Annotated in this window: 215 protein-coding genes, 4 tRNA genes and 1 pseudogene (1 of these 220 only partly in view); 111 read left to right on the top strand and 109 right to left on the bottom strand. The window is 61.7% G+C overall.

Annotated elements, in window-relative coordinates; genetic code table 11:
* Together mexE and BLR77_RS13145 are read right to left on the bottom strand one after the other, a co-directional pair.
* A protein-coding gene (gene mexE / locus BLR77_RS13150) for a multidrug efflux RND transporter periplasmic adaptor subunit MexE (RefSeq protein ID WP_074678437.1) crosses the window boundary here: on the bottom strand, positions 1 to 1155 show its 5' portion. The gene continues 84 nt to the left of window position 1, outside the view; the window shows 1155 of its 1239 coding nt (coding positions 1–1155); it begins with the start codon at positions 1153 to 1155; its stop codon lies off the left edge, out of view.
* Positions 1156 to 1341: 186 nt separating this feature from the next.
* Positions 1342 to 2256, bottom strand: coding sequence for a LysR family transcriptional regulator (locus tag BLR77_RS13145; RefSeq protein WP_074678435.1), 915 nt, complete (start codon positions 2254 to 2256; stop codon positions 1342 to 1344).
* A gap of 218 nt (positions 2257 to 2474) precedes the next feature.
* Here BLR77_RS13145 and BLR77_RS13140 point away from each other — a divergent pair, with 218 nt between their 5' ends.
* The 4 genes from BLR77_RS13140 (at position 2475) to BLR77_RS13125 (ending at position 6187) form a co-directional block, all read left to right on the top strand.
* Positions 2475 to 3497: a zinc-dependent alcohol dehydrogenase family protein gene (locus tag BLR77_RS13140; RefSeq protein WP_074678433.1), complete on the top strand. Its 1023-nt coding sequence runs from the start codon at positions 2475 to 2477 to the stop codon at positions 3495 to 3497.
* A 60-nt stretch (positions 3498 to 3557) separates the two neighbouring features.
* Positions 3558 to 4451, top strand: a complete 894-nt coding sequence (locus tag BLR77_RS13135; protein WP_074678431.1) for a chemotaxis protein CheV — start codon at positions 3558 to 3560, stop codon at positions 4449 to 4451.
* 162 nt (positions 4452 to 4613) lie between these two features.
* Positions 4614 to 5117, top strand: coding sequence for a hypothetical protein (locus BLR77_RS13130; RefSeq protein ID WP_074678429.1), 504 nt, complete (start codon positions 4614 to 4616; stop codon positions 5115 to 5117).
* A 206-nt stretch (positions 5118 to 5323) separates the two neighbouring features.
* Positions 5324 to 6187, top strand: coding sequence for a helix-turn-helix transcriptional regulator (locus tag BLR77_RS13125; protein WP_074678427.1), 864 nt, complete (start codon positions 5324 to 5326; stop codon positions 6185 to 6187).
* Between the two features lie 47 nt (positions 6188 to 6234).
* Here the strand turns inward: BLR77_RS13125 and BLR77_RS13120 are convergent, their stop codons facing one another.
* Positions 6235 to 7440, bottom strand: a complete 1206-nt coding sequence (locus BLR77_RS13120) for an NAD(P)/FAD-dependent oxidoreductase (protein ID WP_074678425.1) — start codon at positions 7438 to 7440, stop codon at positions 6235 to 6237.
* A 127-nt stretch (positions 7441 to 7567) separates the two neighbouring features.
* Between BLR77_RS13120 and pdxR the strand changes: the two genes are divergently transcribed.
* Positions 7568 to 9067 (top strand): MocR-like pyridoxine biosynthesis transcription factor PdxR, encoded by a 1500-nt coding sequence (gene pdxR / locus BLR77_RS13115; protein WP_074678423.1) that lies wholly within the window; start codon positions 7568 to 7570, stop codon positions 9065 to 9067.
* A gap of 33 nt (positions 9068 to 9100) precedes the next feature.
* Here the strand turns inward: pdxR and BLR77_RS13110 are convergent, their stop codons facing one another.
* Positions 9101 to 10354 carry an OprD family porin gene (locus tag BLR77_RS13110; RefSeq protein ID WP_074678421.1) on the bottom strand — a complete coding sequence of 418 codons (1254 nt, stop codon included), beginning with the start codon at positions 10352 to 10354 and terminating at the stop codon, positions 9101 to 9103.
* 419 nt (positions 10355 to 10773) lie between these two features.
* Here BLR77_RS13110 and BLR77_RS13105 point away from each other — a divergent pair, with 419 nt between their 5' ends.
* Positions 10774 to 11235: an EexN family lipoprotein gene (locus BLR77_RS13105; RefSeq protein WP_074678419.1), complete on the top strand. Its 462-nt coding sequence runs from the start codon at positions 10774 to 10776 to the stop codon at positions 11233 to 11235.
* Positions 11236 to 11499: 264 nt separating this feature from the next.
* Here BLR77_RS13105 and BLR77_RS13100 read toward each other — a convergent pair.
* A pseudogene (locus BLR77_RS13100) lies at positions 11500 to 12464 on the bottom strand (GNAT family N-acetyltransferase).
* Positions 12465 to 12901: 437 nt separating this feature from the next.
* Here BLR77_RS13100 and BLR77_RS13095 point away from each other — a divergent pair.
* From BLR77_RS13095 to gabD, 4 genes are all read left to right on the top strand, one after another.
* Positions 12902 to 13876 (top strand): zinc-dependent alcohol dehydrogenase family protein, encoded by a 975-nt coding sequence (locus BLR77_RS13095; protein WP_074678417.1) that lies wholly within the window; start codon positions 12902 to 12904, stop codon positions 13874 to 13876.
* Positions 13877 to 13916: 40 nt separating this feature from the next.
* Complete coding sequence (locus BLR77_RS13090) at positions 13917 to 14261, top strand: antibiotic biosynthesis monooxygenase family protein (protein ID WP_074678415.1); 345 nt, start codon at positions 13917 to 13919, stop codon at positions 14259 to 14261.
* A 37-nt stretch (positions 14262 to 14298) separates the two neighbouring features.
* Positions 14299 to 15942, top strand: coding sequence for an acetolactate synthase large subunit (locus BLR77_RS13085; protein WP_074678413.1), 1644 nt, complete (start codon positions 14299 to 14301; stop codon positions 15940 to 15942).
* Positions 15943 to 16017: 75 nt separating this feature from the next.
* On the top strand, positions 16018 to 17460 hold the full coding sequence (gabD, locus tag BLR77_RS13080; protein ID WP_074678411.1) for an NADP-dependent succinate-semialdehyde dehydrogenase: 1443 nt from the start codon (positions 16018 to 16020) through the stop codon (positions 17458 to 17460).
* Between the two features lie 20 nt (positions 17461 to 17480).
* Here gabD and BLR77_RS13075 read toward each other — a convergent pair whose 3' ends face one another.
* Positions 17481 to 18014 (bottom strand): PA2169 family four-helix-bundle protein, encoded by a 534-nt coding sequence (locus tag BLR77_RS13075; RefSeq protein ID WP_074678409.1) that lies wholly within the window; start codon positions 18012 to 18014, stop codon positions 17481 to 17483.
* 87 nt (positions 18015 to 18101) lie between these two features.
* A complete protein-coding gene (locus tag BLR77_RS13070) occupies positions 18102 to 18566 on the bottom strand; it encodes a ferritin-like domain-containing protein (RefSeq protein ID WP_074678407.1) in 465 nt (154 codons plus the stop codon).
* 578 nt (positions 18567 to 19144) lie between these two features.
* Between BLR77_RS13070 and BLR77_RS13065 the strand changes: the two genes are divergently transcribed.
* On the top strand, positions 19145 to 19558 hold the full coding sequence (locus tag BLR77_RS13065; RefSeq protein WP_074678405.1) for a CopD family protein: 414 nt from the start codon (positions 19145 to 19147) through the stop codon (positions 19556 to 19558).
* A gap of 79 nt (positions 19559 to 19637) precedes the next feature.
* On the opposite strand, the gene BLR77_RS13060 is transcribed toward BLR77_RS13065, so the two are convergent.
* On the bottom strand, positions 19638 to 20096 hold the full coding sequence (locus BLR77_RS13060; protein ID WP_074678403.1) for a DUF2231 domain-containing protein: 459 nt from the start codon (positions 20094 to 20096) through the stop codon (positions 19638 to 19640).
* A gap of 147 nt (positions 20097 to 20243) precedes the next feature.
* Here BLR77_RS13060 and coxB point away from each other — a divergent pair, with 147 nt between their 5' ends.
* The 8 genes from coxB (at position 20244) to BLR77_RS13020 (ending at position 26696) form a co-directional block, all read left to right on the top strand.
* Positions 20244 to 21134: a cytochrome c oxidase subunit II gene (gene coxB, locus BLR77_RS13055; protein ID WP_074678915.1), complete on the top strand. Its 891-nt coding sequence runs from the start codon at positions 20244 to 20246 to the stop codon at positions 21132 to 21134.
* A gap of 38 nt (positions 21135 to 21172) precedes the next feature.
* Positions 21173 to 23662, top strand: a complete 2490-nt coding sequence (gene ctaD, locus BLR77_RS13050; RefSeq protein WP_074678917.1) for a cytochrome c oxidase subunit I — start codon at positions 21173 to 21175, stop codon at positions 23660 to 23662.
* Positions 23662 to 24015, top strand: coding sequence for a hypothetical protein (locus BLR77_RS13045; RefSeq protein WP_074678401.1), 354 nt, complete (start codon positions 23662 to 23664; stop codon positions 24013 to 24015). Before ctaD ends, BLR77_RS13045 begins: the two co-directional genes overlap by 1 nt.
* A complete protein-coding gene (locus tag BLR77_RS13040; RefSeq protein ID WP_074678399.1) occupies positions 24006 to 24827 on the top strand; it encodes a cytochrome c oxidase assembly protein in 822 nt (273 codons plus the stop codon). The genes BLR77_RS13045 and BLR77_RS13040 overlap by 10 nt, the downstream gene beginning before the upstream one ends.
* Before the next feature lie 344 nt (positions 24828 to 25171).
* Positions 25172 to 25489 carry a hypothetical protein gene (locus BLR77_RS13035; protein ID WP_074678397.1) on the top strand — a complete coding sequence of 106 codons (318 nt, stop codon included), beginning with the start codon at positions 25172 to 25174 and terminating at the stop codon, positions 25487 to 25489.
* A 12-nt stretch (positions 25490 to 25501) separates the two neighbouring features.
* Positions 25502 to 25921: a hypothetical protein gene (locus BLR77_RS13030; protein ID WP_074678395.1), complete on the top strand. Its 420-nt coding sequence runs from the start codon at positions 25502 to 25504 to the stop codon at positions 25919 to 25921.
* 131 nt (positions 25922 to 26052) lie between these two features.
* On the top strand, positions 26053 to 26277 hold the full coding sequence (locus BLR77_RS13025) for a PLD nuclease N-terminal domain-containing protein (protein ID WP_074678393.1): 225 nt from the start codon (positions 26053 to 26055) through the stop codon (positions 26275 to 26277).
* A 233-nt stretch (positions 26278 to 26510) separates the two neighbouring features.
* Positions 26511 to 26696, top strand: coding sequence for a hypothetical protein (locus BLR77_RS13020; protein ID WP_074678391.1), 186 nt, complete (start codon positions 26511 to 26513; stop codon positions 26694 to 26696).
* 13 nt (positions 26697 to 26709) lie between these two features.
* Here the strand turns inward: BLR77_RS13020 and katE are convergent, their stop codons facing one another.
* Positions 26710 to 28851: a catalase HPII gene (gene katE, locus BLR77_RS13015; protein ID WP_074678389.1), complete on the bottom strand. Its 2142-nt coding sequence runs from the start codon at positions 28849 to 28851 to the stop codon at positions 26710 to 26712.
* 279 nt (positions 28852 to 29130) lie between these two features.
* Here katE and BLR77_RS13010 point away from each other — a divergent pair, with 279 nt between their 5' ends.
* Positions 29131 to 29655, top strand: coding sequence for a DUF4142 domain-containing protein (locus BLR77_RS13010; protein ID WP_074678387.1), 525 nt, complete (start codon positions 29131 to 29133; stop codon positions 29653 to 29655).
* Positions 29656 to 29698: 43 nt separating this feature from the next.
* Here the strand turns inward: BLR77_RS13010 and BLR77_RS13005 are convergent, their stop codons facing one another.
* Complete coding sequence (locus BLR77_RS13005) at positions 29699 to 30181, bottom strand: CinA family protein (RefSeq protein WP_074678385.1); 483 nt, start codon at positions 30179 to 30181, stop codon at positions 29699 to 29701.
* 226 nt (positions 30182 to 30407) lie between these two features.
* Here BLR77_RS13005 and glgA point away from each other — a divergent pair, with 226 nt between their 5' ends.
* The 11 genes from glgA to BLR77_RS12955 all read left to right on the top strand — a co-directional run bounded on the left by glgA (position 30408) and on the right by BLR77_RS12955 (position 44563).
* Entirely contained in the window at positions 30408 to 31943 is a 1536-nt protein-coding gene (gene glgA, locus BLR77_RS13000; RefSeq protein ID WP_074678383.1) for a glycogen synthase GlgA, read from the top strand.
* A 23-nt stretch (positions 31944 to 31966) separates the two neighbouring features.
* Positions 31967 to 33697, top strand: a complete 1731-nt coding sequence (gene treZ / locus BLR77_RS12995) for a malto-oligosyltrehalose trehalohydrolase (RefSeq protein ID WP_074678381.1) — start codon at positions 31967 to 31969, stop codon at positions 33695 to 33697.
* A complete protein-coding gene (gene malQ, locus BLR77_RS12990; RefSeq protein WP_074678379.1) occupies positions 33694 to 35748 on the top strand; it encodes a 4-alpha-glucanotransferase in 2055 nt (684 codons plus the stop codon). Before treZ ends, malQ begins: the two co-directional genes overlap by 4 nt.
* Positions 35741 to 38485, top strand: coding sequence for a malto-oligosyltrehalose synthase (locus BLR77_RS12985; protein WP_074678377.1), 2745 nt, complete (start codon positions 35741 to 35743; stop codon positions 38483 to 38485). Before malQ ends, BLR77_RS12985 begins: the two co-directional genes overlap by 8 nt.
* 16 nt (positions 38486 to 38501) lie before the next feature.
* The gene (locus BLR77_RS12980; protein WP_074678375.1) at positions 38502 to 38753 is read left to right on the top strand and encodes a DUF2934 domain-containing protein; all 252 of its coding nucleotides are present in this window, start codon (positions 38502 to 38504) and stop codon (positions 38751 to 38753) included.
* 10 nt (positions 38754 to 38763) lie between these two features.
* Positions 38764 to 40878 (top strand): glycogen debranching protein GlgX, encoded by a 2115-nt coding sequence (gene glgX / locus BLR77_RS12975; protein WP_074678373.1) that lies wholly within the window; start codon positions 38764 to 38766, stop codon positions 40876 to 40878.
* A 158-nt stretch (positions 40879 to 41036) separates the two neighbouring features.
* Positions 41037 to 41192 carry a hypothetical protein gene (locus BLR77_RS25480; protein ID WP_156085549.1) on the top strand — a complete coding sequence of 52 codons (156 nt, stop codon included), beginning with the start codon at positions 41037 to 41039 and terminating at the stop codon, positions 41190 to 41192.
* A 16-nt stretch (positions 41193 to 41208) separates the two neighbouring features.
* A complete protein-coding gene (locus tag BLR77_RS12970; RefSeq protein WP_074678371.1) occupies positions 41209 to 41997 on the top strand; it encodes an endonuclease/exonuclease/phosphatase family protein in 789 nt (262 codons plus the stop codon).
* Positions 41994 to 43196 (top strand): cardiolipin synthase ClsB, encoded by a 1203-nt coding sequence (clsB, locus tag BLR77_RS12965; protein ID WP_074678369.1) that lies wholly within the window; start codon positions 41994 to 41996, stop codon positions 43194 to 43196. The genes BLR77_RS12970 and clsB overlap by 4 nt, the downstream gene beginning before the upstream one ends.
* The gene (locus BLR77_RS12960; protein WP_074678367.1) at positions 43193 to 44167 is read left to right on the top strand and encodes a lysylphosphatidylglycerol synthase domain-containing protein; all 975 of its coding nucleotides are present in this window, start codon (positions 43193 to 43195) and stop codon (positions 44165 to 44167) included. The genes clsB and BLR77_RS12960 overlap by 4 nt, the downstream gene beginning before the upstream one ends.
* A 174-nt stretch (positions 44168 to 44341) precedes the next feature.
* Positions 44342 to 44563 (top strand): hypothetical protein, encoded by a 222-nt coding sequence (locus tag BLR77_RS12955; protein ID WP_074678365.1) that lies wholly within the window; start codon positions 44342 to 44344, stop codon positions 44561 to 44563.
* Positions 44564 to 44579: 16 nt separating this feature from the next.
* Here BLR77_RS12955 and BLR77_RS12950 read toward each other — a convergent pair whose 3' ends face one another.
* A complete protein-coding gene (locus BLR77_RS12950; RefSeq protein WP_074678363.1) occupies positions 44580 to 47045 on the bottom strand; it encodes a glycogen/starch/alpha-glucan phosphorylase in 2466 nt (821 codons plus the stop codon).
* 193 nt (positions 47046 to 47238) lie between these two features.
* Here BLR77_RS12950 and BLR77_RS12945 point away from each other — a divergent pair, with 193 nt between their 5' ends.
* From BLR77_RS12945 to BLR77_RS12930, 4 genes are all read left to right on the top strand, one after another.
* On the top strand, positions 47239 to 47670 hold the full coding sequence (locus BLR77_RS12945; RefSeq protein WP_394328051.1) for a hypothetical protein: 432 nt from the start codon (positions 47239 to 47241) through the stop codon (positions 47668 to 47670).
* Positions 47670 to 48758, top strand: coding sequence for a DUF3182 family protein (locus BLR77_RS12940; RefSeq protein WP_074678359.1), 1089 nt, complete (start codon positions 47670 to 47672; stop codon positions 48756 to 48758). The genes BLR77_RS12945 and BLR77_RS12940 overlap by 1 nt, the downstream gene beginning before the upstream one ends.
* Entirely contained in the window at positions 48755 to 49525 is a 771-nt protein-coding gene (locus tag BLR77_RS12935) for an alpha/beta hydrolase family protein (RefSeq protein WP_074678357.1), read from the top strand. Before BLR77_RS12940 ends, BLR77_RS12935 begins: the two co-directional genes overlap by 4 nt.
* Before the next feature lie 69 nt (positions 49526 to 49594).
* Complete coding sequence (locus BLR77_RS12930; RefSeq protein WP_074678355.1) at positions 49595 to 50008, top strand: CBS domain-containing protein; 414 nt, start codon at positions 49595 to 49597, stop codon at positions 50006 to 50008.
* 152 nt (positions 50009 to 50160) lie between these two features.
* Here the strand turns inward: BLR77_RS12930 and glgB are convergent, their stop codons facing one another.
* The 4 genes from glgB to BLR77_RS12910 form a co-directional block, all read right to left on the bottom strand.
* Complete coding sequence (gene glgB / locus BLR77_RS12925; protein ID WP_074678353.1) at positions 50161 to 52323, bottom strand: 1,4-alpha-glucan branching protein GlgB; 2163 nt, start codon at positions 52321 to 52323, stop codon at positions 50161 to 50163.
* Complete coding sequence (gene treS / locus BLR77_RS12920) at positions 52320 to 55625, bottom strand: maltose alpha-D-glucosyltransferase (RefSeq protein WP_074678351.1); 3306 nt, start codon at positions 55623 to 55625, stop codon at positions 52320 to 52322. The genes glgB and treS overlap by 4 nt, the downstream gene beginning before the upstream one ends.
* A 16-nt stretch (positions 55626 to 55641) precedes the next feature.
* A complete protein-coding gene (locus BLR77_RS12915; RefSeq protein ID WP_074678349.1) occupies positions 55642 to 57624 on the bottom strand; it encodes an alpha-1,4-glucan--maltose-1-phosphate maltosyltransferase in 1983 nt (660 codons plus the stop codon).
* Positions 57625 to 57769: 145 nt separating this feature from the next.
* Positions 57770 to 58294, bottom strand: coding sequence for an MgtC/SapB family protein (locus tag BLR77_RS12910; RefSeq protein ID WP_074678347.1), 525 nt, complete (start codon positions 58292 to 58294; stop codon positions 57770 to 57772).
* Positions 58295 to 58446: 152 nt separating this feature from the next.
* Here BLR77_RS12910 and BLR77_RS12905 point away from each other — a divergent pair, with 152 nt between their 5' ends.
* Positions 58447 to 58827, top strand: a complete 381-nt coding sequence (locus tag BLR77_RS12905) for a Rho termination factor N-terminal domain-containing protein (protein ID WP_074678345.1) — start codon at positions 58447 to 58449, stop codon at positions 58825 to 58827.
* A gap of 151 nt (positions 58828 to 58978) precedes the next feature.
* On the opposite strand, the gene BLR77_RS12900 is transcribed toward BLR77_RS12905, so the two are convergent.
* The 4 genes from BLR77_RS12900 to BLR77_RS12885 form a co-directional block, all read right to left on the bottom strand.
* The gene (locus tag BLR77_RS12900) at positions 58979 to 59179 is read right to left on the bottom strand and encodes a hypothetical protein (protein WP_074678343.1); all 201 of its coding nucleotides are present in this window, start codon (positions 59177 to 59179) and stop codon (positions 58979 to 58981) included.
* Positions 59176 to 59598 carry a hypothetical protein gene (locus BLR77_RS12895; protein ID WP_074678341.1) on the bottom strand — a complete coding sequence of 141 codons (423 nt, stop codon included), beginning with the start codon at positions 59596 to 59598 and terminating at the stop codon, positions 59176 to 59178. Before BLR77_RS12895 ends, BLR77_RS12900 begins: the two co-directional genes overlap by 4 nt.
* A 68-nt stretch (positions 59599 to 59666) precedes the next feature.
* On the bottom strand, positions 59667 to 60011 hold the full coding sequence (locus BLR77_RS12890; protein ID WP_074678339.1) for a YgaP family membrane protein: 345 nt from the start codon (positions 60009 to 60011) through the stop codon (positions 59667 to 59669).
* Between the two features lie 81 nt (positions 60012 to 60092).
* The gene (locus tag BLR77_RS12885) at positions 60093 to 61229 is read right to left on the bottom strand and encodes a carboxylate-amine ligase (RefSeq protein ID WP_074678337.1); all 1137 of its coding nucleotides are present in this window, start codon (positions 61227 to 61229) and stop codon (positions 60093 to 60095) included.
* A 172-nt stretch (positions 61230 to 61401) separates the two neighbouring features.
* Here BLR77_RS12885 and BLR77_RS12880 point away from each other — a divergent pair, with 172 nt between their 5' ends.
* Positions 61402 to 62793, top strand: coding sequence for an iron-containing redox enzyme family protein (locus BLR77_RS12880; protein WP_074678335.1), 1392 nt, complete (start codon positions 61402 to 61404; stop codon positions 62791 to 62793).
* A 24-nt stretch (positions 62794 to 62817) separates the two neighbouring features.
* Positions 62818 to 63786, top strand: a complete 969-nt coding sequence (locus BLR77_RS12875) for a class I SAM-dependent methyltransferase (RefSeq protein ID WP_074678333.1) — start codon at positions 62818 to 62820, stop codon at positions 63784 to 63786.
* Between the two features lie 135 nt (positions 63787 to 63921).
* On the opposite strand, the gene BLR77_RS12870 is transcribed toward BLR77_RS12875, so the two are convergent.
* From BLR77_RS12870 to gorA, 7 genes are all read right to left on the bottom strand, one after another.
* On the bottom strand, positions 63922 to 64392 hold the full coding sequence (locus tag BLR77_RS12870; RefSeq protein ID WP_074678331.1) for a hemerythrin domain-containing protein: 471 nt from the start codon (positions 64390 to 64392) through the stop codon (positions 63922 to 63924).
* Positions 64393 to 64459: 67 nt separating this feature from the next.
* Positions 64460 to 64630: a con-10 family general stress protein gene (locus BLR77_RS12865; RefSeq protein WP_074678329.1), complete on the bottom strand. Its 171-nt coding sequence runs from the start codon at positions 64628 to 64630 to the stop codon at positions 64460 to 64462.
* A 92-nt stretch (positions 64631 to 64722) separates the two neighbouring features.
* Positions 64723 to 65577 carry an SDR family oxidoreductase gene (locus BLR77_RS12860; RefSeq protein ID WP_074678327.1) on the bottom strand — a complete coding sequence of 285 codons (855 nt, stop codon included), beginning with the start codon at positions 65575 to 65577 and terminating at the stop codon, positions 64723 to 64725.
* Between the two features lie 25 nt (positions 65578 to 65602).
* Positions 65603 to 66466, bottom strand: a complete 864-nt coding sequence (gene galU, locus BLR77_RS12855) for a UTP--glucose-1-phosphate uridylyltransferase GalU (protein ID WP_074678325.1) — start codon at positions 66464 to 66466, stop codon at positions 65603 to 65605.
* Between the two features lie 170 nt (positions 66467 to 66636).
* Positions 66637 to 67017 carry a VOC family protein gene (locus tag BLR77_RS12850; protein ID WP_074678323.1) on the bottom strand — a complete coding sequence of 127 codons (381 nt, stop codon included), beginning with the start codon at positions 67015 to 67017 and terminating at the stop codon, positions 66637 to 66639.
* A 2-nt stretch (positions 67018 to 67019) separates the two neighbouring features.
* Entirely contained in the window at positions 67020 to 67643 is a 624-nt protein-coding gene (locus BLR77_RS12845) for a trimeric intracellular cation channel family protein (protein WP_074678321.1), read from the bottom strand.
* A gap of 7 nt (positions 67644 to 67650) precedes the next feature.
* Positions 67651 to 69009 carry a glutathione-disulfide reductase gene (gorA, locus tag BLR77_RS12840; RefSeq protein WP_074678319.1) on the bottom strand — a complete coding sequence of 453 codons (1359 nt, stop codon included), beginning with the start codon at positions 69007 to 69009 and terminating at the stop codon, positions 67651 to 67653.
* A 72-nt stretch (positions 69010 to 69081) separates the two neighbouring features.
* Here gorA and BLR77_RS12835 point away from each other — a divergent pair, with 72 nt between their 5' ends.
* A complete protein-coding gene (locus tag BLR77_RS12835) occupies positions 69082 to 69504 on the top strand; it encodes a VOC family protein (protein ID WP_074678317.1) in 423 nt (140 codons plus the stop codon).
* A 155-nt stretch (positions 69505 to 69659) separates the two neighbouring features.
* On the opposite strand, the gene galU (BLR77_RS12830) is transcribed toward BLR77_RS12835, so the two are convergent.
* Positions 69660 to 70499, bottom strand: coding sequence for a UTP--glucose-1-phosphate uridylyltransferase GalU (galU, locus tag BLR77_RS12830; RefSeq protein ID WP_024308196.1), 840 nt, complete (start codon positions 70497 to 70499; stop codon positions 69660 to 69662).
* A 42-nt stretch (positions 70500 to 70541) separates the two neighbouring features.
* Entirely contained in the window at positions 70542 to 71903 is a 1362-nt protein-coding gene (locus tag BLR77_RS12825; protein ID WP_074678315.1) for a UDP-glucose dehydrogenase family protein, read from the bottom strand.
* 425 nt (positions 71904 to 72328) lie between these two features.
* Between BLR77_RS12825 and BLR77_RS12820 the strand changes: the two genes are divergently transcribed.
* Both BLR77_RS12820 and BLR77_RS12815 read left to right on the top strand, forming a co-directional pair.
* Positions 72329 to 72565: a type II toxin-antitoxin system ParD family antitoxin gene (locus BLR77_RS12820; protein ID WP_012018538.1), complete on the top strand. Its 237-nt coding sequence runs from the start codon at positions 72329 to 72331 to the stop codon at positions 72563 to 72565.
* A complete protein-coding gene (locus BLR77_RS12815) occupies positions 72562 to 72879 on the top strand; it encodes a type II toxin-antitoxin system RelE/ParE family toxin (protein WP_074678313.1) in 318 nt (105 codons plus the stop codon). Before BLR77_RS12820 ends, BLR77_RS12815 begins: the two co-directional genes overlap by 4 nt.
* Before the next feature lie 55 nt (positions 72880 to 72934).
* Here the strand turns inward: BLR77_RS12815 and BLR77_RS25080 are convergent, their stop codons facing one another.
* The 6 genes from BLR77_RS25080 to BLR77_RS12785 form a co-directional block, all read right to left on the bottom strand.
* The gene (locus tag BLR77_RS25080; RefSeq protein WP_139202972.1) at positions 72935 to 74011 is read right to left on the bottom strand and encodes a hypothetical protein; all 1077 of its coding nucleotides are present in this window, start codon (positions 74009 to 74011) and stop codon (positions 72935 to 72937) included.
* 197 nt (positions 74012 to 74208) lie between these two features.
* Entirely contained in the window at positions 74209 to 74919 is a 711-nt protein-coding gene (locus BLR77_RS12805) for a hypothetical protein (RefSeq protein WP_074678308.1), read from the bottom strand.
* A gap of 31 nt (positions 74920 to 74950) precedes the next feature.
* Entirely contained in the window at positions 74951 to 75649 is a 699-nt protein-coding gene (locus BLR77_RS12800) for a hypothetical protein (protein ID WP_139202970.1), read from the bottom strand.
* A 95-nt stretch (positions 75650 to 75744) separates the two neighbouring features.
* Positions 75745 to 77904 carry a DEAD/DEAH box helicase gene (locus tag BLR77_RS12795; RefSeq protein WP_238380569.1) on the bottom strand — a complete coding sequence of 720 codons (2160 nt, stop codon included), beginning with the start codon at positions 77902 to 77904 and terminating at the stop codon, positions 75745 to 75747.
* Positions 77904 to 78773, bottom strand: a complete 870-nt coding sequence (locus BLR77_RS12790; RefSeq protein ID WP_074678911.1) for a HamA C-terminal domain-containing protein — start codon at positions 78771 to 78773, stop codon at positions 77904 to 77906. Before BLR77_RS12790 ends, BLR77_RS12795 begins: the two co-directional genes overlap by 1 nt.
* A 120-nt stretch (positions 78774 to 78893) precedes the next feature.
* A complete protein-coding gene (locus BLR77_RS12785) occupies positions 78894 to 79133 on the bottom strand; it encodes a DNA-binding protein (protein WP_074678304.1) in 240 nt (79 codons plus the stop codon).
* Positions 79134 to 79254: 121 nt separating this feature from the next.
* On the opposite strand from BLR77_RS12785, the gene BLR77_RS12780 reads away from it, so the two are divergent.
* The 16 genes from BLR77_RS12780 (at position 79255) to BLR77_RS12710 (ending at position 88082) form a co-directional block, all read left to right on the top strand.
* A complete protein-coding gene (locus tag BLR77_RS12780) occupies positions 79255 to 79470 on the top strand; it encodes a hypothetical protein (protein WP_013715705.1) in 216 nt (71 codons plus the stop codon).
* Positions 79467 to 79616, top strand: coding sequence for a hypothetical protein (locus BLR77_RS25605; protein ID WP_169716325.1), 150 nt, complete (start codon positions 79467 to 79469; stop codon positions 79614 to 79616). The genes BLR77_RS12780 and BLR77_RS25605 overlap by 4 nt, the downstream gene beginning before the upstream one ends.
* A complete protein-coding gene (locus BLR77_RS12775; RefSeq protein WP_074678302.1) occupies positions 79613 to 79831 on the top strand; it encodes a hypothetical protein in 219 nt (72 codons plus the stop codon). The genes BLR77_RS25605 and BLR77_RS12775 overlap by 4 nt, the downstream gene beginning before the upstream one ends.
* 186 nt (positions 79832 to 80017) lie before the next feature.
* Positions 80018 to 80317 (top strand): lysogeny maintenance protein PflM, encoded by a 300-nt coding sequence (gene pflM / locus BLR77_RS24875; RefSeq protein ID WP_074678300.1) that lies wholly within the window; start codon positions 80018 to 80020, stop codon positions 80315 to 80317.
* A gap of 4 nt (positions 80318 to 80321) precedes the next feature.
* On the top strand, positions 80322 to 80690 hold the full coding sequence (locus BLR77_RS24870; RefSeq protein ID WP_083366068.1) for a hypothetical protein: 369 nt from the start codon (positions 80322 to 80324) through the stop codon (positions 80688 to 80690).
* Positions 80691 to 81053: 363 nt separating this feature from the next.
* A complete protein-coding gene (locus BLR77_RS12760) occupies positions 81054 to 81437 on the top strand; it encodes a hypothetical protein (protein WP_074678298.1) in 384 nt (127 codons plus the stop codon).
* A 15-nt stretch (positions 81438 to 81452) separates the two neighbouring features.
* Positions 81453 to 81632: a hypothetical protein gene (locus BLR77_RS12755; protein ID WP_074678296.1), complete on the top strand. Its 180-nt coding sequence runs from the start codon at positions 81453 to 81455 to the stop codon at positions 81630 to 81632.
* A gap of 9 nt (positions 81633 to 81641) precedes the next feature.
* On the top strand, positions 81642 to 81845 hold the full coding sequence (locus BLR77_RS12750) for a hypothetical protein (RefSeq protein ID WP_012018527.1): 204 nt from the start codon (positions 81642 to 81644) through the stop codon (positions 81843 to 81845).
* 11 nt (positions 81846 to 81856) lie between these two features.
* On the top strand, positions 81857 to 82063 hold the full coding sequence (locus BLR77_RS12745) for a major capsid protein (protein ID WP_074678294.1): 207 nt from the start codon (positions 81857 to 81859) through the stop codon (positions 82061 to 82063).
* A gap of 136 nt (positions 82064 to 82199) precedes the next feature.
* Positions 82200 to 83525: a virulence factor TspB C-terminal domain-related protein gene (locus BLR77_RS12740; protein ID WP_074678292.1), complete on the top strand. Its 1326-nt coding sequence runs from the start codon at positions 82200 to 82202 to the stop codon at positions 83523 to 83525.
* Position 83526: 1 nt separating this feature from the next.
* A complete protein-coding gene (locus BLR77_RS12735) occupies positions 83527 to 83844 on the top strand; it encodes a DUF2523 domain-containing protein (protein ID WP_021489701.1) in 318 nt (105 codons plus the stop codon).
* Positions 83844 to 85034, top strand: a complete 1191-nt coding sequence (locus BLR77_RS12730; RefSeq protein WP_074678290.1) for a zonular occludens toxin domain-containing protein — start codon at positions 83844 to 83846, stop codon at positions 85032 to 85034. The genes BLR77_RS12735 and BLR77_RS12730 overlap by 1 nt, the downstream gene beginning before the upstream one ends.
* A 153-nt stretch (positions 85035 to 85187) precedes the next feature.
* Positions 85188 to 86465, top strand: a complete 1278-nt coding sequence (locus BLR77_RS12725; RefSeq protein WP_074678288.1) for a hypothetical protein — start codon at positions 85188 to 85190, stop codon at positions 86463 to 86465.
* A 69-nt stretch (positions 86466 to 86534) separates the two neighbouring features.
* On the top strand, positions 86535 to 87527 hold the full coding sequence (locus BLR77_RS12720; RefSeq protein ID WP_074678287.1) for a phage integrase: 993 nt from the start codon (positions 86535 to 86537) through the stop codon (positions 87525 to 87527).
* 52 nt (positions 87528 to 87579) lie between these two features.
* On the top strand, positions 87580 to 87822 hold the full coding sequence (locus tag BLR77_RS12715; RefSeq protein WP_074678909.1) for a type II toxin-antitoxin system Phd/YefM family antitoxin: 243 nt from the start codon (positions 87580 to 87582) through the stop codon (positions 87820 to 87822).
* Positions 87819 to 88082 (top strand): Txe/YoeB family addiction module toxin, encoded by a 264-nt coding sequence (locus BLR77_RS12710; protein WP_074678285.1) that lies wholly within the window; start codon positions 87819 to 87821, stop codon positions 88080 to 88082. The genes BLR77_RS12715 and BLR77_RS12710 overlap by 4 nt, the downstream gene beginning before the upstream one ends.
* 96 nt (positions 88083 to 88178) lie before the next feature.
* On the opposite strand, the gene BLR77_RS12705 is transcribed toward BLR77_RS12710, so the two are convergent.
* Both BLR77_RS12705 and BLR77_RS12700 read right to left on the bottom strand, forming a co-directional pair.
* Positions 88179 to 88268: transfer RNA gene (locus tag BLR77_RS12705), tRNA-Ser, on the bottom strand.
* A 93-nt stretch (positions 88269 to 88361) separates the two neighbouring features.
* Positions 88362 to 88580 carry a hypothetical protein gene (locus BLR77_RS12700; protein WP_074678283.1) on the bottom strand — a complete coding sequence of 73 codons (219 nt, stop codon included), beginning with the start codon at positions 88578 to 88580 and terminating at the stop codon, positions 88362 to 88364.
* Between the two features lie 187 nt (positions 88581 to 88767).
* On the opposite strand from BLR77_RS12700, the gene BLR77_RS12695 reads away from it, so the two are divergent.
* Positions 88768 to 89457 carry a crotonase/enoyl-CoA hydratase family protein gene (locus BLR77_RS12695; RefSeq protein WP_017676831.1) on the top strand — a complete coding sequence of 230 codons (690 nt, stop codon included), beginning with the start codon at positions 88768 to 88770 and terminating at the stop codon, positions 89455 to 89457.
* A gap of 140 nt (positions 89458 to 89597) precedes the next feature.
* Here BLR77_RS12695 and BLR77_RS12690 read toward each other — a convergent pair whose 3' ends face one another.
* Positions 89598 to 89990 (bottom strand): hypothetical protein, encoded by a 393-nt coding sequence (locus BLR77_RS12690; protein ID WP_074678281.1) that lies wholly within the window; start codon positions 89988 to 89990, stop codon positions 89598 to 89600.
* A 154-nt stretch (positions 89991 to 90144) separates the two neighbouring features.
* On the opposite strand from BLR77_RS12690, the gene BLR77_RS12685 reads away from it, so the two are divergent.
* The 13 genes from BLR77_RS12685 (at position 90145) to cobA (ending at position 105695) form a co-directional block, all read left to right on the top strand.
* Positions 90145 to 90459: a hypothetical protein gene (locus tag BLR77_RS12685; RefSeq protein WP_012018520.1), complete on the top strand. Its 315-nt coding sequence runs from the start codon at positions 90145 to 90147 to the stop codon at positions 90457 to 90459.
* A 387-nt stretch (positions 90460 to 90846) separates the two neighbouring features.
* The gene (locus BLR77_RS12680; RefSeq protein WP_074678279.1) at positions 90847 to 92130 is read left to right on the top strand and encodes a CmpA/NrtA family ABC transporter substrate-binding protein; all 1284 of its coding nucleotides are present in this window, start codon (positions 90847 to 90849) and stop codon (positions 92128 to 92130) included.
* A 12-nt stretch (positions 92131 to 92142) separates the two neighbouring features.
* Positions 92143 to 92994, top strand: a complete 852-nt coding sequence (gene ntrB, locus BLR77_RS12675; protein ID WP_059391968.1) for a nitrate ABC transporter permease — start codon at positions 92143 to 92145, stop codon at positions 92992 to 92994.
* Positions 92995 to 93176: 182 nt separating this feature from the next.
* Complete coding sequence (locus BLR77_RS12670) at positions 93177 to 93968, top strand: ABC transporter ATP-binding protein (RefSeq protein WP_074678277.1); 792 nt, start codon at positions 93177 to 93179, stop codon at positions 93966 to 93968.
* A 96-nt stretch (positions 93969 to 94064) separates the two neighbouring features.
* On the top strand, positions 94065 to 94754 hold the full coding sequence (locus tag BLR77_RS12665; protein ID WP_074678275.1) for a polysaccharide lyase family 7 protein: 690 nt from the start codon (positions 94065 to 94067) through the stop codon (positions 94752 to 94754).
* 48 nt (positions 94755 to 94802) lie between these two features.
* On the top strand, positions 94803 to 95246 hold the full coding sequence (locus tag BLR77_RS12660; protein WP_074678273.1) for a thioesterase family protein: 444 nt from the start codon (positions 94803 to 94805) through the stop codon (positions 95244 to 95246).
* Positions 95247 to 95384: 138 nt separating this feature from the next.
* Positions 95385 to 95540, top strand: a complete 156-nt coding sequence (locus tag BLR77_RS25600; RefSeq protein WP_021489007.1) for a hypothetical protein — start codon at positions 95385 to 95387, stop codon at positions 95538 to 95540.
* Positions 95541 to 95962: 422 nt separating this feature from the next.
* The gene (locus tag BLR77_RS12655) at positions 95963 to 97174 is read left to right on the top strand and encodes a nitrate/nitrite transporter (RefSeq protein ID WP_074678271.1); all 1212 of its coding nucleotides are present in this window, start codon (positions 95963 to 95965) and stop codon (positions 97172 to 97174) included.
* Positions 97175 to 97289: 115 nt separating this feature from the next.
* Positions 97290 to 98957 carry a bifunctional protein-serine/threonine kinase/phosphatase gene (locus BLR77_RS12650; protein WP_074678269.1) on the top strand — a complete coding sequence of 556 codons (1668 nt, stop codon included), beginning with the start codon at positions 97290 to 97292 and terminating at the stop codon, positions 98955 to 98957.
* A gap of 352 nt (positions 98958 to 99309) precedes the next feature.
* A complete protein-coding gene (nirB, locus tag BLR77_RS12645) occupies positions 99310 to 101766 on the top strand; it encodes a nitrite reductase large subunit NirB (RefSeq protein ID WP_074678907.1) in 2457 nt (818 codons plus the stop codon).
* Positions 101763 to 102080, top strand: a complete 318-nt coding sequence (gene nirD, locus BLR77_RS12640; RefSeq protein WP_074678267.1) for a nitrite reductase small subunit NirD — start codon at positions 101763 to 101765, stop codon at positions 102078 to 102080. The genes nirB and nirD overlap by 4 nt, the downstream gene beginning before the upstream one ends.
* A gap of 87 nt (positions 102081 to 102167) precedes the next feature.
* On the top strand, positions 102168 to 104885 hold the full coding sequence (locus BLR77_RS12635) for a nitrate reductase (protein WP_074678265.1): 2718 nt from the start codon (positions 102168 to 102170) through the stop codon (positions 104883 to 104885).
* Between the two features lie 66 nt (positions 104886 to 104951).
* Positions 104952 to 105695, top strand: coding sequence for a uroporphyrinogen-III C-methyltransferase (gene cobA / locus BLR77_RS12630; protein ID WP_074678263.1), 744 nt, complete (start codon positions 104952 to 104954; stop codon positions 105693 to 105695).
* A gap of 117 nt (positions 105696 to 105812) precedes the next feature.
* Here cobA and BLR77_RS12625 read toward each other — a convergent pair whose 3' ends face one another.
* The 8 genes from BLR77_RS12625 to ppsA form a co-directional block, all read right to left on the bottom strand.
* The gene (locus BLR77_RS12625; RefSeq protein WP_074678261.1) at positions 105813 to 106793 is read right to left on the bottom strand and encodes an OmpA family protein; all 981 of its coding nucleotides are present in this window, start codon (positions 106791 to 106793) and stop codon (positions 105813 to 105815) included.
* Positions 106794 to 106901: 108 nt separating this feature from the next.
* Positions 106902 to 107492: an RNA polymerase sigma factor SigX gene (sigX, locus tag BLR77_RS12620; RefSeq protein WP_074678259.1), complete on the bottom strand. Its 591-nt coding sequence runs from the start codon at positions 107490 to 107492 to the stop codon at positions 106902 to 106904.
* 82 nt (positions 107493 to 107574) lie between these two features.
* Positions 107575 to 108399, bottom strand: a complete 825-nt coding sequence (locus BLR77_RS12615; RefSeq protein ID WP_017676817.1) for a mechanosensitive ion channel family protein — start codon at positions 108397 to 108399, stop codon at positions 107575 to 107577.
* A gap of 1 nt (position 108400) precedes the next feature.
* Positions 108401 to 108646 carry a CrfX protein gene (locus tag BLR77_RS12610; protein WP_074678257.1) on the bottom strand — a complete coding sequence of 82 codons (246 nt, stop codon included), beginning with the start codon at positions 108644 to 108646 and terminating at the stop codon, positions 108401 to 108403.
* A 55-nt stretch (positions 108647 to 108701) separates the two neighbouring features.
* Positions 108702 to 109688, bottom strand: a complete 987-nt coding sequence (locus BLR77_RS12605; protein WP_074678255.1) for a zinc transporter ZntB — start codon at positions 109686 to 109688, stop codon at positions 108702 to 108704.
* Positions 109689 to 109693: 5 nt separating this feature from the next.
* Complete coding sequence (gene rraA, locus BLR77_RS12600) at positions 109694 to 110182, bottom strand: ribonuclease E activity regulator RraA (protein ID WP_074678253.1); 489 nt, start codon at positions 110180 to 110182, stop codon at positions 109694 to 109696.
* Between the two features lie 201 nt (positions 110183 to 110383).
* Positions 110384 to 111373, bottom strand: a complete 990-nt coding sequence (locus BLR77_RS12595) for an alpha/beta fold hydrolase (RefSeq protein WP_074678251.1) — start codon at positions 111371 to 111373, stop codon at positions 110384 to 110386.
* Positions 111374 to 111542: 169 nt separating this feature from the next.
* Positions 111543 to 113915, bottom strand: a complete 2373-nt coding sequence (gene ppsA, locus BLR77_RS12590; protein ID WP_074678905.1) for a phosphoenolpyruvate synthase — start codon at positions 113913 to 113915, stop codon at positions 111543 to 111545.
* Here ppsA and BLR77_RS25935 point away from each other — a divergent pair.
* Positions 113862 to 114059 (top strand): hypothetical protein, encoded by a 198-nt coding sequence (locus tag BLR77_RS25935; protein ID WP_139202968.1) that lies wholly within the window; start codon positions 113862 to 113864, stop codon positions 114057 to 114059. The genes ppsA and BLR77_RS25935 overlap by 54 nt on opposite strands.
* Positions 114060 to 114095: 36 nt before the next feature.
* Complete coding sequence (gene ppsR / locus BLR77_RS12585; protein WP_074678249.1) at positions 114096 to 114914, top strand: posphoenolpyruvate synthetase regulatory kinase/phosphorylase PpsR; 819 nt, start codon at positions 114096 to 114098, stop codon at positions 114912 to 114914.
* A gap of 65 nt (positions 114915 to 114979) precedes the next feature.
* Here the strand turns inward: ppsR and prpF are convergent, their stop codons facing one another.
* The 5 genes from prpF to BLR77_RS12560 form a co-directional block, all read right to left on the bottom strand.
* Positions 114980 to 116167: a 2-methylaconitate cis-trans isomerase PrpF gene (prpF, locus tag BLR77_RS12580; protein WP_074678247.1), complete on the bottom strand. Its 1188-nt coding sequence runs from the start codon at positions 116165 to 116167 to the stop codon at positions 114980 to 114982.
* A gap of 194 nt (positions 116168 to 116361) precedes the next feature.
* Positions 116362 to 118971, bottom strand: a complete 2610-nt coding sequence (acnD, locus tag BLR77_RS12575) for a Fe/S-dependent 2-methylisocitrate dehydratase AcnD (RefSeq protein ID WP_162275014.1) — start codon at positions 118969 to 118971, stop codon at positions 116362 to 116364.
* A 14-nt stretch (positions 118972 to 118985) separates the two neighbouring features.
* Positions 118986 to 120143 carry a bifunctional 2-methylcitrate synthase/citrate synthase gene (prpC, locus tag BLR77_RS12570; protein ID WP_074678243.1) on the bottom strand — a complete coding sequence of 386 codons (1158 nt, stop codon included), beginning with the start codon at positions 120141 to 120143 and terminating at the stop codon, positions 118986 to 118988.
* Positions 120144 to 120236: 93 nt separating this feature from the next.
* Complete coding sequence (gene prpB / locus BLR77_RS12565) at positions 120237 to 121124, bottom strand: methylisocitrate lyase (protein WP_074678241.1); 888 nt, start codon at positions 121122 to 121124, stop codon at positions 120237 to 120239.
* The gene (locus BLR77_RS12560; protein ID WP_074678239.1) at positions 121121 to 121843 is read right to left on the bottom strand and encodes a GntR family transcriptional regulator; all 723 of its coding nucleotides are present in this window, start codon (positions 121841 to 121843) and stop codon (positions 121121 to 121123) included. The genes prpB and BLR77_RS12560 overlap by 4 nt, the downstream gene beginning before the upstream one ends.
* 306 nt (positions 121844 to 122149) lie before the next feature.
* Here BLR77_RS12560 and rloA point away from each other — a divergent pair, with 306 nt between their 5' ends.
* Genes rloA through BLR77_RS12545 form a run of 3 tightly spaced genes read left to right on the top strand, consistent with a single transcriptional unit; the run spans position 122150 to position 125209 of the window.
* Entirely contained in the window at positions 122150 to 122686 is a 537-nt protein-coding gene (gene rloA / locus BLR77_RS12555) for a retropepsin-like aspartic peptidase RloA (RefSeq protein ID WP_074678237.1), read from the top strand.
* Between the two features lie 5 nt (positions 122687 to 122691).
* Positions 122692 to 124218, top strand: a complete 1527-nt coding sequence (rloB, locus tag BLR77_RS12550; protein WP_074678235.1) for an osmotic stress tolerance membrane protein RloB — start codon at positions 122692 to 122694, stop codon at positions 124216 to 124218.
* 4 nt (positions 124219 to 124222) lie between these two features.
* Positions 124223 to 125209 (top strand): alpha-L-glutamate ligase-like protein, encoded by a 987-nt coding sequence (locus tag BLR77_RS12545; protein WP_074678233.1) that lies wholly within the window; start codon positions 124223 to 124225, stop codon positions 125207 to 125209.
* Between the two features lie 106 nt (positions 125210 to 125315).
* On the opposite strand, the gene BLR77_RS12540 is transcribed toward BLR77_RS12545, so the two are convergent.
* Positions 125316 to 128039, bottom strand: coding sequence for a helix-turn-helix transcriptional regulator (locus tag BLR77_RS12540; protein WP_074678231.1), 2724 nt, complete (start codon positions 128037 to 128039; stop codon positions 125316 to 125318).
* Positions 128036 to 130750 carry a winged helix-turn-helix domain-containing protein gene (locus BLR77_RS12535; protein ID WP_238380568.1) on the bottom strand — a complete coding sequence of 905 codons (2715 nt, stop codon included), beginning with the start codon at positions 130748 to 130750 and terminating at the stop codon, positions 128036 to 128038. The genes BLR77_RS12540 and BLR77_RS12535 overlap by 4 nt, the downstream gene beginning before the upstream one ends.
* A 164-nt stretch (positions 130751 to 130914) precedes the next feature.
* On the opposite strand from BLR77_RS12535, the gene pabB reads away from it, so the two are divergent.
* Positions 130915 to 132273, top strand: coding sequence for an aminodeoxychorismate synthase component I (gene pabB, locus BLR77_RS12530; RefSeq protein ID WP_074678229.1), 1359 nt, complete (start codon positions 130915 to 130917; stop codon positions 132271 to 132273).
* 51 nt (positions 132274 to 132324) lie between these two features.
* Here pabB and thrH read toward each other — a convergent pair whose 3' ends face one another.
* Positions 132325 to 132942 carry a bifunctional phosphoserine phosphatase/homoserine phosphotransferase ThrH gene (gene thrH, locus BLR77_RS12525; protein WP_074678227.1) on the bottom strand — a complete coding sequence of 206 codons (618 nt, stop codon included), beginning with the start codon at positions 132940 to 132942 and terminating at the stop codon, positions 132325 to 132327.
* Positions 132943 to 133117: 175 nt separating this feature from the next.
* Between thrH and BLR77_RS12520 the strand changes: the two genes are divergently transcribed.
* Entirely contained in the window at positions 133118 to 133738 is a 621-nt protein-coding gene (locus BLR77_RS12520) for a phosphoadenosine phosphosulfate reductase domain-containing protein (protein WP_074678225.1), read from the top strand.
* A 61-nt stretch (positions 133739 to 133799) separates the two neighbouring features.
* Here the strand turns inward: BLR77_RS12520 and cysB are convergent, their stop codons facing one another.
* From cysB to BLR77_RS12495, 5 genes are all read right to left on the bottom strand, one after another.
* Positions 133800 to 134774, bottom strand: a complete 975-nt coding sequence (gene cysB / locus BLR77_RS12515) for an HTH-type transcriptional regulator CysB (protein WP_074678223.1) — start codon at positions 134772 to 134774, stop codon at positions 133800 to 133802.
* Positions 134775 to 134877: 103 nt separating this feature from the next.
* Complete coding sequence (locus tag BLR77_RS12510) at positions 134878 to 135378, bottom strand: universal stress protein (protein ID WP_074678221.1); 501 nt, start codon at positions 135376 to 135378, stop codon at positions 134878 to 134880.
* A gap of 129 nt (positions 135379 to 135507) precedes the next feature.
* A complete protein-coding gene (locus tag BLR77_RS12505) occupies positions 135508 to 136413 on the bottom strand; it encodes a 5'-nucleotidase (RefSeq protein WP_074678219.1) in 906 nt (301 codons plus the stop codon).
* 2 nt (positions 136414 to 136415) lie between these two features.
* On the bottom strand, positions 136416 to 137372 hold the full coding sequence (locus tag BLR77_RS12500; RefSeq protein WP_074678217.1) for a putative 2-dehydropantoate 2-reductase: 957 nt from the start codon (positions 137370 to 137372) through the stop codon (positions 136416 to 136418).
* A complete protein-coding gene (locus BLR77_RS12495; RefSeq protein WP_074678215.1) occupies positions 137372 to 137758 on the bottom strand; it encodes a YbbN family protein in 387 nt (128 codons plus the stop codon). Before BLR77_RS12495 ends, BLR77_RS12500 begins: the two co-directional genes overlap by 1 nt.
* On the opposite strand from BLR77_RS12495, the gene BLR77_RS12490 reads away from it, so the two are divergent.
* Together BLR77_RS12490 and BLR77_RS12485 are read left to right on the top strand one after the other, a co-directional pair.
* Positions 137757 to 138170, top strand: a complete 414-nt coding sequence (locus BLR77_RS12490) for a PilZ domain-containing protein (RefSeq protein ID WP_074678213.1) — start codon at positions 137757 to 137759, stop codon at positions 138168 to 138170. The genes BLR77_RS12495 and BLR77_RS12490 overlap by 2 nt on opposite strands.
* A 205-nt stretch (positions 138171 to 138375) precedes the next feature.
* A complete protein-coding gene (locus BLR77_RS12485; RefSeq protein WP_074678211.1) occupies positions 138376 to 139452 on the top strand; it encodes a 3-deoxy-7-phosphoheptulonate synthase in 1077 nt (358 codons plus the stop codon).
* A gap of 122 nt (positions 139453 to 139574) precedes the next feature.
* Here BLR77_RS12485 and BLR77_RS12480 read toward each other — a convergent pair whose 3' ends face one another.
* Both BLR77_RS12480 and BLR77_RS12475 read right to left on the bottom strand, forming a co-directional pair.
* Entirely contained in the window at positions 139575 to 139847 is a 273-nt protein-coding gene (locus BLR77_RS12480; RefSeq protein ID WP_003460019.1) for a GNAT family N-acetyltransferase, read from the bottom strand.
* A gap of 145 nt (positions 139848 to 139992) precedes the next feature.
* Complete coding sequence (locus tag BLR77_RS12475) at positions 139993 to 141366, bottom strand: GntP family permease (protein WP_074678209.1); 1374 nt, start codon at positions 141364 to 141366, stop codon at positions 139993 to 139995.
* A gap of 269 nt (positions 141367 to 141635) precedes the next feature.
* Between BLR77_RS12475 and oprI the strand changes: the two genes are divergently transcribed.
* A complete protein-coding gene (gene oprI, locus BLR77_RS12470; RefSeq protein ID WP_003239826.1) occupies positions 141636 to 141887 on the top strand; it encodes an outer membrane lipoprotei OprI in 252 nt (83 codons plus the stop codon).
* Between the two features lie 153 nt (positions 141888 to 142040).
* Here the strand turns inward: oprI and BLR77_RS12465 are convergent, their stop codons facing one another.
* The 3 genes from BLR77_RS12465 to BLR77_RS12455 all read right to left on the bottom strand — a co-directional run bounded on the left by BLR77_RS12465 (position 142041) and on the right by BLR77_RS12455 (position 144045).
* Positions 142041 to 142997 (bottom strand): L,D-transpeptidase family protein, encoded by a 957-nt coding sequence (locus tag BLR77_RS12465; RefSeq protein WP_074678207.1) that lies wholly within the window; start codon positions 142995 to 142997, stop codon positions 142041 to 142043.
* A gap of 70 nt (positions 142998 to 143067) precedes the next feature.
* Complete coding sequence (locus tag BLR77_RS12460; RefSeq protein WP_074678205.1) at positions 143068 to 143349, bottom strand: hypothetical protein; 282 nt, start codon at positions 143347 to 143349, stop codon at positions 143068 to 143070.
* A 90-nt stretch (positions 143350 to 143439) separates the two neighbouring features.
* Positions 143440 to 144045 (bottom strand): arylesterase, encoded by a 606-nt coding sequence (locus BLR77_RS12455; RefSeq protein WP_074678203.1) that lies wholly within the window; start codon positions 144043 to 144045, stop codon positions 143440 to 143442.
* A gap of 11 nt (positions 144046 to 144056) precedes the next feature.
* Here BLR77_RS12455 and BLR77_RS12450 point away from each other — a divergent pair, with 11 nt between their 5' ends.
* Genes BLR77_RS12450 through greB form a run of 3 tightly spaced genes read left to right on the top strand, consistent with a single transcriptional unit; the run spans position 144057 to position 147796 of the window.
* Complete coding sequence (locus tag BLR77_RS12450) at positions 144057 to 144740, top strand: ABC transporter ATP-binding protein (RefSeq protein WP_074678201.1); 684 nt, start codon at positions 144057 to 144059, stop codon at positions 144738 to 144740.
* Complete coding sequence (locus BLR77_RS12445) at positions 144740 to 147244, top strand: ABC transporter permease (protein ID WP_074678199.1); 2505 nt, start codon at positions 144740 to 144742, stop codon at positions 147242 to 147244. Before BLR77_RS12450 ends, BLR77_RS12445 begins: the two co-directional genes overlap by 1 nt.
* Before the next feature lie 54 nt (positions 147245 to 147298).
* Positions 147299 to 147796: a transcription elongation factor GreB gene (gene greB, locus BLR77_RS12440; RefSeq protein WP_074678197.1), complete on the top strand. Its 498-nt coding sequence runs from the start codon at positions 147299 to 147301 to the stop codon at positions 147794 to 147796.
* A gap of 98 nt (positions 147797 to 147894) precedes the next feature.
* Here the strand turns inward: greB and BLR77_RS12435 are convergent, their stop codons facing one another.
* On the bottom strand, positions 147895 to 148203 hold the full coding sequence (locus BLR77_RS12435; RefSeq protein ID WP_074678195.1) for a hypothetical protein: 309 nt from the start codon (positions 148201 to 148203) through the stop codon (positions 147895 to 147897).
* Between the two features lie 510 nt (positions 148204 to 148713).
* On the opposite strand from BLR77_RS12435, the gene BLR77_RS12430 reads away from it, so the two are divergent.
* The gene (locus tag BLR77_RS12430; protein ID WP_074678193.1) at positions 148714 to 149667 is read left to right on the top strand and encodes a triacylglycerol lipase; all 954 of its coding nucleotides are present in this window, start codon (positions 148714 to 148716) and stop codon (positions 149665 to 149667) included.
* Between the two features lie 148 nt (positions 149668 to 149815).
* The gene (locus BLR77_RS12425) at positions 149816 to 150841 is read left to right on the top strand and encodes a lipase secretion chaperone (protein WP_074678191.1); all 1026 of its coding nucleotides are present in this window, start codon (positions 149816 to 149818) and stop codon (positions 150839 to 150841) included.
* Between the two features lie 3 nt (positions 150842 to 150844).
* Here the strand turns inward: BLR77_RS12425 and gntR are convergent, their stop codons facing one another.
* The 4 genes from gntR to BLR77_RS12405 form a co-directional block, all read right to left on the bottom strand.
* A complete protein-coding gene (gene gntR / locus BLR77_RS12420; protein WP_074678189.1) occupies positions 150845 to 151864 on the bottom strand; it encodes an HTH-type transcriptional regulator GntR in 1020 nt (339 codons plus the stop codon).
* Between the two features lie 177 nt (positions 151865 to 152041).
* Positions 152042 to 153055 (bottom strand): TRAP transporter substrate-binding protein, encoded by a 1014-nt coding sequence (locus BLR77_RS12415; RefSeq protein ID WP_074678187.1) that lies wholly within the window; start codon positions 153053 to 153055, stop codon positions 152042 to 152044.
* Between the two features lie 57 nt (positions 153056 to 153112).
* Positions 153113 to 154390 (bottom strand): TRAP transporter large permease, encoded by a 1278-nt coding sequence (locus BLR77_RS12410; protein WP_074678185.1) that lies wholly within the window; start codon positions 154388 to 154390, stop codon positions 153113 to 153115.
* 49 nt (positions 154391 to 154439) lie between these two features.
* The gene (locus BLR77_RS12405) at positions 154440 to 155561 is read right to left on the bottom strand and encodes a gluconokinase, GntK/IdnK-type (protein ID WP_074678183.1); all 1122 of its coding nucleotides are present in this window, start codon (positions 155559 to 155561) and stop codon (positions 154440 to 154442) included.
* 196 nt (positions 155562 to 155757) lie between these two features.
* Here BLR77_RS12405 and BLR77_RS12400 point away from each other — a divergent pair, with 196 nt between their 5' ends.
* On the top strand, positions 155758 to 157848 hold the full coding sequence (locus BLR77_RS12400) for a TonB-dependent receptor family protein (RefSeq protein ID WP_074678181.1): 2091 nt from the start codon (positions 155758 to 155760) through the stop codon (positions 157846 to 157848).
* Positions 157849 to 158034: 186 nt separating this feature from the next.
* Here the strand turns inward: BLR77_RS12400 and sucD are convergent, their stop codons facing one another.
* The 9 genes from sucD to sdhC all read right to left on the bottom strand — a co-directional run bounded on the left by sucD (position 158035) and on the right by sdhC (position 169579).
* Positions 158035 to 158922: a succinate--CoA ligase subunit alpha gene (gene sucD / locus BLR77_RS12395; protein ID WP_059392427.1), complete on the bottom strand. Its 888-nt coding sequence runs from the start codon at positions 158920 to 158922 to the stop codon at positions 158035 to 158037.
* A complete protein-coding gene (sucC, locus tag BLR77_RS12390) occupies positions 158922 to 160088 on the bottom strand; it encodes an ADP-forming succinate--CoA ligase subunit beta (protein ID WP_074678179.1) in 1167 nt (388 codons plus the stop codon). Before sucC ends, sucD begins: the two co-directional genes overlap by 1 nt.
* A 384-nt stretch (positions 160089 to 160472) precedes the next feature.
* Positions 160473 to 161909: a dihydrolipoyl dehydrogenase gene (gene lpdA, locus BLR77_RS12385; protein ID WP_074678177.1), complete on the bottom strand. Its 1437-nt coding sequence runs from the start codon at positions 161907 to 161909 to the stop codon at positions 160473 to 160475.
* Between the two features lie 66 nt (positions 161910 to 161975).
* Positions 161976 to 163202 (bottom strand): 2-oxoglutarate dehydrogenase complex dihydrolipoyllysine-residue succinyltransferase, encoded by a 1227-nt coding sequence (odhB, locus tag BLR77_RS12380; RefSeq protein WP_074678175.1) that lies wholly within the window; start codon positions 163200 to 163202, stop codon positions 161976 to 161978.
* 64 nt (positions 163203 to 163266) lie between these two features.
* On the bottom strand, positions 163267 to 166098 hold the full coding sequence (locus BLR77_RS12375; RefSeq protein WP_074678173.1) for a 2-oxoglutarate dehydrogenase E1 component: 2832 nt from the start codon (positions 166096 to 166098) through the stop codon (positions 163267 to 163269).
* Between the two features lie 249 nt (positions 166099 to 166347).
* Positions 166348 to 167055, bottom strand: coding sequence for a succinate dehydrogenase iron-sulfur subunit (locus BLR77_RS12370; RefSeq protein WP_013715382.1), 708 nt, complete (start codon positions 167053 to 167055; stop codon positions 166348 to 166350).
* 11 nt (positions 167056 to 167066) lie between these two features.
* A complete protein-coding gene (gene sdhA, locus BLR77_RS12365; RefSeq protein ID WP_003459985.1) occupies positions 167067 to 168839 on the bottom strand; it encodes a succinate dehydrogenase flavoprotein subunit in 1773 nt (590 codons plus the stop codon).
* Positions 168840 to 168842: 3 nt separating this feature from the next.
* Positions 168843 to 169211, bottom strand: coding sequence for a succinate dehydrogenase, hydrophobic membrane anchor protein (sdhD, locus tag BLR77_RS12360; RefSeq protein WP_074678171.1), 369 nt, complete (start codon positions 169209 to 169211; stop codon positions 168843 to 168845).
* Positions 169205 to 169579, bottom strand: a complete 375-nt coding sequence (gene sdhC, locus BLR77_RS12355; RefSeq protein WP_013715379.1) for a succinate dehydrogenase, cytochrome b556 subunit — start codon at positions 169577 to 169579, stop codon at positions 169205 to 169207. The genes sdhD and sdhC overlap by 7 nt, the downstream gene beginning before the upstream one ends.
* Positions 169580 to 169941: 362 nt before the next feature.
* On the opposite strand from sdhC, the gene gltA reads away from it, so the two are divergent.
* Positions 169942 to 171225, top strand: a complete 1284-nt coding sequence (gene gltA, locus BLR77_RS12350) for a citrate synthase (protein ID WP_074678169.1) — start codon at positions 169942 to 169944, stop codon at positions 171223 to 171225.
* A 66-nt stretch (positions 171226 to 171291) separates the two neighbouring features.
* Here the strand turns inward: gltA and BLR77_RS12345 are convergent, their stop codons facing one another.
* The 3 genes from BLR77_RS12345 to BLR77_RS12335 form a co-directional block, all read right to left on the bottom strand.
* Positions 171292 to 171891, bottom strand: a complete 600-nt coding sequence (locus tag BLR77_RS12345) for an START domain-containing protein (protein ID WP_083366067.1) — start codon at positions 171889 to 171891, stop codon at positions 171292 to 171294.
* A gap of 66 nt (positions 171892 to 171957) precedes the next feature.
* Positions 171958 to 172209, bottom strand: coding sequence for a YkgJ family cysteine cluster protein (locus BLR77_RS12340; protein WP_074678167.1), 252 nt, complete (start codon positions 172207 to 172209; stop codon positions 171958 to 171960).
* Between the two features lie 219 nt (positions 172210 to 172428).
* A complete protein-coding gene (locus tag BLR77_RS12335) occupies positions 172429 to 173301 on the bottom strand; it encodes an NAD(P)-dependent oxidoreductase (protein WP_074678165.1) in 873 nt (290 codons plus the stop codon).
* Between the two features lie 288 nt (positions 173302 to 173589).
* Between BLR77_RS12335 and BLR77_RS12330 the strand changes: the two genes are divergently transcribed.
* The 3 genes from BLR77_RS12330 (at position 173590) to rhtA (ending at position 175467) form a co-directional block, all read left to right on the top strand.
* On the top strand, positions 173590 to 174138 hold the full coding sequence (locus tag BLR77_RS12330; RefSeq protein WP_074678163.1) for a 3'-5' exonuclease: 549 nt from the start codon (positions 173590 to 173592) through the stop codon (positions 174136 to 174138).
* A 121-nt stretch (positions 174139 to 174259) separates the two neighbouring features.
* A complete protein-coding gene (gene ppnP, locus BLR77_RS12325) occupies positions 174260 to 174541 on the top strand; it encodes a pyrimidine/purine nucleoside phosphorylase (protein ID WP_003459961.1) in 282 nt (93 codons plus the stop codon).
* 74 nt (positions 174542 to 174615) lie between these two features.
* Positions 174616 to 175467, top strand: coding sequence for a threonine/homoserine exporter RhtA (rhtA, locus tag BLR77_RS12320; protein WP_074678161.1), 852 nt, complete (start codon positions 174616 to 174618; stop codon positions 175465 to 175467).
* A 219-nt stretch (positions 175468 to 175686) separates the two neighbouring features.
* Here rhtA and BLR77_RS12315 read toward each other — a convergent pair whose 3' ends face one another.
* Genes BLR77_RS12315 through BLR77_RS12295 form a run of 5 tightly spaced genes read right to left on the bottom strand, consistent with a single transcriptional unit; the run spans position 175687 to position 179999 of the window.
* On the bottom strand, positions 175687 to 177444 hold the full coding sequence (locus BLR77_RS12315) for an ABC transporter transmembrane domain-containing protein (protein WP_074678159.1): 1758 nt from the start codon (positions 177442 to 177444) through the stop codon (positions 175687 to 175689).
* Between the two features lie 8 nt (positions 177445 to 177452).
* Positions 177453 to 177860 (bottom strand): DoxX-like family protein, encoded by a 408-nt coding sequence (locus tag BLR77_RS12310; RefSeq protein WP_074678899.1) that lies wholly within the window; start codon positions 177858 to 177860, stop codon positions 177453 to 177455.
* On the bottom strand, positions 177853 to 178287 hold the full coding sequence (locus BLR77_RS12305) for a thiol-disulfide oxidoreductase DCC family protein (protein WP_074678157.1): 435 nt from the start codon (positions 178285 to 178287) through the stop codon (positions 177853 to 177855). Before BLR77_RS12305 ends, BLR77_RS12310 begins: the two co-directional genes overlap by 8 nt.
* Positions 178284 to 178874, bottom strand: coding sequence for a DUF1287 domain-containing protein (locus BLR77_RS12300; protein WP_074678155.1), 591 nt, complete (start codon positions 178872 to 178874; stop codon positions 178284 to 178286). Before BLR77_RS12300 ends, BLR77_RS12305 begins: the two co-directional genes overlap by 4 nt.
* Positions 178875 to 178883: 9 nt before the next feature.
* Entirely contained in the window at positions 178884 to 179999 is a 1116-nt protein-coding gene (locus BLR77_RS12295; protein ID WP_074678153.1) for an ATP-NAD kinase family protein, read from the bottom strand.
* Between the two features lie 290 nt (positions 180000 to 180289).
* On the opposite strand from BLR77_RS12295, the gene BLR77_RS25595 reads away from it, so the two are divergent.
* Positions 180290 to 180463 carry a PA1571 family protein gene (locus BLR77_RS25595; RefSeq protein WP_169716326.1) on the top strand — a complete coding sequence of 58 codons (174 nt, stop codon included), beginning with the start codon at positions 180290 to 180292 and terminating at the stop codon, positions 180461 to 180463.
* 40 nt (positions 180464 to 180503) lie between these two features.
* On the opposite strand, the gene msrB is transcribed toward BLR77_RS25595, so the two are convergent.
* Positions 180504 to 180899, bottom strand: coding sequence for a peptide-methionine (R)-S-oxide reductase MsrB (msrB, locus tag BLR77_RS12290; protein WP_017676757.1), 396 nt, complete (start codon positions 180897 to 180899; stop codon positions 180504 to 180506).
* Positions 180900 to 181173: 274 nt separating this feature from the next.
* On the opposite strand from msrB, the gene BLR77_RS12285 reads away from it, so the two are divergent.
* The 3 genes from BLR77_RS12285 (at position 181174) to htpX (ending at position 183805) form a co-directional block, all read left to right on the top strand.
* The gene (locus BLR77_RS12285; RefSeq protein WP_037000845.1) at positions 181174 to 182385 is read left to right on the top strand and encodes a pyridoxal phosphate-dependent aminotransferase; all 1212 of its coding nucleotides are present in this window, start codon (positions 181174 to 181176) and stop codon (positions 182383 to 182385) included.
* 6 nt (positions 182386 to 182391) lie between these two features.
* Complete coding sequence (locus tag BLR77_RS12280; RefSeq protein WP_074678151.1) at positions 182392 to 182844, top strand: hypothetical protein; 453 nt, start codon at positions 182392 to 182394, stop codon at positions 182842 to 182844.
* Positions 182845 to 182932: 88 nt separating this feature from the next.
* Positions 182933 to 183805: a protease HtpX gene (gene htpX / locus BLR77_RS12275; protein WP_074678149.1), complete on the top strand. Its 873-nt coding sequence runs from the start codon at positions 182933 to 182935 to the stop codon at positions 183803 to 183805.
* A 62-nt stretch (positions 183806 to 183867) separates the two neighbouring features.
* On the opposite strand, the gene BLR77_RS12270 is transcribed toward htpX, so the two are convergent.
* Positions 183868 to 184524, bottom strand: a complete 657-nt coding sequence (locus tag BLR77_RS12270) for a thiopurine S-methyltransferase (protein ID WP_074678147.1) — start codon at positions 184522 to 184524, stop codon at positions 183868 to 183870.
* Positions 184525 to 184629: 105 nt separating this feature from the next.
* Here BLR77_RS12270 and BLR77_RS12265 point away from each other — a divergent pair, with 105 nt between their 5' ends.
* Complete coding sequence (locus tag BLR77_RS12265) at positions 184630 to 185397, top strand: DODA-type extradiol aromatic ring-opening family dioxygenase (protein WP_074678897.1); 768 nt, start codon at positions 184630 to 184632, stop codon at positions 185395 to 185397.
* A 66-nt stretch (positions 185398 to 185463) separates the two neighbouring features.
* Here the strand turns inward: BLR77_RS12265 and BLR77_RS12260 are convergent, their stop codons facing one another.
* Positions 185464 to 186453, bottom strand: a complete 990-nt coding sequence (locus BLR77_RS12260) for a YhdH/YhfP family quinone oxidoreductase (RefSeq protein WP_074678145.1) — start codon at positions 186451 to 186453, stop codon at positions 185464 to 185466.
* A 72-nt stretch (positions 186454 to 186525) separates the two neighbouring features.
* Positions 186526 to 187545: a protease SohB gene (sohB, locus tag BLR77_RS12255; RefSeq protein WP_074678143.1), complete on the bottom strand. Its 1020-nt coding sequence runs from the start codon at positions 187543 to 187545 to the stop codon at positions 186526 to 186528.
* Positions 187546 to 187744: 199 nt separating this feature from the next.
* Here sohB and BLR77_RS12250 point away from each other — a divergent pair, with 199 nt between their 5' ends.
* The 4 genes from BLR77_RS12250 (at position 187745) to BLR77_RS12235 (ending at position 190885) form a co-directional block, all read left to right on the top strand.
* Positions 187745 to 188443, top strand: a complete 699-nt coding sequence (locus BLR77_RS12250; protein ID WP_074678141.1) for a histidine phosphatase family protein — start codon at positions 187745 to 187747, stop codon at positions 188441 to 188443.
* A 57-nt stretch (positions 188444 to 188500) separates the two neighbouring features.
* The gene (locus BLR77_RS12245; protein WP_074678139.1) at positions 188501 to 188812 is read left to right on the top strand and encodes an SCP2 sterol-binding domain-containing protein; all 312 of its coding nucleotides are present in this window, start codon (positions 188501 to 188503) and stop codon (positions 188810 to 188812) included.
* A 221-nt stretch (positions 188813 to 189033) separates the two neighbouring features.
* Positions 189034 to 190101: a phosphotransferase family protein gene (locus BLR77_RS12240; protein WP_074678138.1), complete on the top strand. Its 1068-nt coding sequence runs from the start codon at positions 189034 to 189036 to the stop codon at positions 190099 to 190101.
* 16 nt (positions 190102 to 190117) lie between these two features.
* Positions 190118 to 190885, top strand: a complete 768-nt coding sequence (locus BLR77_RS12235; protein WP_074678136.1) for an SDR family oxidoreductase — start codon at positions 190118 to 190120, stop codon at positions 190883 to 190885.
* Positions 190886 to 191217: 332 nt separating this feature from the next.
* On the opposite strand, the gene BLR77_RS12230 is transcribed toward BLR77_RS12235, so the two are convergent.
* Positions 191218 to 191865 (bottom strand): hypothetical protein, encoded by a 648-nt coding sequence (locus tag BLR77_RS12230; protein ID WP_074678134.1) that lies wholly within the window; start codon positions 191863 to 191865, stop codon positions 191218 to 191220.
* 101 nt (positions 191866 to 191966) lie between these two features.
* On the opposite strand from BLR77_RS12230, the gene BLR77_RS12225 reads away from it, so the two are divergent.
* Positions 191967 to 192746, top strand: coding sequence for a TSUP family transporter (locus BLR77_RS12225; protein ID WP_074678132.1), 780 nt, complete (start codon positions 191967 to 191969; stop codon positions 192744 to 192746).
* An 88-nt stretch (positions 192747 to 192834) separates the two neighbouring features.
* On the opposite strand, the gene nudC is transcribed toward BLR77_RS12225, so the two are convergent.
* The 7 genes from nudC to BLR77_RS12190 form a co-directional block, all read right to left on the bottom strand.
* Positions 192835 to 193659: an NAD(+) diphosphatase gene (gene nudC, locus BLR77_RS12220; RefSeq protein ID WP_074678130.1), complete on the bottom strand. Its 825-nt coding sequence runs from the start codon at positions 193657 to 193659 to the stop codon at positions 192835 to 192837.
* A complete protein-coding gene (locus BLR77_RS12215; protein WP_074678128.1) occupies positions 193659 to 195338 on the bottom strand; it encodes a FimL-related protein in 1680 nt (559 codons plus the stop codon). The genes nudC and BLR77_RS12215 overlap by 1 nt, the downstream gene beginning before the upstream one ends.
* 37 nt (positions 195339 to 195375) lie before the next feature.
* A complete protein-coding gene (locus BLR77_RS12210; protein ID WP_074678126.1) occupies positions 195376 to 196188 on the bottom strand; it encodes a crotonase/enoyl-CoA hydratase family protein in 813 nt (270 codons plus the stop codon).
* 201 nt (positions 196189 to 196389) lie between these two features.
* Complete coding sequence (locus BLR77_RS12205) at positions 196390 to 198633, bottom strand: Orn/Lys/Arg family decarboxylase (RefSeq protein ID WP_074678124.1); 2244 nt, start codon at positions 198631 to 198633, stop codon at positions 196390 to 196392.
* Between the two features lie 121 nt (positions 198634 to 198754).
* Complete coding sequence (dnaQ, locus tag BLR77_RS12200; RefSeq protein WP_074678122.1) at positions 198755 to 199513, bottom strand: DNA polymerase III subunit epsilon; 759 nt, start codon at positions 199511 to 199513, stop codon at positions 198755 to 198757.
* A gap of 73 nt (positions 199514 to 199586) precedes the next feature.
* The gene (gene rnhA / locus BLR77_RS12195; RefSeq protein ID WP_021488942.1) at positions 199587 to 200039 is read right to left on the bottom strand and encodes a ribonuclease HI; all 453 of its coding nucleotides are present in this window, start codon (positions 200037 to 200039) and stop codon (positions 199587 to 199589) included.
* A 58-nt stretch (positions 200040 to 200097) separates the two neighbouring features.
* On the bottom strand, positions 200098 to 200856 hold the full coding sequence (locus BLR77_RS12190; RefSeq protein WP_074678120.1) for a class I SAM-dependent methyltransferase: 759 nt from the start codon (positions 200854 to 200856) through the stop codon (positions 200098 to 200100).
* A 72-nt stretch (positions 200857 to 200928) separates the two neighbouring features.
* On the opposite strand from BLR77_RS12190, the gene gloB reads away from it, so the two are divergent.
* Both gloB and BLR77_RS12180 read left to right on the top strand, forming a co-directional pair.
* Entirely contained in the window at positions 200929 to 201702 is a 774-nt protein-coding gene (gene gloB / locus BLR77_RS12185; protein ID WP_074678118.1) for a hydroxyacylglutathione hydrolase, read from the top strand.
* 168 nt (positions 201703 to 201870) lie between these two features.
* Positions 201871 to 203448, top strand: a complete 1578-nt coding sequence (locus BLR77_RS12180; protein ID WP_074678116.1) for a LysM peptidoglycan-binding domain-containing protein — start codon at positions 201871 to 201873, stop codon at positions 203446 to 203448.
* Here BLR77_RS12180 and BLR77_RS12175 read toward each other — a convergent pair whose 3' ends face one another.
* Positions 203449 to 204930 carry an HDOD domain-containing protein gene (locus tag BLR77_RS12175; protein WP_074678114.1) on the bottom strand — a complete coding sequence of 494 codons (1482 nt, stop codon included), beginning with the start codon at positions 204928 to 204930 and terminating at the stop codon, positions 203449 to 203451. It lies immediately after the preceding gene.
* Between the two features lie 108 nt (positions 204931 to 205038).
* Between BLR77_RS12175 and BLR77_RS12170 the strand changes: the two genes are divergently transcribed.
* The 7 genes from BLR77_RS12170 (at position 205039) to BLR77_RS12140 (ending at position 215068) form a co-directional block, all read left to right on the top strand.
* Positions 205039 to 206868 carry an extracellular solute-binding protein gene (locus BLR77_RS12170; protein WP_074678112.1) on the top strand — a complete coding sequence of 610 codons (1830 nt, stop codon included), beginning with the start codon at positions 205039 to 205041 and terminating at the stop codon, positions 206866 to 206868.
* Positions 206865 to 208712, top strand: coding sequence for an extracellular solute-binding protein (locus BLR77_RS12165; RefSeq protein ID WP_074678110.1), 1848 nt, complete (start codon positions 206865 to 206867; stop codon positions 208710 to 208712). The genes BLR77_RS12170 and BLR77_RS12165 overlap by 4 nt, the downstream gene beginning before the upstream one ends.
* 1 nt (position 208713) lies before the next feature.
* Positions 208714 to 209799: a microcin C ABC transporter permease YejB gene (locus BLR77_RS12160; protein WP_074678108.1), complete on the top strand. Its 1086-nt coding sequence runs from the start codon at positions 208714 to 208716 to the stop codon at positions 209797 to 209799.
* 2 nt (positions 209800 to 209801) lie between these two features.
* Positions 209802 to 210821: an ABC transporter permease gene (locus BLR77_RS12155; RefSeq protein ID WP_074678106.1), complete on the top strand. Its 1020-nt coding sequence runs from the start codon at positions 209802 to 209804 to the stop codon at positions 210819 to 210821.
* Between the two features lies 1 nt (position 210822).
* A complete protein-coding gene (locus BLR77_RS12150; protein ID WP_074678104.1) occupies positions 210823 to 212436 on the top strand; it encodes an ABC transporter ATP-binding protein in 1614 nt (537 codons plus the stop codon).
* Positions 212437 to 212464: 28 nt separating this feature from the next.
* Complete coding sequence (gene fabI, locus BLR77_RS12145) at positions 212465 to 213259, top strand: enoyl-ACP reductase FabI (RefSeq protein WP_074678102.1); 795 nt, start codon at positions 212465 to 212467, stop codon at positions 213257 to 213259.
* A gap of 261 nt (positions 213260 to 213520) precedes the next feature.
* A complete protein-coding gene (locus BLR77_RS12140; RefSeq protein ID WP_074678100.1) occupies positions 213521 to 215068 on the top strand; it encodes a phospholipase D family protein in 1548 nt (515 codons plus the stop codon).
* 54 nt (positions 215069 to 215122) lie between these two features.
* Here the strand turns inward: BLR77_RS12140 and BLR77_RS12135 are convergent, their stop codons facing one another.
* From BLR77_RS12135 to BLR77_RS12095, 9 genes are all read right to left on the bottom strand, one after another.
* Complete coding sequence (locus BLR77_RS12135) at positions 215123 to 216970, bottom strand: SurA N-terminal domain-containing protein (protein WP_074678098.1); 1848 nt, start codon at positions 216968 to 216970, stop codon at positions 215123 to 215125.
* 194 nt (positions 216971 to 217164) lie between these two features.
* The gene (gene hupB, locus BLR77_RS12130) at positions 217165 to 217437 is read right to left on the bottom strand and encodes a nucleoid-associated protein HU-beta (RefSeq protein WP_003239952.1); all 273 of its coding nucleotides are present in this window, start codon (positions 217435 to 217437) and stop codon (positions 217165 to 217167) included.
* A gap of 135 nt (positions 217438 to 217572) precedes the next feature.
* Positions 217573 to 219969: an endopeptidase La gene (lon, locus tag BLR77_RS12125; protein WP_074678096.1), complete on the bottom strand. Its 2397-nt coding sequence runs from the start codon at positions 219967 to 219969 to the stop codon at positions 217573 to 217575.
* 149 nt (positions 219970 to 220118) lie between these two features.
* Entirely contained in the window at positions 220119 to 221399 is a 1281-nt protein-coding gene (clpX, locus tag BLR77_RS12120) for an ATP-dependent Clp protease ATP-binding subunit ClpX (protein WP_074678094.1), read from the bottom strand.
* Positions 221400 to 221650: 251 nt separating this feature from the next.
* Positions 221651 to 222292 carry an ATP-dependent Clp endopeptidase proteolytic subunit ClpP gene (clpP, locus tag BLR77_RS12115; RefSeq protein WP_024308001.1) on the bottom strand — a complete coding sequence of 214 codons (642 nt, stop codon included), beginning with the start codon at positions 222290 to 222292 and terminating at the stop codon, positions 221651 to 221653.
* A 94-nt stretch (positions 222293 to 222386) separates the two neighbouring features.
* A complete protein-coding gene (gene tig / locus BLR77_RS12110) occupies positions 222387 to 223697 on the bottom strand; it encodes a trigger factor (protein WP_074678092.1) in 1311 nt (436 codons plus the stop codon).
* A gap of 128 nt (positions 223698 to 223825) precedes the next feature.
* A tRNA-Leu gene (locus tag BLR77_RS12105) sits at positions 223826 to 223910 on the bottom strand.
* 56 nt (positions 223911 to 223966) lie between these two features.
* A tRNA-His gene (locus BLR77_RS12100) sits at positions 223967 to 224042 on the bottom strand.
* A gap of 37 nt (positions 224043 to 224079) precedes the next feature.
* Positions 224080 to 224156, bottom strand: a tRNA-Arg gene (locus BLR77_RS12095).
* Between the two features lie 269 nt (positions 224157 to 224425).
* Between BLR77_RS12095 and folD the strand changes: the two genes are divergently transcribed.
* Entirely contained in the window at positions 224426 to 225280 is an 855-nt protein-coding gene (gene folD / locus BLR77_RS12090) for a bifunctional methylenetetrahydrofolate dehydrogenase/methenyltetrahydrofolate cyclohydrolase FolD (RefSeq protein WP_074678090.1), read from the top strand.
* A 60-nt stretch (positions 225281 to 225340) separates the two neighbouring features.
* Here the strand turns inward: folD and BLR77_RS12085 are convergent, their stop codons facing one another.
* Positions 225341 to 227083, bottom strand: coding sequence for an ABC transporter substrate-binding protein (locus BLR77_RS12085; protein ID WP_074678088.1), 1743 nt, complete (start codon positions 227081 to 227083; stop codon positions 225341 to 225343).
* Between the two features lie 51 nt (positions 227084 to 227134).
* Positions 227135 to 227407, bottom strand: coding sequence for a DUF2160 domain-containing protein (locus BLR77_RS12080; RefSeq protein ID WP_074678086.1), 273 nt, complete (start codon positions 227405 to 227407; stop codon positions 227135 to 227137).
* Positions 227408 to 227410: the final 3 nt, after the last annotated feature.

Here is a 227410-nt window from a genome sequence, read left to right as displayed (position 1 = left end):
CAGTTGTTCGAGGGTGCTGTCATCGGCCATGGACACCGGTTGCGGATCGACGGTGGAGCCGGGCATGGCGCGTTGCAGACCGTTGACGACGATCTTCTCGCCCTTGCTCAGGCCGCTACGGACGATGCGCAGGCCTTCGAGTTTCGGTCCCAGCTCGATGGAGCGATAGGCCACGGCATTGTCGTCACCCAGCACCAGCACGTACTTCTTGCCCAGGTCGGTGCCGACTGCTTCGTCTTTGATCAAGGTGGCGGCGTAGGGCTTGCTGCCCACCAGTTTCAGGCGGGCATACAGACCCGGGGTAAAGCGACCATCCTGGTTGTCGAACACGGCGCGGCCACGGATGGTGCCGGTGCGCGGGTTGACCTGGTTGTCGAGAAAGTCCAGCTGGCCCAGGTGCGGGTGGTCGGTTTCATCGGACAGGCCGAGGTACACCGGACTGGCCCCACGGGCGTCGGCGCCGGACTGGCGGGCCAGCTCGACATACTTGAGGAAGGCGCGCTCATCGGCATCGAAGTAGGCGTAGACCTTGTCGGTGGAGACCACCGAGGTCAGCAGGCTTTCGCCGGCACCGACCAGGTTGCCTTCGGTGATTTCGGCGCGGCTGACGCGACCGTCGATGGGCGCAGTGATGCGGGTGAAACTGAGGTTGAGGCGGGCGTTTTCCAGCTCGGCGGCGATTGCCGCGACCTGAGCCTGAGCTTCGGTGGCGGCGCTGGCGCGAGCATCGGCCAGTTCGGCGGAGATGGCATTGCTCTGACGCAGGCGCTCGCCACGACGCGCTTCGTTGGCGGCACGGGCCTGACCGGCGCGGGCCTGTTGCAGCTGGGCTTCGAGGCGTTTGACTTCAGCCTGGAACGGACGCGGGTCGATCTGGAACAGCAGATCGCCTTTCTTCACCAGAGTGCCTTCGTCGAAGGCGACCTTGTCGATGTAACCGGAAACGCGCGGGCGGATTTCGACGGATTGCGGCGCTTCGAGACGGCCGGTGAACTCGTCCCACTCGTTGATCGGCTGTTCGATGACTTCGGCGACGCTGACCTTGGGCGCGGGCATTTGCGCCTGAGTCTGCGCAGCCTGATCGCAACCGCTGAGGGCGAGGGCGCCGGCGAGGGCCAGGGGGAATATCCAGATGTTCTTGTGCTGCTGTTCCATGGGTGACTCCGCCAGTCGGATTTGTGGATTGGCGGAGTCTGCGACGAGTCTTGGGAGGCTACGAATCGAATGCCATGAATTTGAATATCAGCGGGAATGATAAAAGACGCACTTATATCGATTTCGATCTATGAAGGTGCGTCAAGGTTCCTGGCAGCACTTGGATGGTGCGTTTCCAGCTATTTCTCAGAGACTGTCCGGGTCGCCGCAGAACATCTGGATGCGCGAGCGCAGCCAGCGCTCGGCCGGATCATTGTCCTGAGCGCCACGCCAGGCCATATGCAGTTCGTAGGTCTGCGCCTCCAGCGGCAGATCCTCGGCGCGCAGGCCGCCGGCCGCGGTCAAGGCGGCTGCGGTGTAATCCGGCACGCTGGCGACGATATCGGTTTCCGACAGCAGGGTCGCCAGACCGTTGAACTGCGGCACGGCCAGTACGATGTGGCGCTCGCGTCCAAGCTTGGCCAGTTCGTCATCGATGAAGCCGGTGAGGTCTCCGGCGAAGGACACCAGTGCATGGGGACGCGCGCAGAAATCGTCAAGACTGAGCGCGCCAGGTACGGTGTCGGCGCGCAGCAGCTTGGCCTTGGTGCGACGCAGCACCTTGCGCTTGGCGTTGGCAGGCAGTTCTTCGGTGTAGGCCACACCCACCGAAATCTCACCAGATGCCAGCAGGCCGGGCATCATCAGGTAGTTGGTGCGGCGGATCACCAGCACCACGCCCGGCGCTTCGGCACGCAGGCGACGGAGCATAGCTGGCAGCAGGGCGAACTCGACGTCGTCGGAGAGGCCGATGCGAAATATCGCCTTGCTGGTAGCCGGATCGAAGTCGGCAGCGCGGCTGACGGCGGTGGAGATCGAGTCCAGCGCCGGCGAGAGCAAGGTGAAAATCTCCTGCGCGCGAGGTGTCGGCTCCATGCTGCGACCGGTACGCACGAACAGCGGGTCGTCGAACAGGGTACGCAGGCGAGCGAGCGCCGCACTGATGGCGGGCTGGCCGAGAAACAGCTTCTCTGCGGCCCTGGTCACACTGCGTTCGTGCATCAAGGTCTCGAAGACAATCAGCAGGTTCAGATCGAGGCGACGCAGGTCGTTGCGGTTCATCCGGGTACCATTCGAGGGATACGGGCCTTGTCAGCACGGCGCTGCAAATGAGAGCCTTTGCCCGGGCAATAGTACGGGCAGTGTGCGGCGGATTGAAAGCTGCTGAATCACTGACAGGCATGAAGACTATCGATAGAGTCTGATAGTGTCGCCGCCGCACAGCGGATAGAGTCCACAGTCATTGAAGTGTTAATCCGCGATCAAGCTCGAGGTAAGCGATGTCCCGCATGATCCGTTTTCATAAGTTCGGCGATGCCGATGTGCTCCAGTACGAAGAGGTTCCGACGCCTGTGCCCGGCCCTGGCGAAGTCTTGGTGCGCGTTCAGGCCGTCGGCCTGGGCTGGAAAGACGTGCTGTGGCGTCAGAACCTGGCGGCCGAACAGGCCAAGCTTCCGGCTGGCACCGGTTTCGAACTGGCCGGCACTGTGGCCGTGCTGGGTGATGGCGTGAGCGACTTCGAGGTCGGCACCGCCGTTGCCGGTTTCCCGGCGGGCACGCCGAACCGTTACCCGACCTGGGGCGATCTGGTGCTGATGCCCAGCCACGCCCTGACCCGTTATCCCGAAGTGCTCAGCCCGGTCGAGGCCAGCGTTCATTACACCAGCCTGCTGTTCGGCTACCTGGCGCTGAACGATCTCGCGCACCTGAAGCCCGGCCAGCACGTGCTGATCACCGAAGCCAGCCATTGCATGGCGCCGCAGACCGTGCAGCTGGCCAAAGCGCTGGGTGCCAAGGTCATCGTTTCCACCAGTTCGGCGGATGATCGCGAGTTCCTGCGCGGCCTGGGTGCCGACAAGGTGATTGCGACCGAGGAACAGGACCTGGTCCTGGAAGTCGAGCGTTACACCGAAGGCAAGGGCGTCGAGGTGATTCTCGACCAGTGTGCCGGCCCGCAGATGAAGCTGCTGGGTGACATCGCCGCACCGCGCGGCAAGCTGATCCTGTACGGCATCAATGGCGGTAACGACACGGCATTCCCGGCTTGCGCAGCCTTCAAGAAGCACCTGCAGTTCTTCCGCCACTGCGTGCTGGATTTCACCGGTTGCCCCGAGCTGGGCATCGAGCCGAACAATGATGCTGTGCAACGCGCGCTCACGCACATCAACCAGATGACTGCGGACCGCCTGCTGACGCCGGTGATCGACAAGGTGTTCGACTTCGAAGATTTCGTCGAGGCGCATCGTTACATGGAAACCTGTCCGAACCGTGGGCGAGTGGCCCTGAAACTGGCTGCGGATTAAAGTCCGTGGCCTTGCGGTCGCTATAAATCGTAGGTGTAAGTTCTTTCTAAGGATAGGTTCATGAGTCTGGTTACCGGCGACGCGCTATCGCTGTTGTTGTTTCGTTTGCATAGCGGCCGCCTGCTGGGGATCAACCTGCTCAAGGTCAACGAGATCATTCCCTGTCCAGCCTTGACCAAGCTGCCCAGTCGTCACCCCAATGTGCGCGGCATCGCGACCTTGCGCGGCGCCGCGATGACGGTGATCGACCTGGCGCGCGCCATCGGTGAGCGCGGTGCGGCTGACGAAGACGACGGTTGCCTGATCGTCACCGAGGTGAGCCGCTCGCGTCAGGGCCTGCACGTGAAAAGTGTCGAGCGTATCGTACAGTGCTCCACCCGCGACGTGCGCCCGCCACCCGCTGGATCCGGTAATCGAGCCTTCATCACTGGCGTGACCCAGATCGATGGCGCCATCGTGCAGATTCTCGATATCGAGAAGGTGCTACACGACATCGCGCCTGCGCTGGAGGAAGCACCCGTCGGACAACTGCTCGACGGCCAGGATGCTCGCCTGCTGCAAGGTCGCCGCGTGTTGCTGGTGGACGACTCGCAAGTCGCGCTGCAACAGACCCTTAACGTGCTGCGCCAACTGGGGCTCGATTGCACGGCAGTGCGCAGTGCCCAGGCTGCTCTGCAGCAACTGCACGAATACCATCAGGCCGGCATGCCATTCGAGCTTCTGGTCTCGGACATCGAGATGCCTGAGCTGGATGGCTACAGCCTGGTTCAGGAAATCCGTCGCAGTCCCGATATTGCCGACACCTACGTGCTGCTGCACACCTCGCTGGACAGCACCATGAATACCGAGAAGGCGCGTTCGGTCGGTGCCAATGCGGTACTGACCAAGTTCTCCTCGGTCGATCTCAGCCAGGCACTGCTCGAGGCCTTCCGGCAAATGAGCGGGCAGCACTGAGCCCCCCTGCAACCCCTTGCCACCAGCGGCAAGGGATTGCCTCGCCATCCTCCTGGTCGATTTTAAAACTCAATATTTTCAATTAGTTAAGTGCGCCTCGTGAGCTGGCATGCGCTTTGAATCAGTGCGCCTGGCAATTGCAACTCAGTCAAGGAGCACGGCATGAGCACGATTGGAGGCATTGGCAGTTACGCTGGAATATCCCTGACGGGATTTCGCAACAAGCAGAGTGAAGAGCAGGGTGAGCTGGCCCAGGTGGCGCGCAATGTCGAGAAGACCACGCGCACGGCAAACGCCGAGTCCGAACGCGAGTTCCGCGCCAGGCAGGCCACGGAGGAGGGCTTTGCTCGCTTGCGTGTCGCCCTGCAGAACGCGTCAGACGGCAAGGTCGAGACATCTGTCAGTTCAGGGCAGGTGGAAAAGCCACTGGGCGACGAGGGCGGTAACGCCGCACTGGAGGCCTTCAAGGCCTACATGGCGATGACGCCGGCCGAAAAGATGCGCGACAGCATCCTCAAGGAAATGGGCATGACCGAAGAGGAGATCGAGGAGCTGCCACCTGAGCAGCAGAAGGCGATCGAAGAAGAAATTGCCCAGCGCATGCAGGAGCGAGCCAAGATGCAGGCCCAGTCAGAAGACGATGGTCATTCTTATGGGTTGATCTGATCGGCGTGCGCCGTGGTTGATGAGCATTTCAGGGTTGGCCCTGTAAAAAACGTGATGCAAGTCACGGATGATTCTCCGTCCTGGTGAGTGGCCGTTGGAATTTTCATGGGTTGAGCTGTCTATCAATCGACGACGGTTCAACCCATGAGTTGCAACCGGTTCAGCTTTCACCAACCTAGAGAATCTTCAATCAGGTCGTTCCTAATATGGATGTTCTTTCCGAGTTCTTCGAGCGCACGAGCCTGCAAGGGCGACTGTTATTCGCCGGCCCGGTAGACGGTACCCTGGTGCTGGATAAGCCCCCTGGCATGGCATTCATCCACGTGATCGAGCGAGGCGCACTGGATATGGTGCATGCCGACAAACCGCGCATCGCGATCAGTGAACCCAGCGTTTTGTTCTGTCCCAGCACGTGCTGCTACAAGCTGCGTGCGCACCAGCCTGGCGGCGTGGATCTGATCTGCGCCTCGTTCCAGTTCGGGCGTTCAGGGCAGCAGCCGTTTCCCTTGGGTCTTCTGGAGACCCTGGTGTTTCCGCTGAGCGCCCTTGAGCAGCTCGGGCCGGTCATCGGTTCGTTGGTCAACGAATTCCGTACACAGGCACCTGGCCGGAGCAAGGCGTTGAACCTGCTGTTCGAATACGTGTTCGTCCTGCTGGTACGCCGCGCAGTGAGCGAAGGGCGTATTACCAGCGGCCTGCTGTACGCGCTGCAGGACAGTCAACTGGGACCTGCCTTGATCTGCATTCATCAGGAACCCCACCAGGCCTGGAGCGTGGAGCGTCTGGCCGAGTTGGCGAACATGTCGCGCACCAAGTTCGCTGCACTGTTCTCCGAGGTCATGAGCATGACGCCCATGGCCTACGTCACCGCCTGGCGCATGAAAGTAGCGCAGGATCTGCTGCGTGAGGGGCGGCCGATCAAGGTGATCGCCGACGCGGTCGGCTACGCATCGCAGGCGTCGTTCTCACGTACCTTTGCTCAGCAGGTCGGGCAACCGCCAGGGGAATGGCTGCGCGACGAAGGCGAGGATCCTCCGTCGAAACTGCAGGTGCAGATTTACCGCGATTGAGCATGGCCAAGCCCAGGGCAAACGCTGCCCTGGGCTTGCCTCATCGCTCAGGCGACTACCGGGATCAGCGGGTCGGCGGCCGCCAGGGCGATGTCGCGTCTGGCTTGCGGCGGGTAGATCCACTGAGTGTTTATCTGCGTTTTCAGCTCCTTGCCTTCCTTGCCGGTCAATACCACCTTGCGCTCCCAACCTTCGGTGAACACTGCGCCCCAGGCGCCCAGATCCAGGCAGGTGACGTACTTGGGTTGACTGTAGGCAATCGGCTCGACACCCAGCAGATCGGCTGCAGCGTTATTGCCGGAGGAGCGACCGAGGGCGATGGCGTGCTGGCAGGTCATCAGCGCGTGGTTGCCACGTTCATCCACCGCGGCATAAGCGGTATCGCCGGTGGCATAGATGCTGTCCTGGCCCAATACCTTGAGGTTGCGGTCGACATGCAGGCGGCCAAAGGCATCGCGTTCGCCATCGATCTGCTGAGTCAGCGGTGAGGCTTTCACTCCCACGGTCCAGACTACGGTACTGGCTTCGATACGTTCGCCATTGTCGAGTTGTACGCCATGCTCGTCGACCAGCGAAACCGGGCTGCCGAGCTTCCAGGTCACGCCCAGCGTGTCGCTGGCTTGTGCGATCACTGAGGCAATCTGTTCGCCCATGACGCTGCCGACCTGCTTACCCATGTCGACGACGATCACCCGCACATCGGCCTCGTTACCCAGGATTGCGCGCAGCCGCGCCGGCATTTCCATGGCCGTTTCGATGCCGGTGAAACCACCACCGACCACCACCACGGTGTTGCGTGCCTGGCTGGCCGGTTTGTGGCGCAGGCCCTGCAGGTGGGTTTCGAGTTTCTGCGCCGATTCCAGGCTGTCGACATCGAAGGCGAAACGGTCGATACCTGCCAATGGAGGACGGGCCACCTGGCTACCGGAAGCCAGAATCAATCGGTCGAAATTCAGCTCGGCCTGGGCACCGCTTGCGTCACGATAGACGACTCGCTTGCCTGCGGTATCGATGCGTGTGGCGCTGCCTTGCACGAAGTGCACGCCGACCGCATCGAACAGCGGGCCGAGCGGGGCAACGGTGGTGGTCAGGTCGCTTTCATAAAAGCGCGGACGTACGCGCAGTTCGGCTTGCGGGGCGAGGAGGGTGACGGCGACGTCCAGGCGCTCGTGCTGGTCCAGCAGGCGAACGGCGCTCAGTGCACTCCACATACCGCCGAAACCGGCACCGATGATCAGGATCTGCTGTGTCATATCGTGAATTCCCGTAGTAGTTGAAGATAAAAGGTGTTGGCTGACTACGGGATCGATTGTGTGATTGTTTTGGATCATGGTATTGATCCAGTATCTGCAAAAATAACTAGTCCACTTCGAGATTCCTATGCCAGTCGATAAAGCCCCGCCACAAGTGGTCTTTCTGCCGCTGGGAACACCAGAGGAGGGGGCCAGCCTGCAGGGATGGTTGTACGAGTCGTTGCGCCGCGCGATTCTCGGCGGGCGCCTGCCCACAGGCAGCAAGCTGCCCAGCACTCGTTCCATGGCCGAGTATTACGGTCTGGCGCGCGGGACGGTGCAGGCGGCCTATCAGCAACTGCTTTCCGAAGGCTATCTGCAGGCTCGAACCGGCAGCGGTACATGCGTCAGTGAGGTATTACCGGACCCGACGCTGAACGCGGGATACGTTCGGCGCAAGGTGGTGGCCGAGGTGGAAGAGAGGCGCACAGCACCTGACACGCCTTGGTTGAAGCGTCTGGCTGAGATCGAGCCAATTTTCTCTCGGCGAACGCTGCCAACCGGTGTGCGTCCGTTCTTTCCTCACCGTGGCGATATCAACGCCTTTCCCATCGATCTGTGGCGCAAGTTGCACACGCAGCAGTTACGCAGCTCGCGCCTGACGATGTTGCTCGACGCCGACCCTGCAGGCCTGCCCGAACTGCGTGAAGCCATCTCCGGTTATCTGGCCATCGCCCGTGGCGTGCAAGTGTCAGCGGAGCGCATTCTGGTGCTCGGCAGCGTGCAACAAGGCCTGGATATCTGCCTGCGCTTGCTGGCGCCAGGCGACTCTCAGGTCTGGATGGAAGACCCGGGTTATCCCGGTGCACGGCAGTTGATGGACATCTCCGGCATCAGCCGCGTGGATGTGCCTGTGGATCAGGCTGGCATGCAAGTGGAAGAGGGCATGCGTTTGGCGCCTGCCGCACGACTGGTCTACGTCACCCCCTCACGTCAGGCACCACTGGGCGGCGAACTGTCGCCTGCACGCCGCCTGGTCTTGCTGAAATGGGCGGCGGAGCAGGGCAGTTACATCTTCGAGGACGACTACGACAGCGAGTACCGTTTCATCGCCAAGCCCATTCCGGCACTGCGTTCGATGCCAGGTGCCGAGCACTCGGTAATCATGGCCGGGACCTTCAGCAAACTGCTGTTTCCCTCGATTCGCCTGGCTTATCTGGTCCTGCCTGAGCACCTGATCGAGAGCTTCACGCGCGCGTCGGCACTGATGTCACGCCATGCCAACAGCCTGGCGCAGGCCGTGCTGGCCGACTTCATCCATGAGGGGCATTTCGACCGCCATGTGCGGCGTATGCGCAAGATTTACGCAGCACGTGCCGATGCCTTCGCCGAAGCAGCGCACAAGCATTGGCAAGGACTGATCGAGGTATCGGAAATTCGTGCAGGTATGGATATCGCCTGTCATTTGCAGGTGGAGAACGAGCAGGACGCTTTCGCACGTTTGCAGGCAGCTGGTATCGACGCGTTGCCACTGGCGAGTTACTGCGTCGATGCGAGGGCACCAGGGTTGGTAATGGGCTTTGCGCCCTATGAGGAACGTGCCATCGAGGATGCCGCCAGGGCCGTTGCGCAAACCCTGCGCGGCTGAGAACTGCCCCGGCCAAGGCCGGGGCAGCGACCATCAGAGGATGCTCAGCGGGTATTCGACGAAGGCGCGAATCTCGTTGAGATCAGGCCCTACGTCGGTGCTGGAGCGGTAGATGGAGTTGCGCAGGCGCAGGTGCAGATCCTTGGCCGCACCACTTTGTACGGTGTAGCCGATCTGGTTGAAGATCTCGCGCTCGGTGCCGTTGTTGTCGCTGCCGGTATCGATGTTGTCACCACGCACGTAGGCGAACTTGTAACGCAGACCCGGCACGCCGTACTCGGCAAAATTCAGCTCGTAGCTGGCTTGCCAGGAGCGCTCGTCCTTCAGGTTGAAGTCCGAGTAGTAGGAGTTGGCCACATAGATACTCCCGCCGCCGTCGCCATAATCCTTGGCAAATCCGGCATCGCCGGTGTTGCGCTGGTGCGCGACGATGAAGGCATGAGCGCCGATGCTGTACTTGGTCGCCAGGCTCCAGATGGTGTTGCGGTCGCCTGTGCCATCGCCGCCGTTCTCCAGGGCTGCGACGGAACCGGTGTCGTATTTGGTGCGATAGATGTTGAAGTCGAAATTGAGCGCCTGCTCAGCCGCCAGCGCCAGGTTGTAATTGACGTTGGCGTAATAGCGTTTGTACATGTCCTCAAGATCGGCGTGGTACAGCGCCACGCTCAGATCCTTGTTGACCGCATAGCTGCCGCCGAGCACGTCGATACTCTTGAGGCGGTTGGGGTCACGTGCTGAGTCGCCCATCGGGCTGTCAGCGGTGAAGCGACCGGCATTCAGCTCCAGGCCTTCGATTTCGTTGCTGGTGACCAGCGTGCCGGTGAACGACTGTGGCAGCAGACGGGTGTCGTCATGGGCCAGAACCGGCAGGGAAGGGAACTGGTTGCCGTACTTGATCACGGTATTGGAAACGCGCAGCTTCACCGCACCACCGGCCTGGGACAGGTCGTCCACCGGGCGACCTTCGCTGTCGGTATTGAAGAAGGGGCGGTAGTTGCGGCCACGGCCGCTGTCGAGCTTGATGCCGAGCAGGCCGAAGGCATCGACGCCGAACCCGACGGTGCCCTGGGTGAAACCGGACTCGAAGGTAGCGATGAAACCCTGCCCCCAGGTCTTGGCGTCGTTGGTGTTGTCTTTGTAATCACGGTTGAAGTAGGCGTTGCGCAGCAACAGATTGAGGCTGGCGTCCTCGACGAAACCATTGGCTTCGGACTGGCTGCTGGCATGAGCCAACGGCCCGCCCAGCGCGAGGCTGCAAGCCAGCGCGAGACAGTGCTTCTTGTGCATGAGTGCTCCCGGTGTTGGTGTGCTTTCTTGTCAGGCCTCGCATCGAGACAGGGCCCAGTCCAGATGGACCGCTTAGTGATATCACCGGGCCAGCGCAGGCACTATTGAAGGCGATCAATGATCACTATCGACTCCTTCGATGAGGTGCAGGCAGCGAATGGCGGTAGGCTGCACACCGATGAAGATTCCAGGGGCGGCGGCTTTTGCATCTCTCCCGAAACCGTCGGCCTGGCTCCACTTCATCTCCTTTGGTTAAGACGACTTGTGGCCGCCTGGTGATCCAGTGCGGCCTTTTTTTATTTTCGTCTTTCTCTGTCCGCTGTGCGTGACGGTCCAGGCCCTAGCCCTTAACCCTGACAAGCCACGCACGGTGCAAGGGACTGCTTGAACAGGTACAGTCACTGATTTTCGAGTTCGCCATGTTGATACATCGCCTGTTACCCGACACGGGTCGTCCAGTCATGACAGTGATCGGCATGGCATTGCTCCTGCTCGCGGGTTGCGGCGAACGTCCCAGTCCCGAAGTTGAGTGGTACGTCAACAACCCCAAGGAGCTATCGAAGGCCCTTCATATCTGCCATCACAAGCCTTTTCGCCTTTCCGAGCAGGCTTGCGCCAATGCCAAAACTGCTCAATTGAAAGCCGCAACGATCAGAATCGAGGCGCTGAAAGCGCGGGACCGCAAAGCGGCAGAACAGACACCGGAATCCCAGCGAACGGTTGCCTGGTACAAGCAATACAAATACGCGCTGCGGGACAAGCTCGAGAGCTGTCGTGAGAAAAGTGAAGGCTGGGGCGAAGCGAACCAGCACTCATGCCTGATGGCGATCCAGGCAGAACGTCAGCTCTTTATTGAAGGCGGTACGATTTACTACCGTTGATTGGCGTGACGCGATCACAGTGCGAGGCCTTAGCGAACGTCTCAGCCTGCGTGTAGCTGTAAAAGGCAGACTGCAAAGTGGAGAAGCCATGCTCGCACTGCCCTGATCGTAACTTCGCATAATATATATTATGTTAAATCGCGTATAGGCTTGAGTATGCGGTGAACCACTGTGACAGATGGTTCGCATCAGGCACGTAAAGCGATCCCCCGCTCTTTGGGAGATCTTCATGCCTGATGAACGAATCCTTAGCTAAAGGCGCAATTACAGGTGGTAATCGCCCGCGGCCTCCGGCTGATATAGCACTTTCCTGATCTCGATCCGGCGAGTCCGATCAGACACTCGCCAGTCGATGGCGTCTCCCTCCTGATAGCCCAGGATGGCGGCGCCGATATCGGAACACACCGAATGCTTGCCGGCGCTGCTGTCCGCGTCTTCAGGATAGACCAAGGCCACTTCGATCTCTTCGTCATCCAGCTGCAGCAAGGCCCTGGAGTTCATCGTGACGACATTGCACGCCACCTGTTGCGGCTTGACTACGATGGCCCGCTCAAGCTCATGTTCAAGTTCTACAACGGCCGGGCCTTGCTCGAGCGCGATCAGACATTCGAGCCTGGCCTTGTCGATTTCAGTGATATAGATCCCCGTGGAGTCGCCAACGGCGCCTTCACGCAAGAGCTGGAGGTAGCGCCCCGCCGTCATGGCAAATGACTTCAATGTCGGCGTTTCGCTCTCAAGCAGAAAACCGCTGCGTTGAAAGGTTTTCAGCGAGCGCGTGTTGTCCGGATGGATCTTGGCGATGAGCTTCTCGGCCCGCATGTCGAGGAAGGCCAGTTTCATGCCTTCGCGGATCGTGCGGGCACCAAGGTTTTGGCCCCATTTATTGCTGTCTCCGATGGCCAGGACTATCTCGCAAATCGGACCGGTCTTGATCAGACGGACGAAGCCCACCGGGGTGTCCTGCCGGTCGTAGGCCATGAAGAATCGGCCGCCCCGGTTGAACAGATGGGTCAGGATCGGCAATTGAGTTCGTTCGATGGCTTGCTCGATGGAGCGGGAAACATGACGCGAATCGCTCAGATAGCAGGTGACGCGCTCATCCTGCAACCAGTCCATCAGCGTCAGCGCGTGTGCCCGGGTAATTTCAGGGCACAGCGAAATGAAAGGCTTGTTCATCTTCACCACACACTTATATGTAAAGAGTGAAAGCCCTTCATGGCTATGGCCATGACGGTTCTTTCGGCAACCGTCTACTTTAAGCCATAACGCGAGTAATGCCGAACCGCCTGCGCAGCACTCAAGCTAATCAAAGCATTCAGCTATCGCCATTGCTGCTCATCGCCCAACTGCAACATCGCCTCCACTCCTCCACTCCAGACACAAGGGCATCTTCGTCGACCGCAAGGAGGATGGGGCGCCGGCCTGGGAGCAAGCATTGTTCCCGAAGTCTCGCCAGCACGCCCGCGCATCTGGATGGATCACAGCAACCTGATGCCAGAACCATAGTCTGGTCCAAGGCAAGTCACTGCCGCTGGCAATACTCTTTTCTACCCGGCGGCCGAAGGAACAAGCAAGAGCGCAGCCTACGACCTCTTTGTGAATCGCATGCTGAAAGAAACATGCTCGGCTCGAGCGTTCTGAAGCCTCATAGATACGAGGATTTACAATGAAAGCGCAAGTACTCAAATCCTTTGGCGGCCCGCAATCGTTCGAGCTGAGCGAAGTGACCAAACCCGTACCGCAGGCAGGGCAAGTGTTGGTGCGGGTTCACGCAACCTCCATCAACCCGTTGGATTACCAGGTGCGTCGTGGCGACTACGTCGACTACGTGCCTCTCCCTGCCATTACCGGGCATGACGTATCCGGCGTCGTCGAAGCCGTCGGTCCGGGTGTGACGAGCTTCGTGCCAGGTGACGAAGTCTGGTACACCACGCAAATTTTCGAAGGCGATGGCAGTTATGCCGAGTACCACGTTGCGTCCGAAAGCATCATCGGCAAGAAGCCGGCATCGCTGAGCCATCTCGAGGCGGCAAGCCTGACGCTGGTAGGCGGGACGGTCTGGGAAGCCCTGATCGGGCGTGTATCGCTCAGGGTCGGGGAAAGCATTCTGATCCACGGCGGTGCGGGTGGCGTGGGCCATGTCGCGATCCAGGTGGCAAAAGCCATTGGCGCTCGGGTGTTCACCACCGTACGCGAAGCGAACTTCGAGTTCGCCCGGGGTCTGGGTGCCGACGTGGTCATCGACTACGAACAAGAGGATTACGTTGACGCCATCCTGCGGGAAACCGATGGCCACGGCGTCGATGTGATCTTCGACACCATCGGCGGCGACACCCTGACCCGTAGCCCCGATGCGCTCGCCCAGCTCGGCCGTGTGGTTTCGATCGTGGACATCGCCAAGCCGCAGAACCTCATTCAGGCCTGGGGCAAGAATGCCAGTTACCACTTCGTCTTCACCCGCCAGAACCGCGGCAAGCTCGATGAGCTGAAGGCATTGGTCGAGCGTGGCCAGCTGCGCCCCCATATTGGCGCGGTCTACTCACTCGCTGACATCGGGCTCGCCCATGCGCTGCTGGAGACGCCCAACAATGGTCTTCGCGGGAAAGTCGCAATTGCCGTCGAGCCCTCGCTCGCCCCGTAAGTGCATGCAACTGCCTAACTTGCTCTAGAGGAATACCGCAATGATCTATGAAATCGCACTGCTGCCCGTTCACAAAGAACAGGTCGAACAGTTCAAACAGGCATTTGCCGAAGTGGTTCACTTGCTCCAGCGCGCCAAGGGTTATGGCGGCCACATGCTCGCGCCTGGCATCGAAAGCCCCGAGCGATTCAACCTGATCGTGCGCTGGGCGTCACTCGAGGACCATACGCCAGGTTTCGAGGCGAGTGATGACCATCAGACCTTCATGCTGGGTCTGGAGAAATACTTTTCGGAAGAGCCGACGGTCTACCACATTGAGGGGGCGCCCTTCACTACCGGAAAAGATGAAGATCAAAACGGCATCTTCGGCGTGGCAGTACCTTAAATTGCGCGCAAGCGCTCACAGACAGTGAGGTGAAGCAATGACCAAGGCCGCTGATGTTGTAGTGCAATGCCTGGAAAACGAAGGCGTCGAATACGTATTCGGCATTCCGGGTGAGGAAAACCTCGACCTGCTGGAGTCTCTGCGCAAATCGAAGATCAAGCTGGTACTGACCCGTCACGAGCAGTCCGCAGGTTTCATGGCCGCCACCTACGGCCGCCTGACCGGCAAGACCGGCGTTAGCCTGTCGACCCTCGGCCCTGGTGCCACCAACCTGGTGACCGCCGGTGCCTACGCCTATCTGGGCGGCATGCCGATGATGATGATCACCGGCCAGAAGCCGATCAAGAAATCCAAGCAGGGCCGGTTCCAGATCATCGATGTATGCGGGATGATGGCCCCCATCACCAAATACACCCACCAGTTCGCTTCGGCCGACAACATTCCGGCTCGCATGCGCGAAGCTTTCCGCCTGGCTGAAGAAGAAAAGCCCGGTGCCGTGCACCTGGAACTGCCGGAAGACATCGCCGCCGAGCAGACCGACAGCACGCCGATTCCGCCGAGCCTGCACCGTCGCCCGTTGGCCGAGCACAAGGCGATTGAAGGCGCGGTCGAGAAGCTGCAGAACGCCCGCACTCCCATTCTGGTGATCGGCGCTGGCGCCAACCGCAAGATGACCGCCAAGGTGCTCAAGCAACTGATCGACAAGACCGGCATACCCTTCGTCACCACCCAGATGGGCAAGGGCGTGGTGGATGAGCGCCACCCACGCTTTCTGGGCAATGCCGCACTGTCCGCGGGCGATTTCGTGCACCGCGCCATCGAGGCCGCCGACCTGATCGTCAACATCGGCCACGACGTGATCGAAAAGCCACCGTTCTTCATGGTGCGTGGCGGTACCGAAGTCATCCACATCAGTTTCCGCTCCGCCGAAGTCGATGCCGTGTACTTCCCGCAGGTGGAGGTGATCGGCGATATCGCCAACGCCGTGTGGCAGATCGGCGAAGCATTGAACATTCAGGAGCACTGGGACTTCAGCCGGCTGATGGCGATTCGCGAAGCCAACGAGGAACAGATCGTCGAGGGTGCTGACGACAACCGCTTCCCGATCTACCCGCAGCGCTTCGTCGCTGACGTACGTCAGGCCTTGCCGTCCGAAGGCGTCATCGCGCTGGATAACGGCATCTACAAGATCTGGTTCGCGCGCAACTACAAGGCGCACAAGCCGAACACCGTGCTGCTCGACAACGCCCTGGCGACCATGGGCGCAGGTCTGCCGTCGGCGATGGCTGCGCACCTGGTCTGCCCGGACCGGCCGGTGGTCGCGATATGTGGTGACGGTGGTTTCATGATGAACAGCCAGGAGTTGGAGACCGCAGTACGCCTGAAGATGAACCTGACGGTCATCATCCTGCGCGACGGCGGCTACGGCATGATTCGCTGGAAGCAGTCGAACATGGGCTTCGCCGATTTCGGCCTGGACTACGGCAACCCCGACTTCGTCATGTATGCGCAAAGCTACGGCGCCAAGGGCCATCGCGTGGAAAGCGCCGAGGGCTTCCTGCCGCTACTGCAGCGTTGCATCAGCGAGCCAGGCGTACACGTGATCGATTGTCCGGTGGACTACTCGGAAAATGATTTCATTCTCAACAGTGAAATCAAGAGAAGAAGTGCTCTGGTCTGATCTCTCGATACCCGCTTGTCTCAATGGCGGCATTGCCGTGCCGCCAGTCTTTCCGTACTGAAATCGGAGTTCATCATGCAACTCAAAGACACTCAGCTGTTCCGCCAGCAAGCCTTCATCGATGGCTCCTGGGTTGACGCGGACAATGGTCAGACGATCAAGGTCGACAACCCGGCAACGGGCGAAATTCTGGGCAGCGTGCCGAAAATGGGCGCCGCCGAAACCCGCCGAGCCATTGAAGCCGCGGACAAGGCACTGCCGGCTTGGCGCGCACTGACCGCCAAGGAGCGTGGCAACAAGCTGCGTCGCTGGTTCGAACTGATGATCGAGAACCAGGACGACCTTGCGCGTCTGATGACCCTGGAGCAAGGCAAACCCTTGGCCGAAGCCAAGGGTGAAATCGTATACGCCGCCTCCTTCATCGAGTGGTTCGCCGAAGAAGCCAAGCGTGTCTACGGCGATGTCATTCCGGGCCACCAGCCGGACAAGCGCCTGATCGTGATGAAACAGCCGATCGGCGTCACCGCCGCCATCACGCCGTGGAACTTCCCGGCCGCGATGATCACCCGTAAAGCCGGCCCGGCCCTGGCCGCCGGTTGCACCATGGTACTCAAGCCCGCTTCGCAAACCCCATTCTCCGCATTCGCCTTGGCTGAGTTGGCGCAGCGTGCCGGCGTCCCGAATGGCGTGTTCAACGTGGTGTCCGGCAGCGCCGGCGACATCGGCAGTGAGCTGACCGGCAACCCGACGGTACGCAAACTGACCTTCACCGGCTCGACCGAAATCGGTCGTCAGCTGATGGCCGAATGCGCCAAGGACATCAAGAAGGTCTCGCTGGAACTGGGTGGTAACGCGCCATTCATCGTGTTCGACGATGCAGACCTGGATAAGGCCGTCGAAGGCGCGATCATTTCCAAGTACCGCAACAACGGCCAGACCTGCGTCTGTGCCAACCGGCTGTACATTCAGGATTCGGTCTACGACGCATTCGCCGAGAAGTTGAAGGTGGCTGTGGCCAGACTGAAGGTCGGTAACGGTCTGGAAGAAGGCACCAGCGCCGGTCCCCTGATTGACGAAAAAGCCGTGGCCAAGGTCAAGGAACATATCGCGGACGCGGTTGCCAAAGGCGCCACCCTGCTGTCCGGCGGCAAGTCCATTGAAGGCAACTTCTTCGAGCCGACCATCCTGACCAACGTGCCAAATAACGCCGCCGTGGCCAAGGAAGAGACATTCGGCCCACTGGCTCCACTGTTTCGCTTCAAAGACGAAGCCGAAGTCATCGCGATGTCGAACGACACCGAGTTCGGTCTGGCCTCGTACTTCTTTGCGCGTGACCTGAGCCGTGTGTTCCGTGTGGCGGAAGCCCTGGAATATGGCATGGTCGGCGTCAACACCGGTCTTGTTTCCAACGAGGTCGCACCGTTCGGCGGCATGAAGGCCTCGGGCTTGGGCCGTGAAGGCTCCAAATACGGTATTGAGGATTACCTGGAGATCAAATACCTGTGTCTGAGCGTATGAGGCTCCAGATGATGGATGCCTTAAGTCCCCTGCCCCCATTTGTGCGGGTGACGCTCGCTGTCGATCTGCTCTGAGTCTGGATGGTGCTCGCGCTTGAGCGTGTCGAGATGGGGCCACTGTTCGAGCGCGCTCTGCAGCTGTTTCACCGCGGCGATCGTGCGCTGATGATAGCCGTCCAGTTGCTGGTGAAACTCTGGCGACAGCTCTTGCGCAAGCAACGACTCGAAGCCCCGTCTTGATCGGGTTTCGAGCCGTAATGCGACTTCGAGCCTCGTTCGGTCATTGGTGGGTGCGAACAGGGATGTCAGCTCATACCAACAGCGCTGCCAAAGTCCTGCCAGGCTAACGTGCCACGTCGCTCGGCCGCCGTAGGTGGTGATCTGAATTTGCAGGCAGACGATCAGCGCCGAGTAGTCCCGCTCGCGTTCGCCAAGGAAGTCCCGCAGCAACGCGTCCTGAGCGCCCGATGCGAGCAGTCGACAGGTTCGCCGTCCTTCCACGCAGATGGCCTGCAACCGGGTGAGATGAGCAATGGTCTTGTCCAATGTGGGCATGCGCTAAACCTCCCGTCGCGCTTGCTGGCTTGGCCAGGGGGCCTGCGCAGCCAGGCGGCGCACTGCGCACGCCCGGCATAGGCGCTATCAGCTTCTTGCGCGCTCTACGTCACGCAGCGCGCGCACTTCATCGTGATTGCGCAGCACGCCCTGGTACTGGCGCTCGACCATGCTGCGGATATCCGCCGGCAGATTCTGGGTCATGGCTTCGCTGTAGCGTTCCTTGGCGACGTCCTCGCCGCGCTCGGCTTCGTTGAGAATCGCCTCTTCGTCCTTGCCGGTGATCAGTGATTTCAGGTCGACCCAGCGGCGGTGCAGGTCTGCCCCCACGCTGGTGCTGTCCTCGGGCTCGCCGCCCAGTTCCAGTACGCTCCGTTGCAGTTCTTCCGCTGCTTCGGCGCATTGCCGCGAGCGTTTCGAGAAGAGTTGCTTCATGTCGGGTCGCTTGACGTCTTCGGCGCAGACCTTGAAGCCGGCCTCGCCGTCCTTGCAGGTTTCGATCAGCTTGTTGAGGGTGCGTACCAGGTCTTTACGATCGTCGGTGAGATCCATGTGTCGTCTCCGGGCCGGCTAAACGGCCATTGCTAGGTGGTATGTCCCGTCTTGGGGCCTACATGGATACCGACGTGCAAGCTGCGCTGATCGTTCAGGGAATATTCCAAGCGGCAACCTGAACCGGCTTCAGGTGTGCACGCACCAGTTGACCGCCTGGGCCGGCATGCCGAGGTAGTCAATGAAGCGCCTTTGCGCAGCGTTCTCTTGCAGTGAGTGAAAACTCACGGGTGGGTTTCAATTCTCTGCGGTTCGATGGTCGTGCTGATCATCAATCCCGGCAAAAACCTTGAACGCTGGCCCGCCGGCGGAACTCTCTCTATCAGGGGAGCTTTGCCAGGGGCCAGTTAGTGACCTGGCACGCGCAGTTGCGCCACGTCGAACGAGCTCTTGCTTCCCCGGGCCGCCGCACCGTCTCCTCCTTCTCCTTGCGGCGGTTCCTTCTTTTTCCTTTTGAAGGCAATCGAGGCTCGCTCTTGAGCGTGGCCGAACTCAAATCGCATCAGGCAGTCACAACGTCGTGGCCTGCCCCTCCAGGGCCACGTGCTCGGAATGAACGGACGCACGGGAGAGCATCAATGCCACTGCTCAAACTGCTGCACTTCATGGCGCTGATCTGCTGGTGCGGCGCTCTGTTGTATCTGCCGGCGATGATCGCCACGGGCTCACGCAGCAACGATGACCTGTTCTACCGAGACCATGCCTACCTCACGCGCCTGGTCTTCAACCTGCTCGCCACGCCTGCTGCCTTGCTGGCCATCGGTTCGGGCACGGTGCTGTTTCTACGTGAATCCATCTTCGCCCCCTGGTTGATCATCAAGCTCACCACGGTGGCTGGAATGGTGCTCTGTCATGCCCTGTGCGGCGTGCTGATTCTGCGTATCGACCGTGTCGCCGAGCCGGCATTGCGCCGCGACTGCGTACTGATCGGCCTACTGCTGACCTCCCTCATCGGTGCCACGCTCTGGCTGGTGCTGGCCAAACCTTTCTGACCACGGAGTACCCGAGAACATGCCTGGCCCGCCCCGCTCTCTCTACCTTCCAGTAGCTGGCAAGTCGGGCCCGAGTCGTTCATCGCGTATCGACACCAACGCCGTGCTCGTACACCAGACGCCCGCCCAGGTAGGCCGCCAACGCAATAAGACCTGCGGTCAGCAGCGACAGATATATCCCCCAGTGCTCCATACCCTGTTCCGGACCGGCGTAACGCAGCAACCAGTTAAGCGATGCCAGCGACAGCATCATCACCGCGATGATGGCGTGGCACCAGGCGGTTATCTTGCGCCGGATGCTGCTGACCGTAAGCAGATCGACCAGCCCCGCCATGCTCGCCACCCAGCCACCGAACGCGCCGACGCCTGCCAGCCAGAGACTGGCCCGCGCCCAGAATGGGTCGGCCAGGAGCAGATAGGCGATATCGGTCGCCACCAGCCCCAGCAGTGCGGCGACGGGAAAGTGGATCATCATCGGATGCAGCGGATGCCCGGCGATGGCCGCGCGGCTGACGATAACTTCCTTTATTTCGGCCATCCGGGCCTCCCTGAACAGATGAGTGATGAGCTGAAACAGAAGCGCCATTGGCTGAACCCCTGTTTCAAGTTGACCACGCTGACGCTGGCAGTTCCGTTTCTCGTTGCCTGCGAGGGGCCGCAATCGACGCTTGACCCGGCGGGGCCGATGGCGCATGAAGTGGCCATGCTGTGGTGGGCGATGTGCGCGTTCGCCACCCTGGTGCTGATTGTGGTGACGGCATTGTGGGTGCATGCCATGCGCCGCGAACATCCTCAGATGGACGCCGCACGGGCTCGCCAGCTGACCTTGCGCTGGCTGGTCGGTGGCGGTCTGTTGCTGCCGACCTTGAGCATTTTGCTCCTGCTGCTGTTCGGCATTCCCATTGGTCATCGCATGCTGCCCTTGCCGCTGACCGGTGAGCAGCCACTGCGCATCGAGGTGGTCGGGCATCAGTGGTGGTGGGAAGTGCGCTACCCGGACAGCGGCGTGGTCACTGCCAATCAGCTGCATCTGCCGGTCGGTCGGCCGGTGGACCTCGACGTCACCAGCGCCGACGTCATCCATTCGTTCTGGGTGCCACGCCTGGGCGGCAAGATCGACATGATTCCCGGCCGGGACAATCGCATCCGCTTGCAGGCCGATCAGGCCGGCACCTTTCGTGGCCAATGCTCGGAGTTCTGCGGCACTCAGCACACCCACATGATTCTCGATGTGCAGGCTCACGAGGAAGAAGACTTCGCCAACTGGCTGCAGGCGCGCCGCGAACAACAGGTCAGTGCCCTGCCCGGCCCTGCTGGCGAGGTGTTCGCCGCTCGTTGCGGTCAGTGTCACCGCGTGGCGGGCATCAGCGACGGCGCCCGCGCGCCTGACCTCAGCGATATCGGTGCCCGAACAGCGCTGGGCGCCGGCGTGTTGAGCAACGAGCCCGGCGCGTTGTTGCGCTGGCTGCAGGAGCACCAGCGGCTCAAGCCCGGCAACGCCATGCCGCTTCACGACGATCTCGACCCCGAGCACCTCAACGCCATCGCCGACTGGCTGGAGACACTGCGCCCGTGAGTACGCCAAGCAACGAACAGGTTGCCGCCCAGGAACAAATGCACGATCAGTTCAACGACGTATGGGGTAACCCACGCGGCTGGAAGTCGCTGACCATCGTCAATCACACCACAGTCGGCATTCGCTTCATGCTAACCGGGCTGGGTTTCTTCCTGTTCGGTGGCCTGCTGGCGATGCTGGTGCGTACGCAGCTGGCCATACCGGGATACGACTTCCTCGAGCCGGACGTTTACAACCAGGTCTTCACCATGCACGGCACGGTGATGATGTTCCTCTTCGCGGTGCCGATGATGGAAGGCCTGGCGGTCTACCTGATTCCGAAGATGCTCGGCGCACGTGACCTGGTGTTCCCGCGCCTGTCGGCGCTGGGCTACTGGTGCTACCTGTTCGGCGGGCTGATTCTCTGCACCAGTCTGCTGCTGGGGATCGCGCCCAAGGCCGGCTGGTTCATGTACACGCCGCTGTCCAGCGCGGTGCATACACCGGGGCCGAACTCGGACTTCTGGCTGATCGGCATCACCTTCGTGGAAATCTCGGCGGTGTCCGCCGGCGTCGAACTGGTGGTGTCGATCCTGCGTACCCGCGCCGAAGGCATGTCGTTGAACAAGATGCCGATCTACGCCTGGTACATCCTGGTCATGGCGATGATGATCGTGGTCGGTTTCCCGCCATTGATCCTCGGCAGCATCCTGCTGGAACTGGAGCGCGCGGTTGGCCTGCCATTTTTCGAGGTGGCGCGCGGCGGCGACCCAATTCTGTGGCAGCACCTGTTCTGGCTGTTCGGTCATCCCGAGGTGTACATCATCTTCCTGCCGGCGGCCGGCATCGTCTCGACCCTGTTGCCGGTGTTCTGCCAGCGGCCGCTGGTGGGCTACCGCTGGGTGGTGCTGTCGATCCTCACCACCGGTTTCATCAGCTTCGGCTTGTGGGTGCACCACATGTTCACCGTGGGCATTCCGCAGTTGGCGCAGGCGTTCTTCTCCGCGGCGAGCATGCTGGTGGCGATCCCGACCGGTATTCAGGTGTTCGCCTGGATCGCCACGCTGTGGGTCGGCAAACCGCTGTACCACGTGCCGATGCTGTGGCTGGTGGGGTTTCTGGTGATCTTCGTCTGCGGCGGGCTGACCGGCGTGATGCTGGCACTGGTGCCCTTCGACTGGCAGGTGCATGACACGCATTTCGTGGTGGCGCACATGCACTACGTGCTGGTGGGCGGCATGTTCTTCCCGCTGCTGGCCGGCATCTATTACTGGCTGCCGCACTTTTCCGGACGCATGCCGTCGGTGCGCCTCGGCAAATGGGGCTTCTGGCTGGTGTTCATCGGTTTCAACCTGACCTTCCTGATCATGCACTGGACCGGGTTGATGGGCATGCCGCGACGGATCTATACCTACCAGTCGGGGCTGGGCTGGGATTTGCCCAACCTGATCTCGTCAATCGGCAGCTTCATCATGGCCATCGGCATCGCCACGGTGCTGCTGGATATCGTCCTGCACTTTCGCTTCGGCCAGAAGGCCACCAAGAACCCCTGGAACGCCGACACCCTGGAGTGGAGTACCCATCTGCCACCGAGCCCCTTCAACTTCGTCAGCCTGCCGCCGGTGCGCACGCGCCACCCGATGTGGGAGATTCCCGACCTGGAGGAACGCATCGATCGTGGTGAATTCGCCCTGACCGTGATCGACCATGGCCGTCGGGAAACTTGGGGTGTCGAACCGCTGACCGGCAAGGTGCGCGAAATCATCCATCTGCCTGGCAACAGCTGGCTACCGTTCGCGGCTGCCGCGTTCATCGCGATCACCTGCCTGGGGCTGCTCAGCAAGTTCTACTGGGTCGCGTTGGCCGCCAGCATCGTCGCGGCGGTGGTGCTGCTGCGCTGGAGTTGGGAGAACGGCGCGCACCCGTTGGCCGCGCCGGATGCGCGGGTGCAGCCTGGCGAGCCGCCGCTGCACTCGCGCACCTGTGATGGTCCGGGGCTGTGGGGCATGGGCGTGACCCTGCTGGCCAACGGCGCCTTGTATCTGTCACTGCTGTTCGGCTGGTTCTACCTGTGGACGGTATCGCCGAACTGGCTGGTGCCGGACGATCCAGTCATCGATCAGCGCCTGCTGCTCGCCAGTGCCGTGTTGCTGAGCATCGCCGTACTCTGGCAGCGGCCCGTGTTACGTCGCCTGCGCCAGGGCCAGGGTGAACCCGGCGCGCTGATCACCTGTTTTGTCGCAGTGGCGCTGCTGGGCGCGCTGCACGTCGGGCTGCTGCTCTGGACCCTGCTGGCTGGAGACCTGGCGCCACGTGCCACTGCGCATGACGCGGTGATCGTGGTGATGCTCACCTACAGCCTGGTGCATGGCCTGCTGGCAAGCATTCTCAGCGCTCTGCAGGCGCTGCGCGTGCACTACGGCTATGTGTGCAAGCGCACGCCCTACGAGCCGTTGGTAGTCGAACAACTCTGGCAATACAGCCTGGCCGTAATGTGGATCACCTACTGCAGCGTGGTGCTGTTCCCGCCAACCTTCGGAGGCGTGTGATGCAGCCGTTACGCTCCCCCTATAACCCGATCCACATCCCCCTCGGGCTGGTGCTCTGGAGTATCTGGTTCATCGCCCTGTATGGCGGCCTGTCGGTGGGCTGTGCCCTGGTGCCACCTGATCCTGCAAACGGGCAATGGACCTGGCTGAACGGTCTGCTCGCTCTGCTCAGCCTGTTCACCATGGTGGCACTACTAGGTTTGGCCTGGCTGTTTCAACGCGCCGCCAGGGACGAACGTGAAAGCCAGCCCGCGCGCTTCGTGGCTCGCCTCGCCGCCGGCGTGAACCTGATCGGCGCCATCGCCACCGTCTTCGTCGCCCTGCCCACGCTGAGTCTGCCACCATGCCTTTGACTCCCCTCGCCCTCCTGCTTTTGCCCGGCACTGCCGCCGCCCATGGTCTTCTCGACGGCCATCTGCATCTGAACGAACGTGTACCACTGCTACTCAGCGCCCTGCTGCTTGGCGCGGCCTGGCTGCTGTACATCCTCGGCTGCCGCAAGGTGCGCCCGCATGGGCGTGAAGCCTTGTGGATGCACCTGGCGATGATCATCACCGTGCTCGCCGTGTTCGGCCCCATCGATGACTGGGCGGAAACCAGCACCAGCCTGCATATGGTGCAGCACATGCTGTTCATGATCGTCATCGCGCCGCTCTGGGCGCTGGCTCGGCCGCTGCCACAATGGCGGGCGGTGCTCGGTGGCTGGATGGCGCCGGTGTCCAACGCGATTCTGCGCAGCGGCCGCTATCCGGTGGCCTTGGCCATGCTGCACGGCGCGATGATCTGGGTCTGGCATACGCCGAGCCTGTACATGCTGGCGCTGGACAACACCTGGTGGCACGCCATCGAGCATGCCTGTTTTCTGTTCAGCGCCTGGCTGTTCTGGTGGTCCTGTCTGCGCGCCAATCCACGGCAGGTGCCGCACGCGCTGATGGCCATTCTCCTGACCCTGATGCACACCGGTCTGCTCGGTGCCCTGCTCACCTTCGGCAACACGACGTTCTATGGCGAATCCCGTGACCTGGCCGACCAGCAACTGGCTGGCCTGCTGATGTGGGTGCCGGGTAGCCTGGTCTACCTCCTCGCAGCCGGCTGGATCAGCTGGCGCTGGTTGACGCGTATCTGGCGTCGCCAAGCGCGGGAGGGTGTGGAGGATTCCCTCTAGCGCAGATTTCAGGCGCGCCAACGTCTTGTACAACTTCCACTCAGGTTTACCGGCTGCCAAGAGTGGTTGGGTGAAACCGTAGCGCGGATTTGGTTCAGGTTATTTTTTTCTGTCAGTGCGAACCAGCTAACTTGCTCTACAACGCAAGGCTTTGTGTTCAAAGAACAAAATTACCGCAAGACTTTCCAGTGCCAATCCCATGCTGGCTTAAGTTTACATAAAGCTGTCTTTGTACAACTTTTGTAAATGATGTCACTTTGAGTTTTCTTTTTACCAATCGTCCTAACTGTTGGTATGCACTGAATACGCCGTTATGTTTTATGGGTGCTATCAAGGAGATACTCATGAAACATGATTTGGAAAATATCAGAACGGCGTTAGCCAACTACGAAGTTGACATGACGCCAAGACCGGACGGGAGCATCGTGCTTACTGTCGCTCACGCAGAGCGTCGGTTGGTTCGCGTCCTTGATGAAAGTTGTTGTCCTCAGGAATTCATTCGCCTGATCCATTTCGATATGGCACTGGATGAGAACGCTGAGTCCATCAATGAGGCAGTCAAGCACTGCAACGCCACACAATTACCCACCTACTCGCGCGAGCCGCTTTTTCGCACGCGTACCTCTCGTTTATGGGCAATGAGAAAGCTCGAAAAGAAATGAGGAGATACGCAGGTGCCCAGACACAAGCGCGCAACGCCGATTCACAACAAGCCAGAAAACCAGCTGGTGTACGAGTGGCCTTACATCGTTGGCTCGACATGCCTGCTGGTGTTGCTGGCCTGGCAGCCCTTTCAGCCGCCTGTATTGGCGGCGATGTGGTCGCCACCTCAACCCATGACCCAGGCCATGCAGCGCTCTCTGCAGGAAATCGACTCGAACTGCTATCAGGTTCAAAGCGACGCCCTGAGCGAGCCGCATTGCGACGACTGCGGCAAAGATACCGCCGCGTCTGCGCGCCCTGACGAGGAATTCGAGTTCAGCCGCTCGATTCTCACCTGCAGTGACATACACCGTGACGCGCTGCGCGACAGCGACGCGAACCACCCCGAAAACATGATGATTGAAGTGATCAAGTCCAATCACTCTTTCTAGCCGCCCTTGACGCCTTCGGCTGGCACTTCCAGCCTTTATCCTGCCTTAATTATTTCCCGCATCCCGATTATCTGAGCGAATGATCGGGGTGGCTGTCGACATGCATAGACCTTATTCAAAGGAGGCCTGTCATGTCGGATCCAGTCATTTACTTTTCCATTACAATTGCGGCCCTCATCGTTCTGCTACATCTGTGGGCGGTGATCAGTGTATTTCGCAGCGACAAGAGTGTTGGTACCAAAACTCTATGGGCTCTACTTATCTGGATATTCCCGGTTATTGGTCTGGTCATCTGGGGTATTGCCGGACCACGTGGATATACTCAAGGACCCAGCTCCCCTGAGCACAGCAAATAACTCAGGAATTTTACTGCGCGTATCAGCAGTTACACGATCTGATTCACACACGCAGGCAAGACTTGGTTTCTTGACGCGCCTTATTGCGCTACGTGTTGTGTACAAAGAGGTGTGCAAATGACGAAAAAATACATCTATGTGAATTACGCCATTACCTACAGCGGTTGGACCCATGCTTACCCGCACCCTGCACCTTCAAGCAGCGCTGGCAGCTACGCGCGGGAGTCTCGGCCATGACCAGTCAGGAAACTGATGAAGACGAGGTAGCGCCAACCACGCGTTCGATCTACGAGGCGCTGCTGGACGATCCAGGCAACGAAGACCCTGGCTCGCAGCTCGACGCGCCAGTGCCGCTACGCCCCTCGACCAAGGCGCAGCGGGAGAAAAGAGCCCGGCCTGGCGACGGAGAACCGCGCTAGGCCGGGAGGCGGATCACGCCGGAACGCCCTTCGCACATGCTTCCCGCGCCCAGATACGATGCTGCTTCAGTGCTGTCTCGAAGCGCATGAACAGCGGATCGAAACTGTCGCCGCACAGCATGCCCTCGTCTTCGTCCAGGCCCAGCATCGCGGCGAGCTGAGCGGCATCACCGCTGAGCGCGACAGGTTTGAGGTGCTTGTAGGCCTCCAGCAGGTAGTGCTTGGCCACGCCATCGTTCTGCAGCGTCTTGAGCACGTACTCGCCACCCGGCACGAACACGGCATCCACCGTAATCGACGGCTCCGAGGCGAAGCTGCCGTCGGGCTGCATCGGTTGGCCGTCCGAGTCCTTCAGCGCGGCAGCCGTCGGCGCCAGCAGCTTGGCCACGGCGCCCGCCCCCTCCAGCATCTTTTTCAAACTGCCGACCTCGTCGGCCTTGCAACCGGGTGTCAGCAGTACCGCAACACGTCGTCCGCGAATGTCACCAGGCAGCAGATTCATCTGGCTCAGCGCCGGGGAGTCCTGGAGTTTGCCTTCCATTGGCGAGGTCGAGGTGCTGTCCAGATCGATACCCAGGTTCTCCGCGACACGTAGCGCCAGCAGCGGGTCGATATGCGCCAGGATTTCCTTCACCTGGCGCTCGCGAATGTACAGGCGCTCGACCTTCGACAGCTCGAAGCTGTAGGCATCGACGATGTGCTGCTGCTCGGTTTCGCTCATGCTGCGCCAGAACAGCGTGGCCTGGGAGAAGTGATCGGCGAAACTGGGCGAGCGCACCCGTATCTTGGTGCCGCTGACCGGTTCGGGATAGGAACTGTAGCCGCCACCGCTCGGCGCTGGCGGCGTCTCGCGCGGCCAGTTGCCGTCGATCGAGTTGGGCTCATAGGCTGCCTGGCCACGGTTGATCTGCTGACGATGTGGCGCGTCACGCTGGTTGTTGTGGAACGGACAGAGTGGCCGATTGATCGGAATCTCGTTGAAGTTGGGGCCACCCAGACGCAGCAGTTGGGTGTCGGTGTAGGAAAACAGACGACCCTGCAACAGCGGGTCGTTGCTGAAGTCGATACCCGGCACCACATGCCCGATGTGGAAGGCCGCCTGCTCCGTCTCGGCAAAAAAGTTGTCCGGGTTGCGATTGAGCACCATGCGCCCCACCACGCGTACCGGCACCAGTTCTTCCGGTACCAGTTTGGTCGGGTCGAGCAGGTCGAAGCCAAAGCTCAGCGCGTCCTCCTCATCCATCACTTGCAGGCCCAGCTCCCATTCCGGGTAGAGCCCGCGCTCGATGTCTTCCCACAGGCCGCGGCGGTGGAAGTCTGGGTCCTTGCCGGCGAGTTTCTGCGCTTCATCCCACACCAGCGAGCAGACGCCGGCCTTGGGGCGCCAGTGAAACTTCACCAGCTTGCTCTGGCCCTCGCCATTGACCAGGCGAAAGCTGTGCACGCCAAAGCCCTGCATCGAGCGATAGGCGATGGGAATGGCGCGATCGGACATGGTCCAGAGCACCATATGGGCCGATTCCGGGGTCAGCGAGACGAAGTCCCAGAAGGTGTCGTGAGCCGAGCCTCCGGTGGGAATCTCATTGTGCGGTTCGGGTTTGACCGCATGCACGAAGTCAGGGAACTTGATCGCATCCTGGATGAAGAACACCGGCATGTTGTTGCCGACCAGGTCGAAGTTGCCCTCCTCGGTGTAGAACTTCACGGCAAAACCGCGCACGTCGCGCACGGTGTCGGCCGAGCCACGTGGCCCCTGCACGGTGGAAAAGCGCACGAACACCGGCGTGCGCTTGCCGGCTTCACCGAGAAAAGCGGCGCAGGTCAGGTCGCTGGCCGGATCGGTCACCTCGAAATAGCCATGTGCCCCTGCACCGCGCGCATGTACCACGCGCTCGGGAATGCGCTCGTGATCGAAGTGGGTGATCTTCTCGCGCATGATGAAATCTTCCATCAGCGTCGGCCCACGTTCACCCGCGCGCAGGCTGTTCTGGTTGTCGGCGATGCGCGTGCCGGTATTGGTGGTCAGCGCCGTCCCCGTGGCGTCTTCACGGAAACATTCGAGTTGCTCGAGCTTGGCGTTGCTGTTGCTTCTGTCGAGCGTATCGCTGCCCGCCATCTGACTGTTCTCGTCGGCGGTGTTGGGTTGCTTGCTCATGGGCTACTCCTGGCTGTTGGAGGCACGCGGCGACGCGCACTTGATTGTCTGTGGCCATGCCATGCATGGCGGCCACGCAAGCGACGACAAAAGTCGCTCCGGGTAGTTTTTGAGGTGAGCGGCGGCTATTACGTTCGACTTGAATTTTCCCCTCCCGGCGCGTGCTCCTGGCCGTTTCGCTTGTCGCAACGCATTTTTCGCCGGCGCAAATATGTCCTGAACTTCGTCTTTGCCTCGACCTTCTACCTCAGTGCACGCACATCCCCAGGAGGATCGAACATGCATCCGTTGAAACCACTGGCCTTACTGGCCGCTGCCGCCTTCGCCATCTGCGCCGTCAGCAGCCTGCACGCCGCCAATCAGGCGGAATCGATCAGCAGCGAAGCGTTCGTCGAGGAGGCCTCGGCCAAGGGCATCGCCGAGATCGAAACAGCCAAACTGGCTTTGGAAAAATCACAGAACCAAGCGGTCAAGGGCTTCGCCCAGATGATGATCGACGACCATCGCCAGGCGAATCAGAAGCTGGCCGATCTGGCCAAGAGCAAGGATCTTGAAGTGTCTGACGACGCCGAGCTGCTCAACCAGGCCAAGGCCATGGTGCTGAAAATGCGTGGCGAGGCCAGCTTCGACAAGGCCTACATGAACAACCAGGTGGTTGCCCACCGCGAGACCATCGAGTTGTTCCGTCGCGCGGTGAATGTCGATGACCAGGAACTCGCCGCCTTCGCCCGTGAGACGCTGCCCAAGCTGGAGCAGCATCTGCAGCGCGCTGAACAGTTGAACGGTCAGTTGCCGGAAGAGTGATCGCTCGCCGGGCTGCAGATGCAGCTCGGCAGCGTCTCATCAATCAGCTCTGGCGCAGTCGTTCGTAGTAGTAAGGCAGCTGCATCAGGGCATAGCGCGCTGCATCCTCACGTACCTGGTTGCGGCTGCCGCTGAACTGCACCGTTTCACTGACGATGCCCTGGTGCAGCTCCAGGCGAATCGCACAGGCGATGCACTGCACACCGTCCATCTCTCCCTCGGCTTCCGCCAGGCCGGTGTTGGCCAGAACGATATCGGCATCGCTGCGCTGCAATGCGCCCAGCGCCATTTCCTGCGCAACCTCCTCGCTGGTCAGGCCGAAACGCTCGATGGTAGCTGCGCTGACGCCAAGGCAGCGTTGCTTGGCCTGCGGCGAATAGGTGACGAAGGCGCAATCGAGCACCTTGCCGCTACCGGGCACATCCGCCACCAGCGAGCTGATCAATCCCGCCGTACAGGATTCGGCAGTGGCCAGGCGCAGTTTGTACTTACCGAGAAAATTCACCACCTGCTCGATGCTTTGCATCTGCCGGTCTCCTTGAAGCTGTCAGGGTGCTCAGTGGAAGCGGGCACGATGGGCAAAGTTCAACTTTTAACGTTGCGCTTGCCCGGTAAAAAAAGGTCGAACCTTTGTCCGCATCGACCCGTCAGCTCAAGGGTAGGGGGGAGATCGCGCAACCTTTCATCGCACTCCTCCACAGGCCCCGCTCACAAGGCGAGTCGTCCTCAGGTCGAAGCTTATGGAGAGAGACATGGCAAGCGCTGCAGCATCCGCACACATTCAAGCCACACCCACACTTTGCGCCGCAGCCAAGCCACCCGTGCAGATGCACAGCGAGCATCCGCAGCGTAAGCGTGTGCTGTTCGTCACCTCGGAATTCGCCGACCTGATCAAATGCGGTGGGCTCGGTGACGTTTCCGCTGCGTTGCCCCGGGCGCTGTCGCCGCAGCACGACATTCGTCTGCTGATCCCCGGTTATCGCCAGGTCGTGGAAAGCGGCCGACCGATCCGCATCGTCGGGCAGTTGACCGGCTTGGCCGCGCTGCCGCCCTGCCAGATCGGGCGCATGGATCTGGCCGATGGCCTGATCGTCTACGTCTTGCTCAACGCCGCGCTGTACGAGCGCGACGGCTCGCCTTACGTCGATACGCAGGGGCGCGACTGGGCAGACAACCACATTCGTTTCGCCCGCCTCGGCCTGGCTGCCGCGGAAATCGCCACCGGCGATGCCAGCATCCAATGGCGCCCGGAGCTGGTACACGCCAACGACTGGCCAGCGGCCATGGCGCCGGCCTACATGGCCTGGAGACAGGCCAGCACGCCTTCTTTGCTGACCATTCACAACCTGGCCTACCAGGGCTTGTGCGACATGCGCTGTGCCAGCGAGCTGGCAATACCGGAGTCAGCCTGTGGCGTCGATGGCCTGGAGTTCTACGGCCAGCTGTCGTTTCTCAAGGCCGGCATCGCCTATGCCCAGCACGTGACCACCGTGAGCCGCCGCTATGCCCGCGAAATCACCACGCCGGAACAGGGCTGTGGCCTCGATGGCCTGCTGCGCGCCAAGGTCCTGCTGAATCAGCTCAGCGGCATCGCCAATGGCATTGATGAAAGCTGGCAGTCGGAAAACGACCCGCACTTGCTGCAGGGTTTCACGGCTGGTGACTGGGCGGGCAAGCAGGCCAATGCCACGTACGTGCGGCGCTGGCTGAACCTCGACGCGGACGGCCCGCTGTTCGCCGTGGTGTCGCGCCTGGTGCACCAGAAAGGTATAGACCTGACGCTGCAAGTGGCCGAACACATCGTCGCCCGTGGCGGCCGCATCGGCGTGATCGGCCAGGGGGAACCGGCACTGGAGGCCGCCATGGCAGACCTGGGCCGGCGCTACCGTGGGCGTATCGGCGTGCACATCGGCTTTGACGAAAGCGATGCGCGGCGCCTGTACGCCGGTAGCGATTTTCTGCTCATGCCTTCGCGCTTCGAGCCCTGTGGCCTCAGCCAGATGTACGCCCAACGCTACGCCTCGCTGCCCATTGCCCGTTGCACGGGCGGGCTGGCCGATACCATCGAGGATGGCGTCAGCGGTTTTCTCTTCGACGCGCCCCAGGCCGATGCCTATCGCCGCGCCATCGACCGCGCTTTGCACGTCTTCGAGCATCCCGAACTGCTGGATGCCATGCGCTGCAAGGCCATGCGCGCCCCACTCTACTGGCGCCAGTCGGTGCAGCCTTACGACCGCCTCTTTCAACGTCTGCTGAGTCAGGCCGGTGCCCATCGGGCAATGCGCTGATGTATAGCCATGGTGCCCGGCCGATGGCCGATGGACGCGTGCGCTTCGCCCTCTGGGCGCCGAGTTGCCGGAAGGTGGATCTGGAGCTGCAGGACGGTGGATTGCACCCGATGCAGGCGCAAGATGACGGCTGGTTCGTGTCGCTGCTCGACTGTCAGAGCGACACCCGCTATCGCTATCGCATCGACGGTCAGTGGTCGGTGCCGGACCCGGCCTCGCGTTGCCAGGTCGAGGACGTGCACGGTTTCAGCCAGGTCATCGATCACTCCACCTATGCCTGGCATCACCACGACTGGGTTGGCCGACCCTGGCACGAGACGGTGCTCTACGAGCTGCACGTCGGGCTGTTCGGTGGTTTCCAGCAGGTCATCGAGCATCTGCCGCACCTTGCCGATCTGGGCGTCACTGCCTTGCAGCTGATGCCGCTGAATGCCTTCTCCGGGACGCGCAACTGGGGCTATGACGGCGTACTGCCGTTTGCCCCGGCCAACGCCTATGGCACGCCCGATGAGCTCAAGCAACTGGTCGACACCGCCCATGCCTATGGCCTGATGGTGTTCGTCGACGTGGTCTACAACCACTTCGGCCCGGACGGCAATTATCTGGGCCTGTACGCGCGGCAGTTCTTCCACGAAGAGCGCATCACGCCCTGGGGCGCAGCCATCGACTTCAGCCGCCCGCAGGTACGCGACTTCTTCTGCGAGAACGCCTTGATGTGGCTGCTGGACTATCGCATCGACGGCCTGCGCCTGGACGCCGTGCACGCCATCGACGATGACGATTTTCTCAAGGAGCTGGCGGCGCGCGTGCGCTCGGCGCTGCCGCAACAGCGCCAGGTGCATCTGGTGCTGGAGAACGAGCACAACGCCGCGCATCTGCTGCGCGATGGTTTCGACGCGCAGTGGAACGACGACGGCCACAACACCCTGCATGCCCTGCTCACCTTCGAGAACGAAAGCTATTACGCCGATTATGCCCAGGCGCCGACCCGCAAGCTGGCTACCTGCCTGGAACAGGGCTTCGTCTATCAGGGCCAGGCCAATCGCCATGGCCAGCCGCGCGGCGAACCCAGCGCCGATCTGCCGCCGCACGCCTTCGTGCTGTTCCTGCAGAATCATGACCAGGTGGGTAACCGCGCCTTCGGCGAACGCCTGACGCTGCTCGCCGACAACGACGCGCTGAAGGCCGCCACCGTGCTTCTGCTGCTCTGCCCGATGGTGCCGCTGCTGTTCATGGGGGAGGAATGGGGCAGCAAACGGCCGTTCCTGTTCTTCACCGATTACCACGACGAGCTGGCCAATGCCGTGCGCGAAGGCCGGCGCAACGAGTTCGCCGATTTTTCCCAGTTCAGCTCGCCGCACAGCCGCGAAGCCATTGCCGACCCCAATGCCGAGGCCAGTTTCCAGCGCTCACGACCGGATCTGGCGCCGGCACTGGAGCCGCAGCAACGCGAGTGGCTGGCCTTCTATCGCGGCCTGTTGCAGGTGCGTCACAGCCGCCTGTTGCCGGGCTTGCAGCAGGCACGCAGCCTCGGCGCGCAAGTGCTGGGCGACGGCGCCGTACTGGCGCGTTGGCGTTTGGGTAACGGCCCGGCGCTGAGCATCGCCATCAATCTGGGCATCAGCGCCGTGTCACTGCCCTCGCCCGCCACGCACGGCGAACGTCTGTACACCCTGCGCATCGACGATGCCGACCTGCGCCAGGCGCAATTGCCGCCGCGCAGTGCCCTGGTCACCCTGGAGCCCGCCCGATGAGCGATCGACTACTGGCCGAATTGGCCCAGGCGGCGGATCTGAGCATCGACTGGATCGACGCCCACGGCCGCCCCCAGAGCGTAACTGTGGAAGCACAGCGCAACCTGCTGGAGGCGCTCGGCTATGCGGCGCAAACCACTGAACAAATGCGCGAAAGCCTGAGCTTACTGCTGCCCCGGCAGCATGCGCCGGAGGATTCCAGCCTGCTGCTTCAGGACCAGAACCGGCCGCTGGCCCTGACCCTGTACCCGGCTGAAAGCCCCTATCGGCTGACCGACGAGTGGGGCAATGTCAGCGAGGGCCGTCTCGACCGCGACGGTCATTTGCCGGCGCAACAGCAGCCTGGCTATTACCAGCTGGAAATTCGCGATACCCTGCATGCGCTCGCCGTGGCGCCCACCGCCTGCATGTCGGTACAAGAGCTGTGCGGCAAGCCGCGCATCTGGGGGCTTACCGCCCAGCTCTACGGCCTACGGCGTAACGGCGATGGCGGCCTGGGCGATACGCTGGCGGTGGCGGACCTGGCCCGGCATGCCGCCAATCACGGCGCCGATGCCATCGCCCTGAGCCCGGTGCACGCGCAGTTCAGTGCGGATCTGCGTAGCTACGGCCCCTACTCACCGTCCAGCCGAGTGTTCTTCAACACCCTGTACGCCGCGCCCGTCACCTTGCTCGGCGAGGCGCGCGTGCACCGCGCCATTCAAGCCGCCGGGCTGCAGAGTGAAATGACCCGCCTGGAGGCACTGGAGCTGATCGACTGGCCGGCCGTGGCCGCCACTCGCCAGCGCCTGTTGCGCCAGTTGTATGCGGATTTCTGCCATGACCCCGGGCAGTTGCAGGACCCCTTCGAAGCCTTTCGCGCAGCCGGGGGGGACGCCCTGCAGCAGCATTGCTGCTTCGAGGCCATCCATGCCCAGCGCCTGCGCGAAGGTGTCAGCGGCGACTGGCGCACCTGGCCGGAGGCGCTGCGCAGCCCGCACCAGGGCGCGGTGACCCGTTTCGCCCTCGAACATATCGATGAACTGCGCTTTCACGCCTTTTGCCAGTGGCTGATCGCCCATGGCCTGGAAACGGCTCAGGCCACTGCCAGCGGCGCCGGCATGGGCATCGGCCTGATCGCCGACCTGGCGGTAGGCGCCGATTGCGCCGGCAGCCAGGCCTGGTCGCGCCAGGACGAACTGCTGCCGCGGGTCACCATCGGCGCACCGCCGGACATTCTCAATCGCCAGGGGCAGAACTGGGGCGTATCGGCCTTCTCGCCGCAGGGGTTGCGCCAGCACGGCTTTCGCGCCTACATCGAGATGCTCCAGGCCAACCTGGCGCATGCCGGCGGCATTCGTATCGACCATGTCATGGGCCTGCAGCGGCTATGGGTGATCCCCCAGGGCGCGGAGCCGCAGCACGGCGCCTACCTGCGCTACCCACTGGATGACCTGCTGCGCCTGCTGTCTCTGGAATCGCACCGCCATCGTGCCCTGGTGATCGGCGAAGACCTCGGCACCGTGCCCGAGGGCCTGCACGACAAACTCGCCGCGCGCAATGTCCTCGGCACGCGGGTGCTGCTGTTCGAGCAGGACGACCTCGGCTTCGTGCCGGCCGAAGACTGGCCCGGCAATGCCCTGGCGACCACCACCACCCACGACCTGCCGACCATCAAGGGCTGGCTCGCCGGCCACGATCTGGAATGGCGGGTGCGCGCCGGGCAGCGCGACGCCCAGCTGCTGGAGGGCGACCACGCCGAGCGTGCCGGCGAGCGCGTGGCGCTGCGCCAACTGTTCGAGCGACAGGGCATGCTGACGGGTACGGATGACGATGCCAGCCTGCTGGCCTGCATCGCGCACATTGGCCGCACGCCGGCGCCACTGGCCCTGTTGCCGCTGGAGGACGCATGCGGCCTGGAGCAGCAGCCCAACCTGCCCGGCCCTGGCGATACGCACCCGAACTGGCGGCGGCGCTACCCGCTGGCGGTCAGCGAACTGCTGGAACAGCCGGCCACCAGCGAGCGTCTGGCCTGCCTCGATGGCGCCCGCCGGGAGGCCGGCCATGACTGAGTTGCGCGCCACGCTGCGCCTGCAGCTGCACAAGGGTTTCACCCTGCGCGACGCGGCGGCCCAGGTGCCCTATCTGGCTCAGCTGGGTATCAGCCACCTGTACGCCTCGCCGATTCTCACCGCCCGCCCCGGCTCGCAACACGGCTATGACGTGATCGACCCCAGCCGGATCAACCCCGAGCTGGGCGGTGAAGAGGCGCTGGTACAGTTGGTGGAAACCCTGCGTGCCCATGACATGGGGCTGATTCTGGATATCGTGCCCAACCACATGGCCGTGGGCGGCGACGGCAATCCCTGGTGGCTGGACGTACTGGAATGGGGGCAAGAAAGCCCTTACGCAGCGTTCTTCGACATCCAGTGGCAATCCCATGACCCGTTGCTCAGCGGCCAGCTGCTGGTGCCCTTTCTGCGCAGCGACTACGGCGAGGCGCTGCGTGACGGCACGCTGGAGCTGGTGTTCGATGCCGAGCGCGGACGCTTCCATGCGCAGCACTTCGAGCATCGCCTGCCGCTGACACCGCCCAGCTACGCCAACATCCTGCGCAGCAGTGAGGATGCCGCGCTGCGTGAATTGGGCCAGCGTTTCGCCCGCCTGGGCCGCGCTGGCGACAGCCGCACCCAGGCCGAACAGCTGTGCGCCGAACTGGCCGCCCAGGCGCACAAGGTGGTGCCGCTGCTCGGCAGTTTCCAGGGCCGCGACGAAGCGGCGCAAAAGCGCCTGCACGCGCTGCTCGAGCGCCAGCACTACCGCGTGGCCAGTTGGCGTACCGCAGCGGACGACATCAACTGGCGGCGCTTCTTCGACATCAACGAGCTGGGCGCGCTGCGCGTCGAGCATCGGCAGGTATTCGAACAGACGCACGCCAAGGTCTTCGAGCTGATCGAACGCGGGCTGATCGACGGCCTGCGTATCGACCATGTCGACGGGCTGGCCAACCCGCGCGCCTATTGCAGCCGGCTGCGCCGTCGTGTCCGGCAGCTGCGCGGCGATGCGCCCTTCCCCATTTTCGTGGAGAAGATCCTCGGCGCTGGTGAACACCTGCCCCAGGAGTGGCCGGTGGACGGCAGCACCGGCTACGAATTCATGAACCAGGTGTCGCTGCTGCAGCACGACCCGCACGGCGAGCTGCCACTGAGCGAGCTGTGGCAAGCGCAGAGCGGCCGCCCCGGAGCTTTTCAGGAAGAGATACTGCAAGCGCGCCGCCTGGTGCTGGAAGGCTCGCTGGCCGGCGATCTGGAGGAAGTCGCCCAGCGCCTGCTGCACGTGGCCCGCCACGACATCGCCACGCGTGACCTGACCCTCGGCGCCATCCGCCGCACGCTGCGCGAGCTGATCGTGCACTTTCCGGTGTATCGCACCTATGCCCAGACCTGTGGCCGTTCGCAGCAGGATCGGCGCTTCTTCCAGCAGGCGCTGGACGGTGCGCGGCAGACCCTGGCCGAGGCCGACTGGCCCTTGCTGCCGCATCTCGACGACTGGCTCGGCGGCGCCTTCCTGCGTGCGCTGCCACCCGGCCGTGCGCGCCGTCTGCGTGCCTTGGCGCTGACGCGTTTCCAGCAGCTGACCTCGCCAGTGGCCGCCAAGGCCGTCGAAGACACTGCGCTGTATCGCGCCGGCGTGCTGCTGTCGCGTTATGACGTGGGCTTCGATGCCGAGCATTTCAGCGCCAGCGTCGAGCGTTTCCATCAGGCCTGTCGCGAACGCTCAGCGCAGCATCCGCTCAACCTGCTGGCTACCGCCACTCATGACCACAAGCGCGGCGAGGACTGCCGCGCGCGCCTGGCGGTGCTCAGCGAGCGCGCTGCCTGGTATGCCGAGCGTGTCAGGCACTGGCACCAGCTCGCGCAACCGCTGCGCAGCAGTCATCTGCAGCAGGCGCCGGATGGCGGCGAAGAAGCGATCCTCTACCAGGCGCTGATCGGCAGCTGGCCGCTGGGCCTGCAGGCGGACGATGGCGTCGGCCTGGAAGCCTACCTGCAGCGTCTGTTGGACTGGCAGCGCAAGGCGCTGCGCGAGGCCAAGCTCAATAGCGCCTGGAGCGCGCCGAACGAAGCACACGAAGCCGCCTGCGCCGACTTTCTGCGGCGCCTGTTGTGCGAGCCAGCCGGATTGGCCTTGCGCACCGAACTGGCGGGTACCGTCGCCGCAATAGCCCCTGCCGGCGTCCTGAACAGCCTGGTGCAATGTCTGCTGCGCATGACCACGCCGGGTGTGCCTGATCTGTACCAGGGCTGCGAGTTCTGGGACTTCAGCCTGGTCGACCCGGACAACCGCCGCCCGGTGGACTTCCCCGCAAGGCAGGCCGCCTTGCAGACCGGGGACAGTGCTGCGGACAAGCTGGCCAGCTGGCAGGACGGGCGTATCAAGCAATGGCTGATCCAGCAGGTTCTGGCGCTTCGTGCGGCGCATCCGTTGCTGTTCAGCCAGGGCGACTATCAGCCTCTGCCGGTAACGGGCCCGCATGCCGCGCAGGTAGTCGCCTTCCTGCGTCGTCACGGCGACGAGCATGTGCTGGTGATTGCACCGCGCCTGGCCGCCGGCCTGCTCGCAGAGCACGATCAGCCGCATGTGCCCGCGCCGCGCTGGGCCGACACCACAGTGCTACTGCCAGGTGAACTGCACGACTTTCACGTCACCGGTCTGCTTGCGCCATGCCGGCTCGCCGCTCACCAGGGCGTGCCAGTTGCCGCTGCGCTGGCCGAGTTGCCGATCAATCTGCTTCGCCTTACCTCTTGATCATAGGAGTCACGCCATGAATATCGATGAGCAGCGCATACGTGAGTTTGCCTTTCAGATCTGGGAATCCGAAGGCCGCCCCCATGGCCAGCACGAGCGGCACTGGAAGATGGCCAGCAAGCTGGCCGAAGCCGAGGCGCAAGCCCAGGCCGCACCCAAACCACGGCGCATCAGCAAACCCAAGACAGTGCCGCTGAGCGAAGCCGAACAGCCGGCGCTGCTGAAGAAACCCCGTGCTCCGCGCACGCCCAAGACGCCGAAAGCCTGAGGTCACCACCATGCGCAAACATCAGCGCTCACGCGTTACCGAGGGCACACCATTTCCGCTCGGCGCCAGTTGGGATGGGCTCGGCGTCAACTTTGCCCTGTTCTCGGCGCATGCCACGCGGGTCGAACTGTGCCTGTTCGACGAGCGCGGCGAGAGCGAAATCGAACGCATCGAACTGCCGGAATACACCGACGAGATCTGGCACGGCTACCTGCCTGACGCGCGTCCCGGGCAGGTCTATGGTTACCGCGTGTACGGCCCCTACGAGCCCGAAGCCGGGCATCGCTTCAACCCCAACAAGCTGTTGATCGATCCCTACGCCAAGCAGCTGGTGGGCAAGCTGCAATGGTCGGAGGCGCTATTCGGTTACACCATCGGCGACCCGGCCGGCGACCTGAGCTTCGATGAGCGTGACAGCGCGCCGTTCGTGCCCAAGTGCAAGGTCATCGACCCCGCCTTCACCTGGGGCGAACAACCCAGCCTGCGTACGCCCTGGGATCGCACGGTGATCTACGAAACGCACCTGCGCGGCATCAGCATGCGTCATCCGGCTGTACCCGAGCATCAGCGCGGCACCTGCGCCGGGCTGACCAACCCCGAGTTGCTGCGGCATATCCGCGAGCTGGGCGTCTCCAGCGTCGAGCTGCTGCCGGTGCATGCCTTCGTCAACGACCAGCATCTGCTGGAAAAGGGCATGAACAACTACTGGGGCTACAACAGCATCGGCTTCTTCGCACCGCACCCGGCCTACCTCGCCAGCGGCCGCATCAGCGAATTCAAGGAGATGGTCGCGCACCTGCACAAAGCCGGCCTGGAGCTGATTCTCGATGTGGTCTACAACCACACCGCCGAGGGCAACGAGCGCGGCCCGACCCTGTCCATGCGCGGCATCGACAATGCCAGCTACTACCGCCTGCTGCCGGACGAACGCCGCTACTACATCAACGACTCCGGTACCGGCAATACGCTGGATCTGAGTCATCCCTGCGTGCTGCAGATGGTTACCGACTCGTTGCGCTACTGGGCTACCGAGATGCGCGTGGATGGCTTTCGCTTCGACCTGGCGACCATTCTCGGGCGCTATGCCGATGGCTTCAACGAGCGCCACAGCTTTCTCGTCGCCTGCCGTCAGGACCCGGTGCTGAGCAAGGTCAAGCTGATCGCCGAGCCCTGGGACTGTGGGCCCGGCGGCTATCAGGTCGGTGGCTTTGCGCCGGGCTGGGCCGAGTGGAACGACAAGTTTCGCGACAACGTGCGCGCCTACTGGAAGGGTGATCGCGGCGAGCTCGGCGAACTGGCAAGACGCCTTACCGCTTCGGGCGATCTGTACAACCAGCGCGGACGAAGGCCATTCGCTTCGGTCAACTTCATCACCGCGCACGACGGTTTCACCTTGCGCGACGTGGTGTCCTACGACCACAAGCACAACGAGGCCAACGACGAGAACAACCAGGACGGCACCGACCGCAACATTTCCTGGAACCACGGCTGCGAAGGTGCCACCGACGACCCGTCGATCCGCCGCCTGCGCGTGCAGCAGATGCGCAATATGCTGGCCACCCTGCTGTTCGCCCAGGGCACGCCGATGCTGGTGGCCGGTGACGAGTTCGGCCGCACCCAGCACGGCAACAACAACGCCTACTGCCAGGACAACGAACTGAGCTGGGTGGACTGGACACTCGACGACGAAGGTCGCGAGCTGCTCGCCTTCTGCCAGCACCTGATCGCCCTGCGCCGGAGCTACCCGATCCTGCGCCGCCAGCGCTTTCTGGTCGGACATTACAACGAGGAGCTGGACGTCAAGGACGTCACCTGGCTGGCACCGGAAGGCGGCGAGATGAACGAGGACCACTGGCACGACGAGGAAGCGCGCTGCATGGGCATGCTCATGGATGGCCGCGCGCAGCCATCGGGCGTCAAGCGCAGCGGCGCCGACGCCACCCTGCTCTTGCTGCTCAACGCGGGCCACCAGCCCTGCGAGTTCCAACTGCCCGAAGTGCACGGCGGGCGCCACTGGCTGTGCCTGGTCGATACGCATACCGCGCAAACAGTGCCAAGCCCGTTGCAGCACGCTGCGGTAGAGCTGGCCGGGCGTTCGCTGCAGCTGCTGGAGTTGTTGCGCTAACAGGCGCAAAAAAAGCCTGAACCCAGCCTTTGTCTGCCAACTCGAAAACTAGGATGAGGGAAAAATTCTGGAAGCAGCGCCGTGCGCGGCGCATCAGCCTGAAAGAGAAATAGCGAACCTACGTAAACCGGCCGCCTGGCTGGCAAAAGGAGCCCGTGATGACAACCGAAGCACTCCATGCCGACCGTGATAGCTGCCGGGATCAGGTCGAGCAGCCCGATGCACAGGCCTGCACCACCCACAACTTCATGCTCCGTGGGGTGGCGGGCGGACACGCGAAACTCATGCTCGCTCATGCCGTGGGCGACCTGTGAGCGAGCGCAGCCGACAATGAACAGCACCATTGCCAAGCCGGAGGTAATCATCGACCGCGTGACACCGATGAAATGTCTGCGCGTGTTGACGATCAACACGCACAAGGGTTTTACCGCACTCAACCGCCGCTTCATCCTCCCCGAATTGCGCAGCGCGGTGCAGGCCACCGGGGCCGACCTGGTGTTCCTGCAGGAGGTGCTCGGTAGCCATGCCCTGCATGCCAAGCGCTTCCACGACTGGCCCAGCGTGCCGCAGTACGAATTTCTCGCCGACAGCATGTGGCCGCAGTTCGCCTACGGGCGCAACGCCGTGTACCCGGCGGGCGATCACGGCAACGCCCTGCTCTCGCGCTTTCCCATCCTCGAGTATCACAACCTCGACGTGACGGTCAGCGGCACCGAGCAGCGCGGCCTGCTGCACTGCCGCCTCGACGTACCGGGGCAGGACGCCGTGCATGCGGTGTGCGTACACCTCGGTTTGCGTGAGGCGCACCGCCGCCAGCAGATAAGCTTGTTGCTGGATTTGCTGGCGACCTTCGAACCCAGCGCGCCGGTGATAGTCGCCGGCGACTTCAACGATTGGCGCCTGCGCGCGGACGATCTATTGGCGCCACATGGGCTGCGCGAGGCGTTCGGACATCGTCACGGCAAGCCCGCGCGCAGTTTCCCCGCGCGCATGCCGCTGCTGCGCCTGGATCGCATCTACACCCGCAATGCCACGGCGCACCAGCCGCAGGTGTTGTCTACCCGGCCGTGGTCGCATCTGTCCGATCACGCGCCACTGGCAGCGGAGATTCACCTGTGAGTGGCATATGGCGAGACGGCAACCAGCTGCGCCTGCTGATCAATGGCGAGGGCTATTACCCTCGGGTGTTCGACTGCATTCGTGCCGCGCGCATCGAGGTGCTGCTGGAAACCTTCATCATCCGCGAGGACAAGGTCGGTCTCGAACTGCAGGAAGTGCTGATCGGCGCAGCGCGGCGCGGTGTACGCGTGGTCATCGCCGTGGACGGCTACGGCACTGCCGACCTGCAGCATGAATACGTCGCAGCGCTGACCCGCGAAGGGGTCAAGATTCATGTCTTCGATCCCAGCCCCAGGCGCTTTGGCATGCGTACCAACCTGTTCCGTCGCCTGCATCGCAAGCTGGTGGTGATCGACGGCCAGTGCGCCTTTGTCGGCGGCATCAACTATTCGGCCGATCACCTTGGCGACTTCGGCGAGATGGCCAAGCAGGACTATGCCGTCGAGGTGAGCGGTCCGATCGTCAGCGATCTGCATGTGGCCATGCTGCGTTTCCTGCGCCCGGCCGTCAGCGAGACGAGCCCGGCGCAGCCCTCGAAACAGCCTGCAGGTGGTGCTCGAGTGATGCTGCTGGAGCGTGACAACGAGCGTCACACCACCGATATCGAGGACGAACACCTGCGCGCCTTCGAGTCCGCGCGCAAACGCCTGGTGGTGGCCAATGCCTATTTCTTCCCCGGCTATCGCGTGCTGCGCGCCCTGCGCAACGCCGCGCGGCGGGGCGTGCAGGTGACCCTGATCCTGCAGGGCCAGCCAGACATGCGCTGGGTCCAGGCCTTCTCGCGCCTGCTCTACAACTACCTGCTGCGCGACGGCGTGGTGATCTACGAATACTGCCAGCGCCCGCTGCACGGCAAGGTGGCGCTGGTGGACGAGGAATGGGCCACGGTCGGTTCGAGCAACCTCGACCCGCTGAGCCTGGCGTTGAATCTGGAGGCCAATCTGGTGATCCGTGACCGGGCCTTCAACCAGTATCTGCATGACCACCTGCTCGAGCTGTCCGCCGAGCACTGCAAGCGCATCGAACTGGATCGCGTGATACGCGGCTACTGGTGGCGTGCGCCGCTGGTGTTCCTGTGCTTTCACTTTCTGCGTCGCTTTCCGGCCATCGCCGGCTGGCTACCCGCGCACCGCAAGAGCCTGAAACCGCTGGAGCCAACCGACAAGGCCAGCGGCTATGAAGAGGAAAAGATCGGATGAATAGCGCTCACAACAACCCCTGGATGCGCTGGGGCAAACGCGCACTCACCCTGTTCTTTCTCCTGGCTGTACCAGCCCTGCTGTACATGCTGGCGCGCAATCTGGACTGGGGCGAAGTGCGCCAGGCGCTCAGCGACTACAGCGCGCAAACCCTGGCGGTGGGGGCGCTGATCGCCTTCGCCAGCTATCTGGTATTTGGCTGCTACGACTTGCTGGGCCGCCATTACAGTCGCCATCACCTGCCGGCGCGTCAGGTCCTGCCGGTGGCGATGGTCTGTTACGCCTTCAACCTGAACTTCACCACCTGGATCGGTGGCGTGGCGATGCGTTATCGGCTGTACATGCGCCTTGGCCTGAGCGCCTCGAATGTGACGCGCATCCTCAGCCTGAGCCTGCTGACCAACTGGACCGGCTACATGGCGTTGGCCGGGGTGATCTTCTCCCTGCGCCTGGTGCAGTTGCCGGAAAACTGGGCGCTGGGTGTGACCGGCCTGCAGCTGCTGGGTTTTGCCCTGCTGGGGGTGGTCAGCGCTTATGTCGGCATCTGCGCGTTTTCCCGGCAACGCGTCTGGCACCTTCGCGACCGCGCCATCGCCCTGCCATCGTTGCGCATGGCGCTGCTACAGATATGCCTGGGGGCAAGCAACTGGTCGCTGATGGCTGCCCTGATCTACTGGCTGCTGCCGGAAGGCGCCTCCTATACCTCGGTGCTCGGGGTGCTGCTGATCAGCTGCATGGCGGCGGCGGTGGCGCATATTCCTGCCGGCCTGGGGGTGCTCGAGGCGGTGTTTCTCGCCTTGCTGCAGCATCAATACAGCCAAGCCAGCCTGATCGCTGCCCTGCTCGCCTATCGCGTGCTCTATTACCTGCTGCCGCTGCTGCTGGCCAGCGCTACCTACCTGGTGCTGGAAAAGCGCGCGAAGACCCTGCGCAAGCAAGGCGAGCAGAGCATCGAAACCCAACCAGGTTAGCGAGAGCAAACAACGTTCAGACGTAGGTTGCGCCAGCGCATCAGCTGCAGGAAAGCGCTGGGGCCGGTGCGCGCAGCGCACCCTACGGTTAAGCACCACCCGGCGGATCGAGGGAACTCGCACATGCGTTGCGCAGGTCTATCTCACATCATTCAGCAAAACCGGAGGCACGAGATGGCCAAGCCATTGCATCTGATCAGCTACATCCTGCACAACCAGCCGCACAGCGTGGAGGTCGAGTCCGACCGCGAACAGCTCACGCCACACCAGGCGCGCTTCTACCTCAGTGCCCTGCACACCTTCGAGTGGCCCAACGAGTTCACCGATGTGCAGGTCACGCGCATCCTGCATTCGAAAAAAGGTGGCGCCACCCCGGCGCACCGTATCCAGAGTTGAACAGGCGCCTGGCGCCCTACTCCCCGTCACGTGACGGCAGCGGTACCTGCCAGATATCCCGGGCGTATTCGGCGATGGTGCGATCGGATGAGAACCAACCCATCCGCGCTGTATTGAGCACCGCCGAACGCCACCACTGCTCGGGCCGCTGCCAGCGTTTATCGACCTGGCGCTGGGCGTTCCAGTAGGCGTCGAAGTCGGCGCAGACCATGAAGTGGTCCTCGTACAGCAACGCATCCACCAGCCCCACGTAGCGCGCCGGATCGTCCGGCGAAAACACGCCGGCGCGGATAGCGCCGAGTGCGGCTTCCAACCGTTCCGAATCTGCCACGACATCGCCCATATCCAGGCCCAGGCGCTGCCGTGCAGCCACCTGCTGGGCGGTCATGCCAAAGATGAACAGGTTGTCTTCACCGACCCGCTCGCACATTTCCACATTGGCGCCGTCCAGCGTGCCGATGGTCAATGCGCCATTGAGAGCGAACTTCATATTGCTGGTACCAGATGCCTCCAGCCCGGCCGTGGATATCTGCTCGGAAAGATCGGCGGCAGGAATGATGGTTTCGGCCAGGCTGACGTTGTAATTGGGGATGAACACCACCTTGAGCAGCCCGCGCACCGTCGGATCGCCATTGATGGTGCGACTGATGTCGTTGGCCAGCTTGATGATCAGCTTGGCCTGGCGATAACTGGCAGCTGCCTTGCCGGCGAAAATCTTCACCCGCGGCACCCAGTCGGTGGTCGGATCGTTGCGGATGGCCTGGTACAGCGCCACGGTGTGCAGCAGGTTGAGCAGTTGGCGCTTGTACTCGTGAATGCGTTTGACGTGCACATCGAAGATGGCCGTGGTGTCGAGGTTGATACCCAGCAGCTGCCTGACCCGCGCGGCCAGCACCTCCTTGTTGCGCTGGCGGCATAGCGCGTACTCGTCGCGAAAATCCTGGCGGTCGGCGAACGGCTCCAGCGCCTGCAGACGGTCCTCGGGCTGCTGCAGAACCTGCTCGCCCAGTGCATCGACCAGCAGGTGCGTGAGCGCCGGATTGACCTGAAACAGCCAGCGGCGAAAGGTCACGCCATTGGTCTTGTTGTTCACCCGGTCCGGGTACAGCCGGTGCAGATCACGAAACACCGTGTCGCGCATCAGCCGCGTGTGCAGCGCGGAAACGCCGTTGATGCTGTGCGCGCCGAGAAACGCCAGATTGCCCATGCGCACGCGGCGGCCGTGGTCTTCCTCGATCAGCGACACCGCACGCAGCAGGCGAAAATCGTGAATGTCCTTGGCCCGTAGCGCATCGATATGCTCGGCGTTGATCAGGTAGATGATCTGCAGATGCCGCGGCAGCAAACGCTCCATCAACGCCACCGGCCAGGACTCCAGCGCCTCCGGCAGCAGCGTGTGGTTGGTATAGGCGGTGGTGGCGACGGTCAGTTGCCAGGCTTGCGCCCAGGGCACCTGGTGCTGATCGACCAGCAGGCGCATCAGCTCGACCACGGCGATGGCCGGGTGGGTGTCGTTGAGCTGAATCGCCACCTGCTGGGACAGACACTCAAGGTGGTCATGCAGACGCAGATGGCGATCGAGCAGATCCTGCAACGACGCGGAGACCAGGAAATACTCCTGACGCAGACGCAGCTCCTGGCCGGCCTCGGTATCGTCCGCTGGATAGAGCACGCGCGAAATGCTTTCGGCACGCACCTCGCCGGCCACTGCGCCGAAGTGATCGCCGGCGTTGAAACGGTCGAGCTGCAGGTTCTCCTCGGCGCGTGCGCGCCACAGCCGCAAGGTATTGACCGAGGCGCCGCGCCAGCCTACCACCGGCGTGTCGTAGGCGATGGCACGTACCGTCTCTTGCGGATGCCAGTGCTGGCGCGTGCCGCCTGCCTCGTCATCCAGCGTTTCCACACCGCCGCCGAAACCGATGCGGTAGGCCACCTCTGGCCGTTCGAACTCCCAGGGATTGCCGAAATCCAGCCAGGTTTCGGTCTGCTCGGCCTGCCAGCCATCGACGATCGCCTGGCGGAACAGGCCGTGCTCGTAACGAATGCCGTAACCATGGGCGGCCAGGCGTAGAGTGGCCATGCTCTCCATGAAACAGGCCGCCAGGCGGCCGAGGCCTCCATTGCCGAGCGCCGCGTCGGGCTCGACCTCCCGGATACGGTCAAGCTCCACGCCGAGTTCAGCCATGGCCTGGCGCGCCACATCAAGCAGGCCGAGATTGCTCAGGTTGTCCACCAGCAAACGACCGATCAGAAACTCCAGGGACAGGTAGTAGACGCGCTTGGCGCCCTGCCGCTCGACCTGGGCAGAGGACTCTTCCCAGCGGTCGATCATATGGTCGCGGGTGGCCAGCGCCAGTGCCTCGAACCAGTCATGGTCGAAGGCTTTGGCCGGGTCCTTGCCAACCGCATAGCGCAGTTTGGCCAGGATGGCCGCCTTGAACTGCTCGACTGCGCTGTCGGTCTGGGTTTGCGCTTCGCTCATCTATCCAGCTCCTCGCGCGCTCGCGCGTTGGATGGCCATGGCCGCAACTGCGTTGGCGGCGTTTCTTTTGTGGCCTTCGCAATGGCGATGAGTTCAGGGTTTTTCTGCCCTTTTCCCCGCTGATCAAAAAGCCTGAACTTCACCTTGGCGGCTCACCTCACAACTGATGAATGCCAATGTCGAGGAGAACATCATGCGAGCCATCATTCCCGGTCTGCTGTTAGGCGCCCTGGCCGCCGGCGACGCGCTGGCCGACGCCTGCTACGTCAGCACCAGCGCTTCCAGCGAAGCCATCCAGGAAGTTGAACAGGAGTTCTGCTACGAGTTCATCGGCATGAGCGATGGCGACATCGACTGGTCCTGCAATAACGAAGAAAGCGGCGGCATGATGAACAGCGAGCAGCGCAAGGTGGCCAGCTGCGCCGACGCCAGGCTGGGTAGCTGCGAAGCGGCGCTGACCCAGGAGACCCTGAGCAACCCCCGTTCCGGCGACGATGACCGCAGCAAACCACGGCCCGTCGTCCCCAACGATGCCAAGGTGATCACCCATTACTATCAGGCGGGCGACCTGGATCAGGTCCGCATCGACTGCGAGAGCTCTGGCGGCACCTGGCAGGCTCGCTGATGAGCGCATGCGACGGCCTGCTTCTGCTGCCTGGCGCAGCCCAGCACATGGCCCACGAACGCATGGTGCAGCGCCTGCTCGGTGAAAAGCTGGCGCAGTTGCTCGACTGTCCCTTCCTGGGACCTTACCAGCCCGGTATGTCAGTCAGCGGCCACCATTACTTCCTGCCCGAAGACACCCTGATCGGCGATGTCAGTGCCCTCGGCATCGAGGGACCAGAGGATTTCTTCGGTGGCCAGGTCGAGCACGCCTTTCTCGCCACCAAGGCGATCAGCCACCCTGCCATCCACGCGCCGCGCCATTTGCCGGCTGGATGGTCCGAGCGTTTGGCCCTGCAGGCAGATAGCGTCACCCTGCAGGGTTTCAGTGTCTTTGATCTGGAAGACGCTGCCGAGGCCGGGCAACGCCTGCTGCGTGACGGACCGCTTCGTCTGAAGCCAGTGGACGGCACCGGCGGCCGAGGCCAGCAAGTGGTGCGCACTCATCGTGAACTGGAACGCGCACTGGCTGGACTCGACGAGCAGCGCATACATGACCAGGGCCTGGTGCTGGAAGAAGACCTGCAGCAGCCCAGCACCTACTCCGTCGGCCAGATACAGGTGGCTGGCGTCACCCTGAGCTACCACGGCACCCAGCAACTGACCGACGACGGCCATGGCAACCCGGTCTATGGCGGCTCGCAACTGACGCTGGTACGCGGCGATTTCCTGGCGCTGATGGCGCTCGATCTGCCACGCACCGTGCGCCTGGCTGTACAGCAGGCACGTATCTTCGAGCTGGCGGCGCTGGAGGTCTACCCCTCGATCCGGGCCTCACGGCGCAACTACGACGTGGCGCAGGGGTTGAACGCGCGGGGCCAGTCGCGCAGCGGCGTGCTGGAGCAATCCTGGCGCGTGGGCGGTGCCAGCGCGGCGGAGATCTTCGCCCTGGAGGCGTTCATGCACGACCCGCAGTTGCAAACCCTGCAGGCCTCGACTCATGAATGCTATCAGGATGCGCCACCGCCGCCTGGTTCCATCTGCCTGTATCAGGGCCAGGAAAGCGAAGACGGCCCGCTGGCCAAGTATGTGAAGGTCGGGCCGTCATGAGTGCAAGCAGCCACAGCATCGACATTCCGGTGGACGACGAACACATCGCCGGCACCCTGCTGACGCCCCCGACCAAGGTCCCCGGCGTGCTCTTCGTGCACGGCTGGGGCGGCAGCCAGCAGCGCGACCTGGCGCGTGCCCGTGGCATCGCCGGGCTGGGTTGCGTATGCCTGACCTTCGACCTGCGCGGACACGAACGCAACATCGAGGCCCGGGAGCACGTATCACGCGAGCAGAACCTGGCCGACATCCTTGCCGCCTATGACCTGCTGGCCGCGCACGAGGCGGTGGACCCTGCGTGCATCGCCGTGATCGGCACCAGCTACGGCGGCTACCTGTCCACCCTGCTCAGCGCGCGCCGTCCGGTGCGCTGGCTGGCCCTGCGGGTTCCGGCCTTGTACTGGGACGAGCAATGGCAGTTGCCCAAGCGCCAGTTGGACGTCGCCCGCCTCGCCACCTATCGCCGCACGCCGCTGCGGGCTCAGGACAACCTGGCGCTCAGCGCCTGCGCCGAGTTTCGCGGCGATGTGCTGCTGGTGGAGTCCGAGCACGACGATTTCGTCCCCCACACCACGCTGATGAGTTATCGCAATGCCTTCGACAAGGTGCATTCGCTGACCCATCGCACCATGGCCGGCGCCGATCATGGCCTCAGCGACGACAGCCATCAGCAGGCCTACACAGCCATCCTGATCGACTGGGTCAGCGAGATGGTGGTGGGCGCTCGCGTGGGCAATTACCCGCATCATCTGGTGCGCTACTCCTGAATCGCCGCGTCACTCTCACAGCGGTTCAAATCGGGCATTCGCCCTTCAACCTGCAACAGGAGAACGACGATGAAAATCAGCAAGATCATGACCCGCAACGTCCGTACCCTCGCCCCCGAACGCAGCATCCGCGACGCGGCCATGTTGATGGCCGATATCGACAGCGGCGCGCTGCTGATCCACGAAGGCGACCGCCTGATCGGCATGGTCACCGACCGCGATATCGCCGTGCGCGCGGTGGCCGCTGGCCTGGACGGCAACACTCCGGTGCGCCAGGTGATGAGCGTCGACGTGCGTTACTGCTTCGATGATGAAGATGTCGAGCACGTGGCCGCCAATATGGCCGATATCCAGGTACGCCGGCTGCCTGTGCTCAACCGCGAGAAGCGCCTGGTGGGTGTAGTATCGCTGGGCAATATTGCCTCCGGCCACAGCCGGATGGCCAACGACACCGTGCTGCGTGGCGTGACCTCCGCTCACTGACCGGCAACTGCGACCTCTGTGGGAGGGACTTAGCAGTGATGCTCGCGGCTAAAGCCCCTCCCACTATGAGTCCGGCGCCTTATTTGGCCGGGGCAGAATCATCACTCCCAAGTACATCTCGGTCTCGGTGGGAGGCGCTTCAGCGGCGAGCCTTATTGCACAGGCCGCAGCACCAGCGTGCCCAACGGCGGCAAGTGCAAGTTCAACGAATCGGACTGACCGTGAGCGGCCATCTGCTCGCTGTGCAGCTCACCCTGGGTGCCGGCGCCCGAGCCGCTCCAGCAGCTTTCATCGGTATTGAGCAGCACCTGCCACGCGCCTGCACACGGCACGCCGACACGGTAGCCGTCGAGCACCTGCGGGGTGAAGTTGTGCACCACCAACAGTGGCCTGGCGCCCTCACCGCCCTTGCGCAGCCAGGCGAACACGCTGTTGCGCGCGTCATCGCCGATCAGCCACTGGAAGCCGCTGTCCTGATCATCCAGGCGGTGCAGTGACGGCTCTTCGCGGTACAGACGGTTCAGCTCGCGCACCAGTGCCAGGGTGGCAGCATGCTCGGGATACTGCAGCAGGTACCAATCCAGTTGCTGGTCGTGGTTCCACTCGCGCCACTGGCCGAACTCGCAGCCCATGAACAGCAGCTTCTTGCCCGGATGAGTCCACATCAGCGCGAGGAACAACCTCAGGTTGGCAAACTGCTGCCAGCGATCGCCCGGCATGCGCCCAAGCAGCGAGCGTTTGCCGTGCACCACCTCGTCATGCGAGATCGGCAGGATGAAGCGCTCGGAAAAGGCGTAATGCAGGCCGAAGGTGATCAGGTGATGATGGTGCAGGCGGTACATGGGGTCCTGCTGGATGTAGCTCAGGCTGTCGTTCATCCAGCCCATGTTCCACTTGTGACTGAAGCCCAGACCGCCCTCATGCACCGGCCGGCTGACGCCCGGCCAGGCGGTGGACTCCTCGGCGATCATCAGCGCGCCCGGCACCTCGCTGCGCACCACCTCGTTGAGATGCTGGAGGAATTCGATGGCCTCCAGGTTCTCGCGCCCGCCATGGCGGTTGGGAATCCACTGCCCTGCCTCACGCGAGTAATCGCGGTAGAGCATCGAGGCTACCGCATCCACGCGCAAACCGTCGATGTGGTACTCGCGCAGCCAGTACAGCGCGCTGGCCAGCATGAAGCCGTGGACTTCGGTGCGCCCGAGGTTGTAGATGCAGGTGTTCCAGTCGGGGTGAAAGCCCTCGAACGGGTGCGCGTATTCGTACAGCGCGGTGCCGTCGAACTCGGCCAGGCCGTGGGCATCGTTGGGGAAATGCCCTGGCACCCAGTCGAGAATCACGCCGAGGCCAGCCCGGTGGCAGCGGTCGACGAAGGCAGCGAAACGTTCCGGACTGCCGAAACGTGCGCTGGGCGCGAACATCGACAGTGGCTGGTAACCCCAGGAGCCCCCGAACGGATGCTCCATGATCGGCATCAGCTCGATATGGGTGAAACCCAGATCCTGCACGTAGGGAATCAAGCGCTCGGCCAGTTCATCCCAGTCGGGCGCACGGTCGTCCGCCCATTGCCAGGAGGCCGCGTGCAGTTCGTAGATCGCCAGGGGCGCTTGCGCCGTATGGCGCTGCTCGCGCTCGCTCATCCACTGTTTGTCCTGCCAGGCAAAGGCTTCGGCTCGCGGCACCCGTGAAGCAGTGGCCGGCGGCGCCTCGGTGGACTGCGCCATGGGGTCGGCGCGCAGCGGCAGGATGCCGTGCTCACCAAGGATCTCGTATTTGTAGCGTTCGCCCGACTGCAGCCGCGGGATGAACAGTTCCCACACGCCCGCCGGATAACGCAGGCGCATGGGATGGCGGCGGCCGTCCCAGTTGTTGAAGTCACCGACGACGGAAACGCGCCTGGCATTCGGCGCCCATACGGCGAAGCGCACGCCAGGCACGCCCTCATGCTCCACGGACGCCGAGCCCAGGCTACGCCACAATCGGCGATGGTTGCCCTCGGCGAACAGGTAAAGGTCGGTTTCACCCAACAACGGCCCGAAAGCATAAGGATCTTCGCTTTCCTGTACGCCGCCCGGCCAGTGAATACGCAGGCGGTAACGCTGGGCCTGGGGCAACTCCAGCTCGAACAGGCCGTCCGGGTCGCTGCAGCGCATGCGCCCCAGCGACATACCATCGCTGGCCAGCAGGTCCACGGCATCGGCGCCAGGGAGCCACACCCGCACCAGCGTTTCTTCGTCCTGAGCATGAGGGCCAAGGAAACTGAACGGATCGTCGTCCTCGGCGCGTCGCAGGCGTTCCAATCGGGTCTGGTTCACGTTCGCACTCCTGGTAATTGGCGAGCCAGATCCACCAGCCCCTGGAGCGGGACGTCGATCCAGTCGGGGCGGTGGCCGCTCTCGTAGACGATTTCGTAGACAGCCTTTTCCAGGCAGAACAGATCGAGGGCCGCGCCCTCGCCGTCGCGTTCGTGCCATTCGTGGGGCAGCCCGTTGGCGGCCAGACGATAGGCCTCGAGGAAGGCGCTGCATGACTGCTCGCGGTAACGCGCCGACACCTCGCGCACCACCTGCTGGGCATCCACCGCGCCTTCCACGCCACTGGCATTGCGTTGCGCCACGGCGGCGGCATAGTCGAAGGAGCGCAGCATGCCGGCAACATCCTTGAATGGGCTGTGGCGCTGGCGGCGGTCCTCCAGCGAGCGGTTGGGCTCGCCTTCGAAGTCGATGATGTAGGCGTCGCCCTGCACCACCAGCACCTGGCCCAGGTGCAGGTCGCCATGCACGCGGATGCGCAGGCCACCAACGGCCTGCGTGGCCAGGTGGGTGATGGCGGCCAGCAGGGGCTTTTCCCGGGCCAGGAGCCAGTCGAGCTGCTCGGCGTTGGCCGGGCTCAGGCTGTCACGTTGACGGCTCAGGGCCTGCAGAGCCTGCTGCGTTTGCCGGGTGATGGATTCGGCCCAGCGCGCGCTGTCCTGCTCGTCACTGAGCCGGTAACCGAAGTCCGCACTCTCCACCGGTCGTGCCAGCACCGCGTGCATCTCGCCGACGCGCTTGCCGAGCAGGCCGGCGAACTGCGCCAGTTCGCTCAGCGCATCCAGCTCGGGGGCGCTGGTACCGCCGGCCAGCGTGTCGCGCATGGCGCGATCGAGGGTATTGAGCGTCCATTCCCAGGCGTCGCCCTGGTTGTCCAGGTAACGCTGCACCACCATCAGGGTATGGGGCTGGCCCTGCTCGTCGACCCGCACTACTTCGCCAAGAAAAGGCGCGACATTGGCGTAGCCATGATCGGTGAGGAAACGGCCCATCTCCACTTCCGGATGGATGCCGGGGAAGCCGCGGCGCAGCAGCTTGAGCAAGAGTTGCTCGCCGATCAGCGCCGAGCTGTTGGACTGTTCGGCCGAGAGCAGTTTGAAATCGTTATCGTCGAGATTGTCGAGCGTCAGCAGCGCCGGCTCGGCGCGGAACTGCAGCTCGCCACCGGAGGTGCGCAGCACTGCCTGCTCGCGCAGCAGGCGCAACACCTGCCGGCTGAACTGCGGCAGGCTGAAGGCATCGGTCAACAGCTCCACCTGGCGGCCACGGCGCAGCCGGGCCAGCGCCAGTTGCTGCGGCAGATCGTTGCCCTCGGCACGCTCGGGCACCGCAGCCAGCGGCAGACGGTAATGCTCGACGCCGTCGCTGCCCTGTATCTCCACCTCGGCCAGCATGGGCGCATCGGCCTCCTCGGCCAGTGGCATGACGTAGAGCAGGCGCACGCCGTCACGCGTCGGCTGCTGGGCCGCGAACCAACGGCGCTTGGCCAGGTACAGCGGCAGCGACTCGCGCTCCAGGGTCTGCCGCGCGCGCTCGCCCATCAGCTCGCTGAGGGCGCGGCTGAGCACCAGGGTCTGCAGCTCCGGCATGCGCTCCACCGGCTTGAGGTGCCAGCTGGGCATCTGTGAAGCGTCTGCCAGGTAGAACCAGTAGAAGCCGTACGGCGGCAACGTCAGCAGGTAGGTGAGCTGGCCGATGGGCGGGAACGAGGCGCCGCCGATCATCTCCACCGGCACCCGGTCGCGGTAGTCGGCCAGTTCCAGCTCCACGGCCTGGGCCGCACTGGACAGGTTGGCCACGCAGAGGATGTGTTGCTCCTGACCCTGCTCGTTGCTGTAGCCGCGCAGGTAGGCGAGGATGCGCCGGTTGCTCGGGGCCAGCATCACCAGCGAGCCACGGCCGAAGGCCTTGTGCTGGTTGCGGATGGCGAGCATGCGCCGCGTCCAGTTGAGCAGCGAATGCGGATCGCGCGCCTGGGCCTCGACGTTGATGGTCTGGTAGCCGTACAGCGGGTCCATGATCGGCGGCAGCACCAGGCTGGCCGGGTCGGCGCGGGAGAAACCGCCGTTGCGGTCCACCGACCACTGCATGGGCGTGCGCACGCCGTCGCGGTCGCCGAGGTAGATGTTGTCGCCCATGCCGATCTCGTCGCCGTAGTACAGCGTTGGCGTGCCGGGCATCGACAGCAGCAGGCTGTTGAGCAGCTCGATGCGCCGGCGGTCGCGTCCCACCAAGGGCGCCAGGCGGCGGCGGATGCCCAGGTTGATGCGCGCACGGCTGTCGGCCGCGTAGTAATTCCACAGGTAGTCGCGCTCGTCGTCGGTGACCATCTCCAGGGTCAGCTCATCGTGGTTGCGCAGGAAGATCGCCCACTGGCAATTCGGTGGAATCTCCGGCGTCTGGCGCAGGATGTCGGTGATCGGGAAGCGATCCTCCTGTGCGATGGCCATGTACATGCGCGGCATCAGCGGGAAGTGGAACGCCATGTGGCATTCGTCGTCGTCGCCAAAATACGGCCGCGTGTCTTCCGGCCACTGGTTGGCCTCGGCCAGCAGCAGGCGATCCGGGTAACGTGCATCCAGCTCGGCGCGTATGCGCTTGAGCACGGCATGGGTCTCCGGCAGGTTCTCGCTGTTGGTGCCGTCGCGCTCGATCAGGTACGGGATGGCGTCCAGGCGCAGGCCGTCGACGCCCATGTCGAGCCAGAAGCGCATCACCCCGAGCACGGCGTCGAGCACCTTGGGGTTGTCGAAGTTGAGGTCCGGCTGGTGCGAGTAGAAGCGGTGCCAGAAGTACTGGCCGGCCACCGCATCCCAGGTCCAGTTGGACTTCTCGCTGTCGATGAAGATGATCCGTGTGCCGGCGTACTTCTCGTCGCTGTCGGACCACACGTAGTAGTCGCGCGCCTTGGAGCCCTTCTTCGCGCGGCGCGCGCGCTGGAACCAAGGATGCTGATCCGAGGTGTGGTTGATCACCAGTTCGGTGATCACACGCAAGCCGCGACGATGCGCTTCGGCGATGAAGCGCCGGGCATCGCTCAATGAGCCGTAGTCCGTGTGTACGCCGCGATACATGGCGATGTCGTAACCGTCGTCGCGCCGTGGCGAGGGGTAGAACGGCAGCAGCCAGAGGGTGTTCACACCGAGGTCGGCGATATAGTCGAGCTTGTCGATCAGGCCCTGGAAGTCACCGATGCCGTCGTTGTTGGCATCGAAGAACGACTTCACGTGGACCTGGTAGATCACCGCGTCCTTGTACCACTGCGGGTCATTGAGGAAGGTCTTGCCGGCGCTGCGCTTGGCCATGGTGGTACTCCGTTGATCAGCGGGCGGTCTGGATACGCCAGATACCGAATGGCAGGTGCCAGGGTTCGATGCGCATCCACTGCACCTTGCCGTGCCAGGTCCAGCGGTGGCCGTTCATCAGGTCCTCGCCGACCACGTCGGCATCGTCAGGCAAGCCCAACTCCCACAGCGGCAGTTCGAAGTGCGCTTCCTGGGCGTGGTGCGGATCGAGGCTGATGGCCACCAGGATGAAGTTGCTCAGGTCCGCAGTGCGCTTGCCGAAGTAGAGGATGTTGTCGTTCCACGCGGTGTAGGCCTGGAAGCCCAGATGAGTCTGCAGCGCCGGGTTGTCGCGGCGGATCTGGTTGAGCCGGGTGATCTCGGCGTTGATGTTGCCGGGTGCCTGGTAGTCGCGCGGGCGCAGCTGGTACTTCTCCGAGTCGAAGTACTCCTCCTTGCCCGGTACCGGCTCGGCCTCGCACAGCTCGAAGCCCGAATACATGCCCCACAGCCCGGAGCCCATGGTCGCCAGCGCCGCACGGATGAGAAAGCCCGGGCGGCCGCTGCGCTGCAGGAAATAGGGATTGATGTCCGGCGTGTTGACGAAGAAGTTCGGCCGGTAGCAATCGCGCCAGGGCGGCTGGTTCAGCTCGGTGAAGTAGGCCTGCAGCTCGGCCTTGGTGTTGCGCCAGGTGAAGTAGGTGTAACTCTGGCTGAAACCGAGCTTGCCCAGGCGCGCCATCATCGCCGGGCGGGTGAAGGCCTCGGAGAGGAAGATCACCTCGGGGTGGCGCTCACGCACATCGGCGATCAGCCATTCCCAGAACGGCATCGGCTTGGTGTGCGGGTTGTCGACGCGAAACAGCGTAACGCCCTGCTCCACCCAACCCAGCACCACGTCACGCAAAGCCAGCCACAGATCGGGCAGCGCCGCTTCGGCATAGAACTCGACGTTGACGATGTCTTCGTACTTCTTCGGCGGGTTCTCGGCATGGCGGATGCTGCCGTCCGGGCGCCAGCTGAACCAGCCGGGGTGCTGCTTGAGCCAGGGGTGATCGGGCGAGCACTGCACGGCAAAATCCAGTGCCACTTCCAGGCCATGCTCGCGGGCTACTTGCACCAGTTGGCGAAAATCCTCGAGGCTGCCCAGCTGCGGGTGCACAGCGTCGTGGCCGCCCTCCTCGCTGCCGATGGCATAAGGGCTGCCGGGGTCGTTCGGGCCGGCCTTGAGGCTGTTGTTCGGCCCCTTGCGGTGGGCCCGACCGATGGGATGAATGGGGGGGAAATACAGCACGTCGAAGCCCATCCGGGCGATTTCCGGGATGCGCGCGTGCACGTCGGCGAAGGTGCCGTGGCGCCGCTCATCGCCCAGCGAACGGGGGAACAGCTCGTACCAGCTGGCGAACTCGGCCAGGGCCCGCTCCACGTCCAGCGGATAGTTCGGTGTGCGCAGCAGATGCGGGCGGTATTCGGCGCGGCGCATCAGCTCGTTGACGGATGGGTCGATCAACACCGCTTCGCGTTCGGCCTGCGATTGCGAGGCCTCCATGCGTTCGACCAGCGCTGCCAGCTCGGCACGCAGCTCTTGCGGGGCCTGCGCGGCAATACGCCGAACCAGTTGCGCGCCTTCCTGCAGTTCGAGCTCCACCGGCACGCCGGCGCCGAGCTTCTTCACCAGTTCCTGGCGAAAGCTGGCATAGACGTCCAGCCAGGCTTCGATGGCGAATTCGCCACGGCCCTGCTCGGCGATTTCCAGCGACGCGGTCCAGCGATCATTGCCCAGCGCCTGCATCGGCGTGCGCTGCCAGGTGGCCTGACCGTTGCCTCGCCACAGCAGATCGGCGGCCAGTTGCTCGTGGCCGTCGCCGAAGATCACCGCCGTGACCGGAAACTCCCGACCACATAGGCATTTGCTGGCGAAGCGGCCACCTTCAACGATCGGTTGTACTGCTTCGATGGCCAGCCGGGGCTGGGCGATGGCGTGGCTGACGGTCTGATCGGCATGCTGCTGGGACGGCATCGTTCCTGGCTCCTCTACGCCTGGCAGACGTTTTTGAAGGGGTTGGCGGGCAGGTATGCGGCAGCGCGCGAAGCGCTGCACCTGTCAGAAATTCCGAGACGGAAGCGGTGGGAAAAGTTCAGGCAGTTTTTGCCGGGCCTACGGGCTATTGCCTGTCGCCAGGTTCATCCTCGGTCTGATCATCCGGCCGGTTTCTGGTGCCTGGGTCGACCAGCAGCGGCATCAGGTGCAACACCACCAGCACGATCACCGTCGACAGCACGGCAGTGGCCTCGCGCCCAAGGCCGACCGCCACGCCGATGGCAGCCGAGGCCCACAGGCCGGCGGCGGTGGTCAGCCCCTTCACGTCAGAGATGTTCTGGCCTTTGAGAATGGTGCCGGCGCCAAGAAAACCGACGCCGGCGGCGATGCCCTGAATCACCCGGCTCATGGCATCGGCCTCAGCGCCGTCCTGCTCCAACGCCATGACGAAGATCGCCGCGCCGAGACACACCAGCATATGTGTACGCATGCCGGCGGCCTTGCCCATGACCTCACGCTCGTAGCCAAGCAGCCCGCCGAGGAACATGGCCAGAATCAGGCGCAGCGTGGCACGGGTGATGTGCTCGACCTGGCCAAGGTCGGAAAACTCCTGCACCAGAGTGGTGAGAACTCGCTCGAGTATGTCCATCTTCGTTCGATCTCCTGGGACGCTTTCCTTCTGAGCGACGTAGGCACCTGGAGGTTCGGATGATCGTCGCCGCCGATCATCCGAAGCTGGGAACCTATGTCCCTGCGTGCATTCACTCCCTTTAGACCTCACAACCAATCGGGAGAACGCTCATGCCCCGTGGCAGCAAAGACAAGTACACCGCCAAGCAGAAGCGCAAGGCCGAGCACATTGAAGACAGCTACAAGGATCGCGGTGTGCCGCAGGACGAGGCCGAAGCGCGCGCCTGGGCCACGGTCAACAAGCAGTCCGGTGGTGGCGAGAAGGCCGGCGGCTCCGGGCAGAAGACCAGCGCAGCCAGCAAGGAGGCTGCACGCAAATCCTCGGCACGGCGCGCCGCCGCAACCCGTGAAGGCACACCCCGCCCCGGTCAACGCCTGGAAGCGATGAACAAGACCGAGCTGATGGATCTGGCGCGCAAGCGGGATATCGCCGGGCGCTCGCGCATGCGCAAGGAGGAGCTGCTGCAGGCGCTGCGCAAGGCCAGTGCCTGAGGCGACGCTGCTTCCTCGGGGAACTGACGATTTTCACAGCCCCGTGGCGGCGAGTGAGCAGAACAGCCTGAAAGGCTCGTCATTCCTGCACAGGCGGGAACCCCGAAACACCGTGAGAGCTGGGCTCCCGCCTGCGCGGGAGTGACGTCTATCAAGACATCAGGTCGCGTTCACGCTCCATGCGCTCGCCGCAATCGCAGCCGGCGCTCTGGCACTGGAGCATCCCCTTGGGATGACGCTGCATGCAGGCCTCGCAGCAGTAAATCAGATCATCGCCCGCGACTTCATGTAACCACTCCCGGGACTGCACCGCACAATCACAATGCGGGCACGCGCAGGTCTGCGGGTTCATGGCTTGCGCTTCTTATCGGTGGGCACGACCTCATCGCTCCAAGGCTTGCCGTCGAGCGGCGCGGAACGCGCCAGCTCCGCTTCATCGAGACCCGCGCCACCACCGACCTGAGTCTCGTCGACCACGCTGAGTTCTTCATCCAGCGCCCCTTTTGCGCCGCTCTCCAGCGGTGAGCGTGCGCCGCTGTCATCGATCAGGGTATCCGGGCTCAGGTCATCGAGGCTGACATTGTCCTCGTGCTCGCTTTCACCGAGCGTCGCAGCGCCGGTCAATCCGGGCTGATCCTGCGCCGTGGTCGAGGGGCGCGCAGTCGGCTGCAATATGGGTTCGCCGGTGCCGAGGCTGTCTTCATCATCGATGAAGTCCAGCGTCTCTTCGGCCGCTTCAGCTGGCCTGGAAATGGGTGTGCTGTCTTTCATGGCATATCTCCCTGGATAACCTTCATGCGCGGCGATGACGCGCTCGCGCCATCGCCTGGAGGTTCAGATCAAGGCGAAATGGGGTCGCTGGCGGGAAAGGTTTCCTCCACGGCGTGATCGAGCCGCTTCTCCTGCTGACCTTTCATCCGATCCATCTCCTTCTGCAGCCTCGGTAGCGCCGCACGCAGATCGGCCACGCATTGACGCAGGCATTCGAGTTCGCTCCTGGGGTCGCTGATCATCCCCTTGATCACGCAGTGTCCGCTGATCCCACGCTGCAGCAGCGCGGCGCCACCAAGGGCCTTGAACACACCTGACGAGCCGCCCTGGCACACGCCGGCGACGATGGCGGTGGCACCAGTGGCGAGCGATACGGCACGTTCCAGACGATGGACGTTATGGGTCAGTGACATGGTGTTTCCTCCTGAACATTGGATAACAGAGCCCATTGCGGCTCCCGTGAGGTTTTAGAAAGGCATGTGCCCGGTAAAGGTTCAGGCTATTTGCCGAAGGTCCATCTGCGCCGTCTGCTGCATCAGCGAGTCGACCACCCCGAACAGGGCCGCACGATGGTCGGCGCCGCCGCTGCGAGCACGGCGGTAGGTGGCGAGCTGTAGCTCGGCGCTGCCGCCGACCCGGGCCAGCTTGCGCGCGTGGGGCATGATCCAGCGCTCGCCTGGCGGGATCTCCGAGCCGATGCAGGCCAGCACTTCGTCCAGCCAGGCGGCGAATGGCAAGGTGCTCTGGCTGCGCGGTTCGATGAACAGCCCGCGCAGGCCGCGGCGCTTGGCGCGCCAGCGGTTTTCCAGGGTGAGGATGCGGGTCAGCGGATCATCGAACCAATCATGGTGAGGCGCATTCAGTGCATGGCCGAGCATGGCGCGGAACAGCCCGGCGATGCACAGGGCGTCGTCCAGCTGCGGGCAGGCATCGGCGATGCGCAGCTCCAGAGTCGGGAAACGCAATGACGGGCGGATGTTCCACCACAGATTGACGGCCGAGCCGATGCAGTCGGTATCGGTCATCACCTTCAGGTAGCGCTGGTACTCGGCGTCATCGCGAAAGTGATCGGGAATGCCCATGCGCGGCCACTCATCGCAGACCGCCTGGCGATAGCTCATCAAACCGCAGGGCCGACCATCCCAGAACGGCGAGGACGCGCTCAGGCCGAGCAGCAACGGCAGCCAGGGCGTCAGCCGGTTCATCAGACGAATGCGGTCGACACCCTCGGGCACGCCGACATGCACATGCAGGCCGGCCAACACGCTGCGGCTGGCGACGATTCGATAGTCGTCGAAGATCGCTCGGTAGCGCGCCATGTTGGTGGCTTGCACACGGCGCCAATGCCCCAGCGGATGCGTACCGGCAGCGAGGATTCCACAGCCGAATTCACTGGCCTGTCTGGCCATGGTAGTACGCGCGTGGCCGAGAAAGTCGCGCGCCTCATCGAGGCTGTTCAGCACTGGCGTGACCACTTCGAACTGCGCGGCGAACATCTCTCGCGCCACCCGCTGACCAAGGGCGCGGCGAATGGATATGGCGAAGGCCTCGACCCCGTGCTGCGCGACGCAGCGGCTTGCCAGGTCGGTAAGAAAGTACTCCTCTTCGATGCCGAACGTGCTCGCTAGCATGACTCGCCTGCTCCCGTGGTTCCTGCAGTTGAGAGCCTCGGGGAGGCGTGAGTTCAACCTCTTTGATCACCTGCTCGCCGGCGAAAATTCAGGGGGAATCTTTATTCGGGCAAGCCTCTCATATGCAACACACGGCCCTCTGACACATGGCCCTATTCAGGAGATTTGACCCATGTCGATTGCCAGTTTCATCGACAGTCCCGGCGTCCAGCACATCTCGCTCGCTCCCGCGCGCGGTCCTTTGCAAAGCCTTTATCAGCAGTTGCTGGACGAGCCAGAGCCCGGCCATCCGCAGGCGCGCGAGTTTCTGCTCGAATGCTTGCAAGAGGTGGCAGAACTACCCTGCGAGCTGCCGCAAAGCCCTTATGAGCTGGCGGTCTGGTCGCAACTGCAGCACCAGCGCGTGACAGCGGACTACGCCGGCTATCTGGCCGGGCGCCGTGCCGGTGAGGGGCGTCGCTATTTCCCGCGCAAGGCCGACGCCCTGCATTTTCTGCGTAGCGTCGCCCCAACGAAGCTGGTCGACGGTGCCTGGCTCTACGGCGTCCTGCCCCACTGGCGCGACTATCGCGTATTCCCGCTGGTGCGCACTTATCTGGAAGAGCTTGGCGATGGCGTCGCTGCGCAGAATCACGTGTTGCTCTATCAGCGTCTGTTGGCCAGCCAGGGTTGTGAGGACGTCTTCGACCTGGATGATGCCCTGTATCGTCAGGGCGCTATCCAACTGGCGCTTGGCCTGCTGGCCGACGAGTTTCTGCCCGAAGTGATCGGCTACAACCTCGGTTATGAACAGTTGCCGCTGCACTTGCTGATCAGCGCCTTCGAGTTGAACGAGCTGGAAATCGATCCCTACTACTTCCAGCTCCACGTGACTATCGATAACGGCTCCAGCGGTCACGCCGCCAAGGCCGTACAGAGCGTGCTGACCAACCTGCCGCGCGTGGGCGACGCACAGGCGTTCTACCAGCGGGTGATGCGCGGCTACCTGCTCAATGACTTGGGCGTGGGTTCTACCAGCGTGATCGACAGCTTCGACTTGCACCAGCAGGTGCTGCAGATGTTCGAGCGCAAGCGCAAGGTCGCCAGCCAGGTGCATTCCGACTACTGCCGCATCGAAGGGCGCACGGTCAATCAATGGCTGGGCAGCTCCGGCAGTGTGGCGGGCTTTCTCGAAGCGCTGCAGAACAACGGCTGGATACGGCGCGACACGGACCCGGCCAGCAGCCGTTTCTGGCGTCTGGTGCAGGGGCCGGGAGCCGCCATGTTTGGCGTCTTCAGCCCCTATGAGAGCCAGTTGCTGCATGACTGGATCGCTGGTAGCTGGCAGCCGGAGACGCAGACAAAACCCTTCCGCCCACGGCGCAAGCCTCAGGCTGCACTGTCGCTGGCGGGCAGTTCGCAGCATGGCGAGCTGGACCGCGAGCGCCGCGAACTGATCCAGGAGTTGCAAGGCATGGACGCCTATCGTCGCGAATCTCGCCTGATCGGCCTGCAGGCGCCAGCGCAGCATTGGTCCAGCGCCGGCCTGGCAGCCACCCGCACCTTCGCGGCACTGATCCAGTAGCCGCCCTGCCCCGGGAACCCGCTCATGCTCGAACCAGCCTTCAACTCCCCACCGACTCTCGCCCTGTTGCGCCTGGGCAAGCTTTTACGTGCACGCGGCTATCGCTTCGTCACCCCGACACCGCTCACCCATCAACGTGTCAACCAGCGTCCGGGCAATGCTCTGGCCAAGGACCTGCGCGATGTATTCGGTTGGAGCCGGCCGTTCGCTGACGGCACGCTGGATGAGGAAATTCTCGAGATCATGCGTGAGGCCGAGGTGTTGCAGCCTCACGCGCAAGGGTGGATCAGCCAGGTACGCTGGTCCACCCTGAGCGATGGGCTCTACGTGCACTCGCGCTTTCCAACGGAGCAAAGCGATGCGGTGTTCTTCGGCCCCGATACCTACCGTTTCACTCGCCTGCTGCGCGACTACCTGGCGCACGCCAACCAGCCGCTGCGACGCATCGCCGATATCGGCTGCGGCGCCGGGCCTGGTGCCATCACCGCGGCGCAGATGCGTCCGGGGGCAGAAGTCATGGCGCTGGATATCAACCCCAGAGCCCTGGCCCTGACCGCGGTGAATGCACGCCTGGCGGGCATCTACAACCTGCGCGTGCAGAGCAGCGACCTGCTGCGGGATGTGGACGGGCAGTTCGATCTGATCATCGCCAACCCGCCCTATATGCTTGATGCGCAGCAGCGAACCTATCGCCACGGCGGTGGCAAGCATGGCGCCGGGCTGTCCCTGGCGATTTTCGATACGGCAATGGAAAGACTCGCGCCTGGCGGCACGCTGCTGCTCTATACCGGGGTGGCGATCGTCGAGGGTGAAGATGCTTTCCTTAACGCCATTCGCCTGTCGCTGCGCGACACCGGCTGGGAATGGGATTATCAGGAAATCGATCCGGACGTGTTCGGCGAGGAGTTGCAGAAGCCCGAATACGCGGAGGCCGAACGCATCGCCTGCGTGGCGTTGCGCCTGAGCTATCAGCCCAATCTGCGCCAGCGCTAGCAGGCCGTTGAAAAACTGCCTCGGCTTTGGCTTCCTGCGTCGCTCTACCTCCTGCATCCATGCAGTCGTCGCCTACGTTCTTCAACGGCCTGCTGGACCGGTGCCTGCCTTGCGCAAGCACCGGCCCGGTGATGCTCAGGCCGCCTTGGCTTGAGTATCGCTCTTCAGCGACTTGCGCAGCACTTCCATCGACTCGCCCAGCTCCTGCAGCTGACGTTTGCTCAGCAGCTTGCTGGCCTGGGGAAACATGTCGCGTTCCTCTTCCTCGATATGGTGCTCCAGCAGCTCCTTGAGCACCTTGACCCGGCCGGCGAACTCAAGGGCGGATGGCGAAGTGCCCTTGATGTCGGGCAATACCAGCGCCTCTACAACACGATGTTCTTCCTTGGCTTCGATGGCGAGCACAGCGTCCTCCTTGCTGCCGGCACGCCTGAAAGCCGGATAGAAAATCTGCTCTTCGAGTTCGGTATGGATTTTCAATTCCTGCTCGATCTTGAGCAGCAGCTTCTTGCGCGTCTGCACGGCGCGCTCGGTGGTGTCCTGAAGCTTGCTCAGCAGGTCTTTAACCGTTTCGTGATCCTTTTTCAGCAGTTCGATGGCATTCATCGTGTTGCTCTCCTCAGGTCTCGGCAAAAATGCCAGGACCCGCTAAAAGCGGGCCCTGGCATGACGATCACGACTCGCGACCGCTTTGGCTTTTCTGACCGCCCTTGCGCCCGGCTTCAGCAGCTCTCTGACGGTCATTGGCGAAGTTGCCCCCGCTGTTGTGGCCACCTTTGCGGCCGGCTTCCGAAGCTTTTTGACGATCGTTTGCGAAGTTACCCGGATTTTTGCTGGTCGCCATTGCTGGTACCTCCTGATAGTTACTCGCGAGGCGTTATTGCCTCTACATAAAATGAGGCAGGCCCTGCCGCGAGTCGTTCAGGCTTTTTTTCATCAGCCGTTGACCACACTTCCGCCGTTGACATGAAGCATCTGCCCGGTGACGTAAGACGCATCGCTACTGGCCAGATAGACGAATGCCGGTGCGACTTCAGAAGGCTGGCCCGGGCGCCCCAGCGGTGTATCGGCACCGAACTCGGAGACTTTTTCGGCGCTGAAGGTGGACGGTATCAGTGGCGTCCAGATCGGCCCAGGTGCGACGCCATTGACGCGAATGCCACGCGGCGCCAGGTTGATCGACAGCGAGCGGGTGAACGAGGTGATCGCGCCCTTGGTCGAGGAATAGTCGAGCAACATGGGGTTGCCCTTGTAGGCCGTCACCGAGCTGGTGTTGATGATGCTCGCCCCCGGCTGCAGATGCTCCAGCGCGACCTTGGTCAGATGGAACATGGCGAAAATATTGGTGCGGAAGGTCTGCTCCCACTGCGCCTCGTCGAGTGACTCGAGGTTGTGCTCGGGATGCTGTTCGCCGGCATTGTTGATGAGGATGTCGAGGCGTCCCCACTTGGCGATCACGGCGTCGACCACGCACTGACAGAAGCTGCCGTCACCGACGTCACCCGCCAGGGCGATGGCTTCGCCGCCGTGGCGCTTCACCTCGTCGAGGGTCTTCTGCGCGTCTTCATCCTCGTTCAGGTAAACCAAGGCGACCTTGGCCCCTTCCAGGGCGTAGTGCACGGCCACGGCGCGGCCGATGCCGCTGTCGCCACCGGTGATGATCGCCACCTTGCCGGTCAGTTTGCCGGCAGCGCGGTAATCATCGTCGAGGTAGACCGGCTCAGGGTGCATGGCGTGTTCGACGCCGGGTTGCCGCTGCTGGTGCTGAGGCGGCAGGGTCTTGTCGTTCATCCTTCACTCCTCCTTTCGCTAGCGCTCAGACGGCCTGCAGGCGCGGGCTCGCTGTCACCGGATGGGTCTTGTGGCGATTCTCGAAGCAGAAGTTGGTGGCCTGCACATAGCCTTCAGCCGAGCCACAGTCGAAGCGGCGGCCCTTGAACTTGTAGGCCAGCACGCAGCCCTGCTGGGCCTGCTTCATCAGCGCGTCGGTGATCTGGATTTCGCCGCTCTTGCCCGGCTCGGTCTGCTCGATCAGCGAGAAGATGTCGGGCGTGAGAATGTAGCGGCCGATGATCGCCAGGTTCGATGGCGCGTCCTCCGGGTTGGGCTTCTCCACCATGCTGTCGATGCGGAAGATATCGTCGCGCAGTGCTTCACCGGCAATCACGCCGTAGCGCGAAACCTCCTCCATCGGCACTTCCTGGATGGCGACGATGGAGCAGCGGAATTGTTCGTAGAGCTTGACCATCTGGGTCAGCACGCCGTCACCGTCGAGGTTCAGGCACAGGTCGTCGGCCAGCACCACGGCAAAGGCCTCGTCACCGATCAGGGAACGGCCGGTGAGGATGGCGTGGCCAAGCCCCTTCATCTCCACCTGGCGGGTGTAGGAGAAGGTGCACTGATCGATCAGATGACGCACACCACTCAGGGATTTCTCCTTGCCGGTGTTGGAAATTTCGTTCTCCAGCTCGTAGCTGATGTCGAAATGATCCTCCAGCGAGCGCTTGCCGCGACCGGTGACAATGGCAATTTCATTGAGCCCGGCCTGGAGTGCTTCTTCGACGCCGTACTGGATCAACGGGGTGTCGACCACCGGCAGCATTTCCTTGGGCATCGCCTTGGTAGCAGGAAGAAAACGGGTGCCATAACCGGCAGCGGGGAACAGGCATTTCTTGATCATGGGTTCTATACCAATTGAGTGACTCGGTAATAGAACCTGACCCGTTTAGAACCTTTACGGTTCAAGATATTTCAGCGGGCGCCGTTTCGCTGCTGCGCGCTTTTGCGAAGCTCGGCAGTGCGGCATAAGCGCGCCGATGCCGAGCTGCCGCTGCCGGCAAGAAACCGTCCCTATGCGAGATAACGGCTCACTTCGATCAGATTGCCGTCCGGGTCGCGAAAATACACCGACTCGATGGGGCCAACGGCACCGGTGCGAGCCACCGGCCCCTCTTCCACCATCACGCCCTGCTCGGCCAGATGGGCCATGACTCGCGCCAGAGGCCACAGGGTGATCAGGCACAGATCGATGGCGCCCGGTGTCGGTTTGATCGCCTTGGGCTCGAACTCACGACCGGCCTGATGCAGATTGAATTTCTGCTGGCCGAATACCAGAGCGCTGCGCCCGGCGCCGAAGCGCTCGTGACGCATGCCCAGCACGCGCTCATAGAAATCGACGGTGGCGTCGATATCCGCCACCGTCAGTACCAGATGGTCCAGTCTCTCGATCATGTTCAATGCCTGTCCAGAAGGTGAAAACGCGGCAACCCGAGGTGCCAGTGGATGGCAGCCAGTCGAGCGACCAGCACCACGCACATAGCCGCTGCGCTATCGAGCCAGTGCGGCGTACCCAGTGCTCGCAGGCCGATGAAGGTAAGCGCGCCGGCGATGCAGGCCGTGGCGTAGATTTCTTTCTGGAAGATCAGCGGGATTTCGTTGCACAGCACATCGCGAATCACCCCGCCAACCACGCCAGTCATCACCCCCATGATCACCGCGGTGCTGATCGGCGTGCCGTGCTGCAGCGCCAACTCGGTGCCATACACGGTGAACACCGCCAGGCCGAAGGCATCGGCGATCAGCAGGCCTTTCTCGTGAATCGGCCGGGTCATGCGCACCCAGGCCACGGTGCCCAGTGCCGCCAATGATGCGACCAGAATGTAGGTGTCGTCGCGAATCCAGCTGACCGGGTGGTTGTCCAGAATCAGGTCGCGCAGCGTGCCGCCGCCCAGCGCGGTGACGATGGCCATCACCAGCACCCCGAACAGGTCCATGGACTTGCGCCCCGCCATCAGCGCACCGGTGATGGCGAACACCGCAACGCCGAACAGGTCGGCGACATAGAAAAGCGTTTCCATGCTGCCCTCAGCGGCTGACCGGCGTACGCAGGGTAACGAACTCCTCGGCGGCGCTCGGGTGTACGCCGATGGTCTCGTCGAAGATCTGCTTGGTCGCACCTGCCTTCAGGGCAATCGCCAGGCCCTGAACGATCTCGCCCGCCTCCGGGCCGACCATATGGCAGCCGAGCACGCGGTCGCTGTCGGCATCGACCACCAGCTTCATCAGCGTGCGCTCCGGGTTTTCGGTCAGCGTCAGCTTCATCGGCCGGAAGCGGCTCTCGAAGATTTTCACCTTGTGCCCGGCTTCGATGGCCTGCTCCTCACTCAGGCCAACGGTGCCGATATTCGGCAGGCTGAACACGGCGGTAGGGATCATGCTGTAGTCCAGCGGCCGGTATTCCTCGGGTTTGAAAAGCCGACGCGCCACGGCCATGCCTTCGGCCAGCGCCACCGGGGTCAGTTGCACGCGGCCGATCACGTCGCCAAGGGCGAGAATCGACGGCGTGGAGGTCTGGAACAGGTCATCGACTTCGATATAGCCGCGCTTGTCCAGCTTCACCTCGACGTTTTCCAGGCCGAGGTTGTCCAGCATCGGCCGGCGACCGGTGGCGTAGAACACGCAATCGGCCTCCAGTACGCGACCATCCTTGAGCGTGGCGGCGAGGCTGCCATCGGCCTTGCGCTCGATGCTGGCAATATCGGCGTTGAACTGCAGGTCCAGGCCCTTCTTGCTCAGCTCTTCGCGCAGGTGCTCGCGCACGGCGCCATCAAAGCCGCGCAGGAACAGGTCGCCGCGATACAGCAACGAGGTCTGTGCGCCCAGGCCGTGGAAGATCGAGGCGAACTCCACAGCGATATAGCCGCCGCCCACCACCAGTACGCGCTTGGGCAGCTGCTTGAGGAAGAAGGCTTCGTTGGAGCTGATGGCGTGCTCGCGGCCTGGGATATCGGGAATCTGCGGCCAGCCGCCGGTGGCGATCAGAATGCGTTCGGCGCTGTGACGCTGGCCGTTCACTTCGACGGTATGGGCGTCGACGATACGCGCATGACCTTCGAACAGACTGACGCCGCTGCTGGTCAACAGGTTACGGTAGATGCCATTGAGGCGCTCGATCTCGCGGTTCTTGTTGGCGATCAGCGTCGTCCAGTCGAAGTTCGCCTCACCCAGCGACCAGCCGAAACCCGAGGCCTGCTCGAAGTCATCGGCGAAATGCGCGCCGTATACCAGCAGCTTTTTCGGTACGCAGCCGACGTTGACGCAGGTACCGCCCAGGTAGCGGCTCTCGGCCACCGCAACGCGTGCACCATAACCAGCGGCGAAGCGCGCCGCACGTACGCCGCCGGAACCGGCGCCGATAACGAACAGGTCGAAGTCGTAACTCATGGGGTATCTCCTTGGCAGACGAGGAGCATACCGTAAAGGCCCGCGCTAAGCTGAAAGCCGGAGGTGGATTCCATGCGCCCTACCCTGACTCATCTTGCCCTGCACGTCCCCGATCTCGACGCCTGCATCGCCTTCTATCAACGTTTCTGCGGCATGCAGGTGATCCACGAGCGCCCCGGCAAGGGCACACGCATCGTCTGGATGGCCGAGCCGGGCAAGGAACACCAGTTCATCTTCGTCATCATGCCCGGCGGCCAGGACAGGAACCTGGCCGCCAATGACTACAGCCACTTCGGCTTCGCCCTGAGCAGCCGCGCAGAGGTCGATCACATCGCCGCCATGGCCGATCAAGCGGGCTGCCTGATCTGGGCACCGCGTGACGAGCCCTACCCGGTTGGCTACTACTGCGGCCTGCGCGACCCGGCCGGCAACTACGTGGAGTTCAGCTTCGGCCAGCCGCTCGGGCCCGGCTCGGAACAGATGCCCATCCCCTGAAATGCAAAACGCCACCCGAGGGTGGCGTCAGTTGGAGCATCAATGCACCGATTCTGTAGGAGCGGCGCCCCGCCGCGAACCGGGATGGCGAGGCATCGCAGAGCTTCGCCCCGGGGCGGGGCTCCTACGAAAGGCTGCTCTGATAGGCAAACGTATCAGAACGCCTTGCCGGTCTTGTACAGGTTCTCGAAGCAGAAATTGGTCGCGTCGATGTAACCCTCGGCGCTACCGCAGTCGAAACGCTGGCCCTTGAACTTGTACGCCATCACGCAGCCCTGCTGGGCCTGGCGCATCAGCGCATCGGTGATCTGGATTTCGCCACCCTTGCCCGGCGGCGTGCTGCGAATCAGATCGAAGATGTCCGGGGTGAGGATGTAGCGACCGATGATCGCCAGGTTCGACGGCGCGTCCTCGGGCTTGGGCTTCTCCACCATGTTGCTGACGCGGTAGATGTCCTCGCGGATCATCTCGCCGGCGATCACGCCGTACTTGGAGGTCTCGTCCTTCGGCACTTCCTGAATCGCCACGATGGAGCAGCGGAACTGGTTGTACAGCTTGACCATCTGCGCCAGCACGCTATCGCCTTCCAGGTTCAGGCACAGGTCGTCGGCCAGTACCACGGCGAACGGCTCGTCACCGATCAGCGGCTGGCCGCAGAGGATGGCGTGGCCCAGGCCTTTCATTTCGACCTGACGGGTGTAGGAGAAACTGCACTCGTCGATCAGACGACGGATGCCAACCAGGTACTTCTCCTTGTCGGTGCCCTTGATCTGGTGTTCGAGCTCGTAGCTCACGTCAAAGTGGTCTTCCAGCGCGCGCTTGCCGCGCCCCGTGACGATGGAGATCTGGTTGAGGCCAGCCTCGAGTGCCTCTTCAACCCCGTATTGAATCAGTGGCTTGTTCACCACCGGCAACATTTCCTTGGGCATTGCCTTGGTAGCAGGCAGGAAGCGCGTGCCGTAACCGGCAGCGGGGAACAGGCATTTCTTGATCATGGGACTCCCTAGTGGGGACGGTTGGAATGCGCACCCAGTCTATCAAGCCGCGCTAGCCTTACAACTGCCGCTTGCAGGTCGACCGATGCCTCGATAGAGAAAACCCAGCTCCGCCAGCTGATCGGCGTCATAGATGTTGCGCCCGTCGAACAGCACCGGCATGCGCATCGCACCGCGAATACGCGGGAAGTCCGGCTGACGGAACTGCTTCCACTCCGTCACCAGCACCAACGCATCCGCACCCTGGGTGACGGCATAGGGGGATTCGCTCAGTACCAGCTGCCCCGCCTCGATGGCCGCCGGATAGCGTGCAGCAACAGCTGCCGTGGCAGCAGGGTCGCAAGCCTGCACCTTGGCACCCGCGGTCAGCAGAGCCTCGAGTAGCACCAGGCTGGGCGCTTCACGCAGATCGTCAGTACCGGGTTTGAATGCCAGCCCCCAGAGCGCGACGACCCGCCCGTGCAAGTGGCCATTGAAATGCTCGCGCAGGGCCTGGAACAGCAGCGTCTTCTGCAGCGCATTGCGCGCTTCGACCGCGCGCAGGATGCCAGGCTCGATGCCCTCGTGCTCGGCCGTACGGATCAGCGCCTTCACATCCTTGGGAAAGCACGAGCCGCCATAACCGCAACCGGCATAGATGAAGTGCGTACCGATACGCCGGTCGCTACCGATACCGCGGCGCACCTGCTCGATATCCACGCCCAACCGCGCGCAGATACCTGCCATCTCGTTGATAAAGGAAATCTTGGTCGCCAGAAAGGCATTGGCCGCATACTTGCTGAACTCCGCGGCGCGCACACCCATGCACAACAGCCGGTCGTGATTACGCAGAAACGGCGCATACAGCCGGCGCAGCAGCTCGCGCCCACGTTCGTCGTCACAGCCGACGATCACCCGATCAGGGCGCATGAAGTCCTCGACTGCAGAGCCTTCCTTGAGAAACTCCGGATTGCTCGCCACGGTCACCCGCGCCCGTTGCTCCCGACGCGCCAGACCGGCGTTGATGCGCTGCGCCACACGCTCGGCGGTGCCCACCGGCACCGTGGATTTGTCCACGACCAGACATGCATGATCGAGCCGTTCACCCAGCTCGTCGGCAACTGCCAGCACATGACTCAGATCGGCCGAACCGTCCTCACCGCTGGGCGTGCCCACCGCGATGAAAATCACCTCTGCACGGCGGATGCCGGCCTTCAGCTGTGAAGTGAAATTGAGCTGCCCGCCGGTCAGCTGCGCCCTGAGCATCGCCTCCAGGCCAGGTTCATAGATCGGCACCTCACCTCGCGAAAGCATCGCGACGCGCTGCGGATCTCGCTCGACGCAGACCACCTGATTGCCCATCTCGGCAAAACAGGTCGCCGTCACCAAACCTACGTATCCTGCTCCAATCACGCATATCTGCATCGCAGCATCCTCCCGGCCTATGCTGCGATTGCAACCAATCGCGGTGGCAGCGATATGACGGAAAGACGAAAGAATGATGACAAGCAGCGCCTGAAAACGCCGATATGAGGCCGGGCTCATTCGCACCCTGTCAGGATGCTGCGTGTACGCAGCCTGGGTACGCATAGCGTGAAAACTAGGGACCATAAAAGCAAAAACCCCTGTAGGTTTCCCTACAGGGGCTTTGCGAAAGTGGCGGTGAAGAAGAGATTCGAACCCGTTTCGGTAGCGTGTCAATCAGTGCCAAACCCGCTCAATACGAGCTTTCCACTTCCCTAGCAGTCTCGCTTCGTTGCTATTCGGCTCTATGATTTCGACACTTTTTCGACACCAGCCACAAAACCCGCGCTATGATCTTTGGCAAAATTTGGCAAGAGGTACGTCCAATGAGCACCATGAACATCTCCCTGCCGGACGCTCTCAAGAGCTTCGTTGATGAGCAAGTGAACCAGCGCGGTTACGGCACCAGCAGCGAATACGTGCGTGAGTTGATTCGTAAGGATCAAGACCGCCAACACCTTCGTGGCCTGCTGCTCGCCGGTGCTGCATCCGCTCCCGCAGCCCCTGCCGATGCTGACTACTTCGAATCGCTCCGTGCCCGCGTGCGGAACGCTCAAGGATGAAGCAAAAGCCCGTCATCCCGCGTGAGCTAGCAAACATAGACGTAGACAGCGCCATTGCCTACTACCTCGAAGAACAAGCCGAGAAGGCCGCACTAGGCTTCGTTGATGCCCTGGAGCGAGCGTACAAACAGATCAGCCGCCACCCAGCCTCTGGTTCTGCTCGCTACGCCCATGAACTCGATCTGCCCGGCCTACGCTCCTGGCCACTCCAGCGCTATCCTTACCTTGTCTTCTATGTCGAGCAAGACAGCCATATTGATGTGTGGCGGGTGCTGCATGAGATGAAAGACATTCCGAACTGGCTTATTACATAGTGCAAATTAAATAGCATAGATACTTTTATGCTACTCATTTTACATCAAGCTGCTATCAAGCCTTACCTTTGATTTCAACTTTCTTGAGAATCTCCATAAGAATCTCTTGAATGTTTATTGGATATGGCTCTACCAACTTCACTCCATCATCCCTCACACAAAACATACGCCCTGCGATCTCTGATTTTATTCTATGCTGCTCCTCAGCAGGGAGAGAAGCAATATAAGGATTTATAGCCTTAAGCTCTAGTGAAAGTTGGAGATGCTTATTATATTGCAATCGATGCTTGGCAGATTCACGCGCAAAATATGCCGATGGCGCAGACAACAAAACAGCAAAAATCAAATTAAAAGTTGAAGTACGCCAATCAAAATCTTTCGCCAAAGTAAAATATAAAGAAATAGATGCAACCAAAACAAAAACCACCATAAAAAACACTGAGACCCATCTCATGATATCAGCTACGCGCCTTTCAGACTTTGCACTTTCCTCAAAACTCCCCGCCACTGCATTTCCAGATACCAAACCAAGAATTTTATTGATTTCATCTTTTCTTTGCTCCACCTCTTCCATAGCTGCAGCATACACATCCTCAACCTTCTTAAACTCTAACCCTACAGACTCCGAAATATTAGAAACCTTTAGTTCCAGCTCGCTAATACTTTTCGCATTCTCAGATAATCGTTTCTGGTGACGGATATCATGCCTCTCTTGCTCCTCCATCAAGGCCCTAACTTTTGCCTTAACCTCCTCTATATCGGGATAATTACCATTTAACGGATTGTACTTACTCAAAACATCCGAAAGAATTTGACATGTTTCACGCAAGCTAGAGAGCTCCCCCCTCCTTTCCGCGCTAAGGTTTTTGATTCTGACAGCCGAACTTATAAAGCTTTCTAGATCCGCCAGGCATTGCCTTGCAATATCCACACAGCCTTCCAAGCCTTTCTCACGCAGACTCACATCTAAAAGTATTCTAGACTCCTTGTATTTATTTTTACGACCATGCAACCCTAACCCGCCTTCGGAAGGTGAAATAGAGTCAATAAACAAATCAGCCCGACCATTTACCTCTGAAAGCGAAGAGAAAACTTTTTTTAAATCTATTATATTTTTCATTTGACCTGCCATATCAATTAAAAATCATTACCAAGCAACGATTAAGGGCACAAACAAAGCAAATAAAAACGTAGTCATCCCATTGGATTGAAGCTACTCGCCGCAGAGCAATATCGCGTTTTCATGCAGCGTCGTAACCTATTGCGGTACTGCTAGCCAAAATATGCGGGGAACAGCCCTATTGTCAATTTCAGAAAATATATCTCCGTCTAAAGGGGATTAAATCCATTTTCAGCCCTGCAGAATGCTTTTCGCGACTCAGTACGGCAGCGATGAACAAAATATTCCTTGGCGGCTTTACGGCAGTCCCGATATACAATTGAGCCCTTCCGATGGTTGTGGCATACGCTGTCGTACTCTATCCACCCATTAATTGTTTCCCACTCAATTCTTATGCGTGTCTTTTTCCGGTCAGCCCCAACCCAATCCCAATAGGCATAGTTATCCCTTCTGACTTCTTTTTCAGGCCTGGATTTTTTGCTAGCGGCGTAGTAAATAGCAGGCGGCGCAGCCATGGTATTTACATCCAACCGAGGCGTGTAGTTCTGATCGTTGAAACTAGTCTGTCGTAACTCACCCGCTACCGAACTACCCTGCCCATTCCACTCGATATCCGCCTGAGCCTGCTGTTGAGACCGAACGTCTTGTGCGGGGCGATCAATGGAAATAGATGTCTGCCCTATAGGCTCTTCCGGCTCGCTGTAAGGCTGTGGCGTCGGTTGCTGGCTGAACAGCGGTTTGCCGTCTACATGGATCGCCTGCTTGAGCTGATCCACATTGATCACTATTGGCTTGGCGATCAGCGCGATCACGCCCCAGGTAATTGCGGAACCCACGCCCAGGATGGCAACCATTCGCCATGGGCCGGGCTTCTTCTTACTACGTAGATAGTCTGGTGCATCGTCCCTGTCGGATTTCATGCCGCCTCCTTGCAAATGGTATCCCTAAAAATCATTCTCCAGACTTGTCTTCCAATCTAGGAAATTCAGAGCCACTTGGGAGTTCTTCTGCGCGGCTTTGAGTTCTCCAAACGATGTCAGCAACCTCTCTAATTCGATCCACTATTGGCTTGGCATCATCCCCCAACTTACCTATGACAACACCTGCGTCTCCAATAAGCCCCCAAAAGCGGTCAAGATCAGATACCTTTTTATGCAATTCAGATTGAAGTTTTTCCAGCCGAACCAACAAACGACGCTTATGGCTATCATCCAGTGCGGCACTAGATATACGTTCACGAAGCTCATTCACCAACAACTGCACCTTCTCAAGGTCACCCTGGGAGAACTCATAAGAAAACAAACTCCCAAACATGCTCCTAAAATGATTCTTGCTAGAATCAAGAGCATTTAAATCCAGTATGGCTCTATAAAACGATCGCAACTCCACTAGCCATGTCTGTATAGCCGCACACATGAACTTGCGATTTGTCATATCAACAGCTGCAATAACAGGGCTACCTGATGCTAAAATATTTGCCTCCCTAGCCGCCTCTAAAAACATGTACGCCTGACTCAGTATCTTATAATCATTTGCCGACCAGTTCGAACCCTTCTGCACTTCCGCCAAAACCGAGGCGCATAATTCAGTAACAGCTGCAGCGGTATCTACTTTCATCCTTTCAACAAAAGCTTCATCTAGCGCAATCATTAGCACCCCACCATGCTTTTATAAAACTACAAAAAACCTACAAAAGCGAAAGACATTCCGAAACAGTTAAAATCCTAATCATGCAATGACTAGCTTCAATTCTTATCTTTCAGTGTAGGGCTAACGCCGATTCCTTGCTGAAAATCTTCAATAATCCTTTGCTCAAAAACTCCACCTCCAAATCGTCTTATATCCGGAAGCTTGAGCTTATTTATTACCACATCCAAAGGTTCTTCTTTTCCAAAAATCCTTCCCTGCACAAGCCTCTCAGTTATTTCAGTCGGCAACCCATATTCTTCTAGCGATGAGAACGTATCAGGCTGAAAGAGGTGCTCAATAGATGCTGCAAAAGGTATATAATTGCAGCCCTTAAAACCTTTAGCAGTCAACACATAACTGGCTATACTATTCAGCGCCGACAAGAACTTGGGATAATTAAACGAGGCCCAACCACGTATAAACGCCAAAACATTCTCAACTGAGTCGTCAGGGGACACACCATAAGCTATCTGGCTTGTAATTTTTTCTCGCCTAAAAGCAGGTACATTTCGCGTCTTATATAGGTCCCAAACCCACTTCGTCATCATGCTCGCACTTCTCATTGAAGCTGCTCGAGCAGTATAACTCCCACCAAGCTTGTCCCATATTATTTCTGAAGAGAATTTTAGCTCTTCATAACTTGGCTTCGCGACCCACGAAACGAGTCTGAGATCATTATGACTCAGCCCCCATATATACTTTGCGGTCTCAATTAAATTCTCAGGCTCGATACCTGAGTGCGAAACAAGTAAGTTAAAAGGAAGGTACTTTTGCTCTATAAGCGCATTAACTTTTGACTGCAAAGATTGCGGCAAGTCAAACACAGGAATTCTTAATAGCAAGCTACTTGGAGTGTTTTCAGTAGGGTTCAAGGCAGGAATGTCTACAAATGGAAGATCTTCCTCTGGAGGCTCATCAAATAAATAAACATTTCCAATAAAATGTCTAAACATCCTACCTGAGCGCCCCTTAATATTGTTAAAGGTAAAAAAATCGAGAGGCTGTCGATTGAGTTTATTATCATATATGACAACGTTTTTAGCTGCCGTATTCACACCTTCTATAAGGGTTGAGGTACAAAGCAAGATATTTAGCTTGCCCTCTTCAAAAGCTCGCACCATAAAGCGGCCAAGCGATCTAGGAAGACGGCCGTGATGTATTCCAATGCCGTACCTCAACCCCACAGAAACCAGCCAATCACCGTTATAGTGTTTAGCTGTCCACTCTGCAGCCTCAATCAACTCTTGGTCTTCTACCTTTTGAAGAGGTCTATTCTTTAGATACTCTTTCAATACTGATCTAGCACTATTTGGCGACTGACAATAAACCATCGTCTGTCCTTCTGTGCGATCAAGTAAATCAGCCAAGGCAAGATCTTTATTTGGCTTCTTCTTAAGTCGATGCAGCTCTATAGCTACAGTTTGAAAATCTTCAACCATAAAACTACATTTTACTTTCTCATGAACCGACTCAGGAATTGCCTTGATTGACGGGCCAAGCAAATAAAATTGAGCCTTCGATTTGGCTAGCATCAAAAAAGCTTGATTCAATAGCGTTGCCCTATCGCCCTCTCCAGATATAGATAACTTATAAAACTCATCGATTACAAAGAAATCAACCTCAGGCAGTGCATCCTCAAAACTTAGCAATCTTTCCTGAGTAAATACAAAAATATTATTTGCCGAAAGCGCCTGACCATTTGAAGTAATAATGGAATAACGATCAGAAAATCTCGACATTCTACGGCGCGTTTCTTCAACCAACGCCAAGGTAGGAACAATTAAGACTATATTAGTAAAATTCTTTGCAGATATAAGGATATCTATAAGAAGGCTTTTCCCGAATGATGTCGGCGCACTCAATATAACCGATTCACCTGCCATGAGTTTACGCAAAACTCTTGCCTGGGCCTGATGTATTACGTAGTCTTCCATCTCTCCGTCAGCTCTATGAGCCGCATGGAGCATTGCGCTTCGCAGAGAAAGTTCTGACAAATCACCTACATATGGATAGAGCCCCACCTTCATCACCAGCTCATCCAATATCTCTTGGTATTGAACAGCCAAATTAGCCTTTCTATCCAAAGCCCTAACTACCAAGTCCCTACCAGACGATAAATTATCTGCGCAGACTTTAGCTATTAAAGATAAAGTCCTAAAAGAGTCCTCCTCCAAACGACCTTCATTAATCCCTTTCCTAAGCAGCGCTATATCCATCATAATTGCAATGCCTTTAGTCGTTGATCCATAGCGGCAATGAGCGAAACTTTCTCTTTAAGAGGGATAAGAATCACATGCAATGTCACTGGTAGATCTTGGCCGAACCTCTCCTTGTATGCAGCCCCTAGCTTAGACCGTAAACTATTGAAAGCATTTTCAACTTCCAACTTAAGACCTTCAATATATTGCTCGTTACTCTCGCTAGCAGCCTTAACCACATCGCTATCATAGGTAAGCAGAACGGGGATACAGGCTCTCTTGAAAACCTTATCTAAAGATGTATTCTCGTCCAGCAAGGTCTTTAGCTCTTTAGCCTCCGACCACGATTCGTCAATCTTATTTTGAATCAGAATAAACTCAGATCGCAGATAGTCAGTCTCAAGATGATTAACTATCTCCTCACAGACATCTCTAATAGCTCTAGTTATCTCGTTATAAAACTTCGTCTCACCTATCCACAGCTCAAGATCGCCTCCATTCTTTACCACATGAACAGCGTCAAAGCCTTTAACCGTTTCATTAACTGAGCTTTTGTAATAAATCTTACTAACCGCCGGAACGGTTTTATAAATCTGCCGAATGGCTATATGCAGAAATATCTCACCAAACTCTCCGCGCAACCCGTACTTTTCAGTTTGGTAGACTATTTTTGCAGCTTTTTTGGTGAGCTTTATTGCATTGTGGTGCCCCATCTCCCTTAGCTCTGCGTGGCTTAGCGCAAATTCCGGGAGCCATTCCATTACATGACTGGCAAATTGATCTCTACGCCAGTCACCTCGCTCAAAACCTGCACATAAAGCAAGGTTATCGCCGGCATTGCCAGCATCGCTAATAACTAGACTAAGAAAATTTTCAGGGTGCTCCATTATAGTATCTTCCCTGCTGATAATCCCCATCATGAGCCCATTGCAATTTAATGGCCCCATGCCTTTTAGCGCAAAACGACTTTCAGAATCTCCTCTCCACTAATAAATATTTTTAGTAATTTAATTATTCTCGTCGTACTCCGGGCTTGTTTGCCCTGCATCTGGCGCAATTTTTCCGCTCGCCAGCCAAAGGGCGTACTGGGGATAAACCTCAACCAGCACATCTATTTCTTCTGTGCTGACTCGTACAGCCCCTTTACTCACACTTTTCCAACGCTCGTAGTCACCGCCGTAGGTGCTGGCCTTCTTTGGGCCTAGCTTCTTGATCAATAGGCGAGCCCTATCAGCAGCCTTTTCCATATAGAAATCTTTTCCAGAGAAATTGTTGCTCTAACTGGCGGGTAGGTTAATAATTCCCCCAGAGAAATATTTACTCCAATAGCCGATTATGGCTAATGAAACGAATAGTGACGGAACGAGCATGGAACTGGAAGAGCTGGAACCTTCGAAGCTGATAGGCCCGCAACAGGACGTGGAAACCGTCGAGTCCTGGGCCGACCGAAATGGCCTGACCTACGGCACCGCGCGTGCCTGGGCAATGAAAGGCGTTCTCCCCACCGTAAAGCTAGGCAAGCGCCGCATGGTCAACAGCGCCCTACTCCGCACCTGGCTGCTGGAACAGGAGTGGACGGCATGAATCCTCCCTTCTATACGCAAGCCGCCTTCGCCGCCCTGGCCGGTGTTGCCGTTGAACAGGTCGCTTACTGGATCAGAACCGGCGCCGTCGAGAGCGTAAAGCTCGGTAAAACCCGCGTGGTGCTGTTCACGGGGGTGAACCAATGAGCCGCACCTACATTGTCGAGACCTGCACCCTTCACGGTGCCACCAAGCAACGCCGCTGGCACCGCGTCCACACCGGCACCAACAAGGCCGACTGTGCTGCCTATATAGAGCGCGTAATCGCTGATCTCCCTTCCGGCCCTGGTCGCCACTGGGGGCTTACCCAGGAACGTGCCCGCGACTTCTACCGCGTCCGTGGTGTGAGGGCTGCCGCATGACTACTCATAAAGCTGGTTGGGGTTTCCCTGCTTTGGCGCGTAAGGCTCATTACTTCGTTAATGCACAGTCTATTTGTGGCCATTGGCTCTATACAGGCCACGTTTACGACCTCAACGACGATAGCCCCGACAACTGCGCAGCCTGCAAGCGTATTCGCCTCAATGCAAAGCCAGAGGTGTCGGCCAATGAAAAGCCTGAGCCAGTACCTGCGCCAACCCCATGCCGACAACTGCGACTGCTCTGTCTGCTGGCTAAACCGCAACTGGATACCGCCCAAGGCGCCTACCTACCCATACACACAATGCACCGACTGCCGCCCCGCGCGATGGTCCTTGGTCAATGGTCGCAACCATGTTACGCAGGCCTATACCTGCGAGAGACACAAGCCCGGCAACCGTCCGCCGCAGTACTGGCACGTTGTGAGCGACACCGGCAAACCAACGCCCTTCGTGCCCCTGCGCGAACCGTTCGAACTGGTGGGGTGACTGCATGATTACTGAATGGATCAACACGCTAGAGGCCGTTCTAGAGGGCCTGCTGATCCTGCTGCTGCAGGTCATGTACCTCTTCGTTCTTGCCGCCTGCGCCGTGGGCATAGTGGCTGTGCTTTGCCTGCCGCTGATCATCCCCTACTGCAAGTATCTGGATCGCAAAGAGGCTCAAGCCAAACAGCGCCCCCCTGGCGATCCGCGCCTAGCCAATACCCAGGCGGAAACACGCGGCTTCTTAAAAGGCCTGACCGCCGCGCTCGTTGCTATGTCGGTCAAGGGCCGCGCCCCCGGCTTGTCCGAACATGCTCCACCGTTCGGCCAAACGGAGGCACGGGCAGAGCGAACCCTTGAACGCCCACCGCCCTAAATAGCCTCCGCTCGTGAGTGTGGGGCAGCTCCACCGCCCCGCGCTCCCGAGCCCTCGGCGGCAAGAGTGGGATGACAAGGGCAAAGCCCTTGGTGTTATCCAGATTAATGATCAAAAGTTAATTATCGCCAAAGTTAAAAGTTTCATTGCATCACTATTCGGCTCAATAAATTTTAACCGATGATATTTATGCAAGAGTGATTTTTTAGCTTTTCAGTAGCGTATAACTAGGCACACAGAAACCCGTTGCAAGCCGCGCAACCCCTGGCATTGGCGAACTTAACAAGTTCCTTTGCCTGGGCTAACTCGGCCTGCAAAAAGGCAAAACCGCGCAATAACGCGTAACTAAGCGAGGAAACACAAATGGCACGTTCGACTATGGAAGTTGCATTTCTCGGCACTCAGAAACTGGCGTTCAACCAAAACGGCACCGACGTAAAAATCGTCAAGGTGTTTTACGGCGATGAGCCAGACGGCATCACCGAAAACGGCCTGTCCATTGTGAGCATGGATGTGCCTGCCGACGTTGCAGATGAGGTTTTCGCCTCTGGCGCCCAATTTGCCCCGCTCGAAACGGTCCGCATCACCTTCGAAGTGGCGCGTGCTGGCAAGCAGAAAGGTAACAACCTGGCTGTGCACATCGAGGCGGTGAACCCGAAAGGCCAGGCCGCCAAGCCTGCTGCCCCGCAAGGCGCCCAACAACAAGCCAAGCCGACCGGCACCCAGCCGGACGCGGCCAAGGCCTGACGGGAGGGCGCCGCCATGCTGATCGTTGATCGCGTGCTGTGTGACTGCTGCGGGCAGCCCATGGGCCAGCTCTACAACCAGTCCGCCCCCCAGCCCGACCTGCTGCCCGATCTGAACAAGGCGCCCGACCTCGTGATCTGCCCCGACTGCATCGCCATGGCTGAGGTCATCCGCGACCCCAGCTTGGCGGAGTAAGGGGGCGCCATGAATTTCATTGTGTGCGACGGCGTATGGGAGAGCGCAGGCCAGACCCCGGTTTGTGTCGGCACCCTCTCTACCGTCGCGCTCAGTGAGATAAGCCCGACCGGGCTAACCGCTGAAGACCATGCACAGATCCGCGAACACGCCCTGGTGCTGTTCGCCATCGTCTTCGGCGCTCTCGTGCTGAAAAAGGCACTCAACCTGTAGGAGACACACCCATGCAAAACCTGAAAGTCCTGCGCCGCTCGCTCGGTGCTACCGCCGCTGTTGGCCTGCTGGCCGTACAGCAAGCCCACGCCGCCCTCCCGACTGGCGTGACCACTGCCCTCACTGATGCGCAGGTCGATGGCGTCGAGGTCGCTGGCATCGTCCTGGGCGTGATCATCGCGATCGCCGCCTTCAAGTTCATCCGCCGCGCGCTGTAAGGCCGGCTGCAACCAACCAGCCCGGTAACTCGTTATCGGGCTTTTTCACATAAGGGCTTTTCCATGGACGCCAACATGCTGACCACGATCATCATCGTCATGGCGTTCTGGGCGTTGTTCTTTGGGCGGGTTTGATATGAATCTCTCTAAGCTCAAGTCGTCCCTAGTTATCTTGTTGCTCTCTTTACCTTTTGTTCAGAGTGTTAGCGCTGAGTCTTATTATTGGACCTATATCGGTAGCCCTGCTAGATATTCGTCTGCATCTGCTGCGTGTGACGGTGCTTGGGCTGCTATGTTTGAAAATAATCCAGCTCACCCTGCAAAGGATCCCCGCAGAATCGCGTTTAACAGCTCAACTTCGTTTATTTGTTTGGCTACTCATTCTTCTTATGATGGCATTAACTATCGTTACGGAACTGTTTACCGTTCGGGCTCATCTTGTGAGGATCCTGAATCTACATATAACTCTCAAACCGGCCAATGCGATCCGCCGCCGGCTAATTGCGAACCCAAGGCAGGCCAGAACACCACTTGGACAATGCAGCGCCCTGACCTCAATGGTCTTGGCCCTATCGAATATGGCTGTGAAGCCGGCTGTCGTATCACCCTCGGCACGTCTAGCTGCCAACCTGCTTTTGAAGGTGCGACAACGGGCGTTTGCTTCGGGGTAGGCACCTTCACCGGCGCTGAATGCCAGCCCGGCGACAACCCTACTGGCGGCGCTCCGCCAACTGATCCCACCGATCCTACGGACCCGACTGATCCCACCGACCCGACTGATCCGCCAGATTGCGGTGACGACCATGTCTGGTCGGGCACTACCTGCGTTCCTAAGCCGCCTGAGGACTGCGACCCCAGCACCGGCGAAGTCTGCCCACCGTCCGATGATGATGACGGAAAGGATGACGACAAGGACTGCAAGGAGGGCGAGGAATGTGGCGATGATGACGGGGATGGCAACGATGGCGATGACGGGGACTGCGACCCGCTGACCGATCCAGACCAGTGCAAAAAACCGGATGACGAGGACAAATGCGATCCCAAGGTCGATCCGTTCGAGTGTAAGGACACTGCCGTTATCGGCGAAGGCTGTGACGTCGAACTCAAGTGCAAGGGTGACGTGATCCAGTGCGCCATTCTCCGCGCCAACAAAGCCCAGCTCTGCCAGTGGCACTACGACGACCAGGTCAAGCGCGACATTGAGCGCGAGCTGGCCGGTCAGGACTACCAGCTCGAAGAGAAATCCATCGCCGTCAGCGGCCTATTCACCGAAGCCGTGAACAAAGGCCGTTGGCTGCCTCAATCCTGCCCGTCACCACAAAGCTTTTCCGTCATGGGCCGCAGCTACTCGTTTAGCTGGGAACCCGCCTGCCGTTTCGCCCAAGCCATCGGCCCGCTGATTGTCGCCCTGGCTTCGATCTTCTTTGCAGTCTCCATCGGACGCGGAATCAAGGGGTCTTGATATGCCACTACTACCACTGCTTGCCACCTTCCTCGGCTCCATCGTCTCCGGGCTGGTCTTCCGGGCGTTGGCTTCCCTGGGCTTTGCCTACGTCGCCTATGTCGGTATCGGCCAACTGATCGACAGCGTAGACGGCTACATCAAGGGCCTGTTCGGCGCCATCCCGCCACCGGTCGCGGCCATCCTTGGCATGGCCAAGGTCGATGTAGCCATCAACATCATCATTGCCGCCGTCATCGCTCGCCTGATGCTGGCCGGGATGGATCGGATTACCGGCACCATCACCGGCCTTGCCCTGCTCAATAAGGCGGGTGGCTGATGTTCGTCCTGCGCACGGGTCTGCAGGGCAACGGCAAGACCTTGAACACCATCAAGGAAGTAGACGCCAAAGCCGCGAAAGAAGGCCGCCCGGTCTACTACCACAACATTCGTGGCTTCGATCCCAATGCCGAAGTCCTCGAGGCCGTTTGGCAAGAATTCGACGAGCCGCAGAAATGGCACGAGCTGCCACAGAACGCCATGATCGTCATCGACGAAGCGCAGACCTTCTTCCGCGTTCGCCCCGCCGGCTCTGCCGTCCCCGCCTACGCCAGCGCCCTGGAAACCATGCGCCATCGCGGCCATGAGCTGCACTGCATCACCCAAAACCCCGGCCTGATCGACACCCACTTCCGCAAGCTCTGCAACTCCCATATTCACTACGTGCGAGGCCACAAGGGCAAGGTCATCAAGCGCTGGGAGTTCGAGCGCGTGAACATGGACGTCGAGAAGAAGAACGACTTCAGCGACGGCCAGGCCACTCGCGTCCTACTCGATAAGAAGTACTTCGGCGTGTACCAGTCCGTCGCCGAAGGCTCTGAACATCACATGAAGTTCAAGCCGCCTCGGGCGCTGTTCGTCTTTATCGCCTGCATCATCGGTATCGGCTACTTCGGCTACGGCATCTATGAAAGGCGCATCGCCCCGCCCAAGCCCCAGACCGAAGCCGTCGAACAGGCGCGCGCCACGTCACCGACCGGCGAACCCGTGGCGCAACAGCCAGCACCGAACAATGCCGCGCCTCTATCGCCTGAAGAGTACATAGCGCTGCGAGTGCCACGCCTGCCCGATGTACCCAGCTCGGCGCCGATCTATGACGAAATCACCCGGCCGGTGACCTATCCGCGCCTGTCCTGCATGTACTCGACCGACCCTGAAATGGTGGCCAGGAATCACAAGCGCCTCGTCCTGGGCTACCGCGACGGCAAAGTGTATGGCTGCCGCTGCAACACCCAGCAAGGCACTAGAGCGGTGGTGTCCTTCGAAGCCTGCATGGCCTACGTCGAAGAAGGCGCGTTCGATCCTGCAAAGCCTGATCGCCTGCCCGATCCGAACGGCCAGATTGCTCAGACACAGCCAGAGCAACAGCCTCCCCAAAACCAGACCCCGCGCCCTGCCCCTTCTGCCAGCGCTAACGCACCGGTAGGCGCTGCATGGCCGTCGCTGAGCGGCTATCAGGGTGCCCTGTGAGCGAACACCAACGGAACGCCATGCGCGGCGGTGTAGTTGCGTGCGAGGCACGAGCGCGCGTGTGCGCCGCCGCGCGGGCGCTGACGTCCCTGTAGCACGTCAGATAAACCAAGGTTAAACGTGTCGATTCGGCACTATTTGGAGCATTAGAAAATGGCAGTTAAAGACCAACTCCGTGTTGATCGTGAGTTCAATAAAACCCCAACCGGTAGGCTGTTTTTCGACAGCATGACCGCTCGGATAACTGACCTTTCCAACGTCCGAATCCTGGCCTGCAGCGTCGATACCGTCCGCCAGCTCTATCGCGGCTTGATCCGCCCGGAAATCATGAGCCTGTTCGAGAAGCCGGGGACCATCGTCGATTTCGCTGGCCAGCGTTGGCACTCGGGTCGCGTCAGCAAGGACTCTGGCTATCAGTACAAGCTGCAGAATGCTGACCTGGGGATCATCCTGCTAGTGAAGAACTTCAACGCCAAAATCGAGAACATCGGCCCCCACCTGAAAATCGAGGTGTCTCCGCATGCCATCGACCAGTTCTGCCCCGAGCGCCTGCAGGAACGCCTGGATTACTACGCCAGCCACGTACTGACCAACGTCGAACGCAACCAATGCGCGGTCCACCTCGCGCTAGACCTGCAGGGCTGGCAACCGCCCGCCGATCTGGTCGCCCGCATGCACTGCCGCGCACGCTCTGCCCGCGATATCTCCGGCATCAAGGAAATCCAGTGGACGCTGGAGTCTGCCACCTACGGCAAAGGCCAGTCCTACCTGTTCGGCTCTGCGGGTGGCGTCCAGCTCGGGATTTACAACAAGACCGAACAGGCCAGAGCCATCGACAAGCTCGACTACTGGGAGGGCGTCTGGAGGCGTCGCGACAGCTTCGACGAAGCCGACCCCGATAACTACAACCCGGAACAGGACGTGTGGCGTGTAGAGCTGCGTTACCACCACTCGGTGATCCAGCAATTCGCCTCGGGCTCGTTCGACCTGCACAGCGGCGAAACCATCGAAACCAACAGCTATGCCGCCTTTGCTCCGCACCTAGATGGCCTGTGGCGCTATGGCCTTCGCCAGTTCAAGCTGCTGGCTCGCCCTGGCTACTTTGAGCCCATCTGGACGCTGATCCGTGACGATGTGCGCGTGGATCTGCCGGTTGATTCCCTGGTGGATGACACCGAGTACAAGCGCCAATACAAGACATCGCGGGGCTTCTCGGGCAAGAACGTCGAGCTATTCCTGGGAAACTTCGTCAGCCTGCTGGCACGGGAGCGAGTGGGCGCTAGAAAGGCTTTCTATCGGCTCAAGGATTGGGAGTGCTGGCCGGTGATCCGCGACCACTATGCCGCCAAAGGCATGGATGAAGACGGGCTGTATAAGCACATCAAAGGCATCCTTGAAGAACGGCATGTGCGTTGGGGGCGTGCTGTCTGATGTTTGTTTGCCAAATACACAAACAAGACAAACACGCTGACGTTCACGCGCTTGGCCAGGGCCAACACCATGGCAATTGAGCAACTGAGTGATGGTCGCTGGAAGGTCGACGTTGAACCCATCAAGGGCCGGCGCTTTCGCAAGACCTTCAAGACCAAGGGTGAAGCCCAGCGCTTTGAAGCGACCTGCAGGGCCAATTGCATCGACTCGCCAGCCTGGACGCCCAAGCCGAAAGACCGTCGCCGCCTATCTGAACTCTGCACCCGGTATCACGAACTGCACGGCCATGCTTTGGCTGATGGTGCCGCGATCCTCCGCACCCTGCAGAACCTGGCTAAAGACCTGGGCGACCCCATCGCGGTCAAGCTCACCGGCAATGCCTTCTGCGAAACACGCAGCGAGCTGCTCAAGGCAGGCATTCAAGGCAAGACCATGAACAACCGGCTCGGCTACCTGAAAGCCCTGTTCAACGAGCTGCACCGCCTGGGCGATATCGACTACCCGAACCCGCTGGCCAACGTCCGCCCGCTACGCCTGCAGGAACGCCCTATTTCCTTCCTCTCGACCTGCCAGATAGCCGAACTGCTCGAGGCCCTGGATGACCGCACGACCAGCCCAGGAATCGGCCTGATCGCTCGCGTCTGTCTGAGCACAGGGGCCAGGTGGGGAGAAGCTCAGGCGCTGACACCTGAGCGGGTACGAAACGGCATGGTGACCTTTGCCAATACCAAGTCGAAGCGAACCCGGTCGATTCCTATCGATAGCGCACTGGAAAAGGCACTGCAGATCTACTTCAAGCGTCACGGCCTGTTCACCAACTGCATGCTGACCTTTAGCCGTGTACTGGAGAAGACCTCGATCAAGCTCCCGGCCGGCCAGGCCACGCACGTGCTACGGCACACCTTCGCCAGCCACTTCGTCATGCGAGGTGGAAACATCCTCACGCTACAGAAGATCCTGGGCCATACCTCACTGGCAATGACCATGCGCTATGCGCACCTTTCGCCCGATCACCTGCAGGACGCATTGCGACTTAACCCACTAACCGACGAGGGGCATTAACATGTCGTACGTTTTGGCGTACGCTTGCGGCATGACTCAGGAGAACTGCTCCATGCGCACCCTTACAGCAAGCGAAGCACGCACCAACCTCTATCGGCTGATGGATCAATCCGCCGAATCTCACCAGCCCATTCTGATCTCTGGCAAGCGGACAAATGCTGTCCTGCTCTCGGCTGAGGATTGGGACGCCATTCAGGAAACCCTGTACCTACTCTCTATTCCTGGCATGCGCGAATCCATCAAGGAAGGCATGGCAGAACCTGTAGACGAATGCGCTAAGGAACTGGACTGGTGACTTGGCAGCTCGTTTACACGAAACAGGCACAGAAAGACGCACAGAAGCTCGCTTCGGCGGGCTTGAAAGACAAGGCAAAGGCACTGCTGGAAGTCGTGCGAGAAAACCCGTTCCAGAACCCTCCGCCCTACGAAAAGCTTGTCGGGGATCTAGCCGGCGCTTACTCCAGACGTATCAATATTCAGCATCGCCTGGTCTATCAGGTGCTGCAGGATGAACAGACCGTCAAAGTGCTCCGCCTCTGGTCGCACTACGAGTAAATCGGGCTTTCGACACTTTTTCGACACCTGCCGAAAGCCAGAAAGCAAAAAGCCCCGAAAACTTCTCAGTTCTCAGGGCTTTAGGTATTGCGAAAGTGGCGGTGAAGAAGAGATTCGAACTCTTGATACGGTTTCCCGTATACACACTTTCCAGGCGTGCTCCTTCAACCACTCGGACACTTCACCGGATCTCGACGTTTTGGCGTTTACCCCGTCGAGGCGCGCTAATGTAGTCGAATGTTTTCTCGATGGCAAATTTTTTTTAAAGGATTCATGCGCTTAAGAGCGAAGCGGGTTTTCGTCGTGCTCCTCGCAGGGTTGCTCGTCGAAGCGAATGTGGCCGAACAACAGAAAACCCAGGGACATGAACAGGCCCAAGCCGAATAGCAGCAGCACGCCAGATGGGCTGCGCAGGTAGAGGGTTTCGCTGAGCACGACCGATGCCAGCAGCAGGCCGATCACGGCAAGCATATAAAGGATGGAGTAGAGAGTGTTCATTGGGCAGCTCCTTCGGTTCGCTGCTCACCTTAAAGGCCCGGCTTTGTGTTCGACCAATTGCCATCCGGCATCGCCGCGATAGGCAAAAACACTGACCAGCCAGTCAGCCGTGGCGCTTTACCAGAGCGCTTCGGCTGAGTACCTTCTGCCCACATTCGCCCCCAAGGCTCTAACAAGGAAAACCGCCATGAGCGACCTGATCAGCTATCAACTCGAAGACGGCATCGCCACCCTCACCCTGAGCAATGGCAAGGTCAATGCCATCTCGCCTGACGTGATCGCTGCGTTCAATGCCGCCCTCGACCGCGCCGAGCAGGATCGCGCCATCGTCGTCATCACCGGCCAGCCGGGTATTCTTTCCGGCGGCTATGACCTGAAGGTGATGACCTCGGGCCCGCAGAATGCAATCAACCTGGTGGCTGCTGGCTCTACTCTGGCGCGGCGCATGCTTGCCCACCCCTACCCGATCATCGTCGCCTGCCCGGGTCATGCCGTGGCCAAAGGTGCATTCATCCTGCTGTCGGCCGATTACCGCATCGGCGTGGAAGGTCCGTTCAATATCGGCCTGAATGAAGTGCAGATCGGCATGACCATGCACCACGTCGGTATCGAGCTGGCCCGTGATCGCCTGCGCAAGTCGGCGTTCCACCGTTCGGTGATCAATGGCGAGATGTTTGACCCGGCTGGCGCGGTGGATGCCGGCTTCCTGGACAAGGTGGTGCCAGCCGAGCAATTGCTGGCTACCACTCAGGCGGTGGCGCAGCAGATGAAGAAGATCAACATGACGGCGCACAAGAACACCAAGCTGAAGGTGCGCAAGGCGCTGCTGGAAACCCTCGATGCCGCCATCGAGATGGACAAGCAACACCTGCTTTAAACGCAACGCTCGGTAACCCATAAATGAAAAGCGCCGCTTCCGTTGAGGTCGCGGCGCTTTTTTTTGCGCATCTCGCTGGTTAGTCCGCCGTCGAATGTCGGTGCATATCGCATATTGGTGCGCACGGCGCACCCTACGGATCAGCCAGAGTAGTCCAGGGCCGTCCAGGCTCGGCTCAGGCCTTGCGCAAGCACGCAGCCGGGCTGGCTCAATTGCTCGTTGAAGGCGGCCGGCAACAGCGTGGTTTCACCCTCTGCAGCACCATGACGTTCGGTCAGCCACTGCAGCTTGCCGCAGTTGGGCGTTTCGATCACGTAACTGGCGGCAATGTTGGAGTGATGGCCGGGTAGTCGAATCACGTCGAGCACTATGCCCGCCTCCTCGACGCGCTGGCCATCGGAAACCAGCACGGCCCAGGCCTGCTCGCCCTCGATCACCAGATAGGCACCGTTGGCCTGTGGCCGATCTATCTGCGGTTGCGCGCAGCCGCTCAGCAGGGCCAATAGCACAATCGTCATCAGCATCTGTTGCATTGCCAATACCCCCTTGCAAGGCGCCCACCTTCAGGCAGTGGACGGGTTGTTGTCGCCTAAGTGAGGCCAATATCACTCAATACTGTTTATTTGTACAGTATTTTTCGATTAGGCTATATCGCAGGTAAATGATCGATTGCACAGGAGCGCCATCATGCTGGACGTACTGCAGCTGAAACACCGAGTGAACCGCATGCCGCTGGAGCGGGTACGCGAGATGGTCGAGGAACTGCAGCTCGAGGGCATCGTCACCGAGAGCCGCACCCCCTTCAATCGTCAGCACTTCAATACCTGCTTCGCCGAGATCGAGGCGTTGCTGCAGCGCGCTGGCTACCATCGGCAACTGGATGTGGTCGGCTATCAGGGGCTGGCCTATGCACTGTTCGATCCAGCTCGCTGGGAAGCCGTGGAAGTGCTGCGCTGGCTGCGCGACTTCGTCGAGGAGGCGCGCGTTCAACCGGCTTCCTGAGGGTGCGGTACGAACCAAAAAGGCTCAGCGGCGCCCGCTCATGCACGGCATTGGCTCAGAAGCATGCGGGGGCGTGCCGCGCGTGCGCTGACTGCACATTCTGCTAAGTCACCTCATAAAGAAGATGTAAGTCTTTGATTTTAAATAGTTGATAATTGAACGATCGGCATCCGATCTGCAGCTATCAGGTGCTGCATACAGCTACTCGGCCGCTGCGCACGAAAGCTGGCAAGCCCCTTGCTAAGTCCCTGTCAACCATCCTGCGTAGCACGCCAACGGCGGCGGGCCGAGGATCACGGACAACGGCGTCCGTCAGGTCACCTTCCTTTCATGGAGGTGGCCTGGCGTACGCCGTTTTTGTTTATGCGCCTGACAAGGATTAGACCCATGACCGATCGTGATTCGAACAAGCCCCTGGCCACCAGCCGCCGTAACTTCCTCAAGCAATCCATCGCCCTGGCCGGTGCCGTGAGCGGCATCGCCGCACTCGGCCTGTCGGCGCCAGCCTCGCTGCGCAGCGCGGCCTGGGCGGCCGGCTCCGACGCACCGGAAAAGGCCGCGCTGACCGTCGGCTTCATTCCCCTAACCGATTGCGCCTCGGTGGTGGTCGCCGCCACCCAGGGCTTCGGCGAGAAGTACGGCCTGACCATCAATCCGAGCAAGGAAGCTTCCTGGGCCGGCGTGCGCGACAAGCTCAACACCGGCGAACTGGATGCCGCCCATGTGCTCTACGGCATGATGTATGGCGCCCAGCTCGGCCTGGCGGGGCCGCAGCGGGACATGGCGGTGCTGATGGGGCTGAATCAGAATGGCCAGGCCATCACCCTGTCCAAACAACTGCGTGAGGCCGGCGTGAGCAACGGCGTGCAACTGGCCGAGCACGTGAAGAAAGGCGGTACGCCACTGACCTTCGCCCAGACCTTCCCCACCGGCACCCACGCCATGTGGCTGTACTACTGGCTCGGCAGCCTGGGCATCAACCCCATGAGCGATGTGAAGACCATCGTCGTGCCGCCACCGCAGATGGTCGCCAACATGCGCGTCGGCAATATGGACGGCTTCTGCGTCGGCGAGCCGTGGGGCGCGCGGGCGATCTTCGACAAGATCGGCTTCACCGCCACCACCACCCAGCAGATCTGGCCGGACCACCCTGAGAAGGTGCTCGGCACCACCCGCGCCTTTATCGAGCAATATCCCAATGCTGCCCGCGCACTGATCATGGCGATTCTCGACGCCAGCCGCTTCATCGAAGCCAGCGAGGAGAACCGCAAGAGCACCGCCAAGCTGATTTCCGGCAAGGCCTACGTCAACGCGCCGGTGCAGGTGATCGAGCCGCGCTTCCTCGCCCAGTACGAGGACGGCCTCGGCAACAGCTGGAAGGACGAACACGCCATGGCCTTCTGCAAGGACGGCAGCGTCAACTTCCCCTATCACTCCGACGGCATGTGGTTCCTCACCCAGTTCAAGCGCTGGGGCCTGCTCAAGGATGCCCCGGATTACGCCGCCGTGGCCGCGCAGATCAACCAGACCGCGCTCTACGCCGAGGCTGCCAGCGCCCTCAAGCTGGCCGTGCCGAGCAGCCCGCTGCGCAGCAGCACGCTGATCGACGGCGTGGTCTGGGACGGCAGCAATCCGGCCGCCTACGCCGACTCCTTCGCCATCAAAGCCTGACCGGAGGTGACCATGAATGCGCCCCTGAAAACACCGCTGCCGCCAATCGCCAAGCCGCGCCTCTCTGCGCAGGCCTTGCTGCCCAGCGCCGCCGCACTGGGCAGCCTGCTCAAGGCCGGCATCGCCCCGCTGCTGGGCATCATCGCCTTCATCGGCTTCTGGTCGCTGCTGGCACAGTACAGCGAAGGCTTGCCGGGCCCCTTGAGCACCTGGCAGGCCGCTCTGGTGCTGTTCGCTGATCCTTTCTACGACAACGGCCCCAACGACATGGGCATCGGCTGGAACATCCTCAACTCGCTCGGCCGCGTCGGGGTCGGCTTCGGCCTCGCCGCGCTGGTGGGCATTCCCCTGGGGTTCGCCATCGGCCGTTTCGCCTTTCTCGCCGGCATGCTCGCGCCGATCATCAGCCTGCTGCGCCCGGTCTCGCCGCTGGCCTGGCTACCGATCGGCCTGCTGGTGTTCGAGGCAGCTGGCCCAGCGTCGATCTGGGTGATCTTCATCAGCTCGATCTGGCCGATCATCCTCAACACTGCAGCCGGCGTAGCCAGCGTGCCACAGGATTACCTCAACGTGGCCCGCGTGCTCAAGCTGTCTGAATTCAAGGTACTGACGCGCATCCTCTTCCCCGCCGTGCTGCCGCACCTGATGACCGGCATCCGCCTGGCCATTGGCGTGGCCTGGCTGGTGATCGTCGCCGCGGAGATGCTCACCGGCGGCATCGGTCTGGGTTTCTGGGTGTGGGATGAGTGGAACAACCTCAACGTCGAACACATTCTCATCGCCATCATCATCGTCGGTCTGGTCGGCCTGGCGCTGGAGCAGATGCTGCTGTTGATCGCCAAACGCTTTGACTACGCAAGCTGAAGAGGCGCGTTCGGCCAACCCCGTAGCCCGGATGCAATCCGGGAATGCGATCTCCGTTTCCCCGGAGTGCATCCGGCTACGTAATCTTACAAAGCAGTTAAACAATAGATGCCAAGTCTTTGTTTTAAATGAAAGTGTCTCTGATTAAATCCGGGACACAGAGCCAGAACGGGAGAACTCCGATGGACAAATTCGTGGAGCTGACCGCTGTCAGCAAGCACTTCGATACCAAGAAAGGCCGCTTCCAGGCACTGGCAGACGTCAACCTGAGCATCGCCCGCGGCGAGTTCGTCGCGTTGATCGGCCACTCCGGCTGCGGCAAGTCCACCGTGCTCAACCTGATCGCCGGCCTGCTCGATGCCAACGAGGGCGGGCTGATCTGCAACGGTCGCGAGATCGACGGCCCCGGCCCCGAACGCGCCGTGGTGTTCCAGAACCACAGCCTGCTGCCCTGGATGACCTGCTTCGGCAACGTCCACCTGGCCGTGGAAAAGGTCTTCGGCGCGCGCGAAAGCAAGGCCCAACTCAAGGCCCGCACCGAGCAGGCGCTGAACATGGTCGGCCTCAGCCATGCCATGCACAAGCAGCCCAACGAGATCTCCGGCGGCATGAAGCAGCGCGTCGGCATCGCCCGCGCCCTGGCCATGGAGCCCAAGGTGCTGCTGATGGACGAACCGTTCGGCGCCCTCGATGCGCTGACCCGCGCGCACCTGCAGGACGAGCTGCTGCGCATCGTCGGGCAGACCCATAGCACCGTGGTGATGGTCACTCATGACGTCGACGAGGCCGTGCTGCTGTCCGATCGTATCGTGATGATGACCAATGGCCCGGCCGCCACCGTCGGCGAAATCCTCGCCGTCGACCTGCCGCGCCCGCGCGACCGCCTGGCGCTGGCCAATGACCCGCAGTACCACGCCTACCGTACCGCCGTGCTGGAGTTCCTCTACCAGCGCCAGCAGCGCCCGGCCGCCTGAGCGTCAAAACCGCTCTGGCTCAAGGGCTGGGGCGGCGGAACCTCTGGCCCGTTACAGGGACGAACAAGGGCCCTCAACCGACAAGCAGAGAACCCCGTGCTCGATCTCACCACCTGGAATCTGTCGATTCCCACCGAACCGGCGCCGACCACCATCACCACCGAACGACTGAATAACGGTTACACAAGTCGCTACTTTCGGCGCAATGCCGACGGCAGCGTGACCTTCTGGGTGCCAGTCACCGGCTCGACCACCGCCGACGCCCGCTATCCACGCAGCGAGCTACGCGAAACCCAGCACGACGGCAGACTCGACAACTGGCTCCATGCCAGTTCGGACAGCTATCTCAGTGCCGTGCTGCAGGTCGACCAGGTGCCCAGCCGCAACAAGGTGGTGATCGGCCAGATCCATAGCACCGATGTGCCGGGCAGCCAGAACGACCCGCTGCTCAAGCTGCAATATCACTATCGACGCGGCGTTGGCCGGGTGGAGCTGCTGCTGCGCGCTCGCCCGGGCGACAGCAACGTGCAAAACATCCTGCTGGCCGAGAACATCCAGCTTGGCGAGCGCTTTGGCTACGACCTGCGCGTCACGCCCAGCGGACGCATCGGCATCAGCGTGGCCAGCACGGATGGCGACAATGGCTCGCTCTACCGCCAGTTGAGTAGCAGCTGGAGCAAGCAGTACCTGTACTTCAAGGCGGGCGCCTATATCCAGGACAATTACGGACCGGATAGCGAAGGTGGCCGCGTCACGTTCTATCACCTCAACAGCCTGCACCGCTGAGGAACGCGGCGGTTTACAATCGCCGCTCCCCTCGACGACGGCTCGACCATGGCACGCCTGACCCTCGATTTTCCCGAAGACCAGTACTGCTACAGCACCCACCTGACCGTGCGCGTCACCGACATCAACGGTGCCAACCATCTGGGCAATGACTCGATGATCTCGATGATTTCCGAGGCACGCGCACGTTTTCTCTTCGAGTTCGGCATCCGCGAAAACGATGGCAGCGGTATCGGTATCATCGTCACCGACCTGGCCACCACCTACCGCGCCGAGGCCCATGCCCGCGACCAGTTGCTGTTCGAAGTCGGCGTGATGGACTTCAACCGCTATGGCGGCGACATCACCTTCCGCATCACCCGCCCGACCGACGGCGCCCTGGTGGCCATGGCCAAGTCCGGCTTCGTGTTCTTCGATTACCGCCAGTCGAAGGTGGTGCCGATGCCGGACGCCTTCAGTGCCAAGTTCCCCAAGGTCAATCGGCTCGACTGACTCCAGGTTTCCGATACTTCAGGGCTGCGGGCATACAGACACCAGGCAAAACTTGCACAGTTATTGCTGCCAATACCGTGACACTTCGCCATTCGTCTGCTACGCCTAGGTCAGAACAGAAAAAAGGGGGGATCGAGGATGACCGACACCTACCGCCGTGCCCGTCAGGCGGGGCTGCTGAGCAATCTGCTGGCAATCGCCCTGCTGACCCTGCCGCTACCCACTCACGCAACCAGCGTTGCCCAACTTTCCAGCGTCCAATCACACGCCACTCTCAGCACGCACCGTAGCTGAGCGCAGCACTCGCCCCGTTCGGGGGCATCGATGGCGCAAACGCCTCGTTTTGCGGCAGCCCGGCGCTGGCTGAAGCTGCGTAGCGCCTGATCCCAGGGCCTCTGCTCGATTGGCTCGGCTCTTGCTTGGTCCCTGATACCAGGTAGCCAACGGCGGCCACCTCCCTCACGACAAAGACGTCGCCTCACCTCGCCTTCAGTGGCCGTGGTGAAGCGGCGTTTTTTTTCGTGTTCGCCCCAGTGACCGGGGCCGGCGCAGGTGTCGTGATACGAGCCTGCACTGCAATCGCTCAAACCTGCTGTGGCTTCGGCCGCAGGGCTCTGCATCACAAGTGCACGGCCTTCCCGGCAGACGCGGCCGCCGTGTCCACGACCACGGCTCACCGCGCCTGGCCGGGCTCCTTCTCGCTGATGAGGTGATCGATGAATACAAGTTTCTGGAAAGCCGGCCACGCCCCCACCCTGTTTGCCGCCTTCCTCTATTTCGACCTGAGCTTCATGGTCTGGTACCTGCTCGGCCCGCTGGCGGTGCAGATCGCTACCGACCTCGACCTCAACGCCCAGCAGCGCGGTCTGATGGTGGCCACGCCGATTCTCGCCGGCGCTGTGCTGCGTCTGCTGATGGGTTTTCTCTGCGACCGCCTGTCACCCAAGACCGCAGGCCTGCTCGGCCAGGTGGTGGTGATCGTCGCGCTGTTCTGCGCCTGGCAGATCGGTATCGGCAGCTACGAGCAGGCGCTGCTGCTCGGCCTGTTTCTCGGTTTCGCCGGCGCCGCCTTCGCCGTGGCCCTGCCGCTGGCCTCGCAGTGGTATCCACCGCAGCATCAAGGCAAGGCCATGGGCATCGCCGGAGCCGGCAACTCCGGCACCGTGCTGGCAGCGCTGTTCGCCCCCGGCCTGGCGGCACTGTCCGGCTGGCAGAACGTGTTCGGCTGGGCGCTGATCCCGCTGCTGGCAACCCTGGTGATCTTGGCCCTGGTGGCCAAGAATGCGCCGGAGCGGCCCAAACCCAAGGCCTTCGGCGACTACCTCAAGGCCCTCGGCGACCGCGACAGCTGGTGGTTCATGTTCTTCTACAGCGTCACCTTTGGCGGCTTCATCGGCCTGGCCAGCGCCCTGCCCGGTTACTTCAGCGACCAGTACGGGCTGAACCCGGTGACCGCCGGCTACTACACCGCCGCCTGCGTCTTCGCCGGCAGCCTGCTGCGCCCGCTGGGCGGCGCTCTGGCCGACCGCATCGGCGGCATTCGCACGCTGCTGATGATGTACACCATCGCCTCGCTGTGCATCGCCGTGGTGGGTTTCAACCTGCCCAGTGCGACCGCCGCCCTGGCCTTTTTCGTCGCTGCCATGCTCGGCCTCGGTGCCGGCAATGGCGCGGTGTTCCAGTTGGTGCCGCAGCGTTTTCGCAGGGAAATCGGCGTGATGACCGGGCTGATCGGCATGGCGGGCGGCATCGGTGGCTTCTTCCTCGCCGCCGGCCTCGGCACCATCAAGCAGCACACCGGCGACTACCAGTTGGGCCTGTGGCTGTTCGCCAGCCTCGGCGTGCTGGCCTGGATCGGTCTGCACGGGGTCAAGCAGCGCTGGCGCACCACCTGGGGTAGCGCTGCAGTCACCGCCGCGCGGGTGTGAGCGAGTTCTCGACGACCAGCCACACTCGTAGGGTGCGCCGCGCGCACCAGCGATTTGCCTCGAGCCTGGTGCGCACGGCGCACCCTACGGTCCAAAGATCTACGGAAACCGTCCCATGGCCCTGCAACTGAGCATCGGCGAAACCAGTGCCACCGGCCCGCGCAGCGAGAATCAGGACGCCCTGCGCGTGGTTACGCCAGCGCCGGCCCTGGCCGCCAGCAAGGGTTACCTGCTTGGCCTGGCTGACGGCGTCAGCCAGTGCGCCGACGGCGGCCTGGCCGCACGCGCGACCCTGCAGGCGCTGGCGCTGGACTTTTACTCCACGCCCGAGACCTGGCCGGTGCAGCACAGCCTGGACCGCCTGCTGATCGCACATAACCGCTGGCTGCAGGCCAACGGCGGCGGCCAGCCGCTGCTGACCACCCTCACCGCCCTGGTGCTGCGCGGCCGCCGCTATACCCTGGCGCATATCGGCGACAGTCGCGCCTACCTGTGGCGTGACGGCCACCTGCTGCGCCTGACCGAGGATCACGTCTGGGAACAGCCGGGCATGCAGCACGTGCTCAAGCGCGCCATGGGCCTGGATCAGCACCTGGTAGTGGACTACCGCGACGGTGAACTGCAGGTCGGCGACCGCTTCCTGCTGGTCAGCGACGGCGTCTGGGTATGCCTAAGCGACAAGCGCATCGGCGAGCTGCTGCAACAAGGCGACGACGCCGAGGCGATCTGCCAGGCGCTGGTTGGCGAGGCGCACCGTGCCGGCAGCCAGGACAACGCCAGCGCCCTGCTGGTGCGCGTCGAGCAGCTCCCAGAAGCCGCACTGGCCGATACCCTGGCCCAGCTCGAGCATTGGCCGCTGCCGCCGCGCCTGCGTGAAGGCCAGGAGTTCGAGGGCTGGCAAATCGAAGGCCTGCTCGGTGAATCGCGCCAGTCGCTGATCTACCGGGTTCGCGACTTGGACAATCAGCCTTGGCTGCTCAAGACCCTGCCAACCAGCCGCGCAGACGACGAGCAGGCCGGCCCGGCGCTGCTGCAGGAGGAATGGTTCCTGCGCCGCGTCGCCGGTCGCCACTTCCCCGAGCTGCATGCCCTGCAGCAGCGCCAGCACTTGTATTACGTGCAGCGCGAATATGCCGGCCAGACCCTGGCCGCACGCCTGGGCCAGAACGGCCCGCTGAGCCTGGCCGACTGGCAGGACCTGGCGCCGCGCCTGATCAAGGCGCTCGGCCTGTTGCACCGACGCAATATCATCCACCGCGACATCAAGCCGGAGAACCTCCTGCTCGGCGACGACGGCGAACTGCGCGTGCTCGACTTTGGCCTGGCCTACTGCCCGGGCCTGACCCGCGACGAGGCCCACAGCCTGCCCGGCACGCCCAGCTATATTGCTCCAGAGGCCTTCGTCGGCAGCCCGCCCAGCGCCCAGCAGGACCTCTACGCCGCCGGCGTGACCCTCTATCAGCTGCTCACCGGCCACTATCCCTACGGCGAGGTCGAGGCCTTCCAGCACCCGCGTTTCGGTCAGCCGGTGCCGGCCAGCCGCTACCGCCCGGACCTGCCGGCCTGGCTCGATGAGGTGTTGAACCGCGCGCTAGCCGCCAACCCGACGCAGCGCTTCGAAACCGCCGAGGAATGGCTGCTGGCCCTGGAAAGCGGCGAGCGTCAATCCCTGAACAACCGTCCACGACCGCTGCTGGAACGCGAGCCGCTGCTGGTGTGGCGCAGCGTGGCGCTGGTTTCTCTGCTGCTCAACCTGCTGCTGGCGTTCATGTTGCTCAAATAGCCGGCTGCGCACCAAAGCAGCGCAAAATGCCTCGCAAAGGTGCACAAGCCAATCCACCAGATACGGTCAAGTCACTGAAAAGCCAGGAAAACCGGGCTTCGAGAAAGTTGGCACAAGCGCTGCATTATTACTGGCACCAAACAAATAAAGCGCGGCCTTCAACGAAGAAGGCTGCACTTCCCGATAGAACGGGACCTGGACAAAGGCGTCCTCGCTAGGTGACTAGCGGGACGCCTTTTTTGTTTTATGGCCTGCCATCCCTGGCAGCCACTCTACGAGCCGTCGCGGAGCGACGTTAAAAATTGCTCCCGACAATTTTTTACCGTGATCAATGATTCAGGAGATGGCCGGCATGCAAAAACTCAAGCTGGTGATGATCGGCAACGGCATGGCGGGTGTGCGCACCCTCGAGGAGCTGCTCAAGCTCGCCCCCGATCTCTACGACATCACCGTGTTCGGCGCCGAGCCGCACCCCAACTACAACCGCATCCTGCTCTCCCCGGTACTGGCCGGCGAGCAGACCTTCGAGGAGATCGTGCTCAACGATCTGAACTGGTACGCGGAAAACGACATCAAGCTGCTGCTCGGGCGCAAGGTGGTCAAGATCGACCGCAAGAAGCGCCTGGTGATCGCCGACGACGGCAGCGAGGCCGAGTACGACCGCCTGCTCATCGCCACCGGCTCCAACCCCTTCATCCTGCCGATTCCGGGTAAAGACCTGGCCGGGGTGATCGGCTACCGCGACATCGCCGACACCCAGATGATGATGGACACCGCCAAGACTCATAAGCACGCAGTGGTCATCGGCGGCGGCTTGCTCGGCCTGGAAGCGGCCAACGGCCTCAAGCTGCGCGGCATGGACGTCACCGTGGTGCATATCGGCGACTGGCTGCTGGAGCGCCAGCTCGACCGCACCGCCGGCGAGCTGCTGCAAAAATCGCTGGAAGATCGCGGCCTGAAGTTCCTCCTGCCCAAGCACACCGCCGAATTGCTGGACAACGGCGAGGGCCGCGTCTGCGCGGTGAAGTTCAAGGACGGCGAGGTGATTCCCGCCGACCTGGTGGTGATGGCCGCCGGTATCCGCCCCAACAGCGATCTGGCGGAACAATCCGGGATCGCCTGCAACCGCGGCATCCTGGTCAACGACACCATGCAGACCTATGACCCGCGCGTCTACGCCATCGGCGAATGCGCCAGCCACCGCGGTATCGCCTACGGCCTGGTGGCGCCGCTGTTCGAGCAGGCTAAGGTCTGCGCCAACCACCTGGCCCAGCTCGGCTTCGCCCGCTACCAGGGCTCGGTGACCTCGACCAAGCTCAAGGTCACCGGCATCGACCTGTTCTCCGCCGGCGAATTTATGGGTGCCGAAGGCACCGAGACCATCACCCTCTCCGACCCTATCGGCGGTGTGTACAAGAAGCTGGTGATCAAGGACGACGTGCTGGTCGGCGCCTGCCTGTACGGCGACACCGCCGACGGCGGGTGGTACTTCCGGCAGATCCGCGAGAACCACAACGTCAGCGAGATCCGCGACCACCTGATGTTCGGCGAAGGCGCCATCGGCGACGTCGGCCACCAGGGCGCCGACAAGACCGCCAACATGCCCGACAGCATGGAAATCTGCGGCTGCAACGGCGTATGCAAGGGCACCATCGTCAAGGCCATCCAGGAAAACGGCCTGTTCTCGGTCGACGAGGTCAAGAAGCACACCAAGGCTGCCAGCTCCTGCGGCTCCTGCGCCGGCCTAGTCGAGCAGATCCTGATCAGCACCGTCGGCGGCGCCGCCGACGTCAAGCCCAAGAGCGAGAAGGCCATCTGCGGCTGCAGCGACCTCAACCACGGGCAGATCCGCAAGGCGATCCGTGAGCAGCATCTGACCTCCATGGCGCAGACCATGGCGTTTCTCAACTGGAGCACGCCCAACGGCTGCGCCACATGCCGCCCGGCGCTGAACTACTACCTGATCTCCACCTGGCCGGGCGAGGCCAAGGACGACCCACAGTCGCGCCTGATCAACGAACGCGCCCACGCCAATATCCAGAAGGACGGCACCTACTCCGTGGTGCCGCGTATGTGGGGCGGCGTGACCAACCCGTCCGAGCTACGCCGTATCGCTGACGTCGCCGACAAGTACAACGTGCCCATGGTCAAGGTCACTGGCGGCCAGCGTATCGACCTGCTGGGCATCAAGAAGGACGACCTGCCGGCCGTGTGGAAGGATCTGGACATGCCCTCCGGCCACGCCTACGGCAAATCCATCCGTACGGTGAAAACCTGCGTCGGCAGCGAGTTCTGCCGCTTCGGTACGCAGAACTCCACGCAGTTGGGCATCGATTTGGAACACGATCTGTTCAACATGTGGTCGCCGCACAAGGTCAAGCTGGCGGTCTCCGGCTGCCCGCGCAACTGCGCCGAGGCCGGTATCAAGGACGTCGGCATCATCGGCGTGGATTCAGGCTTCGAGCTGTACATCGGCGGCAACGGCGGGATCAAGACCGAGGTGGCCGAGTTCTTCGTCAAGGTCAAGACCGCCGAGGAAGTGCGCGAGTACAACGCCGCCTTCCTCCAGCTGTACCGCGAGGAAGCCTTCTACCTCGAACGTACCGTGCACTACATGCAGCGCGTCGGCATGGAGCACATCAAGAAGGCGGTGCTGGAAGACGAAGCCAACCGCAAGGCCCTGGCCGCGCGCCTGCACTACGCCCTGTCGTTCGAGCAGGACCCGTGGAAGGAGCGCATCGAGACGCCGCAACTGAAGAAAGAGTTCGACCGCATCAACGTCGTGCAACTCGAGGAGGCCACCGTATGAACTGGCTGGATATCTGCGCCCTGGACGACATCAACGTGCTCGGCTCGCGCATCGTCAGCGGTCCCAAGGGCGATATCGCCATCTTCCGTACCGCGGCCGACGAGGTCTTCGCTCTCGACGATCGCTGCCCGCACAAGGGCGGCCCGCTGTCTCAGGGCTTGATCTACGGCAAACGCGTGGCCTGCCCACTGCACAACTGGCAGATCGAGCTGGAGTCCGGCGACGCCGTGGCGCCGGATGTGGGTTGCGCTCACCGGCACCATGCCAAGGTGGAGAGCGGCCGCGTATTGCTGGCATTCGTGCAACGCAGCTAGTCCGCCTCGTGGGAGGTGCTTCAGCGGCGACTGTCGCGGCTAAAGCCCCTCCCACCCTTTCTCCCGCTTGCGCTAGGAACTGCGAACATGGCCAGCACCACTCAAGTCACCGCCTCCACCTGCTGCTACTGCGGCGTGGGCTGCGGCGTGCTGATCGAGCACGACGGCGAGAAGATCCTCGGCGTCGCCGGCGATCCCAGCCACCCGGCCAACTTCGGCAAACTGTGCAGCAAGGGTTCGACCCTGCACCTGACCGGCGACCTCGACGCCCGCGCCCTCTACCCCGAGCTGCGCCTGGGCAAGGGCCTGGCCCGCTCGCGCACCGACTGGGACAGCGGCCTGGACCACGCTGCGGCGGTGTTCGCCGAGACCATCCGCGAGCATGGCCCGGACAGCGTGGCCTTTTATATCTCCGGCCAGCTGCTAACCGAGGACTACTACGCCTTCAACAAACTGGCCCGTGCCCTGGTCGGCACCCATAACATCGACTCCAACTCGCGCCTGTGCATGAGCTCGGCGGTGGTCGGCTACAAACGCAGCCTCGGCGCCGACGCGCCGCCTTGCAGCTACGAGGACATCGAGCAGAGCGACTGCCTGCTGATCGCCGGCTCCAACATGGCCTACGCCCATCCTGTGCTGTTCCGCCGCCTGGAAGAAGCCAAGGCCAGACGCCCGGAGATGAAGGTGATCGTCGTCGACCCGCGGCGCACCGACACCTGCGAGCTGGCCGACCTGCACCTGGCGATCCTGCCCGGCACCGACGTCGCGCTGTTTCACGGCATCCTGCATATCCTGCTGTGGGAGGGCTGGATCGACCGCCGCTATATAGACGTCCACACCGAAGGCTTCGAGGCGCTGAAGAACCTGGTGCGCGACTACAGCCCGGCGGCCACCGCCGATATCTGCGGTATCAGCCTGGACGCCCTGCAGCGCTGCGCCGAGTTGATCGGCCGCGCGCCCTCCTTCCTCTCGCTGTGGTGCATGGGGCTCAACCAGTCCAGCGCAGGCAGCGCCAAGAACAGTGCGCTGATCAACCTGCACCTGGCCACCGGGCAGATCGGCAAGCCCGGCGCCGGTCCCTTCTCGCTGACCGGTCAACCCAATGCCATGGGCGGCCGCGAGACCGGCAGCCTGAGCAACCTACTGCCGGGCCACCGCGAGGCAGCCAACGCCGAACACCGCGCCGAAGTCGCCACCTACTGGGGTGTCGATGCCCTGCCGGAGACACCCGGCCTGTCCGCCATCGAGTTGTTCGATGCAGTGCACGACGGGCGCATCAAGGCGCTGTGGATCGCCTGCACCAACCCGGCCCAATCGCTGCCGAACCAGAGCAAGGTGCACGAGGCCCTGGCCGCCTGCCCCTTCGTTGTCGTTCAAGAAGCCTTCTTCACCACCGAGACCTGCCGCTACGCCGACCTGCTGCTGCCCGCCGCCAGCTGGGGCGAGAAGGAAGGCACGGTGACCAACTCCGAGCGCCGCGTCAGCCATGTACGCCGCGCCGTGCCAGCGCCCGCAGAGACGCGGCCCGATTGGTCGATCACCTGCGACTTCGCTCGTCGCCTGGAAACTCTGCTGCGCCCCGGCCTGCCCAGCCTGTTCGACTTCGCCGACAGTGAATCACTGTTCGAGGAATACAAACACCTGACCGCTCAGCGCGACCTCGACCTCTCGGGGCTGAGCTACGCGCTGCTCGATGAACAAGGTCCCCAGCAATGGCCGTTCCCGGCCGGCGCTCGCCAAGGCACCGCACGGCTCTATGCCGACGGCCACTTCCCCACCGCTAGCGGACGCGCGCAGTTTCACGCCGACCCGTATCGCGCGCCGAAGGAAAAGCGCGAGGCGCGCTATTCGCTGACCCTCAACACCGGGCGCCTGCGCGATCAGTGGCACGGCATGAGCCGCACCGGCACCGCCGCTCGCCTGTTCGGCCATGTCGAGGCCGCCGTGCTCGGCCTGCACCCGGACGAGTTGCGCCGCCGTCGCCTGCACGACGGCGATCTGATCAAGCTGCGCAGCCGTCGCGGCAGCCTGATCCTGCCGGTGCAGGCCGACGAGTCGGTGCGTCCCGGCCAGGCCTGGCTGCCGATGCACTGGGGCGACCGCTTCCTCAAGGGCCTGGGTACCAACGTGCTGACCCAGCCGGCGTTCGATCCGCTGTCCAAGCAGCCGGAGCTCAAACATGCCGGCGTCGAGGTGGACAAGGTCGAGCTGCCCTGGCAGCTGTTCGCCCTGGTCGAGGGTGAGGTGCAGAGCCGCTTCGAGGCCCTGCGTCCGCTGTTCGAGGAGTTCGCCTACGCCAGTCTCACCCCCACCGGTCGCGAGCGCCCCGCTCTGCTGATCCGCGCCGCCAGCGCCGTGGCGCCGCTGCCAGAACTGCTGGCGCTGATCGACCGCTTGCTACGCCTGAATGAAGGTCCGGTGCTGGCCTACGACGACCCGCGCCGTGCTGTAGGCAAACGTGTGCGCATCGAGGATGGCCGCATCGTCAGCATTCGCCTGGCCGGCGAAACCGCTGCCAGCGAATGGCTCAGGAGCTTGTGGCTGGACGGTCAGGCCGACGCCGACCTGCGCCGCTGGCTGCTCGCCCCGGTCTCCGCGCCGCCGGGCAACGCAGCCGCCACCACCCGCAGCAAGACCCTGTGCAACTGCCTGAACGTCAGCGAAGGCGCGGTTTGCGCCGGCATCGAACGCGGCCTGGATCTGGACGGCCTCAAACGCGAGCTCAAGTGCGGCACCAGCTGCGGCTCTTGCGTCCCTGAAATCAAACGCCTGCTGGCTAGCCAACAGGTGGCGACACATGCGTAGGGTGCGCTATGCGCACCAGCCCCAAAACGACTTGGTGCGCACGGCGCACCCTACGAGGTACCCGATATGAATGCAAAAGTCTGGCTGGTAGGCGCGGGCCCTGGTGATCCCGAGCTGCTGACCCTCAAGGCGGTCAAGGCGCTGAACCAGGCCGAGATCGTGATGATCGACGATCTGGTCAACCCGGCCGTGCTCGAGCACTGCCCCGGCGCCCGTATCGTCTCGGTAGGCAAGCGCGGCGGCTGTCGCTCCACCCCGCAGGCCTTTATCCACCGCCTGATGCTGCGCTATGCCCGCCAGGGCAAGTGCGTGGTGCGCCTGAAAGGCGGTGATCCTTGCATCTTCGGCCGCGGCAGCGAGGAAGCCGACTGGCTCGGCGAGCACGGCATCGAAGTTGAGATGGTCAACGGCATCACCGCAGGCCTGGCTGGCGCCACCAACTGTGGCATTCCCCTGACTCTGCGCGGCGTGGCGCGCGGCGTGACCCTGGTTACCGCCCACACCCAGGACGACAGCAGCCTTAACTGGGCCGCACTGGCCCAGAGCGGCACCACATTGGTGGTCTATATGGGCGTAGCCAAGCTGGCGGACATCCGCGACGGCCTGCTCGCCGGCGGCATGAGCGCCGAGATGCCAGTGGCCATGATCGAGAACGCCTCGCTGCCCGCCCAGCGTGAATGCCGCAGCCAGCTGGGCGCGATGCAGGACGATGCGACAGCCTTCGCCCTGAAGAGCCCGGCCATTCTGGTGATCGGCGAAGTCGCCCGCGCCAGCACCCAGATCAGCATGCCACAGCTCCTGCATGCCTGACCGCTTCGCGCTCCTGCGAAGTCGTTGTTTGCCCGTCGCCCCCTCGGCGGGCTTTTTTTTATTCCAGAAAAGAAAAAACCCGGCCGAGGCCGGGTTTTTCTTGGAGCACCAGAAGCATTACTGCTTGATCTGGGCTTCCACTTCGGCTTCAACGCGACGGTTGATGGCGCGGCCGGAGTCGGTGGCGTTGTCGGCTACCGGACGGGTCTCACCGTAACCAACAGCGTTGACGCGGTTACCGTCTACACCGTACTGGTTGACCAGTACGTTACGCACGGCATTGGCGCGACGCTCGGACAGACCCTGGTTGTAGGCGTCAGAACCGACGGAGTCGGTGTGACCTTCAACAGTGGTGGTGGTCTGCGGGTACTGGTTCATGAAGTCAGCCAGGTTCTTGATGTCGCCGTAGCTTTCTTCTTTGACGCGGTCTTTGTCGAAGTCGAACTTGACGTCCAGCTCGACGCGAACGGTTTCCATGGCCGGCTCAGGAGCAGGCTCAGGCATCGGCTCGGGCGCAGCAGCCACGACCGGAGCCGGAGCAGGCTTGCTGCCGCCACCGAAGTTCAGACCAACACCCACGCCAGCTTGCCACTCGGTGTCGCCCTGGTCGATGTTGTACAGAGCGTCAACGCCAGCACGGGCGTAGAACATTTCGGTGAAGTAGTACTTGGCACCAGCGCCAGCGATAGCCAGGGTGGAGTGGTTACGACCACCGCCGTTGGCGTCGCCGATGCTCTGATGGCCGAAACCGGCAGAGACGTACGGACGCAGACCAACACCCGGCTGACCGAAGTGGTAGATGGCCTTCAGGTCGGTCAGGTTGCCCTTGATGTTCTTGCTGCCGCGCGAACCTTCACCGCGCAGGTCATGGTATTCGCCGTAGGACAGCGCCAGCTCGACGTCGTCAGTCAGGTAGTAGCCGATGCTGCCACCGAACAGGTTGCCTTCATCGTGAGCGAAATCACGCTGAGAGTCGGTGAAGTAGCGATTGACGAAGCCCTCCACCTCGACAGCGCCTTGGCCTTGCGCCAGCGCGCCGAAGGAGGTTGCGGCAACGAGAGAGCCAATGACTACGCCCAAGGTGTTTTTTACTTTCATCCGTTAAATCCCCATCTTGGTGGTTAATAAGTCGCCGTTAACTTCAGTCGGCAACTTGGCGGCGATTCTATCAGGGTTCGCCACTCCCTTAGTGGTCGGGAAGCTGAACTAAGTTTCGGAAGTTTCCGAAAATTTATCCCGCAACCGATCCAATGCTCGCTTGTAGCGCATCTTCGTTGCGCTCAAGCCCATGTGCATGATGTCGGCAATCTCTTGAAACTCGAGCTCTGCGACAAAACGTAGCACCAGAATCTCGCGATCGATCGGGTTGACGTGAACCAACCAGCGATCCAGACCGCCTCGCTCCTCGACTTTGGGTGTCTTCTCGTCGGAAGCCTCTTCGAGCGGGTCCAAACTTAAGGCGTCAACCAATCGACGCTTTCGCCGCTCTTTTCGATACTGAGTAATGCATTCGTTGTAGGTAATGCTGTAAAGCCAAGTCTTGAACTTGGATTTACCCTCAAAGTTCTTAAGGCCATAGAGAACTTTGAGCATCACCTCCTGACAGACATCATCAGCATCCCTTTCGTTCCCCAAATAACGCGCGCACACGTTAAATAATGTTCGCTGGTAGCGTCTCATCAGCTCTTCATAAGCACGAGTGATATGAAACAGCTCGTCGTGGGCGCGCGCCACCAGCTCTTCATCAGTGAGCTCGCGGGGGTCGTAGCGCGTGGGCAATGGCTGAGCTTTGTTCAAAACGAGTCGGGCCGACAGTCAGGACGAAAAGCGCCCGGCAGGTCACGCCTGCCGGGCAACGGCATAAAATAACAGATTGGCGTCAGCGACTGTTCACGCGTTGCTCGAGCATCACTCGATTTGCCACCGATACCAGCTCACCGGTATCGGTCAACAGGGTGGTTTTCACTGTGCCGATCTCTTCGATCTGCCCTTCGACCTCACCAACCTGCACTTGTTGCCCGACCTGATACAGCTCGCGCACGTATATGCCAGCGAGGATCTGGCTGGCGATATCGCGACTGCCCAGGCCCAGCGCCAGCGCGACAGCCAGACCGACGGAGATCAGCACGATGGCGATCACGTTATTGAGCAGGTCGGTCTTGATCTCCAGCTGGCCGATGGCCACCGAGATACTGATGATGATCACCAGACCCTGCGCGACACGCCCCAGGCCGTTCGCATATTCCAGGCCGACGCCTTCGGCTGCGCCGCGTACCAGGCTGCTGACCAGTTGCGCCAGCAGCACACCGGCAAGCAGCACCAGAGCAGCACCGAAGACCTTGGGCAGATACAGCGCCAGCACGTCGAGGGTCGCGGAAACCCGCTGCAGACCGAGCGATTCAGCGGCCGAAACCAGGAAGATCAGGAGCACGAACCAGTAGACGATCTTGCCGATCAGGGTCGATACCGGTGCGTGAATGCCGACGCGCGCCAGCAGCTTGGTCAGACCGGTACCCGTCATCAGACGATCCAGGCCGACCTTGCCGAGCAGTTTGGACAGCAGCGTGTCGAGCAACTTGGCGACGACGAAGCCAAGCAGCACCAACACCAGTGCAACGAACAGGTTGGGAATGAATCCGGCAACCTTGGTCCACAATGCGGTCATCGCGGAGATCAGGCTTTGGGTCCAGGGATCGAGTTCCATTTCAGTCGGCCTTATCAGCAGAAGCAGAGGATTGGGTACGGCGCGAGACCGGCGCGACATGCGCCGAACCGTTGTTCAGGGCGATCATCAGAGCCTGCGCCCAGTGGCCTATCAGGCTGAACAGATCACCAGCACCGACCTGGCGGTTGGCGGTCTTGAGAACCCGGTGCAGGCAAGCATCGTCGTCATGACTGGACGACGAGGACTTGAGCAAATCGCGTAGAGACTCTTCGAATGGATCGTGCATACGCACCTCACGGGATGTCACGGCTAGACGCAGTAGCCAGCGAATGAGTCACACATCACAGCCAACGCCAACGGCGAAAAAGCAGCAGCTGGCTCAGCGCCAGAAGGACCATGAGGCCGCAGGCGAGAAAGAAACCGATCGGGCTTTCGGCGCCGGGAATCCCGCCGACGTTGATGCCCAGCAGCCCCGTGAGGAAGGTCAGCGGCAGGAACATGCCGGTGATCACGGTGAAGCGATACATGATGCGATTCATACGCTCGCCGAGGCGCCGGCTTTCCGCCTCCAGCACCAGGCCGACGCGCTCGCGAACCAGCTCCAGCTCCTCCAGATAACGGGTCAGGCGGTTGTTCAACTCGTTCCAGTAGTCGCCGTCGTCCTCGACGAACCAGGGCTGTCGATTACGCACCAGTTGCGCGTAGAGGTCGCGTTGCGGCGCGAGAAACCGACGCAAGCTGGCCGCACGCCGACGCACCTGCAGCATCAGGCCGTGATCGGGACGATAACGCTCATCGCCATCGAGGCCATCCTCCTCCCCGTCGAGCTGCTCGCTCAACTCGGCGATCAGATCATCGACGCGGCTGGTGAGGTGACGGGCGAGTTCCAGCAGCAGTTCGGACGCCGTTTTCGGCCCCTTGCCCGCCAACAGATCGGCAATCAGTGCATCGGTCGCCAGCAAGGGACGCTGACGCAGGGAGATCACCCGCCGGGCATCGGCGAAGATCCGCACCGACACCATGTCTTCCGGCTCTGCGCCGGGATTGCGGTTGACCCCACGCAAGAACAACAGCAGCTCATCGCCGGGCAGGGGCAACAGACGCGGCCGGGTGTTTTCCTCGAGCAGCAGGTTGCAGCTGAATTCATCCAGCCCGCTGTGCTCGCGCAACCAGCGCTGTGACTGCTCCTGGCCACGATCCCAGTGAAGCCACAGGCTTTCCTGCTCGCCCAGCTGAAGGCAATCCAGTTCATCGCGAGTGATGCTGCGTGCACCGCCCTGACCATCGAGCACGAAGGCATGCAGCAACGCCGAATCCTGATCCTGCATCGGGGTTATTCCGGCATGCTCAGGGCTTGCGGGGAAACGATCACACCGTTGTTGTCGGCGTACAGGTAATCACCTGGCTTGAAAGTCACGCCGCCAAAGGTGACGGGCACATTCAGGTCGCCGATGCCACGTTTGTCGGTTTTCATCGGGTGACTGGCCAGCGCCTGCACGCCCAGGTCGGTCTGCGCGATGACGTCGACGTCACGGATGCAACCGTATACGACGATGCCTTCCCAGCCGTTCTTGGCGGCCTTCTCGGCCAGCATGTCACCGAGCAGCGCACGTCGCAGGGAGCCGCCGCCATCCACCACCAGAACCTTGCCCTGACCAGGCAGGTCGACCTGCTCCTTCACCAGCGAGTTGTCCTCGTGGCACTTGATGGTGACGATCTGACCGCCGAAAGAGTCGCGGGCGCCGTAGTTGGCGAACATCGGCTCGACGACCTGAACCAGTTCCGGATAGGCATCGCACAGATCAGGGGTGATGTAGTGCATGACAGAACTCCTTTCGACAATGGATGAGAAGGCAGCCACCTTCATGGACCTGCGTGAAGCGGGACAATTCAGCACCGAGCTATCGCGACGAAACCGCCTAACACGAACGACGACAATACAGATGAGCCTGAAATGACCACCTGCATGCGATGCGTCACATCTTACCGGTAAGCACGCGCCGTAGAAACGGCCAGAACAGCCTCAAGTACCTATAGCAGACGCCTGCTCGGCAAAACCGGCAGGCAGTTGCAGATGCTGCAACCAATATTCGGTCAATGGCCACACCTCGCGCTGCGCCTCCTTGCTGACCAGCATTTCGATGTGCCCGAAGTCGCTGGAGAAGCCGTTGTCCTTGCCCAGCAGCAAGAACTGCGTCGGCGCCGCACTGCACTGCTCCAGCAGCTTGCGACAGGCCCAGGCGGGGTCCTGATCATCGGCTGCAGCGCCTACAGCAAGGATCGGCACGCGCACCTGAGTCAGGCCTGCCCACCAATCCTGATCACCATCACCGAAACGCCCGAACAGCCTGAGCCAGCGCAGGGTTTCCAGTGCCAGCCCAATGGGCTCGTCTTCCGGGCCGCGCTTCAGGCGCCGCCCGGATAGGTAGGGGAAGGCACGCAGCAGCAGGCGACCGCCCCACTCCACCGGCGGCAGCTTGAGCGGCCAGTAGACGCGGCTGATCTGGCTGCCGAACAATGCCGCCGAACGCGCACGCGACGTCTCGAGATAACCGCCCGCCAGCGCTGCCGCCAGCGTCACTCCGCCGAGGGAATGGCCGATCCAGTGCGCGGCCTGCCCGGTCTGCTCGATGATGAAATCGGCAATGGCTGGCAGGTCATAGCGCACGTACTGCGCCACCTGATTGTCTCGATAGTTTTCGTTACGTGGCGACAGACCGTGGCCGCGCATTTCAGCGATCCACACATCGAACCCCGCACGCGCCAGGTATGCGCCCAAACCGATGCCCTTGGGCGAATACCAGAAGCGCCGATTGGAAAAGCTACCGTGCAGCAATACCACGGGCACGCCACGCTCGCCTTCCGAACCTGCGCGGCCGAGCCGGGTCAAGGCCAGCTCGACGCTGGAGTCGGGGCTATTGTTGGGTTTGAGAAGATAGACGTCTTCACTGAGATCGCCGCGCAACTCGGCGCTGATCAGGGCGACGGGGAAAAGCTCACTACTGCTTTGCATGGATCAGATGACCGCACTGGCGAGACGCCATAAATGAATAACGACACGCATAAAAAACCGCCGGGAGCGATATTGCATATCGCTGGCGACGGCTTGGAATGACTGGCAAAACGCGATGGACATCAAAAAGGGCGGGATCAACCCGCCCTTTCTGGATCGATCACAGGCCTCAGGCTGGCTGAGTCTCGGCCAGGAAGAACCAGGTATCGAGTACCGAGTCAGGGTTCAGCGAAACGCTCTCGATGCCCTGCTCCATCAGCCACTTGGCCAGGTCCGGATGGTCCGACGGGCCTTGACCGCAGATACCGATGTACTTGCCAGCCTTGTTGCAGGCGGAGATGGCATTGGCCAGCAGCTTCTTCACCGCAGGATTACGCTCGTCGAACAGATGAGCAACGATGCCGGAGTCACGGTCCAGGCCCAGGGTCAACTGGGTCAGGTCGTTGGAGCCAATGGAGAAACCATCGAAGAACTCGAGGAACTCTTCAGCCAGGATGGCGTTGGACGGCAGCTCGCACATCATGATGACCTTCAGGCCGTCCTGACCGCGGGCCAGGCCATTGCTGGCCAGCAGCTCGACCACTTGCGAGGCCTCACCCAGGGTACGCACGAACGGCACCATGATTTCGACGTTGGTCAGGCCCATCTCGTTGCGCACTTTCTTCAGCGCGCGGCATTCCAGCTCGAAGCAGTCGCGGAAGGATTCGCTGATGTAGCGCGAAGCACCACGGAAGCCCAGCATCGGGTTTTCTTCTTCCGGCTCGTACAGCTTGCCGCCGATCAGGTTGGCGTATTCGTTGGACTTGAAGTCCGACAGACGCACGATGACCTTCTTCGGCCAGAAGGCCGCGGCCAGGGTGCTGATGCCCTCGACCAGCTTCTCGACGTAGAAGTCGACCGGATCACCGTAACCGGCGATGCGTTTCTCGACGCTGTCCTTGATCTCCGGCGGCAGGCTGGAGAAGTTCAGCAGCGCCTTGGGGTGCACGCCGATCATACGGTTGATGATGAACTCCAGGCGGGCCAGACCCACGCCTTCGTTCGGCAGCTGAGCGAAATCGAAAGCGCGATCCGGGTTGCCGACGTTCATCATGATCTTGAACGGCAGATCCGGCATGGCATCGACCGAGTTCTTGCGAATGTCGAAGCCCAGCTCACCCTCGAAGATGAAACCGGTATCGCCCTCGGCGCAGGAGACGGTGACGCCCTGGCCATCTTTCAACACTTGTGTGGCGTTGCCGCAACCGACCACGGCCGGAATGCCCAACTCACGGGCAATGATCGCCGCGTGGCAGGTGCGGCCGCCGCGATTGGTGACGATGGCGCTGGCACGCTTCATCACCGGTTCCCAGTCCGGGTCGGTCATGTCGGAGACCAGCACGTCGCCCGGCTGCACCTTGTCCATCTCGGAGACGTCATGGATCACGCGGACCTTGCCGGCGCCGATGCGCTGGCCAATGGCGCGACCTTCCACCAGCACGGTGCCCTTCTCTTTCAGCAGGTAGCGCTCCATCACGGTGGCGCTGGCGCGGCTTTTGACGGTTTCCGGACGGGCTTGCACGATATACAGCTTGCCGTCGTCACCGTCCTTGGCCCACTCGATGTCCATCGGGCGGCCATAGTGTTTCTCGATGATCAGTGCCTGCTTGGCCAGCTCGCTGACCTCGGCATCGGTGATGCAGAAGCGCGCACGCTCGGCGCGGTCGACTTCCACGGTTTTCACCGAGCGACCAGCCTTGGCTTCGTCGCCGTAGATCATCTTGATCGCCTTGCTGCCCAGGTTGCGGCGCAGGATCGCCGGACGGCCAGCTTCCAGGGTCGGCTTGTGCACGTAGAACTCGTCAGGGTTCACCGCGCCCTGCACCACGGTTTCGCCGAGGCCATAGGCGCCGGTGATGAACACGACGTCACGGAAGCCGGATTCGGTATCCAGGGTGAACATCACACCGGCGGTGCCGGTTTCCGAACGCACCATGCGCTGCACACCGGCAGACAGGGCCACCAGCTTGTGGTCGAAGCCCTGGTGCACGCGGTAAGCGATGGCACGGTCGTTGAACAGGGAAGCGAAGACTTCCTTGGCAGCGCGAATCACGTTGTCCACGCCGCGGATATTGAGGAAGGTTTCCTGCTGACCGGCGAAAGAGGCGTCCGGCAGGTCTTCGGCAGTGGCGGAAGAACGCACGGCCACGGCCATGTTGTCGTTACCGGCACTCATGGTGGCGAAGGCTTCGCGGATCTGCTTGTCCAACTCGGCCGGGAATTCGGCGTCCATCACCCACTGGCGAATCTGCGCGCCGGTCTTGGCCAGGGCGTTGACGTCGTCGACATCGAGGGCGTCAAGCGCTGCATGGATCTGCGCATTCAGGCCGCTTTGCTCGAGAAAATCGCGGTAGGCCTGAGCCGTAGTGGCGAAACCGCCGGGAACCGAGACGCCGGCGCCAGCCAGGTTACTGATCATCTCGCCGAGGGATGCGTTCTTGCCCCCCACATGCTCAACATCGTGATTGCCGAGCTTATCGAGGGAAACTACGTACTCTACCAAGGTGATCTCTCCACTAACGGTGTTGGAAAAGCTCATTGGGCTGCGCAATGTCGAACGACCGAAGTCGCGCGATTGTGGCCTTGCCCTTGTATAAGTAACAATGCCGAACCCGGTGGGCTCGACGCAAAACGCGGCCTATCATAGCCAAGAATCGAACTCAGCTTAAGGCCTTTGGCGCAAATGAAACGAACCGCTTTCTTCATCTCCGACGGCACCGGCATCACGGCCGAAACCTTGGGCCAGAGCCTGCTCGCACAGTTCGAAAACATTCAGTTCACCAAACTGACCCGCCCTTATATCGACAGCATCGAAAAAGCGCGCGCCATGGTACAACAAATCGATGCAGCCGCTGAAAGGGACGGCGCCCGCCCGATCATCTTCGACACCATCGTCAACCGCGATATTCGTGCGATCCTCGATACCGCCAATGGTTTCATGATCGACATCTTTTCCACCTTCCTCTCGCCGCTGGAACAGGAGTTGAGCTCGCACTCCTCCTACTCCGTCGGCAAGTCGCATTCCATTGGCCAGCACTCCAACTACATGGAGCGCATCGAGGCGGTGAACTTCGCCCTCGATAACGACGATGGCGCGCGCACTCACTATTACGACAAGGCCGACCTGATCCTGGTCGGCGTATCGCGCTGCGGCAAGACGCCTACCTGTCTGTACATGGCCATGCAGTACGGCATCCGCGCCGCCAACTACCCGCTGACCGAAGACGACATGGAGCGTCTGCAGCTCCCCGAGTCGCTGAAAAAGCACCGCGACAAGCTGTTCGGCCTGACCATCGACCCGGATCGACTCACTGCAATCCGCCACGAGCGCAAGCCCAACAGCCGCTACGCCAGCTTCGCCCAGTGCGAGTTCGAGGTGCGCGAGGTGGAGGGCCTGTTCCGCCGCGAAAACATCGCCTTCATCAACTCCACGCATTTCTCGGTGGAGGAAATCTCCGCCAAGATCCTGGTGGAAAAAGGTGTTGAAAGGCGCCTCAAATAACCGCCGCAAGCACATGTTTATAAAGGAAAAAGGCTCGAAACTTCGAGCCTTTTCTAATTCAGAGCCTAGAAGCTTTCAGCGGGCACTCGCACCCAGCCTTCCATCAGGATGCGCGCACTGCGGCTCATCACGGCTTTGGTTACCGTCCACTGACCGTCGACCCGCTTGGCCTGGGCGCCGACACGCAAGGTGCCGGATGGATGGCCGAAACGCACCGCCTCGCGCTCGCCGCCGCCAGCGGCCAGGTTGACCAGCGTCCCCGGAATCGCCGCCGCCGTGCCGATGGCCACCGCACAGGTGCCCATCATGGCGTGGTGCAGCTTGCCCATGGACAGCGCACGCACCAACAGATCGATCTCGCCGGCCTTCACGTCCTTGCCGCTGGAGGTGCGGTAGTCCTTGGGCGGGCTGACGAAGGCAATCTTCGGGGTGTGCTGACGTGTCGCAGCCTCCTCGGCCGTTTTGATCAGCCCCATGCGCAGCGCACCGGCGATGCGGATCTGCTCGAAGCGCGCCAGTTGCGCCGGATCGCCATTGATCTCCTCGCGCAGCTCTGTGCCCCGATAGCCGATATCCTCGGCATTGACGAACACGGTCGGGATGCCGGCGGTGATCATGGTCGCCTTGAAGGTATCGATGCCCGGCACTTCGAGATCATCGACCAGATTGCCGGTGGGGAACATCGAACCGCCCTCTTCGCCATCGTCGGACGGGTCGAGGAACTCCAGCACGATCTCCGCCGCCGGAAAGGTCACTCCATCGAGTTCGAAGTCGCCGGTCTCCTGTACCTGGCCATCGGTGACCGGCACATGGGCGATGATGGTTTTCTGGATATTGGCCTGCCAGATGCGCACCACGCAGGTGCCGTTCTCGGGAATACGCGCGGGATCGATCAGGCCGGCATGAATGGCGAAAGCCCCTGCTGCCGTTGAAAGATTGCCGCAGTTACCGCTCCAGTCGACGAAGGCCTTGTCGATGGAGACCTGGCCGTAGAGGTAATCGACGTCGTGTTCCGGCTGACTGCTTTTCGACAGAATCACGCACTTGGAGGTGCTCGACGTGGCGCCGCCCATGCCGTCGATATGCGCCGAATAGGGGTCGGGGCTGCCGATCACGCGCATGAACAGCGTATCGCGCGCCGCGCCCGGCACCTGGCAGCGCTCGGGCAGATCCTGTAGGCGGAAGAACACGCCCTTGCTGGTGCCGCCACGGATATAGGTGGCGGGGATTTTCACTTGCGGCAGATGAGCCATGGCTGCAGTCCTGAAAAGTAGCCCGGATGCAATCCGGGAATGATGGTGCAGGTTCTCCCCGGACTTCATCCGGGCTACTGGTTTTTCATAGGAGCGAGCTCTGCTCGCGAACAGCCTCGCAACGAAGCTTCATTCGCGAGCAGAGCTCGCTCCCACAGAAGTCGTACCGGCCCGTTTGCGGGCCGGTCGTTACATCACGCCACCGCGCCTTCGAGGAAGTCCTTGGCGAAGCGCTGCAGTACGCCGCCGGCCTTGTACACGCTGACATCGGCAGCGGTATCCAGGCGGCAGGTCACCGGCACGCGCAGCACTTCGCCATCGCGGCGATTGACCACCAGGGTCAGGTCGCAGCGCGGCGAGATATCGCCTTCGACGTCATAGGTCTCGGTGCCGTCCAGGCCCAGAGTCAGGCGCGTGGTGCCCGGCTTGAACTCCACCGGCAGCACGCCCATGCCCACCAGGTTGGTACGGTGAATGCGCTCGAAGCCCTCGGCGACGATCACCTCCACACCCGCCAGACGCACGCCCTTGGCCGCCCAGTCGCGGGACGAGCCCTGACCGTAGTCGGCACCGGCGACGATGATCAGGTTCTGCTTGCGGTTCATGTAGGTCTCGATGGCTTCCCACATGCGCATCACTTTCCCTTCCGGCTCGACGCGGGCCAGCGAACCCTTCTTCACCTGCCCGTCGACCACGGCCATTTCGTTGACCAGCTGCGGGTTGGCGAAGGTGGCGCGCTGCGCGGTGAGGTGGTCGCCACGGTGGGTGGCGTAGGAGTTGAAGTCCTCTTCCGGCAGGCCCATCTTCGCCAGGTACTCACCGGCGGCCGAGTCCGCCAGAATGGCGTTGGACGGCGACAGGTGATCGGTGGTGATGTTGTCCGGCAGGATCGCCAGCGGACGCATGCCCTTGAGCGTGCGTTCCCCGGCCAGGGCGCCTTCCCAGTACGGCGGGCGACGGATGTAGGTGGACATCGGGCGCCAGTCGTACAGCGGGCTCTCGGCCTCTTGCACGCTGCCCAGGTCGAACATCGGAATGTAGATCTGCTTGAACTGCTCGGGCTTCACGCTGGAGGCGACGATGGCGTCGATCTCCTCGTCGCTCGGCCAGAGGTCCTTGAGGGTGACCGGATTGCCAGCAGTGTCCAAACCCAGCACATCCTGCTCGATATCGAAGCGTACGGTGCCGGCAATCGCATAGGCAACCACCAGCGGCGGCGAAGCCAGGAAGGCCTGCTTGGCGTAAGGATGGATGCGCCCGTCGAAGTTGCGGTTACCCGAGAGCACGGCGGTGGCGTACAGGTCACGGTCGATGATCTCTTTCTGGATCACCGGATCGAGCGCGCCGGACATGCCGTTACAGGTGGTGCAGGCGTAGGCGACGATGCCGAAACCGAGCTTCTCCAGCTCTGGCAGCAGACCAGCCTCTTGCAGATACAGCTTGGCGACTTTCGAACCTGGAGCGAATGACGTCTTCACCCAGGGCTTGCGCACCAGGCCCAGCGCGTTGGCCTTCTTCGCCACCAGACCAGCAGCGATGACGTTGCGCGGGTTGGAGGTATTGGTGCAGCTGGTGATGGCGGCAATGATCACCGCGCCATCGGGCATCAGCCCCTGAGCTTCTTCACCCTTGCCAGCTTGCAGCTTGGCTTCGTCAGCGATGCCACGCTCGGCCAGCGCCGAGGTCGGCAGGCGGCGATGCGGGTTGCTTGGCCCAGCCATGTTGCGCACCACACTGCCCAGATCGAAGCGCAACACACGCTCGTACTCGGCGGTTTTCAGCGCGTCGCTCCACAGGCCCAGGGTCTTGGCGTAGTGCTCCACCAGTGCCACCTGTTCCGGCTCGCGACCGGTGAGCTTGAGGTAGTCGATGGTCTGGCCGTCGATATAGAACATCGAGGCGGTGGCGCCGTATTCCGGGCACATGTTGGAGATGGTCGCGCGATCACCGATGGACAGGCTGTCCGCCCCCTCACCGAAGAACTCGACCCACGCACCCACCACCCTTTCCTTGCGCAGGAACTCGGTGATAGCCAGAACGATGTCGGTGGCGGTGATGCCGGGCTGGCGCTTACCAGTCAGCTCGACGCCGACGATATCGGGCAAGCGCATCATCGACGGATGGCCAAGCATCACCGTTTCGGCCTCCAGGCCGCCGACGCCGATGGCGATGACGCCCAGGGCGTCGACGTGCGGCGTGTGCGAGTCGGTACCGACGCAGGTGTCGGGGAAGGCGATGCCGCCACGCGCCTGGATCACCGGGCTCATCTTCTCCAGGTTGATCTGGTGCATGATGCCGTTGCCGGCCGGGATCACGTCGACATTCTTGAACGCGGTCTTGGTCCAGTCGATGAAGTGAAAGCGATCCTCGTTGCGGCGATCCTCGATGGCGCGGTTCTTCTCGAAGGCGTCCGGATCGAAGCCCGGCGCCTCGACGGCCAGGGAGTGGTCGACGATCAACTGGGTCGGCACCACCGGGTTGACCTTGGACGGATCACCACCCTGCTCGGCGATGGCGTCGCGCAGGCCAGCCAGGTCGACCAGCGCGGTCTGGCCGAGAATATCGTGGCAGACCACGCGCGCCGGGTACCAGGGAAAATCCAGGTCGCGCTTGCGGTACACCAGCTGTTCCAGCGCGGCGCTCAGCTCTTGCGGCTCGCAACGGCGCACCAGTTGCTCGGCGAGCACCCGCGAGGTGTAGGGCAGCTTGTCCCAGGCGCCGGCCTGGATCGCCTCGACTGCCTCGCGGGCGTCGAAGTAATCCAGCGCGGTGCCAGGCAGGCGCTTGCGGTATTGGCTATTCACGGTGTCATTCATGGTTATTTACGGTCCTTGAGCGGCACGAACTTCAGGTCTTCGGGGCCTGTGTAGTTGGCGCTCGGCCGGATGATCTTGCCGTCGATGCGTTGCTCGATGACGTGGGCGGACCAGCCGGCAGTGCGGGCGATGACGAACAGCGGGGTGAACATGGCGGTGGGCACACCCATCATGTGGTAGCTCACGGCGCTGAACCAGTCGAGGTTGGGGAACATCTTCTTGATGTCCCACATGACGCTCTCCAGGCGCTCGGCGATGTCATACATCTTGGTGTTGCCCTGCTCCACGGACAGCTCGCGCGCCACTTCCTTGATCACCTTGTTGCGCGGGTCGCTGACGGTATAGACCGGGTGACCGAAACCGATCACCACTTCCTTGCGCCCTACCCGCTCGCGGATGTCGGCTTCGGCCTCGTCCGGGCTGTCGTAGCGCTTCTGCACCTCGAAGGCCACTTCGTTGGCACCGCCGTGTTTCGGGCCACGCAGGGCGCCGATGGCGCCGGCTATGCAGGAGAACAGGTCGGAGCCGGTGCCGGCGATCACCCGCGAGGTGAAGGTCGAGGCATTGAACTCGTGCTCGGCATACAGGTTCAGCGAAGTGTGCATGGCGCGCACCCAGGACTCGCGCGGCTTCTCGCCATGCAGCAGGTGCAGGAAATGGCCGCCGATGGAATCGTCATCGGTATCCACGTCGATGCGCTTGCCGTTATGGCTGTAGTGATACCAGTACAGCAGCGCGGAACCGAGAGACGCCATCAGCTTGTCGGCGATATCGCGGGCGCCCGGGTGGTTGTGGTCATCCTTCTCCGGTGCCAGGCAACCGAGCACGGACACCGCAGTGCGCATCACGTCCATCGGGTGCGCCGAAGGCGGCAGGGTTTCCAACGCGGCCTTGACCCCGGCCGGCAGGCCGCGCAGAGCCTTGAGCTTGGCCTTGTAGCCGGCCAGCTCGGCAGCGTTGGGCAGCTTGCCGTGCACCAGCAGGTAGGCGATTTCCTCGAACTCGCAGCGGTTGGCAAAATCGAGCACGTCATAGCCGCGGTAGTGCAGGTCATTACCGGTGCGGCCAACGGTGCACAGTGCCGTGTTGCCGGCGGCGGTACCGCTCAGGGCGACGGATTTCTTCGGCTTGAAGCCAGGGGTGGTTTCAGTCGAGCTCATGGTCATCTCCTTATCTCTTGTTCTAGGTGCATGGCCCGGTGGCAATCCGGCAACCATGCCAACCAATCCCCGGATTGCATCCGGGCTACAGCCTTATTTCTTGCTGGCGGCGAACAGCGCATCGAGCTTCTGCTCGAAGGCGTGATAGCCGATGCGGTCATACAGCTCGACACGGGTTTGCATCAGCTCGATCACATCCTTCTGGTGGCCGTTCTGGCGAATCGAGGTGTAGACACTTTCCGCCGCCTTGTTCGCCGCGCGGAAGGCCGACAACGGGTAGAGCTGGATGGCCACACCGACCGAGGCCAGTTCGTCACGGGTGAACAGCGGCGTAGCGCCGAATTCAGTGATGTTGGCCAGAATCGGTACGTTCAACGCGTCGACGAAACGCTTGTAGGTCGGCAGGTCATAAGCGGCTTCGGCGAAGATCGCATCGGCGCCTGCCTCGACGTAGCGCTGGCAACGTTCGATGGCGGCGTCGACGCCTTCAGCCTGAATCGCATCGGTGCGGGCGATCAGGAAGAAATCCGGGGCGGTCTTGGCATCGGCAGCAGCCTTCACGCGGTCGACCATCTCCTCGCAGGAGACGATCTCCTTGCCCGGACGGTGACCGCAGCGCTTGGCGCCGACCTGATCTTCGATGTGCGCGGCGGCGGCGCCGGCCTTGATCAGGTTCTTGATGGTGCGTTCGATGTTGAAGGCGCTGGGGCCGAAGCCGGTGTCGATATCCACCAGCAGCGGCAGATCGCAGACGTCGGTGATACGACGCACGTCGGTGAGCACGTCATCCAGCGTGTTGATGCCCAGGTCCGGCAGGCCCAGCGAGCCGGCCGCCACACCGCCGCCGGACAGATAGATGGCGCGGAAACCCGCGCGCTTGGCCAGCAGTGCATGGTTGGCGTTGATCGCACCGATCACCTGCAGCGGCTTCTCTTCGGCGAGGGCCTGGCGGAAACGCTGGCCGGCGGAAAGCTGGGTCATGAATCACCTCGGGTCTTGGATGAAGGGGTGAGCGCTTCCTTGTAGTGGCGCTCGATATTGCGCTTGGAGGCGCCGATGTGGCGGCGCATCAGCAATTCGGCCAGTTCGCCGTCACGATCAGCGATGGCATCGAGAATGCGGTGGTGCTCGGCGAAGGCCTGATGAGGCCGATTGGGCGTGGCGGAGAACTGCAGGCGATACATGCGCACCAGCTGGTACAGCTCGTCGCACAGCAGCTTGGCCAGAGTGCGATTGCCGCTGCCCTGGATGATCCGGTAGTGGAAGTCGAAATCGCCTTCCTGCTGGTAATAACCGACACCGGCCTTGAAGGCGGCATCCTGCTCATGCAATTCCAGCACCCGGCGCAGTTCGTTGATCTCGTGCTGGGTCATGCGTTCGGCGGCCAGGCGACAGGCCATGCCTTCGAGCGATTCGCGAATCTCGTACAGCTCGACCAACTCGGCATGGCTGAGCGACACCACCCGCGCGCCCACATGCGGCACGCGCACCAGCAGCTTCTGCCCTTCCAGGCGATGGATTGCCTCGCGCAACGGCCCTCGACTGATGCCATAGGTGCGCGCCAACTCAGGCTCGGAGATCTTGCTCCCCGGGGCGATCTCGCCCTTGACGATGGCAGCCTGGATCAGACGGAAGACGTGCTCGGAAAGTGTTTCCGAATCCACCTGCGGCGCTGTAGACACATCTGATTCGAGCAGCATGATTGTCAACACCAATAGCTTTTCATGGCGATAAAACTACGCCATGAAGGCTAATTCGTCAAAGCAGACCAAAGTATTGTCGACAATATTTCCAGCTTACCCGCTCAGGCAAGCCGCGACCCTACTTGCAGAAAGCTACATAAGCGTCTGTCAGCACGGAAAATCCCCATGTTAGAATCCGCCCGTTCATGCCCGGCCATCGCCTTTTGCCATGCCTGCTAGACTTCACGGCAGATAGTTACATGGCAGGATGCCTGCCAGATGCTGCCCTCCACTTCGCCCCTGGCAATACCTTCTCAAGGACACATGAGACTGAAACCCTTCTCTTTGCTGATCTGCCTGCTGACCTTGTCCTGCCCGGCTCTGGCCATGGGCAAGTCAATCTACGGCCTGAACGAATATATCCAGTTAGAAGAACTGGACCTGCAGGTCGCCGCCAAACTCGATACCGGCGCCAAAACCGCGTCCTTGAGCGCGCGTGATATCAAACGCTTCAAGCGTGACGGCGAAACCTGGGTGCGTTTCGTGCTGGCCATCGACGATGCCCACGAGCGCACCATCGAGCGTCCGTTGGCGCGTATCAGCAAGATCAAACGCCGTGCTGGCGACTTCGATCCCGATGAAGGCAAGACCTACACGGCACGCCCGGTAATCGACCTTGAATTGTGCATGGGCAAGACCCTGCGCACGATCGAAGTGAACTTGACCGACCGAAGCGCATTCCAATACCCGCTTCTGATCGGCTCCGAAGCGCTCAAGCACTTCGAAGCCATGGTCGATCCAAGCCTTAAATATGCAGCCGGCAAACCCGACTGCACCGATGACGCAACCCCTGGCGAGTAATTCCCATGCGCTCTCTGAACCTGCATCTGAAAGTCCTGATCACCCTGCTGGTGGCCCTGGGCGTTCTGATTACGGCATACCAAATCTTCATTCTCGGCATTCCGGTGACCGAGGACGAGACCGACGATCTGTGGAACATCGACGCCAAGGTCGAATTCCAGGCGACGCCGCGTGAGCCGGTGAAGCTGCAGATGTTCGTGCCGCCGCTGAACCAGGATTACGTGAGCCTCAACGAGAGCTTCATCTCCAACAACTACGGTGTCAGCGTCAACCGTGTCGACGGCAACCGCCGCGTCACCTGGTCGGCCCGTCGCGCCAACGGCAAACAGACCCTCTATTACCGCCTGGTACTGACCAAGCGTTACAGCGGCGAGCAGACGCCTGCAAAAGGCCCGATCTTCCGCGACAGCATCCCGGTCGAAGGCCCTGAGAAGATAGCGGCCGAAGCCCTGCTGGCGCCGATTCGCCAGCACTCGGCGGATGTCGAAACCTTCATCAGCGAGACCATCAAGCGCGTCAACAATGCCAATGACGACAACGTCAAACTGCTGCTGGGTGGCGACGCCTCCACCGCCAACAAGGCCAAGGTCGTCGATCTGCTGCTGTCCATCGCCCACGTGCCGATGGAGCGCGTACACACCATTCGTCTGCAGGCCGAGGTCGCTCAGTCACCGGAGCTGTGGCTGCGCAGCTTCAATGGTCAGAAATGGCTGTACTTCAACCCCGAATCCGGTGAGCAGGGCCTGCCGGACGATCGCCTGGTCTGGTGGATCGGCGATGGCGACCTGGTCAGCCTCGAAGGTGGCCGCCAGGCGCAAGTCAGCTTCAGCCTGAACAACAGCGAGATGAACGCCATCCGCCTGGCCAAGCTGACCGACGAGAATACCGACGCCAGCTTCCTCGAATATTCGCTGTACGGCCTGCCGCTGCAGACCCAGCAGACCTTCATGATCATGGTGATGATCCCGATTGGCGTACTGGTCATCCTGATCCTGCGCAACCTCGGCGGCCTGCAGACTCTGGGTACCTTTACCCCGGTGCTGATCGCCCTCGCCTTCCGCGAAACCCAGCTGGGCTTCGGCATCTTCCTGTTCACCGTGATCACTGCGCTCGGTCTGTCGCTACGTTCCTACCTGGAACATCTGAAGCTGCAGATGCTGCCGCGCCTGTCGGTAGTGCTGACCTTCGTCGTGGTACTGATCGCCACCATCAGCCTGTTCAGTCACAAGCTGGGCCTGGAACGCGGCCTGTCCGTTGCGCTGTTCCCGATGGTGATTCTGACCATGACCATCGAGCGCCTGTCGATCACCTGGGAAGAGCGTGGCGGCAGCCATGCGTTCAAGGTCGCGATCGGCACCCTGTTCGCCGCCACCATCGCGCACCTGCTGATGAGCGTGCCGGAGCTGATCTACTTCGTGTTCACCTTCCCGGCGATCCTGCTGATCCTGGTCGGTTTCATGCTGGCGATGGGTCGTTACCGCGGCTACCGCCTGACCGAACTGTTCCGTTTCAAAGCCTTCCTCAAGGACTAAGACCATGTTCGGCCTGATCAAGACGTGGAAGGCCCTTGAAGCCAAAGGCATCATGGGCATCAACCGACGCAATGCGGATTACGTGCTGAAGTACAACAAACGGCACCTGTACCCGATCGTCGACGACAAGATCATCACCAAGGAGCGGGCCATTGAGGCCGGCATCGATGTGCCGGAGATGTACGGCATCATCGAAACCGAGAAGGAAATCGACAAGCTCGACGAGATCATCGCCGGGCGCAACGACTTCGTCATCAAGCCGGCACAGGGCGCCGGCGGTGACGGCATCATGGTCATCGCGGATCGCTTCGAAGATCGTTTCAAGACGGTTTCCGGCAAGATCGTCAGCCACGAGGAGCTGGAGCAGCAGATTTCCAGCATTCTCTCCGGCCTGTACTCGCTTGGCGGTCACCGCGACCGCGCGCTGATCGAATACCGCGTCACCCCGGACACCATCTTCAAGAGCATCAGCTACGAAGGCGTGCCGGACATCCGCATCATTGTGCTGATGGGCTACCCGGTGATGGCCATGCTGCGTCTGCCCACGCGGCAGTCCAACGGCAAGGCCAACCTGCACCAGGGCGCCATCGGCGTGGGTGTGGATCTGGCTACCGGTGTCACCCTGCGCGGCACCTGGCTGAACAACAAGATCAGCAAGCACCCGGACACCACCAATGCGGTGGACGGCGTGCAACTGCCGAACTGGGATGGCTTCATGAAGCTGGCCGCCGGCTGCTACGAGCTGTGCGGCCTGGGCTACATCGGCGTGGACATGGTGCTGGATCAGGACAAGGGGCCGTTGATTCTCGAGCTCAATGCCCGCCCCGGCCTGAACATCCAGATCGCCAATGACTGCGGCCTGACCCATCGCGCCCATGCCGTCGAAGCCCGTCTGGAAGAACTGAAAGCCAAGGGCATTCAGGAAGACGCCGAACAGCGCGTGCGTTTCTCCCAGGAGCTGTTCGGTCACATCGTCGGCAAGGAAGCCTGACCAGCGAGCGTCGTAAGGTGCCGCCAGATCGTCCAGATCCGCGGCACCTTACGACTCGCTCAATGCGCTGTCGCCAGCTCGAACACCCTTCAGTTACCTGCCCTCCTCACGCCTCGCTCAGCAGTCCCAAGCTCTTGCCTTTGAGTACGGCCTGAGTGCGACTGCGTACGCCCAACCTGGAAAACAGGTTATGCAGGTGCCACTTGATAGTAGCCTCAGACAAGTGCACCGCCTCGGCGATATCGCGATTCGACAACCCTGCTGCCACGAGCCGCAGTATCTCCCGCTCGCGATGGCTGACCCCCTGATTTTCCTCGAGACTGTCAGGATCGATGGCCAACCTGCGGCACTGCTCGCGAAGCATTTCGGCAACGCCCTGCCAGACAGCGGCGCGCTTGGGCTCGGCGCGACTCCAGGCATTCCAGAGCGGCAGCAGCCACAATGCATCGTCCTGAAACAGGCGGCGATAGCCGCATTGCCAGGCCTCTTCGAGTGTCGCCTGCAACAGCGCGAAGGCTTTTTCGCTGTTACCTTTGCTCCAGTAAGCCACTGACAGCAACAGGCTCAGGTGCAGACGCCGATCACGCTGGTGGTCCGCCCCCTGCTTGGCCAGGCACTCCTCCAGGCTGGCCTGGGCTATTTCCACCCGCTGCTCGCTCAGTGCCAGGCGCGCCTGGCTCAGCGCCCGCGCCGTATGCGCATCGCCATAGCGCTCGATAGGAAGTGCAGCCAGATGGCGCTCCAACTGCAGAAAAATACGCTGCGCCTCATTGGGCCTGCGTAGCCACAGCAGGAACTGCACCTTGCACCCCATGGCGATAGCGAATACCCGCTCGTAACCCGGCCCCTGCAGATCGCTCAACCACTCGTCGAGCTCTTCCAGCCCCTGCTCCCCCGCACCGGCGAAGAAGCGCGCACGCGCCATGACCAGCTTGCCGCGGCTGATCAACTCCACCGGCGTGGCGACATCGCGCCAGGTGGTGGCCAGCGGCAGCTCGGCGAGAATCGCACCGTGGCGATCCTGTTCGTAAAGCAGATCGGCATAGGCCAGCCCGAGCGGACCACCAACCCGGCTGCGCCGCCCAAACACCTGCTCGACCCTGACCCGCGCGGCCTCGGCCAGGGAGCGGCCACGCTCCAGCTCACCGTATTCCTTGCAGATCAGCGCCTCGATCAGGCTGGCCATCACGTGCAGGTATTCACTCTCGCACTGGCGCAGACTTTCCCGCGCCACGGCAATCGCCTTGGCCGCCTCACCGAATTCACCGAGCAAGGCAAACGCCGCTGCCTGCACGCAGGCCAGGCTGGCGCGAAAAACCGGCTGGTTCTTGGGTACCAGCGCCAGCCAGTGGCCGGCGACCTTGAGGCAGGCGTCGAGTTTATCCTGATAAAGCAACACCAGTGCCTTGAGCACCTGAGCGGCAGCCAGCAGCTCGATCAGGCCGAAATGTATGCCCTTGCCGCGCCCTTGCGTCAGGCGCGTGCTGACCTCCTCGATCAAAGCCTCGGATTCGGCGAACTTCTGTTCGAAAGCCAACTGCCAGGCATAGAAGATCTGGAACACCGGCTGCTCGGTGATCACCAGCGGTGGGATGTCCTTGAGAATGGCGAGGATGCCGTAGACCCGGTTACCGGCAATCAGACGCGCGCCCTGGCGCTCCAACAGCTCAGCGGCGAAACCGTAGTCGCGAGCGCGCAAGGCGTACTTGATCGACTTGTCGGCTAGATCGTGGCTTTCGCACCAGCGCGCAGCGGCGTGCAGCAGATGAGCCGGGTCGCCGCGCCTGGCCAAGCGCCCCTGAAGGAACTCGGCGAACAGGTGGTGATAACGGAACCATTCGCCCTGCTCGTCCAGCGCGATCACGAACAGTTGCTCGCCCTGCAGCCGTTGCAGCATGTCTCGCCCGTCACGGCGCCCGGTCAGCGCGTTGCACAAGTCAGCGTTGAACTCGTCGAGCACCGAGGTCTGGTCGAGAAACAGCTGCACGGCTTCCGGCAGGCTGGCCACCACGTCCTCAGCCAGATAATCGGCGATGTTGCGTTCGGCGCCTGACAGCCCGGCGAGAAAACCCGCGCGGTCCCGCTGGCGCGGCAAGGCCAGAGCCGCCAGGTGCAACGCGGTGATCCAGCCTTCCGTGCGCGCATACAGCTGATTGAGCTCACTTTCTTCAAGTGCGAGGCGTTTGATGTTGCGCAGATATGCCGCCGTTTCCGCGCGCGTCAGCCGCAAGTCCTCGGCCTTGAGCCAGAACGCCCAGGCACCGAGCGATGGCGACTCATCGAGAAAACGCGGTTGATATCGGGTGCTGACCACCAGGCGCACCTGCTTGGGCAAGCGCTCGACCAGATAACGCGCCCCCTGGTCGAGGGATGGATGGCGTATACGGTGAAAGTCGTCGAGCATCAGATAGAGCGCTTGCGGCAGGCCTTTGAGGTCGTCGAGAAGCGCATCGATCACCGCCTCCAGCGGCCAACTGATCTCGCCCTGCAGCAGCGCCGTGGCGCTACTGCCGAAGCCGGGACAGACAGCGGCAACTGCCGCAATCAGATACTGCAGAAACCTCGCCGGTTCGCTGTCGCTTTCATCGCACGACAGCCAGGCGACCCGCGCCCCCTGTCCCTGCAAACGGCTACGCAGCTGGCTGAGGACCGTGCTCTTGCCAAAACCGGCGGGGGCACTGAGCACGATCAGACGCTGCTCGCTGGCGTCCAGTAAGCGCTCGAGCAAGGCCGAGCGCTCCAGCAACGGAGCACCCTCGGCATGGGCGGGATACAGCTTGGTCCGCAACAGCGGGGCCGCGGCTTGGCAGGACGGATTCTGGCTGTTCATGATTCGAGTAGGCTCAGTTCGCGGGCACGGCGGATGGCTTGGGTACGATTTCGCACCTTGAGCTTTTCGTAGATGTTGTGCAGGTGCCATTTGACGGTACCCAGAGCGAGCGCCAACTGCTGGCCGATCTCTTCATTGGACATGCCCTTGGCGGCCAGGCAGACCACTTCACGCTCGCGCTCGGTCAGCCCCTCCTCCAGCACGTCCGGGGTGTGATGCGATTCCTGACCAGGCCAGGCGCTCAACAGACTGCGGATGAACGCCTGCAGCGCCGGTTGACGCTCGGCGGATTCCAACTGCTGCAGCAACTGGCGTATGGCCTCGCCTTCCTCGATGAACAGGCTGCGCGCCTCTTCCCGCTCGGCGCCTATCAGGCACTGCACCAGCAGGCTCTGCGCACGCTCCCGGTAGCCCAGACGCTGGTAGCTCAGCGCGGCGAGCAGATCCAGACGCAGCTGGTGCAGCCCATGCCTGCCCTCCTGCAACTGGCCGCGCAACTGGGTGATCTCATGCAGCGCTTCGCTGTAATTGCCACGCGCCTGCTGCAGGCGAACGCGGGTCAGACCGAGTACCCATGGCACCGGATTGAAACTGAACTGCGTGTAATGCCCCGCCAGCTTGCTCCAGTCCACCGACTTCAGGCGCTGCTCTGCGCGCTTGCTGCGGTCGGCCAAGGGCTCCTGCAGAATCAGCGCAATCTCCTCACCCACCGCTTGTACGTAGAAGCGCCAGGAGTGGTTGCGCGCCGCCAGGTTCTGCATCAGCACCAGGGTCGCGAGCGCGTCTTTGGGAGCGCCCTGCTGGCGCTGAACCCGCGCCAGGCACAGCATCGCCTGGGCATACAGGTCGATTGGATTGATCACATCGACCGTGGCCAAGGCCCAGCGCAGCCGATCCTGCAGACCGTCCAGACGGCCCTGGTGATAGGCGATCAGCGACTCGCTGATGGTGGGCAGAACCAGGGCGCGGGACTTTTTACCGAACCAGGGCATCATCCGCGCGCGCAGCTGCTCGAACAGCAGTTGCGCCTGCTTTACCCGTCCTTGCTCCAGGCACAGGAGCACTTCCACGTTGGCCAACTGCATGTCCAGATAACGGCCTTCGAGGAAATGGTTGCGCTGTTGCGCCAACGCCAGCAACTTGCGCGCCTGCTCGGCCTGGCCAAGCATGACGTAGGCCAGGGCGCCGACGGTGAGGATCGCCACTTCGAGAAACGCGGTGTGCTGCCCCAGTTGCGCCTCGATACGCCGCGCCAGCTCGACGCAGGTATCCAGGTCATCCTTCTGCAAGGCGATTACCGCCTTGATCGCCAGGGTGGCCAGCACCTTGTCACTCAATGGCCCGCTCGTGCGCGACTCAGCCCAGCGCTCCAGCAGCTCATCGAGCATGCGGTTGGCCTCGTTCAGGCCCAGCTCGGCCGCACGGGTCCAGACATCAGCGAGCACCAGCACCGGAAAACGCGCAGCGATATCGTCCGGTACGTGCTGGCGCCATTTGTAGATGAGGTTGAGCTGACCGCGGTTGATCAGCTCCAGCCCACAGCCGTCGAGCAGCGCGGCGAGCATCTCGGCATCTTCGGCCAGGCAGGCGTGCTCAATGGCCAGGTTCTGCATATGGTGATTGGTGAACCACAGGCTGGCATTGAAATGCAGCTGCTTGAAGCGCTCCGGATCGCGGTCCTTGAGACGGCTGCGGAGAAACTCGGCGAACAGGTTATGGAAGCGATACCACTGGCGCTCGCGATCCATGGGCAGGAGAAACAGTTGCATGGCCTCCAGCTCTTCCAGCAGTTGCTGGCCGTCCTGTCGCGCGGTCAGCGCATTGGCCAGCTCGCCACTGAGCTGCTGCGCCACCCCGAGCGCCAATAGCTGTTCCTGGCGCTCGACTGGCAACTGCTCGAATACCGAGCGCAGCAAGTAATCGCCTACCACGTGCTTGTCAGCGCCCAACTCGGCCATGCGCTCAGTGGGTTGCGGGTGGTTGCGCAGCCACAGGCTGGCCAGATGCACCCCCACCATCCAGCCCTCGGTATGACGGTAAAGCGCGCCGAACTCCTCGGGATCGAGCTGCAAGCCGCTGCGCTCCAGGTAACCGCGCGTCTCTTCAGGATTGAGCCTGAGCTCATCGCTGCCGAGCTCCAGTGACAACCCCTTGGCCCGTAAAGTGGCGAGACTCAGGGCGGGCTGCGATCGACTGCCGATAGCCAGGGTGAAACTCGGTGGCGCCAGCTTGACCAGGCGATTGAGTGCGGCGAGCAGTTCGCCGTCCTGGATCAAATGCAGGTCGTCGAGCACCAGCAGCAGCGGTTCCGAACGCTGCGACAGATCCACCAGCAGGCTTTCCATGACGGCCTCGACCGGCACGCGCATGGTATTGCGCAGGTAGCCCAGAGCGTCGTCACCCAGGCCGGGCAGTGCACGACCCAATGCTTCGATCAGTTGCTGGAAGAAACGTACCGGCTCATCATCAACAGAGCCGAGCGATAGCCAAGCAATAGCGCTGCCGGCCTGGCGACGCTGCTCGACCAGCATCGCCAAGGCGGTGGTCTTGCCAAAGCCGGCGGGAGCGCAAAACAGCACGAGGCGAGCATGAGGATTGGCCGACAGTGCGGCTTCCACCTGGGGTCTTGGCAAATAGTCCGCAGATGCCTGAGGCGGCGACAGCTTTGAACGCAACAGGCTTCCAGCGGCTGGACCTATGACTACATCCATGGCCTGGATCCCTTCATTCGTTATTGTTTTGGTACGGCGGTTCAACGTCCTGGCACGACTCAATACTAATCAGCTAAGCGCACCTGAGTAAACCTGGCAGAAGCTCTAGGATGAATATTAGCGGCGGACTACAATCGCCCTTTCAACCCTTTCGACTGCCACGCATGCCCAGCTGCTCTCTGCACCTTCTTCCCTACCGCACAGACCCCAGCGACTACTTCCAGCGCATTCGCCAGGCCCCTGGTGCCGTATTGCTGGATGCAGGACGACCGAGTGCCAAGCGTGGACGCTATGACCTTATGAGCGCCTGGCCATTGGCACAACTGGCGCCAACCACCGACGAATCGGCCAACGACTTCCTGCAGCGCCTACGAGGCGCACTGCAGAGCCTGGGGCCCGCCGAGGCACCAGCGCAGCAGGAGCTGCCATTCATCGGCGGTTTGATCGGCTACCTGTCTTATGACTTCGGCCGCCGCCTGGAAGCTCTTCCCGAGCAGAGCGTCGATGATCTCGATCTCGCGGATGCTCGTTTCGGTCTCTACGCCTGGGCGCTGATCAGCGATCACCAGCTCGGCACCAGCGCCCTGCTGTTTCACCCGGCGCTGCCGGAGGCAGAGCGTCAGCGCCTGCAAGCGCTGTTCGAAGCACCGTACAGCGAGGAACTCGAGCCCTTCCAACTGACCCAGCCATTCCAGGCCGGTATCGACCAGCACCGCTATCGCCAGGCGATCGAACGCATTCAAGGCTATATCCTCGCCGGCGATTGTTATCAGGTGAACTTCGCCCAGCGCTTTCAGGCGTCCTGCGCGGGCGATCCCTGGACTGCGTACCAGGCACTGCGCCAGGCCTGCCCCACGCCTTTCTCGGGGTTCCAGAGCCTGGGAGATGGCGATGCCATCCTCAGCCTGTCGCCCGAACGCTTTCTCAAGGTCAGCAACGGTCAGGTGGAAACCCGTCCGATAAAGGGCACTCGGCGCCGCGGCCATGACGCCGACGATGACCAGGTGCAGGCGCAAGAGCTGCTGGCGAGCCGCAAGGACCGCGCCGAGAACCTGATGATCGTCGACCTGCTGCGCAACGATCTCGGCCGCAGCTGCCGCATCGGCTCGGTCAAGGTACCGGAGCTGTTCGCCCTGGAGAGCTATCCCAACGTGCATCATCTGGTCAGTTGCGTGACCGCCGAGCTGGCTCCCGGCAAGGATGCATTGGACCTGATCGCCTGCAGTTTCCCTGGCGGCTCCATCACCGGCGCACCGAAGATCCGCGCCATGCAGATCATCGATGAACTGGAGCCGACGCGGCGCGGGCTCTACTGCGGCTCGCTGCTGTATCTCGATGTACGCGGCGAAATGGACAGCTCGATCGCCATCCGCAGCCTGCTGGTCAAGGGTGGCAAAGTCAGCTGCTGGGGCGGTGGTGGGATCGTCGCCGATTCCCACTGGCAAGCCGAGTATCAGGAGTCCATCACCAAGGTGAACTTGCTGCTTCAGACACTGGAGCGTCTGCCGGGAACAACCGGGTAAGCGATCAAAACGAAAAACGCCGCGAAATCGCGGCGTTTTCATGCGTCGCCCTTACAGGCTCAGCTTGCGGTTCGAGGCCTTGAGGAACTCTTGCTTGAGCGCTTCGAAGGTGTGCACCGCCGGGAACTGCGGAAACTCGCGAATCACGTTTTCAGGCGCATGAAAGAGGATGCCGGCATGGGCTTCGCTGAGCATCGTGGTGTCGTTATACGAGTCGCCTGCCGCGATCACCCGGTAGTACAGACTCTTGAAGGCGATGACCGACTGACGCTTGGGGTCCTTCTGGCGCAGCTGGTAGCTGACCACGCGGTCGTTGTCGTCGGTGATCAGGCGGTGGCACAGCAGGGTCGGGAAACCGAGCTGACGCATCAGCGGTTGGGAGAACTCGTAGAAGGTGTCGGAGAGAATCACCACCTGGAAACGCTCACGCAGCCAGTCGACGAATTCCACCGCGCCATCGAGCGGCTTCAGCGTGGCAATCACGTCCTGGATGTCCTTCAGCTTCAGGCCGTGCTCATCGAGAATGCGCAGGCGCTGCTGCATCAGCACGTCGTAATCGGGAATGTCACGGGTGGTCGCCTTGAGCGACTCGATGCCGGTTTTTTCCGCAAAGGCGATCCAGATTTCCGGGACCAGTACGCCTTCCAGGTCGAGACACGCGATTTCCACAGGCCACTCCTCGGTTGAGCCAAAAAGGAGCCGGCACTCTAGCCGCTGGGCCTGCCCCACGCAATCGGGCCTTCTTATAACAATAAGAAAGGACAATAACAGCCTTAGTTATTTAGCAGCATAACCGGCCTTTGCTACCATCGCGCCCTCACGCACACGATCTGGAGTCCTCAGCATGGAACTCGACCTGGACACGCTCAATGCCGAACTCGGCAACCAGCCTGAAAAACTGGTTCAGTGGGCCATCGGACTGGGCAAACCCGCCATTTGCACCACCAACTTCCGCCCGTTCGAAGCGGTGATCCTGCACATGGTCAGCCAGGTCAAACCGGATATCCCGGTGGTCTGGATGGACAGCGGTTACAACACCGACGCCACTTATCGTTTCGCCGATGAAGTGGCGCGCAAGCTAAACCTCAACCTGATCACCTACCTGCCCAAGCGCTCACGCGCGCACCGCGAAGCCATCGACGGCCCGGTGCCAGGCCTGGATGATCCGCGTCATGCCGCGTTCACCGAGGAAGTGAAGCTCGAGCCCTTCGCCCGCGCCCTGCGCGAGACCGCACCGAGCGTCTGGTTCACCGCCCTGCGCGCGACCGACACCGCCGTACGCGCGCAAATGGACCCGATCAGCATCAACCCGGATGGCCTGATCAAGGTCGCCCCGCTGCTGCACTGGTCCTCCAAGGACCTCTACCAGTACCTGGTCGCCCACGACCTGCCGAACGAGTTCGATTACTTCGACCCGACCAAGGGTGAAGACAATCGCGAGTGCGGCCTGCACCTGAGTCACTGATCTGCGGTGGCCACAACGAAACATGGCGCCCTTGGGCGCCATGTTTCGTTTCCATGCTGCTTCAGTGCATCGGTAGCTCGACGCCCTGGAACAGCTCTTCGAGTTCGGACTTGTTGTGGCACTGCACTGCCTTGGCCAGCATCTCGCGGGTCAGGTGCGGGGCAAAACGCTCGATGAAGTCGCACATGAAGCCGCGCAGGAAGGTGCCACGACGAAAACCGATCTTGGTCACGCTGGGCTCGAACAGGTCATCGGCGTCGAGCACCACCAGATCCGGATCGAGCTTGGCGTCGACCGCCATCTTGGCCACGATGCCGACGCCCAGGTTCAGGCGCACGTAGGTCTTGATCACGTCGGCGTCGGCTGCGGTGAACACCACCTTGGGCGTCAGGCCACGGTGGCTGAAAGCTTCGTCCAGCTTCGAACGCCCGGTGAAGCCGAATACGTAGGTGACGATGGGGTGTTCGGCCAGGGCTTCGAGGGTCAGCTTCGGCAGCTTGGTCAAGGGATGTCCTTGTGGCACCACCACACAGCGGTTCCAGCGGTAGCAGGGCATCATGATCAGGTCGTTGAACAGCTCCAGGCCTTCGGTGGCGATGGCGAAATCGACACTACCGTCGGCGGCCATCTCGGCGATCTGCGTCGGCGTGCCCTGGTGCATGTGCAGCGACACGTCCGGATACTGCTTGATGAAGGCACTGATCACCGGAGGCAGGGCATAGCGTGCCTGGGTGTGGGTGGTGGCGATGGAAAGCGTGCCCTTCTTCTCGTTGGAGAATTCCTGGGCGATCTGCTTGATGCTTTCGACCTTGCGCAGAATCTCGCCGGCCGTGGTGATGATGCGCTCCCCGGCTGGGGTAACGCGGGTCAGGTGCTTACCGCTGCGGGCGAAGACTTCCACGCCCAGCTCATCCTCGAGCAAGCGAATCTGCTTGCTGATCCCTGGTTGCGAGGTGTACAGGCTCTGAGCGGTAGCCGATACGTTGAGGTCGTGGTGCGCGACTTCCCAGATGTAGCGCAATTGCTGAAGCTTCATAGATTTCCCTCAGAGCAGTAAGGCAGGCCAACAACTGCCAATGCCGTATATAACCATATTATTGGTTTAATCAAACATCCTAGAACGTTTTATTAGCCCCCTTTTACAAATCCCCGTGTCCACGGTGTTGCAGCATGGGCACCAGATACACCGGCGCCTCCGACAACTGCACGATACGTGCTGCGGTGCGTCCCAGCGGCACGGCCAGGTCCGCACCGTGGCTGTGACTGCCTACGACCAGCAGATCCACCCCAAGTTTCTGCGCCTCCTCAAGAATCACCGCAGGCGGATCCCCCTGAAGCACCCGCACGGCACGAATCAACTGAAGATCCTGCTGACCATCACCCAGTTCATCGCGAAAGCCCTCGAGCACACGCTGCTCGATACTGGCCATGACCGTGCTCAGCCCATTGCGTCGGAGCTCCCCGAGGGTTTCCTCATCCAGATAGGTCTGCAACACGGACTCGGCGAACAAGCCCATGGGTTCAACGGCGTGCACCACATACAGATCGGCCTTGAAGCTGCGGCTCATGGCGAGGGCGTGCTGCAGCACATAGGAGGCATAAAGCCCCAGATCGGTGGCATAGAGTATCGAGCGGATCACACGGCCTCCTCGACTGCTGGCGCAGGCCCTTGATTGAGCTTAGCAGCGCATCAGACAAAGCAAGATCGGCAGCGTTATTTAGGACGAATGGCTATATGCAGGCGCTTGGACGCCTGCGCAGGCTCAGACTCAGGGCAGTAACTCGTTGCTGACGCCATGGGGTACATGACCGGTCGCGACCACCTGGCGAGCCTTTTCGCAGTGCCCGGTCTGGTCATCGAAGAACACATCGGCGGCGAAGGCTTCGAGTACCGCCGACTTGTCCAGCCCGCCGAGGAAGAAGGATTCATCCAGGCGAATGCTCCACTCACGCAGGGTGCGGATCACGCGCTCATGTGCAGGCGCCGAACGGGCTGTAACCAACGCCGTACGGATCGGGCAGTCTGCTTCGGGAAATTCTTGCTGCAGCGCATGCAAGGCGGCGAGAAACGGCTTGAACGGGCCGCCCGGCAAGGCCTGCCGAGCAGATTCGCGTTCGTGATCCTGAAAGGCGTTGAGGCCGCCACTCTGGTAAACGCGCTCGGAGTCATCGGAAAACAGTACGGCATCGCCATCGAAGGCGATACGCAGCTCGTTGCTGTTCGCTCGCCGCGCGCCACCGGAAAGCAGCGTCGCCGCCCCAAAACCGGCTTTCAGTGCGTTGCGCACATCGTCGGCGTGGGTAGACAGAAACAGATGGCAGCCAAAGGCCGCCAGATAAGGATCAGGGCTACGACCGCCGACGAAAGCGGCGCGAGAAATGCCGAGCCCGTAGTGCTGGATCGAGTTGAACGCACGCAACCCGGTATCGGCACTGTTGCGCGACACCAGGATGACTTCCACGCGCTGCTCGCTGAGCCGCGTATTCAGGCCAAGCAGCTTCTCCACCAGCGGGAAGGCATCGCCCGGCATCAGCACTTCGTCTTCGTGTTCGATCTGATAGCGGCGATAGGCCTCGACCCCTTCGCTTTCATAGATCTGGTGGCTCTCGCTCAGATCGAACAGCGCTCGCGAGGAAATCGCCAGCACCAGTTTGTCCCCCAGTCCCTTACCCATGCTTAGGCCTCCTGGCGAGCCTGAATGAACCGAAGCGCCTGATACAGGGCGCGCACCTTGGGCATAGCGAAACCCACTGCGTCCGCAGCCGCCAGCGGCGCCTCGTAAATGGCATGCAGCTCGGCCGGGCGCCCCTGGGCGAAATCGTGGTACATGCTCGGCAGGTAATCAGGCATGCGCTGCGTGGCGGCCAGCAATTTGTCCGCATAGCTGTCCGGCATGGCGTAGCCCAGCGCCTGAGCGACCTGTACTACCTCCTGCATCATGTCAGCGATCAGCGCGCGGCTGTCGGGATTACCCATCAGGCGCCGCGTATCGGCATCGAGCAGCACCGACAGGCCGTTATAAGGGATATTCCACACCAGCTTCTGCCAGCGCGTCTGCGCCAGATCGCGCATCGCCGCCGAATCCAGGCCGGTGCTGCGCAACAAGCTGGCACCCTCCTCGACCAGCGCCAGCCGAGACTCATCGTCGGTAAGAGGCCCGGAGTGATAGGCCAGGTTGATCGCCCCCAGGGCCTGATGCTCGATCACCCCTGGCGCACTGCGGTGAACGCAGATGTAGCAGAGCCCACCCAGCAGATGCAGATCGTTGTGCAACAGCGGACGCAATTCGTCCTCCACCGCCAGGCCATTCTGCAGCAGCACCACCTTGGCAGCGGGCGCTGCCGCCTTGGCGATCAGCGGTGCCAGCTCGGCATTCGCCGTGGTCTTGGCGCCCACCAGCAGCCAATCGCACGGCGGCATATCGTCGATATGCTGATAGGCCTGCACCGATTCCAGATGCAAAACACCCTGTACGGCGCTGTTCAGTTGCAGGCCGCGCTCGATAACGGCGGCGTATTCGCTGCGCAGCAGAAAGTGCACGTCATGGCCGGCACGTGCCAGCAGCATTCCGTAGAAACCGCCAATGGCGCCGGTGCCGATGATGCCGATACGCGGCGCGGGGGATTGGGACATCAGGGAAGCTCCTCAGCCGGGCGAAGCAAAGCCTCGACCATGGCGGTTAGCAAATCGGAATGGGTAAGGCGTGCGTGCAATGCGCCAAAGAAATGACCGTCCTTGACCAGAAAAAGCGCGGGCAGATGAAAGACCTCGTAGCGCGTCACCAATCCGGCGTTATGCCCGGCATCGATCCAGCACAGGCGCTCGACCGGAAGCTGCATGCCAGGCAGGGCCTGGCGCGCCCAGCGGCAGCTGGCACAGCCCGTGCTTGTGAACACTAACAGCGAGGTACCGGGAAGATCGAGCAGACGACGGTCGGCGTCCAGATCGGTCAATTCCAGTTGCGTCGCTATACTGAACTCACTGATATCAGTTTGCCTGCATTCAAGGTCGGTGTTCATGCGTAAGTTTCTGCGTCATCCAAGCGACATGCCAGTGGAACTGGTGCTGCGCAAACAGGCCTGCATTCCCCGGCAGCGACTGAACAATATCAGCCTGGGCGGGGTCGCATGCAACTCGTCGCGGGGCTTTCGCCGGGGCACCTCGATCGAACTGCGTATCCCGCTACTGGGCGATCAGGCGCGCTACCCTGGCGTGGTGGCCTGGTGTCGGCGCCAGGATAACGATTATCTGGTAGGCATCGCCTTTCTCGATGAAGACACCCTGTTCCGCGCGCGCATGGTCGAGCAGGTTTGCCAGATCCAGCATTACCGACAACAGCTGGAACAGGCATCAGGCCACCCCATGGCCATCGAGCAATGTGCTCAGGACTGGATCGCCAAGCATGCCGCCGAGTTTCCCAATCTCGCCTGAATACGGCTCAGCCCCTATCAGTGAGGGCAACAAGCCACCTCATACTGCCACTCTATGAGGCTTATTGAACTTAACGCCCATTGTCGCGCAGCCCTGTACGCGCTAAGGTTCGGCTCCCCCCTGCGCCAACTAGCTGTGCACCGCCATAGGGGATCGCTGGCGGCCGGCACCCGTGACCTGACGACCTGACCCGATGAATAGCACGATGGCTGATTTACCGATCGACGACCTCAACGTCGCTTCCAACGAAACCCTGATCACCCCCGATCAGCTCAAACGCGAAATCCCCCTGACAGATGCCGCACTGAAGACCGTTGCCCATGGTCGCCAGGTGGTACGCGACATCCTCGACGGCAAGGATCATCGCCTGTTCGTGGTCGTCGGCCCCTGCTCCATCCACGACATCAAGGCCGCTCACGAGTATGCCGAGCGCCTCAAGGTGCTGGCTGCCGAGCTGTCCGATAGCCTGTTTTTGGTCATGCGCGTGTACTTCGAGAAGCCGCGCACCACGGTCGGCTGGAAAGGCCTGATCAACGATCCGTACTTGGACGACTCGTTCAAGATCCAGGACGGCCTGCACATCGGTCGTCAATTGCTGCGCGACCTGGCGGAAATGGGCCTGCCCACCGCCACCGAGGCGCTCGACCCGATTTCCCCACAGTACCTGCAGGACCTGATCAGCTGGTCGGCCATCGGCGCACGCACCACCGAATCCCAGACCCACCGGGAAATGGCCTCGGGCCTGTCCTCGGCCGTCGGCTTCAAGAACGGCACCGACGGCGGCCTGACCGTGGCCATCAACGCCCTGCAGTCGGTTTCCAGCCCGCACCGTTTCCTCGGCATCAACCAGGAAGGCGGCGTTTCCATCGTCACCACCAAGGGCAACGCCTACGGCCATGTGGTACTGCGTGGCGGCAACGGCAAACCCAACTACGATTCGGTCAGCGTTGCCATTTGTGAGCAGGAACTGACAAAAGCCGGCATTCGCCCGAACATCATGGTCGACTGCAGCCACGCCAACTCCAACAAGGACCCGGCCCTGCAGCCGCTGGTGCTGGAGAACGTGGCCAACCAGATTCTCGAGGGCAACAACTCCATCGTCGGTCTGATGGTCGAGAGTCACCTGGGCTGGGGTAGCCAGTCGATTCCGAAGAATCTGTGCGACCTCAAGTACGGCGTATCCATCACCGATGCCTGCATCGACTGGGATACCACCGAGAAGAGCCTGCGCAGCATGCACGCCAAGCTCAAGGACGTACTGCCCAAGCGCCCTCGCGGCTAAGGGCCGCAGCAACAATGAAAACGCCGGGCATTGCCCGGCGTTTTTGTATCCGCATTCACATGCAGGGTGGGCTTCAGCCCACCATGACGATCAGCGCGGACTGTAACTCTCCAAACCGAATCCTACTGGTGGCGCGAACGGCGCTCCATGTAGCGCTCGACATAGGAGCAGGACGGAATCACCGTGTAGCCCTTGCCTTCGGCGTACTGCAGGGCATGCTCGGTCAGCGCGGCGGCGATGCCACGCCCGCGCAGGGTATTGGGTACGAAGGTGCGATAGATGTCCAGCGTCTGCTTGCCCAGATCCATATAGGCCAGATAGGCACGATCACCATCGACAGTCGTCACGAACTGGTGACTCGTCTGGTCATGGTGGATGGACAACCCCTCGCTCATCTTCACTCCTCTAGCCGCAAACCGTTAGCGGCGCATCTGTTTTTACTTCATACCGGTGCTTTGGCAAAAGCGCAAATTCACATCCCGCTTCCGCCTACGCAATCGACCAAGCTTATCAGTCGCAGAACCGCCCAGCCACGAGCAATCAGAAGCTCAACAAGGCGATGCAGAGCAAGGCCGCAATAACCGGAATCAGCACCGTGATGACAAAGATGTCCTTGTATGCCTGCTTGTGCGTCAGCCCCATGATCATCAGCATCGCGATCACCGCGCCGCAGTGCGGCAGCGAATCCAGCCCGCCAGCGGTGATAGTGGCGATACGGTGCAGCACCTCAGGTTCCACCCCCATCTCCAGATAACGCGGAGCCAGCGTCTGCATGAAAATCTGCAGGCCGCCGGATGAGGAGCCGACGATGCCCGATACCACGCTCACAGAAGCGAATACCGACAGCAGCGGCGGCAGATTCACCTCCAGTATCCATTGGGCGAACTGGGCAAAACCTGCTGTCTGAGTAACGACGCCGCCAAAGCCGATCACCGCAGCGGTGTTCAGCAGCGGCATGATCGCATCATCCGCCCCCTGCCCCAGCAAGCCGAAGGTGTTACGGCGCAATGCCGAAAACATCAGCACAGCCACACCGGTAGCGATCACCAAGGCCAGGCTGGGCCAGAGAATCGGCTGCGACTGACTGAAGGCCAACAGCCCACCCAACGCGCCCTCGCCCGGCACAACCGCACCAGACAGCGCGAGCAGGCGCGGCAGGAGAATGATCCCCAGCACCACGATGATCGGCACCAATGCCATGCCCCAGTGCGGCCCGCTACCCGGCGCACCAGCCAATTGCTGCATGCGCTCGTCCTGCGCGTTAGGCTCGAACCCCTCGCCTCGTTCGCGCGCCAGGCGCCATTCACGCTGCAGGTAGGCCATGCCCAGGCCGATCATCACCAGCGATGCGAACAGACCAATCCAGGCGCCGGCGAACAGGTCGGTACCCAGTGCGCTGGCTGCGATCACGTTGTGAATCGAAGGCGAGCCAGGCAGGGCCGTCATGGTGAAGGTTCCCGCCCCCAGCGCAGTGGCGGCGCAGAACAGCCGCTTGGGCAGATTGGCCTCGCGCATCAGCGTGATACCCAGCGGATACATGGTGAAGATCACCACGAACACCACCACCCCGCCATAGGTGAGCACCGCACACACCAGCATCGCCACCCAGAGCGTGCGCTGCGTACCCAGGCCGCGGGTAATGGCCTGAGCAATACTGCTGGCCGCCTGGCTGGCAGCCATGACCTTGCCGAAGATCGCACCACAGAGAAACAGCACGAAGAACTTGCCAGCAAAGGTAAATGCACCCAAGGGGCCGAATGGAAAGTGCTCGAGCAGTGCACCGGATACGGCGACGCCATTGCTGAGCGCCACCAGAATCGAACACAGCAACGCTGCGATGAATATGTTCACCCCGCGCAGCGCCATGAAGATAAGTAGCGCCAAGCCCAGCAAAAGCCCCAAATTCCCAAGCATTTGCATCCCCTCTTTATTGTTTTAGTTTCAAAGCCGGGACAGTTATAACAGTTCGTACAAGCGCTGCACTGTATCGAATGCGTAACTGACTATTTTTTAGCCAGCCCACGCGGGCTCTATCCTTCGGCGCCCTGCCCCAAGAAAAAAAACTGCAACTCTTGCCCTGGCTCCGTTTACTTACTAAAAGTAATAGGTAGTATGTACGCCGGCTAATTTCCCGCAGTTGGGGAATTGCTTTTTATGGAAAACTCCACCTCAAGGGGAACACGATGAACAACGTTCTGAAATTCTCTGCTCTGGCTCTGGCCGCAGTTCTGGCTACCGGTTGCAGCAGCATGTCCAAAGAAACCGAAGCTCGTCTGACTGCTACCGAAGACGCAGCTGCTCGCGCTCAAGCCCGTGCTGACGAAGCCTACCGCAAGGCCGATGAAGCTCTGGCCGCTGCTCAGAAAGCTCAGCAGACTGCTGACGAAGCTAACGAGCGCGCTCTGCGCATGCTGGAAAAAGCCAGCCGCAAGTAATTGCGACTCGTTTTTTCGAAAGCCGCCCCAGGCAACTGGTGCGGCTTTTTTATTGCCTGCCAATGACCTGGACCTCTGCGAACATCTCGATTGCCGGGCAATAAAAAAGCCCGCGTACACGAATGCAGGCGGGCTTTTTGCAACTTTGCTGAATCAGAACGGGTTGTCGCTGCTTGCCACCACGTTCTCGTTCTGCGCCGCGATGGGTACCGGAATACCGTCCTCGGCGGCAACCACCTCACGGACCATCTCCCAGTCGAGGCGCAGGCCGCTGAGTTCGTCACGCTTGAGCAACGCATTGATCACCGCAGTGTGCTTGTCGACAACAGAGGGGTCACCCTCGTCATCCAGTGGCGCATGCGCTTCCAGATAGATCTTGCCGCTACTGACACCAAACTTGTAAGGCTCGTTGATGATGCGTACCGGAGTGCCGACCGGCACCATACCCGCCAATTCCAGCACGTTGTGATTGAGCATGCGGAAGCAGCCGTGGCTGACGCGCATGCCGATCCCGAACTTCTTGTTCGAGCCATGGATCAGGTAACCAGGGAACGAAAGCGTCATCTTGTAAGGGCCCAGCGGGTTATCCGGACCAGGCGGCACAACGGTGGGCAGGATATCGCCCTCGGCCGCATGCTCATCACGAATCGACTGCGGCGGATACCAGGCCGGATTGGGCGTTTTCACGGTGACGCGGCCAGTGCCCAGCGGCGAACCCCAGCCCTCGCGACCGATGCCCAGCGGGAAGGTGTGCACCACATTCTGACCTTTCGGGAAGTAATACAGACGATACTCGGCCAGGTTGATCACGATGCCCTCGCGCGGCCCTGGAGGCAGCACGTAGCGAGTCGGCAGAATGACCTCGGTGCCCTCGCCCGGCAGCCAGGGATCGACACCCGGGTTGGCGGCGACCATTTCCAGATAGCCGAGATCGTTTGCCGTTCCCAGATCGGCGAAGGTGTCCTCGTACTTGGCCTTGATCACCTGTACCTGGCCCACCACATCCTCGCCTGGCGGCGGCAATGGAAGTTCGAGTGCCTGTACCGCGGCGCTGGAGCACAGTGCGAACAGAGTCAGGCAGCGGTTGACCGCAGAGAAGCGCGACAACATCCGGGAGTCCCTTGAAGAGTTGAATGATATTGCGGCGATTGTACACCGCCATTGCACAGCCGGGCAGACGTCAGCCATCCGCCCAATTCGAGCACAAGCCCTGGCGCTGCGCCTCGAATACCGCCAGACAAGCTGGACACAGTCGACGGTCACGCAGCCAGACCTTTTCCAGCGTCCGCCAACGCGGCTGTGCCGGCAACAAGCCGCCGCAAAGCGTGCGATCAGCATGCCCACCCAGGCGCAGTTGGCGAGCCACGAGGTGCACACGCACCTCACGACAGGCGAACAGATCCAACTGCTCGTCCGGCTCGATCAGTTGGTAGGCATAAAGGGACCAGGCGGGACGCGGCATCTGGGGCTCCGTGACAGGTCGGCCACATTAGCCGAAAGGCTTGAGACGGAAAAGCCTATGCCTACTCTGTTTTCCGCCGAAAACAGACACTTAAAGCAGCGGTTTGAGCGTCGGCCAGACATTGTCCAGCAACACCGCCTGTGCGGATTCGGTCGGGTGAATGCCATCGGCCTGCATCATCCCCGGCACACCACCGACACCCTCGAGAAAGAACGGCACCAGTGGTACCTTCTTCTGCTCCGCCAGATCCGCAAAAACCTGGGCGAAGGACGTGGTGTAACGCGCGCCATAATTGGGCGGCAAACGCATACCGAGAAGCAGCACATCGGCACCGGCGGACTGCGATTTATCGATCATCGACGCAAGATTCTGTTGCAATTGCGCTGGGGGCTGGCCACGCAGGCCATCGTTGCCTCCCAGCTCGATGATGACCAGTTCCGGCTTGTGCTCTGCAAGTAGCGCAGAGAGCCGTGCGGCGCCGCCTGCGCTGGTGTCGCCGCTAATCGAAGCATTGACCACCGAGTGCTCGAATCCCTCGTCCTCAAGGCGTTTTTCCAGCAGAGCGACCCATCCCTGGCGGCTATCCAGGCCAAAAGCGGCGCTGATACTATCGCCGACCACAAGCAGGGTGCCTGCAACCGCCCCCTGAGCCCAGAACATCAGGGCCAAGGCACCACTCAACCACCATGCACGCATTTGGAATCTCCATGACTTCGAGCATTCTCGCTGCGCGGAACCTTAGCAAAGTGGTCAGCAGCGCGGAAGGCGAGCTGACCATCCTTCATGATCTCGATCTCGAACTGAGCAAAGGCGACAGCCTGGCCATCGTCGGGGCCTCAGGCTCTGGCAAATCCACCCTGCTCGGACTGCTCGCTGGCCTGGACCTGCCCAGTGGCGGCGCCGTGCTGCTGGCCGGCAAGAACCTCGGCGAGCTCGATGAAGACCAGCGTGCGCGCCTGCGCGCCGAGCACGTGGGCTTCGTCTTCCAGTCGTTCCAGTTGCTCGACAGCCTCAACGCGCTGGAGAACGTGATGCTGCCGCTGGAGCTGGAAGGTCATGCCGATGCCCGCCAGCGTGCCCGGGCGCTGCTCGAACGCGTCGGCCTGGGGCAGCGCCTGACGCACTACCCTCGCCAACTCTCCGGTGGTGAGCAACAGCGCGTGGCCATCGCCCGCGCCTTCGCTGCCGAGCCGGACGTACTGTTCGCCGACGAACCCACCGGCAACCTCGACAGCCACACTGGTGAGCGCATCAGCGACCTGCTCTTTCAGCTCAACCAGGAACGCGGCACCACCCTGGTGCTGGTCACCCATGACGAGCGCCTGGCGCACCGCTGCCAGCGCCTGATCCGCCTGGAAGCCGGACACCTGATCGACCGCGTGGAGCCCTGATGAAACGCGTGCCCTTCACTCGCCTGTTTTCGCTCGCGGCCCGCCAACTGCTGCGCGATGCCCGCGCCGGCGAGTTGCGGGTGCTGTTCTTCGCGCTGCTGGTCGCGGTCGCGGCCAGCAGCGCCATCGGTTATTTCGGCGCACGTCTGAATGACGCCATGCTGCTGCGCGCCAGCGAGTTTCTCGCCGCTGACCTGCGCCTGAGCGGCAGCTCACCAGCCAGCCAGGAACAGATAGATGCAGGGCTCAAGCTCGGCCTTGATCACGCACAAGCGGTGGAGTTTTCCAGCGTGGTCGCCGCCCAGGAAGGTATTCAGCTGGCCAGCGTCAAGGCAGCCAACAGCCACTACCCCCTGCGCGGCGAGCTGAGAAGCGCAGCCGAGCCCTACGCGCCAGAGGAAGTTGGCTCCAGCCCCAGGCCGGGAGAGGTCTGGGCCGAAGCGCGCCTGATGGTCGCGCTGAACCTGAAGATTGGCGACGAACTGGAAATAGGCGCCAAGCCTCTGCGCTTGAGCCGCGTGCTGACCTATGACCCGGACACCGCTGGCGATTTCTACAGCCTGACGCCACGCGTACTGATGCACCTGGACGACCTAGCCGCGACCGAAGTGGTACAGCCTGGCAGCCGTGTGCGCTTTCGCGAACTCTGGCGCGGCGATGCCAACGCCCTGGCCGCCTACCGTCAGGCAGTCGAAGCCGGCCTGGAACCCAATCAACGCCTGGACGACGCCCGCGATGGCAATCGCCAGGTCGGCGGCGCCCTCGGCCGCGCCGAGCGCTACCTGAACCTGGCCAGCCTGGCGGCAGTGCTGCTTGCCGGCGTCGCCGTGGCATTATCGGCCGCACGCTTCGCGGCAAGACGCTTCGATGCCAGCGCGCTGCTGCGCTGCCTCGGGCTGTCACGGCGTGAAGCGCTGGCATTGTTCGGCCTGCAACTGGCGCTGCTCGGGCTGATCGCCTGCGCACTCGGCGCGCTGCTCGGCTGGGCTGGGCAGCACGTCCTCTTCTATTTGCTGCGTGGGCTGATCCCTGATGATCTGCCGCCTGCCGATCTATGGCCCGCCCTGGCCGGCATGGCCACCGGCCTGGTGGCGCTGGCCGGCTTCGGCCTGCCGCCGCTGGCGGCGCTCGGCCGCGTGCCGCCGCTGCGCGTCCTGCGCCGCGATATGTTGCCGGTGCCGGCCAGCTCCTGGCTGGTCTACGGCGCGGCGCTGATCGCACTGGGTTTGATCATGTGGCGCCTGAGCCTGGATCTGCGCCTGACGCTGGCCCTGCTGGGGGGCGGACTACTCGCCGCCTTGCTGCTCGGCGGTCTGCTTCTGCTCTGCCTGCAGAGCCTGCGCCGACTGCTGCAGCACGCCGCCCTGCCCTGGCGTCTTGGCCTGGGCCAGTTGCTGCGCCATCCGCTGGCTGCAGCCGGGCAATCGCTGGCGTTCGGCCTGATCCTGCTGGCCATGGCGCTGATCGCCCTGCTCCGCGGCGAGCTGCTCGACACCTGGCAGGACCAGTTGCCAGAAGATGCACCCAACCACTTCGCCCTCAACGTGCTGCCGGCCGAGCGCGATGCGTTCGCCGCGCGTCTGGCCGAGCTGTCGCCGCATCCGGCCCCGCTGTATCCCGTGGTGCCTGGCCGGCTGATCATGATCAACGGCGAGCCGGTACGCCAACTGGTGACCAAGGAAAGTCGCGGCGAGCGCGCCATCCAGCGCGACCTGAGCCTGACCTGGGCCGAGGATCTGCCGTCCGACAACCTGATTACCTCCGGCAACTGGTGGGGCGCTGCGCACGCCAGCGAACTGCCTGGCGTTTCCGTCGAATCCGAACTGGCCGAAAGCCTGCAACTGAAGCTCGGCGATAATCTGCGTTTCAATGTCGGCGGCATCGAACGCGAAGCGCAGGTCACCAGCCTGCGCCAGGTGGATTGGGACAGCTTCCAGCCCAACTTCTACATGATCTTCGAGCCGCAGACCCTGCAGGACTTGCCTGCCACCTACCTGACCAGCTTCTACCTGCCGCCCGGACAGGACGCAGAACTGGTAGCCCTCAGCCGCGCCTTCCCCAGCGTGACGCTGCTGCAGGTCGACGCCCTGCTGGCGCAACTGCGCAGCATCCTCGCTCAGGTCACCCTGGCCATCGAGTATGTGCTGCTGTTCGTGCTCGCCGCCGGCATCACCGTGCTGCTGGCAGGGCTGCAGGCGACACTGGACGAGCGCATTCGTCAGGGTGCGCTGCTGCGGGCATTGGGCGCCGAACGCAAGCTGCTGGTCAGCGCTCGCCGCGCCGAGTTCGGCCTGCTCGGCGCGGCCGCCGGCCTGCTGGCCGCGCTGGGCTGCGAGCTGGTGAGCTTTCTGCTCTATCGCTATGCATTCGACATGAGCTGGCAACCTCACCCATGGTTGCTCCTGCTGCCGCTGATCGGCGCGCTGCTGATCGGTCTGGCCGGCGTGCTCGGCACCCGCCGCGCACTGAATGCCAGCCCGTTGAGCGTATTGCGCGAAGGCTGAGTGTGAAGGAAGGGGTTTGCTAGACTGGCGCCCCTTCCATCTATCAGAGACACCATGAGCCGCTATCGCCCTCCACGTCCCGCCGGTACGCCACTGATCACGCCAGAAGGCGAAGCACGCCTGCGCGCCGAGCTTCACGAGCTGTGGCACGTGCGCAGGCCACAGGTGACGCAATCGGTCAGCGAAGCGGCGGCCCAGGGCGATCGCTCGGAGAACGCCGAATACACCTACGGCAAGAAGATGCTGCGCGAGATCGACAGCCGCGTGCGCTTCCTCACCAAACGACTGGAAAAGCTCAAGGTCGTCAGCGACAAACCGTCCGATCCGAACAAGGTGTACTTCGGCGCCTGGGTCACCATCGAAGACGAAGACGGTGACCAGTCGCGCTACCGCATCGTCGGCCCCGACGAGCTGGACCTGAAACAGAGCCTGATCAGCATCGACTCTCCCCTGGCCCGCGCCCTGGTCGGCAAGGAGCTGGACGCCGAAGTGCGGGTGCACAGCCCCAGTGGTGAGAAGACCTGCTATATCGTCGAGATCGAATATCCCTAGGTGCTGTAGGAGCGAGCTCTGCTCGCGAACATATGGTGCTTAAAAGCTTCGCGAGCAGAGCTCGCTCCTACACAGGTGCCGGTTTCCTCACAGCCTGACTAGCGCCGGGTAATCAGTCCCTGGCGCGCCACCCGCACCAGCTCGCCGACGGTTTGCGCCAGCTCATCGGCGCTGGGGGCCTGGATCACAGCCAGGTCGAAACTGTCCCGCGCGAAGCGACTCAGCGACTCGCCGTTCTGCACGAACTGGATGCGAAAGGCGCGTGACCCGGCCCAGCGCTTGGGCCAGCCTTCGAGATAGCGCAGCAAGGTAGGTTGATGGCTACCACCAAGCAGCACGCGCGGATTACGCAGCAGCAGGCCCGAGGTGATGGGCGCCAAACGAATAAGGGGTTGGGGACAGATCATGGTCGAGTCTCCGCCTCGAGAATCCCGCTGGGCAGCGGTGAGAGGCGACACCGAACCAGCGCTTTAGCGGAATTTCAGGCGCTGATGACAACACCCTGTGGCGCCCCGCAAGTAGCTGTTTAAATCGGCGCAGGACGCATCCTAGAGAAGCCCACGGCAAACTGTCAAGGCGCGCCCGCCTTCGACCCCAACCTTCGATTGGGCGACGGTCAATCCACGCATTTCATCCGCTCAAAAGACCCGTTCTCAGCCATCGACGCCCAGCCTGGCCAGATCAATTGCGGCCCTCAGCGCGACTTGACGTTTCGCCACGTAACAGAAAACACGCAGCGATATCGACGCCAAATCTCCCGAAAATCATGAAAAGCGCCTGGATAGAGGGCTCGCCGGAAAATCAGGGGCGATGGCATGTTTCCTGCCATCGTTCTTGCGCCGTACGCGCCACCGGATGGACGCGATCGTGTTGCAGGAAGCAGCTGACTGCCTCAACAAAAATCATCGAGAGCGCCCATGAAGAACAATAAAACCCTGCTCGCCCTCTGCCTCGGTACCGGTCTGCTCGCCAGCGGCCAGACCCAGGCTTTCTGGTTCGGTTCATCCGGCTACACCCAGACCAAATATCCCATCGTCCTCGGTCACGGCATGCTCGGCTTCGACAGCATCCTTGGCATCGACTACTGGTATGGCATCCCGGCCGCCCTGCGCCGTGACGGTGCCAGCGTCTACGTCACCGAAGTCAGCCAGTTGGACACCTCCGAAGCGCGTGGCGAGCAATTGCTGCAGCAGGTCGAGGACATCGTCGCCATCAGCGGCAAGGGCAAGGTCAACCTGATCGGCCACAGCCATGGCGGCCCGACCACCCGCTACGTCGCTGCCGTGCGCCCGGACCTGGTTGCATCGGTCACCAGCGTCGGCGCGCCGCACAAGGGCTCGGCCACTGCCGACTTCCTCAAGGGCATCAGCGACGGCCCGGCCGGCCCGGTCGCCACCCCGGTTCTGGTGGGCATCGTCAACGGCCTGGGTACGCTGATCAACTTCCTCTCCGGCAGCTCCAGCACCACCCCGCAAAATGCGCTGGGCTCGCTGGAGTCACTCAACAGTGAGGGCGCTGCACGCTTCAATGCCAAGTTCCCACAAGGCATTCCCACCAGTGCCTGCGGCGAAGGCGCCTATAGCGTCAACGGCGTGCGCTACTACTCCTGGAGCGGCACCAGCCCGCTGACCAACCTGCTCGACCCGAGCGACCTGCTGATGGGCGCCTCCTCACTGACCTTCGGCAACGAAGCCAACGACGGCCTGGTCGGCCGCTGCAGCTCGCGCATGGGTCAGGTGATTCGTGACAACTACCGGATGAACCATCTCGATGAGGTCAACCAGACACTGGGGCTGACCAGCCTGTTCGAGACCGATCCGGTGACCGTCTACCGCCAGCATGCCAACCGCCTGAAGAACGCCGGGCTTTAAACTGCTGCTCCTCGTAGGGTGCGCTGCGCGCACCTGATTGCCGGTCACCCTGGCATTTCGGTGCGCACGGCGCACCCTACGAGGTATTGCTCTAAGCCCCGGTTCGGAGCAGGAGCCATCCTGATCCGACGCCCGACTGGAACCTGCCGTGAAGAAAACCCTGTTCGTCCTCCCCCTACTGATCACCGCCGCCCTGGCGTTGATGCTTTACCTGCAACCCGGACACCAACCGACCCCATTCACGCCTCCCGCCGCCACGACCGCGCAGCCTGTACCGGAACCGGCTGCAGATACCGTAACGCCAACCAGCCACGATACGCAGAAGAAAGCCGCCAAGCTGGCCCTGCCCAGCTCCTTCGTCGGCACCGAAGTCGACGGCAGCTTCCGCGTGGATGCCGGCGGCAACCTGATCATCAGCGAAGATATCCGACGAATCTTCGATTACTTCCTCGCCAGCATCGGTGAAGAAAGCCTGGATGCCAGCGTGTCACGCCTGCGCAACTACATCGACAGCCAGTTGCAGGAACCTGCGCGAGCCCGCGCACAGACGTTGCTGGACCAGTACCTGAGCTACAAGCGTGAGCTGGTGCTGCTGGAGCGCGACCTGCCGCAAATGACCAACCTGGATGCCATGCGCCAGCGTGAAAGTGCTGTGCAAGCGCTGCGCGCGCGTCTGTTCGATGGCGAGACCCACCAGGCCTTCTTCGCCCGCGAGGAAGGTTACAACCGCTTCACCCTCGAGCGCCTGGCCATCCAGCACGACGCCCGAATGAGCGCCGAAGAGAAAGGCGCTGCCGTCGACCGCCTGCGCGCGTCTCTGCCCGAAGAACTGCAGGACGCCGTACTGCCGCAACTGCAGCAGGAACTGCGGCAACACACCGCCCGCCTGCAGGCCGAAGGCGCCAGTGCTGCGCAGATCCGCCAGATGCGTCAGCAACTGGTAGGCGCCGAAGCCACCACGCGCCTGGAGGCATTGGATAGCCAAAGACAGAATTGGCAGAAACGGCTGGATGACTACAGCGCTGCCAAGGCGAAGATTCAGGCCAATGAGGGGCTCAGCAGCGGCGACAAGCGCGCGGCGATCGAGGCGCTGGCTGCAGAGCGTTTCGATGAGCGTGAACGCCTGCGCCTGGACGCCGCCGAGCAATTGGCAGCGGCCAACAAGAAGCAGTAGGCCTCAGGCGCTGTCGCGCATCACCAGCTCGAAGCCGACGTCGATGCAGTGCTGCTCCGGTGTTTCGCCACGCATCAGCGCCAGCAGCATGTTCGCCGCCAGCTCGCCGACACGACCACGAGTGGTACGCACGGTGCTCAAGGCCGGATGCATCCAGGCCGCAGCTGGCAAATCGTTGAAACCGGCGATGGCCAGGCGTCCAGGCACGTCCAGACCCAGCTGACGCGCACGAAACAGAGCGCCCATGGCCAGGTCGTCGTTGTTGAAGAACACCGCATCGATCTGCGGCTGCTGCGCCAGCAGGCGGTCGAGCAACTCGGCGCCCAAGCCGATGGATGACAACTCCGGCGTCAGCAATTCCAGCGCCGGGTCATGGCGATTGAGGTAACGCATCACCTGACGATAGCCTTCTGCACGCTGCAAGGTTCGCGGGTCCAGCTGAGCGGCGGCAAAGGCGATATGCCGGTAACCACGCTGCACCAGGGCGCGAGTCATGGCGGCGCCGGCTTCGATCTGAGAGAAGCCGACACAGTAATCCTCCGGCTCCTCGCTCAGTTCCATCAACGTCACCAATGGGCAACTGCTGGCACCGAGGATTTCACGCGCCGCGTCGCTGCGCTCGAAGCCCGTGAGCAGCAGCCCCGCTGGCTGGTGCGCCAGATAGGAGCGCAACAGACGCTCATCCTCCTCGACCCGATAGTGGCTGACGCCGATCATCATTTCGAAACCGGCCGGCATCAGCACGCGCTGGATGGCCTCGACGGTATCGACGAACACCGAGTTCGACAACGATGGAATCACCACGGCCACCAGGTTCGAACGCGAACTGGCCAATGCCCGCGCAGCCGGGTTGGGCACGTAACCCAGCGTCTGAGCAGCGCGCATCACCTGCTCGCGCAACGCATCTGACACCCGCCCCGGCTGGGACAGCGCGCGCGAGGCGGACATCAACGAGCAGCCTGCGGCCTTGGCCACGTCGGACAGGGTGACACGTTCTGCAGACCGGCGACGGCGTTGACTCATAGCGCCTCCATTGATTTCAGCGGCCGATTCTACCAGCCCCGCCGGGGAATAAAGCGCGGGACACGCCGCCCGGGGTAACGTCACCATGCAAGGAGCGTTACCACCTGCGTGCCCCGCGAAACCATGAACCCACCCAAGATCGGCGGCGCACTGGCCGCTCCGATCCCGGGCAAGTTCTTATAGAGCGGCCTTCTCGGCTTCAGCCTGCACCTGATCGAACAGTTGCTGGCCGACCGTGTCGACGACCTTCTGGATCGCCGGAGCGGCTTGCTCACGCATGCGCTGCACCTCGGCCGCTTCCACTTCGTTGATCTGCATGCCCTTGTCTTTCAGCTCCGCCAATGCACGGGCGGCCTCCTCGCGGGTGTCCTGGCGCTCGAAATCGCGCGCCTTCTTCGCCGCTTCCAGCAGGATGCTCTGCTCGGTTTGCGACAGACCGTCCCACCAGCGCTTGGACACGGTGACGATCCATGGGCTGTACACATGGTTGGTCACGGTCAGGTACTTCTGCACCTCGTAGAACTTCGAGGAAAGGATGGTGTTGAAGGGGTTTTCCTGGCCGTCGACGGCCTTGGTCTCCAGCGCGGTGAACAGCTCGGAGAACGGCAGCGGCACGGCGTTGGCGCCCATCAGCTTGAAGGTATCGAGAAACACCGGGTTGGGCATCACGCGCAACTTGACCCCGGAAAAGTCCTCCAGCCTGGTGATCGGCCGAGTGTTGTTGGTCAGGTTGCGGAAACCATTCTCCCAATACACCAGCCCGACCAGGCCCTTCTCCTCCAGCTTGTCCATCACCTGACGGCCGACTGGACCATCGAGCACCACGTCGGCCTGCTCGGCGCTGCTGAACAGGAACGGCGTGTCCCACACGGCCATTTCCTTGGTGATGCCGACCAGGGTGGCGGTGGAGCCGACCATCATTTCCTGGGCGCCACCGATCAGTGCGCTCTGCATCTGATCGTCCGAGCCCAGGCTGGCGGCGCCGAAGGTGCGCACCTTGAGCTTGCCGTCGGAGGCCTTGGCCACCTCCTCGGCGAACAGCTTGGCCGCACGGCCCTGGTTGCTGTTCTCGTTGAGGCCATAGCCGAAACGGATCATCCGCGAACGGACTTCATCGGCGTGAACGCTGATGGCGGCGAGTGGGCTGCACAGCATGGCAGCGGTGAGGATGGCGAGCAGCGGACGTTTCATCGGGACTACCTCTTATTGTTGTGGATAAAGCCGGCGCGCCAGCACCGGTGGATCAACTCAACGCAACCAGGCCAACGGCACGGTGACGATGGACGGAAACGCGATCAGCAGGAAGACGATGCCAAGATAGATCAGGAAGAACGGCATGACCCCGCGCACCAACACCTCCATGCGCAACTTGCCGATGCCGCCGACCACGTTGAGCACGGTGCCGACTGGCGGGGTAATCAGGCCGATGGAGCCGATCAGCACGAACATCACGCCGAAGTACACCGGATCGACCCCGGCCTTGATCGCGATGGGCGCCAGTACAGGGGCAAGGATCAGGATGGTCGGAGTCAGGTCCAGCACCATGCCCACCGCGATCATCAGCAGCATGATCGCCAGCACCAACAGACGTGGGTGATCGGCCAGCGGCCCAAGCATGGCGCCGATCTCGTCCGGCAACTGGGCCAGGGTGATCATGTAGGCCGACACTGTGGCGGCGGCGCAGAGGAACATCACCGACGCCGTGGTGCGGCTGGCGCGGGTCAGGGTTTCCATCAGGTCGCTCCAGCTCAGCTCGCGGTAGAGCAAGGTGGACACGGCCAGGGCATACACTGCCGCAACCACGGCCGCCTCGGTGGGCGTGAAGATGCCGAAGCGCAGGCCGCCGACGATGATTACCGGCAACATCAGCGCCGCTGCACCGTCGATCAGTACGCGTCGACGCTCGGCGGCGCTGGCCTTGGGCGGCGTCGGTTCGGTGAAGCTACGGGCGATCAGCGTCCAGGCGATGATCAGGCCTGCGCCCATGATCAGGCCCGGCACCAGGCCGGCCATGAACAGCTGGCTGATGGAGGTGTTGGTGACCACGCCGTAGATCACGAACGGCATCGATGGCGGAATGATCGGCGCGATGATGCCGCCAGCAGCCACCAGACCCGCCGAGGAATGCACCGGATAGCCACGCTGACGCATCATCGGCAACAGCAAGGTGGCCAACGCTGCGGTATCGGCCAATGCCGAGCCGGACATGCTGGCCAACAACACCGCGGCAGCGATGGCGACATAACCAAGGCCGCCGCGCAGGTGACCGAAGTAAGCTTGCGCCATGGCGATGATGCGTCGCGAGATGCCGCCAGCGTTCATCAGCTCGCCAGCCAGGATGAAGAACGGCACGGCCAGCAGCGGGAAGCTGTCAGCACCGGCGAGCAGGTTTTGCGCCAGCAGCTGCACGTCCCAGAAACCCAGGTACCACATCAGCACCGCCGCAGTGAGAATCAGGGCGAAGGCGATGGGCATGCCGAAGGCCATGAAACCCAGCAGGGATGAAAGGAAGACGGCGACGGTCATCGGCAGGTCCTCGCTGGGCAGTGCCCGTATTGTTGGAATTGGGCCAGCATCATTCGACGTGCGCCTGGGTCAGCGTTGCCGGCGGCGAACGCCGCCAGAGGTTGACCAGCTGCACCACCGCCAGAATCGCCAGCACCAGCATGCTCGCCAGCACCGGCAGCATCGCCAGCACCACCGGATAACCGACCACCGTACTGACGTTGCCCCAGCCGAACTGCACCTGATTCCAGGCACCCCAAGCCGAGAGCAGACTGGCCCCAGCCACTAGAATCCAGCTCAGCGAATCCACCAGTCGCTGCGCCAGCAACGGGAAACGGTCACGAACCATGCGGAAGGTCATCAGCTCGCCACGGCGCATACCAGAGGCCACTCCGACGAAGACCAGCCACACGAACGCCAACCGAGAAAGTTCCTCTACACCCGGCCAGCCCGTACCGAAGGCGTAGCGCAGCACCACGTTGGTGAACACAGCCACCACCATGAAGGCCATCAGCACCGCCATCAGGCCGTCCGTCAGTCGATCGAACATGCGCGCGATGCGACCTTCATAGATCGGCTCGGCGCCTAACTGGGCCGCTTGGTTAGCGCTATCAATTTCGCTATCGAGAATATCCTGAGTCTGGTTCGACATGGCCTCCGCGGCTTCGCGACGAACCCAGTCCTGGATATCGGCCACCAATGCTTGCCGCGACTGCTGCGCATCGACGACTCGCACGTGCGGCTCACCGGCCGGGCTTTCGAGGGTGGCGAACTGGCTGTCGACCAGCGAAGTCGGCATGAAATGCCCGGGCCGAGCACCGACACGTTGCACCGCGGTGGCGTGATCGATATCCAGGTGCACGAACTGCAACCCTGGAACCGCCTGACGCAGACGCTCGCGGTAGGCACGCTTGAGCGCCGAGCAGGCCAGCACGAAGCATTCACCGGCGGCCTGCGCGACCAGCATCTGCTCGCACAGCGCATCCAGCCAGTGACGACGATCTTCGTCGCTCAACGGGATGCCCGCGCGCATGCGCGCTACGTTCTCGGGGGGATGAAAATGATCGGCTTCGATATGGCGCCAACCGAGTGCGGTGGCGACCGCCTGGCTGATCTCGCTCTTGCCGGAGCCACTGACACCCATGACCACCAGGGTGGTGCGGGCAGGCAGTACGCAAGGCTGCTGTTGCATGGAAACTCCATGGACACCATCGAGGTGGTGCTACTCATTGTTTGGACCGAATGTTAGCGCTATCCAAATCGTTCGACAACCCTCCTCTGGCAACATTTCGTAGAGCATTTCCTCTGATGATCATCACTCAGCGCTGGTCCGCTGCTGACTGACACGTTCAAGATCGCCTACCCGCCACGAGAGAGATAATTCGCTTATGCACCGGCTTAGACGCTGCGTCTGGCTGCCCACGCTGTTCCTGCCACTGGCTGCACAGGCCGAAAACGCGACCTACCAGGCCGACCCGCTAGTGGTGACCGGCAGCCGTTATCAGGCCAGCGGCTGGCAGTTGCCCTTCTCCGTCAACCGTATCGATACCGAACAGGCCACCCTGGGCAAACCCGGCGTCAACCTTTCCGAGGCGCTCGGCAGCGTGCCGGGGCTGGTGGTGCAGAATCGGCAGAACTACGCGCAGGACCTGCAGATATCCTCACGCGGCTTTGGTGCCCGCTCGGCCTTCGGCATTCGCGGCATCAAGCTGCTGGCTGACGGCGTGCCGCTGTCCAACCCCGATGGCCAGGGCCAGGCGGCAACCTTCGACCTCGACACCCTGGAACGCATCGAAGTACTGCGCGGTCCCTTCGCCAGTGTCTATGGCAGCAACTCTGGCGGCGTGATCCAGCTGTTCTCACGCGATGGCGAAGGCGCACCCAAGGTCGCGCTCGACACTTCCCAGGCCGCTTACGGCACCAGCCGTACCCGCGTCTCCGCCGAAGGCGGCAACGACAGGGCCGGTTTCATCATCAACCGCTCGCACTTCGAGACCGACGGCTACCGTGATCACAGCGGCGCCATCCTCGACAAGACCTTCGCCAAGCTGACCCTCTACCCGGATGACGCCAGCAAGCTGAGCCTGAGTTTCAGCGAACTGGATCAGAACGACACGCAAGACCCGCAGGGTCTGACCTGGTCTCAGGTACAGAGCGATCGCCGCGCCGCCGCCCCCAGCGCACTGCAGTTCGATACGCGCAAGACCGTCGATCATCGCCAGTTCGCCCTCAACTACGAGCGCAGCTTCACCGCCGGCACCTGGCAGAGCACGGTCTACAGCGGCACACGACGGGTGATTCAGTACCAGTCGATCCCTGTCGCCGCGCAGACACCAGCCTCTCAGTCCGGTGGCGTGATCGACTTCGAACGCCGCTTCCACGGCATCGGCAACCGCTGGATTCAATCCTTCGACCTCGGCAGTAGCCTGCTCACTGTCACCACCGGCCTGGATTACGACTACTCGCGTGACGACCGTCAGGGCTATGAGAACTTCGTCGGCAGCACTCTGGGCGTGAAAGGCAACCTGCGTCGCGACGAGCGTAACGAGGTCACCAGCCTGTCGCCCTATCTGCAGGCTGCCTGGCAACTGGGCAAACTCGATCTGCAGGCGGGCTTGCGCCATAGCGAGGTGAAATTCAAGGTCGACGACCGCTTCATCCAGGGCAACAACCTCGACGACAGCGGTTCGGTCACCTACCGCAAGCTGACGCCCACTCTTGGCGCCAGCTACGCCCTTCTGTCGAACCTGAATGTCTATGCCAGCTGGGGCAAGGGGCTGGAGACGCCCACACTGAACGAGCTGTCCTATTCCGGCCCCGATAACAGCTTCGGCTTCGACCTGAAACCAGCCACCAGCGAGCAGATCGAAGTCGGCCTCAAGGCCCGTCTCGCACAAGCAGCCAGCCTGCAACTGGCGTTGTTCCAGATCGATACGGATGATGAACTGGTGGTGGAGTCGGCCAGCGGTGGCCGTAGTCGCTTCCAGAACGCCGCGCAGACCCGCCGCCGGGGCGTCGAGCTGGCACTGGAAAGCCGCCTCAGCGACACCCTGCGCGCCAATCTCGCCTACACCCAGATCGCTGCCACTTACAGCAAGGATTTCACCAGCAACGGCCGGCTGATCGAAGACGGTAACCACCTGCCCGGCATTCCCGCCCGCACGCTATATGGCGAGCTGGCCTGGCAACCGGTTGAGGGCTTCAGCACCGCCGTCGAAGGCCTGTATCGCAGCAAGCTCTACGTCGAAGACAGCAATACGGCCAAGGCCGCGCCCAGCCATGCGCTGTTCAACTGGCAGGCACGCTTCGAGCAGAAGGCCGGTGCGCTGACCTTCAACCAGGTGCTGCGCATCGACAACCTGCTGGATCGCGAGTACATCGGCTCGGTGATAGTCGGTGATGGTAACGGTCGCTACTACGAACCCGGCCCGGAGCGCGCCTGGTATGTCGGCGCAGGCGTGCAGTACCAGTTCGATTAAGCCCGGCGACACGCTGTAGAAGGCGCTTCGCGTGCCTCAACACCTGCCCCTGAGGCTCGATAACCGCCCCCCCTACCCCCTCTGTGTGAGATGGCCGAGAGCAAGTGGAACTGACCTGCTACACAGGGTGTTCAGAAACAAAAAGACCACCCGAAGGTGGTCTTTTTGCGAGCAGTCAGCGAAGGCTTAGGCCTTCTTGACTTCCCAACCGGTCAGCTCGGCCAGGGCCTTGCCGATGTCAGCCAGGGAACGCACGGTTTTCACACCAGCGTCCTGCAGCGCAGCGAATTTCTCGTCTGCAGTGCCCTTGCCGCCGGAGATGATGGCGCCAGCATGGCCCATGCGCTTGCCGGGAGGAGCGGTCACACCAGCGATGTAGGAAACTACAGGCTTGGTGACATTGGCCTTGATGTAGGCAGCCGCTTCTTCTTCAGCCGAACCGCCGATCTCACCGATCATGACGATCGCTTCGGTCTTCGGATCTTCCTGGAACAGTTTCAGGATATCGATGAAGTTGGAGCCCGGGATGGGGTCACCGCCGATGCCCACGCAGGTGGACTGGCCGAAACCGGCGTCGGTGGTCTGCTTCACGGCTTCATAGGTCAGGGTGCCGGAACGCGACACGATGCCTACTTTGCCTGGCAGGTGGATGTGACCCGGCATGATGCCGATCTTGCACTCGCCGGGAGTGATCACGCCCGGGCAGTTCGGGCCGATCAGGGTAATGCCCAGCTCGTCGCAGATGACCTTGGCATCCAGCATGTCCAGGGTAGGAATGCCTTCGGTGATGCAGACGATCAGCTTGATGCCGCCGAAGGCAGCTTCCAGGATCGAGTCCTTGCAGAACGGAGCCGGAACGTAGATGACCGAAGCGTCAGCGCCGGTGGCTTCGACGGCTTCTTTGACAGTGTTGAACACTGGCAGGCCCAGGTGGGTGGTGCCACCTTTGCCCGGAGTCACGCCGCCAACCATCTTGGTGCCGTAGGCGATGGCTTGTTCGGAGTGGAAAGTACCCTGCGAGCCAGTGAAGCCCTGGCAGATGACTTTGGTGTCTTTATTGATCAGGACGCTCATTACTTGCCCTCCGCAGCTTTGACGACTTGCTGAGCAGCGTCGGTCAGGCTGGTTGCCGCGATGATGTTCAAGCCGCTTTCAGCCAGGACCTTGGCGCCCAGCTCAGCGTTGTTACCTTCCAGGCGGACGACCACCGGAATCTTCACGCCGACTTCTTTCACGGCGCCGATGATGCCTTCGGCAATCATGTCGCAACGAACGATGCCGCCGAAGATGTTCACCAGAACGGCAGCGACGTTGCTGTCGGACAGGATGATCTTGAAGGCTTCGGTCACGCGCTCTTTGGTTGCGCCGCCACCTACGTCGAGGAAGTTGGCTGGCTTGCCGCCGTGCAGGTTGACGATGTCCATGGTACCCATGGCCAGACCGGCACCGTTGACCATGCAGCCGATGTTGCCTTCCAGGGCCACGTAGTTCAGCTCGAAGCTGGCAGCGTGGGCTTCACGAGGATCGTCCTGCGACGGGTCGTGGAAGGTTTTCAGCTTCGGCTGACGGTACATGGCGTTAGCGTCGATGTTGATCTTCGCGTCCAGGCAGTGCAGGTCGCCGTCGGCCTTGATGACCAGCGGGTTGACTTCCAGCAGAGCCAGATCGTGATCCTTGAACAGCTTGGCCAGACCTACGAAGATCTTGGCGAACTGAGCGACTTGCTTGCCTTCCAGACCCAGCTGGAAAGCCAGCTCACGGCCCTGGAACGGCTGCGCGCCAACCAGCGGATCAACGGTGGCCTTGAGGATTTTCTCAGGGGTATCGTGGGCCACTTTCTCGATGTCCACGCCACCTTCGGTGGAAGCCATGAACACGATACGACGGCTGGAACGGTCCACTACAGCGCCCAGGTACAGTTCCTTGGCGATGTCGGTGCAGGATTCGACCAGGATTTTGCTGACCGGCTGACCATTGGCGTCAGTCTGGTAAGTCACCAGACGCTTGCCCAGCCAGTTGGCGGCGAAGGCCTTGGCGTCTTCTTTGCTCTTGACCAGCTTTACGCCACCGGCTTTACCGCGGCCACCAGCGTGGACCTGAGCCTTGACGACCCACTCGCTGCCGCCGATTTTTTCGCAGGCTTCTGCGGCTTCTTCCGGGGTGTCTACCGCGAAGCCCTTGGATACGGGCAGGCCGTATTCAGCGAACAGCTGCTTACCCTGATACTCGTGAAGATTCATGCTTGTCTACCGTCTTCGTTTAGGTATTGCGCATTCGGCGCTGTACTTGTGATACCGCGCCACCTGTGACTGCCGAAGCAGTCCGCCGGGCCTTCCGCCGCGAGTCGAACTCGACGCGGGCTACCCGACGTGGTTCTGCTTGCAAACACCACCGTAGCGATGAGGCGATTACACGACGCCCCGCCTACCACGGCGGCTTACAACAATTTGAGCGGCCGCACGATCCGGCCACTTCTGACGCCTAGAGCCGGTTTACGATCTGGCGAGCTAGAGATAAACGGTGGCGAAAAGGGCCGAGGAAGCGGAGTTTACATCTGTAAATGAGCATTCCGAGGCCGTTTTCAACGCCGTTTAGCCGACGCGCAGCAGATCGTATATCGGTTCTTAGCGCTTCTTGCGGTTGGCGATATGGATCGCGCCACCGTTGACCGCCAGGGCCGCTTCGTGCAGCGCCTCGGACAGGGTCGGGTGGGAGAAGACCATCATGCCCAGGTCTTCGGCGCTGGTGCCGAATTCCATGCCGATTGCGCCTTGCTGTACCAGCTCGGCAGCGCTTGGGCCGATCACGTGAACGCCCAGTACGCGGTCGGTGTTGGCGTCAGCGATGACCTTGACGAAGCCGCCGGTGTCATTGGCCGCCATGGCGCGACCGCTGGCAGCGAACGGGAAGGTGCCGACGTTGACGGCAACGCCTTCGGCCTTCAGCTGCTGCTCGGTCTTGCCGACCCATGCAATTTCCGGGTGGGTGTAGATCACGGACGGGATCAGGTCGTAGTTCATCTGCGCCTTGTGGCCAGCGATACGCTCGGCAACCATCACGCCCTCTTCCGAGGCCTTGTGCGCGAGCATGGCGCCACGCACCACGTCACCGATGGCGTAAACGCCCGGAACGCTGGTTTCGCACTGGTCGTTGACGAAGATGAAGCCACGCTCGTCCAGGTCCACACCGCTGTCGGAAGCCAGCAGGTCGGTGGTCACCGGGCGACGACCTACGGCCACGATCAGCTTGTCGAAGGTCATCTTCTGCTCGCCATTAGCGTCGGTGAAGCTGACGATAACCTGCTTCTTCTTGACTTCCGAACCAGTCACGCGAGCGCCCAGGCGGATGTCCAGGCCCTGCTTGGTCAGGGTCTTCTGGGCTTCCTTGGCGACCTGCTCGTCGGCAGCAGCGAGGAACTTGTCCATGGCTTCCAGGACGGTGACTTCGGAACCCAGGCGGGCCCATACCGAGCCCAGCTCCAGACCGATCACGCCAGCGCCGATGACGCCCAGCTTCTTCGGTACGCTCTGGAATTCCAGGGCACCGGTGGAGTCGACGATCACGTCCTGATCGACCGGGGCCGGCGGAATCTCGACCGGCTTGGAGCCAGAGGCGATGATCACGTGAGCCGCTTCGACCACCTGGCTCTTACCGTCGGTGCCGGTGACTTCGACCTGCTTGCCAGCCAGCAGCTTGCCGTGGCCTTCGAGCAGGGTCACGCCATTGGCCTTGAACAGGCCGGCAACACCACCGGTGAGGTTCTTGATGATGGTGTTCTTGCGCGCCACCATGGCCGGGACGTCGATGGTCACGCCCTTGGCTTCGATACCATGTACGGCGAAGCCGTCTTTCGCTTCGTGGTACTTCCAGGAGCTGTCCAGCAGCGCCTTGGAAGGAATGCAACCGACGTTCAGGCAGGTGCCGCCGAGGGCGACCTTGCCGTCGCTGCCCTGGTACTTCTCGATGCAGGCGGTCTTCAGGCCGAGTTGCGCTGCTTTGATGGCGGCTACATAGCCACCAGGGCCGGCACCGATGACTACCACGTCGAATTTCTGGGTCATAACGTATTCCTTCTCGAATAAACCGGACGGCCCTGAGAACAGGGCCGCCGTGGAGGAGACTGGCTTTTAGATTTCCAGCAGCAGGCGAGCCGGGTCTTCAAGCAAGTTCTTGATGGTCACCAGGAAGGTCACGGCTTCCTTACCATCGATCAGGCGGTGGTCATAAGACAGCGCCAGATACATCATCGGACGGATCACCACCTGACCATTGATAGCCATCGGGCGCTGGATGATGTTGTGCATACCCAGGATGGCTGCCTGCGGCGGGTTGACGATCGGAGTCGACATCATCGAACCGAAGGTACCACCGTTGGTGATGGTGAAGGTGCCGCCGGTCATTTCTTCGATCGACAGCTTGCCGTCTTTGGCTTTCTTGCCGAAGGTGGCGATGCCGCTCTCGATTTCAGCCAGGCTCATCTGCTCGGCGTTACGCAGTACCGGAACCACCAGGCCGCGGTCGCTGGACACGGCAACACCGATGTCGGCATAGCCGTGGTAAACGATGTCGTTGCCGTCGATCGAGGCGTTGACTGCCGGGAAGCGCTTCAGGGCTTCGGTAGCGGCCTTGACGAAGAACGACATGAAGCCCAGGCGCACGCCGTTGTGGGACTTCTCGAACAGATCCTTGTACTTCGAACGCAGGGCCATGACTTCGGTCATGTCGACTTCGTTGAAGGTGGTCAGCATGGCCATGGAGGACTGAGCCTCGACCAGGCGCTCGGCGATCTTGGCGCGCAGGCGGGTCATCGGCACACGCTTCTCGGTGCGGTCGCCAGTGGCGACGACAGCAGCGGCAGCGGACGGAGCAGCGGCAGGCTTGGCAGCGGCGGGCGGAGCGTTCTTCTTGGCTTCGACGGCAGCGACCACGTCTTCCTTGGTCACACGGCCACCTTTACCAGTGCCGGAGATGCTGCTGGGGTCGATACCGTTCTCTTCGGCCAGCTTGCGCGCGGCCGGCGAGAGGATGGCGTCGTCGCCAGCTGCGGCCGGGGCAGCAGCCTGAGCCGGAGCGGCGGCAGCGGCCGGAGCGGCAGCAGGAGCAGCGGCGGCAGCGCCACCTTCGGTCAGTTTGCCGAGCAGCTCGTTGGAGAGAACGGTGTCGCCTTCGTTCTTGATGATTTCAGCCAGAACACCATCGGCCTCGGCCAGTACTTCGATCACTACCTTGTCGGTTTCGATGTCAACGATCAGCTCGTCGCGCTTGACGGCTTCGCCCGGCTTCTTGTGCCAGGTGGCCACGGTGCCGTCGGCAACCGATTCCGGGAAGGTTGGGGCTTTGATCTCGATAGCCATTGTATGCGTTTCCTTAAATTCGGTTTACCGGTAGGCGGCACTCGCCACCTACCGGATGAAGGCGTTAAACAGTAAAGGCGTCCTGCAGCAGTTTTTCCTGCTGCTCGGCGTGCATCGACGCATAACCACAAGCTGGCGCTGCCGACGCATCACGACCGGCGTACTCGAGGAACAGAGCCTTCTTGTGCGCGGTGGCGACGCGACGCATATGGTGCTGACTGCAGTACCAGGCGCCCTGGTTCATCGGCTCTTCCTGACACCAGACGATGTGCTTGAGGTTCTTGTACGGCGCCAGCGCCTCGGCCAGATCGTCTTCCGGGAACGGATAGAGCTGCTCGATACGAATGATGGCGATGTCTTCGCGCCCCTCGGCACGACGCTTCTCCAGCAGGTCGTAGTAAACCTTGCCGCTGCACAGCACCAGACGCTCGACCTTTTTCGGGTCCAGCGAATCGATCTCGCCGATCACGGTCTGGAACGAGCCTTCGGCCAGATCTTCCAGGGTCGAGATGGCCAGCTTGTGACGCAGCAGCGACTTCGGCGTCAGCACCACCAGCGGCTTGCGCAGCGGACGGATCACCTGGCGACGCAGCATGTGGTAGACCTGTGCCGGGGTGGTCGGTACGCAGACCTGCATGTTGTGCTCGGCACAGAGTTGCAGGTAACGCTCCAGACGCGCCGAGCTGTGCTCAGGCCCCTGCCCTTCGTAGCCGTGCGGCAGCAGAACGGTCAGACCGCAGAGGCGGCCCCACTTGGTCTCGCCGCTGGAGATGAACTGGTCGAATACCACCTGGGCACCGTTGGCGAAGTCGCCGAACTGAGCTTCCCAGATCACCAGCGCGTTCGGCGTGGTGGTGGCGTAGCCGTATTCGAAGGCCAGTACCGCTTCCTCGGAGAGGTAGGAGTCGTACAGTTCGAACTTCGGCTGACCTTCGTACAGGTTCTTCAGCGGAACGTGGGTCGAGGCATCCTTCTGGTTGTGCAGCACCGCGTGACGGTGCGAGAAGGTACCGCGGCCAATGTCCTGACCGGTCATGCGGATCGGGTGACCTTCGACCAGCAGAGTGGCGTAAGCCATGGTCTCGGCGAAGCCCCAGTTGATCGGCAAGCCGCCTGCGCCCATCTTCTGACGGTCTTCGAGGATCTTCGCCACCTGACGCTGAACCAGGAAGCCTTCAGGGATTTCCAGCAGCTTGGAAGACAGGTCCTGCAGGGTCTTCAGATCGAAACGGGTGTCGTGACGCGCGGTCCAGGCGTGGCCCAGGTATGGACGCCAGTCGACGAACAGTTCCTTGTTAGGCTCCTTGACCAGGCTCTTGACCACGTGCTGGCCGTTGTCCAGCGCGGTGCGGTACTCGTCGATCTTGGCCTGCACGTCATCGCTGCTCTGCACGCCAGCTGCAATCAGCGCGTCAGCGTACAGCTCACGGGTGGTGCGCTGCTTGGCGATCTGCTGGTACATCAGCGGCTGGGTACCGTTCGGCTCGTCGGCCTCGTTGTGACCACGACGGCGGTAGCAGACCAGGTCGATGACCACGTCACGCTTGTACTGCATGCGGTAGTCGACAGCGAGCTGAGTGACGAACAGCACGGCTTCCGGATCGTCGCCATTCACATGGAAGATCGGCGCCTGGATCATCTTCGCCACATCGGTCGCGTACTCGGTGGAGCGCGCGTCCAGCGGGTTGCTGATGGTGAAACCGACCTGGTTGTTGATCACGATGTGGATGGTACCGCCAGTCTTGTAGCCGCGGGTCTGCGACATCTGGAAGGTTTCCATGACCACACCCTGACCGGCGAAAGCAGCATCGCCGTGGATGGAGATCGGCAGTACCTTTTCGCCGCTGGTGTCGCTACGACGGTCCTGACGGGCACGTACCGAGCCCTCGACCACCGGGGAAACGATTTCCAGGTGCGAGGGGTTGAACGCCAGCGCCAGGTGCACTTCACCACCGGCAGTCATGACGTTGGAAGAGAAACCCTGGTGGTACTTCACGTCACCGGACGACAGACCTTCGGTCTTCTTGCCTTCGAACTCGTCGAACAGGTCGCGCGGGTTCTTGCCGAAGGTGTTGACCAGAACGTTCAGACGGCCGCGGTGGGCCATGCCGATGACCACTTCCTTGGTGCCGTAGGAGCCGGAGCGCTGGATGATTTCGTCCAGCAGCGGGATCAGGCTCTCGCCGCCCTCCAGACCGAAACGCTTGGTGCCCGGGTATTTGGTACCCAGGTACTTTTCCAGACCTTCGGCAGCCGTGACGCGCTCGAGCACATGCGCCTGCACTTCGGCGGAAAACTGCGGACGACCGCGCACGCTTTCCAGGCGCTGGGCGAACCAGTTGCGCTGACCGGAGTCGACGATGTGGGTGAACTCGGCACCGATGGTGCGACAATATGTCTGCTGCAGCGCATCGCGGATTTCGCGTAGCGTTGCCTCTTCCTTGCCGATATACAACTCACCAGTGCGGAATGTGGTGTCCAGATCCGCGTCGGTCAGGCCATAGTGATTGATCGACAGGTCAGACGGCGCAGTGCGCACCCACAGACCCAGAGGGTCGAGCTGGGCGGCCTGATGGCCACGCATGCGGTAGGCCTGGATCAAGCGCAGCACTTCCACCTGCTTCTTTTCGTGCTCGCTGCTGACGGCCCCGGCGGAAACCGGCTGGGCACGACGCGAATTCTTGGCGAGCAGGACGAAATGATCGCGAATGGTCGAATGCGATACGTCCGTTGCAGCGCTGCCGTCGGTCGGCAACTTCTGGAAGTAAGTGCGCCACTCTTCTGGCACAGCGTTGGGATCGTGCAGGTAGAGCTCGTAGAGCTCTTCCACGTAGGCAGCGTTGCCACCGGATAGGTGGGCACTGTCCCACATGCGCTGCATCACGCTTTCTTGCATGCTTGGTCACCCTCGGTAAGGGGACACCACCGGCGTGAATACCGCATGGCTCCAATCAAAGTCATGATGCTGCGACTCGGATAAAGCCACTTGGGTTCCCGCAGATAGTCCGGGTACCAGCCCGGATGCCCCTGCTGGTCGTCATATTTTTCGAGTATGAGCCACGGCTTTGTGGGCTGTGGCTCTGGCTTTACTGCGAGGCCGGCCTGAGCCGGACTCGCAGGTGTTACAGGTATAGCAACTTGCGAATCAGGTACCGCTCTGCAGCAGCATGTTACGCACGTGGCCGATCGCCTTGGTCGGATTCAGACCCTTGGGGCAGACGTTCACGCAGTTCATGATGCCGCGGCAGCGGAACACACTGAACGGATCGTCCAGTGAGGCCAGACGCTCAGCGGTCTTGGTGTCACGGCTGTCGGCCAGGAAGCGATAGGCCTGCAGCAGTGCAGCGGGACCGAGGAACTTGTCTGGGTTCCACCAGAACGACGGGCAGCTGGTCGAGCAGCACGCACACAGAATGCACTCGTACAGGCCGTCGAGCTTCTCGCGCTCTTCCGGCGACTGCAGACGCTCGATGGCCGGAGCCGGGGTGTCGTTCTGCAGGAACGGCTGCACCTTCTCGTACTGCTTGTAGAAGATGCTCATGTCGACGACCAGGTCACGAATGACCGGCAGACCCGGCAACGGACGAATCACCAGCTTGCCGCCCTTGAGGCCGGCAGCAGAGATCGGCGTGATACAGGCCAGGCCGTTCTTGCCGTTGATGTTCATGCCGTCGGAGCCACATACGCCTTCACGGCAGGAGCGACGGTAGGAGAAGCCTTCGTCCTGCTCCTTGATCAGCGCCAGCACGTCGAGGACCATGATGTCCTTGCCGCCGGTGTCGACCTGGAAGTCCTGCATGAACGGAGCAGCGTCCTTCTCCGGGTTGTAGCGATACACACTGACTTGCAACATATCAGTCACCCTTAATAAGTCCGAACCTTGGGTTCAAATGCTGGAACGGTCTTCGGCGCGAAGTTCACGTCACGCTTGGCTACGCGCTTCTCGCCTGGGAAGTACAGGGAGTGGCACAGCCAGTTCTGATCGTCGCGCTCCTCGAAGTCTTCACGAGCGTGGGCGCCACGGGACTCTTTACGAGCCTCGGCCGCGACCGCGGTCGCTTCAGCGACTTCGAGGAGGTTCTGCAGTTCCAGCGCTTCGATACGCGCAGTGTTGAACGCCTGGCTCTTGTCCGCGATTTTGACTTTCGCGATGCGCTCACGCAGGTCGGCCAGTTGTTGGATGCCCTTCTGCATGTATTCGCCGGTACGGAATACACCGAAGTAGTTCTGCATGCACTGTTGCAGCTCTTTACGCAGCGGGGCGACGTCTTCGCCAGTGCTGCGCTCGTTGACGCCAGCCAGACGCGACAGCGACTGCTCGATGTCGGTTTCGCTGGCACCACGGACTTCCACGCCTTCTTTCAGCGCTTTTTCCAGGTGCAGGCCAGCAGCACGACCGAATACCACCAGGTCGAGCAGCGAGTTGCCGCCCAGACGGTTGGCACCGTGTACCGATACGCACGCCACTTCACCTACAGCGAACAGACCTTCGATGATCTTGTCGTTGCCGTTGGCGTCCTGGGTGATGGCCTGACCATGAATGTTGGTCGGCACGCCGCCCATCATGTAGTGGCAGGTCGGGATCACCGGAACCGGAGCGACGACCGGGTCGACGTGAGCGAAGGTCTTGGACAGTTCGCAGATACCTGGCAGGCGGCTGTGCAGCACTTCTTCGCCGAGGTGGTCGAGCTTCAGCAGTACGTGGTCCTTGTCCGGGCCACAGCCGTTGCCGGCAATGACTTCCTTGACCATCGAACGAGCCACCACGTCGCGACCAGCGAGGTCTTTGGCGTTCGGCGCATAACGCTCCATGAAACGCTCGCCATGGGCGTTGATCAGGTAACCACCCTCGCCACGGCAACCTTCGGTGACCAGTACACCAGCGCCGGCGATACCGGTCGGGTGGAACTGCCACATTTCGATGTCCTGCACCGGCACACCGGCACGCAGGGCCATGCCCACGCCGTCACCGGTGTTGATCAGGGCGTTGGTGGTGGAGGCGTAGATACGACCCGCACCGCCGGTGGCCAGAACCACGGCCTTGGAGCGGATGTAGACGGTTTCGCCAGTCTCGATGCAGATGGCGATGACGCCGACGATGGCGCCGTCCTGGTTCTTCACCAGATCAACCGCGTACCACTCGTTGAGGAACGAGGTGCCGGCTTTCAGGTTGGCCTGATACAGGGTGTGCAGCAGCGCGTGACCGGTACGGTCGGCAGCAGCGCAGGTACGAGCAGCCTGGGTCGGATTGTCCGGACCCTTGGACTGACCGCCGAACGGACGCTGGTAGATACGACCCTGCTCGGTACGGGAGAACGGCAGACCCATGTGTTCGAGCTCGAACACGGCCTCCGGGCCTACGGAACACATGTACTCGATAGCGTCCTGGTCACCGATGTAGTCGGAACCCTTGACGGTATCGTACATGTGCCAGCGCCAGTCATCGTTCGGGTCGGCCGAAGCGATGGCGCAGGTGATGCCACCCTGAGCGGAAACGGTGTGCGAACGAGTCGGGAACACCTTGGTGACCACGGCAGTCTTGTGACCGCCCTGAGCCAGTTGCAGCGCAGCACGCATGCCGGCGCCGCCGCCACCAACGATGATGGCGTCATAGGAAAGAGTACGGATGCTAGCCATGAATCAGAGACCCCACAGAATCTGCACGCCCCAGACGAACATCGCGAACATCGCGATGCCACATACGGCCTGGAACAGGAAACGCACACCAGTCGCCCACTTGCCCAGCGCCATCGGCGTCAGGTAGTCGGTGGAAATGGTCCACATGCCAACCCAGGCGTGCACACTCAGTGCAACCAGGGCCAGCAGGCTGAAGATGCGCATTGCGGTATGCGAGAACAGACCATGCCATTCGGCGTAGCCCATACCCGGATTACAGATCACATAGCCCAGCAGAAACAGCGTGTAAGCCGCGAGAACGACCGCAGAAACGCGCTGAGCCATCCAGTCATAGAGGCCCGAACGCGAGAAATTCGTGACATTAGTTACCATATCCACACCCCCAGCAGCACGATCACGACCGCCGCAACGGCGATGACGATTTTCGAGCCCAGCTTGCCGCCTTCCAGCGTCTCGCCGATGCCCATGTCCATGATCAAGTGGCGCACGCCGGCCACCAGGTGATACAGCAGAGCGGACAGAAGACCCCAGATCACGAACTTGGCCAGCGGGCTGGTCAGGCATTCTTTCACCTGGGCGAAGCCCTCTTCGGAGGTCAGCGACTTGTCGAGGCCGAACAGCAGGATGGCGATACCGACAAAGAGGATGACACCGGAGATACGGTGAAGAATGGAGGTGTAAGCGGTGACTGGGAGCTTGATAGTCCTAAGGTCTAGGTTTACAGGTCGTTGGCTATTCACGGCTTTTTATCACACTGAGAGCCCCTAACTATCAGGGCAAAGTTGTTGGGAAGTGCACTGGTCAGGTACCCATCACCCAAGGAGTGACGACCGCCATGATATGGCCGCAAAGCCCCTGGCGGTCGGGCGCAGAGTATAGACAGTTAGCAGACTAATGACAATGCAATGCCCTCCCCCAAAAAGCGCATTGCAGCCTTTAAACAAATGGCGTAAATAGCGCCCTTTTTTCGTTGAAAATACCGTTCAAACCCTTCTACTGCCTGGGTTCTCGCAAATTGACTTTCGGATTTATCCCACTATAGTGGTGCGGGCCCTGCGTGGGGGGCTGTCTGATGATTTCAAGCATAACTAGGAGGCCACATATGGCTGACAAAAAAGCGCAGTTGATCATCGAGGGCAATGCCCCCGTCGAACTGCCCGTTCTGACCGGCACTGTTGGTCCCGATGTAATCGATGTGCGGAGCCTGACCGCCACGGGTCGGTTCACCTTTGATCCTGGTTTCATGTCGACCGCCTCTTGCGAGTCGAAGATCACCTATATCGATGGCGACCAGGGGATCCTGCTGCACCGCGGCTACCCCATCGAACAGCTCGCCGAGCAATCCGACTACCTGGAAACCTGCTACCTGCTGCTCAATGGCGAACTGCCGAGCAAGGAAGAGAAGGCCAAATTCGTCAGCACCATCAAGAACCACACCATGGTTCACGAGCAGCTGAAGACCTTCTTCAACGGTTTCCGCCGCGATGCCCACCCGATGGCCATCATGTGCGGCGTGGTTGGTGCCCTGTCCGCCTTCTATCACGACTCGCTGGACATCAATAACCCGCAGCACCGCGAAGTCTCGGCCATGCGCCTGGTGGCCAAGATGCCGACTATCGCCGCCATGACCTACAAGTACTCCATGGGCCAGCCCATGATGTACCCGCGCAATGACCTGAATTACGCGGAAAACTTCCTGCACATGATGTTCAACACCCCGTGCGAGATCAAACCGATCAGCCCGGTGCTGGCCAAGGCGATGGACAAGATCTTCATCCTCCATGCCGATCATGAGCAGAACGCCTCCACCTCCACCGTACGCCTGGCTGGCTCTTCGGGCGCCAACCCGTTCGCCTGTATCGCAGCCGGTATCGCCGCACTGTGGGGCCCGGCACACGGCGGCGCCAACGAAGCCGTACTGGCCATGCTCGACGAGATCGGTGACGTTTCGAACATCGACAAGTTCATCGCCAAGGCCAAGGACAAGAACGACCCGTTCAAGCTGATGGGCTTCGGTCACCGCGTGTACAAGAACCGCGACCCGCGCGCTACCGTGATGAAGCAGACCTGCGACGAAGTTCTCGGCGAGCTGGGCATCACCAATGACCCGCAGCTGGAACTGGCCATGCGCCTGGAAGAGATCGCCCTGACCGATCCGTACTTCAAAGAGCGCAACCTGTACCCGAACGTGGACTTCTACTCGGGCATCATCCTCAAGGCCATCGGCATTCCGACCTCGATGTTCACCGTTATCTTCGCCCTGGCACGTACCGTGGGCTGGATCTCGCACTGGAAGGAAATGCTCTCGGGTCCGTACAAGATTGGCCGTCCGCGCCAGCTGTACACCGGTTACGAGCAGCGCGATCTGCCGAGCAATCGCGACTGATAGCGCCGCGAGACGAAAAAGGCTGCCAATCTGGCAGCCTTTTTTATTGTCTGGCGAGTATCTAACTCAACGCCCTTCCACCTTCGCTCGCAAGCCCTGTAGCGTCTGCAGTGGCGCATCGACGACAAAACTGTTGGCCAACCACGAAGGCACGCTTCCGCCCGGCTCGGTGTGCACCTCGTAGATCACCTCCACCCGGCCCTCGCCGAGCGGCTTCAGACGCCACTGACCATCGACCCGCTGCACCCGCACGAAGCCCTTTTCCTCCGGTAAACGCTGCGGCACCGCCTTGAGCAGACGCGTGACGCCACCATCGCCATCGGTGCGCGTGGTCACCTGAATCACCGAATCACGCGCCTTCACCGGCCAGGGCATTTCGAAACGGGTGTACAGCTCGCTCACATCGCCATCGGTCTCGAGCAGCCGCTGCTGCTGGCAGCTGAAAATCCAGGAACAAGACCCCGTGACATCCTCCTGCACGGCCTGCACCGCGGCCAGGTCTGCGTTGATCGTCACCACGCCGCGATAAGCCTTGTACTTGGACCCAGGCACGTCGGCCAGGTAGACGCTCACACCGTCCTCTTCGCGCTCCAGCTGCCACTGCCTCTCGTCAGCCTGGATAGCGGCCGCACACAACATCATCGCCAGAACGGAAAAACGCATCATCTTCGAGCAACTCCCGGTGGGATCGTTTGCGTTTCGACCCGCACGGGCCACAAGCGGTTCACATCGTCACGCAGTCGCCTGCTCCAGCCAACCCAGCAAACGAATGGCGCTTTCGCGATCAGCAGCGCACAGCTGCTCTTCCGCCTTGAACCCGGCGCACACTGCGGGCCTCTCGGGACGACCGAAGATGGCGCAGAGAAACTCGGCATTGAGATGGATACAGCGCACACCGGCGGGCTTGCCGTCAGGCATACCCGGAATCGGTGAACTGATTGAAGGCGCGATGCAGCAGGCACCGCAACCGGCACGACACTCCATGAAACGACCTCGACTACAAACGAACGGCGGCGATCCTAACAGGCCGCTGAAAAACTACCTACGTTGCCATTGCTGCGTTAAAAACAGCCTCAAAATGCTCATTTACGAAACGTAAACTGCGCTTTTTCGGCTGTTTTTGCCTTGCACTGGCTGCCTCGCCTACGTTTTTTTCAACGGCCTGCTAATGAGGCGCGCGTCGTCCGTCGAGGCCTTTCACGATCAGCGGTTACGCTGCAAACGAGCCAGCAGGCTGGAAGTGTCCCAGCGACCGCCACCCATGGCCTGAACGTCGGCGTAGAACTGATCGACCAGCGCCGTGACCGGCAGCTGTGCGCCGTTGCGACGCGACTCTTCGAGCAGGATCGACAGATCTTTGCGCATCCAGTCGACCGCGAAACCGAAATCGAACTCGCCAGCCAGCATGGTCTTGTAGCGATTCTCCATCTGCCAGGACTGCGCCGCGCCCTTGCTGATCACATCGACCACGGCATGGCCATCCAGCCCTGCGCACTGAGCGAAGTTCAGCGCCTCTGCCAGCCCCTGAACCAGGCCGGCGATGCAGATCTGGTTGACCATCTTGCTCAGTTGGCCACTACCAGCCGGCCCCATCAGACGCATCATTCGCGCGTAGCTCTGGATGACCGGCTCGGCCACTGCGTAGGTTTCAGCCTCACCACCAACCATCACGGTCAGCACGCCATTGACCGCACCAGCCTGGCCGCCGGATACCGGCGCATCGAGAAACCCCAGGCCGCGCTCGGTCGCGAGGGCTGCCAGCTCACGCGCCACATCGGCAGAAGCCGTAGTGTGGTCGACCAGAATGGCGCCCGGCGCCATGCCGGCGAACGCGCCCTGCTCGCCCAGAATCACGCTGCGCAGGTCGTCATCGTTGCCGACACAGCACATCACCAGCTCGGCGCCCGCCACCGCCTCACACGGGGTCGGCGCACTGCTACCGGCATATTCCCCCATCCACTGCTCGGCCTTGCCCGGCGAGCGGTTATAGACCGTCACCTGATGACCCTTACGGGCGAGATGCCCGGCCATCGGATACCCCATGACGCCCAAACCGAGAAACGCGACCTTTGCCATAGCAACCTCCTGCAGATATAGGCGCCAGAGCCTAACGGGCGTGGCGCGAATCATCAAAGCTTTTGCAGCACACCCGCCCCTCATCCAGCGCTACGCGCCACCCTCCACCATGGGAGGACATCAGAAATCGTCGCTGCGCGACGTTTGCCCTGGTCGAAAAGGCCTTCCATACTGCCTGCGGTTCCTTGCAGAACGGGGGCTTGAGTCTGGCCCTGATGCAAGCTGGAACCTTTTCCACGCAGCGGGGCCGAAGCGCAACAGATCGCAGACAGATTCTAAGGAGCGCCCATGGGGCATTGGCTAGTCATCGACCTGGAGGCCACCACCGATGAGGGCGGCTGGGCGATGGAAGAAATGGAAATCATCGAGATCGGCGCCAGTCTGGTAGGCGTGGATGGCCATGAGCGCGACCACTTTCAGCGCATCGTCAAACCACAACGCCGCCCGTGCCTGACCGACTTCTGTCGCGAGCTCACCCACATCAGCCAGGCCGATGTCGACGGTGCAGCGCCATTGCCGCAGGTCTGGGCCCAATTCGAACGCTGGCTGATGCAGCACGCCTCGCGCCTGGTCGGCTGGAGCAGCTGGGGCGATTACGACCGCCGTCAACTGGAACAAGAGTGGCGCCAGCACCACTTGCATAGCCTGCTGGCTGACGTGCCGCACCTCAACCTCAAGCAGGCTTTCGTCAAGGCGCGCCAACTACAGCGTCCGGTCGGCCTGCACAGCGCGCTGCAGCTGGCCGGCATGCAGTTTCAGGGACAGCAGCACCGCGCCCTGGAAGATGCACGCAACACCGCGCGCCTGTTGCCGCTGGTACTGCCTCTCAAAGACTGATGACGAAGAAAAGCCGCTTGGGCATACTGGCGACCCTTTTAAGGCCTGCCTTCGGGACGTCGCTACGCGACGTTCAGAATGGCTCCCTGCAACTTTTCCAACCCCTTTCGAGGAATCGCAGATGTTCAAGGTCAACGAATACTTCGACGGCACCGTCAAATCCATCGGTTTCACCATGGCTGAAGGCCCTGCCACCATCGGCGTAATGGCCCCGGGCGAATACGAATTCGGCACCAGCCAACTGGAAGTCATGCATGTCGTCGCCGGCGCCCTGACCGTCAAACTGCCGGGCAGCGACAGCTGGAACACCTTCGAAGCCGGCAGCAAGTTCACCGTCGAGGCCAACAGCAAGTTCCAGCTCAAGGTCGCGGTGGATACTGCCTACCTCTGCGAATATCGCTAAGCCACCAGGCGCCTCGAAGAACCGGCCCCAGCGGCCGGTTTTTTCTTTGATGATCATCACCAGGACATAGCCCCATGCCACGCAGTGCACTTCTCGTTCCCATTGCCTTGTTGCTGGTGGCCATGGTCTCGATCCAGAGCGGCGCGTCGCTGGCCAAGAACCTGTTCCCGCTGGTCGGCGCCGAAGGCACCACAGCCCTGCGCCTGGTGCTCGGCGCGATCATTCTGTCGCTGGTGATGCAGCCCTGGCGGGCCAAGCTGGATCTACGCAAGTGCCATGCCCTGCTCGCCTACGGCCTGGCGCTGGGCGGCATGAACCTGATGTTCTACATGTCGCTGCAGAGCATTCCACTGGGCATCGCCGTGGCGCTGGAATTCACCGGTCCACTGGCTCTGGCGCTGTTTTCCTCACGCCGCCTGCTGGACTTCGTCTGGGTGATTCTGGCCATCGCCGGTCTGTGGATGCTGCTGCCAACCGGCGCCACGCAAAGCGCCATCGACCCACTCGGCGCAGCCCTGGCCCTCGGTGCGGGAGTATGCTGGGCGCTGTACATCGTCTTCGGGCAGAAAGCCGGCGCCCAGCATGGCCGCCATACCGTCGCTCTGGGCACCTGGGTCGCTGCCTTGCTGGTCTTGCCCATCGGGGTCTGGCACGCCGGTAGCGACCTGCTGAGCGTGGACCTGCTGCCCATCGCCCTCGGCGTCGCGGTGCTGTCCTCGGCCCTGCCCTACAGCCTGGAAATGGTTGCGCTGACGCGCCTGCCAGCGCGGACCTTCAGCGTGCTGATGAGCCTGGAGCCGGCAGTCGCCGCAATGTGCGGCCTGGCCTTTCTCGGTGAGAAGCTGCTCTGGGGCCAGTGGCTGGCCGTCGGTGCGATCATCATCGCCTCGGCCGGGGCAGCCGCCACTATCAGGCCCAAGAGCTAACAGGCCGCTGAAAAACTACCTGCGTAGGCAATACTGCGTTAAAAACGACCTCGCGTGCGAGCCCAGTCAAAATGCTCACTTACAACACGTAAGCTCCGCTTTTTCAGTCGTTTTTGCGGGGCCGCCATCGGTATTGTCTTGCCTACCTCGGCTCGAGCTTCCTGCTTCGCTCTACCTCCTGCATCCATGCAGTCGTCGCCTACGTTTTTCAACGGCCTGTTACGTACCGAACTGCAACTCGGCCAATCGCGCATAGAGCGGGCTGCTCTCGATCAGCTCGGTGTGACGGCCGATGGCAGCCAAACGGCCCTGTTCGACCACCGCGATACGATCCGCCTGCTTGACGGTGGCCAGGCGATGGGCGATCACCAAGGTGGTGCGCCCGGCCATCAGTGACGGCAGCGCCTGCTGAATCAGGTGCTCGCTCTCGGCATCCAGCGCGCTGGTGGCCTCATCGAGCAGCAGGATCGGCGCATCGGCGAGCAAGGCACGGGCAATCGCCAGGCGCTGACGCTGGCCCCCGGAAAGCCCGAGCCCGGCCTCCCCCAGGTGGGTCTGGTAACCCTGCGGCAGGCGCTGGATGAACTCATGGGCGTGGGCTGCCCGAGCTGCGGCCTCAACGTCAGCCTGGCTGGCATCGAGGCGGCCGTAGCGGATGTTGTCTTCGACCGAGCCAAAGAACAGCGCAGGATTCTGCGAAACCAGCGCGAAACTGGCGCGCAGCTCACGCGGGTCGAGCCGATCGATCGGCACACCGTCGATGAGAATGCGCCCGCCCTGCGGATCGAAGAAACGCAGCAGCAGGTCGAACAGCGTCGACTTGCCAGCCCCGGACGGCCCGACCAGCGCCAGCGTTTCACCGGCCGCCACCTGCAGATCGACGCCATCGATGGCGTAGCTGTCAGAACGCGACGGATAGGCGAAACGCACGCCCTGCAGCTCGATACGCCCCTGTACCGGCTGTGGCAGATGCTGCGGCTGTTCTGGCGCCACGATGGCGTTACTGGCGCGCAGCAGCTCGCCGATACGCTCAGCAGCCCCTGCGGCGCGCTGCAGCTCACCGATCACCTCGCTCAGCGTGCCGAAGGACGAGCCAACGATCAGGCTGTAGAACACAAAGGCCGCCAGCTCGCCGCCAGAGATGCGTCCGGCGATCACGTCCATGCCACCAACCCAGAGCATCACCCCCACAGCGCCGAGTACCAGCACGATGACCACGGTGATCAACCACGAACGCTGGGCGATGCGCTTGCGTGCCACATCGAAGGCCGCCTCGGCGGACTCGCCGAAACGGCGCTTGTCCTCGTCCTGATGGTTGTAGGCCTGTACCGTCTTGATCTGCCCGAGCACCTCGCCGACATAACTGCCGACATCGGCCACGCGGTCCTGACTCTGCCGTGACAGCGCACGCACACGGCGACCGAACAGCAGGATCGGCGCCACCACCAGCGGCAGGGCCAGCAGCACGATACCGCTGAGCTTGGGATTGGTGACCACCAGCAGCACGCTGCCGCCGATCAGCATGATCAGGTTGCGCAGCGCCATCGACAGCGACGAGCCGATCACCGACTGCAGCAAGGTCGTGTCAGCCGTCAGCCGCGACTGGATTTCCGAGCTGCGATTGCTTTCGTAGAAGCCGGGATGCAACTCGATCAGATGATCGAACACCCGCCGGCGAATATCGGCCACCACCCGCTCGCCGATCCACGACACCAGATAGAAACGCGTATAGGTGCCGAACGCCAACGCCAGCACCAGTACGAAGAACAGCAGCAGCGACTGCCGCAACGCTGCCGGCGACTGCGTGGCCAGGCCCTGATCCACCAGCAGCTTGATGCCCTGGCCCATGGACAGGGTGATCGCCGCCGTGAACATCAGGGCCAGCAGCGCACCCAGCACCCGCCCGCGATAAGGCGCGATGAAGCGCCAGGCCAGGCGTATGGCGCCACGCTGGCGAGAAGAAAGCATCGATGTCATGACAGGTCTCAGGAATCAGCAGCCGAGGGCGCCTCAGCCAGCCAGGCCACGGCGCAAAGGGCCAGCGCAGCCAGGTTGGTCGAAAGCGGATTGAACGCCTGAATCAACAGATGGGGGCTCAGCAGCGCAACATCAAGCAGCAGCACCAACAACACCCCGCCAGCGACCAGCAAGGGCCAACGCTGACGCCGCACCGTCAGCAGCAGGATGCCCAGAAGGATCTCGGCAACACCGCCGACAACCGCGATCAGCTCTGGCGCGAACAGCAGATGATCAGGCAGGTCATGCGCCGCGATCATCGCCACCTCGTCAGGGCTGAGCCAGAGAATCTTCGGCGCCAGCCCATGCCAGATGAATACCAGTGCCAGAGCCAATCGAGCGAGCCAGGCGATCTGCGCCAGGCGCCGTTCAGTCATGCAGAAAGCGCTCGGCATGGTCGGCGCTGGGCAGCAGGCAAACCTCATGCCGCCCGAACAGGCGGTAGCGATTCAGCGCGATGCGGTCATAGCACCCATCGCGCAGCGGGCGCGGAATCAGGCGCAGCCAGGCAAGCGCACGCCAGGGCTGTGGCAGGCGAGCAAGGATGCGCAGCAGCGCGTTCGAGCGTACATGCAGCCCCGCCTCATCGATCAGCGCCATGGTGTCGAAACGGTCGGTCGGCAGCCCATACCAGGCCAGCAATGCCTGGCCCTGCACCGATTGCACCGAGGCCAGGCGAAACTGCCGCTGCCGATCATGACGGATGAGGAACTTCGCCCAGCCGTTGCAAAGCCGGCAGACGCCGTCGAACAGCACCACGCGCTCGCCAGCGGCAAGACCCGGCGCTAGCGGCCGAGAGGTCATTGAGCAGCACTCGCCTGCTGGGCAAGCGGACGGTAGTGTCCGGTAATGCGGTAGGCGAACAGAATGTCCTCCTCCTGCGTGCCACGACCGATGTTGTGCAGCACCAGTGGCGTACCCGTTGCAGCCTGACGATCACTGATGATACCGATATGGGTGAGGCCACGCCCCAGATCCCAGGTCACGATATCGCCGGCCTGGTATGCCGCGGCATCTTGTTTTACCGGTAGCGACCAGCCCTGACGCGAGAACCAGGTCATCAGGTTGGGCACGCGGCGGTGGTCGATATTGCTGTCCGGGCGGCTCAGCCCCCAGTTCTTCGGATAGCTGGCGAAGCTGCCACGCATGTCGCGATGTACCGCTTCCTGCAGATCCAGCCCCTGCTGACGCAACGCACGGATCACCACGTCGGTACACACGCCGGTGGCCATGGGTACGTCGCCGCCCGGATAACTCAGCTGTCGATAGGCCGGGTCATAGCTCAAGGTCACACCGACCTGCTTGCGCGCATCCAGCACCAGCCTGTCCGCCTCGATAGCCTGCACGGCAAAAGCCAGCGACCAGGCCAGCAGTGCGATCACCATTCGCATATCGATCTCCTATCGACTCAGGGGATACAGCAGTTCTTCTTTATAGCCAGCCCAGACCCGCACTGCATCGGGAAACGCATCGTCCAGGCTCACGTCGCCACTGTCGACCAGCAGCGGCCGGCCTTCCAGCGTCGCCAGCTTGCGCTTGGTCGCCACCACGCGCAGGCGCTCCAGCCCCACGGCGCGCAGCACGCGCGGGCTGATCTGCTGGTTGCCACGGCCGATGATATGGCCCTGGCCGCCAATGGCGGTAACCAGCAGATAAGTCGGATGCTCGCCGACCAGAGCGAACAGCTCGGCCTCGTTGACGTCGCGGGCAATAACCTGACCATCCTCGATCACATCGACGCCGAGCAAGGTGGTTTCCAGCCCCAGGTTCTGCGCCAGGCCATGCAGGGTCGAGCCGGGGCCGAATACGTAGCGCGCGCCAGGCTCCCACTCGCTCTCGAGCCAGGCGGCCAGATCGGCCAGCACCAGCTCTTCGGACTCCATACCGCCCTGCTTGACCGCCTGCACGTAGCCGCCCTCCTGCGGCACGCACAGCCCGCCATACCAGCGTGCCGTCACGCGGCCTTCGCGCAGGGCGTTCTCGTCGATATCACGTACTTCGCCGCTGGCCAGGCGGACCAGGCCGCCTTCCACCAGGCGCGCAGTCAGCTCGCCTGCCGCTCGCGGGCTGATGGCGTAGACGCCGGACTGGATCTTCACCCCGGCCGGAATGCCCAGAACCGGCTGCGACTCGTTGACCACCGTACAGACGTCGCGCGCGGTGCCATCACCGCCGGCGAAGAGAATCAGCGCCACGCCAGCGTCCTGCAACTGCTGCACGGCTTGGCGGGTATCTTCAGCGCTGGTTGGCTGTGCGCCGAGTTGCCCCAGCAGACGATGCTCGAAGCCCATCTGCGCCAAAAGATCGCCACCCATTGTGCCCGGATAGCTGACGAACTCGATGCGCTCGCGCAGGGTCAACAACTGTTCAAGCGCAGTGCGCGTTCGTTGTGCAGCCTTTGGCTCGACACCCAGAGCCAGCGCCTGCTCGGCCATGCCGTCGCTGCCCTTGAACGCCGCCGGGCCACCCAGCCCGGCCAGCGGATTGATGATCAGACCGATATGAAAACGCGACATGAATTCCTCGTTCCACACAGGCTGGCACGCAGCCTGCAATACGACTTTCGCAATATGTTTTGTGACGGAGTTCCACCGTCTTGGAATCTGTTTAAAGTATCGCGAGCTAGAGCCAGGCAAGGCGAAATCGGGCGAAGAAGCGCAGTTTACGAATTGTAAATGAGCATTCTGAACCCGATTTCAACGCAGCATGGCCGACGCGCAGCAGACTTTAAGCAGGTTTCTAACTGTCACCGCGCCTTCATCTAGCAGTCCTAGACTGGCGCGCATTACTGATGAGGAGACAGGCCATGAGCTTGCAAGACAACACTGCCCAGTACCCCACCACCGAGCAACAACAGGAGCCGGTGGGCGGTTTTATCATTGATGGTCAGGGCCGCGAAGTGCCCATTACCGAAGACATGATCAAACAGGCCTGCGATGCCCTGGAAGAAAGTCGCCAGCGCGCCAGCCAGCAGGCTTGAAGCTTACTACGCCAGGCGCGCAATGCGCCTGGCGCCCGTTTCAATCGCGTGGCACCAGCTTCAGCGACAGCGAGTTGATGCAGTAGCGCAAGCCGGTCGGGCGGGGCCCATCAGGGAACACGTGCCCTAGGTGCGCGTCACATTTGGCGCATTTGACCTCGATGCGATGCATACCATGGCTGTAGTCGTCGAGGCTGGCGATCACCTCGTCGTTGATCGGCTGAAAGTAGCTCGGCCAACCACTTCCAGAGTCATATTTGGCATCCGAGTCGAACAGCGCCTCGCCACAGCAGGCGCAGTGGTAGATGCCAGGGGTCTTGCTGTCGTGATAAGCACCGGTGAACGGCCGCTCCGTGCCGCCCAGACGGCAGACATGAAATTGCTCGTCAGTCAGTTCTTCGCGCCAGCTATCCAGGGGTTTGTCGACTTTATCCACGAGCGGGGTTCCTCCTCGGTAATTGGGCAATACGCGGCTATACAGGCAGCACCAGCATCTGGCAGCTTCGAGGGTGAGGTTTCTGCGACTGCAGCGCCACCGTGCGCCGCGTGGCAGAGCAGAAAAAAGCAGGACTGATACCTTTGCCGCGCTCAGGTCGCCACGTATGATTCGACCCCAGTCTGTCACCCACGTTACAGGCTGCCAAGATTCCTCCGCCGGGAGAATTTTGCAGCGTACTTCAGTGGGTTCTCCATAGCTCGGGATTTCTTACATGCAGGTCAGCAAATCGAACAAGCTCGCCAACGTCTGCTACGACATCCGCGGGCCGGTGCTCAAGCACGCCAAGCGTCTGGAAGAGGAAGGCCATCGCATCCTCAAGCTGAATATCGGCAACCCGGCGCCGTTCGGTTTCGAGGCCCCTGAGGAGATCCTTCAGGACGTCATCCGCAACCTGCCCACTGCCCAGGGTTACAGCGACTCCAAGGGCCTGTTCAGCGCGCGCAAGGCGGTGATGCAGTACTACCAGCAGAAGCAGGTCGAAGGCGTCACCATCGAGGACATCTACCTCGGCAACGGCGTGTCCGAACTGATCGTGATGGCCATGCAGGCGCTGCTCAACAACGGTGACGAGGTGCTGATCCCGGCACCCGACTATCCGCTGTGGACCGCCGCCGTGGCGCTGTCCGGCGGCAAGCCGGTGCACTACCTGTGCGACGAGCAGGCCGGCTGGTTCCCCGACATCGCCGACATGCGCGCCAAGATCACGCCCAATACCAAGGCCCTGGTGCTGATCAACCCGAACAACCCGACCGGCGCGGTGTATTCGAAGGAAGTGCTGCAGGACATCGTCGAACTGGCGCGCCAGCACAACCTGGTGATCTTCTCCGACGAGATCTACGACAAGATCCTCTACGACGAGGCCGTGCACATCAGCACCGCCTCGCTGGCACCGGACGTGCTCTGCCTGACCTTCAACGGCCTGTCCAAGAGCTACCGCGTGGCCGGTTTCCGCTCCGGCTGGGTGGCGATCTCCGGGCCCAAGCACCGGGCACAGAGCTATATCGAAGGCCTGGACATCCTCGCCAACATGCGCCTGTGCGCCAACGTGCCAAGCCAGCACGCGATCCAGACCGCGCTCGGCGGCTACCAGAGCATCAACGATCTGGTGCTGCCCAACGGCCGCCTGCTGGAGCAGCGCAACCGTGCCTGGGAACTGCTCAACGACATTCCCGGGGTCAGCTGCGTCAAACCCATGGGCGCGCTCTACGCCTTCCCGAAGATCGACCCCAAGGTCTGCCCGATCCACAACGACGAGAAGTTCGTCCTCGACCTGTTGCTGTCGGAGAAACTGCTGATCGTCCAGGGCACCGCCTTCAATTGGCCGTGGCCGGATCACTTCCGCGTGGTCACCCTGCCCCGCGTCGACGATCTGGAGCAGGCCATCGGCCGCATTGGCAACTTCCTCAAGGGTTACAGCCAGTAAGCCGACATGGACCTGCAGATCGACGATTTCTACAAGGACGCCGCCAGCGGCCTGCTCATGCTCTATCAGGCCTTCCCGCGCAAGATGGCGCTGTACGTGGAAGACCTGATCGGGCGTGAGGAGCCGGACGAGTTCGGCCTGCCCAGCAAGCGTCACCAGGCCTGCCTCGGCGCGCTGCTGTGGCTGGCTGAAGAAGGCTATCTGCGTTTCGAGTCGACCATCGCTTACGACGCGCTGGATCAGGCGGTGCTGAGCGAGAAAGGCTTTCTGCGTCTGTCACGCGCCATTCCCCATGCCTTGCGTGAAGGTGAAGCGTTGCCCCCGAGCGTACGGCGTGTTCACGCCACGCTGGCGTTTCAGCTGCGCGAAGCACTGGTCCAGCAGCACGGCGAGCGCACCGCCCGCCTCACTCGTCTGTTGTTCGAAAGCACCCTGCATGTCCCAGGGGACATAGTTTGAAATAGTCGCTGGTTGAAACCTCTGAGGGGGCACCCTTATATAGCCCGCATTACTCGTACGTCTTTCCCGTGAGGAGTCCGTTCACACCATGATGCGCATTATGTTGTTCCTGGCCACCAACCTGGCAGTGCTGGTTATCGCCAGCATCACCCTCAAACTGCTGGGGGTCGATCGCTTCACCGGCCAGAACCATGGCAGCCTGCTGATATTCTGCGCCGTGTTCGGTTTTGCCGGCTCGCTGGTGTCGCTGTTCATCTCCAAGTGGATGGCGAAGATGAGCACCGGCACCCAGATCATCACCCAGCCGCGCACCCGTCACGAACAGTGGCTGCTGCAGACCGTCGAGGAGCTGTCGCGCGAAGCCGGTATCAAGATGCCCGAAGTCGGTATCTTCCCGGCCTACGAGTCCAACGCCTTCGCCACCGGCTGGAACAAGAACGACGCGCTGGTCGCCGTCAGCCAGGGTCTGCTCGAGCGTTTCTCGCCTGATGAAGTGCGCGCGGTACTGGCTCACGAGATCGGCCACGTGGCCAACGGTGACATGGTCACCCTGGCGCTGATCCAGGGCGTGGTGAACACCTTCGTGATGTTCTTCGCACGCATCTTCGGTAACTTCGTCGACAAGGCGATCCTGAAGAACGAAGGCGGCCACGGCATCGGCTACTTCGTCGCGACCATCTTCGCCGAGCTGGTGCTGGGCATCCTGGCCAGCATCATCGTCATGTGGTTCTCGCGCAAACGCGAGTTCAAGGCCGACGAGGCCGGCGCCCGCCTGGCCGGCACCGGCGCGATGATCGCCGCACTGCAACGCCTGCGCGCCGAACAGGGTGTGCCGGTGCAGATGCCGGACAGCCTGACCGCTTTCGGTATCAATGGCGGCCTGAAGAACGGCCTGGCCGGCCTGCTGATGACCCACCCGCCGCTGGAAGATCGTATCGAGGCACTGCGCCGCCTGGGCTGATCCCTCAGCTGCACATGAAAAAAGGCGACCCTCGGGTCGCCTTTTTCATTGGCCTGTCGCCGTTAGCGGCGCGTCAGATGGAAGACTCGCTCGTCCACCGCCGCGAGTCCGCTCTCGGCGAAGCGCGGATTCCCCGTCAGCACGTCCTTTTCCTCGACCATGCGCAGCGTCCAGCCGGCGGTGAAATGCCGGTCCACCTCAGCATCTTCTACCGAGAACGGTGGGCCATCCATGCGCTGCTGGTCGTATACCAGCGTCACCAGCAGTCCCTGGCAGGCATCCGGCATTATCGCCTGCAAATGGGCGACGTAGCGCTCGCGCATTTCCGGCGGCAGAGCGATCAGCGCGGCGCGATCATAGAAAGCCTGGCACGCGGCAACGTCCTCACGGCTCAAGGCGAAAAAGTCGCCACATAGAATCTGCAACTCGCCCGCCCGATAGACCTTGAACACACCGTGCTGCGACACCTGTGGCTGCACATCACGCTCGGCGAAGAAATCCTGCACCGCGCGCTCGGCCAGCTCCACACCGATCACCCTGTGACCCTGCTCCGCCAACCAGGCCAGATCGAGGCTCTTGCCACACAGCGGCACCAGCACCGACGCATCCCTGGCCAGCCCAAGCGCAGACCAGTGGCGACGCAGATAACCGTTGACCTTCTCCTGATGAAAACCGATTTGGCTACGCGCCCAACGATCCTGCCAGAACGCCTCATGCATGGATAAAACCTCCATAAATTCGATAGGAATGGCCAACTATTTATGCTGGAAGTCGATAGATCCAGCACCGAAGATGGCGTCATCCTACTTCAGGAGCTGATCGCCATGCTGCCCTCACTGTTCATTTCCCACGGTTCGCCCATGCTGGCACTGGAGCCCGGTCTCAGCGGCCCGGCCTTGGCCAGACTGGCCCTCGAGCTGCCCAGGCCCAAGGCCATCGTGGTGGTGTCGGCGCACTGGGAAAGCCAGAGCTTGCTGCTCACCGCAGGTGCGCAGCCGCGGACCTGGCACGACTTCGGCGGTTTCCCTGCCCCTTTGTACGCCGTGCAGTATCCCGCACCCGGCGCACCACAGCTGGCCAGGGAGATCGCCCAGCAATTGAACGATGCTGGCCTGCCTGCGGAGCTGGATGCCCAGCGCCCCTTCGACCATGGCGCCTGGGTGCCGCTGTCGCTGCTGTATCCGCAAGCCGACATTCCCGTGCTGCAGCTTTCCCTACCCAGCCACCTCGGCCCCGAGCTACAGACCCGCGTGGGCCGCGCCTTGGCCAGCCTGCGCGCACAAGGCATCCTGCTGATTGGCTCCGGCAGCATCACCCACAACCTGGGCGAGTTGAACTGGCGCGCCGGCCCCGACGTCATCACGCCCTGGGCCAAGGAGTTTCGCGACTGGCTGGTGGAAAAACTCGAAGCGGACGATGAAGAGGCCTTGCACCACTACCGTCTGCTGGCGCCAAACGCCGCACGCAACCACCCAAGTGAAGAGCACCTGCTGCCACTGTTCTTCGCTCGCGGCGCTGGAGGCACCTTCAAGGTTGAACACAGTGGCTTCACCTATGGCGCGCTGGGCATGGATATCTATCGCTTCGACTAGGCGATACCCGCCTTGGACGGTGTTGAAAAGAACGAGGCCCGTCATCGACGGGCCTCGCTCGTATATTCAGTCCAGCCGCACCAGGATACGGCCGACCATGCCGCCGGCCAGTATGCGCTCGATGGCCGCGGGCAATTCCGCCAGACCGACTTCCTGGCACAACGGCGAAAGGTCGAGCTTCCACTGTAGCGACAGCTTGTCCCACATCGATGCCTTGACCACCAGCGGTAGCTCCACCGAATCCACCCCCAGCAGGTTGACCCCGCGCAGGATGAACGGCAGCACGCTGGCCTGGAAGCCGACACCGGCGGTCAGCCCACAGCAAGCCACGCTGCCGCTGTGGCGCAGCGACTTGACCACGTTGAACAGGATGTCGCCGCCCACGGTGTCCACCGCCGCGGCCCAGCGCTCCTTGAGCATCGGACGGTCGCTGCCCTGCTGCAGCTCTTCGCGACTGACGATTTCGTCCGCACCCAGGCCACGCAGGAAATCGCCCTGCTCGGCCTTGCCGGTCGCGGCGGCGACGCGATAGCCCAGCTGCTTGAGCAGCACCACGGCGATGCTGCCAACACCACCCGTGGCGCCGGTGACCAGTACGGTACCGGCCTCCGGAGTAACGCCGGCCTGCTCCAGCTTGTCCACGCACAGCGCAGCGGTCAGGCCGGCAGTCCCGAGCACCATCGCCTCGCGCAGCGGCAGGCCTTGCGGGCGCTTGATCGCCCAGGCGGCCGGTACGCGGATGTACTGGCCGAAGCCACCGGCGGTGTTCATGCCCAGGTCGTAGCCGGTGACGATCACCTCATCGCCGACCGCGAACTCACCCACGCTGGAGGCCTCGACCACACCCGCCGCATCGATGCCGGGTGTATGCGGGTAGGCCTTGGTCACGCCGCGATTGCCGCTGGCGGACAGGGCGTCCTTGTAGTTGAGCGAGGAGTAGCGCACACGAATCAGCAGCTCGCCCTGCGGCAGTTGCTCGACGTCACGCTGGACTACCTCACGCTGGAAACCGCCATTGGCGCCTTCGCTGACCTGCAAGGCCTTGAACTCGGTCATCACCCTCTCCTCTTGTCGTTATTCGCTGTGGCGCGCAACCAGGTGGCTGCGCACCCCATCATGAACGAAGCGCTACCAGAAACGTTGCTGGTTGAGCCGGCTCAACCAGGTCAGGACGAAGCGATCCAGCGCCATGCTGGCAGCCAGCCCGACACGCTCCTGCAGGCTTTTCTTCTGAGCGAAATGCAGATGGAACAGTTCAGCCTCGGCGGCGCGCTCGGCCAGATACTGATCGCTGGTCTTCAGCTCATCCACCAGCAGGCGTTCCTGCGCGGCCATGCCCAGCCAGACCTCGCCAGTGGCGATGGCGTCGATGTCCAGCTGTGGGCGATAACGGGCAACGAAGCCCTTGAACAGATCGTGAGTGGTTTCCAGGTCTTCCTGGAATTTCTCCCGCCCCTTCTCGGTGTTCTCGCCGAATACGGTCAGGGTGCGCTTGTATTCGCCGGCAGTCAGCACTTCGAAATCGATTTCGTGCTTCTTCAGCAGGCGATGCACGTTCGGCAGCTGCGCCACCACGCCGATTGAGCCGAGAATGGCGAACGGCGCGCTGAGAATCTTCTGACCGATGCAGGCCATCATGTAACCACCGCTGGCCGCCACCTTGTCCACGCACACGGTCAGCGGGATGCCGGCGTCGCGGATGCGCACCAGTTGCGATGAAGCCAGACCATAGCTATGCACCATGCCGCCACCGCTTTCCAGACGCAGCACCACTTCGTCATCGGCCTTGGCCATGGACAACAACGCCGTCACTTCATGACGCAGGTTATCGGTAGCCGAGGCCTTGATGTCGCCATCGAAATCCAGCACGAACACCCGCGGCTTGCTTGGCGGCGCTTTCTTTTCCTGCTTGGCAGCCTTGGCCTCCGCCTTGCGCGTGGCCTTGAGCTGATCCTTGGACAGCACGCTCTGCTCCAGGCGCTCACGCAGATCCTTGTAGAAATCATTGAGCTTCTGCACCTGCAGCTGACCACTGCCGCGCCGCCCTTTGCCGCGCGTGGCAGCAATGGCCACCAGCACTACGACGATGGCGACCACCAGGGTCAGGGTTTTCGCCAGAAAGCTGGCGTACTCGCTAAGAAACTCCACGGATCCCCCTTGGACAATGCAGCGGCGCCTGAGCGCACAAAGGCTCAAGCATACCGGCGCAGCGGCTCACCGGCCAAGCGCGGCAGCACTGCACAATGGACATACAAGCAATTCAAACAAGCGTATGTTTTTTCGTTGACAGCCCCTGAGCTTCCTCATACCCTCGCGAAACATTCAACGTGCCGAGACCAATACGGACGTGGGCAGCATCTATCTGATTCGACATGGCCAGGCCTCATTCGGTGCAGACGACTATGATGTCCTGTCGCCCGTCGGCGTACGCCAGGCCGAAGTGCTGGGGGATCACCTGGAACAGCTCGGTATCAGCCTCGATCGTTGCATCAGTGGCAGCCTGCGCCGCCAGCAGCACACGGCCAACGCAGCCCTGCAGCGCATGAGCAATGCGCCGGCGCTGGATATCGATGAGGCATTCAATGAATTCGATGCCGACTCGGTGATTCGTACCCTGTTGCCGGATTTGCTGCCCGAAGAACCTGAAGCCCTGCACATCCTGCGCAACGGTGCGCACAACCGTGCCGAGTTCCAGCGCCTGTTCGCCAAGCTGATCCAGCGCTGGATTTCCGGTGAACATGACAAGCCCGGCCTGCAGAGCTGGCAAGCCTATGTCGAGCAGGTCGAAGGCGCCCTGCGCCGCATCCTCGAACAGGCCAGCAGCAAACAGAACATTGCCGTGTTCACCTCCGGAGGCACCATCACCGCCCTGCTCCGCCTGATTACCGGCGTACCGCCTGCAAAGGCCTTCGAATTGAATTGGCAAATCGTCAATACCTCGCTCAGCCAGCTGAAATTCCGCGGCAGCGAGGTGAGTCTGGCTTCCTTCAACAGCCATGTGCATTTACAGCTGATGAAGGCGCCGGAGCTCATCACCTACCGATGAACTCCAGCCCACTGCGGCCGCGAGGCTGCGCGAAAAAACCGAAAAAAGGATAAGACCATGAGCGTTGCTGACATCGTCCAAACCATGCAATCCAAGTTCAACGCCAGCGCCGCAGCCGGCCTGGATCTGGTATTCCAGTTCAACATCGAAGATGGCGAGAACTACGCGCTGATCGTCAAGGATGGCACCTGCGCCCTCGAGCAAGGCGACAACCCGAACGCCAACGTGACCCTGATCATGGACAGCGAAACCCTGAAGGGCATCGTCAGCGGCGAAACCGACGGCATGCAGGCTTTCATGGCCGGCAAGCTGCGCGCCGAAGGCGACATGATGCTGGCGATGAAGCTGGGCGAACTGTTCCCGGTCTGATCGGCGAGCCGAGCGCAAAATACGAAAACCGGAGTCCTGGCACTCCGGTTTTTTTTGCCCGTGATTTGCGGCCAAGGTGACAAACCGGAATGACTGATCAGGCAGTTTGATCGAGGTGCAACACGCCCGCCTATAACGACGCGTATTGCTTGTGACAGCCTGGGTGCAGCATTAGATTAGCCAATTATCTAGGGCACCCATCATAAGTAGAAGGGATAAGTATGGCGCTCACCGACCAATCCACCCGCATCCGTACCGGCGAAGAACTCGACGCCGACGTCATCGACGCTTATCTGAAAGCCAATATTCCGGGCCTGAGCGGCGCAGCCAGGATCAGCCAGTTCCCCGGCGGCGCTTCGAACCTGACCTACCTGATCGAGTACCCGCAGCAGGAGTTCGTCCTGCGCCGCCCGCCTTTCGGCCACAAGGCCAAGTCGGCCCACGACATGGGCCGCGAATACCGCATTCTCAACCAGCTCAACGCCGGCTTCCCCTACTGCCCCAAGGCTTACGTGCACTGCACCAACGAATCGGTAATCGGCGCCGAGTTCTACGTGATGGAGCGGGTCAAGGGCATCATCCTGCGCTCGGACATGCCCGCCGAGCTGAACTTCAGCGCCGAGCAGACCAGCGCACTGTGCAAAAGCTTCATCGACAAGCTGGTCGAGCTGCACAACGTCGATTACAACGCCTGCGGCCTGGGCGACCTGGGCAAACCCGAGGGCTACGTCGAGCGTCAGATCAAGGGCTGGAGCGAGCGCTACGAGAAAGCCCTGACTCCGGACGCGCCGACCTGGGAGCCGGTCAAAGCCTGGCTGCGCGACAAGATGCCGGCCGATCACCACAAGCCCGGCATCGTGCACAACGACTACCGCTTCGACAACGTGATCCTCGACCCGGACAACCCGATGCAGATCATCGGCGTGCTCGACTGGGAGATGACCACCATCGGCGACCCGCTGATGGACCTGGGCAACACCCTGGCCTACTGGATCGAGGCCAATGACCCGGCCCCCGTGCAATTGATGCGTCGCCAGCCCAGTAACGCAGCCGGCATGCTCACTCGTCAGCAGTTCGTCGACTACTACGCCGAACGTGCCGGCATCGAAATCAAGAGTTTCGACTTCTACTACTGCTACGGTCTGTTCCGCCTGGCCGGCATCGTGCAGCAGATCTACTACCGTTTCTACCACGGCCAGACCCAGGACAAGCGCTTCGCCCAGTTCATTCAGATGAACAAGCTGCTGGAGCAGATGTGCCTGCAGGTCATCGGCAAATCCACTCTCTAACACCAGGGTAATCACAATGTCCAAGACCCAACTGTTCGACCTCGACGGCAAGATCGCCTTCGTTTCCGGCGCCAGCCGCGGCATCGGCGAGGCCATCGCCAAGCTTCTGGCTCAGCAAGGCGCGCACGTGATCGTATCCAGCCGCAAGATCGAAGGCTGCCAGGCGGTAGCAGACGCCATCGTCGCCGACGGCGGCAAGGCCACCGCCATCGCCTGCCACATCGGTGAAATGGAGCAGATCAGCAACGTCTTCGCACAGATCAAGGAACAGTTCGGTCGTCTCGACATCTTGGTCAACAACGCTGCCACCAACCCGCAGTTCTGCAACGTACTGGATACCGACCTGGGCGCCTTTCAGAAGACCGTGGACGTGAATATCCGTGGCTACTACTTCATGTCCATCGAAGGTGGCAAACTGATGAAGGAGAACGGCGGCGGCTCGATCATCAACGTCGCCTCGATCAACGGCGTATCACCGGGCGAGTTTCAGGGCATCTACTCGGTGACCAAGGCCGCTGTGATCAGCATGACCAAGGTCTTCGCCAAGGAATGCGCGCAGTTCGGCATTCGCTGCAATGCCCTGCTGCCGGGCCTGACCGACACCAAGTTCGCCTCGGCACTGACCAAGAACGACGCCATCCTCAAGCATGCACTGCAGCGCATCCCGCTCAAGCGTGTGGCCGACCCGAGCGAAATGGCCGGCGCAGTGCTGTACCTGGCCAGCGAAGCGTCCAGCTACACCACCGGCGTAGCGCTTAACGTGGACGGTGGCTTCCTCTCCTGAGGCCGGATGCCCTAAACGACAAAGGCACCTTGTAGGTGCCTTTTTTGTAGGGTGTGCCGGCCGGCGCTCCGCTTTAGCCCACCAATGAAGGTCGCGGTGTAAAGCCCACCCTACGTCACTCCAAGTGCGTGGCAAGGGTGCCCGGATGTAGTCCAGGGCTTTGGTCAGCTCGTAGGGTGGGCTTTAGCCCACCAACCACCATTAATGTGGGCTAAAGCCCACCCTACATAGCTGGCAGCCCAAGAAGCGCACAACGCCCACTACCCTCTCCCGCCCTTCGGGCACCCTCTCCCGCAAGCGGGAGAGGGTCATCAGATGGCCGCAAGCGGCCGCTACCAGTCCTTCAGCGCGGCTTCGGCCGCCGGGTTCATCGGCTCGGCCAGCAGGCCGGTCGGCGTCAGGCTGACGCTGTACACCGCGTCGGCGGCGATAGGCAGGTAGGTGACGCGCAGCGCCTGCGGGTCGAACAGCAGCAGATCACGCTGACTCAGGCGCAACCAGCGCCACAGGTCCACGCCATAGGGACTTTCGGCGAGCTGCACGCGGCCGTGTTGCGCCAGCGCCTGTTGTTCGATGGCAAGAAAACGTCCGGAGAGACGTTCCAGGCGGTAACCAGGCTCGAGACCGATCAGCTCGGCCAGCCCCTTCCAGCGAATCAGTCGGCCGTCGAGTTGCCACATGTCGCCCTCGAGCGTGACCGTGCGCTCGCGCCCCCCTTCGAGCAGCGTCACCTGATAACGCTGTGGACCATCAGCCTTGAAGCTCAGCGTTACCAGCGGCTTGCCCGGCTGCAGCGGCTCGTAGGCATACAGATCGTAAGCCGCCAGACCGACCAAGCCGGCCAGGGCAAGAAATGCCAGACCACAGGTGCCACGCAACCAGCCGAGGAACCAGCCTGTATTGAGCAGAATACGCAGCGCCACCAGCAGCGCCAATACGGCCAACAGCGCCACCGCCCAGGCCAACCCGTCGTATTGCATCGATTGCGTTCCTTCTCTGACCAAATCCCGGCATTATGCGCAGCTCTCCCCACGGCGAACAGCCAGCAGGCTGCGCACTCGCCCACAAGTCGACACTTTATATGCCATTCGCTCTCGAGCTCGCCATCGATCCCAGCACGCTAGCCATTCTCGCCCTGGTCGCCTTCATCGCCGGTTTCATCGACGCCATCGCTGGTGGCGGCGGCCTGCTGACCATCCCTGCCCTGCTTACCGCAGGTCTGCCGCCGCACCTGGTGCTGGGCACCAACAAGCTGTGCGCCACCTTCGGCTCGGGCACTGCCGCACTGACCTTCTACCGGCGCAAACTCTTCAACCCCGGCCAGTGGCGCAACGCGCTGCTGGCAACCTTGATCGGCGCCCTGCTCGGCGCCGTCATCGCGCACTGGATGCCGGCCGCCTGGCTCAACCAGATGCTGCCGGTGATCGTCTTCGCCTGCGGTGTCTATCTGCTATTCGGGCGCATGCCGGAGGCGCCAGCCGAACACGACCTGCCGATCGCGCGCGGCCGGCAATGGCCACAAGGGCTTGGCCTGGGACTCTACGATGGAGTGGCAGGCCCCGGCACCGGCGCGTTCTGGACGGTCAGCAGCCTGCTGATGTATCCACTCGATCTGGTGCGCGCCAGCGGCGTGGCGCGCACCATGAACTTCGTCAGCAACGCGGCGGCGCTAGCCGTGTTCATCGCCTTCGGCCAGGTAGCCTGGGTGCTCGGCCTGACCATGGGCGCCGCATTGATGGTCGGCGCCTTTCTCGGCGCACGCACGGCGATCAAAGGCGGTTCGAAGTTCATTCGCCCGGTGTTTATCACAGTGGTGTTGGCACTCACCGCCCGCCTGGTCTGGCAGCACTGGTTTGGCTAATTTCGGCGGACTATCACGGATCGTGCAGGAGCGGCTTCAGCCGCGGTCGGTGAGGTTCGCGGCTGAAGCCGCTCCTACGTGAGACGCTCTAGGCTGGCAGCGTCGGCTCAGGCAAACCCAAACGGCGCGCAACGTAAAGATCAATCAGATGGCGGGCGATGGAACGCGACGCCGGCAACGGCGGCAAGTCATCGACACGGAACCAGCGCGCATCCTCGATCTCGTCTTCCTGCATGACGATTTCGCCACCGGCATATTCGGCGTGGAAGCCGAGCATCAGCGAATGCGGGAATGGCCAGCCCTGGCTGCCGATGTACTGCAGGTTCTTCACCTCGACGCTGACTTCCTCACGCACCTCGCGTGCCACGCAATGCTCCACTGACTCGCCCGGTTCGACGAAGCCGGCCAGGGTGCTGTAGACGCCCGTGACGAAGCGCGGCGAACGCGCCAGCAGGATCTCGTCCCCGCGCGTGACCAGCACGATCATGCTCGGCGAGATGCGCGGATAGTGCTGCGATTCGCAGCTGTCGCAACGCATCGCCCGCTCACCAGGAAGCTGGCGAGTCGGCGCACCACAGCTGCCGCAATAACGATGCTCGGCGTACCAGGTGCCTATCTGCGCGGCATAGGCCAGCATGCGAAAGGTTTCTGCTTCGCCCTGCAGCATGAACTGACGCAGACTCTGCCAGCTGCAGCCCTCCAGCGTCGCCGAGGGCTTGAGTTGCAGCAGGTAAACGGCATCGTCACCGAAATGACCGATCCCCTGCTCGCCGAGAATCTGCAGGTCCTGGCGCTTGACCCAGTCACGCGGGAATAGCAAGCCGTTGCTGTCGGCAAGAAAGTGCTGCTGGTTGTAGAGCAGCGCCCAGCCGCCGGGCTGGGCAGGATCGAGAAAGGTATTGCGCCAAACCATCAGGCCGCCACCGGCATACCCAGCGCCTTGACGCTCTCTTCAGCCAGGTCGAGCACGCTGGGACGGGTTTCAGGACGCATCACGGCGCCCGCTTCCAGGTAGTACTCGAGGCTGCTCAGGGCGTCAGCCAGGGTTTCCAGCATCTGCTCCGACGGCATTTGCGCGGACTCGATCATGCGCGCCTGGATATAGTCGGCGCAGGCACCGACCAGCATCGCGGCTCGGCGCTGCTCGAGGAACCAGAGGCCGCCACGCACGGCCTGCAGGCTGAACGGCACGTTGGACAGGTGCATCTTGTCGCCAGCCGACTCCAGATACGCGGTGATGGCGCGCTTGGCCAGAGCCAGACCGGCCTGGGCCTCATCGACCACGACGATGCGGGCTTCGTTGAGCTGATGGCTGGCAAAAGAATCAGCCTCGTTACCCGGCTCGACGGCAGCCGGCCTGGTATCACGACCTTCACCACGTTCCAGGCTCGCCACCATGCCTTCGACATAGAGCACGGCATCGGCCAGCTTGTGCAGCTGCTCCGCCTGTGGCGGCGTGTCTTCGCTCCAGGCAGCAACCAGCGGCAGCTGCGCGCTGAGCGAGTTGCCGGCAGAGTTCAGGCCGACCATGCCCAGGGTCTTGGCCAGCTTGCCCAGCAACGCATGCAGGGTGCCCAGCGTTTCGCCCTGCAAGGTGCCGCGCTCGAGCAGGTCGAGCATGTCCTTGACGCTGGCCAGCTCTTCGCGAATCGCCGTGGACAACGAACGCATCACGGCCTGACCCGGCCCGGCCAGGCGCTGGTATTCCTCTTCCAGCAGGTGGTCGGTGAACGGCAACGGCGTGAGACCGAACACTCCGCGCATGGCGCTGGCGTGCGGGCCGTGGCTGTCGGCGAGCGCGACCAGATACAGCAGCTCTTTCAGCAAGCTGCGCGGTGCTTCGTACTGCGGGTTGCCGAGCATCAACTTGAGTTCGCGATCGACCCGCGAGAACAACTGCTTGCGCGATTTGCGAGGCAATAGCTGGCCATCGCACTGCGCTTCGATGGCGGCAGCGCCAATCCAGCACATGCGTCCACGCGGCTCGTTGGCGAACAGGCTGTCCAGGCGCGCCATGGCGCGCACCATCAGCTTGAGGCTGGCCTGCGGGTTCTGCTCACGGATGAAGCCCAGCAACCCTACCTGATACATATGACGCAGGCGCTTGCCTTCGCTCAGCTTGGCGGCGCCATCGAGTGGCTGGGTAGCCGTGTGCGGCCGCGCATGATCGAGGCGCACGCTGAAGAAGAAACTTTCCGGCAGTGGCTGCTGCGCACCGGCCTGACGCAAATCGTTGATCGCCGGCAGCAACAGCTCGGGCATTTCCTGGCGATGGGCGTCGACGTTTTCCAGATAGCGGCGCAGCACATGCAGGGCATTGCTCAGCGCCGAGAGCTGCGCGTCGCGCTCCTCGCCAGCGCCGGCGGGAATATCGGTGGCCTGATCCAGCACTTCCTGGGCCAGCAACTCGGCACCGGCCAGCTCGATCAGGTTGAGCGTGCCGCGAACCTGATGCAGGCTTTCCACCGCCTGCTGCAACAGGCTGCCGTTGTGCCGCTCGGCAATGAAATGCTCCAGGCTCTGCTCGGCCTCTTCCATGGTGACGAACAGCTCGTCGCGCACCAGATTCAGGGATGTGGCTCCACTTACCATGCTCTAGGCCTCGCAGCGAACATCAGCGAATACGGCATCAGTCGGCGAACTCCGGCTTCTGCTTGGTCATGTGTGCCGCCATGGCCAGGCGCAGGTCTTCCGACTGCAGCATGGCGGCATTCCAGGTAGCGATGTATTCAAGGCCATCGTCGACCCGATGATCGCGCATATAACGAATCATTTCCTTGGTTCCACGCACGGCAATCGGCGACTTGGCGGCAATTTCTGCGGCAATTTCCATCACCCCGGCCAGCAGCGCCTCCTGATTTTCGTAGGTACGATTGACCAGACCGATACGCGCGGCCTCGTTACCGTCGATGGTGCGCCCGGTGAAGGCCAGTTCGCGCATCATGCCGTCGCCGATGATGCATGGCAGGCGCTGCAGGGTGCCGACGTCAGCGGCCATGCCCATGTCGATTTCCTTGATGGAGAACTGCGCGTCGACGCTGGAGTAACGCATGTCGCAGGCACTGATCAGATCGATGGCGCCGCCAATGCAGTAACCCTGAATGGCAGCCAGTACTGGCTTGCGGCAGTTGTCGACGGCGTTGAAGGAGGCTTGCAGCTCGAGAATCTTGCGGCGCAGCGCCGTGGCATTGCGACCAACGTCCTTGCCCAGCTGGGCGCCGACCGAGGCCAGCAGCATCAGGTCGATACCCGAGGAAAAGTGTTTGCCCGCACCGGAGAGCACCACGACACGTACTGCATCGTTGTCATCGACCCACTGGAAGATCTCGATGATCTCGCGCCAGAAGTCGGCGTTCATTGCGTTGATCTTGTCCGGACGGTTGATCTGCACATGGGCGATCTTGTCCGCCAGCTCGACGCGGAAGGCTTTGTAGTCGGACATGGCAGGCATCCTCGGCCGTGGCTCGGCAGCACAGTAACAATTTTGTGATTAATAACCGGGCAACTATAACAAGCGCGCCATAAAAGTCGATGCTTGCCACTGTGACGCAGGGCACGCCCCGGATGTTAACAACCGCTTTGAGTATCACGGATAAGGGCTTGATCTAACGAGAGTCTTGCCCTCGGCAGCCACCTCGACAATTCACTCCACGAGACAGTCCACGCAATAGTGCCCGGCCTCGGTCTGCAAGCCGTGCACATCGATATCGAAGCCCGGGAAGGCCTGATCGAAGGTCCGCGCGAAGGCCAGGTAGTCGAGAATCGAACGCGTGGCGGCAGTGAAGCGCTCGCCCGGCATGATCAACGGAATGCCCGGCGGGTAAGGCACCAGCATCACCGCAGCGATACGTCCCTGCAACTGATCGATGGGCACCGCCTCCACGTCACCGCGCACCAGACGGTCATAGGCGTCGGCAGGCTTGATCGCCAGCTCGGGCAGCGCCGTGTACATGCTTTTCAGCGCCTTGGCCGTGGCGTTTTCGCGGTAGCAGCCATGCAGCGCGTCGCACAGATCGCGCAGGCCCATGCCGTGGTAGCGGCCCGCGCCGGCGTGGGCGATGCAGGGCAGCACGTCGATTAGCGGCAGGTTGGCGTCGTAGCTGCGCTTGAACTCCAGCAGCTCGGTCAGCAGCGTGCTCCACTTGCCCTTGGTGATGCCCATGGAGAACAGCACCAGGAAGGAGTACAGGCCGGTTTTCTCCACCACCAGGCCACGCTCCCAGAGAAACTTGCTGACCACCGCAGCGGGAATCCCCTGCTGCTCCAGTTTGCCGGCCGCATTGAGGCCGGGCATCACCAAGGTGACCTTGATCGGATCGAGCAGCACATAGTCATCTGCCACTTCGCCGAAGCCATGCCAGTCGGCGTCCGGTTGCAACACCCAGTCGGAGGTCTTCAGGCTGTCGGCGCCATCGGCCTCACCCGGCTGCCAGATGCTGAACCACCAGTCCTCGGCGCTCAGGTTGCGCCGCACATTGGCCAGGGCGCGGCGAAAGCTCAGCGCCTCGTCGAAGGTTTCCTGGATCAGTGAACGCCCTGCCGGCCCCTCCATCATCGCCGACGCCACATCCAGCGAGGCAATGATGCCGTACTGTGGCGAGGTGGAGATGTGCATCATGAAGGCTTCGTTGAAGCGGTCGCGGTCCAGTTGCCGTTGCCCGCCGTCCTGCACGTGAATCATCGAGGCCTGGCTGAAGGCCGCCAGCAGCTTGTGCGTCGAATGGGTGGTGAACACCAGTGGCGAGCGCTCGTCGTACTGAGTCCCCATGCCATAGCGGCCAGCATAAAACTCATGGAAAGCAGCATAGGCATACCAGGCCTCGTCGAAGTGCAGCACCTCGACCGAGTCGCCCAGCGCCTGCTTGACCATTTCGGCGTTGTAACAGAGCCCGTCGTAGGTGGAGTTGGTCACCACCGCCAGCTTGACCTTGGGCGCACGGCCACGCGCCAGCGGGCTGGCGTCGATCTTGGCCTGGATCGACTCCTTGCTGAACTCACTCAGCGGAATCGGCCCGATGATCCCCAGCTCGTTGCGCTCCGGGCAGAGATAAAGCGGAATCGCGCCAGTCATGATGATCGAGTGCAGGATCGACTTGTGGCAGTTGCGGTCCACCAGCACCAGGTCATCACGACCGACCATCGAATGCCAGACGATCTTGTTCGCCGTCGACGTACCGTTGATCACGAAGAAGGTGTGATCGGCGCCGAAGTTGCGCGCCGCACGCGCCTCGGCCTCGGCCAGCGGGCCGGTGTGGTCGAGCAGCGAGCCCAGCTCAGGTACAGAGACGGACAGGTCGGAACGCAGCGTGTTTTCACCGAAGAACTGGTGGAAGGCCTGGCCCACAGGACTCTTGCGGTAGGCCACGCCACCGCCGTGCCCCGGCGTGTGCCAGGAATAGTTGGATTGTGCAGTGTGCTGCACCAGCGCCTTGAAGAACGGCGGCAGCAGGCCGTCGAGGTAGTTGTGCGCCGCACGGGCCACCTGCCGCGCCAGGAAGGACACGGTGTCTTCGTAGAGATAGAGGATGCCACGCAGGTGATTGAGATCGGCCATGGCCTCAGCTGGCGCGTTCTCGATGGTGACCTGTTCGCCCAGGGCGAAGATCGGCAACTGCGGCGCACGCACCCGCGCCACGCGGATCAACTCGACCATGTCCTGCAGCAGGCGGCTGTTCTCCCCCGCCCCCTCTGCCGCCACCAGGATGCAGGCCAGACCATGGTGGGTGGAAGCGACGATACGCCCTTCAGCGGCGCTGGCCGTGGGCAGGATGCTGAAACCGTCCTGGGTGAGCTCCTGAGCGATGGCGCGCACACGGTCACCGGCCACGGTGTCGGCCTTGATGTCGCGGTGCACGATAAGGACGGGGAATTTTAGATCTTTATACATTGTGACGTCCTGAAGGCTGGCAGGCTCGGCCTGCCCATCGCCTCAGGTTAGAGGCTCCCCCTGGCCGGCGGAACCCCCTGTGCATCACGCTATAAGAAAAGGTCGCAATTGCGCTGTTCGGTTATTCCGGCGCTTTTTCCAGCTGCGCCCACAGAGACGGGCCACCAGCGGATTTCTCGATCACGGCCAGGCGCGCCAGATGCGCCGCAAGCTCATCCTCACTGGCGCGAATGACGCGCGTACGCGGACGAGAGGCGTCCAGACGGCGGATCGGGGTGGCCTGCTGGCGCCCGCTGCCATCGCCATCGGCGCCCTCACCGGCCAGAGACAGATTGGTCTGCCCGCCAGTCATCGCCAGGTAGACGTCGGCGAGAATCTCCGAGTCGAGCAAGGCGCCGTGCAGTTCGCGGTTGGAGTTGTCGACGCCGTAACGCTTGCACAGCGCATCCAGGCTGTTGCGCTGCCCCGGATGGCGCTCGCGCGCCATCATCAGGGTATCGAGTACCGAGCAGTAATCGCTGACGTCGGCACGCTCGCTCTGCCCCAGCAGGGCGAACTCGTTGTTGATGAAACCAACGTCGAACGCCGCGTTGTGGATGATCAGCTGGGCGCCCTTGATGAACTCGAAGAATTCATCGGCGACCTCCTTGAAGCGCGGTTTGTCGGCGACATACTCGTTGGTAATGCCGTGAACCGCGATGGCGCCTTCGTCGATTTCACGATCGGGGTTGAGGTAGACGTGGAAATGACGCCCGGTCAGGCGGCGACCGAGCAATTCGACACAACCGATCTCGATGATACGGTGTCCGTCAGTGACCGGCATACCCGTGGTTTCGGTATCCAGCACTACGTAGCGCTTGACGGTGTTTTCGGTTGTCACGCCTTGCCTCTCTCATCTATCCGGGTTGCCGCACATTCAGCGCAGCATCTTAACTCAGGTGCTGCGTCACCGCTCAGCGCGCCGCACGTACGTCGTCGACGCCGCGATTGGCCAACTGATCGGCGCGTTCGTTGCCTGGGTGGCCGGTGTGGCCACGCACCCACTGCCAGCTTACCTGGTGGCGGTTCACTTCCTCATCCAGCTTCTGCCAGAGGTCGGCGTTCTTCACCGGCTCTTTCGAGGCGGTCTTCCAGCCGCGCTTCTTCCAGTTCGGCAGCCATTCCTGGATACCTTTCATCACGTACTGTGAGTCGGTCACCAGCTTGACCGAGCACGGCCGGGTCAGCGCGATCAGGCCGGCAATCGCCGCCATCAGTTCCATGCGATTGTTGGTGGTATTGGGGTCTCCGCCCCAGAGTTCCTTCTCCACGCCCTTGTACACCAGCAGCGCGCCCCAACCGCCGGGGCCAGGATTGCCCTTGCAGGCACCGTCGGTGTAAATCACCACATCATGGGTTTCAGACATTCATAAGCTCTGTACAGAATTGTTTGGCTGGAGTCTGGCCTGCAGACAATTGCGGCAATCAGTTGTCGAGATCGCGCCGACTGACCTTCGCCACCGGCATCGGCAGCAACTTGCCCATCGGCTCGCGGCGCGACTGCCGCAACGGGCGCAAGCCGACCACCAGCTTGCGCGCCACCAACAGGTAGAAACCGGCGCCCGGCAACTGCCAGGCATCGCCCCAGCTTTCCATTCGCCGCAGGCGCATTTGCCAGGCCAGCGAAGCGAGCGGCGGACGATAGCACCCGAACCGCCGTTTCTCCAACGCAAAGCCCAGCAAACTCAGCCAGTCACCGACACGGCTCGGCGCAATACAGCGCGCCCTGGCCAAACCGTCCCGCGCAAACAGGCGCCGCACGCCCCAGGCACTCCAGGGGTGAATACCCAGAATCAACAGATGCCCGCCAGGCCTGACGCTACGCGCCGCCTCACGCAACAGACCGTGAGGCGACAGGCTGAAATCCAGACCATGCTGCAGCACCACCACATCGGCGGCGTGCTCCCCCAGGGGCCAGGATTGTTCCTCACAGACGATCTGCACGCCAGGCATCGGCGCGCCAAGACGCACGTTGTGCTGAATCTGCCCCGCTTTGGGCGGGCCTTCGGCGCCAGGGCCGTAGCTCACCAGATAGCCCCCGAAAAAGCGTGCCAGCTCCTCTTCCAGCAAGCGCCGCTCCTGCTCCAGCAACAGCTGCCCGAGCGGGCCGGCAAGCCAGTCGCGCGCCTCGCCGATGAGTTTGAGCCACTCAGGGTCGGCCTGAGCGAATGCCTGATCAGTCATCGCTGCCTCCGCATGACAGGTTCTGCATGTCGTGTCTAAGATGCACCTTTATCACCAGCTTAGCGACCCGCAATGATCCAGATCGACGCGTTGCCCGCCTTCAATGACAACTATATCTGGCTGCTGCAGGATGCCCGCAGCAAGCGCTGCGCCGTGGTCGACCCCGGTGACGCAGCGCCGGTCATGGCCTGGCTGGAGGCTCGTCCTGACTGGACGCTCAGCGACATCCTGATTACCCATCATCACTTCGATCATGTCGGCGGCGTCGAAAAGCTGAAGAACGCCACCGGCGCACGTGTCGCCGGCCCGGCAGCGGAAAAGATCCCGGCCCGTGACATCGACCTGAACGACAACGATGAGATCGAGGTGCTCGGTCTGCACTTCGAGATCATGTCCGTACCTGGCCATACCCTCGGTCATATCGCCTATTACCACGCCGAACAGAACCTGCTGTTCTGTGGTGACACCCTGTTCGCAGGCGGCTGTGGCCGCCTGTTCGAAGGCACGCCGCAACAGATGCATCAATCGCTCAGCCGTCTGGCGGCCCTGCCCGCCAGCACGCTGGTGTACTGCACCCACGAATACACCCTGAGCAATCTGCGCTTCGCCCACGCCGTCGAGCCGCATAACGCGTGCTTGAGCGAACGTCTGGCCGAAGTGACCCGCTGGCGCGACGAGGGTCGCATCAGCCTGCCGTCGAACATCGAACTGGAGCTGGCGACCAATCCTTTTCTGCGTGTCGGCGAGCCTTCGATCATCGCTGCAGCCAAAGGACGTGACGACCGGCAGTCGAGCGAGCCAAGCGCCGTATTCGCCAGCCTGCGCGCCTGGAAGGACAGTTTCTAAACCCCGGAAAGTCCACCCCAAGGGTCGCCAGAACTCTATCGCGAGCATCACGTGCGCCAAGTCCGACCGACGCGGATGCAGGTCACAAAAGACTGGTGAAAACTTGACCACCCCCGCTTCGGTTCCTAGAATCGCCCGACCTTTTCGCCGGGACATACACCTCACCTAATGCCTTTATCATCACGCAAGCCATTGAATATAAAGGTATTAGTGCGAGGCTCTCGAGCGCTCGCAGTGATGTGTTGCATGATTCTGGCCGGCTGTCAGAGCCTGCCCAACGACCCCCCGGATCGTTCTACCGATACCTCTCGTGCCATTGGCCTGGAGCGTGAGCCCGAGTGGTTGAGCAGCAGCGAAGCCAAACCTCGCGAATACGCCGATATCTGGGAGCGCGTGCGCGACGGCTTCAAGCTGCAGGATGAAATCGGCATCAACCCGCGCATCGAACGTGTGCGTCTGTGGTACGCAAGCAATCCGAAACACGTCAATACCGTCAGCGAGCGCAGCGCTCCTTATATCCACTACATCGTCGAGCGTCTGGCCGAACGCGACATGCCGATGGAGCTGGCGCTGCTGCCGGTGATCGAAAGTGCTTACGATCCACAGGCCTACTCCTCGGCGCATGCGGTCGGCCTCTGGCAGTTCATTCCCTCGACCGGCCGCTACTACAACCTGCGCCAGACCAACTGGTACGATGGCCGCCGCGACGTCACCGCGTCGACCCAGGCCGCGCTCAACTATCTAAGCCGCCTGCACGAAATGTTCAACGGCGACTGGTTGCTCGCCCTGGCCGCCTACAACGCCGGCGAAGGCCGCATCAGCCGCGCCATCGAACGCAACGAGAAGCTCGGCCTGCCCAGCGACTACTGGAACCTGTCGCTGCCCAAGGAAACCGAGGACTACGTGCCCAAGCTACTGGCGCTGTCGCAGGTGATCCTGACGCCGGAAGCCTACAATGTGAGCCTTTCGCCGATCGCCAACGAACCCTACTTCGAGCAGATCGCGATCAAGCAGCACATGGATCTGGCCCGCGTCGCCAAACTGGCCGACCTGGATGAGCAGGAGCTGCTGCAGCTCAACCCCGCCTACAAGCGCGGCATTACTCTCGACGGCCCGCAACATCTGCTGGTGCCGACCGAGAAAGCCGAGATGCTCAGCGCCAACCTGGCCCTGATGAAACCGCAGGAAATGGTCGACTGGCAGAGCTACACCGTGCGCTCCGGCGATAGCCTGCACGCCATCGCCAACCGTCATCACCTGACAGTGAGTATGCTCAAGGACGTCAACCGCCTGAGCAGCAACAATCTGAGCATCGGCCAGGTGCTGACCATTCCTGGCAAACCTGGTTCGCAACCGAGCGAGCCGCTGTATCAACAGCGCAACACCGCGCAGAGCCCGGCCGGCAGAACCTATCAGGTGAAGAACGGCGACAACCTGTGGCAGATCGCTCGCGCCAACCAGGTCGCCGTGCATGATCTGAAGCGCTGGAACAAGCTGCAAGGCAATCAGCTGAAAGTCGGCCAGGTGCTCAATCTGGCCGCCGCCGACAGCGCCCCGCAGGTTGCCAGCACGACGCGCAACAGTTCCAGTTCACGGGACAAGGCCACCTACTACCGCGTGCAGCATGGCGACTCGCTGTACGTGATCGCCAAGCGCTTCAAGATCGACCTCAAGCGCCTGCAAGCCTGGAATCCACGCAGCAACAAGCTGCGCCCCGGGGAAATGCTGACCCTCTATCTACCCTGATCAGCGCTTGCTGATCGCCTCCAGGCAACGCCCCGCCAGTTGCGTGAAGCGCTGAAACGCCACGAACTGCTCATGCCGCAGCGCCCGCTCGGACAGTCGACTGTCGGCATATAACACGCCGATCTCCCGCGTACCCGCGATGATCGGCGCGATGAAGAACATGCCCGCCCCCAGACTGCGCCGAATCGGTTGAGTCACCAGCTCGGCCAGGTTGTAGCTGGCGGGCACGCCCATCCAGATCGCCTCACGATGGCGCAGCGCATAACTGAAGATGTGCGGCTGCTCCACCTGCTCGGCCGGCAGCACGAAATCCTCCAGCCATTGCTGAGCCTTTTCACCGATCACGCGCTTGGCGCGGAAGCGGCTCTGCCCATCGGCCAGCACCGTGAGCATCACCCGCTCCAGCCCAGCGCCCCGATGCAGGCCTTTGAGCAAGGTGTCGAGCACCAGCCCGACATCGGCCCTGGCATTGACCATCAGGCCGAGATCCTGCAATGCCTGCTGCATCACCAGCAGATCCGGCTGCAGCAAACGCGCACGACGCTCCTCCTGCTGCTGGCGAATCTGCTCGGGATCGGTATTGGGAATCAGTCGGCACAACTTGCTGGCACCGAAGGTCGAGGCGACCTTGACCGCTTCATCTGCACTGGCCAGCACCTGTTGCAGGGTGTCTTCCGGAGTCAGTTCGATAAACGCCGCCACCTTGCCCAGCACACCTTCCATTTCTGCACAGTCCCAGCCACCCAGCGCCGCCTCGCTGATGCGCACGCCCAACTGCACGGCGTAGGCGGCCGGATCATGCTGGCTGGCGCCCGCCTGGGCGAGGATGGCGGTTTCGCCCAGGTTCCAGCTTTTCAGCAGCGCCTGGGTAAGTTGACGGAAGCTCGCACCGAGCACCTCACGCACCGCTTCATCGACATCGACACCGGGGCGCTCAAGAGCATCGGCCAGTTCGTCAGCCTGCGCCCCGCCACAACCCCAGAACGCCAGCTCGCCCAGATGATGGAGCAGCGCAGCGATGAACACCTCTTCGGTATGCCCGGAAATGACATAGCCGGCCAGGTTGCGCGCCTGCACCGCAGCGTGAAAGGAACGCGCGAGTAACGTCTGCAACTGCTCACGCGGGGCGCGGGTAAGCAGCCCGTCTATCAGACTCACGGAAAGACTGATCAGGCGCACATTGTCGAAGCCGATCAGTACGATGGCCCGCGAGATGGTCTTTATGGTTTCCTGGGAGGGGTTGTAGTAGACGCTGTTGCCGACCCGCAGCACCTTGCTGGTCAGCGCTGCATCACGCAGCAACACATCGGCCAGTTGCTGCACCGAAGCAGAATCCTGCTGCGCAAGGCGTTGCAGATCCTGCACCACTGCAGCCAGCGCGGGCAGTTCGGCTTGGTTCAGGCGATCGATCCATGACTGCAAACCATGGCTTCGTTCCGACAAATTCGTACCCTCATGGCGTGTCCCTGAAGTGTATGTCATAGCGTGGTAACCGCCCGCCCACCGCTGCACTCTTTTTCCTGCCCAGACAAGCTGTTACTGTACCGCCCCAGAAGCCCAAACGCCGCCATGGATCGGATCTCACGCCCGATGCGTCCCCTCCTACTGCTGTTCCTCAGCCTGGCCTTGAGCTTTCCCGCCTCTGCGACTATCAGCGAAAGCCACGGCTACGCCCAGTTCGGGACACTCAAGTACCCTGCCAGCTTCAGTCATTTTGACTGGGTCAACCCCGATGCGCCCAAAGGCGGCACGTTGCGCATCATGGCGTCCGGCACTTTCGATACCCTCAACCCCTACACGCTCAAGGGCAGCAGCCCGATCTCGACCGCGCATTTCCTGCAATACGGCGCCAATGAGTTGAACGAACCCTTGATGGTTGGCACTGGCGCTTACGATCCGTCCGGGGATGAGCCTGCCTCCAGTTACGGACTGATCGCCAGAAGCGTCGAGTACAGCGAAGACCGCAGCTGGGTGGTGTTCAATCTGCGTCCGGAAGCACGCTTTCACGATGGCAAGCCCATCACCGCCTACGACGTAGCCTTTTCCTATCGCCTGCTACGTAACGACGGTCATCCGCAGTACCGCACCAACCTGCAGGAAGTGAAACGCGTCGACATTCTGGGCCGGCACCGCATCCGCTTCGTCTTCAAGCGTGCCGGCAATCCGCTGCTGATCCTGCGCCTGAGTGAACTGCCCGTCCTGCCGCAGCACTACTGGAAAGATCGCGACTTCAAAAGCACGACGTTCGAAGCACCGCTGGGCAGCGGCCCCTATCGCATCGTCCAGGTCGTGCCCGGCCGGCGCCTGGTTTTCGAGCGCGTGAAGGACTGGTGGGGCAAGGATCTGCCGGTCAATCGCGGCAAGTACAACTTCGACCGTATCGAAGTCGAGTTCTACCGCGACAACCATGTTGCCTTCGAAGCTTTCAAGGCCGGCGAATTCGACTTCTATATAGAGAATCAGGCGAAGAACTGGAGCAACGGCTATCGCTTCCCGGCCGTGACCCGCGGCGACGTGATTCGCGCCGAGATACCGCACCAGATCCCGACCCAGACCCAGGCACTGTTCATGAACACGCGTCGCGACCTGTTCAGCGACCGCAGGGTGCGCGAAGCGCTGGGACTGATGTTCGATTTCGAGTGGACCAATCGCACCTTGTTCAACAATGCCTACGTGCGCGCGGCCAGCTACTACCCCAACAGCGAATTCTCGGCCACCGGCAAGCCCGAAGGCGCGGAATGGCTGCTGCTTTCGCCACACCGCGACAAGCTGCCCTCACGCCTGCTCACCGAGCCACCGACACAACCGGTAACCGATGGCCGTGGCATCCCCAGGGAAACCTTGCGCCGCGCCCTCGGTCTATTGGCCGATGCCGGCTGGAAGCCCTCCGGCCAGGAGTTGCGCAATGCGCGAGGTCAACGCCTCGAGTTTGAGATCATGCTGGTCAACCCCAGCCTCGAGCGCATTCTCCAACCCTATACCGCCAACCTCGCCAGTATCGGCATACGCGCCAACCTGCGCACTGTCGATCGCGCCCAATACAAGCAACGCCTCGACCAGTTCGACTACGACATGATTCTGCTGACCCTGCCGCAAAACCTCAGCCCGGGCCTGGAACAATCGCTGTACTTCCATTCCAGCCAGGTGAACATCAAAGGCGGCAAGAATTATGCAGGTGTCAACGATCCGGTAGTCGACGAAATGATCGACAAGCTGCTCTCGGCACAGACCCGGGACGAACAGATAGCAGCCACTCGGGCCCTGGATCGGGTCCTGCTCTGGCAGCACTACAGCATTCCCAACTGGTACATCAATTATCACCGCCTGGCGTACCGTAATCGGTTCGCCTTCGTCACCACGCCGCCCTACACACTAGGCCTGCGCACCTGGTGGCTGAAGCCCACGGAGAACGCTCGATGATCCACCCGCTGCGCAGTTTCCTGCTCCACGGTAGCAGCCTCATCCTGCTCGGCCTGGCCGGCCTCACCCTCGCTGCCCCAAAACATGCCGTCACGCTCTACGACGAGCCACCCAAATACCCCGCCAACTTCACTCACTTCGAGTACACCAACCCCGACGCGCCCAAGGGCGGCACCTTTCGCGAAGCGGGTTTCGGTGGCTTCGACAGCCTCAACCCCTTCATCAGCAAGGGTGTGGCTGCCGACAACATCAGCCTGATCTACGACACCCTGACCGTGCAGAGCATGGACGAGCCGTTCACCGCCTATGGCCTGGTGGCGGAAAAGATCGAGAAGGCGCCTGACAATGCCTGGGTGCGCTTTTTGCTGCGCAAGGAAGCCCGCTTCCACGACGGCACCCCGCTCACCGCCGAAGACGTCAAGTTCACCTTCGATACGCTGATGGAGAAAGGCGCGCCGATGTACCGCGGCTATTACGCCGATGTCGATCGGGTCGAGGTGGAATCGCCGCACAGTGTGCGCTTCGTGTTCAAGCATGCCGGCAATCGCGAGTTGCCGTTGATCGTCGGGCAACTGCCGGTACTGCCAAAACACTGGTGGGCCGAGCGCGACTTCGCCAGGAGCAATCTCGAGGTACCGCTGGGCAGCGGCCCATACAAGGTCGGCCGCGTCCAGGCCGGTCGCAGCATCCGCTACGCGCGTGTCGACGACTGGTGGGCCAAGGATCTGCCGGTCAGTCGTGGTTTCTACAACTTCGACACCCTCCAGATTGATTACTACCGCGACAACACCGTGGCCCTGGAGGCGCTCAAAGCCGGCCAGTTCGACTACTGGCTGGAAACCAGCGCGAAGAACTGGGCCACGGCCTACAACACCCCGGCAGTCGCCAACGGCCAACTGATCAAGGAAGAAATTCAGAACCGCAATCCCACCGGGATGCAGGGCTTCATCTTCAATACCCGTCGCCCACAATTCCAGGATCGCCGCGTACGTGAGGCCCTGGGCCTGCTTTACGACTTCGAATGGGCCAACAAACGCCTGTTCAACGGTGCCTATTTCCGCACCCGCAGCTACTTCGACAACTCCGAACTGGGCTCGCAGGGGCTGCCCGGCGAAGACGAGCTGGCGATTCTCGAGCCGCTACGCGGCAAGATTCCGGCTGAGGTGTTCAGCGAAGAGTTCCGCGTACCGGTCACCGACGGCAGCGGCATCATTCGCGAGCAACAGCGCCGCGCCTACCAGCTGTTGCAGCAGGCTGGCTGGCGTATCGAAGGCGATCGCATGCTCGATGCCAACGGTCAGCCGGTCAGCTTCGAGTTCCTCCTCGCGCAAACCGAGTTCGAGCGCGTTCTGCTGCCATTCAAGCGCAACCTGGCCGATCTCGGCATGGATCTGGTGATTCGCCGCGTCGATGTTTCGCAGTACATCAACCGCCTGCGCTCGCGTGACTTCGACATGATCGTCAGCGGCTTCGGCCAGTCCAACTCGCCAGGCAACGAGCAGCGCGAATACTGGCATTCCTCCAGCGCGGATAATCCCGGCAGCCGCAACTACATCGGCCTCAAGGACCCGGCCATCGACCAGATCGTCGAAGGGCTGATCAACGCCGACTCCCGGCAGGACCTGATCGCCCACACCCGCGCCCTCGATCGCGTGCTGCTGTGGGGCTATTACGTGATTCCCAACTGGCACATCAAGACCTGGCGTGTCGCCTACTGGAATCGCTTCGAGCATCCGAAAGTGACGCCGCTCTACGATATCGGCCTGCACACCTGGTGGGTGCGCCCAGGTCTGGAGCAGCCGAGCGAGGCCCAGCAGCAAGCCGCAGAACAGGCGGAGCAATAACATGCTGGCCTATATCTTTCGCCGCTTATTGCTGATCATCCCGACCCTGTTCGGCATTCTGGTGATCAACTTCATCATCATCCAGGCCGCACCCGGCGGCCCGGTCGAGCAGATGATCGCCAAGCTGGAGGGTTTCGACGCGGCCGCCGGCGGCGCAACCGGGCGCATCGGCGGCGGCGGCGCCGAAGTGTCGGTGGCCGGCTCCAACTATCGCGGCGCCCAGGGCCTCGACCCACAGCTGATCGCCGAGATCGAGAAGATGTACGGCTTCGACAAGTCGGCGCCGGAACGTTTCTGGATCATGCTGAAGAACTACGCCCAGCTGGATTTCGGCTCCAGCTTCTTCCGCGACGCCCAGGTCATCGACCTGATCATCGAGAAGATGCCGGTGTCGATCTCGCTCGGTCTATGGAGCACCTTGATCATGTATCTGGTCTCCATCCCGCTGGGGATCGCCAAGGCCACCCGCCACGGCAGCGCCTTCGACGTCTGGACCAGTTCGGCAATCATCGTCGGCTACGCCATCCCGGCGTTCCTCTTCGCCATCCTGCTGATCGTGCTGTTTGCCGGCGGCAGCTACTGGGACTGGTTCCCTCTGCGCGGTCTGACCTCGAACAACTTCGAGCAGCTCAGCCTCGGCGGCAAGGTTCTCGACTACCTCTGGCACCTGGTGCTGCCGGTTACCGCCCTTGTCATCGGTAACTTCGCCACCCTGACCCTGCTGACCAAGAACAGCTTTCTCGACGAGATCAACAAACAGTACGTGGTGACTGCCCGCGCCAAGGGCCTGACCAACAACCGCGTGCTCTACGGCCACGTCTTCCGTAACGCCATGCTGCTGATCATCGCCGGTTTCCCCGCAGCCTTCATCGGCATCTTCTTCACCGGCTCCCTGCTGATCGAGGTGATCTTCTCGCTCGACGGCCTGGGCCTGATGAGCTTTGAAGCGGCGATCAACCGCGACTATCCGGTGGTGTTCGGCACCCTGTTCATCTTCACCTTGCTGGGGCTGATCGTGAAATTGATCGGTGACATCACCTACACCCTGGTCGATCCGCGCATCGACTTCGAAAGCCGGGAGGGTTGAGCATGAAACTCTCCCCTCTCAATCGACGCCGTTTCGACCGCTTCAAGGCGCACAAGCGCGGCTGGTGGTCGCTGTGGCTGTTTCTCATCCTGTTTGGCCTGAGCCTCGGCGCCGAGCTGATCGCCAACGACAAGCCGCTGGCCGTACGCTACGACGGCGAGTGGTATTTCCCGGTGCTCAAGCGCTACCCGGAAACCGTGTTCGGCGGCGAATTCCCGCTGCAGGCCAACTACAAGAGTCCCTACATTCAGGACCTGATCGCCGAGAAAGATGGGCGGATGATCTGGCCGCCGATCCCGTTCAGCTATTCGAGCATCAACTACGACCTGGAAGTACCGGCCCCCGCACCGCCCTCGGCGCAGAACTGGCTGGGCACCGACGATCAGGGCCGTGACGTGCTCGCACGGGTGATCTACGGCTTTCGCATCTCGGTGCTGTTCGCCCTGATCCTGACCCTGGCCAGCTCGGTGATCGGCGTGATCGCCGGTGCGCTGCAGGGCTTCTATGGCGGCTGGGTCGACCTGATCGGTCAGCGCTTTCTGGAGATCTGGTCAGGCCTGCCGGTGCTCTATCTGCTGATCATTCTCGCCAGCTTCGTGCAGCCGAATTTCTGGTGGCTGCTGGGCATCATGCTGCTGTTCTCCTGGATGAGCCTGGTCGACGTGGTGCGCGCCGAATTCCTGCGCGGGCGCAACCTCGAGTACGTGCGCGCTGCGCGGGCGCTGGGCATGGAGAATGGCGCCATCATGTTCCGCCATATCCTGCCCAATGCCATGGTTTCGACCATGACCTTCATGCCCTTCATCCTCACTGGCGCGATCGGCACCCTGACGGCCCTGGACTTCCTCGGCTTCGGCCTGCCGCCTGGCGCACCGTCGCTCGGTGAGCTGGTCGCCCAGGGCAAGAGCAACCTGCAGGCCCCCTGGCTGGGCATCAGCGCCTTCGCCGTGCTGGCGATCATGCTGAGCCTGCTGGTATTCATCGGCGAAGCCGCCCGCGATGCCTTCGACCCGAGGAAATGACATGAGCCAGAACGAAACCCTGTTGCAAGTACGCGACCTGGCCGTCGAGTTCGTCATGGGCGAGCAATGCCAGCGCGTGGTCGAAGGCGTCAGCTTCGATATTCACAAAGGCGAGACCCTGGCCCTGGTCGGCGAGAGCGGCTCGGGCAAGTCGGTCACGGCGCACTCGATCCTGCGTCTGCTGCCCTACCCGCTCGCACGCCATCCGCATGGCAGCATCGAATACGCCGGCGAAGACCTGCTCAAGCTGGGCGAAGGCCGTCTGCGCGGCATTCGCGGCAACCGCATCGCCATGGTCTTTCAGGAGCCGATGACCTCGCTCAATCCGCTGCACTGCATCGAGAAGCAGATCAACGAAGTGCTTGCCCTGCACAAGGGGCTGCGTGGCAAGGCCGCCAGCGCGCGCACCTTGGAACTGCTGGAGCTGGTCGGCATTCCCGAACCGAAGAAGCGCCTGAAGGCCTACCCGCACGAACTCTCCGGCGGCCAACGGCAGCGCGTGATGATCGCCATGGCTCTGGCCAACGAACCACAGCTGCTGATCGCCGACGAGCCGACCACGGCGCTGGACGTCACCGTACAGCTGAAAATCCTCGAATTGCTCAAGGATTTGCAGGCACGCCTGGGCATGTCGCTGCTGCTGATCAGCCATGACCTCAATCTGGTTCGCAGAATTGCCCACCGCGTATGTGTCATGCAGCGCGGTCGCATCGTCGAACAGGCGTCGTGTGAACAATTGTTCCAGGCTCCGCAGCATCCCTACACCCAGGAACTGCTCGGCGCCGAGCCCAGTGGCGAACCTGCGGCCAACCCCGTGGGCCAGCCGTTGCTGGAAGTGGACGACCTGCGTGTGTGGTTCCCGATCAAAAAGGGCCTGCTGCGCCGGACGGTGGATCATGTCAAAGCGGTGGACGGCATCAACTTCAGCCTGCCTCAGGGCCAGACCCTGGGCATCGTCGGCGAGAGTGGTTCCGGCAAGTCCACACTGGGCATGGCCATTCTGCGGCTGCTCGCCAGTCGCGGTGATATCCGCTTCCAGGGCCAGCAGTTGCAGGGCCTGAGCCAGCAGGAAGTACGCCCGCTGCGTCGACAGATGCAGGTGGTGTTTCAGGACCCCTTCGGCAGCCTGAGCCCACGCATGTCGGTGAGCCAGATCGTCGGTGAAGGTCTGCGCATTCACGGTATGGGCAACGAGGCTGAGCAGGAACAGGCGATCATCGACGCGCTTTTGGAGGTAGGGCTGGACCCGCAGACGCGGCATCGCTACCCCCACGAGTTTTCTGGCGGGCAACGGCAGCGGATTGCCATTGCCCGGGCACTGGTGTTGAAACCGGCGCTGATCCTGCTGGACGAGCCCACTTCGGCGCTCGACCGTACGGTACAGCGTCAGGTGGTGGAGTTGTTGCGCGGCTTGCAGGCCAAGTACAACCTGACCTATCTGTTTATCAGCCATGACCTGGCGGTAGTCAGAGCGCTGAGCCACCAGTTGATGGTGGTCAAGCAGGGCCAGGTGGTCGAACAGGGGTCTGCCGAGTCGATCTTCAGTGCACCGCAACACCCTTATACGCAGCAGTTGCTGGAAGCCGCTTTTCTGGCCCCGGCAACGGCTCACTGATCCTTGAAACAGGAAGAGGAATAGCACAATGGGTTTTCTAACCGGTAAGCGCGTACTCATCGTTGGCGTTGCCAGCAAACTGTCCATCGCCTCGGGTATCGCCGCCGCCATGCACCGCGAAGGTGCCGAGCTGGCTTTCACCTACCAGAACGAGAAGCTCAAGGGCCGCGTGGAAGACTTCGCTGCCGGTTGGGGCTCCAGCGCCGACCTGTGCTTCCCTTGCGATGTGGCCAGCGACGAGGAAATCGCCTCGGTATTCGAAGCGCTGAGCAAGAAGTGGGACGGTCTGGACTGCATCGTCCACTCGGTCGGTTTCGCCCCGGGCGATCAGCTCAATGGCGATTTCACCGACGTCACCACCCGTGAAGGCTTCAAGATCGCTCACGACATCAGCGCCTACAGCTTCGTTGCCCTGGCCAAGGCCGGTCGCGAGATGATGAAAGGCCGCAACGGCAGCCTGCTCACCCTCTCCTACCTGGGCGCCGAGCGCACCATGCCCAACTACAACGTCATGGGCATGGCCAAAGCCAGCCTGGAAGCCGGTGTACGCTACCTGGCCGGCAGCCTCGGCCCTGAAGGCACCCGTGTCAACGCCATCTCCGCCGGCCCGATCCGCACCCTGGCTGCCAGCGGCATCGCCAGCTTCCGCAAGATGCTGGCTGCCAACGAGAAGCAGACCCCGCTGCGTCGCAACGTCACCATCGAGGAAGTCGGCAATGCCGGCGCCTTCCTCTGCTCCGACCTGGCTTCGGGCATCAGCGGCGAAATCATGTACGTCGACGGCGGCTTCAACACCACCGCCATGGGCGCCATGGAAGACTGAGCCGAGCTCACCAGGGCGTCGCAGGCAGAACAGCAGGCGATGCCCGGCACCTTCAGCACGGCTTGATCGTCGCTGAATCCACAACGCCGCACCTTCCTCAGGAGGTGCGGCGTTGTCGTTTCTGGCCTGTTACGTCAGGGTCCGGCCAGCGCTACTGGTGCAGACAACTCATCCGCTTCGCGAAACGAAACGCCATCAGCGGCCGGCACGCTTCAACGTTGGTGTTGTCCTAGCTGGGAAGCCTGTAAACGAGATGGGTCAATGATCCCGACAAGCAAGTGGCGAGCCTGCCTGATCACCGTGCTATGCAGCCTCGTGGTCGGCTGCGCACTGCCACCGCTGGATGGCCGCACCGAGAGCCAGGCCTTCACCCAGGCCGAAACGGCCGATACCACACTGGGGCAAGCCCTGGGTAGCGAGCGCGATGCCCACCCCGGCCTATCCGGCATCCTCACGCTGGCCGCTGCCCGGGATGCCTTCGCCGCACGCATGCTCCTGGTGGGAGCTGCCGAGCGCAGCCTCGACATTCAGTACTACATCTGGCGCAACGACATTACCGGCACCCTGCTACTGGATGCCCTGCTCAAAGCCGCCGAACGGGGCGTTCGTGTCCGCCTGCTGCTGGACGACAACGGTATCGCCGGGCTCGATCAGATCCTGAGCACACTCGATCAGCAGCCAAATATCGAAGTGCGCCTGTTCAACCCCTTCTCCTTACGAAAGGCCAAGGCGCTGGGTTATCTGACCCACTTTCCTCGTGCCAACCGGCGCATGCACAACAAGTCCTTCACCGTGGACAACCAGGCCACCATCATCGGTGGACGCAATATCGGCGACGAATACTTCGACGCCAGTGAGGGTGTGCTCTTCGCCGACCTGGATGTTCTGGCCGTCGGCCCGGTCGTGGCCGATACCTCGGCCGACTTCGATCGCTACTGGGCCAGCGATTCCAGCTACCCGCTGGAGCTGATCGTGCCTCGCAGCGGCAACGCTCCACAGCCCCTGCACGACCTCGCGGCCGATCTTTCCAGCTCGCCTGCGGCCAGCGGTTACGTGAAGACCCTGCAGGAAAGCGAGTTTATCCAGCGCCTGCTGGACAAGAATCTTGGCTTTGAATGGAGCGAGACCACACTGGTCAGCGATGATCCCGCCAAGGGCCTTGGCAATGCCAGTGACGGCGAGCTGCTGATCAGCCACCTGGGCGAGATGCTCGATATTCCACAGTCACGGGTCGACCTCGTCTCCCCCTACTTTGTCCCCACACAAACCGGCGTCGATATCTTTACCGGCCTGGTACAACGCGGCGTTGAAGTGCGCATCCTCACCAATGCGCTGGAAGCGACGGATGTGACGCCCGTGCATGCCGGCTACGCCAAACGCCGTCGTGCGCTGCTCGAAGGTGGCGTCAAACTCTATGAAATGCGCCTGGGTGCGGACGACGAAGGTCACCGGGAGAAAGCCGGCCCATTCGGCAGCTCCGGCTCGAGCCTGCATGCGAAGACCTTCGCCCTCGATGGCCAACGCGTCTTCATCGGCTCATTCAACTTCGATCCACGCTCCGCCAGTCTCAATACGGAGATGGGTTTTCTCATCGAAAGCCCGAAACTGGCGGCAGCTATCGACCAAGCATTCGAAAGCGATATCCCGGCCAATGCCTATGAGCTGCGGCTCGACGAGCACGGCCGAATCTACTGGCTGCAACGCGTGGATGGCGAGCAACGCCGATTCGATAGCGAGCCCGGCACAGGGCTGCTCAAACGCCTGGGCATTCACCTGCTTTCGTGGCTGCCCATCGAATGGCTGTTATGACCCAGAAACGAGAAAGCCCCGCACTTGGCGGGGCTTTCTCGTAGCGGACAGCGGTCAGAAACGCTCGATGTCGGCCTTGGCTTCCAGCTGCTTGCGCAGCGCAGCGAAGTCCTGCTGACCGGCACGCGACGCCAGGAAGTTGCGGTACATGGCGAGCTCTTCGTCAGCCAGCGCCTCTTCCGGCACGTTCACGCCATCGAGACGCAGGACGACGTAGTCGCCATTGTTCAGCGTCACACCGACGAAGGTCGGCTCGCCTGCCTTGGCTGGCTTGGGCATGCGAAACAGCGCCTGCAGCACCTTCGGCTCGACGCCGTCCTGGCTGCGGGTAGCCGCCTCCTGCACCTGCCAATCAGCAGCAGACTGCTCACCCGCCTGGGCGGCAGCCAGTTGCTTCTCGCCCTCGGCCTTGGCCGCAGCGCTAGCACGTTCCTGCTGCAGGTGAGCGCGGATACTCTCAGCAACCTGCTCCAGGGGCAGTTGCTCCGGCTTTTTGTGCTCTTTGACGCGCACGACGACGACCGTGCTCGGGTCCAGTTCAATGGTCGAGCTGTTGGTGCCGCCTTCCAGAACATCAGGGCTGAATGCAGCCTGCAGGACCTGACGGTTGGCAGTGATGCCAGTTGCACCACCCTCACGACCGAAAGCTTCGCTGAGCTTGACCTCGAGGCCCAGCTCCTGAGCTGGCTGAGCCAGATCTGACGCTTCGAACGCGGCGTCTTCCAGCTGTTTGGTCGCCTCGACGAAACGCTGCTCGACCTGCTGCGCCTTGAGGTCACGCGCCAGTTTGTCCTTGAGGCTGTCGAAGCTGGGTACTTCTGGAGCCTGAACACCCAGCAGCTTGATCAGGTGCCAGCCGAAGTCGCTCTGCACTGGCTCGGAAACCTGGCCCTGCTGCAGCGCATAGAGCGCCTCCTCGAAGGCCGGATCGTAGACGCCAGGGCCGGCGTAACCCAGATCACCGCCATCGGCAGCCGAACCTGGATCCTGCGAGAACTCCTTGGCCAGGGCAGCGAAATCTTCGCCAGCATCCACACGCGCCTTGATCTCTTCGATCTTGGTACGCGCGGTTTGATCATCGCCCTCGATAAGGATGTGCGCAGCCTGACGCTGCTCAGCCAGGTTGGCGATCTCGCTCTCGTACAGCGGCTGCAGATCTTCATCGCTGACTTCGACCTGATCGAAGAAGCTGTCCTTTTGCAGCTCGACGTACTCCAGCACGACCTGCTCAGGGCTCATGAATTCGCTGGCGTGCTCGTCGTAATAGGCGCTGACGTCGCTGTCGCTCAGCTCGATCGCAGCGCTGTCGGCCTTGATGGTGAGGCTGGCGAAGTCGCGGGTCTGGCGCTCGAGATTGGCGAACGCACGCGCCTCCTGCTCGGTGACGAAGCTACTGGCACCGAGACCGGCACGCAGCTGCCCAATCAGCATGTCCTCTTCCAGCTTCTGGCGGAACTGCAGGCGGGTGTAACCCATCTGGCGAATGACCTGATCGAAACGCGCAGTATCGAAGCGGCCATCTACCTGAAATTCGGGAGTTTGCAGAATCACCTGATCCAGCGATGCCTGCGAGAAGGCGAAATGAGCATCACCGGCTGCTTGCAGCAGCAACTTGCGCTCGATCAAGCCCTTGAGCGAAGCCTCACGCAGCAGGTTGTCATCGAGCAGCGAGGCGTCGAAATCACGACCCAGTTGCTGCAGCAGCTGACGACGCTGCATTTCAACGGCCTGATTGAGCTCGCTGAGGGTAATGGTGTCACCGTTCACGTCAGCCGCATTGTTGCGATTGCTGGTCCCCGTGACGATGGCTTCGAAACCGGTAAACGCCATCAGCATCACAATGAGGCCGATGATGATTTTGGCAATCCAACCGCGTGAATTGTCCCTGATGTTTTGCAGCATGCTTCCCCCAGAACGACTGTACAGAGTCACCAGCCGCGCAGTGTGGGTAATGTCCAGATAGAAGAAAGGCGCATCCTTGGATGCGCCTTCTCGTAACGCGTTAAGCGGTCAGAGCAGAAGAGTCTAGGACTACCTGCGCTGCCCCCTAACAGCCGCCAGACGGAGCCTGGCGGCGAGGCAAACCCAGAAGACGCTTAGTTGACGGCGTCTTTCAGAGCCTTGCCAGCTTTGAAGCCTGGGATCTTGGCAGCAGCGATGCTGATCGGCTTGCCGGTCTGCGGGTTGCGGCCAGTGCGAGCAGCACGCTCTTTGACAGCGAAGGTGCCGAAGCCAACCAGTACAACGGAGTCACCAGCCTTCAGAGCGCCAGTGACGGATTCAATCACTGCATCCAGCGCGCGGCCAGCAACAGCTTTCGGGATATCAGCAGATGCAGCGATGGCATCGATCAGTTCCGACTTGTTCACTCTAAGTCCCCTTATTTCTGTTTAGTTTGTTTCTTGATTTTTAGTGTAAGCAAAGCGGGTGCTGGATGGCCTGCCGACACAATAAAAGCCGCTTTATAACAAGGGCTCAAAAATTGTGTCAAGGAAGCCCCCCGGCTAATGCGTGCTAATTCGCTCCTTGGAATCAGACTCGCGCTTGTCATCCGTTGCAACCATCTCCGGAGCCGCATCGGGCAAGGGCTCCGGGGCGTATTGCAGCGCAATTTGCAGGACCTCGTCAATCCATTTAACCGGTTTAATCTGCAGGTCTTGCTTAATATTTTCCGGAATTTCCTTCAGATCACGCACATTTTCTTCGGGAATGATCACCGTCTTGATCCCACCCCGATGAGCTGCCAGAAGTTTTTCCTTGAGACCACCAATGGCCAGTACCTGACCACGCAGGGTGATTTCTCCGGTCATGGCCACGTCCGCCCGCACCGGAATCTGCGTCAATGCCGATACCAGTGCCGTGCACAAACCAATGCCCGCGCTCGGGCCGTCCTTGGGCGTGGCACCTTCCGGCATATGGATGTGAACGTCGCGCTTCTCGTTGAAATCAGCTGGGATCCCCAGACTTTTCGCACGACTGCGAACCACCGTCATGGCCGCCGTCATCGATTCCGCCATGACATCGCCCAGTGAGCCGGTCTTGATCAGATTGCCCTTGCCGGGCACCACAGCCGTCTCGATGGTGAGCAGCTCACCGCCTACCTGTGTCCAGGCCAAACCGGTCACCTGACCGATCTGATCCTGCTGTTCGGCGAGGCCGTAACGATGCTTGCGTACGCCCAGGAAGTGTTCCAGGGCATCGGCGCTGACCGTGACCTGGAAACGCTTCTCGCGCACATGCTCCTTGACCACTTTGCGGCAGACCTTGGCGATTTGCCGCTCCAGACTGCGCACGCCAGCTTCACGCGTGTAGTAACGGATGATGTCGCGAATCGCCGCCTCTTCGAACTCCAGTTCGCCCTTCTTCAGGCCATTGGCCTGTATCTGCTTGGGCGCCAGGTACTTGATGGCGATGTTGACCTTCTCGTCCTCCGTGTAACCCGGCAGGCGAATGACCTCCATCCGGTCCAGCAGCGGGCCGGGGATGTTCATCGAGTTGGCGGTGCAGAGGAACATCACGTCCGACAGGTCGTAGTCGACCTCCAGATAGTGATCGTTGAAATTGTGGTTCTGCTCGGGGTCGAGGACTTCGAGCAATGCCGAGGCAGGGTCGCCGCGCATGTCCTGACCCATCTTGTCGATCTCGTCGAGCAGGAACAACGGGTTGCGCACGCCGACCTTGGTCATCTTCTGAATCAAGCGACCCGGCATCGAGCCGATATAGGTGCGGCGGTGACCACGAATCTCGGCCTCGTCACGCACGCCACCCAGCGCCATGCGCACGAATTTGCGATTGGTGGCACTGGCGATGGACTCGGCCAGCGAGGTCTTGCCCACGCCGGGCGGGCCGACCAGGCACAGTACCGGCCCCTTGAGTTTCTTCACCCGCTTCTGCACGGCGAGATACTCGAGAATACGCTCCTTGACCTCCTCCAGGCCGTAGTGATCGGCATCGAGAATGCTCTCGGCACGCGCCAGATCCAGACGGACCTTGCTCTCGGCCTTCCACGGCACATTCACCAGCCAATCGATGTAGGAGCGCACCACGGTAGCTTCAGCGGACATCGGCGACATCTGCTTGAGCTTGTTCAGCTCGGCATTGGCCTTGGTCAAGGCCTCCTTGGACAGGCCGGCGTTATCGATACGCTTGCGCAGTTCGTCGAGCTCGCTATGGCCTTCATCGATATCGCCCAGCTCTTTCTGAATGGCCTTCATCTGCTCATTCAGGTAGTACTCGCGCTGACTGCGCTCCATCTGTTTCTTTACACGACCACGGATACGCTTCTCGACCTGCAGCAGGTCAATCTCGGCATCCAGCAGGGCCAGTACGTGCTCGACGCGAGCGGACAGCGAGGTGATTTCGAGGATTTCCTGCTTCTGCTCGATCTTCAGCGCCATGTGCGCGGCCATGGTATCGACCAGACGGCTGGGCTCATCGATGCTGTTGAGCGAGGACAGCACTTCGGCAGGGACCTTCTTGCCCAACTGCACGTATTGCTCGAACTGGCTGAGCAGGCTACGGGTAAAGACCTCCGATTCGCGCTCGGCAGTTTCGCCCTCCTCGATCAGTTGCACTTCAGCACGACAATGATCGTCGAGCTCGATGAAACGCTCGATGGAGCCGCGCTGCTCGCCTTCAACCAGCACCTTGACGGTGCCGTCGGGCAGTTTGAGCAACTGCAGGACGGTGGCAACGGTGCCAACGCGATACAGATCCTGATCATCCGGATCATCGACGGCCGGGTTCTTCTGGGCCACCAGCAGAATCTGCTTGTCGCCCGTCATCGCTGCCTCGAGGGCCTCGATGGATTTCTCACGCCCGACGAAAAGCGGGATGACCATGTGCGGATAGACCACTACATCGCGCAATGGCAGGAGAGGCAATTCGATGGTTGTCTTCATGATTTCGGCTCAGCGGCGGCCATAAGGCCGTAAACAGGCGGGATTACCCTTGGCTTTTAAGATGGGGGTAGCTCCCGCAAAAAACAAGCGCAATGTCCACAAAAGCGAAGGGGCCCAAAGGGCCCCTTCTTTGCATCGTGTAACAGCAGTCAGGCGTCTGGCGCGGCCTTCGCCGGCGGTTCGCTGTTCTCGTAGATCAGCAGCGGCTTGGACGAACCCTCGATGACGCTCTCGTCGATCACCACCTTGCTCACGTCCTGTTGGGACGGGATCTCGTACATGGTGTCGAGCAGAATGCCCTCGAGAATCGAACGCAGGCCACGAGCCCCGGTCTTGCGCTCCAGCGCCTTATGCGCCACGGATTTCAGCGCATCGGAACGGAACTCCAGGTCCACCCCTTCCATCTCGAACAGCTTGGCGTACTGCTTGGTCAGCGCGTTCTTCGGCTCGGTCAGGATCTGTACCAGAGCAGCCTCATCCAGCTCCTCCAGGGTCGCGATCACCGGCAGGCGACCGACGAACTCGGGGATCAGGCCGAATTTGACCAGATCGTCCGGCTCGACCTCACGCAGAGACTCGCCGATCTTCTTGCCTTCCTGCTTGCTGCGCACTTCCGCACCGAAACCGATGCCGCCCTTGGTGGAACGCGCCTGGATGACCTTCTCCAGACCGGCGAATGCACCGCCGCAGATGAACAGGATATTGCGTGTATCGACCTGCAGGAACTCCTGCTGCGGATGCTTGCGCCCGCCTTGCGGCGGAACCGAAGCCACGGTGCCCTCGATCAGCTTGAGCAGCGCCTGCTGCACGCCCTCGCCCGATACGTCACGCGTGATCGACGGATTGTCGGACTTGCGCGAGATCTTGTCGATTTCGTCGATGTAGACGATGCCCATCTGGGCCTTCTCGACATCGTAATCGCACTTCTGCAGCAGCTTCTGAATGATGTTCTCGACGTCCTCACCGACATAACCGGCTTCGGTCAGGGTGGTGGCGTCAGCGATGGTGAACGGCACATTGAGCAGGCGCGCCAGCGTTTCGGCCAGCAGTGTCTTGCCCGAACCGGTCGGACCGATCAGCAGAATGTTGCTCTTGCCCAGCTCGACATCATCTTTCTTGTCACGCTGGTTAAGACGCTTGTAGTGGTTGTATACCGCTACCGACAGCACCTTCTTGGCGCGCTCCTGACCAATCACGTACTGATCGAGGATGCCGCTGATTTCCTTGGGTGCCGGGAGTTTGTGCGCGTTGCTCTCGGCCTGCGCTTCCTGCACCTCCTCGCGGATGATGTCATTGCACAGGTCGACGCATTCGTCGCAGATGAAGACGGAAGGACCGGCGATCAACTTGCGCACTTCATGCTGGCTTTTGCCGCAGAAGGAGCAATAAAGCAGTTTGCCGTTGTCCTCACCGTTACGGGTATCAGTCATTCGATCAATCCAATACGGTAGGCTTGAAACACAAGATGAAGGCAAATGCAGGCATTTTCAAGGGCACAGCTAGCGCCAGTGAAGAATGCCTGCAGCCGGCGCCTCATCTAGTAGGCCGTTGAAAAGCGTAAGCGAGGCAGGCAAGACAAGGCGAAAACAACCGAGAAAGCGCAATTTACGTGTTGTAAACGAGCATTTCGAGGTTGTTTTCAACGCAGTATTGCCAACGCAGGTAGTTTTTCAACAGCCTGCTACACCGGCATTTGACGCTTTTCGTGTACGGCATCGACGAGACCGTACTCCACGGCGCGCGAGGCACTCATGAAGTTGTCGCGGTTGGTGTCACGCTCGATGGTTTCCAGGCTCTGGCCGGTATGCTGCGCCAGCAGCTCGTTCAGACGCTCACGGATAAAGAGGATTTCCTTGGCGTGGATCTCGATGTCCGAGGCCTGGCCCTGGAAACCGCCCAGCGGCTGGTGAATCATCACGCGCGAGTTCGGCAGGCAGAAACGCTTGCCCTTGGCGCCGCCAGCCAGCAGGAATGCACCCATGCTGCAGGCCTGGCCGATGCAGGTGGTGGACACGTCAGCCTTGATGAACTGCATGGTGTCGTAGATCGCCATGCCGGCGGTCACCGAGCCACCCGGCGAGTTGATGTACAGGTGAATGTCCTTGTCCGGGTTTTCTGCTTCCAGGAACAGCAACTGGGCGCAGATCAGGTTGGCCATATAGTCCTCGACCTGGCCAACCAGAAAGATCACGCGCTCCTTGAGCAGACGCGAATAGATGTCGTAAGCACGCTCGCCACGAGCGGACTGCTCGATGACCATCGGCACCAGGCCGCCAGCGGCCTGGATTTCAGGCATGTTTTGCATAAAAGGATTACGGGACATGTCTTGCGCTCACTCCCTAATAGTCATGTCTCAAATACACATAAGCCAGCGCTGAGGCTGGCTTATGGTGGTGTTCTCGAACGAGGTTACGAGATCAGTCGGCTTTAGGAGCTTCCGCCGGCTTGACTGCATCTTCGTAGGAAACCGCTTTATCGGTCACGTTGGCCTTCTGCAGAACAGTATCTACAACTTGCTCTTCCAGTACAACCGAACGCACTTCGTTCATTTGCTGGTCGTTCTTGTAGTACCAGGAAACGACCTGCTCAGGCTCCTGATAAGCCGAAGCCATCTCTTCGATCAGCTCGCGTACGCGGGCTTCGTCAGGCTTGAGCTCGAACTGCTTGACCACTTCGGCGACGATCAGGCCCAACACCACGCGGCGCTTGGCCTGCTCTTCGAACAGCTCGGCCGGCAGTTGGTCAGGCTTGATGTTGCCACCGAACTGCTGGACGGCCTGCACGCGCAGACGGTTCACTTCGTTGCCGATCAGCGCCTTCGGTACTTCGACCGGGTTGGCAGCCAGCAGGCCGTCCATTACCTGGTTCTTGACCTTGGACTTGATGGCCTGACGCAGTTCACGCTCCATGTTCTTGCGAACTTCGGCACGGAAACCTTCCAGACCGCCTTCCTTGATGCCGAACAGGGCGAAGAACTCGTCGTTCAGCTCAGGCAACTGCGGAGCGGAAACGCTGTTGACGGTAACGGTGAACTCGGCGGTTTTGCCGGCCAGGTCGAGGTTCTGGTAGTCCTCGGGGAAGGTCGGGTTGATCACGCGCTCTTCACCAGCCTTGGCACCCACCAGGGCGTCTTCGAAGCCCGGGATCATGCGGCCGGAACCCAGCACCAGCTGAGTGCCCTTGGCGCTGCCACCGGCGAAGACTTCGCCGTCGATCTTGCCAACGAAATCGATGTTCAGCTGGTCGCCATTCTCGGCAGCACGCTCAACAGTTTCGAAACGGGTGTTCTGCTTGCGCAGGATGTCGAGCATGTTGTCGACGTCACTGTCAGCCACATCAGCTTCGAGACGCTCGATGGCGATGGAGTCGAAACCGGAAACCTGAAACTCGGGGAACACTTCGAAGGTAGCGACGTATTCCAGATCCTTGCCCTTCTCGAAGGACTTCGGCTCTACAGCCGGAGCGCCAGCCGGGTTCAGCTTCTGCTCGACCACGGCCTCGTAGAAGGTAGCCTGGATCAGATCGCCCAGCGCTTCCTGACGAGCGGCATCTTCGTAGCGCTGACGGATCACGCTCATCGGCACCTTGCCAGGACGGAAGCCAGGAACCTTGGCACGACGGGCAGTCTGTTGCAGACGCTTGTTGACTTCGGTCTCGATGCGCTCGACGGGTACGCCGACAGTCATGCGGCGCTCAAGAGCAGAAGTGCTTTCAACAGAAACTTGCATGGATATTCCTCGTTGCACAGACATAAGCCGGCTCGAACCGGCCCCGAATCAAGGCCAAGCATTCTAGAGGGTCAATGTGCAGAAGTCACCCTAGAAGCAGGCGGCAGTCGGGAGGGGCTATATAAAGATGGTGCGGACGGAGAGACTCGAACTCTCACACCTTGCGGCGCCAGAACCTAAATCTGGTGTGTCTACCAATTCCACCACGTCCGCGTGGCTTTGCAGCTTAAAACAAAAACGCCAGGCTTTCGGCCTGGCGCTTTGGAATATGGGGTGGACGATGGGAATCGAACCCACGACACCAGGAGCCACAATCCTGTGCTCTACCAACTGAGCTACGCCCACCATATTGCATTTGCTACTCATTTGCCTGACCGCCAAATGGCGCACCCGGCAGGACTCGAACCTGCGACCATCCGCTTAGAAGGCGGATGCTCTATCCAGCTGAGCTACGGGCACTTATCCATCCGCTAGCGCAGACTTACAAGCTTTTGGCTCCAACCTCACCACCAGGGTTTGGCTTTTGCCGCCTCACCCAGCGAGTGGCTGTTCCTGAGAAGCGGGGCGAATGTTATAGACGGCTCCCAACCTCGTCAACAGAAATTTTCAAAAAAATTCAGCGATTTAAAGGAGTTACGCGAAAACGACGGCAGGCGCCTTTGCCCAAGTGAGCGCCCATGCGAGAATGCGCGTCCTTTTTTCATCCTCATTAATGGTTAACCAGCGCAATGACCGCACAACTGATCGACGGCAAGGCGATCGCCGCCAGCCTCCGCCAGCAGATTGCCCAACGTGTCGCCGAACGCCGCCAGCAAGGCCTTCGTGCGCCAGGCCTGGCCGTGATCCTGGTCGGCACCGATCCCGCCTCCCAGGTCTATGTGTCACATAAACGCAAGGATTGCGAAGAAGTCGGCTTTGTTTCCCGCGCCTATGATCTGCCGGCAGAGACCAGTCAGGCCGATCTGCTCGCCCTGATCGACGAACTCAACGAAGACCCGGCCATCGACGGCATTCTGGTACAGCTGCCGCTGCCGGAGAATCTGGATTCTTCCCTGCTGCTCGAGCGCATTCGTCCGGATAAAGACGTGGACGGCTTCCACCCCTACAACATCGGCCGTCTGGCGCAGCGCATGCCGCTGCTGCGCCCGTGCACACCAAAGGGCATCATGACCCTGCTGGAAAGCACCGGCGCCGATCTGTACGGCATGCATGCCGTAGTCGTGGGCGCCTCCAATATCGTCGGCCGGCCAATGGCCATGGAGTTGCTGCTGGCCGGTTGCACCGTGACCGTCACCCACCGCTTCACCAAAGATCTGGCTGGCCATGTCGGTCAGGCCGACATCGTCGTGGTCGCTGCCGGCAAGCCGGGGCTGGTCAAGGGTGAGTGGATCAAACCAGGCGCCATCGTCATCGATGTCGGCATCAACCGCCAGGAAGACGGCAAGCTGGTCGGCGACGTGACCTTTGATGCCGCCCTGCCCCGCGCCGGCTGGATCACCCCGGTTCCAGGCGGTGTTGGCCCGATGACCCGCGCCGGACTTTTGGAAAACACCCTGCACGCTGCCGAACACCTGCATAAATAAGCTGCGCTGCACAACGAACAACGGCACCCGAGGGTGCCGTTGTCGTTTCTGGCGTGCAGATCAGTTGCGCGCCTGCTCCCAGGATTTCAGCAGCTCATCGTAGGCGATCGTCTCGCCCTGTGGCTTCTCGTTGGCCAGCTTGGGCTTGGGTGCGCCTGGCTGATCGAACCAGTACTGCGGATCACGCGGCTCGTTCAGCTTAGGCCCGCACTCACCCAGTACGCCGGAGCGCTCGAGGCGGCCGAGCATGGTGTCCTGCGCCGCGGCCAGACCATCCAGAGCCTGTTGCGGGGTCTTGTCGCCGCTGGCGGCCTCGGCGATGAACTGCCACCAGAGCTGAGCCAGACGCGGATAGTCAGGCACGTTGGTACCGGTCGGCGTCCACTGCACGCGCGCCGGGCTGCGGTAGAACTCCACCAGGCCACCGAGCTTGGGCGCCACGTCGGTCATCGCCTGCGAGTTGATGTCCGACTCACGAATCGGCGTCAGGCCGACCAGGGTCTTCTTCAGCGAGACGGTCTTGGAGGTGACGAACTGGGCGTAGAGCCAGGCAGCCAGACGCTGCTTCTCCGGGGTGGAGTTGAGGAAGGTCCAAGAGCCGGCGTCCTGATAGCCGAGCTTCATGCCCTCCTCCCAGTACGGCCCCTTGGGCGATGGCGCCATGCGCCATTTCGGCGTGCCGTCTTCGTTGACCACCGGCAGACCGGGCTTGGTCATGTCGGCAGTAAAGGCGGTGTACCAGAAGATCTGCTGGGCGATCGCCCCCTGCGCCGGCACTGGGCCGGATTCGGAGAAAGTCATGCCCTGCGCTTCCGGTGGCGCGTACTGGCGCATCCAATCGACGTATTTCTGAGTGGCGAACACCGCCGCCGGACCATTGGTATCACCACCGCGGGCGACACTGGAACCTACCGGCCGGCAGCCGTCGACGCGAATGCCCCACTCGTCCACCGGCAGGCCGTTGGGCAGCCCCTTGTCACCACCGCCGGCCATGGAGAACCAGGCGTCGGTGAAACGCCAGCCCAGCGACGGATCTTTCTTGCCGTAGTCCATGTGGCCATAGACGCGTTTACCGTCGATCTCTTTGACGTGTACCGAGAAGAATTCAGCAATGTCCTCGTAGGCCGACCAATTGACCGGCACGCCCAGCTCGTAGCCGTAGATTTCCTTGAACTTGGCCTTCAGCTCCGGACGCTCGAACCAGTCGGCGCGGAACCAGTAGAGGTTGGCGAACTGCTGATCAGGTAACTGATAAATTTTGCCGTCCGGCCCGGTGGTGAAGGACAGACCGATGAAATCGTCAAGATCGAGGGTCGGCGAAGTGAAATCCTTGCCTTCGTTAGCCATCATGTCGGTGATCGAGACCGCCTTGCCATAGCGGAAGTGGGTACCGATCAGGTCCGAGTCGTTGACCCAACCATCGTAGATGTTCTTGCCGGACTGCATCTGCGTCTGCAGTTTCTCGACCACATCGCCTTCCTGCATCAGGTCATGCTTCAGCTTGATGCCGGTGATTTCACTGAAGGCCTTGGCCAGGACCTTGGACTCGTACTCATGGGTGGTCAGGGTTTCCGAGGCGACGTTGATGCTCATGCCGCGAAACGGCTCGGCGGCCTTGATGAACCATTTCAGCTCTTCGAGCTGTTGCTCGGGCGTCAGGGTCGACGGATTGAACTCCTCGGCGATCCATTTCTTCGCGGCCTCTTCATAGGCATCCGCCCAGGCCGCACCGCTCAAACCGGACAATGCCAGCAAGGCGGCCAACGCCATGCTATGTCGGGTCTTGTTGTTATTGTCGAACATAGAGACCTCCATCTCAGGATATGGGGAGAGGCATACCGGCGGCAGCCCGGCTCAGCCCCAGCGCATGACTGCGCATAACCACAACAGCGATAGCAGCGAGGCTATCCACACGCTCCAGTCGGTCACGCCTATCACCAGCAGGTGCAGATAGGCGCTGCCGAGCAGACCGATGAACAACCGGTCACCACGGGTGGTGGTGATCGGCAAAAAACCCTTGCGCTCGACGCACGGCCAGCGCATTTCGACCAGCGTCATGCCGGCCAGCAACACCGCGATACCGACGAAGAACAGCGCAGTCGGTAGAGTCCAGGCCATCCAGCTCATGAC

The sequence above is a fragment of the Ectopseudomonas alcaliphila genome, assembly GCF_900101755.1.
GTDB lineage: Bacteria > Pseudomonadota > Gammaproteobacteria > Pseudomonadales > Pseudomonadaceae > Aquipseudomonas > Aquipseudomonas alcaliphila.
Note: the sequence above shows the minus strand (reverse complement) of the source record. Positions and strands in the feature narration are given on the sequence as shown.

What these genes read in the sequence shown, in the direction of transcription:
- BLR77_RS13145 (WP_074678435.1), bottom strand. Translation starts at nt 2,256, where the DNA reads ATGAACCGCAACGACCTGCGTCGCCTCGATCTGAACCTGCTGATTGTC.
- BLR77_RS13140 (WP_074678433.1), top strand. Translation starts at nt 2,475, where the DNA reads ATGTCCCGCATGATCCGTTTTCATAAGTTCGGCGATGCCGATGTGCTC.
- BLR77_RS13135 (WP_074678431.1), top strand. Translation starts at nt 3,558, where the DNA reads ATGAGTCTGGTTACCGGCGACGCGCTATCGCTGTTGTTGTTTCGTTTG.
- BLR77_RS13130 (WP_074678429.1), top strand. Translation starts at nt 4,614, where the DNA reads ATGAGCACGATTGGAGGCATTGGCAGTTACGCTGGAATATCCCTGACG.
- BLR77_RS13125 (WP_074678427.1), top strand. Translation starts at nt 5,324, where the DNA reads ATGGATGTTCTTTCCGAGTTCTTCGAGCGCACGAGCCTGCAAGGGCGA.
- BLR77_RS13120 (WP_074678425.1), bottom strand. Translation starts at nt 7,440, where the DNA reads ATGACACAGCAGATCCTGATCATCGGTGCCGGTTTCGGCGGTATGTGG.
- pdxR (WP_074678423.1), top strand. Translation starts at nt 7,568, where the DNA reads ATGCCAGTCGATAAAGCCCCGCCACAAGTGGTCTTTCTGCCGCTGGGA.
- BLR77_RS13110 (WP_074678421.1), bottom strand. Translation starts at nt 10,354, where the DNA reads ATGCACAAGAAGCACTGTCTCGCGCTGGCTTGCAGCCTCGCGCTGGGC.
- BLR77_RS13105 (WP_074678419.1), top strand. Translation starts at nt 10,774, where the DNA reads ATGTTGATACATCGCCTGTTACCCGACACGGGTCGTCCAGTCATGACA.
- BLR77_RS13095 (WP_074678417.1), top strand. Translation starts at nt 12,902, where the DNA reads ATGAAAGCGCAAGTACTCAAATCCTTTGGCGGCCCGCAATCGTTCGAG.
- BLR77_RS13090 (WP_074678415.1), top strand. Translation starts at nt 13,917, where the DNA reads ATGATCTATGAAATCGCACTGCTGCCCGTTCACAAAGAACAGGTCGAA.
- BLR77_RS13085 (WP_074678413.1), top strand. Translation starts at nt 14,299, where the DNA reads ATGACCAAGGCCGCTGATGTTGTAGTGCAATGCCTGGAAAACGAAGGC.
- gabD (WP_074678411.1), top strand. Translation starts at nt 16,018, where the DNA reads ATGCAACTCAAAGACACTCAGCTGTTCCGCCAGCAAGCCTTCATCGAT.
- BLR77_RS13075 (WP_074678409.1), bottom strand. Translation starts at nt 18,014, where the DNA reads ATGCCCACATTGGACAAGACCATTGCTCATCTCACCCGGTTGCAGGCC.
- BLR77_RS13070 (WP_074678407.1), bottom strand. Translation starts at nt 18,566, where the DNA reads ATGGATCTCACCGACGATCGTAAAGACCTGGTACGCACCCTCAACAAG.
- BLR77_RS13065 (WP_074678405.1), top strand. Translation starts at nt 19,145, where the DNA reads ATGCCACTGCTCAAACTGCTGCACTTCATGGCGCTGATCTGCTGGTGC.
- BLR77_RS13060 (WP_074678403.1), bottom strand. Translation starts at nt 20,096, where the DNA reads ATGGCCGAAATAAAGGAAGTTATCGTCAGCCGCGCGGCCATCGCCGGG.
- coxB (WP_074678915.1), top strand. Translation starts at nt 20,244, where the DNA reads ATGGCGCATGAAGTGGCCATGCTGTGGTGGGCGATGTGCGCGTTCGCC.
- ctaD (WP_074678917.1), top strand. Translation starts at nt 21,173, where the DNA reads ATGCACGATCAGTTCAACGACGTATGGGGTAACCCACGCGGCTGGAAG.
- BLR77_RS13045 (WP_074678401.1), top strand. Translation starts at nt 23,662, where the DNA reads ATGCAGCCGTTACGCTCCCCCTATAACCCGATCCACATCCCCCTCGGG.
- BLR77_RS13040 (WP_074678399.1), top strand. Translation starts at nt 24,006, where the DNA reads ATGCCTTTGACTCCCCTCGCCCTCCTGCTTTTGCCCGGCACTGCCGCC.
- BLR77_RS13035 (WP_074678397.1), top strand. Translation starts at nt 25,172, where the DNA reads ATGAAACATGATTTGGAAAATATCAGAACGGCGTTAGCCAACTACGAA.
- BLR77_RS13025 (WP_074678393.1), top strand. Translation starts at nt 26,053, where the DNA reads ATGTCGGATCCAGTCATTTACTTTTCCATTACAATTGCGGCCCTCATC.
- BLR77_RS13020 (WP_074678391.1), top strand. Translation starts at nt 26,511, where the DNA reads ATGACCAGTCAGGAAACTGATGAAGACGAGGTAGCGCCAACCACGCGT.
- katE (WP_074678389.1), bottom strand. Translation starts at nt 28,851, where the DNA reads ATGAGCAAGCAACCCAACACCGCCGACGAGAACAGTCAGATGGCGGGC.
- BLR77_RS13010 (WP_074678387.1), top strand. Translation starts at nt 29,131, where the DNA reads ATGCATCCGTTGAAACCACTGGCCTTACTGGCCGCTGCCGCCTTCGCC.
- BLR77_RS13005 (WP_074678385.1), bottom strand. Translation starts at nt 30,181, where the DNA reads ATGCAAAGCATCGAGCAGGTGGTGAATTTTCTCGGTAAGTACAAACTG.
- glgA (WP_074678383.1), top strand. Translation starts at nt 30,408, where the DNA reads ATGGCAAGCGCTGCAGCATCCGCACACATTCAAGCCACACCCACACTT.
- treZ (WP_074678381.1), top strand. Translation starts at nt 31,967, where the DNA reads ATGGCCGATGGACGCGTGCGCTTCGCCCTCTGGGCGCCGAGTTGCCGG.
- malQ (WP_074678379.1), top strand. Translation starts at nt 33,694, where the DNA reads ATGAGCGATCGACTACTGGCCGAATTGGCCCAGGCGGCGGATCTGAGC.
- BLR77_RS12985 (WP_074678377.1), top strand. Translation starts at nt 35,741, where the DNA reads ATGACTGAGTTGCGCGCCACGCTGCGCCTGCAGCTGCACAAGGGTTTC.
- BLR77_RS12980 (WP_074678375.1), top strand. Translation starts at nt 38,502, where the DNA reads ATGAATATCGATGAGCAGCGCATACGTGAGTTTGCCTTTCAGATCTGG.
- glgX (WP_074678373.1), top strand. Translation starts at nt 38,764, where the DNA reads ATGCGCAAACATCAGCGCTCACGCGTTACCGAGGGCACACCATTTCCG.
- BLR77_RS25480 (WP_156085549.1), top strand. Translation starts at nt 41,037, where the DNA reads ATGACAACCGAAGCACTCCATGCCGACCGTGATAGCTGCCGGGATCAG.
- BLR77_RS12970 (WP_074678371.1), top strand. Translation starts at nt 41,209, where the DNA reads ATGAACAGCACCATTGCCAAGCCGGAGGTAATCATCGACCGCGTGACA.
- BLR77_RS12960 (WP_074678367.1), top strand. Translation starts at nt 43,193, where the DNA reads ATGAATAGCGCTCACAACAACCCCTGGATGCGCTGGGGCAAACGCGCA.
- BLR77_RS12955 (WP_074678365.1), top strand. Translation starts at nt 44,342, where the DNA reads ATGGCCAAGCCATTGCATCTGATCAGCTACATCCTGCACAACCAGCCG.
- BLR77_RS12950 (WP_074678363.1), bottom strand. Translation starts at nt 47,045, where the DNA reads ATGAGCGAAGCGCAAACCCAGACCGACAGCGCAGTCGAGCAGTTCAAG.
- BLR77_RS12945 (WP_394328051.1), top strand. Translation starts at nt 47,239, where the DNA reads ATGCGAGCCATCATTCCCGGTCTGCTGTTAGGCGCCCTGGCCGCCGGC.
- BLR77_RS12940 (WP_074678359.1), top strand. Translation starts at nt 47,670, where the DNA reads ATGAGCGCATGCGACGGCCTGCTTCTGCTGCCTGGCGCAGCCCAGCAC.
- BLR77_RS12935 (WP_074678357.1), top strand. Translation starts at nt 48,755, where the DNA reads ATGAGTGCAAGCAGCCACAGCATCGACATTCCGGTGGACGACGAACAC.
- BLR77_RS12930 (WP_074678355.1), top strand. Translation starts at nt 49,595, where the DNA reads ATGAAAATCAGCAAGATCATGACCCGCAACGTCCGTACCCTCGCCCCC.
- treS (WP_074678351.1), bottom strand. Translation starts at nt 55,625, where the DNA reads ATGGCCAAGCGCAGCGCCGGCAAGACCTTCCTCAATGACCCGCAGTGG.
- BLR77_RS12915 (WP_074678349.1), bottom strand. Translation starts at nt 57,624, where the DNA reads ATGCCGTCCCAGCAGCATGCCGATCAGACCGTCAGCCACGCCATCGCC.
- BLR77_RS12910 (WP_074678347.1), bottom strand. Translation starts at nt 58,294, where the DNA reads ATGGACATACTCGAGCGAGTTCTCACCACTCTGGTGCAGGAGTTTTCC.
- BLR77_RS12905 (WP_074678345.1), top strand. Translation starts at nt 58,447, where the DNA reads ATGCCCCGTGGCAGCAAAGACAAGTACACCGCCAAGCAGAAGCGCAAG.
- BLR77_RS12900 (WP_074678343.1), bottom strand. Translation starts at nt 59,179, where the DNA reads ATGAACCCGCAGACCTGCGCGTGCCCGCATTGTGATTGTGCGGTGCAG.
- BLR77_RS12895 (WP_074678341.1), bottom strand. Translation starts at nt 59,598, where the DNA reads ATGAAAGACAGCACACCCATTTCCAGGCCAGCTGAAGCGGCCGAAGAG.
- BLR77_RS12890 (WP_074678339.1), bottom strand. Translation starts at nt 60,011, where the DNA reads ATGTCACTGACCCATAACGTCCATCGTCTGGAACGTGCCGTATCGCTC.
- BLR77_RS12885 (WP_074678337.1), bottom strand. Translation starts at nt 61,229, where the DNA reads ATGCTAGCGAGCACGTTCGGCATCGAAGAGGAGTACTTTCTTACCGAC.
- BLR77_RS12880 (WP_074678335.1), top strand. Translation starts at nt 61,402, where the DNA reads ATGTCGATTGCCAGTTTCATCGACAGTCCCGGCGTCCAGCACATCTCG.
- BLR77_RS12875 (WP_074678333.1), top strand. Translation starts at nt 62,818, where the DNA reads ATGCTCGAACCAGCCTTCAACTCCCCACCGACTCTCGCCCTGTTGCGC.
- BLR77_RS12870 (WP_074678331.1), bottom strand. Translation starts at nt 64,392, where the DNA reads ATGAATGCCATCGAACTGCTGAAAAAGGATCACGAAACGGTTAAAGAC.
- BLR77_RS12865 (WP_074678329.1), bottom strand. Translation starts at nt 64,630, where the DNA reads ATGGCGACCAGCAAAAATCCGGGTAACTTCGCAAACGATCGTCAAAAA.
- BLR77_RS12860 (WP_074678327.1), bottom strand. Translation starts at nt 65,577, where the DNA reads ATGAACGACAAGACCCTGCCGCCTCAGCACCAGCAGCGGCAACCCGGC.
- galU (WP_074678325.1), bottom strand. Translation starts at nt 66,466, where the DNA reads ATGATCAAGAAATGCCTGTTCCCCGCTGCCGGTTATGGCACCCGTTTT.
- BLR77_RS12850 (WP_074678323.1), bottom strand. Translation starts at nt 67,017, where the DNA reads ATGATCGAGAGACTGGACCATCTGGTACTGACGGTGGCGGATATCGAC.
- BLR77_RS12845 (WP_074678321.1), bottom strand. Translation starts at nt 67,643, where the DNA reads ATGGAAACGCTTTTCTATGTCGCCGACCTGTTCGGCGTTGCGGTGTTC.
- gorA (WP_074678319.1), bottom strand. Translation starts at nt 69,009, where the DNA reads ATGAGTTACGACTTCGACCTGTTCGTTATCGGCGCCGGTTCCGGCGGC.
- BLR77_RS12835 (WP_074678317.1), top strand. Translation starts at nt 69,082, where the DNA reads ATGCGCCCTACCCTGACTCATCTTGCCCTGCACGTCCCCGATCTCGAC.
- galU (WP_024308196.1), bottom strand. Translation starts at nt 70,499, where the DNA reads ATGATCAAGAAATGCCTGTTCCCCGCTGCCGGTTACGGCACGCGCTTC.
- BLR77_RS12825 (WP_074678315.1), bottom strand. Translation starts at nt 71,903, where the DNA reads ATGCAGATATGCGTGATTGGAGCAGGATACGTAGGTTTGGTGACGGCG.
- BLR77_RS12820 (WP_012018538.1), top strand. Translation starts at nt 72,329, where the DNA reads ATGAGCACCATGAACATCTCCCTGCCGGACGCTCTCAAGAGCTTCGTT.
- BLR77_RS12815 (WP_074678313.1), top strand. Translation starts at nt 72,562, where the DNA reads ATGAAGCAAAAGCCCGTCATCCCGCGTGAGCTAGCAAACATAGACGTA.
- BLR77_RS25080 (WP_139202972.1), bottom strand. Translation starts at nt 74,011, where the DNA reads ATGGCAGGTCAAATGAAAAATATAATAGATTTAAAAAAAGTTTTCTCT.
- BLR77_RS12805 (WP_074678308.1), bottom strand. Translation starts at nt 74,919, where the DNA reads ATGAAATCCGACAGGGACGATGCACCAGACTATCTACGTAGTAAGAAG.
- BLR77_RS12800 (WP_139202970.1), bottom strand. Translation starts at nt 75,649, where the DNA reads ATGATTGCGCTAGATGAAGCTTTTGTTGAAAGGATGAAAGTAGATACC.
- BLR77_RS12795 (WP_238380569.1), bottom strand. Translation starts at nt 77,904, where the DNA reads ATGGATATAGCGCTGCTTAGGAAAGGGATTAATGAAGGTCGTTTGGAG.
- BLR77_RS12790 (WP_074678911.1), bottom strand. Translation starts at nt 78,773, where the DNA reads ATGGAGCACCCTGAAAATTTTCTTAGTCTAGTTATTAGCGATGCTGGC.
- BLR77_RS12785 (WP_074678304.1), bottom strand. Translation starts at nt 79,133, where the DNA reads ATGGAAAAGGCTGCTGATAGGGCTCGCCTATTGATCAAGAAGCTAGGC.
- BLR77_RS12780 (WP_013715705.1), top strand. Translation starts at nt 79,255, where the DNA reads ATGGAACTGGAAGAGCTGGAACCTTCGAAGCTGATAGGCCCGCAACAG.
- BLR77_RS25605 (WP_169716325.1), top strand. Translation starts at nt 79,467, where the DNA reads ATGAATCCTCCCTTCTATACGCAAGCCGCCTTCGCCGCCCTGGCCGGT.
- BLR77_RS12775 (WP_074678302.1), top strand. Translation starts at nt 79,613, where the DNA reads ATGAGCCGCACCTACATTGTCGAGACCTGCACCCTTCACGGTGCCACC.
- pflM (WP_074678300.1), top strand. Translation starts at nt 80,018, where the DNA reads ATGAAAAGCCTGAGCCAGTACCTGCGCCAACCCCATGCCGACAACTGC.
- BLR77_RS24870 (WP_083366068.1), top strand. Translation starts at nt 80,322, where the DNA reads ATGATTACTGAATGGATCAACACGCTAGAGGCCGTTCTAGAGGGCCTG.
- BLR77_RS12760 (WP_074678298.1), top strand. Translation starts at nt 81,054, where the DNA reads ATGGCACGTTCGACTATGGAAGTTGCATTTCTCGGCACTCAGAAACTG.
- BLR77_RS12755 (WP_074678296.1), top strand. Translation starts at nt 81,453, where the DNA reads ATGCTGATCGTTGATCGCGTGCTGTGTGACTGCTGCGGGCAGCCCATG.
- BLR77_RS12750 (WP_012018527.1), top strand. Translation starts at nt 81,642, where the DNA reads ATGAATTTCATTGTGTGCGACGGCGTATGGGAGAGCGCAGGCCAGACC.
- BLR77_RS12745 (WP_074678294.1), top strand. Translation starts at nt 81,857, where the DNA reads ATGCAAAACCTGAAAGTCCTGCGCCGCTCGCTCGGTGCTACCGCCGCT.
- BLR77_RS12740 (WP_074678292.1), top strand. Translation starts at nt 82,200, where the DNA reads ATGAATCTCTCTAAGCTCAAGTCGTCCCTAGTTATCTTGTTGCTCTCT.
- BLR77_RS12735 (WP_021489701.1), top strand. Translation starts at nt 83,527, where the DNA reads ATGCCACTACTACCACTGCTTGCCACCTTCCTCGGCTCCATCGTCTCC.
- BLR77_RS12730 (WP_074678290.1), top strand. Translation starts at nt 83,844, where the DNA reads ATGTTCGTCCTGCGCACGGGTCTGCAGGGCAACGGCAAGACCTTGAAC.
- BLR77_RS12725 (WP_074678288.1), top strand. Translation starts at nt 85,188, where the DNA reads ATGGCAGTTAAAGACCAACTCCGTGTTGATCGTGAGTTCAATAAAACC.
- BLR77_RS12720 (WP_074678287.1), top strand. Translation starts at nt 86,535, where the DNA reads ATGGCAATTGAGCAACTGAGTGATGGTCGCTGGAAGGTCGACGTTGAA.
- BLR77_RS12715 (WP_074678909.1), top strand. Translation starts at nt 87,580, where the DNA reads ATGCGCACCCTTACAGCAAGCGAAGCACGCACCAACCTCTATCGGCTG.
- BLR77_RS12700 (WP_074678283.1), bottom strand. Translation starts at nt 88,580, where the DNA reads ATGAACACTCTCTACTCCATCCTTTATATGCTTGCCGTGATCGGCCTG.
- BLR77_RS12695 (WP_017676831.1), top strand. Translation starts at nt 88,768, where the DNA reads ATGAGCGACCTGATCAGCTATCAACTCGAAGACGGCATCGCCACCCTC.
- BLR77_RS12690 (WP_074678281.1), bottom strand. Translation starts at nt 89,990, where the DNA reads ATGCAACAGATGCTGATGACGATTGTGCTATTGGCCCTGCTGAGCGGC.
- BLR77_RS12685 (WP_012018520.1), top strand. Translation starts at nt 90,145, where the DNA reads ATGCTGGACGTACTGCAGCTGAAACACCGAGTGAACCGCATGCCGCTG.
- BLR77_RS12680 (WP_074678279.1), top strand. Translation starts at nt 90,847, where the DNA reads ATGACCGATCGTGATTCGAACAAGCCCCTGGCCACCAGCCGCCGTAAC.
- ntrB (WP_059391968.1), top strand. Translation starts at nt 92,143, where the DNA reads ATGAATGCGCCCCTGAAAACACCGCTGCCGCCAATCGCCAAGCCGCGC.
- BLR77_RS12670 (WP_074678277.1), top strand. Translation starts at nt 93,177, where the DNA reads ATGGACAAATTCGTGGAGCTGACCGCTGTCAGCAAGCACTTCGATACC.
- BLR77_RS12660 (WP_074678273.1), top strand. Translation starts at nt 94,803, where the DNA reads ATGGCACGCCTGACCCTCGATTTTCCCGAAGACCAGTACTGCTACAGC.
- BLR77_RS25600 (WP_021489007.1), top strand. Translation starts at nt 95,385, where the DNA reads ATGACCGACACCTACCGCCGTGCCCGTCAGGCGGGGCTGCTGAGCAAT.
- BLR77_RS12655 (WP_074678271.1), top strand. Translation starts at nt 95,963, where the DNA reads ATGAATACAAGTTTCTGGAAAGCCGGCCACGCCCCCACCCTGTTTGCC.
- BLR77_RS12650 (WP_074678269.1), top strand. Translation starts at nt 97,290, where the DNA reads ATGGCCCTGCAACTGAGCATCGGCGAAACCAGTGCCACCGGCCCGCGC.
- nirB (WP_074678907.1), top strand. Translation starts at nt 99,310, where the DNA reads ATGCAAAAACTCAAGCTGGTGATGATCGGCAACGGCATGGCGGGTGTG.
- nirD (WP_074678267.1), top strand. Translation starts at nt 101,763, where the DNA reads ATGAACTGGCTGGATATCTGCGCCCTGGACGACATCAACGTGCTCGGC.
- BLR77_RS12635 (WP_074678265.1), top strand. Translation starts at nt 102,168, where the DNA reads ATGGCCAGCACCACTCAAGTCACCGCCTCCACCTGCTGCTACTGCGGC.
- cobA (WP_074678263.1), top strand. Translation starts at nt 104,952, where the DNA reads ATGAATGCAAAAGTCTGGCTGGTAGGCGCGGGCCCTGGTGATCCCGAG.
- BLR77_RS12625 (WP_074678261.1), bottom strand. Translation starts at nt 106,793, where the DNA reads ATGAAAGTAAAAAACACCTTGGGCGTAGTCATTGGCTCTCTCGTTGCC.
- BLR77_RS12615 (WP_017676817.1), bottom strand. Translation starts at nt 108,399, where the DNA reads ATGGAACTCGATCCCTGGACCCAAAGCCTGATCTCCGCGATGACCGCA.
- BLR77_RS12610 (WP_074678257.1), bottom strand. Translation starts at nt 108,646, where the DNA reads ATGCACGATCCATTCGAAGAGTCTCTACGCGATTTGCTCAAGTCCTCG.
- BLR77_RS12605 (WP_074678255.1), bottom strand. Translation starts at nt 109,688, where the DNA reads ATGCAGGATCAGGATTCGGCGTTGCTGCATGCCTTCGTGCTCGATGGT.
- rraA (WP_074678253.1), bottom strand. Translation starts at nt 110,182, where the DNA reads ATGCACTACATCACCCCTGATCTGTGCGATGCCTATCCGGAACTGGTT.
- BLR77_RS12595 (WP_074678251.1), bottom strand. Translation starts at nt 111,373, where the DNA reads ATGCAAAGCAGTAGTGAGCTTTTCCCCGTCGCCCTGATCAGCGCCGAG.
- BLR77_RS25935 (WP_139202968.1), top strand. Translation starts at nt 113,862, where the DNA reads ATGCTCAACATCGTGATTGCCGAGCTTATCGAGGGAAACTACGTACTC.
- ppsR (WP_074678249.1), top strand. Translation starts at nt 114,096, where the DNA reads ATGAAACGAACCGCTTTCTTCATCTCCGACGGCACCGGCATCACGGCC.
- prpF (WP_074678247.1), bottom strand. Translation starts at nt 116,167, where the DNA reads ATGGCTCATCTGCCGCAAGTGAAAATCCCCGCCACCTATATCCGTGGC.
- prpC (WP_074678243.1), bottom strand. Translation starts at nt 120,143, where the DNA reads ATGAGCTCGACTGAAACCACCCCTGGCTTCAAGCCGAAGAAATCCGTC.
- prpB (WP_074678241.1), bottom strand. Translation starts at nt 121,124, where the DNA reads ATGACCCAGCTTTCCGCCGGCCAGCGTTTCCGCCAGGCCCTCGCCGAA.
- BLR77_RS12560 (WP_074678239.1), bottom strand. Translation starts at nt 121,843, where the DNA reads ATGCTGCTCGAATCAGATGTGTCTACAGCGCCGCAGGTGGATTCGGAA.
- rloA (WP_074678237.1), top strand. Translation starts at nt 122,150, where the DNA reads ATGAGACTGAAACCCTTCTCTTTGCTGATCTGCCTGCTGACCTTGTCC.
- rloB (WP_074678235.1), top strand. Translation starts at nt 122,692, where the DNA reads ATGCGCTCTCTGAACCTGCATCTGAAAGTCCTGATCACCCTGCTGGTG.
- BLR77_RS12545 (WP_074678233.1), top strand. Translation starts at nt 124,223, where the DNA reads ATGTTCGGCCTGATCAAGACGTGGAAGGCCCTTGAAGCCAAAGGCATC.
- BLR77_RS12540 (WP_074678231.1), bottom strand. Translation starts at nt 128,039, where the DNA reads ATGAACAGCCAGAATCCGTCCTGCCAAGCCGCGGCCCCGCTGTTGCGG.
- BLR77_RS12535 (WP_238380568.1), bottom strand. Translation starts at nt 130,750, where the DNA reads ATGGATGTAGTCATAGGTCCAGCCGCTGGAAGCCTGTTGCGTTCAAAG.
- pabB (WP_074678229.1), top strand. Translation starts at nt 130,915, where the DNA reads ATGCCCAGCTGCTCTCTGCACCTTCTTCCCTACCGCACAGACCCCAGC.
- BLR77_RS12520 (WP_074678225.1), top strand. Translation starts at nt 133,118, where the DNA reads ATGGAACTCGACCTGGACACGCTCAATGCCGAACTCGGCAACCAGCCT.
- cysB (WP_074678223.1), bottom strand. Translation starts at nt 134,774, where the DNA reads ATGAAGCTTCAGCAATTGCGCTACATCTGGGAAGTCGCGCACCACGAC.
- BLR77_RS12505 (WP_074678219.1), bottom strand. Translation starts at nt 136,413, where the DNA reads ATGGGTAAGGGACTGGGGGACAAACTGGTGCTGGCGATTTCCTCGCGA.
- BLR77_RS12500 (WP_074678217.1), bottom strand. Translation starts at nt 137,372, where the DNA reads ATGTCCCAATCCCCCGCGCCGCGTATCGGCATCATCGGCACCGGCGCC.
- BLR77_RS12490 (WP_074678213.1), top strand. Translation starts at nt 137,757, where the DNA reads ATGCGTAAGTTTCTGCGTCATCCAAGCGACATGCCAGTGGAACTGGTG.
- BLR77_RS12495 (WP_074678215.1), bottom strand. Translation starts at nt 137,758, where the DNA reads ATGAACACCGACCTTGAATGCAGGCAAACTGATATCAGTGAGTTCAGT.
- BLR77_RS12485 (WP_074678211.1), top strand. Translation starts at nt 138,376, where the DNA reads ATGGCTGATTTACCGATCGACGACCTCAACGTCGCTTCCAACGAAACC.
- BLR77_RS12480 (WP_003460019.1), bottom strand. Translation starts at nt 139,847, where the DNA reads ATGAGCGAGGGGTTGTCCATCCACCATGACCAGACGAGTCACCAGTTC.
- BLR77_RS12475 (WP_074678209.1), bottom strand. Translation starts at nt 141,366, where the DNA reads ATGCTTGGGAATTTGGGGCTTTTGCTGGGCTTGGCGCTACTTATCTTC.
- oprI (WP_003239826.1), top strand. Translation starts at nt 141,636, where the DNA reads ATGAACAACGTTCTGAAATTCTCTGCTCTGGCTCTGGCCGCAGTTCTG.
- BLR77_RS12465 (WP_074678207.1), bottom strand. Translation starts at nt 142,997, where the DNA reads ATGTTGTCGCGCTTCTCTGCGGTCAACCGCTGCCTGACTCTGTTCGCA.
- BLR77_RS12460 (WP_074678205.1), bottom strand. Translation starts at nt 143,349, where the DNA reads ATGCCGCGTCCCGCCTGGTCCCTTTATGCCTACCAACTGATCGAGCCG.
- BLR77_RS12455 (WP_074678203.1), bottom strand. Translation starts at nt 144,045, where the DNA reads ATGCGTGCATGGTGGTTGAGTGGTGCCTTGGCCCTGATGTTCTGGGCT.
- BLR77_RS12450 (WP_074678201.1), top strand. Translation starts at nt 144,057, where the DNA reads ATGACTTCGAGCATTCTCGCTGCGCGGAACCTTAGCAAAGTGGTCAGC.
- BLR77_RS12445 (WP_074678199.1), top strand. Translation starts at nt 144,740, where the DNA reads ATGAAACGCGTGCCCTTCACTCGCCTGTTTTCGCTCGCGGCCCGCCAA.
- greB (WP_074678197.1), top strand. Translation starts at nt 147,299, where the DNA reads ATGAGCCGCTATCGCCCTCCACGTCCCGCCGGTACGCCACTGATCACG.
- BLR77_RS12435 (WP_074678195.1), bottom strand. Translation starts at nt 148,203, where the DNA reads ATGATCTGTCCCCAACCCCTTATTCGTTTGGCGCCCATCACCTCGGGC.
- BLR77_RS12430 (WP_074678193.1), top strand. Translation starts at nt 148,714, where the DNA reads ATGAAGAACAATAAAACCCTGCTCGCCCTCTGCCTCGGTACCGGTCTG.
- gntR (WP_074678189.1), bottom strand. Translation starts at nt 151,864, where the DNA reads ATGAGTCAACGCCGTCGCCGGTCTGCAGAACGTGTCACCCTGTCCGAC.
- BLR77_RS12415 (WP_074678187.1), bottom strand. Translation starts at nt 153,055, where the DNA reads ATGAAACGTCCGCTGCTCGCCATCCTCACCGCTGCCATGCTGTGCAGC.
- BLR77_RS12410 (WP_074678185.1), bottom strand. Translation starts at nt 154,390, where the DNA reads ATGACCGTCGCCGTCTTCCTTTCATCCCTGCTGGGTTTCATGGCCTTC.
- BLR77_RS12405 (WP_074678183.1), bottom strand. Translation starts at nt 155,561, where the DNA reads ATGCAACAGCAGCCTTGCGTACTGCCTGCCCGCACCACCCTGGTGGTC.
- BLR77_RS12400 (WP_074678181.1), top strand. Translation starts at nt 155,758, where the DNA reads ATGCACCGGCTTAGACGCTGCGTCTGGCTGCCCACGCTGTTCCTGCCA.
- sucD (WP_059392427.1), bottom strand. Translation starts at nt 158,922, where the DNA reads ATGAGCGTCCTGATCAATAAAGACACCAAAGTCATCTGCCAGGGCTTC.
- sucC (WP_074678179.1), bottom strand. Translation starts at nt 160,088, where the DNA reads ATGAATCTTCACGAGTATCAGGGTAAGCAGCTGTTCGCTGAATACGGC.
- lpdA (WP_074678177.1), bottom strand. Translation starts at nt 161,909, where the DNA reads ATGACCCAGAAATTCGACGTGGTAGTCATCGGTGCCGGCCCTGGTGGC.
- odhB (WP_074678175.1), bottom strand. Translation starts at nt 163,202, where the DNA reads ATGGCTATCGAGATCAAAGCCCCAACCTTCCCGGAATCGGTTGCCGAC.
- BLR77_RS12375 (WP_074678173.1), bottom strand. Translation starts at nt 166,098, where the DNA reads ATGCAAGAAAGCGTGATGCAGCGCATGTGGGACAGTGCCCACCTATCC.
- BLR77_RS12370 (WP_013715382.1), bottom strand. Translation starts at nt 167,055, where the DNA reads ATGTTGCAAGTCAGTGTGTATCGCTACAACCCGGAGAAGGACGCTGCT.
- sdhA (WP_003459985.1), bottom strand. Translation starts at nt 168,839, where the DNA reads ATGGCTAGCATCCGTACTCTTTCCTATGACGCCATCATCGTTGGTGGC.
- sdhD (WP_074678171.1), bottom strand. Translation starts at nt 169,211, where the DNA reads ATGGTAACTAATGTCACGAATTTCTCGCGTTCGGGCCTCTATGACTGG.
- gltA (WP_074678169.1), top strand. Translation starts at nt 169,942, where the DNA reads ATGGCTGACAAAAAAGCGCAGTTGATCATCGAGGGCAATGCCCCCGTC.
- BLR77_RS12345 (WP_083366067.1), bottom strand. Translation starts at nt 171,891, where the DNA reads ATGATGCGTTTTTCCGTTCTGGCGATGATGTTGTGTGCGGCCGCTATC.
- BLR77_RS12340 (WP_074678167.1), bottom strand. Translation starts at nt 172,209, where the DNA reads ATGGAGTGTCGTGCCGGTTGCGGTGCCTGCTGCATCGCGCCTTCAATC.
- BLR77_RS12335 (WP_074678165.1), bottom strand. Translation starts at nt 173,301, where the DNA reads ATGGCAAAGGTCGCGTTTCTCGGTTTGGGCGTCATGGGGTATCCGATG.
- BLR77_RS12330 (WP_074678163.1), top strand. Translation starts at nt 173,590, where the DNA reads ATGGGGCATTGGCTAGTCATCGACCTGGAGGCCACCACCGATGAGGGC.
- ppnP (WP_003459961.1), top strand. Translation starts at nt 174,260, where the DNA reads ATGTTCAAGGTCAACGAATACTTCGACGGCACCGTCAAATCCATCGGT.
- rhtA (WP_074678161.1), top strand. Translation starts at nt 174,616, where the DNA reads ATGCCACGCAGTGCACTTCTCGTTCCCATTGCCTTGTTGCTGGTGGCC.
- BLR77_RS12315 (WP_074678159.1), bottom strand. Translation starts at nt 177,444, where the DNA reads ATGACATCGATGCTTTCTTCTCGCCAGCGTGGCGCCATACGCCTGGCC.
- BLR77_RS12310 (WP_074678899.1), bottom strand. Translation starts at nt 177,860, where the DNA reads ATGACTGAACGGCGCCTGGCGCAGATCGCCTGGCTCGCTCGATTGGCT.
- BLR77_RS12305 (WP_074678157.1), bottom strand. Translation starts at nt 178,287, where the DNA reads ATGACCTCTCGGCCGCTAGCGCCGGGTCTTGCCGCTGGCGAGCGCGTG.
- BLR77_RS12300 (WP_074678155.1), bottom strand. Translation starts at nt 178,874, where the DNA reads ATGCGAATGGTGATCGCACTGCTGGCCTGGTCGCTGGCTTTTGCCGTG.
- BLR77_RS12295 (WP_074678153.1), bottom strand. Translation starts at nt 179,999, where the DNA reads ATGTCGCGTTTTCATATCGGTCTGATCATCAATCCGCTGGCCGGGCTG.
- BLR77_RS25595 (WP_169716326.1), top strand. Translation starts at nt 180,290, where the DNA reads ATGAGCTTGCAAGACAACACTGCCCAGTACCCCACCACCGAGCAACAA.
- BLR77_RS12285 (WP_037000845.1), top strand. Translation starts at nt 181,174, where the DNA reads ATGCAGGTCAGCAAATCGAACAAGCTCGCCAACGTCTGCTACGACATC.
- BLR77_RS12280 (WP_074678151.1), top strand. Translation starts at nt 182,392, where the DNA reads ATGGACCTGCAGATCGACGATTTCTACAAGGACGCCGCCAGCGGCCTG.
- htpX (WP_074678149.1), top strand. Translation starts at nt 182,933, where the DNA reads ATGATGCGCATTATGTTGTTCCTGGCCACCAACCTGGCAGTGCTGGTT.
- BLR77_RS12270 (WP_074678147.1), bottom strand. Translation starts at nt 184,524, where the DNA reads ATGCATGAGGCGTTCTGGCAGGATCGTTGGGCGCGTAGCCAAATCGGT.
- BLR77_RS12265 (WP_074678897.1), top strand. Translation starts at nt 184,630, where the DNA reads ATGCTGCCCTCACTGTTCATTTCCCACGGTTCGCCCATGCTGGCACTG.
- BLR77_RS12260 (WP_074678145.1), bottom strand. Translation starts at nt 186,453, where the DNA reads ATGACCGAGTTCAAGGCCTTGCAGGTCAGCGAAGGCGCCAATGGCGGT.
- BLR77_RS12245 (WP_074678139.1), top strand. Translation starts at nt 188,501, where the DNA reads ATGAGCGTTGCTGACATCGTCCAAACCATGCAATCCAAGTTCAACGCC.
- BLR77_RS12240 (WP_074678138.1), top strand. Translation starts at nt 189,034, where the DNA reads ATGGCGCTCACCGACCAATCCACCCGCATCCGTACCGGCGAAGAACTC.
- BLR77_RS12235 (WP_074678136.1), top strand. Translation starts at nt 190,118, where the DNA reads ATGTCCAAGACCCAACTGTTCGACCTCGACGGCAAGATCGCCTTCGTT.
- BLR77_RS12230 (WP_074678134.1), bottom strand. Translation starts at nt 191,865, where the DNA reads ATGCAATACGACGGGTTGGCCTGGGCGGTGGCGCTGTTGGCCGTATTG.
- BLR77_RS12225 (WP_074678132.1), top strand. Translation starts at nt 191,967, where the DNA reads ATGCCATTCGCTCTCGAGCTCGCCATCGATCCCAGCACGCTAGCCATT.
- nudC (WP_074678130.1), bottom strand. Translation starts at nt 193,659, where the DNA reads ATGGTTTGGCGCAATACCTTTCTCGATCCTGCCCAGCCCGGCGGCTGG.
- BLR77_RS12215 (WP_074678128.1), bottom strand. Translation starts at nt 195,338, where the DNA reads ATGGTAAGTGGAGCCACATCCCTGAATCTGGTGCGCGACGAGCTGTTC.
- BLR77_RS12210 (WP_074678126.1), bottom strand. Translation starts at nt 196,188, where the DNA reads ATGTCCGACTACAAAGCCTTCCGCGTCGAGCTGGCGGACAAGATCGCC.
- BLR77_RS12205 (WP_074678124.1), bottom strand. Translation starts at nt 198,633, where the DNA reads ATGTATAAAGATCTAAAATTCCCCGTCCTTATCGTGCACCGCGACATC.
- rnhA (WP_021488942.1), bottom strand. Translation starts at nt 200,039, where the DNA reads ATGTCTGAAACCCATGATGTGGTGATTTACACCGACGGTGCCTGCAAG.
- BLR77_RS12190 (WP_074678120.1), bottom strand. Translation starts at nt 200,856, where the DNA reads ATGACTGATCAGGCATTCGCTCAGGCCGACCCTGAGTGGCTCAAACTC.
- gloB (WP_074678118.1), top strand. Translation starts at nt 200,929, where the DNA reads ATGATCCAGATCGACGCGTTGCCCGCCTTCAATGACAACTATATCTGG.
- BLR77_RS12180 (WP_074678116.1), top strand. Translation starts at nt 201,871, where the DNA reads ATGCCTTTATCATCACGCAAGCCATTGAATATAAAGGTATTAGTGCGA.
- BLR77_RS12175 (WP_074678114.1), bottom strand. Translation starts at nt 204,930, where the DNA reads ATGACATACACTTCAGGGACACGCCATGAGGGTACGAATTTGTCGGAA.
- BLR77_RS12170 (WP_074678112.1), top strand. Translation starts at nt 205,039, where the DNA reads ATGCGTCCCCTCCTACTGCTGTTCCTCAGCCTGGCCTTGAGCTTTCCC.
- BLR77_RS12165 (WP_074678110.1), top strand. Translation starts at nt 206,865, where the DNA reads ATGATCCACCCGCTGCGCAGTTTCCTGCTCCACGGTAGCAGCCTCATC.
- BLR77_RS12160 (WP_074678108.1), top strand. Translation starts at nt 208,714, where the DNA reads ATGCTGGCCTATATCTTTCGCCGCTTATTGCTGATCATCCCGACCCTG.
- BLR77_RS12155 (WP_074678106.1), top strand. Translation starts at nt 209,802, where the DNA reads ATGAAACTCTCCCCTCTCAATCGACGCCGTTTCGACCGCTTCAAGGCG.
- BLR77_RS12150 (WP_074678104.1), top strand. Translation starts at nt 210,823, where the DNA reads ATGAGCCAGAACGAAACCCTGTTGCAAGTACGCGACCTGGCCGTCGAG.
- fabI (WP_074678102.1), top strand. Translation starts at nt 212,465, where the DNA reads ATGGGTTTTCTAACCGGTAAGCGCGTACTCATCGTTGGCGTTGCCAGC.
- BLR77_RS12140 (WP_074678100.1), top strand. Translation starts at nt 213,521, where the DNA reads ATGATCCCGACAAGCAAGTGGCGAGCCTGCCTGATCACCGTGCTATGC.
- BLR77_RS12135 (WP_074678098.1), bottom strand. Translation starts at nt 216,970, where the DNA reads ATGCTGCAAAACATCAGGGACAATTCACGCGGTTGGATTGCCAAAATC.
- lon (WP_074678096.1), bottom strand. Translation starts at nt 219,969, where the DNA reads ATGAAGACAACCATCGAATTGCCTCTCCTGCCATTGCGCGATGTAGTG.
- clpX (WP_074678094.1), bottom strand. Translation starts at nt 221,399, where the DNA reads ATGACTGATACCCGTAACGGTGAGGACAACGGCAAACTGCTTTATTGC.
- clpP (WP_024308001.1), bottom strand. Translation starts at nt 222,292, where the DNA reads ATGTCCCGTAATCCTTTTATGCAAAACATGCCTGAAATCCAGGCCGCT.
- tig (WP_074678092.1), bottom strand. Translation starts at nt 223,697, where the DNA reads ATGCAAGTTTCTGTTGAAAGCACTTCTGCTCTTGAGCGCCGCATGACT.
- folD (WP_074678090.1), top strand. Translation starts at nt 224,426, where the DNA reads ATGACCGCACAACTGATCGACGGCAAGGCGATCGCCGCCAGCCTCCGC.
- BLR77_RS12085 (WP_074678088.1), bottom strand. Translation starts at nt 227,083, where the DNA reads ATGTTCGACAATAACAACAAGACCCGACATAGCATGGCGTTGGCCGCC.
- BLR77_RS12080 (WP_074678086.1), bottom strand. Translation starts at nt 227,407, where the DNA reads ATGAGCTGGATGGCCTGGACTCTACCGACTGCGCTGTTCTTCGTCGGT.